Source organism: Kistimonas ophiarachnellae, from assembly GCF_057552235.1.
In genome coordinates, this window is the sequence record NZ_BAAJPA010000002.1 from 230,687 (window position 1) to 404,359 (window position 173,673).

General features: G+C 51.3%; 154 protein-coding genes and 8 tRNA genes (1 of these 162 running past the window's edge). 51 read left to right on the forward strand and 111 right to left on the reverse strand.

Annotated elements, in window-relative coordinates:
• Positions 1-501 carry the 5' portion of a bifunctional phosphoserine phosphatase/homoserine phosphotransferase ThrH gene (gene thrH, locus AC27K1_RS03245; protein ID WP_487148259.1) on the reverse strand. Its footprint begins 120 nt before the window's first position, so 501 of the gene's 621 nt are visible here — the first part of the coding sequence; it begins with the start codon at positions 499-501; its stop codon lies beyond the left edge, outside the window.
• A 236-nt stretch (positions 502-737) separates the two neighbouring features.
• Between thrH and AC27K1_RS03250 the strand changes: the two genes are divergently transcribed.
• Positions 738-1,031 carry a hypothetical protein gene (locus tag AC27K1_RS03250; RefSeq protein ID WP_487148260.1) on the forward strand — a complete coding sequence of 98 codons (294 nt, stop codon included), beginning with the start codon at positions 738-740 and terminating at the stop codon, positions 1,029-1,031.
• A 59-nt stretch (positions 1,032-1,090) separates the two neighbouring features.
• On the opposite strand, the gene cysB is transcribed toward AC27K1_RS03250, so the two are convergent.
• The gene (gene cysB / locus AC27K1_RS03255) at positions 1,091-2,065 is read right to left on the reverse strand and encodes an HTH-type transcriptional regulator CysB (RefSeq protein ID WP_395178542.1); all 975 of its coding nucleotides are present in this window, start codon (positions 2,063-2,065) and stop codon (positions 1,091-1,093) included.
• Positions 2,066-2,259: 194 nt separating this feature from the next.
• Here cysB and AC27K1_RS03260 point away from each other — a divergent pair, with 194 nt between their 5' ends.
• Positions 2,260-3,021, forward strand: coding sequence for a sulfite exporter TauE/SafE family protein (locus AC27K1_RS03260; protein ID WP_487148261.1), 762 nt, complete (start codon positions 2,260-2,262; stop codon positions 3,019-3,021).
• Here AC27K1_RS03260 and AC27K1_RS03265 read toward each other — a convergent pair.
• Entirely contained in the window at positions 2,977-3,921 is a 945-nt protein-coding gene (locus tag AC27K1_RS03265; protein WP_487148262.1) for a 5'-nucleotidase, read from the reverse strand. The genes AC27K1_RS03260 and AC27K1_RS03265 overlap by 45 nt on opposite strands.
• A gap of 136 nt (positions 3,922-4,057) precedes the next feature.
• A complete protein-coding gene (locus tag AC27K1_RS03270; protein ID WP_487148264.1) occupies positions 4,058-5,287 on the reverse strand; it encodes an L-lactate MFS transporter in 1,230 nt (409 codons plus the stop codon).
• 494 nt (positions 5,288-5,781) lie between these two features.
• Here AC27K1_RS03270 and AC27K1_RS03275 point away from each other — a divergent pair, with 494 nt between their 5' ends.
• Positions 5,782-6,867 carry a 3-deoxy-7-phosphoheptulonate synthase gene (locus AC27K1_RS03275; protein WP_487148265.1) on the forward strand — a complete coding sequence of 362 codons (1,086 nt, stop codon included), beginning with the start codon at positions 5,782-5,784 and terminating at the stop codon, positions 6,865-6,867.
• Between the two features lie 57 nt (positions 6,868-6,924).
• On the opposite strand, the gene AC27K1_RS03280 is transcribed toward AC27K1_RS03275, so the two are convergent.
• Positions 6,925-7,239, reverse strand: coding sequence for a hypothetical protein (locus AC27K1_RS03280; RefSeq protein WP_487148266.1), 315 nt, complete (start codon positions 7,237-7,239; stop codon positions 6,925-6,927).
• A 96-nt stretch (positions 7,240-7,335) separates the two neighbouring features.
• Between AC27K1_RS03280 and greB the strand changes: the two genes are divergently transcribed.
• Positions 7,336-7,839, forward strand: a complete 504-nt coding sequence (gene greB, locus AC27K1_RS03285) for a transcription elongation factor GreB (RefSeq protein WP_487148268.1) — start codon at positions 7,336-7,338, stop codon at positions 7,837-7,839.
• A gap of 111 nt (positions 7,840-7,950) precedes the next feature.
• Here greB and AC27K1_RS03290 read toward each other — a convergent pair whose 3' ends face one another.
• Entirely contained in the window at positions 7,951-8,790 is an 840-nt protein-coding gene (locus tag AC27K1_RS03290; RefSeq protein ID WP_487148270.1) for a redoxin domain-containing protein, read from the reverse strand.
• A 136-nt stretch (positions 8,791-8,926) separates the two neighbouring features.
• On the reverse strand, positions 8,927-9,523 hold the full coding sequence (gene nfuA / locus AC27K1_RS03295; RefSeq protein ID WP_487148271.1) for a Fe-S biogenesis protein NfuA: 597 nt from the start codon (positions 9,521-9,523) through the stop codon (positions 8,927-8,929).
• A 235-nt stretch (positions 9,524-9,758) separates the two neighbouring features.
• Here nfuA and AC27K1_RS03300 point away from each other — a divergent pair, with 235 nt between their 5' ends.
• The 3 genes from AC27K1_RS03300 (at position 9,759) to AC27K1_RS03310 (ending at position 16,121) form a co-directional block, all read left to right on the forward strand.
• Positions 9,759-10,934, forward strand: coding sequence for a multidrug effflux MFS transporter (locus AC27K1_RS03300; RefSeq protein WP_487148273.1), 1,176 nt, complete (start codon positions 9,759-9,761; stop codon positions 10,932-10,934).
• A 119-nt stretch (positions 10,935-11,053) separates the two neighbouring features.
• Positions 11,054-14,755, forward strand: coding sequence for a methionine synthase (gene metH, locus AC27K1_RS03305; RefSeq protein ID WP_487148275.1), 3,702 nt, complete (start codon positions 11,054-11,056; stop codon positions 14,753-14,755).
• Positions 14,756-14,801: 46 nt separating this feature from the next.
• Positions 14,802-16,121: an MATE family efflux transporter gene (locus tag AC27K1_RS03310; RefSeq protein WP_487148276.1), complete on the forward strand. Its 1,320-nt coding sequence runs from the start codon at positions 14,802-14,804 to the stop codon at positions 16,119-16,121.
• Here the strand turns inward: AC27K1_RS03310 and AC27K1_RS03315 are convergent.
• From AC27K1_RS03315 to AC27K1_RS03365, 11 genes are all read right to left on the reverse strand, one after another.
• Positions 16,118-17,461, reverse strand: coding sequence for a sodium-dependent transporter (locus AC27K1_RS03315; RefSeq protein WP_487148278.1), 1,344 nt, complete (start codon positions 17,459-17,461; stop codon positions 16,118-16,120). The two genes, AC27K1_RS03310 and AC27K1_RS03315, sit on opposite strands and share 4 nt — an antisense overlap.
• A 168-nt stretch (positions 17,462-17,629) precedes the next feature.
• The gene (gene sthA, locus AC27K1_RS03320; protein ID WP_487148279.1) at positions 17,630-19,024 is read right to left on the reverse strand and encodes a Si-specific NAD(P)(+) transhydrogenase; all 1,395 of its coding nucleotides are present in this window, start codon (positions 19,022-19,024) and stop codon (positions 17,630-17,632) included.
• 71 nt (positions 19,025-19,095) lie between these two features.
• A complete protein-coding gene (nqrM, locus tag AC27K1_RS03325; protein ID WP_487148280.1) occupies positions 19,096-19,320 on the reverse strand; it encodes a (Na+)-NQR maturation NqrM in 225 nt (74 codons plus the stop codon).
• 48 nt (positions 19,321-19,368) lie between these two features.
• Entirely contained in the window at positions 19,369-20,466 is a 1,098-nt protein-coding gene (locus AC27K1_RS03330) for an FAD:protein FMN transferase (RefSeq protein ID WP_487148281.1), read from the reverse strand.
• 149 nt (positions 20,467-20,615) lie between these two features.
• Positions 20,616-21,848, reverse strand: coding sequence for an NADH:ubiquinone reductase (Na(+)-transporting) subunit F (gene nqrF / locus AC27K1_RS03335; RefSeq protein ID WP_487148282.1), 1,233 nt, complete (start codon positions 21,846-21,848; stop codon positions 20,616-20,618).
• 15 nt (positions 21,849-21,863) lie between these two features.
• Positions 21,864-22,463, reverse strand: a complete 600-nt coding sequence (gene nqrE, locus AC27K1_RS03340) for an NADH:ubiquinone reductase (Na(+)-transporting) subunit E (RefSeq protein ID WP_345198071.1) — start codon at positions 22,461-22,463, stop codon at positions 21,864-21,866.
• 2 nt (positions 22,464-22,465) lie between these two features.
• Positions 22,466-23,128, reverse strand: a complete 663-nt coding sequence (locus AC27K1_RS03345; RefSeq protein ID WP_487148283.1) for an NADH:ubiquinone reductase (Na(+)-transporting) subunit D — start codon at positions 23,126-23,128, stop codon at positions 22,466-22,468.
• Between the two features lies 1 nt (position 23,129).
• Positions 23,130-23,918, reverse strand: coding sequence for a Na(+)-translocating NADH-quinone reductase subunit C (locus AC27K1_RS03350; RefSeq protein WP_487148285.1), 789 nt, complete (start codon positions 23,916-23,918; stop codon positions 23,130-23,132).
• Positions 23,911-25,116 (reverse strand): NADH:ubiquinone reductase (Na(+)-transporting) subunit B, encoded by a 1,206-nt coding sequence (locus tag AC27K1_RS03355; protein WP_487148286.1) that lies wholly within the window; start codon positions 25,114-25,116, stop codon positions 23,911-23,913. The genes AC27K1_RS03350 and AC27K1_RS03355 overlap by 8 nt, the downstream gene beginning before the upstream one ends.
• 2 nt (positions 25,117-25,118) lie before the next feature.
• The gene (locus tag AC27K1_RS03360) at positions 25,119-26,450 is read right to left on the reverse strand and encodes a Na(+)-translocating NADH-quinone reductase subunit A (protein WP_487148287.1); all 1,332 of its coding nucleotides are present in this window, start codon (positions 26,448-26,450) and stop codon (positions 25,119-25,121) included.
• Between the two features lie 489 nt (positions 26,451-26,939).
• Positions 26,940-28,376 carry a glyceraldehyde-3-phosphate dehydrogenase gene (locus tag AC27K1_RS03365; RefSeq protein WP_487148493.1) on the reverse strand — a complete coding sequence of 479 codons (1,437 nt, stop codon included), beginning with the start codon at positions 28,374-28,376 and terminating at the stop codon, positions 26,940-26,942.
• A gap of 306 nt (positions 28,377-28,682) precedes the next feature.
• On the opposite strand from AC27K1_RS03365, the gene mfd reads away from it, so the two are divergent.
• Together mfd and AC27K1_RS03375 are read left to right on the forward strand one after the other, a co-directional pair.
• Positions 28,683-32,132 carry a transcription-repair coupling factor gene (gene mfd / locus AC27K1_RS03370; protein WP_487148289.1) on the forward strand — a complete coding sequence of 1,150 codons (3,450 nt, stop codon included), beginning with the start codon at positions 28,683-28,685 and terminating at the stop codon, positions 32,130-32,132.
• Positions 32,133-32,188: 56 nt separating this feature from the next.
• Entirely contained in the window at positions 32,189-33,091 is a 903-nt protein-coding gene (locus tag AC27K1_RS03375) for a CsiV family protein (RefSeq protein WP_487148291.1), read from the forward strand.
• A gap of 58 nt (positions 33,092-33,149) precedes the next feature.
• Here the strand turns inward: AC27K1_RS03375 and AC27K1_RS03380 are convergent, their stop codons facing one another.
• From AC27K1_RS03380 to AC27K1_RS03430, 11 genes are all read right to left on the reverse strand, one after another.
• The gene (locus AC27K1_RS03380) at positions 33,150-33,590 is read right to left on the reverse strand and encodes an ATP-binding protein (protein ID WP_487148293.1); all 441 of its coding nucleotides are present in this window, start codon (positions 33,588-33,590) and stop codon (positions 33,150-33,152) included.
• A gap of 30 nt (positions 33,591-33,620) precedes the next feature.
• Complete coding sequence (locus AC27K1_RS03385) at positions 33,621-33,950, reverse strand: STAS domain-containing protein (RefSeq protein ID WP_487148295.1); 330 nt, start codon at positions 33,948-33,950, stop codon at positions 33,621-33,623.
• A 29-nt stretch (positions 33,951-33,979) separates the two neighbouring features.
• Entirely contained in the window at positions 33,980-35,173 is a 1,194-nt protein-coding gene (locus tag AC27K1_RS03390) for a PP2C family protein-serine/threonine phosphatase (RefSeq protein ID WP_487148297.1), read from the reverse strand.
• Positions 35,174-35,341: 168 nt separating this feature from the next.
• Positions 35,342-36,076: an S-methyl-5'-thioinosine phosphorylase gene (locus AC27K1_RS03395; protein WP_487148298.1), complete on the reverse strand. Its 735-nt coding sequence runs from the start codon at positions 36,074-36,076 to the stop codon at positions 35,342-35,344.
• Positions 36,073-37,206 (reverse strand): mechanosensitive ion channel family protein, encoded by a 1,134-nt coding sequence (locus AC27K1_RS03400; protein ID WP_487148300.1) that lies wholly within the window; start codon positions 37,204-37,206, stop codon positions 36,073-36,075. Before AC27K1_RS03400 ends, AC27K1_RS03395 begins: the two co-directional genes overlap by 4 nt.
• Positions 37,197-38,231 carry a beta-N-acetylhexosaminidase gene (gene nagZ / locus AC27K1_RS03405; protein WP_487148301.1) on the reverse strand — a complete coding sequence of 345 codons (1,035 nt, stop codon included), beginning with the start codon at positions 38,229-38,231 and terminating at the stop codon, positions 37,197-37,199. Before nagZ ends, AC27K1_RS03400 begins: the two co-directional genes overlap by 10 nt.
• A 15-nt stretch (positions 38,232-38,246) precedes the next feature.
• Positions 38,247-38,726 carry a L,D-transpeptidase family protein gene (locus tag AC27K1_RS03410; RefSeq protein ID WP_487148302.1) on the reverse strand — a complete coding sequence of 160 codons (480 nt, stop codon included), beginning with the start codon at positions 38,724-38,726 and terminating at the stop codon, positions 38,247-38,249.
• A 55-nt stretch (positions 38,727-38,781) separates the two neighbouring features.
• The gene (locus AC27K1_RS03415) at positions 38,782-39,414 is read right to left on the reverse strand and encodes a TetR family transcriptional regulator (protein ID WP_487148303.1); all 633 of its coding nucleotides are present in this window, start codon (positions 39,412-39,414) and stop codon (positions 38,782-38,784) included.
• A 525-nt stretch (positions 39,415-39,939) separates the two neighbouring features.
• The gene (locus AC27K1_RS03420; RefSeq protein WP_487148305.1) at positions 39,940-40,341 is read right to left on the reverse strand and encodes a helix-turn-helix domain-containing protein; all 402 of its coding nucleotides are present in this window, start codon (positions 40,339-40,341) and stop codon (positions 39,940-39,942) included.
• 405 nt (positions 40,342-40,746) lie between these two features.
• Complete coding sequence (locus AC27K1_RS03425) at positions 40,747-40,902, reverse strand: hypothetical protein (RefSeq protein WP_487148307.1); 156 nt, start codon at positions 40,900-40,902, stop codon at positions 40,747-40,749.
• A 2-nt stretch (positions 40,903-40,904) separates the two neighbouring features.
• On the reverse strand, positions 40,905-41,135 hold the full coding sequence (locus AC27K1_RS03430) for a hypothetical protein (RefSeq protein WP_487148309.1): 231 nt from the start codon (positions 41,133-41,135) through the stop codon (positions 40,905-40,907).
• A gap of 128 nt (positions 41,136-41,263) precedes the next feature.
• Between AC27K1_RS03430 and AC27K1_RS03435 the strand changes: the two genes are divergently transcribed.
• Together AC27K1_RS03435 and AC27K1_RS03440 are read left to right on the forward strand one after the other, a co-directional pair.
• Entirely contained in the window at positions 41,264-41,683 is a 420-nt protein-coding gene (locus tag AC27K1_RS03435; protein ID WP_487148310.1) for a helix-turn-helix domain-containing protein, read from the forward strand.
• Positions 41,684-42,081: 398 nt separating this feature from the next.
• Positions 42,082-42,474: a hypothetical protein gene (locus AC27K1_RS03440; RefSeq protein ID WP_487148312.1), complete on the forward strand. Its 393-nt coding sequence runs from the start codon at positions 42,082-42,084 to the stop codon at positions 42,472-42,474.
• Positions 42,475-42,559: 85 nt separating this feature from the next.
• Here the strand turns inward: AC27K1_RS03440 and AC27K1_RS03445 are convergent, their stop codons facing one another.
• The 5 genes from AC27K1_RS03445 to AC27K1_RS03465 all read right to left on the reverse strand — a co-directional run bounded on the left by AC27K1_RS03445 (position 42,560) and on the right by AC27K1_RS03465 (position 45,718).
• The gene (locus AC27K1_RS03445) at positions 42,560-43,147 is read right to left on the reverse strand and encodes a Mor transcription activator family protein (protein ID WP_487148313.1); all 588 of its coding nucleotides are present in this window, start codon (positions 43,145-43,147) and stop codon (positions 42,560-42,562) included.
• A 128-nt stretch (positions 43,148-43,275) separates the two neighbouring features.
• A complete protein-coding gene (locus AC27K1_RS03450; protein ID WP_487148315.1) occupies positions 43,276-44,199 on the reverse strand; it encodes a Mu-like prophage major head subunit gpT family protein in 924 nt (307 codons plus the stop codon).
• A gap of 3 nt (positions 44,200-44,202) precedes the next feature.
• Positions 44,203-45,075 (reverse strand): phage protease, encoded by an 873-nt coding sequence (locus AC27K1_RS03455; RefSeq protein WP_487148317.1) that lies wholly within the window; start codon positions 45,073-45,075, stop codon positions 44,203-44,205.
• 228 nt (positions 45,076-45,303) lie between these two features.
• Positions 45,304-45,498: a hypothetical protein gene (locus AC27K1_RS03460; RefSeq protein ID WP_487148318.1), complete on the reverse strand. Its 195-nt coding sequence runs from the start codon at positions 45,496-45,498 to the stop codon at positions 45,304-45,306.
• Positions 45,491-45,718, reverse strand: a complete 228-nt coding sequence (locus AC27K1_RS03465) for a hypothetical protein (protein WP_487148320.1) — start codon at positions 45,716-45,718, stop codon at positions 45,491-45,493. Before AC27K1_RS03465 ends, AC27K1_RS03460 begins: the two co-directional genes overlap by 8 nt.
• Before the next feature lie 1,173 nt (positions 45,719-46,891).
• On the opposite strand from AC27K1_RS03465, the gene lexA reads away from it, so the two are divergent.
• Complete coding sequence (lexA, locus tag AC27K1_RS03470; RefSeq protein ID WP_487148322.1) at positions 46,892-47,497, forward strand: transcriptional repressor LexA; 606 nt, start codon at positions 46,892-46,894, stop codon at positions 47,495-47,497.
• 74 nt (positions 47,498-47,571) lie between these two features.
• Positions 47,572-48,084 carry a SulA-like leucine-rich domain-containing protein gene (locus tag AC27K1_RS03475; RefSeq protein WP_487148323.1) on the forward strand — a complete coding sequence of 171 codons (513 nt, stop codon included), beginning with the start codon at positions 47,572-47,574 and terminating at the stop codon, positions 48,082-48,084.
• On the opposite strand, the gene AC27K1_RS03480 is transcribed toward AC27K1_RS03475, so the two are convergent.
• From AC27K1_RS03480 to AC27K1_RS03505, 6 genes are all read right to left on the reverse strand, one after another.
• Complete coding sequence (locus tag AC27K1_RS03480; protein WP_487148324.1) at positions 48,062-48,295, reverse strand: hypothetical protein; 234 nt, start codon at positions 48,293-48,295, stop codon at positions 48,062-48,064. The genes AC27K1_RS03475 and AC27K1_RS03480 overlap by 23 nt on opposite strands.
• Before the next feature lie 78 nt (positions 48,296-48,373).
• Positions 48,374-48,883: a DUF6586 family protein gene (locus AC27K1_RS03485; RefSeq protein ID WP_487148325.1), complete on the reverse strand. Its 510-nt coding sequence runs from the start codon at positions 48,881-48,883 to the stop codon at positions 48,374-48,376.
• Positions 48,880-51,525, reverse strand: coding sequence for a type I DNA topoisomerase (gene topA, locus AC27K1_RS03490; RefSeq protein ID WP_487148327.1), 2,646 nt, complete (start codon positions 51,523-51,525; stop codon positions 48,880-48,882). Before topA ends, AC27K1_RS03485 begins: the two co-directional genes overlap by 4 nt.
• A gap of 505 nt (positions 51,526-52,030) precedes the next feature.
• A complete protein-coding gene (gene fadA, locus AC27K1_RS03495; protein WP_487148328.1) occupies positions 52,031-53,206 on the reverse strand; it encodes an acetyl-CoA C-acyltransferase FadA in 1,176 nt (391 codons plus the stop codon).
• A gap of 79 nt (positions 53,207-53,285) precedes the next feature.
• Positions 53,286-55,430 carry a fatty acid oxidation complex subunit alpha FadB gene (gene fadB / locus AC27K1_RS03500; protein ID WP_487148330.1) on the reverse strand — a complete coding sequence of 715 codons (2,145 nt, stop codon included), beginning with the start codon at positions 55,428-55,430 and terminating at the stop codon, positions 53,286-53,288.
• Positions 55,431-55,741: 311 nt separating this feature from the next.
• Positions 55,742-56,191 (reverse strand): hypothetical protein, encoded by a 450-nt coding sequence (locus tag AC27K1_RS03505; protein WP_487148332.1) that lies wholly within the window; start codon positions 56,189-56,191, stop codon positions 55,742-55,744.
• Positions 56,192-56,327: 136 nt separating this feature from the next.
• Here AC27K1_RS03505 and AC27K1_RS03510 point away from each other — a divergent pair, with 136 nt between their 5' ends.
• Positions 56,328-56,762: a universal stress protein gene (locus tag AC27K1_RS03510; protein ID WP_487148333.1), complete on the forward strand. Its 435-nt coding sequence runs from the start codon at positions 56,328-56,330 to the stop codon at positions 56,760-56,762.
• Positions 56,763-56,865: 103 nt separating this feature from the next.
• The gene (locus AC27K1_RS03515; protein ID WP_487148334.1) at positions 56,866-57,945 is read left to right on the forward strand and encodes a malate dehydrogenase; all 1,080 of its coding nucleotides are present in this window, start codon (positions 56,866-56,868) and stop codon (positions 57,943-57,945) included.
• A gap of 33 nt (positions 57,946-57,978) precedes the next feature.
• Here AC27K1_RS03515 and AC27K1_RS03520 read toward each other — a convergent pair whose 3' ends face one another.
• The 3 genes from AC27K1_RS03520 to AC27K1_RS03530 all read right to left on the reverse strand — a co-directional run bounded on the left by AC27K1_RS03520 (position 57,979) and on the right by AC27K1_RS03530 (position 63,055).
• A complete protein-coding gene (locus AC27K1_RS03520) occupies positions 57,979-59,304 on the reverse strand; it encodes a TolC family outer membrane protein (protein ID WP_487148335.1) in 1,326 nt (441 codons plus the stop codon).
• A gap of 126 nt (positions 59,305-59,430) precedes the next feature.
• Positions 59,431-60,855, reverse strand: a complete 1,425-nt coding sequence (locus AC27K1_RS03525; protein WP_487148337.1) for an HlyD family type I secretion periplasmic adaptor subunit — start codon at positions 60,853-60,855, stop codon at positions 59,431-59,433.
• Positions 60,856-60,895: 40 nt separating this feature from the next.
• Positions 60,896-63,055 (reverse strand): type I secretion system permease/ATPase, encoded by a 2,160-nt coding sequence (locus AC27K1_RS03530; protein ID WP_487148339.1) that lies wholly within the window; start codon positions 63,053-63,055, stop codon positions 60,896-60,898.
• 455 nt (positions 63,056-63,510) lie between these two features.
• Here AC27K1_RS03530 and AC27K1_RS03535 point away from each other — a divergent pair, with 455 nt between their 5' ends.
• The 4 genes from AC27K1_RS03535 to AC27K1_RS03550 all read left to right on the forward strand — a co-directional run bounded on the left by AC27K1_RS03535 (position 63,511) and on the right by AC27K1_RS03550 (position 66,868).
• Positions 63,511-64,116, forward strand: coding sequence for a hypothetical protein (locus tag AC27K1_RS03535; RefSeq protein ID WP_487148341.1), 606 nt, complete (start codon positions 63,511-63,513; stop codon positions 64,114-64,116).
• A gap of 216 nt (positions 64,117-64,332) precedes the next feature.
• A complete protein-coding gene (locus AC27K1_RS03540; RefSeq protein WP_487148343.1) occupies positions 64,333-65,088 on the forward strand; it encodes an ABC transporter ATP-binding protein in 756 nt (251 codons plus the stop codon).
• Positions 65,078-65,839, forward strand: coding sequence for an ABC transporter permease (locus AC27K1_RS03545; RefSeq protein WP_487148344.1), 762 nt, complete (start codon positions 65,078-65,080; stop codon positions 65,837-65,839). The genes AC27K1_RS03540 and AC27K1_RS03545 overlap by 11 nt, the downstream gene beginning before the upstream one ends.
• Positions 65,840-65,887: 48 nt before the next feature.
• Positions 65,888-66,868 carry an ABC transporter substrate-binding protein gene (locus AC27K1_RS03550; RefSeq protein ID WP_487148346.1) on the forward strand — a complete coding sequence of 327 codons (981 nt, stop codon included), beginning with the start codon at positions 65,888-65,890 and terminating at the stop codon, positions 66,866-66,868.
• Positions 66,869-66,875: 7 nt separating this feature from the next.
• Here AC27K1_RS03550 and AC27K1_RS03555 read toward each other — a convergent pair whose 3' ends face one another.
• The 3 genes from AC27K1_RS03555 to minD all read right to left on the reverse strand — a co-directional run bounded on the left by AC27K1_RS03555 (position 66,876) and on the right by minD (position 70,099).
• Entirely contained in the window at positions 66,876-68,756 is a 1,881-nt protein-coding gene (locus tag AC27K1_RS03555; protein ID WP_487148348.1) for a transglycosylase SLT domain-containing protein, read from the reverse strand.
• 256 nt (positions 68,757-69,012) lie between these two features.
• Positions 69,013-69,279 carry a cell division topological specificity factor MinE gene (gene minE / locus AC27K1_RS03560; RefSeq protein WP_487148350.1) on the reverse strand — a complete coding sequence of 89 codons (267 nt, stop codon included), beginning with the start codon at positions 69,277-69,279 and terminating at the stop codon, positions 69,013-69,015.
• Positions 69,269-70,099 (reverse strand): septum site-determining protein MinD, encoded by an 831-nt coding sequence (gene minD, locus AC27K1_RS03565; RefSeq protein WP_487148352.1) that lies wholly within the window; start codon positions 70,097-70,099, stop codon positions 69,269-69,271. Before minD ends, minE begins: the two co-directional genes overlap by 11 nt.
• 209 nt (positions 70,100-70,308) lie before the next feature.
• Here minD and AC27K1_RS03570 point away from each other — a divergent pair, with 209 nt between their 5' ends.
• Entirely contained in the window at positions 70,309-71,484 is a 1,176-nt protein-coding gene (locus tag AC27K1_RS03570) for a cation:proton antiporter domain-containing protein (protein WP_487148354.1), read from the forward strand.
• A gap of 15 nt (positions 71,485-71,499) precedes the next feature.
• Here the strand turns inward: AC27K1_RS03570 and AC27K1_RS03575 are convergent, their stop codons facing one another.
• The 11 genes from AC27K1_RS03575 to AC27K1_RS03625 form a co-directional block, all read right to left on the reverse strand.
• Positions 71,500-71,712, reverse strand: a complete 213-nt coding sequence (locus tag AC27K1_RS03575; protein WP_487148356.1) for a hypothetical protein — start codon at positions 71,710-71,712, stop codon at positions 71,500-71,502.
• 128 nt (positions 71,713-71,840) lie between these two features.
• A complete protein-coding gene (locus AC27K1_RS03580; protein ID WP_487148358.1) occupies positions 71,841-74,216 on the reverse strand; it encodes an efflux RND transporter permease subunit in 2,376 nt (791 codons plus the stop codon).
• Positions 74,217-74,232: 16 nt separating this feature from the next.
• The gene (locus AC27K1_RS03585) at positions 74,233-75,282 is read right to left on the reverse strand and encodes a WD40/YVTN/BNR-like repeat-containing protein (RefSeq protein ID WP_487148359.1); all 1,050 of its coding nucleotides are present in this window, start codon (positions 75,280-75,282) and stop codon (positions 74,233-74,235) included.
• Between the two features lie 188 nt (positions 75,283-75,470).
• A complete protein-coding gene (locus AC27K1_RS03590) occupies positions 75,471-76,841 on the reverse strand; it encodes a DUF1329 domain-containing protein (protein ID WP_487148361.1) in 1,371 nt (456 codons plus the stop codon).
• 74 nt (positions 76,842-76,915) lie between these two features.
• Positions 76,916-78,961 carry a DUF1302 domain-containing protein gene (locus tag AC27K1_RS03595; protein ID WP_487148362.1) on the reverse strand — a complete coding sequence of 682 codons (2,046 nt, stop codon included), beginning with the start codon at positions 78,959-78,961 and terminating at the stop codon, positions 76,916-76,918.
• A gap of 673 nt (positions 78,962-79,634) precedes the next feature.
• The gene (gene pepN / locus AC27K1_RS03600; RefSeq protein WP_487148364.1) at positions 79,635-82,280 is read right to left on the reverse strand and encodes an aminopeptidase N; all 2,646 of its coding nucleotides are present in this window, start codon (positions 82,278-82,280) and stop codon (positions 79,635-79,637) included.
• A 100-nt stretch (positions 82,281-82,380) separates the two neighbouring features.
• Complete coding sequence (locus tag AC27K1_RS03605) at positions 82,381-83,238, reverse strand: DUF2797 domain-containing protein (protein ID WP_487148366.1); 858 nt, start codon at positions 83,236-83,238, stop codon at positions 82,381-82,383.
• A gap of 21 nt (positions 83,239-83,259) precedes the next feature.
• Positions 83,260-83,532, reverse strand: coding sequence for a YeaC family protein (locus AC27K1_RS03610; RefSeq protein ID WP_487148368.1), 273 nt, complete (start codon positions 83,530-83,532; stop codon positions 83,260-83,262).
• A 32-nt stretch (positions 83,533-83,564) separates the two neighbouring features.
• A complete protein-coding gene (locus AC27K1_RS03615) occupies positions 83,565-84,449 on the reverse strand; it encodes a rhomboid family intramembrane serine protease (RefSeq protein WP_487148369.1) in 885 nt (294 codons plus the stop codon).
• 15 nt (positions 84,450-84,464) lie between these two features.
• Complete coding sequence (locus tag AC27K1_RS03620) at positions 84,465-85,463, reverse strand: metallophosphoesterase (RefSeq protein WP_487148371.1); 999 nt, start codon at positions 85,461-85,463, stop codon at positions 84,465-84,467.
• 55 nt (positions 85,464-85,518) lie between these two features.
• Positions 85,519-86,400, reverse strand: a complete 882-nt coding sequence (locus AC27K1_RS03625; RefSeq protein ID WP_487148372.1) for an NAD(+) kinase — start codon at positions 86,398-86,400, stop codon at positions 85,519-85,521.
• 91 nt (positions 86,401-86,491) lie between these two features.
• On the opposite strand from AC27K1_RS03625, the gene AC27K1_RS03630 reads away from it, so the two are divergent.
• Positions 86,492-87,427, forward strand: coding sequence for a DUF1853 family protein (locus AC27K1_RS03630; protein ID WP_487148373.1), 936 nt, complete (start codon positions 86,492-86,494; stop codon positions 87,425-87,427).
• Here the strand turns inward: AC27K1_RS03630 and AC27K1_RS03635 are convergent.
• Together AC27K1_RS03635 and AC27K1_RS03640 are read right to left on the reverse strand one after the other, a co-directional pair.
• Entirely contained in the window at positions 87,410-88,348 is a 939-nt protein-coding gene (locus AC27K1_RS03635; RefSeq protein ID WP_487148375.1) for a 1-aminocyclopropane-1-carboxylate deaminase/D-cysteine desulfhydrase, read from the reverse strand. The genes AC27K1_RS03630 and AC27K1_RS03635 overlap by 18 nt on opposite strands.
• Before the next feature lie 404 nt (positions 88,349-88,752).
• Positions 88,753-90,798, reverse strand: a complete 2,046-nt coding sequence (locus AC27K1_RS03640) for an oxidoreductase (RefSeq protein WP_487148377.1) — start codon at positions 90,796-90,798, stop codon at positions 88,753-88,755.
• A gap of 217 nt (positions 90,799-91,015) precedes the next feature.
• Here AC27K1_RS03640 and AC27K1_RS03645 point away from each other — a divergent pair, with 217 nt between their 5' ends.
• Positions 91,016-92,047 (forward strand): AraC family transcriptional regulator, encoded by a 1,032-nt coding sequence (locus tag AC27K1_RS03645; RefSeq protein ID WP_487148379.1) that lies wholly within the window; start codon positions 91,016-91,018, stop codon positions 92,045-92,047.
• A 13-nt stretch (positions 92,048-92,060) separates the two neighbouring features.
• On the opposite strand, the gene bamJ is transcribed toward AC27K1_RS03645, so the two are convergent.
• The 12 genes from bamJ to gspE all read right to left on the reverse strand — a co-directional run bounded on the left by bamJ (position 92,061) and on the right by gspE (position 100,826).
• A complete protein-coding gene (gene bamJ / locus AC27K1_RS03650) occupies positions 92,061-92,678 on the reverse strand; it encodes a BamJ family beta-barrel-assembly machinery protein (protein ID WP_487148381.1) in 618 nt (205 codons plus the stop codon).
• A 126-nt stretch (positions 92,679-92,804) separates the two neighbouring features.
• Positions 92,805-92,881, reverse strand: a tRNA-Asp gene (locus tag AC27K1_RS03655).
• A gap of 21 nt (positions 92,882-92,902) precedes the next feature.
• Positions 92,903-92,978: transfer RNA gene (locus tag AC27K1_RS03660), tRNA-Val, on the reverse strand.
• Positions 92,979-93,119: 141 nt separating this feature from the next.
• On the reverse strand, positions 93,120-93,626 hold the full coding sequence (gene gspM / locus AC27K1_RS03665; protein WP_487148383.1) for a type II secretion system protein GspM: 507 nt from the start codon (positions 93,624-93,626) through the stop codon (positions 93,120-93,122).
• Positions 93,627-93,677: 51 nt separating this feature from the next.
• Positions 93,678-95,048, reverse strand: coding sequence for a type II secretion system protein GspL (gene gspL, locus AC27K1_RS03670; protein WP_487148384.1), 1,371 nt, complete (start codon positions 95,046-95,048; stop codon positions 93,678-93,680).
• A gap of 3 nt (positions 95,049-95,051) precedes the next feature.
• A complete protein-coding gene (gene gspK, locus AC27K1_RS03675; RefSeq protein ID WP_487148386.1) occupies positions 95,052-96,011 on the reverse strand; it encodes a type II secretion system minor pseudopilin GspK in 960 nt (319 codons plus the stop codon).
• Between the two features lie 47 nt (positions 96,012-96,058).
• A complete protein-coding gene (gene gspJ, locus AC27K1_RS03680) occupies positions 96,059-96,757 on the reverse strand; it encodes a type II secretion system minor pseudopilin GspJ (protein WP_487148388.1) in 699 nt (232 codons plus the stop codon).
• Complete coding sequence (gene gspI, locus AC27K1_RS03685; protein ID WP_487148390.1) at positions 96,718-97,104, reverse strand: type II secretion system minor pseudopilin GspI; 387 nt, start codon at positions 97,102-97,104, stop codon at positions 96,718-96,720. The genes gspJ and gspI overlap by 40 nt, the downstream gene beginning before the upstream one ends.
• 37 nt (positions 97,105-97,141) lie before the next feature.
• Positions 97,142-97,633 carry a type II secretion system minor pseudopilin GspH gene (gene gspH, locus AC27K1_RS03690; RefSeq protein ID WP_487148392.1) on the reverse strand — a complete coding sequence of 164 codons (492 nt, stop codon included), beginning with the start codon at positions 97,631-97,633 and terminating at the stop codon, positions 97,142-97,144.
• A 2-nt stretch (positions 97,634-97,635) separates the two neighbouring features.
• The gene (gene gspG / locus AC27K1_RS03695) at positions 97,636-98,073 is read right to left on the reverse strand and encodes a type II secretion system major pseudopilin GspG (protein WP_487148393.1); all 438 of its coding nucleotides are present in this window, start codon (positions 98,071-98,073) and stop codon (positions 97,636-97,638) included.
• 21 nt (positions 98,074-98,094) lie between these two features.
• Positions 98,095-99,315, reverse strand: coding sequence for a type II secretion system inner membrane protein GspF (gene gspF, locus AC27K1_RS03700; RefSeq protein WP_487148394.1), 1,221 nt, complete (start codon positions 99,313-99,315; stop codon positions 98,095-98,097).
• A 26-nt stretch (positions 99,316-99,341) separates the two neighbouring features.
• Complete coding sequence (gspE, locus tag AC27K1_RS03705) at positions 99,342-100,826, reverse strand: type II secretion system ATPase GspE (RefSeq protein ID WP_487148494.1); 1,485 nt, start codon at positions 100,824-100,826, stop codon at positions 99,342-99,344.
• A 371-nt stretch (positions 100,827-101,197) separates the two neighbouring features.
• Between gspE and AC27K1_RS03710 the strand changes: the two genes are divergently transcribed.
• A complete protein-coding gene (locus AC27K1_RS03710) occupies positions 101,198-101,830 on the forward strand; it encodes a type II secretion system protein N (protein ID WP_487148395.1) in 633 nt (210 codons plus the stop codon).
• A gap of 62 nt (positions 101,831-101,892) precedes the next feature.
• Positions 101,893-103,863: a type II secretion system secretin GspD gene (gene gspD / locus AC27K1_RS03715; protein WP_487148495.1), complete on the forward strand. Its 1,971-nt coding sequence runs from the start codon at positions 101,893-101,895 to the stop codon at positions 103,861-103,863.
• A 48-nt stretch (positions 103,864-103,911) separates the two neighbouring features.
• Here the strand turns inward: gspD and AC27K1_RS03720 are convergent, their stop codons facing one another.
• The 11 genes from AC27K1_RS03720 to sdhC all read right to left on the reverse strand — a co-directional run bounded on the left by AC27K1_RS03720 (position 103,912) and on the right by sdhC (position 117,702).
• Complete coding sequence (locus tag AC27K1_RS03720) at positions 103,912-104,778, reverse strand: UbiA family prenyltransferase (RefSeq protein WP_487148397.1); 867 nt, start codon at positions 104,776-104,778, stop codon at positions 103,912-103,914.
• 131 nt (positions 104,779-104,909) lie between these two features.
• Positions 104,910-106,031 carry an alanine dehydrogenase gene (gene ald, locus AC27K1_RS03725; protein WP_487148399.1) on the reverse strand — a complete coding sequence of 374 codons (1,122 nt, stop codon included), beginning with the start codon at positions 106,029-106,031 and terminating at the stop codon, positions 104,910-104,912.
• A gap of 172 nt (positions 106,032-106,203) precedes the next feature.
• Positions 106,204-107,076, reverse strand: a complete 873-nt coding sequence (gene sucD, locus AC27K1_RS03730) for a succinate--CoA ligase subunit alpha (protein ID WP_487148401.1) — start codon at positions 107,074-107,076, stop codon at positions 106,204-106,206.
• Positions 107,073-108,242 carry an ADP-forming succinate--CoA ligase subunit beta gene (sucC, locus tag AC27K1_RS03735; protein WP_487148403.1) on the reverse strand — a complete coding sequence of 390 codons (1,170 nt, stop codon included), beginning with the start codon at positions 108,240-108,242 and terminating at the stop codon, positions 107,073-107,075. The genes sucD and sucC overlap by 4 nt, the downstream gene beginning before the upstream one ends.
• Positions 108,243-108,422: 180 nt before the next feature.
• On the reverse strand, positions 108,423-109,862 hold the full coding sequence (gene lpdA, locus AC27K1_RS03740; protein ID WP_487148405.1) for a dihydrolipoyl dehydrogenase: 1,440 nt from the start codon (positions 109,860-109,862) through the stop codon (positions 108,423-108,425).
• 65 nt (positions 109,863-109,927) lie between these two features.
• On the reverse strand, positions 109,928-111,166 hold the full coding sequence (odhB, locus tag AC27K1_RS03745) for a 2-oxoglutarate dehydrogenase complex dihydrolipoyllysine-residue succinyltransferase (protein ID WP_487148407.1): 1,239 nt from the start codon (positions 111,164-111,166) through the stop codon (positions 109,928-109,930).
• Between the two features lie 40 nt (positions 111,167-111,206).
• Positions 111,207-114,047: a 2-oxoglutarate dehydrogenase E1 component gene (locus AC27K1_RS03750; RefSeq protein WP_487148409.1), complete on the reverse strand. Its 2,841-nt coding sequence runs from the start codon at positions 114,045-114,047 to the stop codon at positions 111,207-111,209.
• 415 nt (positions 114,048-114,462) lie between these two features.
• Positions 114,463-115,167 carry a succinate dehydrogenase iron-sulfur subunit gene (locus AC27K1_RS03755; protein WP_395180359.1) on the reverse strand — a complete coding sequence of 235 codons (705 nt, stop codon included), beginning with the start codon at positions 115,165-115,167 and terminating at the stop codon, positions 114,463-114,465.
• A 22-nt stretch (positions 115,168-115,189) separates the two neighbouring features.
• On the reverse strand, positions 115,190-116,962 hold the full coding sequence (gene sdhA, locus AC27K1_RS03760) for a succinate dehydrogenase flavoprotein subunit (protein WP_487148411.1): 1,773 nt from the start codon (positions 116,960-116,962) through the stop codon (positions 115,190-115,192).
• A gap of 3 nt (positions 116,963-116,965) precedes the next feature.
• Positions 116,966-117,334: a succinate dehydrogenase, hydrophobic membrane anchor protein gene (gene sdhD, locus AC27K1_RS03765; protein ID WP_395178627.1), complete on the reverse strand. Its 369-nt coding sequence runs from the start codon at positions 117,332-117,334 to the stop codon at positions 116,966-116,968.
• Positions 117,328-117,702 (reverse strand): succinate dehydrogenase, cytochrome b556 subunit, encoded by a 375-nt coding sequence (gene sdhC, locus AC27K1_RS03770; RefSeq protein WP_487148414.1) that lies wholly within the window; start codon positions 117,700-117,702, stop codon positions 117,328-117,330. The genes sdhD and sdhC overlap by 7 nt, the downstream gene beginning before the upstream one ends.
• Before the next feature lie 463 nt (positions 117,703-118,165).
• On the opposite strand from sdhC, the gene gltA reads away from it, so the two are divergent.
• The 4 genes from gltA (at position 118,166) to AC27K1_RS03790 (ending at position 121,342) form a co-directional block, all read left to right on the forward strand.
• Complete coding sequence (gltA, locus tag AC27K1_RS03775) at positions 118,166-119,455, forward strand: citrate synthase (RefSeq protein ID WP_487148415.1); 1,290 nt, start codon at positions 118,166-118,168, stop codon at positions 119,453-119,455.
• A 162-nt stretch (positions 119,456-119,617) separates the two neighbouring features.
• Positions 119,618-120,346, forward strand: coding sequence for a TerC family protein (locus AC27K1_RS03780; protein ID WP_487148417.1), 729 nt, complete (start codon positions 119,618-119,620; stop codon positions 120,344-120,346).
• A 29-nt stretch (positions 120,347-120,375) separates the two neighbouring features.
• A complete protein-coding gene (locus AC27K1_RS03785; RefSeq protein ID WP_487148418.1) occupies positions 120,376-120,981 on the forward strand; it encodes an SCO family protein in 606 nt (201 codons plus the stop codon).
• Positions 120,982-121,081: 100 nt separating this feature from the next.
• On the forward strand, positions 121,082-121,342 hold the full coding sequence (locus AC27K1_RS03790) for a hypothetical protein (RefSeq protein WP_487148420.1): 261 nt from the start codon (positions 121,082-121,084) through the stop codon (positions 121,340-121,342).
• Here AC27K1_RS03790 and AC27K1_RS03795 read toward each other — a convergent pair.
• From AC27K1_RS03795 to nirB, 4 genes are read right to left on the reverse strand one after another with little or no spacing between them, the layout of a single operon-like run.
• Positions 121,339-124,020, reverse strand: a complete 2,682-nt coding sequence (locus AC27K1_RS03795) for a molybdopterin-dependent oxidoreductase (protein WP_487148422.1) — start codon at positions 124,018-124,020, stop codon at positions 121,339-121,341. The two genes, AC27K1_RS03790 and AC27K1_RS03795, sit on opposite strands and share 4 nt — an antisense overlap.
• A gap of 32 nt (positions 124,021-124,052) precedes the next feature.
• On the reverse strand, positions 124,053-125,282 hold the full coding sequence (locus tag AC27K1_RS03800) for an NAD(P)/FAD-dependent oxidoreductase (RefSeq protein ID WP_487148423.1): 1,230 nt from the start codon (positions 125,280-125,282) through the stop codon (positions 124,053-124,055).
• 3 nt (positions 125,283-125,285) lie between these two features.
• Positions 125,286-125,633, reverse strand: a complete 348-nt coding sequence (nirD, locus tag AC27K1_RS03805; protein ID WP_345193057.1) for a nitrite reductase small subunit NirD — start codon at positions 125,631-125,633, stop codon at positions 125,286-125,288.
• A gap of 23 nt (positions 125,634-125,656) precedes the next feature.
• A complete protein-coding gene (gene nirB / locus AC27K1_RS03810; protein WP_487148424.1) occupies positions 125,657-128,194 on the reverse strand; it encodes a nitrite reductase large subunit NirB in 2,538 nt (845 codons plus the stop codon).
• A gap of 419 nt (positions 128,195-128,613) precedes the next feature.
• Here nirB and AC27K1_RS03815 point away from each other — a divergent pair, with 419 nt between their 5' ends.
• The 3 genes from AC27K1_RS03815 (at position 128,614) to ddpX (ending at position 132,582) form a co-directional block, all read left to right on the forward strand.
• Positions 128,614-130,083, forward strand: coding sequence for a NarK family nitrate/nitrite MFS transporter (locus AC27K1_RS03815; RefSeq protein WP_487148425.1), 1,470 nt, complete (start codon positions 128,614-128,616; stop codon positions 130,081-130,083).
• 111 nt (positions 130,084-130,194) lie between these two features.
• Positions 130,195-131,904: a bifunctional protein-serine/threonine kinase/phosphatase gene (locus AC27K1_RS03820; protein ID WP_487148427.1), complete on the forward strand. Its 1,710-nt coding sequence runs from the start codon at positions 130,195-130,197 to the stop codon at positions 131,902-131,904.
• A gap of 105 nt (positions 131,905-132,009) precedes the next feature.
• Positions 132,010-132,582 carry a D-alanyl-D-alanine dipeptidase gene (gene ddpX, locus AC27K1_RS03825; RefSeq protein ID WP_487148428.1) on the forward strand — a complete coding sequence of 191 codons (573 nt, stop codon included), beginning with the start codon at positions 132,010-132,012 and terminating at the stop codon, positions 132,580-132,582.
• Here ddpX and AC27K1_RS03830 read toward each other — a convergent pair.
• On the reverse strand, positions 132,576-132,821 hold the full coding sequence (locus AC27K1_RS03830) for a YecH family metal-binding protein (protein WP_487148429.1): 246 nt from the start codon (positions 132,819-132,821) through the stop codon (positions 132,576-132,578). The genes ddpX and AC27K1_RS03830 overlap by 7 nt on opposite strands.
• 153 nt (positions 132,822-132,974) lie before the next feature.
• Here AC27K1_RS03830 and rnd point away from each other — a divergent pair, with 153 nt between their 5' ends.
• From rnd to AC27K1_RS03845, 3 genes are read left to right on the forward strand one after another with little or no spacing between them, the layout of a single operon-like run.
• Positions 132,975-134,138: a ribonuclease D gene (gene rnd / locus AC27K1_RS03835; RefSeq protein WP_487148431.1), complete on the forward strand. Its 1,164-nt coding sequence runs from the start codon at positions 132,975-132,977 to the stop codon at positions 134,136-134,138.
• A gap of 1 nt (position 134,139) precedes the next feature.
• Positions 134,140-134,433, forward strand: coding sequence for a YcgL domain-containing protein (locus AC27K1_RS03840; protein ID WP_487148433.1), 294 nt, complete (start codon positions 134,140-134,142; stop codon positions 134,431-134,433).
• Between the two features lies 1 nt (position 134,434).
• On the forward strand, positions 134,435-134,896 hold the full coding sequence (locus tag AC27K1_RS03845) for a YcgN family cysteine cluster protein (RefSeq protein WP_487148435.1): 462 nt from the start codon (positions 134,435-134,437) through the stop codon (positions 134,894-134,896).
• A 31-nt stretch (positions 134,897-134,927) separates the two neighbouring features.
• Here AC27K1_RS03845 and AC27K1_RS03850 read toward each other — a convergent pair whose 3' ends face one another.
• Positions 134,928-135,491 carry a nitroreductase family protein gene (locus tag AC27K1_RS03850; protein WP_487148436.1) on the reverse strand — a complete coding sequence of 188 codons (564 nt, stop codon included), beginning with the start codon at positions 135,489-135,491 and terminating at the stop codon, positions 134,928-134,930.
• A gap of 172 nt (positions 135,492-135,663) precedes the next feature.
• On the opposite strand from AC27K1_RS03850, the gene AC27K1_RS03855 reads away from it, so the two are divergent.
• Positions 135,664-137,070, forward strand: coding sequence for an adenylate/guanylate cyclase domain-containing protein (locus AC27K1_RS03855; protein ID WP_487148438.1), 1,407 nt, complete (start codon positions 135,664-135,666; stop codon positions 137,068-137,070).
• Positions 137,071-137,096: 26 nt separating this feature from the next.
• On the opposite strand, the gene queF is transcribed toward AC27K1_RS03855, so the two are convergent.
• The 4 genes from queF to AC27K1_RS03875 form a co-directional block, all read right to left on the reverse strand.
• The gene (gene queF, locus AC27K1_RS03860; RefSeq protein WP_487148440.1) at positions 137,097-137,927 is read right to left on the reverse strand and encodes an NADPH-dependent 7-cyano-7-deazaguanine reductase QueF; all 831 of its coding nucleotides are present in this window, start codon (positions 137,925-137,927) and stop codon (positions 137,097-137,099) included.
• An 11-nt stretch (positions 137,928-137,938) separates the two neighbouring features.
• Positions 137,939-138,736, reverse strand: coding sequence for an ABC transporter permease (locus tag AC27K1_RS03865; RefSeq protein ID WP_487148442.1), 798 nt, complete (start codon positions 138,734-138,736; stop codon positions 137,939-137,941).
• 20 nt (positions 138,737-138,756) lie between these two features.
• Positions 138,757-139,671, reverse strand: coding sequence for an ABC transporter ATP-binding protein (locus AC27K1_RS03870; protein ID WP_487148443.1), 915 nt, complete (start codon positions 139,669-139,671; stop codon positions 138,757-138,759).
• 266 nt (positions 139,672-139,937) lie between these two features.
• Positions 139,938-142,283, reverse strand: a complete 2,346-nt coding sequence (locus tag AC27K1_RS03875) for a hypothetical protein (RefSeq protein WP_487148444.1) — start codon at positions 142,281-142,283, stop codon at positions 139,938-139,940.
• 187 nt (positions 142,284-142,470) lie between these two features.
• On the opposite strand from AC27K1_RS03875, the gene AC27K1_RS03880 reads away from it, so the two are divergent.
• Positions 142,471-142,866 carry a PA2817 family protein gene (locus AC27K1_RS03880; protein ID WP_487148445.1) on the forward strand — a complete coding sequence of 132 codons (396 nt, stop codon included), beginning with the start codon at positions 142,471-142,473 and terminating at the stop codon, positions 142,864-142,866.
• 7 nt (positions 142,867-142,873) lie between these two features.
• On the opposite strand, the gene AC27K1_RS03885 is transcribed toward AC27K1_RS03880, so the two are convergent.
• A complete protein-coding gene (locus AC27K1_RS03885) occupies positions 142,874-143,683 on the reverse strand; it encodes an SDR family oxidoreductase (RefSeq protein ID WP_487148446.1) in 810 nt (269 codons plus the stop codon).
• Between the two features lie 338 nt (positions 143,684-144,021).
• Positions 144,022-145,548, reverse strand: coding sequence for a DNA recombination protein RmuC (gene rmuC / locus AC27K1_RS03890; protein ID WP_487148447.1), 1,527 nt, complete (start codon positions 145,546-145,548; stop codon positions 144,022-144,024).
• Positions 145,549-145,662: 114 nt separating this feature from the next.
• On the opposite strand from rmuC, the gene AC27K1_RS03895 reads away from it, so the two are divergent.
• Positions 145,663-146,721, forward strand: a complete 1,059-nt coding sequence (locus AC27K1_RS03895; RefSeq protein ID WP_487148448.1) for an alpha/beta fold hydrolase — start codon at positions 145,663-145,665, stop codon at positions 146,719-146,721.
• A complete protein-coding gene (locus AC27K1_RS03900; RefSeq protein ID WP_487148449.1) occupies positions 146,709-147,242 on the forward strand; it encodes a lipocalin family protein in 534 nt (177 codons plus the stop codon). The genes AC27K1_RS03895 and AC27K1_RS03900 overlap by 13 nt, the downstream gene beginning before the upstream one ends.
• 38 nt (positions 147,243-147,280) lie before the next feature.
• Here AC27K1_RS03900 and AC27K1_RS03905 read toward each other — a convergent pair whose 3' ends face one another.
• Complete coding sequence (locus tag AC27K1_RS03905; protein WP_487148451.1) at positions 147,281-147,880, reverse strand: Yip1 family protein; 600 nt, start codon at positions 147,878-147,880, stop codon at positions 147,281-147,283.
• 215 nt (positions 147,881-148,095) lie between these two features.
• Here AC27K1_RS03905 and AC27K1_RS03910 point away from each other — a divergent pair, with 215 nt between their 5' ends.
• Positions 148,096-148,641: a hypothetical protein gene (locus AC27K1_RS03910; RefSeq protein ID WP_487148452.1), complete on the forward strand. Its 546-nt coding sequence runs from the start codon at positions 148,096-148,098 to the stop codon at positions 148,639-148,641.
• Between the two features lie 184 nt (positions 148,642-148,825).
• Positions 148,826-149,020, forward strand: a complete 195-nt coding sequence (locus AC27K1_RS03915) for a hypothetical protein (RefSeq protein ID WP_487148454.1) — start codon at positions 148,826-148,828, stop codon at positions 149,018-149,020.
• A 136-nt stretch (positions 149,021-149,156) separates the two neighbouring features.
• Here the strand turns inward: AC27K1_RS03915 and AC27K1_RS03920 are convergent, their stop codons facing one another.
• The 5 genes from AC27K1_RS03920 to AC27K1_RS03940 all read right to left on the reverse strand — a co-directional run bounded on the left by AC27K1_RS03920 (position 149,157) and on the right by AC27K1_RS03940 (position 155,093).
• Entirely contained in the window at positions 149,157-150,770 is a 1,614-nt protein-coding gene (locus tag AC27K1_RS03920) for a WD40 repeat domain-containing protein (RefSeq protein ID WP_487148455.1), read from the reverse strand.
• 640 nt (positions 150,771-151,410) lie between these two features.
• On the reverse strand, positions 151,411-151,593 hold the full coding sequence (locus AC27K1_RS03925) for a hypothetical protein (protein WP_487148457.1): 183 nt from the start codon (positions 151,591-151,593) through the stop codon (positions 151,411-151,413).
• A gap of 262 nt (positions 151,594-151,855) precedes the next feature.
• Positions 151,856-153,061 carry a class I SAM-dependent methyltransferase gene (locus tag AC27K1_RS03930; protein WP_487148459.1) on the reverse strand — a complete coding sequence of 402 codons (1,206 nt, stop codon included), beginning with the start codon at positions 153,059-153,061 and terminating at the stop codon, positions 151,856-151,858.
• Positions 153,058-153,813: a DUF1365 domain-containing protein gene (locus tag AC27K1_RS03935; RefSeq protein ID WP_487148461.1), complete on the reverse strand. Its 756-nt coding sequence runs from the start codon at positions 153,811-153,813 to the stop codon at positions 153,058-153,060. Before AC27K1_RS03935 ends, AC27K1_RS03930 begins: the two co-directional genes overlap by 4 nt.
• Complete coding sequence (locus AC27K1_RS03940) at positions 153,810-155,093, reverse strand: NAD(P)/FAD-dependent oxidoreductase (protein WP_487148463.1); 1,284 nt, start codon at positions 155,091-155,093, stop codon at positions 153,810-153,812. The genes AC27K1_RS03935 and AC27K1_RS03940 overlap by 4 nt, the downstream gene beginning before the upstream one ends.
• Before the next feature lie 67 nt (positions 155,094-155,160).
• Here AC27K1_RS03940 and AC27K1_RS03945 point away from each other — a divergent pair, with 67 nt between their 5' ends.
• The gene (locus AC27K1_RS03945) at positions 155,161-155,940 is read left to right on the forward strand and encodes an SDR family NAD(P)-dependent oxidoreductase (protein ID WP_487148464.1); all 780 of its coding nucleotides are present in this window, start codon (positions 155,161-155,163) and stop codon (positions 155,938-155,940) included.
• Here AC27K1_RS03945 and AC27K1_RS03950 read toward each other — a convergent pair.
• Both AC27K1_RS03950 and AC27K1_RS03955 read right to left on the reverse strand, forming a co-directional pair.
• Positions 155,900-156,862 carry a MerR family transcriptional regulator gene (locus AC27K1_RS03950; RefSeq protein ID WP_487148466.1) on the reverse strand — a complete coding sequence of 321 codons (963 nt, stop codon included), beginning with the start codon at positions 156,860-156,862 and terminating at the stop codon, positions 155,900-155,902. The genes AC27K1_RS03945 and AC27K1_RS03950 overlap by 41 nt on opposite strands.
• A 105-nt stretch (positions 156,863-156,967) precedes the next feature.
• Positions 156,968-157,942, reverse strand: coding sequence for a YbgA family protein (locus AC27K1_RS03955; protein WP_487148467.1), 975 nt, complete (start codon positions 157,940-157,942; stop codon positions 156,968-156,970).
• Positions 157,943-158,101: 159 nt separating this feature from the next.
• Between AC27K1_RS03955 and AC27K1_RS03960 the strand changes: the two genes are divergently transcribed.
• Positions 158,102-158,554 carry a PAS domain S-box protein gene (locus AC27K1_RS03960; protein WP_487148468.1) on the forward strand — a complete coding sequence of 151 codons (453 nt, stop codon included), beginning with the start codon at positions 158,102-158,104 and terminating at the stop codon, positions 158,552-158,554.
• Positions 158,555-158,589: 35 nt separating this feature from the next.
• Here AC27K1_RS03960 and AC27K1_RS03965 read toward each other — a convergent pair whose 3' ends face one another.
• Positions 158,590-159,027: a nuclear transport factor 2 family protein gene (locus AC27K1_RS03965; protein ID WP_487148469.1), complete on the reverse strand. Its 438-nt coding sequence runs from the start codon at positions 159,025-159,027 to the stop codon at positions 158,590-158,592.
• Positions 159,024-160,454, reverse strand: coding sequence for a deoxyribodipyrimidine photo-lyase (gene phrB, locus AC27K1_RS03970; protein WP_487148470.1), 1,431 nt, complete (start codon positions 160,452-160,454; stop codon positions 159,024-159,026). The genes AC27K1_RS03965 and phrB overlap by 4 nt, the downstream gene beginning before the upstream one ends.
• A gap of 281 nt (positions 160,455-160,735) precedes the next feature.
• On the opposite strand from phrB, the gene AC27K1_RS03975 reads away from it, so the two are divergent.
• Positions 160,736-160,948, forward strand: a complete 213-nt coding sequence (locus AC27K1_RS03975) for a high-potential iron-sulfur protein (RefSeq protein WP_487148471.1) — start codon at positions 160,736-160,738, stop codon at positions 160,946-160,948.
• 37 nt (positions 160,949-160,985) lie between these two features.
• On the opposite strand, the gene AC27K1_RS03980 is transcribed toward AC27K1_RS03975, so the two are convergent.
• The 3 genes from AC27K1_RS03980 to AC27K1_RS03990 all read right to left on the reverse strand — a co-directional run bounded on the left by AC27K1_RS03980 (position 160,986) and on the right by AC27K1_RS03990 (position 161,301).
• A tRNA-Gly gene (locus AC27K1_RS03980) sits at positions 160,986-161,061 on the reverse strand.
• A 69-nt stretch (positions 161,062-161,130) separates the two neighbouring features.
• Positions 161,131-161,206: transfer RNA gene (locus AC27K1_RS03985), tRNA-Glu, on the reverse strand.
• A gap of 19 nt (positions 161,207-161,225) precedes the next feature.
• Positions 161,226-161,301, reverse strand: a tRNA-Ala gene (locus AC27K1_RS03990).
• A gap of 165 nt (positions 161,302-161,466) precedes the next feature.
• Here AC27K1_RS03990 and AC27K1_RS03995 point away from each other — a divergent pair.
• Positions 161,467-161,542: transfer RNA gene (locus AC27K1_RS03995), tRNA-Trp, on the forward strand.
• 450 nt (positions 161,543-161,992) lie between these two features.
• Here AC27K1_RS03995 and AC27K1_RS04000 read toward each other — a convergent pair.
• A complete protein-coding gene (locus AC27K1_RS04000) occupies positions 161,993-163,264 on the reverse strand; it encodes a type II toxin-antitoxin system HipA family toxin (RefSeq protein ID WP_487148473.1) in 1,272 nt (423 codons plus the stop codon).
• 2 nt (positions 163,265-163,266) lie between these two features.
• Positions 163,267-163,560: a transcriptional regulator gene (locus tag AC27K1_RS04005; protein WP_487148474.1), complete on the reverse strand. Its 294-nt coding sequence runs from the start codon at positions 163,558-163,560 to the stop codon at positions 163,267-163,269.
• 116 nt (positions 163,561-163,676) lie between these two features.
• Here AC27K1_RS04005 and AC27K1_RS04010 point away from each other — a divergent pair, with 116 nt between their 5' ends.
• From AC27K1_RS04010 to AC27K1_RS04040, 7 genes are all read left to right on the forward strand, one after another.
• The gene (locus tag AC27K1_RS04010; protein WP_487148475.1) at positions 163,677-164,945 is read left to right on the forward strand and encodes a hypothetical protein; all 1,269 of its coding nucleotides are present in this window, start codon (positions 163,677-163,679) and stop codon (positions 164,943-164,945) included.
• Between the two features lie 393 nt (positions 164,946-165,338).
• On the forward strand, positions 165,339-167,978 hold the full coding sequence (gene ptsP / locus AC27K1_RS04015; protein ID WP_487148476.1) for a phosphoenolpyruvate--protein phosphotransferase: 2,640 nt from the start codon (positions 165,339-165,341) through the stop codon (positions 167,976-167,978).
• A 3-nt stretch (positions 167,979-167,981) separates the two neighbouring features.
• Complete coding sequence (gene ptsG, locus AC27K1_RS04020) at positions 167,982-169,763, forward strand: PTS glucose transporter subunit IIBC (RefSeq protein ID WP_487148477.1); 1,782 nt, start codon at positions 167,982-167,984, stop codon at positions 169,761-169,763.
• Positions 169,764-169,835: 72 nt separating this feature from the next.
• On the forward strand, positions 169,836-170,183 hold the full coding sequence (locus AC27K1_RS04025) for an HAD-IIB family hydrolase (RefSeq protein ID WP_487148479.1): 348 nt from the start codon (positions 169,836-169,838) through the stop codon (positions 170,181-170,183).
• On the forward strand, positions 170,180-170,365 hold the full coding sequence (locus tag AC27K1_RS04030) for an HAD hydrolase family protein (RefSeq protein ID WP_487148480.1): 186 nt from the start codon (positions 170,180-170,182) through the stop codon (positions 170,363-170,365). The genes AC27K1_RS04025 and AC27K1_RS04030 overlap by 4 nt, the downstream gene beginning before the upstream one ends.
• Before the next feature lie 36 nt (positions 170,366-170,401).
• Positions 170,402-172,093 (forward strand): glucose-6-phosphate isomerase, encoded by a 1,692-nt coding sequence (pgi, locus tag AC27K1_RS04035; RefSeq protein WP_487148482.1) that lies wholly within the window; start codon positions 170,402-170,404, stop codon positions 172,091-172,093.
• A 584-nt stretch (positions 172,094-172,677) separates the two neighbouring features.
• On the forward strand, positions 172,678-173,304 hold the full coding sequence (locus AC27K1_RS04040) for an ankyrin repeat domain-containing protein (protein ID WP_487148484.1): 627 nt from the start codon (positions 172,678-172,680) through the stop codon (positions 173,302-173,304).
• 95 nt (positions 173,305-173,399) lie between these two features.
• On the opposite strand, the gene AC27K1_RS04045 is transcribed toward AC27K1_RS04040, so the two are convergent.
• Positions 173,400-173,475 (reverse strand) — tRNA-Gly (locus tag AC27K1_RS04045).
• 32 nt (positions 173,476-173,507) lie between these two features.
• Positions 173,508-173,589, reverse strand: a tRNA-Gly gene (locus AC27K1_RS04050).
• Positions 173,590-173,673 lie beyond the last annotated feature (84 nt).

Below are 173,673 nucleotides of genomic sequence, written 5' to 3' on the forward strand. Positions count from 1 at the left end.
GATGCCTGCATCGGCTTCGGCCAGCATCGTAGTGTCGTTGTAGGAATCACCGGCAGCAATCACCCGATAGTTCAAACTATGGAATGCCTTTACCGACATCCGTTTGGGATCTTTCTGGCGTAGCCTATAGTCAGTCACCTTACCGCTTTCATCCACTTCGAGGCGATGACAGAGCAACGTCGGGAATCCCAGCTGACGCATCAGGGGCTGGGCAAATTCGTAAAAGGTATCGGAAAGAATAACGACCTGGAAACGTTCCCGCAGCCAATCGATAAAATCACGGGCTCCGGGCAATGGCGCCATTTCTGCAATGACGGCCTGAATTTCCCGTAACCCGAGGCCATGCTGTTCCAACAGTTTAAGGCGCTGTTTCATCAAAACATCATAATCGGGAATATCCCGGGTGGTGGCTTTGAGTTCATCAATACCGGTTTGTTCGGCGAATTTGATCCAGATTTCGGGAACCAGTACCCCTTCCAGATCCAGGCAGGCTATTTCCACAACGACTCCTGATTTTTCTGTTTTTGTACTATTTATACTGTTTTGCCAGTGTTGTTCTGGTCGTGCTTGGGTGCTGACAATATCAGCTGAACAGCGCACACTCTACCCCTGCCCCTCTCACCATGCAAACCCCAACCTGTCGCTATTAAGTTATGCGGAAATGTTATTAGTAGAATGTGATGGCATTGATAAAATCGCCAAGACTCCGTGCTGCCAAGGAAAAGAAGGAATTCCCGATGAAAATTACAATGGTCAAAAAGATTCTGGCCGATGGATCGCCCTGCAAGAAATGCGGTGAAGTGCTAGAGCGTCTGGAACAGTCAGGCCACATACATCGCATCGACCGTATTGTCGAAGCCTACGAGAACGACCCATTCAGCGAAGGCATGCAGATTGCCGACATGCTGAATGTCGATAAAGCGCCCTTCTTTGTCGTCGAAAAAACCGGGGAAGCACCCGTGGTTTATACGATCTACTTCAAGCTCGTGAAAGACGTACTGGAAAAAGAAACAGCGGAAGAAACAAACTGAAAAGAAAAAGGCTGATCCAAACAGTGCCAGATCAGCCCGTTCTGTGCGATTGCTAACCGTCAGTGTACGGGCAGATTGATGTGCTCAAACAGCTCGTCCACTTCCGCCTTGTTATGACGGGATACGGCTTCATCAATGATCTCTTTGGTCAGGTGTGGCGCAAAGAGTTCGATGAAATCGTACATGAATCCACGCAGGAATGTACCGCGGCGGAAGCCGATCTTGGTGACACTGGCCTCAAACAGATGAGAGGCATCCAGTGCAACGAGATCTGAATCCAGCTCTGCGTCATAGGACATACCCGCGACAATCCCGATACCCAGTCCCAGTCGTACATAGGTCTTGATAACATCGGTATCAGCAGCGGTGAATACGACTCGTGGCGCAATGCCTTCGTTCATGAAGGCTTCGTCCAGCTTGGAACGGCCGGTAAAGCCAAACACGTACGTCACGATTGGGAATTTGCCGATATCCTGCAAGGTCAGCTCAGAGACTTGGGCCAGAGGATGATTCTTTGGCACCAGAACGCTGCGGTTCCAGCTGTAGCAAGGCATCATGATCAGGTCATTGAACAGTTCCAGGGCTTCGGTCGCGATGGCGAAATCCACCGTACCGTCGGCAGCCATTTCCGAGATTTGCATCGGTGTGCCCTGATGCATATGCAGGGAAACGTCCGGATACTTGCCGATGAATTGCTTGATCACCGGTGGCAAGGCGTAACGAGCCTGGGTGTGGGTGGTGGCCAGTGCCAGAGTCCCCTTCTTCTCGTTACTGAATTCCTGGGCAACCTGCTTGATGGAATCCACTTTCCGGAGAATCTCACCCGCGGTTTCAATAATCTTTTCGCCGGCCGGGGTGATACGGGTCAGGTGCTTGCCGCTGCGGGCAAAGACCTCGACACCGAGTTCATCCTCAAGCAGACGAATCTGTTTACTGATACCAGGTTGAGAGGTATAGAGACTCTGCGCCGTTGCCGACACATTCAGCTCGTGATGAGCCACTTCCCAGATATAGCGCAGCTGTTGCAGCTTCATTATGGCCTCCGCAAAAACCCATTATTCGAATGAAGCATAAAAATATGAATAAATATTCTTTTATAGAATAGTAGCTTATCGCTACATTTACCACCGCACTCGCTTCATTGATACACATCAATCTTTCGATGGTGTGTTAAGTGCGAATACTATGATTACGAAGAATACTTATAACTTTAGACCATAATTTATTCATGGATGCACTGCTTTATATTGTGGCGGGCGCAGGTGTCGGATTCGCCGTAGGATTGACAGGCATCGGCGGCGGATCATTGATGACGCCACTGTTGCTACTGTTCGGCTTCCCCGCTCCCGTCGCTATCGGCACCGACCTGATGTACGCATCCATCACCAAGGCGGGCGGTGTGCTCGCCCATCACCGTCAGAAAAGCATCAACTGGACAGTGGTAAAGCGCATGGCCGCGGGCAGTTTGCCGGCAGCAGCCCTCACCATTGTAGTACTCGATCAGTTTTTTACCGGCAGCGACAGCTACACACACGTGCTCACTGTTTCGCTGGGTTTCATGCTGATTTTATCGTCGATCGTTTTACTACTGAGAAAACAGTTATTGAGACACACGCCCGTCTTGAGTGATCGCGGCGCGGCCTTCTTCACTGCCATAATGGGGATTTTGCTGGGTGTCTTCGTGACACTGTCATCCGTAGGTGCAGGCGCTCTGGGTACGGCGATTCTTATTCTTCTGTATCCTGTTATGTCCGCTACCCGGATTGTCGGAACAGACTTGGCCCATGCTGTTCCCTTGACACTGGCTGGCGGGCTGGGGCACCTCTATCTCGGGAATGTCGATTTCCAGCTGCTCGGCGCTTTGCTGATGGGTTCACTGCCAGCCATCTACCTGGGAACGCGGGTTGGCCACAAACTGCCGGACGTATTCCTCCAGCGCGTACTGTCACTCCTCCTGCTCGGACTCGGTATTAAGTACACGCTCTTTTAATTCATTGGTCACGCCATGGGGAACATGACCGGTGCTGACATGGGCCCGGGCCGAGTCACAATGGCGCACCTGGTCATCAAAAAACATATCCGCCTGGAACGCTTTGAGAAACGCACCCTTATCCAGTCCGCCGAGAAATATGGCTTCATCAAGACGGATATTCCATGAGCGCAGTGTGCGGATCACACGTTCGTGTGCCGTGGTGCTCCGTGCTGTCACCAGTGCGGTTCGGATCGGGCAATGACGTTCCCCGAATTCCAGCTGGATATCCTGAAGCATGGCCAGAAACGGTTTGAACGGACCGCCCGGTAACGGTTGATGCGCCGAAGAGCGTTCAGCCTCGGTAAACGCCTGCAAGCCAGACTGCTGATACACCCGCTCTGCTTCATCGGAAAATATGACCGCATCGCCATCAAAGGCGATCCGCAGCTCATCCGTTTCCTGTCGCTCTTTGGAAATCGATGACAAAACCGTCGCAGCCGCAAAACCATCCTTCAGTGCCCTGCGCACATCATCGACATCCGTGGACAGAAACAAATGGGAATGAAATGCCGGTACATAACGGTACGGACTTTCACCGCCACAAAACGCAGCCCGCCGGATATCCAACCCGTACTCTTCAATGGAATTGAAAACCCTTAATCCCGTGTCCGCACTGTTGCGCGACAGGAGAATCACCTCAACCCGCGGGACATCACCTAGCAGGTGATTAATATTGAGCAACTTCCTGACGAGCGGGAAAGCTTCACCGGGTTCAAGCACACAATCTTCGTGTTCAACCTGATAATGACGGTAGGCTTCCAGCCCTTCTTCCTCAAAGACCTTGTGGCCAGCTTCAAGGTTAAACAGGGCACGTGACGAGATAGCGACAACCAGTTTGTCGTTCAGGGTATCCGGCATTGATAGTGTTCTTGGTATGGAACAGGGATTACCAGTGTACTACTGGCGTACAGGATAAAAAGACAGGATTTGTACGATGGCAAAAGAACGCAAAAAAAAGCCCACAAGAAAGCGGGCTTTAAAATAATCGCAGGTATTAAGCAGCCACGAGAGGCGCTTGCTGCTCTTCAGGAAGCGCAGTAACGGGCTTGGTGAAGAGTGCCAGAATGCCAGCAATACCCAGCATGACGGCAGAAACGGTATAGGCAATCGCGAAAGAACCGGTTGCATCGACAACAACCGCCGCGACCACAGGACCAATGAAGCCACTCACACCCCAGGCGGAGTACAGCACACCGAAGTTGCTGCCGTAGTTCTTCAGACCATAGTAATCCGCAGTGATGGACGGGAATACGCTCAGCAGCGCACCGTAACCGATACCCGCCAGCATGGCGCCGAAGATGAAGCCCATGTCGGTAGAGAGCATCGGGAAGATCATCATGTTAACGCCCTGCAGGACAAAGACCAGCAACAGGGTCTGGATACGACCGATCTTGTCTGACAGCATACCCATGAGAACACGGCCACAGGTGTTGAACAGCGCCAGGATAGACACCAGGTACGCCGCATTGGCAATACCACCCTGAACACTGGCGATGGTGGTAATGTTACCGATCAGCATCAGACCTGCAGAAGAAGCAAACGCAAACATGATCCATAGGTAGTAGAACTGACGGGTCTTCAGCATCTGGCGCCAGTTGAAATCGGCAACCGCAGAAGCTGTTTTGCTGGTTTCCTTAAGACCACGTGGCTGAGCCGGCGTATAACCAGCCGGTGGGTTGACGATGGTGAAAGACAAAGGAACCGCAACCAGCAGTACAGCAATACCCAGATACAGGAATGCGCTGCTGATACCTACAGAAGCGATCAGGGCAGACGTGGTCGGTGCCAGGTAGAGGGGCGCCATACCAAAACCACCGGCAATCAAACCATTCACCATGCCTTTCTTGGACGGATGGAACCACTTCATCGCTGAAGGGCTCAGACAGGCATAGGCAAAACCGATACCGGTACCAACCAGAACACCGAAGGTCATTACCAGACCAACCGGGTTAGAGACAAAGCTGGAAGCGATCATACCCAGACCCACCAGAGAGGTGCCCAGGATAACCATCTTACGGGGACCCATACGGTCCTGCAGAACACCGGAACACAGAACGGCAGCTGCAAACGTTACGATACCCACGGTATACGGCATGGAGGCACTGGCGTTAGACCAACCCCATTCGCTGACCAGGGCCTTACTTAATACACTCCAGGCGTAGAGAACGCCCATACAGAGGTTAATACAGACACCTGCCAGCAGGATTTTAACCGCTCGATTCATTGAAATGCTCTAATATCAGCAGAGCCCTTCCTCCCCGGAGGAAAAGGAGCACTAATAGGTAAAAGATATGACTTACTAAATGCGTAATGACCTGTTGAAGCCAACAGGATTCATTCAGCAACTAGAAGACAGTTAATAAAGAAGTAATAAAGGCAACCGGGCTTCTGGTGAACCCGTAAATATTTCCGGCGGATTATATTGGGAGTGCTTACAGTGTCTACTGCGACTGACACCTAATTACGTCAGCATCACGTAAATACACCCTGCAAATCCAAAACAAACTTGAATTATCTTGTTTTTCATTATGTTACGAGTCGATCTTCAGCCATCAACATAACACCTGCTTCGTCACACCTGCACCAGAATAGAAATTGTTTATCAAACACATAGATTGTCGAAACATAACCAATACATTACTCTTGATGCGTGATTCTGCGCAAAGGGAATCCGGATTATAACTATTCCACTACGCATGACCGGAAGTGAAAGACGCTATGGCACAGTTACCGATCGATGATCTGAATATTGAATCCCAGGAAATCCTAGTCACCCCGGAACAGATTAAGTCTGAAATCCAGCTCAGTGATGCGGCCCGTGAAACCGTGACCCTCGGACGTCAGACTGTTCGCAATATTTTGAGTGGAACCGACAAGCGCCTGTTTCTTGTGGTAGGCCCCTGCTCTATCCATGATGTCGACGCCGCGCGCGAGTATGCAGAGAAACTGAAAAAACTGGCGGAAGAAGTGTCTGACACGCTGTATCTGGTCATGCGTGTCTATTTTGAAAAGCCCCGTACCACCACCGGATGGAAAGGCCTGATCAACGACCCTTACCTGAATGACTCCTTCAAGATTGAAGAAGGCCTCCATATTGCGCGCCGGTTATTGATGGATGTTGCCGAGATGGGACTGCCAACCGCAACTGAGGCGCTGGACCCGATTACACCACAGTATATGCAGGATCTGATCTCCTGGTCCGCCATTGGCGCACGTACCACGGAATCACAGACTCACCGTGAAATGGCGAGTGGTCTTTCCTCAGCGGTCGGATTCAAGAATGGTACCGATGGCGGACTCACTGTTGCTATTAATGCCCTGCAGTCTGTATCCAGCCCGCACAGATTTCTCGGTATCGATAAAAAAGGACAGGTCGCGATCACCCATACCAAAGGGAATCAATATGGCCATGTCGTACTGCGCGGCGGTAACGGCAAGCCCAACTATGATTCCGTCAGTGTTGCCCTGTGTGAGCAGGCACTGAGAAAGGCAGGTATTGTCCCCAACATCATGATCGACTGCAGCCATGCGAATTCTGATAAGGATCCAAGCCTGCAGCCTCTCGTGATGGACAACGTCACCAACCAGATTCTGGAAGGCAATAATTCCATCACCTCGCTGATGATTGAAAGCAACCTGGGCTGGGGCAACCAGTCTATTCCTGACGATCTCAGTGAACTGAAATACGGTGTATCAGTCACGGATGCCTGTATTGACTGGCATACCACGGAAGAAACTATCAAGAAGATGGCGGACAAACTGAGAGACGTCCTGCCGGGACGCGATCGCCCAGACTTGTTGTAGTCTCAGAAATTAAAGTCAAAAAAGGGCAAGTCAAACTTGCCCTTTTTTATGGCTCAGTTAAAAATCGAGGCCCAACTGGCAGACAGGCAGTTGCAACTGCACCGGTTTTACCGTTTCTACCAGTACATGACGCTTGAGCCGCGGCATATTGCTGATACGACGATCCAGGATGGCATTACAGATAGGACAAATGGACGGCAGATGCTTGTTTGTAAGCACCTCAAAGCCCCAGCTGGCCTGGATGACATCCGTGCAGAGGGTACGATCCTGACTGGACTCTATATCAAAATTGGCCTCGACAACATGCGCAGGGCCAGAGTGTCCTATCGTAACAAAGTAGTCTGACAGTATGCTCTGTTTGTAACGCTTCACAGGTCTCAGTGCCAACAGGGTTTAAAAAAGCCGCGTAAGATATCGCATTTTTTTCATGCTTCCTATCAGTAACTGACAAGGATACGTAAAAGTCCCATGTCCCGATACCGACCACCACGCAAGCCCGGTTCCTTTTACATTACGCCTGAAGGGTACGCCAGGCTCAAGGACGAACTTGATGACCTCTGGCGAACCCAGCGACCGCAAGTCACCCAGGCCGTGTCGGAAGCCGCAGCCCTGGGTGATCGGTCGGAAAATGCCGAGTACATCTACGGCAAGAAACTGCTTCGCCAGATTGACAGCCGTGTCCGCTTTCTGCGAAAGCGCCTTGATCAGCTAACAGTTGTTACTACTTTGCCCGAGGATACCAGCCGTGTCTACTTTGGCGCCCGGGTAACGGTTGAAGATGAAAATGGTACAGAAACCACCTGGCGTATCGTAGGCCCTGACGAGTTTGACCTGAAAAACGGCCTGCTCAGTATGGATTCCCCTCTGGCCCGCGCTTTGATGGGTAAAACCATTGATGATGAGATCGTCATTCGAGTGGATGACAAGGAAACCTATTACTGTGTAACACAGATTTCCTACAAGGAATCTTGATATTTAATGAAGGTACACTGCTGGTATGTACCTTCTTTCTTGAAACATTAGAGAGTCTTTCAGGTTATTTTCTAATCTAATTCAAGATATATGATTGTATAATATTGCTAATTAAGATGAACTATCGAGAATCCTGAGAAAAACATCAGGTTCCGGCCGGACACGGTAATTGTCTGTCAAATCCGCAAAAACAATACGGCCACCAGCATCTGCCATTATCACAGTAGGGAAAACGGTATCAGAGTCGTAACCCAGCACCTGCAAGCCTTCAGGCAGCCCGTCATCATGATTGATTTTCAAGGCTCGGGCAGCACTATTGCCGGAGTCGGTATAAAACTCCATGGGGACATCAAAACGTTGTGCAGGCACACGGGTATTCTCGTGAGACTGTGGGCTGACCAGTGCAACTCTCACGCCCCGTGCATCTAATTCCCTATATTGGGCTGCGACTTCCCGAATCTGCGCCATGCACAAGGGACACCAGTTACCCCGAAAGAAAAGCAGTAGTAGCGGCTGACCTTTAAATGTGTCTGACGCAACAGCCTTACCATCAGCATCCATCACCGTAAACCTTGGTAACGACTGCCCCACAACCAACTGATCATTCGCTGGCCGACCCAGCCGTGAATACCAGAATATATAAAGAGTTCCGCCACCGACTCCAACCAACAGGCTCAGAACAAAAGGCACTGAGCTGGATGATGGGACAATCAAAGTGAAAGAGGTGCCAATCGCGGCAGCGACTAATAATCCATAAAGATTGTGACTCGTACGAGCGACAGGGAGCACAAACAACCGGACAAAGAACAACAATGCGGGCAGCAAAGCAATAACTACACCCAACCAAGGCATAGATTGGGATACAGCCAGATGCCACATCGCAAAACCAACACCTACCGCCAGCCCGGCAATATAGATACTGATAAAAATTGATTTCAGCTTGTTTATCATTGGGATACGTCCTTCTCCTAATATTATGTTTTGCTTCATTCACAGAGAGTACGCACAACCAAACAAGCTGGATGCAGTCATCAGCAAAAATAAAAAAGGCCTGAGTGATCAGGCCTTTCCGGTATCAGTAACGGGCTTACTTATAAAAAGCATTGTCCCGATTTGAGTGGTCAGTGACATCACGGACGCCAACCAGCTCAGGAATACGTTCTTTCAGTGTTTTCTCGACACCATCTTTCAGTGTCACATCAACCATTCCGCAGCCCTGACAACCACCACCAAACTGAAGAATCGCAACGCCTTCATCAATCTCGACCAGCTGCACCATACCGCCGTGGGAGGCCAGACCGGGATTGATCTCGGTGGTGAGGAAATAATTGATCTTGGCATCCAGCGAGCTGTCTTCTCCGATCTTAGGCGTTTTTGCGTTTGGCGCCTTGATGGTCAGCTGTCCGCCCATCCGATCCGTCGCATAATCAATGGTCGCATCTTCCAGGTATTCTTCGCTTTCCGCCTCAATCCAGACATCGAACTTTTCCAGTTCAATTTTCAGGTCGGTTTCCTTGTGCTCACCCGGTTTGCAGTACGCCAGGCAGGTTTCTGCATGAGGCGTGCCCGGCTGGGTAACAAAGAGGCGCACACCAATACCTTCGACTGACTGCTTGTCCAGCAGCTCTCGCAGGTAGTCCTGTGCCGATTCGGTAATATCTATTTTGAGATCCGTGGTAGTCAACGCTATTACTGCCTGTAGTTTGATCGCTGTTGCCTGAATTCTACTCCTGTCCTCACCCGCTGAAAAGCCGACCAAACCACTCAGTTAAACCCCGGTTATTCGTATTCTATAGAACAAGAAGTAATTTCACGGATTGCCCGTTAGACCTGACATCGCTATTTTTCCGCCTTTTTCCTCTATCCCCCTCGGTGGCAACGTGCTGAAAATCGATCACAATCGACATTCAGGCCTGGTCATGCTCATCCTTGTGCTGAGCGCCATGGTCGGACCGCTTTCCATAGACCTGTTTACCCCTTCCCTGCCGGCCATTACTGAAGCCTTTGGCAGCTCCGCCGCCGTCACCCAGTGGACCGTCAGCATCTTCATGATCGGTTTTTCGGTATCCATGCTGATCTGTGGTCCTCTTTCTGACCGGTTTGGCCGTCGTAAAACCCTGCTGGTCGGCTACCTGGTCTATTTACTCGCTACAGGCGTCATTCTCTGGACCAGCAGCATTGAGGTATTTATCGCAGCCCGTTTCCTGCAGGCTGTCGCAGGCTGTTTCGGCACTGCGCTTTCCCGCGCCATTGCCCGGGATCTCTATAAAGACAAGAATGATGTCAAAATCCTTGGCATGATCAGCGCCACGCTCTGTATCGCTCCCATGGTGGCACCGATTATTGGTGGCGTGTTGCAGGAACTGTTTGGCTGGCACTCCAGCTTTATAGCCATGATTGTATTTGGCACATTTGTCGCCGGCGCTGTCAGCCTGTTACCAGAAAGCAATACACCGGATACCGAAATTTCCCTGGTTGGCATGCTGGCCGGTTACCGCGAGCTGTTCAGCGACCGTCGCTTCATGACCCTGACGCTGACGGCAGCCCTCGCCTTCTCCGGCGCATTTGTGTTTGTCGCAAGCGCGCCTTTCGTGCTGATTGGTCACTTTGAACTGGCGCCTAAAACCTATGGCATGCTGTTCGCGATCATCATGGGCGCTTATATCGGTAGCAGCCTGCTGGCAGGCCGTATTACGGATTGGCTGGGTAAAGCAAAAAGCCAGCGTCTGGCCTGGTGTATCCTGATCACCGGTACCCTGGTCGCCGTTGTCAGCGCCCTGGCCACCGATGGACAATCCATTATCGGTTATGTCGCCGGTATCGCGATTTATGAAGCAGGCCTGGGTCTGTTCATGCCGGCCTGCCAGGCCAATGCACTCAGCCATCTGAAAAAGCATGTGGGCACCGCTTCCGGCCTGATCTTCTTCCTGGAAATGCTGGTCGCCAGCCTGGTCAGCACCCTGGCCGGCAAGATTGATCACAGCAGCACCCTGCCGCTGGCGATGCTGACCGCGACAACACTGGGTGTCGCCATCCTCCTGACCATCGCTTTCAAGCTGTTTGCCACCCCACATCAGCCCACCGTCCAGGCCTGATTGATCAATATATGGAAATGCCGGTTCCCAACGGCATTTCCACTTCCCCATCCCATTGCTGACGCTAATTCTGGTACCATTGCGCTGCGCTAATCCATCCAAGGCCAGACGAAACAATAATGATGTCCAGAGAGAAACGTATCAGCCTGCTGCACGACGCCTTAGCCAACCGCATCCTGATTCTGGACGGCGCCATGGGCACCATGATCCAGGAACACAAACTCGAGGAAGCTGATTACCGGGGGGAACGCTTCCAGGACTGGCCTTCAGACCTGAAAGGCAATAACGACCTGCTGTCACTGACCCAGCCAGCCATCATTGAAAGAATTCATCGCGCCTACCTCGAAGCCGGCGCCGACATTCTCGAAACCAATACGTTCAACGCCACACCGGTAGCCATGGCGGATTACGGCATGGAAGGCCATGTCAGCGACATCAACCGGGAATCCGCCCGCCTTGCCCGTAAAGTCGCCGACGCCATGTCGCAGGAAACACCGGAAAAACCTCGCTTTGTCGCCGGCGTCCTCGGGCCGACCAGCCGGACCGCATCTATTTCACCGGACGTCAACGACCCCGGCTTTCGCAACACCTCCTTTGACGAATTAGCTGAAGGTTACCGTGAGGCAACCCGGGCACTGATTGAGGGCGGAGCCGATATCATCCTGATCGAAACCGTGTTTGATACCCTCAACGCAAAAGCCGCTATCTTTGCGATTCAGGATGTTTATGCGGAACTGGGGGTTGAACTCCCGATCATGATCTCCGGCACCATTACGGACGCTTCCGGCAGAACCCTGTCCGGCCAGACCACCGAGGCCTTCTGGAACTCCGTTGCCCATGCAAAACCTGTCAGCATTGGCCTGAACTGTGCGTTAGGCGCCGAAGAACTTCGCCCTTACGTGCTGGAAATCGCAACCAAAGCCAACACCTACGTTAGCGCGCACCCCAATGCCGGGTTACCAAACGAATTCGGGGAGTATGATGAAACCCCTGAACAGATGGCAGACATCGTTGAAGAGTTTGCCCGTTCCGGCCTGGTCAATATCATCGGCGGTTGCTGCGGCACCAGCCCTGCGCATATTGCCGAAATCGCGCGCCGCATGACGTCATTATCTCCCCGGCGCATTCCAGAGATACCTGTTGCCTGTCGTTTGAGTGGTCTGGAGCCATTCAACATTACAGCAGACTCCCTGTTCGTCAATGTCGGCGAGCGTTGCAACATTACCGGCTCGGCAGCATTCAAGCGATTGATCAAGGCCGAGGATTACGATACCGCATTAGATGTTGCGAGAACTCAGGTTGAGAATGGCGCGCAAGTCATTGATATCAATATGGATGAAGGCATGCTGGACAGCCTTCAGGCCATGGTTCGATTCCTGAATCTGATCGCTTCTGAACCCGACATTTCCCGTGTGCCGATCATGATTGACTCCTCCAAGTGGGAAATCATCGAAGCTGGCCTCAAATGTATCCAGGGTAAGGGCATCGTTAATTCCATCAGCCTGAAAGAAGGTGAAGACAACTTCCAGGAACAGGCACTGCTCTGCAAACGTTATGGCGCGGCGGTCGTCGTTATGGCCTTTGATGAGACAGGCCAAGCGGATACCGAAGCGCGCAAGAATGCCATCTGCCAGCGCTCCTATGACATCCTGGTGAATGAACTGGATTTCCCGCCCCAGGATATTATTTTTGATCCCAACATCTTCGCTGTCGCCACTGGTATTGATGACCATAACAACTATGCTGTCGACTTTATCAACAGCACCCGCTTTATTAAAGAGAACCTGCCCCACGCGATGATCTCAGGCGGGGTCAGTAATGTGTCCTTCTCCTTCCGTGGTAATAACCCCGTACGAGAAGCAATTCATGCTGTATTTCTGTATCACGCCATTCGCGCGGGCATGGATATGGGTATCGTCAATGCCGGTCAGCTGGCCATTTATGAAGATATTCCCGAAGAGCTCCGAAACTGTGTCGAAGACGTAGTACTCAATCGTAACAATGGGGCAACCGAAGCCCTGCTGGCCATTGCAGACAAGTACCGTGGCGATGGCAGCACTGAAAAGTCAGAAGAAGACCAGGCCTGGCGCGAATGGCCAGTGAACAAACGGCTGGAACACGCACTGGTCAAAGGCATAACGACTTACATCACCGAAGATACCGAAGCAGCCCGACTCGAAGCTTCACGCCCCATTGAGGTCATCGAAGGTCCTCTGATGGATGGTATGAACATCGTTGGCGACCTGTTTGGTGAAGGCAAGATGTTCCTGCCCCAGGTAGTCAAAAGCGCACGGGTAATGAAACAGGCCGTTGCGCACCTGGTGCCCTTCATTGAGGAAGAAAAAGACGGCAAGACTGAAAGCAAAGGCAAAGTGCTGATGGCTACCGTCAAGGGCGATGTCCACGATATCGGCAAGAATATCGTCGGCGTTGTCCTGCAGTGCAACAATTATGAAGTGATCGACCTCGGCGTCATGGTGCCTTGCGAAAAGATTCTGCAGACGGCCCGTGATGAGAACGTCGATATCATTGGTCTCTCTGGCCTGATCACACCGTCCCTTGATGAGATGGTCCATGTCGCCCGGGAGATGGAGCGGCAGTCTTTTGATATTCCCTTGTTGATTGGCGGTGCAACCACATCACGTGCCCACACGGCGGTCAAGATTGAACCCTGTTTTAAACAGGATGCCGTTGTCTATGTGCCAGATGCCTCCCGCAGTGTCAGCGTTGCAACCCAGTTATTGAGCAAAACGCTGAAACCCGATTTTGTCGCTTCTGTCAAAGCCGAGTATGAAAAGGTGCGGGAGCGGAACGCCAATCGCCGCCCCAAGGCGGAACGCCGGCCATACGACACGCTCCACACCTATAAGACACCTATCGACTGGCAAGGTTATCAGCCCCCGAAACCCGCATTCCTGGGACGTCGTACTCTTGCTGTTTCATTGGCAACGCTGGTTGATTATATCGACTGGACACCCTTCTTTATCACCTGGGATCTGCACGGCAAATACCCGAAAATCTTCGATGACCAAGTCGTTGGCACTGAAGCTCGCAAACTCTTCGATGATGCGCAGGCAATGCTACAAACACTGATCAGTGAAGATAAAATACAGGCCCGGGCAGTGATTGGTTTCTGGCCCGCCAGCCAGGTGGATCACGATGACATTGTCCTCTATACCGACGAGAGCCGCATAGAGGAACTCGCCAGACTCCATCATCTGCGTCAACAAACCCAGAAGGTTCCCGGCAAACCCAATGCCAGCCTGTCCGACTTCGTCGCGCCTCGCAACACTGGCATCGACGACTATGTGGGTGGTTTTGTCGTCACGGCAGGCATCGGTGCAGAAGAACTGGCGAAAAGCTTTGAAGACGCTCACGACGATTACAACAGCATCATGGTCAAGGCACTGGCTGACCGTCTGGCCGAGGCGCTGGCTGAATACATGCACGAACGTGTCCGTCTGGAATACTGGGGCTACTGCCCCGATGAGGAACTCAGCAATACCGAGTTGATCAAGGAAGCGTATCGCGGTATTCGTCCGGCGCCCGGCTATCCTGCCTGCCCTGATCATACGGAAAAGGCCACGCTGTTCCGTCTGCTGGATGCAGAACAGGAAACCAGTGTCAGCCTTACGGAACATTTCGCCATGTTCCCGACCGCCAGTGTCAGTGGCTGGTATTTCTCCCACCCGGATTCGAACTACTTTGCCATTGGCAAAATCGACCGGGACCAGGTGGAAAGTTACGCTGCCCGCAAGTCCATGCCCCTTGAAGAGGCCGAGCGCTGGCTGGCGCCGAACCTGAATTACGATCCGGCATAAGGAACGGGCCCAGGGCCCGTCTCCTCCGCCCCCGATAGAGGTAGTTGTGCAAGACCGTATCCGCACAATTCTGTCCCTTGGCCTGCCGATCATCGGCACCATGTTCTCACAAAGCCTGATTAACCTGGTTGATACACTTCTGGTGGGTCAACTGGGTGAATCGGCGTTGGCGGCTGTCGGGGCCGGTAATTATGCGATTTTTGTCAGTTTTGGGTTGATCAGTGGTTTGTCAGCAGCGATCCAGGCTCAGGTGGCGCGCCGCCGGGGTGAAGGCGCGGGTAATCCGCTGGAGCCAGTCTGCGGTGGATTTCTGATTGCGCTACTCTTTGCCCTCCCACTCTGCATCCTGCTCAGCTTGGAAGCGGGCAATATCATGCCGGTCTTTCAGGCAAATCAGACAGTGACAGAAGCGGCTGCGCTCTACTTTGCCATTCGGGTGCTGAGCCTGCCTGCTGCCGTGCTCAACCTGTCCTATCGAGGGTTCTGGAATGGCATTCGGGAATCCGGCGCGTTCTTCCGCCTGCTGCTGTTTACCCATTTATGCAATGCCATCATCAGCTATATCCTGATTTATGGCCTGCTTGGTTTTCCGCCAATGGGCGTTGCCGGGGCTGCAACAGGCACCCTGATCGCCATGTACCTTGGCGCAATGCTGAATCATTACTTTATTCGCCAGCGGGCACGCCAGGCGGGGCTTCGTTTCAGACTCCCGTCACGACAGGGTTTCTTTCGTCTGGTCCGTCTCGCCATTCCTGACTCAGCACAACAGACCTGTTTTGCACTTGGCATGTCATTGATGTTCTGGCTTATTGCTCGACTGGGCAGTGACGCCATGGCAATCGCCCATGTTTTGATTAATATCTCGCTGGTATTGATTCTCCCCGGAATCGGGCTTGGTATGGCTTCGACCACGCTCGTTAGCCACGCATTAGGTGCAGGCAAACAACAGGAGGCCTGGCGCTGGGGACTGGATGTTTCTCTGCTGGCCTGTGCGATCCTGGCACTGCTTAGTGTGCCGGTCCTGATCTTCCCCGAGTGGTTTCTCGGCCCCTTCCTCGGTAGCGATGAGACTCTCGTTAAATTGGCGGTATTACCCCTTCAGCTAGCAGGGATCGGCATTATTATTGAATCATTTGCGCTGGTCTTAACCCAGTCACTGCTCGGTGCTGGTGCTAATAAAACGGTGTTGGCCATACGATTCAGTACGCTATGGCTATTCATGTTACCCGGTGTCTGGCTGGTTACCCATGATGGTACCGCCAGTTTGACGGCCGTGTGGTGTGTTCTACTGCTTCAGAAACTGTTGATATCGACAGCACTTCTGATAGCTTGGCAGCGTCGACACTGGGGCCAGATTACCATTTAGTGCATCCAGGACCAGGCAAACACCAAAAAAACCAGTGCCGGACTGATATAGCGAACAATCACCTGCCACGGTTTGAATAGTAGTTTTCGAATTCCCAGCTGGCTTACGAGAATCTCCCTGTCCATTACAAAGCCTGCAAATAGCAAAATCAAAAAACCTGTCAGTGGCAGCAATATATCAGTAGGGAACGCCGTAAACAGGTCAAATAGTGTTTTGCCGGATTCGGTTCGAACCGAATTGAAAACATTGAATGACAATGCAGGGATCAACCCCAGAAGCCATACAAGACTGCCCGTCACGATCGCTGCTTTTTTCCTGCCGAGATTACCAGTTCGCGCAATGGCAACAACCAGCGGTTCAGCCAGGTTCACCGAGGACGTCCAGGTGGCAATGACCAGCAGCAGGAAAAACAGGGGCATCAGCCACAGTCCTCCCGGTAACTCGCTCAGCGCAACAGGTAGTGTCTCGAACATCAGTCCCGGACCCGATGACGGCGCCAATCCTTCCGAAAAAACGACGGAAAAGGTCGCCAGTCCCGTCAGTACTGCGACCAATAGATCCAGCAAAATCACAATACCCGCCGCTTTAAACACCGACTGCCGGTCAGGCATATAGGCACCATAAGCCATCAGGCAACAGGCACCAACTGCAAGTGTAAAGAACGCATGCCCCATGGCTTCCAGAGCAACTGACCACTCCAACTTATTCCAATCAGGTGTGAAGAGGTAATAAACCGCATCAGAAAAGCCGGGAAATTGCGACGTAACGATAACCAGTGCGATCAAAATTACGTACAGCAACGGCATCATCAGATTATTCAGCACCTCAATACCACTGGCGATATTCCGGGCACTGACACACAGGGTCATTGCAATAAATATCAGCTGATAACTGACAACAGAGAAAGGATCAGCCAGAAAGGTCTCAAAAACGTCCTGCGCTTGATGCGCTGTCATTTGGCCCAACTGACCGGTCACCGCTTGAGTGAAATAGAACAGCGCCCAACCAGAAACCACGCAGTAAAACGACAAGATCAACATCGCAGCCAGTGTACCCAGCCAAGCCAACTTTCCCCAGTGCCTGGAGCCGCCGGATGCAACAGCCAACTGACGCATCGAAGTGGCAGGTGTAGCACGCCCTGCCCGTCCGATAATAATTTCAGAAATCATTACCGGCATGCCTAAAAGGAGAACGAAGAATAGATACAGAACAAAAAAGAGACTGCCGCCATTCTCCCCTGCCATATAGGGAAAACGCCAGATATTGCCTAACCCAATGGCGGCACCAGCAATGGCCAGGATAAAGGCCCGGTTTGAAGTCATGCCCTGTGGCACTGTCATCGTGTGTTTCCCTCACAGCATCTCAGAACCAAACGTTTAAAAACGTTGTCATGCCAGATGCCCTTTTAGACACTTGGAATACTTATAGACAGCTTAGACAGGCGGAGGTTTCCAAAAGCGATGAACCCGACATCGCGTGATACGCAATGTCGGGATTTTCAGAGAGGATCAAAAAACGCGGTTCATGCCGTCCAGGGCTGCAACCCGGTAGGCTTCTGCCATGGTGGGATAATTGAAGGTGGTATTCAGGAAATACTTGAGGCTATTGACCTCATTGGGCTGCTCCATCACTGCCTGACCGATATGGACGATCTCGGCCGCCTGGTCTCCAAAACAGTGAATACCCAGGATTTCCAGCGTTTCCCGATGGAACAATATTTTCAGCATGCCGGCGGTTTCACCGGTGATCTGGGCGCGTGCCAGACGTGAGAAAAAGGCCTTTCCGACTTCATACGGTACAGCCGCTTTTGTCAGTTCTTCTTCTGTTTTGCCCAGTGAGCTGATTTCAGGAATCGTATAGATACCCGCAGGCACAGAGCTAACAAACAGCGGCGGCTCGTCACCCTTGATATTGTTGGCCGCAAAACGCCCCTGGTCATAAGAGGCACTGGCCAGGCTGGGCCAGCCAATAACATCACCGGCAGCATAGACATTCTCAACGTCTGTCTGGTAATACTCATTGACGCTCAACTGTCCACGACTGTTGGCTTCAAGACCAATATTCTCAAGCCCCAGATTCTTGGTATTACCGCTGCGACCATTCGCCCATAACAGCGCGTTTGCCTTGATCTTCTTCCCTGATTTAAGGTGCATGACCACACCATCATCCGTCCCTTCGATTTTCTGGTATTCCTCGTTGTGACGGATGATTACATTGTTTTTCCTGAGGTGATAACTCAGGGCGTCCGAAATCTCGTTATCCAGGAACGACAGGAGCCGATCACGGGTATCAACCAGATCGACAAGCACGCCAAGGCTGGAAAAAATTGACGCGTATTCACAGCCAATAACACCCGCACCATAGATAATAATCCGTCGAGGTGTATGGTTGAGCTGTAGAATCGTGTCACTGTCATAAATACGGGGGTGCGTGAAATCTACGTCCGCGGGACGATACGGTCGTGAACCTGTGGCAATAATGATATGACGCGCAGCGAGATGTTCGACATTTCCGCCATTTTCCACCACTTCAATGGTGTTCTCATCGACAAAACAGCCCATACCGAAATAGAGGTCAATGCGGTTCCGCGCATAATACTGGGTACGGGATTTGACCTGTTTCTGAATAACCTCATGGGCACTTTTCAGCACATTCGGGAAACTGAACCACCGAGGCTCACCGATCTCCCGGAACATGGGGTTATTGTTGAAGCTATAAATCTGCTTGACGGAGTGACGGAGTGTTTTGGAGGGAATGGTGCCGAGATGGGTACAGTTTCCGCCAACGGTCGGCATCTGCTCGACAACCGCGACACGCTTCCCCAGCTTGACTGCGTTAAAGGCCGCCCCTTCACCGGCCGGCCCGCTGCCAAGTACGACAACGTCATAATTGCTCACACCCATCAAGGCACTCCAATGGTCTGTTAATGGCGGTGATCAAACCGCCTGATTATTCGCAGGTCCAGCGCGGCCGCTTATGACGGCTTCTTACCGGCATCGTAAAACAGGGATTCGGCGTTTTCTGGGAGCTTTTCAGCGTCCTTGTCGCCACCACCACAAATCGGGCAGTCCTCCTTCAGGCCCAGACTCCCCAAACCACCACATGACCCCTTGATCGGCTTATTGGCAAAAATCACACCGATCGACATGGCGAGAATGATGAGCAGCAACAGGGCAAATGTCAGGAGCATAACGGTCATTGCATATCACCCAAATTAGACGTTAGTCGTACAGCTTATCGCAAACAATTATTGAACCAGGTATGGCCGAAAGGCCGTACTGGCGACCGATTCAAAGCCCTTACCCGTATGATAGATAAAGTAAGCCGCCAAGCCCTCTTTTTCGGCCAGCGCCAAGCCCTTTTCTTCCCCGAGGATCATAAACATCGTGGCGTAGGCATCGGCCGTGGCAGTATCGTCAGCAACAACAGCGACAGAAGCGAGACGGTGTTTCTCGGGATAGCCGGTGCGCGCATCAATCAAATGGGAGTAATGTACGCCATCCTGCTCGTAGTAATTCAGATAATCCCCGGAGGTGGCTATCCCCTTGTTATCAGCTTCTATGATGCCATCTGCCTGTTCCGTCAGCAATTCCGGCAGCCGAATGGCAATACGCCAGGCCTGTCCATCCGGCTTACGCCCCCGAATCCGGACTTCACCGCCGACTTCAACCATATAATCGGTAATACCTTCAGCCTCGAGCGCCCTGGCGGCCTGATCTACCCCATACCCTTTGGCTATCGAGGAAAGATCGACAAAGACAGGCTTTAGGCGGGTCAGGGTTTTCTGCGCATCATCAACAGCCACGCTGTCATACCCTACCGTTTTCATGGTTTCCCGGATTTTATCCGCAGGCGGTACATGGGACGCGCCGCTTTCTTCCAGCCACTGGATAAACGCGGGATCATCCAGTGCGGGATCCAGCGATGCTACTGTCGCCTGATTACCGGCTCCAAACCCCCAAAGATTCACCAGCGCCCCAGACGTCACATCATAAGCGCCGCCCGACATTTGTGAAATCTTCTGGCTTTCACGGATCAGGGCAACCAGATCAGCACTGGCGGTAAACGGCTGATCAACAGGATGCCGGTTAAAACGCATTAATTCTGAATCCGGCTTATAGGTGGACATGCGGTCATCAACATCCTGCAGGGCTCGATGCACCTGTTTACCAACAACATCCTCTGAAGGAACCGAGTTATCGGCGACATACTTGATGTTGTAGGTCGTGCCCATGGTTTTACCATGGAGGACATGGATGGAGGGTCGTGTCGACTGGTAATAGACCGCAGCAGCCAATACCAGAGCGGCAATCAGCACCAGGGTCAAGGGGAAACGCTTAGGCAAGGAACCATATCCTGAGTGTGAATCAAGGCACGAATTCTACCGTGATACCACTGCCGTTACCATGCGAGTTTCCGATGAACACCTTCTTCGGTGCGATGCTTCAGGCACAAAAAAGCCCGGTCTGACCGGGCTTTTTCATTCAGCAGCTATTAACCGCCGAAGTCGTCTAGCAGGATATTTTCACGCTCTACACCAAGATCTTCCAGCAATTTGATGACGGCGGCGTTCATCATGGGTGGTCCACACATGTAGAACTCGCAGTCTTCAGGGGCCGGGTGATCCTTCAGGTAATTTTCATACAGCACGTTATGAATAAACCCGGTGAGGCCATCCCAGTTGTCTTCTGGCTGCGGATCCGACAAGGCTAAATGCCAGTTGAAATTATCGTTGTCTGCAGCCAGCTGGTCATACTCTTCGTTATAGAAGGATTCACGCATAGAGCGCGCACCATACCAGAACGAAATCTTACGCTTGGAACTCAAACGCTTGAGCTGGTCAAAGATATGGGAGCGCATCGGCGCCATACCCGCACCACCACCAACAAAGACCATCTCGGCATCGGTTTCTTTGGCAAAGAACTCACCGAATGGACCGTAAACAGTGATCTTGTCACCCGGCTTCAGGTTGAAGACGTAGGAAGACATCTGTCCTGGCGGCACATCCATTCCCGGCGGCGGAGACGCGATCCGGATGTTGAACTTCAGAATGCCCTTCTCTTCCGGATAGTTCGCCATGGAGTAGGCACGGATAACGGTTTCGTTAACCTTGGACTTGTACTGCCAGAGGTTAAACTTATCCCAGTCACCCTTGTACTCTTCCGGAATATCGAAGTTCTTGTAGTCAACTTCGTGGGCCGGCGCTTCAAGCTGCACATAACCACCGGCGCGGAAGTCAACATTCTCACCTTCAGGCAGCTTCAGCGTGAGTTCCTTGATAAACGTTGCGACGTTATCGTTGGAAACAACCTCACACTCCCACTTCTGAACGCCGAAGAACTCTTCAGGCACTTCGATCTGCATGTTCTGCTTGACCGGCACCTGGCAGGACAGACGCCAGCCTTCATTCAGCTCGCGACGGGTAAAGTGCGGCTCTTCTGTAGGCAGTGCGGAACCACCGCCATCACTCACCTGACACTTACACTGGGCACAGGTACCACCGCCACCACAGGCAGAAGAAAGGAAGATGCCTTGCCCCGCCAGAGTTTGCAGCAGTTTGCCACCGGCCGGAGCCGTGATGGTCTTGCTGGGATCGCCGTTGATTTCAATGGTCACGTCACCGGTGCTAACCAGCCTGGAACGGGCGGCGAGGATAATCGCCACCAGGCTCAGCACGATGAGCGTGAACATCACGACACCCAGTACAATGATCTGCGTATCACTCATGCTCTTTCACCCCCCTTACAACTGGACACCGGAGAAGGACATGAAGCCAAGCGACATCAGTCCTACGGTAATGAATGTGATGCCCAGCCCCCGGAGACCCGGAGGAACGTCACTGTATTTCAGCTTCTCACGGATGCCAGCCAGCGCCACGATTGCCAGCGCCCAACCGGTACCTGCGCCCAAGCCGTAGACAACACTGTCGCCAAAGCTGTAGTCCCGCTCCACCATGAACAGAGAGGCGCCCAGAATGGCACAGTTCACTGTGATCAGCGGCAGAAATACGCCCAGTGCGTTGTACAATGCCGGCACGTAACGGTCGAGGAACATTTCCAGAATCTGAACGATGGCAGCAATAACACCAATGTAGGTGATATAGCCGAGGAACGTCAGGTCAACGCCTTCAACGATTGCGCCTTCTTTCAGGACGTGGGTAAAGATCAGGTTATTGACCGGTACGGTAATTGCCAGTACTACGATAACCGCAACACCGAGACCAAACGCGGTCTGGATTTTCTTGGACACGGCCAGGAAGGTACACATGCCCAGGAAGAACGCCAGGGCCATGTTCTCAACGAACACTGCCTTGACGAACAGGCTGAGATAATGCTCTACCATGATCAGTGCGCCTCCTTAGCCGTCGTGTGCGCCGCCATCTTGTATTCAGGTGCTTCAACCTGTTCCGTTTTCCAGGCGCGCAATGCCCAGATCAGCAGACCGATCAGGAAGAAGGCACTGGGTGCCAGCAGCATCAGACCATTGGGCAGATACCAGCCGCCGTTGTTCACGACAGGCAGGACTTCAAAGCCGAACAGCTTGCCGGAGCCCAGGAGTTCACGGAAGAAACCAACAATCAGCAGTACCGCACCGTAACCCAGGCCGTTACCAATACCATCCAGGAAAGACATGCCCGGAGGATTCTTCATCGCGTAGGCTTCCGCACGGCCCATAACGATACAGTTGGTAATGATCAGACCCACGAACACCGACAACTGCTTGCTGATTTCGTAGGCGTAGGCTTTCAATACCTGGTCGACCACGATAACCAGCGACGCAATGATCGTCATCTGGGCGATGATACGGATGCTGTTCGGAATCTGGTTCCGGATCAGCGAAACGAACAGGTTAGAGAAGGCCGTTACAAAGATTACGGCAATCGCCATAACCATACTGACCTTCATGCTGGTTGTTACCGCCAGCGCGGAACAGATACCCAGTATCTGCAACGCGATGGGGTTGTTGTTGAATATGGGCGTCAGAATGACGTCTTTCTTTTCACTCATCTTACGCCTCCCCCTTCTTCAGATTATTGAGGAACGGGCCAAAGCCATTCTTGCCAAGCCAGAACTTGACCAGGTTATCGACACCACGGCTGGTCAGAGTAGCACCAGAAAGACCATCAATCTTGTGGTTGGCATCAGGCGCTGACGGATCAACGGAACCCTTGACCACGGCAATATCGATATTACCCTTGTCATCAAAGACTTCTTTACCAATCCAGAGCCCCTTCCAGCGAGGATTATCAACCTCACCACCCAAACCTGGCGTTTCGGCATGCTGATAGAAACCAAAGCCTGCAACCGTATTGAGATCACTCTCCAGGGCCAGGAAGCCATACAGGGTTGACCACAGACCATAACCACGCACAGGCAGAATGACGGTTTCCAGCTTGCCATCCTTCTCAACAACGTAGATCTTGGCTGTCTTCTCCAGACGCTTGATCAGCGCCTTGTCCTGATCGGCAGGCAACGCATTGGACATCGCAGGATCCTTGGAGGCCGCCTGCTGATTAAATGCGTCGACATCCAGCTTGGTGTCGAACTTGCCTGTTTCAAGATCAACAAGCTTCGGTGTGATCTTGCTGAACTCTTCCTGGATCTCCTGGCGGCTCAGCGCCTTGGGATCAGCCACCAGACCGGAGATCGCGAGAATATTCTGCTGAACATCCAGCACCTTGTTCTCGTTCTGCCGGGACTTCAATGCCACCGCCGCACCGGACACCAGCACCGAACACACGAGCGACAGTGTGATGGTGACCAGCAGCGTCTTTTTAATTGTGTCGTTATTAGCCATTGACGCGTGCCTCCCGACGTTTGATGTTGGCCTGCACCACAAAATGATCAAGCAACGGTGCAAACAGGTTGGCAAACAGAATTGCCAGCATCATGCCTTCCGGGAAGGCCGGGTTGGCGACACGGATCAGAATGACCATCACACCAATCAGGGCACCAAACAGCCAGCGCCCGGTATGGGTCATTGCCGCGGAGACCGGGTCAGTGGTCATAAAGATCAGACCAAAAGCAAAACCACCCAGTACGAAGTGCCAGTACCAGGGCATGGCGAACATCGGGTTGGTATCAGAGCCGATCACATTGAACAGCGTGCTCATGGCAATCATGCCCAGAATGGTGCCGGCAACGATCCGCCAGGATGCGATACCCATGGCAATCATGACCGCACCACCCAGCAGGATTGCCAGTGTGGAGGTCTCACCGATAGAACCCTGAATGTTGCCGTAGAAAGCATCAAACCAGGTAATACCGTGGCTCATGATATTTTCAACACCACCATCAGCACCCAGACTCAGAGCAGTCGCACCACTGAAGCCGTCAACGGCTGTCCATACCGCGTCACCGGACATCTGTGCCGGATACGCAAAGAACAGGAACGCACGACCTGTCAGCGCCGGGTTCAGGAAGTTCTTACCGGTACCACCGAAGACTTCCTTACCAATGACCACACCAAAGCTGATACCCAGGGCAACCTGCCACAGCGGGATGGTCGGCGGTACAGTCAATGCAAAGAGAATAGAGGTAACGAAGAAACCTTCGTTGATCTCATGCTTACGTATAGTGGCAAACAGGACTTCCCAGAATCCACCCACCACAAACGTGACCAGGTAAACCGGCAGGAAGTAAGCCGCCCCGTAGATCATGTTGTCCCAGATACTGGACGGATCATGACCTGCAAACAGGCTGATCAGCCAGCCATGCCAGTCAGACGGTGCAGACAAACCGCCCTGAATGGCCATATTTGCCTGGTAACCCAGGTTCCACATGCCATAAAACATGGCTGGGAAGGCACAGGCCCAGACGGTGATCATAATACGCTTCAAGTCAATCCCGTCACGTACATGTGACGTGGTATGAGTGACTGACGGCGGACTGTAAAAGACGGTATCAATCGCTTCATAGAGCGGATACCACTTTTCGTACTTGCCCCCTTTCTCAAACAGAGGCGCGACGGAATCAAGAACTTTTCGCAACCCCATGGTCACCCCTCTTTCTCGATGGTGGTCAGGTTATCACGCAGGATCGGACCGTATTCATACTTACCCGGGCAGACATAAGTGCACAGGGCCAGATCTTCTTCATCCAGCTCCAGAACACCCAGTTTCTGGGCAGTTTCAGTATCGCCGACAATAATGGAGCGCAGCAGCTGAGTCGGCAGCACATCCAGTGGCATCACCTTTTCATACGCACCAACGGGCACCATGGCGCGTTCACTGCCATTCGTGGTTGTGCTGAATGGGAACAGCTTCTTCATGAACCGGGAAACGTAGATCGGCATGACCGAAAAGCGATCAGAGCCTGGCACGATGTAGTGCAGCAAAGGACGTTCACGGCCTTCGCGCAACACGGTGATCTGGTTACTGTAGCGACCCAGGTAGGCATAGGGGCCACTGGCCGTAAAGCCGCCGAAGACAGAACCGGAAATCACACGATTCTCGTCTGTCAGCAATTCACCTGCCGTCAGCTCTTCAGTGCTTGCACCAATACGGGTGCGGATAAGACGCGGCTTTTCCACCTGGGGACCGGCCAGCGCAACAACACGCTCAACAAAGAGGCGACCAGTCACAAACAGCTTGCCGACAGCAATCACATCCTGATAGCCGATATGCCAGACCATTTTGTTGGCGCCGACAGGCTCAAGGAAGTGAATATGGGTTCCCACAAGCCCGGCCGGATGGGGACCGGAAAACTCTTCAACCTGTGCAGGTCCAGTCGGCATGACAGCCCCTGGTGCCTTACACAGATAGAGCTTGCCATCGGTCAACTTGCTGAGCACCTTCAGTCCCTGTTCGAAGGCTTCTGCCTGCTCGGCAATGATGACTTCCGGATTGGCCGAAAGCGGATTGGTGTCCATGGCGGTCACAAACAGCGCAACCGGCGCAGTACCGGGTTCAGGTACCTTGCTGTAAGGACGGGTGCGCAATGCGGTCCACAAGCCGGATTGCACCAGATTCTCCTGCACCTGTTCCCTGGTCAGACCGTCAAGGTCTGCAGGTGCATACTGGGAGAAGGTTTCCTCCCCCTCACCGTCAACATCAATGACCAGTGACTGGAAGACGCGCTTTTCACCTCGGTGAATAGCTGCGACGACACCACTCGCCGGAGATGTATAGCGGACATCGGTATTTTTTTTATCAGTAAAAAGCAGTTGCCCCAGGTTTACCCGGTCTCCGACTGCGACCGCCATGGTGGGTTTCATTCCCACATAGTCAGAGCCGAGCACCGCCACGGAACGCACATGGCGCTCCTCGGCAATGGTCTGCTCTGGCGATCCCGTTATCGGTAGATCCAGGCCCCGTTTTATGTTGATCATACGTTTCGCCTAACCGGTTGCATGCAAGGTGAAGGAAAACCTTTCTCCAGGTGACTGGCAGGACGGAAGCTTGATTTTGATGTTATATCCGCCCCGTGCAGGCCTGTGCCCGTTCTAATTTCACTTTCAGGTATTAGGGAAGACTACGGATTGAAGGAACAACGACCCTATGGCTAACGGTCGGTTATTCCGGATAGTGCTCCCCTGAAATCCCAAGGGCGAATTATAATGACCGTTATGCCAATATGCCATACAGATTTGCTCCTCATATAGCTGGTAATGCCATCAAGCCGACATTCCCTGTACAGCATTTTTTTAATTAACGCGCATCCAGCACTGATCAATCAAGGCTGACGATACACGCCGTCACTAATCACGATGAATCATATTGAAGTAAAGCAGAAAAAAACAGGATGACGTGAAACCTGCTGGCAGTGACACTGTTTTCACCACCAGCAGGCTCGATTACACAAGAATCAAACGACGAAATCAGCTGTGCGGGAACACAGGATACATGACACCCGCCATATGCTGCAGAATACGATTTACCTGACAGCTGTAACCGAATTCATTGTCATACCAGACATACAGCACGCAGCGATCACCATCAACGATGGTCGCTTCAGCATCGACAATACCGGCATAGCGAGAACCAACGAAATCACTGGAAACGACTTCAGGAGATTTCACGTAATCAATCTGCTTTTGCAGATCCGAGTACAGGGAACACTCCCGCAGATAATCGTTGAGTTCATCAACAGTAGTACTGCTTTCAAGATTCAGATTCAGGATCGCCAGGGAGACATTCGGTGTCGGTACCCGAATCGCGTTACCGGTGAGCTTTCCTTTCAGTTCAGGAATAGCTTTAGAGACCGCTTTCGCGGCACCGGTCTCAGTAACAACCATATTCAGGGCTGCGGCACGGCCGCGACGGTTACCCTTGTGGTAGTTATCAATCAGGTTCTGGTCATTAGTGTAAGCATGCACGGTCTCAACATGACCATTGGCAATACCGAACTTATCCAGTAACGCCTTCAGGATCGGCGTGATAGCGTTAGTTGTGCAAGATGCCGCTGAAACAATCCGGTCATCGGTACTGATCAGGTTATGGTTCACACCATAGACGATGTTCTTCATCTCACCCTTGCCAGGCGCTGTCAGAACCACACGGGACACACCGGGGCATTTCAGGTGCAGACCCAGACCCTCTTCATCACGCCATTTACCGGTATTGTCGACCACAATGGCGTTATTAATGCCATACTGCGTGTAATCAATGGAATCCGGCGAACTGGAATAGATCACCTGAATACGCACACCGTTGGCGATGATGCACTGATTCTCTTCATCAATGCTCAGGGTACCGCGGAAAGAGCCGTGCACTGAATCACGACGAAGCAGACTGGTTCGCTTGGCCAGATCATTCTCAGCACCACCGTTACGCACAACGATAGCCCGAAGATTGAGACCTGCACCACCACCGGCACGCTCAATCAGAATACGCGCCATCAGGCGACCAATCCGGCCAAAGCCATACAACACCACATCCTGACCACTTTGGGCTTCAGGCTGTTCTACCCCCAGAACATCCTTCAACTCATCACGCAGGAAATCATTCAATTCTGCAAACTGGTCCTGAGACTTGAATTTCATAGCCAGTTTGCCAATATCAATGCGGGATGGCCCCAGCGTCAAGGTGGCCAGCTGCTCCAGCACCGGCAGGGTTTCACGGACAGAGAGGCCATTGTGCTCAACCTGGCGGACAAAGCGGTGAGCCTTGATGATATCGATGACAGAACGGTTAATAATCGGGCGGCCAAAAAGAGAGGTTACAACGTTATGATCCCTGTACAGTTTGCCAACCAGGGGAATCATGGACTCGGCCATGGCTTCACGTTCTTTCCAGTCGGCGAAACTATCAAGCATTTTCTCTTGAGTCACTCTGTTACCTGCATTCTCTAGCGAGACAACCAGGAAGCGCCCGGGAAACACCCTGTTCGCCCATGGCTGTTGTTTATCGGCCCCGACCCGGCCCATGATACAACGACCCCCTGGTACCGACTCGGGTTAGCGCGCCGCCATTATCGCGATTCAGGTTACACTTCGCAACACATCCGCCGTGCGAAACCGTCTTTTTCTGTTCTTTTTTGTTTGTTTTCGGCGCAGGAGGACGGGATTTTCCCTTCCTGCTAGAATCGGCACTTTACCGAATCCAGCCGTTACAGGATGTTCATGACACAGTTCACTTTCCCGCTTCCGGTCAAACCCGGCGACAAGCAGGTCTGGGGAGACGCTCAGGGGGCAGCGTTATCGCTCGCAGTCGCCGATGCGGCCCAGCGACATGCCGGTTTCAGTCTGATCATTACACCTGATCAGGAGCAGGCTGAGCGTCTGCGCAGGGAACTTGATTTCTTTATTGATCCCACCCAGCAGCTGGAACTGCTGACCTACCCGGACTGGGAAACCCTGCCCTATGACACCTTTTCTCCCCATCAGGATATCATTTCCCAACGCCTTCATACCCTTCACAGGCTGCCACGGGTTAAACGGGGCATCCTGATCGTAGCGGCCAGCACCCTGATGCACAAAACGCCCCCGGTTTCTTTTCTGGAAGGTCATAGCCTGGTATTGGCAGCAGGCGATACTTTTGATCGGGAAAAGCAACGCCAGCTACTGGAAAGTGCAGGCTATCACTGTGTCGACACGGTTTATGAACACGGTGATTACGCCATGCGTGGCTCCATCATCGATATCTTCCCCATGGGCAGCAACACGCCCTTCCGGATTGATCTATTTGATGACGAGATTGATACCTTAAGGACCTTTGATCCGGAAACCCAGCGCTCCGTTGAGCAAGTTGAGCGTATTAACCTGCTGCCTGCCCGGGAATACCCACTGACACCGGACGCCATCACCCACTTCAAACAGGCGTTCCGCAGTCGCTTCGATGTCGATTACCGTGATTGCCCTCTCTACCTGGATCTGAGCCGTGGTCTGGCATCGCCGGGAGCCGAATACTATTTGTCGCTATTCTTCAAGGAAACAGCCTCCCTGTTCGACTACCTGCCGGATAACACTCTGCTGATCACCACCAGCGACATTCAGCCCGCAATCACACATTTCAGGGATGACCTGAACAGTCGATACGAGAACCGGAAAGTGGATCCTTCACGCCCGATTCTTCCACCAGCCGATATTTTTCTTGCTGATGAAGAACTATTCCGGCAATGCAAGGCATTCCCGAGAATCCAGCTGGAACATGAGTCAGCGCCCAACAAGGCTGGCCATTATGACTTGCCTGTTCGCTCTGTACCTGCTGTCGAGATTGATCACAAGTCCAGTGAACCACTCGCAGCACTGCAAGCCCTGATGTGTGATGCGGACAGAGTACTTTTGTGTGCGGAATCTGCAGGTCGACGGGAAAACCTGACCGAACTTCTGAACCACCATGGTATCAACCCTGATGCAACAACCGGCTGGCATGAATTTCTTGCATCCTGTACCCCACTGGCCATCACCACCGCACCTATTGATTCGCCGCTATGGCTGGATAAAGACAACACCCTGCTATTAACGGAAACCCAGCTTCTGGGTGGCCAGGTCATGCAGCGTCGACGCCGAAAGCGTGCGACCGATGAAACCGATCTGGCCATTCGCAATCTTGGCGAACTCAGCCTTGGTGCGCCGGTTGTCCACCTGGATCACGGCATTGGCCGTTATCGGGGATTGCAAACTATTGATCTGAACAATCAGCCTCAGGAATTCCTCACGATTGAGTACGCGGACGAAGCCAAACTCTATGTCCCGGTATCCTCACTTCACCTGGTATCCCGCTACAGTGGTGCCGATGACGAATTAGCACCGATCAATCGACTCGGCACAGAACAATGGAGCAAGGCGCGACAAAAAGCCGCAGAAAAGGCCAGAGATGCAGCGGCTGAATTACTGGATATCTATGCCCGTCGGGAAGCCCAGTGCGGTTTTGCCTGCACCGACCCAGGCCCGGATTATCAGATATTCGCCTCTGCCTTTCCTTTTGAGGAAACGCCAGACCAGGAAGTCTCTATTCATGCAGTGGTTCGCGACATGATGGCCGATCGTCCGATGGATCGCCTGATCTGTGGTGATGTGGGCTTCGGCAAAACCGAAGTCGCCATGCGCGCCGCCTTTATGGCTGTTCACAACAGCCGTCAGGTCGCTGTACTCGTACCCACCACGCTGTTAGCTCAACAGCATTTTGAAAGCTTCAGAGATCGCTTTGCTGACTGGCCGGTCAAAGTGGAAGTCATGTCCCGTTTCAAGACAGCCAAGCAAATCAGCCAATTGAAAAATGGCCTCGCGGAAGGCGCCATCGACATCATCATTGGTACCCACAAACTGCTACAGGAAGATACCACCTTCAAAAATCTCGGGTTACTGATCATTGATGAAGAACACCGCTTTGGTGTCAGACAGAAAGAAAAACTCAAATCACTCCGATCTGAAGTGGACATTCTGACACTTACCGCCACCCCTATTCCGCGAACCCTCAACATGGCCATGGCGAATATGCGTGATCTGAGCATCATTGCAACGCCTCCAGCACGAAGACTTGCGGTCAAAACCTTTGTCAGGGAAGCGGACAGTATTCTGATCAAGGAAGCCATATTGAGGGAATTGCTGCGTGGCGGGCAAGTCTACTACCTGCACAATGAAGTCAAAACAATAGAAAAAGTTGCCAGCGATCTTCAGGAAATGCTGCCAGAAGCCCGAGTCGCCATTGGCCACGGCCAGATGCGTGAGCGGGAGCTGGAACAGGTCATGCAGGATTTCTATCACAAGCGCCACAACGTACTTGTCTGCACAACGATTATTGAGACCGGGATTGATATCCCCAGCGCTAATACGATCATCATTGATCGCGCCGACAAATTTGGCCTGGCCCAGCTGCACCAGCTTCGTGGCCGGGTCGGACGATCACACCATCAGGCTTACGCCTACCTCATGACGCCAAACCGTAGAAGCATGACAGCCGATGCCGTCAAACGACTGGAAGCCATTGAGCAGGCTGGCGACCTGGGCATGGGCTTTACACTGGCCACCCATGACATGGAGATTCGAGGCGCCGGTGAACTGTTGGGCGACGAACAGTCCGGTCAGATCCAGACCGTCGGCTTTACCCTTTACATGGAAATGTTGGAGCGTGCTGTCGATGATATCCGTCACGGTCGTACCCCAGATCCGGAAAAACCGCTAGCCACCCACACCGATATCAATCTTCGCCTGCCTGCACTCATTCCGGATGACTATATACCCGACGTTCATACCCGACTCGTGCTCTATAAACGGATTGCCTCCGCTTCAAACAGCGCAACATTAAGAGAACTGCAGGTAGAGATGATCGACCGTTTTGGGCTGCTGCCAAACCCGGTCAAATACCTGTTCCGGGTAACTGAACTCAAACTATTGGCCCAGAAGCTGGGGATTGACCGGATCGATACCGGCGAAAAAACCGGCACCATTGATTTTTCAACAACACCTAACGTTGATCCAATGAAGCTGGTCCGGATGGTTCAGCGTGAGCCTCAACGCTATCGCCTGCAGGGCGCATCAACCCTGAAATACACAACCCCCATGGAAACGGTTGAGCAACGCCTGCAAATCACACAAAATCTGTTGGAAGAACTTTCCCTGTCAGCCTGACAGGGAAAGTCACTGGCAATCAATCGTTTGACACTATTAAAAGTGACATCGCCATAATGATGATACTGCGTACACTCTTGCTGACCAGCCTGCTGCTATCCATCGCTACAGGCGGCAGCGCTAACACCGACAACCCAACCTCTTCCAACCCTGAAGAAGACTGGTACCAGGTTGATGTGATAGTGATCAGCCGCCTGGACAAAGCCATGGATTCTGCCGAACGCTGGCCATCAGTTGCGGAACACCGCTTCCCGCTGGATGCTGTGAAGCTTTATACCGTCGAACAACAGACAGTTGGCAAGGAATTCCTGCCAGCGTCAACACCGACAACTTATCAGCGTAATAGTGCATCCGCCATGGACGACGCAACCTATGCTTCTTCCGCCAAACGCATCCCGCTTGATAGAACGCCCAATATCGCCACACAGCCGCTGATCCTACTACCCACCAACCTGGGACAACTCAACAGTGAAGCCGACTCTATCAGGCGTAGCCGCGATTATCGCCTGCTCTACCAAGCCAGCTGGCGTATGCCGCTGCAACCGGATAGCGAACCGACTCACATTTATATAGAAGCTGGCCAAACAGTGGGGAATGACAGCGAACTGGAAGGGATTATCACGCTTTCCGCTCGTCGCTTTGTCCACGCCGCACCTCAGCTCTGGCTGAACCGTCTGAATCCAGTACTCCCAATGGATAAGTTGCTGCTGACCAATCAGCTGCTGGCATCGCCTACCAACGATAAATTATTGATGACATCTTCCAGTACTGGCGGCCTGGCGATGCCAATCGACACACACTACACCGGCAATCTACTGATGACAGAGACTCGCCGATTGAAGTTAAACACCATCAATTACTTTGATAGCCCGTCACTGGCCGTTCTGCTCTCTATTACACCTTACGAAATACCCAAAAAAGTCAAACCGAATAGTGCTGCTGATGAAACGCAGCTATGAAAGAGCGAGGGCGCTTGATAACGATAGAATTTGATATCTGAAGATGTGATTAACAGCACTAAGTGAGCTTTTTACTCATATAAAAGCTGTTCTTGCCATCTGAAGAAATGTAGCTGACATCGTCCATTAATTGCTCAACGATGTTAAGACCTCGACCGCTGCAACTCCAGCTCTCAGGATCTGCAGCGGTTATAGTCTGCATATCCGACATATCAGAACTTTGCACAGCAGCCATTGCCTGCCCCCAGTCACTGACCACAATTTCCATTTCATCAGCACTGAGATTAATCACTACTTCGACAGAGTGACCAGAAGCACTACTGTAAGCATGCTCAATGGCGTTATTGGTGATTTCAACAACGCAGAGTTCAATACGGTTAACTTCTTCTGCGGTTAAACCGGTCATCGCACAAAGGCCACGTACGGCCATGGCGACCAGTACGGCGTCTTCCAGTCGACTGTCAATGAGCAGTTGTATTGTCTGGGTTCGCTGATCCATGCAAACCTGCCTTTTCTCTTGTTTTAATACTTACGCATTCAGTGCTTCATCAACAGTAGCATAGATTTTAAAAATTCGATCCATGCAAGTCAGATCAAAGAGATCGCTGACGGCTTTCTGAGGCCCAGCCAGCTTGACACTACCATTGCCGCCGACCTGCTTGAGTGCCGCGACAATCGCACCAAGACCGCTACTGTCCATGAAACTGACACCTGAGATATCGATAACAAAATTCGTGTTGCCGCTATCAATCAAATCCACCATAAAATCTTTGAAGCCCCCTGCAAGGCTCGCATCCAGGCGACTTTCCTCTACCGTGACAACGGTTGCATCGCCCTCCTGCCTGGTTTTATACCCCATACTCCAGCTCCTCTGTTAATCCTTTTCTGTCAGGGCTTCCATTCCACCACCAGATAGGTGACATCGTCCTCAAACTGATCGTTACCCTGCCAGCCTTCGATCTGATTCTGAACCGCCGTAATCATGTCCTTCATCGGCAAGGTCTGCGATTCTTTCAGCAGGGTTTTCAGCTTGTCTTTACCAAACATTTCACCCTGACTGTTTTCACATTCGATAATGCCGTCAGAATAAAGAAATAAACGGTCACCGGGTGACAGCTGCATCTGCTGGGTGTCATAAGCCATGCCCGGGATCATGCCGATAGGCACACCGCCACCTTCAACAAAATGCGCATCGCAGGTTGCAGGGCGCATCCACATGGCCGGCGGATGCCCGGCATGACTGATGGTCAGTTTTCCGGTTGGTGTATGGATGACACCGTAGACCATGGTGAAATAGAGCATGCTTTCCACCGATGTCTGGAAACGGTCATTAAGACGACTCACCACTTCATGGGGTTCCAGAATGCGATAATAAGGCGCATCAATGGTTTCTTCCCTGAGCAGAGAGGTCTTGCCTGTGGTATCCCCCATCAGGTTATTCAGGGTAAACGAGAACAACGCGGATGGAATGCCGTGCCCTGCGACATCCAGCTGATAAAACGCAACATGTTCATCACTCAGGGCAAAGTAGCCAAACATATCACCGCCTATGATTTTGCTGGGCTTGAAAAACCAGTCAAAACTGACGGAATCAATGGTCGTTGGTTGCACCAGAAGTTCTGCCTGAGTATTGGCGGCGGATTCAAGATCTTTCTTGATCGTCTCAAAGGCCTTGGCCAGCTCTTCGTTACGCTCCTCAAGCTTACGCTCAAGCTCAATGATACGAAGCCCTGCCTTCAGACGCGCTTCCAGCTCACGGAAATTGACCGGCTTATGCAGGAAATCATCTGCCCCAATACTCATACCCTGAACAACCGCATCATGATCCTGGTTGCCAGTCAGCAGTATGAAGTACACATAATGGCCCAGGTCCTGACCGCGGATCGCCTTGCACAGTTCAATGCCATCCATTTCCGGCATCATCCAGTCACTGATCACAACACGAATCTGGGGGTTCTTTTCAAGGCAGGCTAGCGCTTCACGGCCATCCTCCGCCTCGTGAGCGGTATGGCCTAATTTGCGTATGAAGGTGGACAACAGGAGGCGTTGATCCCTGGCATCTTCGGCAATCAGAATATCCATATACTTCGCCGACTCCGAATGTTGGCTATTACCGGTATTAAACCTGCCACCACCTCCTGTAGCAGCAGATTCAAGAATGCATTAAAACACTGTCAGTATAGCATTCGATAATCCGCCAAATTTTCGTCAATTCGTTGTTTTTATGGCCAAAACAAGCATTTATCGGGTTTAAAGTAGTGACGCCGTAATTAACTGCCTGACTTTCTGCATACCTTCTACCAGCACCTGACGCATGGCATCGATAGTGATCTCACCGATCGCCTTACCGGCTGCACGATTCACCACAAGACAGATCGAGGCATATGGCAGCCCAAACTCTCGAGCTAAAGCGGCCTCAGGCATGCCTGTCATACCGGTAAGATCACACCCATCTCGCTCCATCCGCAGGATTTCAGCTGCAGTTTCAAGTCTTGGCCCATTGACACAGCCATATACCCCACCCTGCCTGACATCGAGCTTTGCCTTAATCGCTCCTTGAATCAATGACTGCCGCAGCATTTCATCATAGGGCATGGTGAAATCGATATGATTTGTCACCTCAAAGTTATCACTGAAAAAGGTGTGCTCACGATTTGATGTGTAGTCAATGATCTGGTCAGGGATACAGATAACTCCGCTGTCCATGCTTTCCGTTATTCCTCCAACCGCATTGACAGCAATAATCCGGTTAACGCCCAGAGTCTTCAACGCCTGAATATTGGCGCGGTAATTAATCTTATGTGGCGGCAGGGAGTGATCCGGTGCATGCCGGGCCAAAAACATCACTTCATGGCCATGGAAGTCCCCGACCAGCACCGGTGCAGACACTGCACCCCAGCACGTTTCGAGAACCTCCTCTCGCTGGATGCTTAATCCATCCAAGTCTGTTAATCCGGTACCACCAATAATCGCTGTTTTGCTCATGAAGCATCGCCCTCTACAGACTCTTCCGACGTTTCAGCCTGCACACTCATAGGCAAAGGATCAGGAATATCCAGCGTCGTGGTCGGAAAGGCGATATCGGCACCGTGTGAATGAATAATGGCCATAATTCTCAACAACACATTTTCCTTGATCTGTTCAAACATGACCCAGTCAGTCGTCTTGGTGAAACAGTAGATAAAGAAATCAAGAGACGACCCGCCGAAACGGGTAAAATTGACCATCAGCGTTCTGTCCTTGGCAATTTCAGGATTATTGGAAAGATAATCCCTGATATCGTCCAGTATCTGGGTAATACAGTGAGCATCCCGGTAGCGAATCCCGATGACTTCATTGATTCTCCGGTTACGCATACGTGATGGGTTTTCGACTGAAATACTGCTAAATGTCGCATTGGGCACGTAGAGTGGCCGTTGATCGAATGTTCGTATACGCGTTTGACGCCAGCCGATGTACTCAACAACACCTTCGATATTCTTATCCGGAGACCGTATCCAATCCCCTACCTTGAACGGTCTATCCAGATAAATCATGAAACCGCCGAAGAAGTTGGCAAGCATATCTTTTGCCGCAAAACCTACGGCCAGTCCGCCTACACCACCAAAGGCCAGCAATCCGGAAATACTGAAACCGCGGGTCTGCATGGCCACCAGAACAGCAGCAATGATCACTACGGCTTTCAGTAGCTTGCTCAACGCCTGAGCCGTCGTTTCATCAAGATGCCGGGTGCTGGATGCATTCGATAGAATCTTCCGCTCCACCTCACGAATAAAGCGAATGCAGAACCAGCTCACAACCACAATGACAATCAGATCCCTGATCGAGTCAATCGCCTTGAAGATGGCAGCACCGGTCTCATTTTGGGCAACATCCCCGGCAAAAGAGATACCTGCCACCCAGATAATGAGTAAAACCGGGGTTCTCAAAGCAAGGATGAACGCATCGTCCCACAGAGTAGTGGTTCGGGCAAAACCGGCCTCCAGCCGTTTCAAAACCACCTGCATTAACCCATGCGCAGCGAGGGTTGCCAGCAAAATCAAACCGATATGAAAAATCCAGCCATCGCGATCCTGTATGAACCGAAACAGCGCCTCATAATCAATCACCGCCATAATCCTTCATCGACCAGCGCCTCAAGGCGTTTCCGACAGGCCTGTCGGCGCCCGGAATTCATCAACACAGTTAAATCAACTGCCAGAGTTGCTCTCAACCGGGACAACCGAGAACTGGCCTCTCTTGGTTCACTTTCAAGCCAGTCTACCACCTCCTGTGCGCCATCCTGATTATTGCAGACCAGTATCATGTCACAACCCGCGTCGAGAGCGGCTTTGGCTCTGGCCGGAAAACCACCAGAAATACTGGCGGCAGCCATATTGAGGCAATCACTAAAGACAACACCCTCAAAACCAAGCTGGCCCCGTAACACTTGCTGCAGCCAGTAAGGAGAAAATCCGGCAGGTACATTATCAAAGGCAGTAAAGGCGACGTGGGCAGGCATCATTGCCTCAACACCTTGTCCAATCATCGCCTTGAATACACTGAGATCAGCCTCAAGCTCCTCGAGTGTACGCGTATCCCTGGGCAAAGCGATATGAGAATCTGCAGAAACACCGCCATGTCCGGGAAAATGCTTGCCCGTGGCAGCCATGCCCACCTCATGCATTCCTTCTACAAATGCACTCGCCAGCGGGATAACAAACTCAGGAACGGCACCGAACGATCGATCCCCTATGGCACGGGACAAACCCCGATCAAGATCCAGAACCGGCGCGAGAGAAAGATCAATATCGAAAGCCCGAACCTCACTGGCCATAAGCCAGCCGCACTCCCTGGCAAGATCAATCGCACTCTGCGGATCAGCGGACTGATATAAGTCGCCAAGCACCCCCATTGGCGGTAATCGCGTGAACGGTTCTCCGCGAAAACGCTGAACTCTCCCACCCTCCTGGTCAACTGTTATCAGCATATCCGGCCTGACCGACCGAATGGCGACAACCAGCTGCCGTAACTGATCAGCATCCTGATAATTTCGTGAAAAAAGAATCACGCCCCCCACTGATGCCTTGGATAACCGGTCAATTTCAACACTGTCAGGATGAAGGCCTTTCAGGTCCAGCATCAGGACGCCCTGTGTCATGGGAATACTCCAGTATCAGTTTTCAAGAATGGTGACGGACATACCCGGCGCAGTCCGGGGAAACAGATCAAGAATATCGCGATTATGCATGCGAATGCAGCCACGGGAACCAGGCTTACCCATTTCGGCGGTATCAGGCGAACCGTGAATATAAATATACCTACGCATGGTATCAACGCTACCATGCCGGTTAAAGCCTGGTTCAAGGCCACTTAGCCACAGGATTCGGGTCAGGATCCAATCCCTGCGCTCAGGATATTGAGCTCTTAATTCAGGGCTATAGATTTCACCCGTGAATCGTCGCCCCACCAGAACCGCATTCTCGGGGAGCCCTTCACCAATTCGTGCACGGATTATGTGTTTTCCCAACGGTGTCTGATAACTTCCATTCTCCTGGCCAACACCATTAGAGCCTGAAGAGATGGAATAGATACGATCACCGTCTGGCGAATGAAGAACAAGTTCCTGAGAAGCAATATGAATGGTGATATGCATAGGTAACCGATGAATACGAGTAATGGTCAACCATCACAGTATTACCGGTTACGACTTATGAATCTAGCTGGGCACGCATGGCTGCCGCGAGGAAAGGCTCCATCCGGTGCAGGGTTTTCTCGATCGTGGCTTTTTCTCCGTATTCATAGTCAGCAATCGCCTTGAGTGCTTCGAAACCTGACATGGAGAAAATTACGGTTCCCATCATGAAGTGAATACGCCAGAACAGTTCGTTACGCGGTAGAGCTGGCGAGGCAGCAACAACCAACTTCAGGTAGCCGGAGAGCACATCACCATAAATATCCTGCAAATAACGACGAAGATGCCCTTGCGTTTCAGTAAACGCTAATGCGAGCAGCCGCATAAAGACGGCCAGATCCTTCTCCCCACGAGGCTTTGTCGCAAGAATCTGGTCAACCAGCAAGCGAAGCAAAAGTTCCAGCGACGGCTCTTTATCTTTAGGGATTTTGGCAACCTCTTCTGCCAACCGGGCACAGAAGGGATCCAGAAAACGTGTAAATACAGCCTGTATCAAAGCCTTCTTGGAGCCAAAGTGGTAATTGACAGCCGCAAGATTCACGCCGGCCTTGCTGGTGATGGTCCGTAACGATGTCTCCGCAAACCCTTTCTCTGCGAACAGGGATTCAGCGGCATCCAGTATTCGGTCTACAGTATCTGACTGAGCCATAACATCTTATTTTTTATACCTGAAACAAACGATCGTTTGAAACGATCGTATGTCTAGAGCCTTTTGTCAAGGAATTCAGATGATTACAAGAAAATTACACACTTAATGTAACCGAACACAAGGAATGGGATAGAAGGGAGTGGGCGGGTATATCTGCATAACCGTGGGTATAAATGGGTGAAATGCCAGTAATAGCAAGGGTTTGCGGGCATTTGGGGGCAGCCTGGCGACCACGGCAGAATGAGACGAAAAACTCCCGCCAGGGGCTTCATGGGCATCATTTCCCCCTCTCTCCATTGCTCCACCTCAATTTGCTGTGAAGCCCTTTAAATCAAGGGTTACAGGCTGTTTAACAGTCATCGAAAGCTATTCAAGCAGTTAAAGGAACTTGAACACTAAAGCTTAAAATGAGATTAAGTGTTCAAGTTCTTTTAACTTACTGAATATAAAAGAAAATATGGCTCTCCTATCTTGAACAGTGTTCAAGTTGAAGATGAACACCTGACGGGCAAACTTGAACACCATTCAAGAAATCTTTTTGTAGATCTCATCAATTTGACGTTCAAGTTCCTCTATCCGTTTCGCTTGATGATCTGACGTGTACATGCTTTCAATGCGAGACAAAATCTCTCTTCTGTTTTCATCAGACAAGCTATTCAACATTTCGAGCAATTTGGCCTCCTTCTTATCCATGGGGCTCTGGTATGCAGAGGCATATTTAGGCTCTCTACCAGTCAGTAGCCAGTCCATTGTCACCCCTTCCTGCTTAGCAATAGTTTCACAATATGCGTAAGGCTTGGAGTTTCTGCTTTTCCAGGTGCTGATAGTGCTACTACGTGATAAGCCCAGGTATTGCGCGAGTTCTACGTCGTTTCTTGCGTCGCACGCTTCGCTCATCCGCTTGACGATGTCCTCAACTGAATCCATTGAATTTCTCAAACTGTGAAAATAGTTGTTGATAATTTCTCAAACTGCGTATATTGTGAAAAAAAGATGTCACAAAGTGAGAAAACACTACCACAAGTGAGAAGGGGTTTCTCTATGGGTGAGAGGTGCGATTTAAGCGTTAAGGCATCCCTGTATGACTCGGGGATTACGTTCTCTGATATTGCCTCGGAGGTTGGCGTAGCTCCGAGGACGGTGACTTACGCCATAAAGAAGTGGGAAGGAAGGTGTGGAAATCCAAAGGGAAAAACACGCCAGGTTCTCAGAGCAATAGAGCGTCATATCGGGCGTCCTGTATACGAAGAAGAATGAGGTGGCTTACGTGTCTGCTTCGGAATGGTTCACAGCGAAGGAATTGGTCGGGTTGCCGGGAATGAATGCTGCAGTTCAATCACTGAACCGTAGAGCTACCCGTGAATCGTGGCAATCACGCCCATTACGTGGGCGTGATTGCCATGATTCGCGGGTGGCTTGCTTGGTAACGCCTTGCACTGTTTTACCCATGATTTCGGCTACCACTTTGGTTGCTACCCACTCACTCATGGCTAGCCCTCCAACATCTCAAAGCCAGCAACCATGAATAGCCGCTCTCTAACTTCATCTGCTTTTGGCCCATTCCATAAGCCATAAAGCGCTCTTCTAGCGTTTTCTCTTTTGACGCCGGCTTGTTCACATCCCTCAGAAAAAGTCAGCCCTTGCAAGGTCATACCGGCTTTTACTTGTCGGAACAGTGTCAAACCTGGATCGTCGGTTAAGCGAATCGTTAATGACCGCATCCTTACCTCCTAAACAAAGTAGGATTCATGTAATATCCGCAATGCATAAAACTTTGCGCCCGCATTTATTGCCCGTCTCGGATATAGCCTATGTCGCTATACCGACACATGTCAAGAGATATTTCGCTATGACGAACATAAACAGTCGTATTTGTTTGGTACGCAAACACGTAGGAGCGACACAGAAAGACTTTGCAGCTGAGCTGGGCGTCTCCAGAAGCTATTTATCAGAAGTTGAAAACGACAAAGGAAAGGCCAGCATTGAAATGATCGTCGGTATAGCGACAAAGCGTCCTACCATAGACCTTTGTTGGTTGTTGACAGGAAAAGGGGAAATGGAAGCAGGTCAAGACGTCCTAGGCAAAGTTGATCTAGAACTTCTTGAAAGTGCCATCGATATCGTTGAATGGGGTCTTGATAGAGCGAAACGTAAGGTGTCTTCAACCAAAAAGGCAGAACTTATCTCTGCTGTTTACGATTTCTGCGGTGAACATGGGGTTCCAGAGGAAAAAGAAAAAATCCTCAAGATTGTGAGCTTAGTCGCATGAAGAATGATCAAACCCTCTCGAAACAGCGCAAAGTTATAGAGTTGTTTAAGTCTGCTATCGACGAAAAATCCAACACCCAGCATGATGAAACCAATGACCACCCAAAAGTTTCAACTTGTGGGGTATATTCATCTGGCAACGGGAACACGATAAACATCAATGTCCAGAAGATCGTGTTTCAAGTTCCAAGCGCATAGTTTCAACTTTCAAGTTGAAACAGTTTCAAGTTAAAAACCGCTAAAAAGCCCGTATCACGCGGGCTTCAGCCAAGTTGAAACTGTAATCTCATTTTATGCGTTCAGTTTCAACTTACTTTTTAGATAATTTCAACTTACAACAATGTTAAACAGCCTGTAACCCTTGATTTAAAGGGCTTCACAGCAAATTGAGGTGGAGCAATGGAGAGAGGGGGAAAGAATGCCCAGGAAGCCCCTGGCGGCCGTTTTTCGTCTCATTCTGCTGTGGTCGCCACGGCTGCCCCAAAATGCCCGCAAACCCTTGCCATTACTGGCATTTCACCCATTTATACCCACGCTTATGCAGATATACCCGCCCACTCCCTTCTATCTCATTCCTTATGTCTGGGTACATTAATTGTTGTAGCCGCTGTAACCGAACACAAGGAATGGGATTTTTGTCCGCAAGGTTTGGGACTTTCTGAAAATCCCATTTTATGCGGACGTTTTTATAATTTTGGCCTTTTTCGGTTCCATCCTGCCTACCAAAAAATCTCATTTCATGCGAAAAAATCTCATTTCATGCGGACAGTTTTTGCCGTTTTGAGCCCATGAAATGAGATTTTTTACCCCTCCATTCCTTTTATCTGTGTGGATAAGTGGCCGGTTTCACCATTAAAAACCGGCCTTAAAGACCGGTTTAAAAGGGCTTTTTAAGCCTCTGCCTTTCTCTCTTGATAGCCTGATAAACCAACGCTTCACTTACTCGAAACTTCCAAGCCAGCTCACGAACATTTGTGCCATCGTATTCTTTGGCAATACAAAATTTACGCATCGCTGCCTTTAACATAGCGGCACTAGGCAGGTAGAACCCCCTACCCCCGCCATAAAAACAAATGCCATACAAAACAGTATCCAGCACATCATCAGCCTGAGGGGCTGTCATACCAGTTAAAGCTAACTGATCTGTCAATTCTCTATATAGGGTATCAAGCAATCTCGCGGCTAACGTACGGCAACCAACATCAAGAATTTCAATCCCATCCCGTACCTGATTAATCAACTCTCGAGTTCTCGTTGAGTTCGGCAAATATAAGCCCATACCGCCATACTTCAGGCACAGCCAGACAATCAGTTTTTTTGCATCGCGAGGCGTAAGGATTTGTACTAGCTTGGCGCGTTCCAGCTCATACTGTACATGGCTATAAACGTCTTTCAACGAACCGGCCCAGTACTGAAAGTCATCCACCATCTCATCAGGAATCTCCGTAAAGTTCACATAATCCATGGCTTCAAATCTCCCCCTACATGTATAACAAGCCTCAAGAGGCCTACTAGGGCGTCCTGAGGCGTTTTTCTGATTAGTGGCACTATATGGCCACAACAAATCCGCGTTAATGGCTCTTAAAAGCCGGTTTAAGCCGCTGGCTCTGGATCATCCAGCCATGGGCAAACCAGAACATCTACAACGTTGTGATTGATGTTCTCCTCGCCGTTTTCCAGCGTCTCACGCTTGATGACCTTATGGGCCTTGGCACGTAGCGAGGTTGGCACCACAAGAAGGCTCGGGCGGATTCGTAACAGGCTCCCGGAATCAGACCGCTGCTTGATCATATTGCTGTAGACTTTGTCGAAGTTGTCCCCGTTCAACTCTTCTGTAGAGGCTGCGGCCAGTTGCCAGAAAGAGAAACCGGCATTACCACGACCACGGACACCAAACAAAAACTCATCCTTGAGGAACAAATGGCTATCCATACCCATTGTTGAGCGGCCCTGCTCATGAACACCTTGCAGTTCAGGCTTGAGACGCTGCTGCCAGATCATAGGCTTTACGGTACGGGTCGTATCCAGTAGAAACCATGCCGGTTGTGCCGGATCGCCTGTATAGAGGTTACTGCCCGCTGTGTCGCCGTTTGGGTGGTCGGCAGCAAAATACGGTTTGCCATCAAAGCATTTTTCAGTGAAGCCGTCCTTTAACAGCGAGAACACCAGCTCATCAGGGTATTCACTGGCAACCTGTCCCATTTCCTTGAACAGGGGCGCATACTTGCCATAATCGTTGTCTTCAAAGTCCGTACGCTTAACCTTGATAGAAGACTCATAAACCTTGTTCTCAATGGTGTACTGGTGCTTGGACAGTTCCTTAAGCATTCTTTCACCTACCCATTCCTTGAGCATTGGAAAGTGCTGGAGCCAGCCATAGCCGGAAGCATGAGCAGAAGATCCCGCCTCCATAGCCACTTGCAGATACATGGGTATGGCTGCTTCCGTACCTTCCTGAAACTTGATGGAAAAACCGCGACTGGCTTCTACCACAACGGCGCTTAAATCCTGTGTCATTACTTATTCTCCCTTGATATAGGCGGCAAACTGGTCTTCAGAAATATTCAATTCACGGCAGGCGCTAAGCTGCGTCTCAGTCAGTGTCTGGCGGGATTCCGGTACCTTCCGGCTAGCCATCGTGTGAGCTGTCAGGTAGTGGTAGGCCGGTCTGAACTGGCGCATGAAGGTAATACTTTTCTCTGCATGCTCTGGCCCCGAAGCGCGACAGGCAGCAAGATAGAAGTCCTTTTCACAGGGTGCGATATAGCCGTCATTAACCAGGCTGTTAACTTTATCGTCATACTGACGATTCATGGATTCCGCTTCCTGATAATTCAGGGCTTCCAGAATGTCGCGCGGTCCGGTGACACTTTCGATGTTCAGGGCTTTAGCGACAGAAGCCCATTCACGGCCACACAGCCCGGTATCAGGCTGTTTTGCTGCGCGGTTAAGGGCTTCCATAATCAGGTTGGGGTTATTGGTCAGTCCCGCTGACTTGATGGTATGGATTTGACCAGTTTGCTTGTTATGCAGAATGACCGGCGACAGGTAACGATACTCCCGCTTGCTGAGTGCTACACGGGCACTCTCTACCCACTCCACCTTTCCCCACACTGAACCACCCTCACGGGCTTCAAGGCTGACGATCCAGCCAGCCGCCGGAGCTTGATCCCCATTGCGGCCCTTGATCTGGGTTGCGTGCTCGTAGTCAATCACCATCGGGCGATTCTGATTGTTGAACTCATCTACTAGCTTTTGGGACTTGTCCAGAACAAACCGGCGACCATCAATCCCGATGATTTCCGGCCCTTGCGGTAACAGCTCTACCCACTCGGGAATATTGCTGTTCTCGTCCGGCCCAAGCTCCATACAAAGCGCAAACTCTGTATTCACTATGAACGCTCCTAAAAGGTTTTGCTGAAGTTGCAAGACAAAGGTATTTAATCTTGATCTGTTCAGGCGTTTTAAGGGTTTTAGTGATGCAATTACGATGCTGGCGCTAGAATGGTCGGTGCTGGGTTGTACAGCCCCAGAGTTGACGTCCTCCGGGGCTTTTTTACCCTGAAAGCAAAAAGGCCCAAACCGTAGTTTGAGCCTTTGCTGTATCACTGGCGATGGCGGTTAGCTGCCTTGCCTCATGTAAAGAATTTCTTTCCGCCAATCCTCCAGAAACTCATACAGACCTGTTAGCCGTTCGGCCTGCTCCAGATAGTAATTCGGGATATTCTCCGGCCAGTGTTCGCCGTCCTTCTTGTGCTGGGCGATCAGGTAGCTGATTGCAAGGCAGGCATCAGAGAGGGCTTGGGGCTTATTCATTGCTGCCACCCTCTGCCTGTGCTTCAAGCTCATTCGCAACTGTTTCAAGCCTATGAGCGATAACATTAAGCAGAACGCCGAAATCTTGAGCTTTGATCTGGGATTTATTATCAAGATCGGTACAGATGCTGACTAATGAACGAACTGCTTCAATAGCATAACCCAGCTTATCTAAAGAATTACCTACTTCCGCTGCATTTATGTAATTAGCGTCAAACATGGCAAGAGCCTCCTTGTAGCGATTTTACCGCCACCGGAGGTTGCAATCTCTGAGGGTGGCGGACTGAATAGGGTTGCAACAACCGGCCTACAAGGTACCGGCCCGACAAAGTCGGCCCTATCCAGCCCACCATAAAAAGGCTGGTCTTTGCACACAAAAAAAGACGCTTTGGCGTCTTGTGCGCCTTGTAGTATTCCGGGGTTGCAATCCCGACACTGGATTTTGCCAGTGTCCTACCAATCTATACCTTTACGGTTTCCGATGCAACAGGTTCCAACAAAGGCCAACACAATATGTATGCTCATGAGTCGTTTTATTTTGCTGCATTTTCTTACTTTAAAATGGTCGTTTTCTGGAATTACTACAGACCGCTCTTCAGAAAAGAACCAAACAAAACACATAAACACGCAGATATTTGGAATATTTGGTTCTTTTCTGAGCTTCTACGGTTCCTTTCCGAAAAGAACCGCGTTCTTTTTATTTCGAAGCTATCTCATTGTTTTTGTTGTATTTATAGAGAAAAGAACCGCTTATCTCATTTTATGGGTAGCGGTTCTTTTCTCTGCAAAGTGTGATTGCAATCTCCAGACTTGCATACGTTCCCTTTCTAAAGAGGCGCGTTCCCTTTTGAATAGGAACACGTTCCTATTTAAAAAACACATATCTATTTGTTTTTATTAGCTTTTTACAGAAAGGGAACGTTTATCTCATTTTATACAGAGCGTTCCTTTTCATTGGAATGACAACTGGTTACATCTTTATACATCGAATCGGCTGTAACTCGCGAGTTAAAGGGGCTTAAAAGGGGTTTTATGTTTTTTCAGGGTATGGCCAGACAACGGACAAATTTTATGAAAAATTGGGAATTTTCGTCTCATTTTGCAAGCGAATACACGACACTTTAAGTTTATATAAAAACACTCGCAACCCCTTGTAAATACTGAACTTTCACCCATTTATACCCACACTTATGCAGCTATACCCGCCTTTTTCGTTCTATCTCATTCCTTATGTTCGTATACACTTAAATAAACAAATCATCGCTACCCGACGTTGTTTTTTTCTCCGATCAACTCTGATTACTGCAACATACCAACGACATTTATTATTGCAGACACCAAACAACTGTATATAATCACAGTTACTGTATATAACGACAGAATAGGTAGCGGCATGATCAAGCTCACTCCCCGTCAGGCAGAAATTCTGGCTCTCATTAAATCCCATATTGAGAACACCGGCTTCCCCCCGACGCGCGCCGAAATCGCCAAAGAGTTGGGATTCCGTTCACCGAATGCTGCAGAAGAACACTTACGGGCCCTGGCCCGCAAAGGTGCGATTGAAATCATTTCCGGCGCATCTCGAGGCATTCGAATTCCCGATGACAACCCCCATGAAGCCGAAGGCTTACCGATCATCGGTCAAGTTGCTGCCGGTATGCCGATCCTTGCACAGGAACATATCGAAGATCACTGCAAGGTCAACCCGGAATTTTTCCATCCAAAGGCCGACTATCTCCTGCGCGTTAAGGGAATGAGCATGAAAGACATCGGCATCATGGATGGTGACCTGCTGGCAGTCCATCGCACATCCGATGTGCACAATGGCCAGATCGTTGTAGCCCGTATTGACGAGGAAGTCACAGTGAAACGGTTTGAGAAAAAAGGTGCCAAAGTCTTGCTTCACCCGGAAAACGAAGAATTTAACACGATAGAAATCGACTTGAAAACCGACCACCTCACCATAGAAGGACTCAGTGTCGGGGTTATTCGCCATTAAGGCTAATGGATGATCAATAAAACAGCTTAAGCAAAGTAAACCAGGGCTTTTTGGAGAAACTGATGATGTATTCGATGATTCAACCGCAAACGCTTCATCCGCACAAATTCGGACTCCACCAGCCATCCGGAATGAACGAGGCGATCTATCAAGATGATCGCCCTTATGGCCGAGTCAATGAAGTGATTGCCCCGGCCTTCAGCAGCCTCAGCATCTGCCTGATCACACCGATCCTGTCGCAGCTGACCCGCAACCATGACGACCGCTGGCTTACCTTGATCGCCTCATCGGCCTTTACCAGCGAAATCAGCCATTGGCTGAAAAACGCCGATCTGAATACCAACAAACTGCTCATGCTGACAGCCGACACGTCTGATCAAGCGCTAAACCTCGCCTGCCGCGCATTAAGCAGTGGCAATAGCCATACGGTTGTTGCCTGGATAAACGACCTGTCTGAACAAGGTCTTGATCAACTGGAGCGAGCCGCTACGTTCGGAAAATCGGATGCCCTGGCGATTCGGGGCCGAAAAACCACTAACAAGCAACCCGTATTGCCTGATTTTTTCAGTGCAGCCTGCGCCCGATGAACAGAGAAGCCTCTGCTTCATCGACGCCGGTGGCAGCCTGCATCCCGGCATTAAGCATCACTTTGGCGACATCTAGATAGCGGTTATCAAGATAATCCAGCGCATCTGATGAAAACTTCAGAGTTAGTAGCGTGTTGTGATCATGGCGGGTTCTTAAAACAATCTCACCCTCGGAAATCTCAACAATTTCTAACACATATTCATCTGACATCTACACTGCTTTCCTGATTGCATGGCGAAGAAATGACCGGCACGGCGCGGAATCAGCAAAGGATACTGCCGCTTGCCATCACCATTCAACCATTTGCGACCGAACCCAGGCAATCATTGCTTTCAATGATTCATAAATTATTCGGTAGCTTTCAGGTACATCAGAAAATTTAACCGTATGACTGCCGACTTCCTTGAGTGGAATACACTCAACAGGTGCAGCTTCAACAACACCTGCTGCGGAAGGCAGCCAGCAGTCATCCCATTTCTTCAGCAATGCTGACAACCAGCTTTCCGGCGTTTCTTCAAGCTGTAGCAGCGCAGACAACTCCGCGACCGTTTTGCCATATTTCTCAACAACCAGAGCCGCCTGTTCAGCCGTTTCAGTGCTGACATCAATATCAGCCGCTTCCAGCATTTCTGCTAAAAGCGAGCGATAAGCGCCAACAGCATGAAACAGAAAGCTTTCCCGGCAAGCCTCACCTTCAACAGGCAAGGCTTTACTGGCCAGAAGGGCCTCCCAGTGATCGAGATTGAGACGGGCCATATGCAATTTCTGATTGGTTCTGACCCGCACGGACTGCTTCATGCCTGTTTTTTCTTCTTGGTCTGTTTTTCCTGCCAGCGGCCATCTTCGTAAAACGCCTGCCAGCCTGTTGACTTGCCATCCACTTCAGTCATGACGTACTGCTGACCGGTTTTACGACTAAACCGGATAATACTGGGATTACCATCAGGATCAGTAGCAGGTGCATCCAGAAGAAAATGATACTTGCTATCGATTTCTTTCCGGTGAGGAATTAACTCACTCACAAGTGGCGCACGGGTTTCCCGATTTTTCGGAAACTGGCTCGCCGCCAAGAAGAGACCTGACGCGCCATCACGCAGAATGTAGGTATCATCAACCTTAATACACCGCAGCTCCGGCATGGGCACAGGATCCATTTTCGGCGGCGCTGGCTGGCCATTTTTCAGCAGTTTACGGGTATTGCTGCACTCACTGTTGGTACAACCAAAATATTTACCAAACCGGCCGCTCTTCAGCTGCATTTCAGAGCCGCACTTGTCACATTCCAGCGTTGGGCCTTCATAACCCTTGATCTTGAACTGTCCCTTTTCAATTTCATAACCGTCACAATCCGGATTATTACCACAGATATGCAACTTGCGCTGTTCATCAATCAGGTAGCTGTCCATCGCTGTACCACACTTGCCACATCGATGCTTGGCACGGAGCGCATTCACTTCTGCGTTCTCGTCATCCGCATTGATAGCTTCTTCACCTGGCACCAGGTTGATCGTAGTCTTGCAGCGTTCTTTCGGCGGCAGGGTGTAACCAGAACATCCGAGGAATACACCTGTACTTGCTGTACGGATCTGCATATGACGACCGCAGGCCGGACATTCAATCGCTGTCAGTACAGGCTCGTTAGCACGCATACCACCATCGGTTTGCTCAGCCTGCTCCAGCTTCTGCTTGAATTCTGCGTAGAAGGCATCAAGCAGCTGCTTCCATTCTTTCTGGGATTCCGCCACTTCATCCAGACTCTCTTCCATCTTCGCAGTAAAGCTGTAGTCCAGAAGATCATGGAAGTTTTCTACCAGGCGGTCTGTGACGATATCGCCAATTTTTTCTGCATAAAACCGTCGATTCTTCAGCGATACGTAACCACGATCCTGAATCGTGGAAATAATCGACGCATAGGTCGACGGACGGCCAATACCTCGCTTCTCTAACTCCCTGACCAGCGCTGCTTCAGAAAAACGTGCAGGAGGACGAGTAAACAGCTGACGAGGATCCAGCTTATTAAGGTTCAGACTCTGCTGAGGCTGGATATCCGGCAAAATTACGTCTTCACCTTTCTTGGACAGTGGCGGAAGAACCCGGGTGAAGCCATCAAATTTCAGCGTACGCCCCTTGGTTTTCAGTTCAAACTGTCCTGCCTCAACGGTGATACTGGTGCTCAAATACCGTGCAGGCACCATCTGACAGGCAACAAACTGCCGCCAGATTAAGTCATACAAACGTTCGGCATCTTTCTCCAGTCCGGACAAGGTACCCGGCGAGGCATCAACATCAGAAGGACGAATGGCTTCGTGAGCTTCCTGTGCGCCATCCTTACTGGAATAGATATTGGGCTGATCGGGCAGATAATCCTGTCCAAAACGGCCATTAATATAATCACGCGCAGATGCCACTGCCTCAGCACTCAAATTGGTAGAGTCGGTTCGCATATACGTAATATGTCCCGCCTCATAGAGACGCTGAGCCAAGGTCATGGTCTTCTTGACACTGAATCCCAGCCGCGTACTGGCGGCCTGCTGAAGAGTCGACGTGATAAAAGGCGCCGGCGCTTTAGTAGTCGTCGGCTTGTCGTCCCGCGAACGTACCGTATAACCCGCAGACTTCAATAACGCGAGCGCGGCATCAGTCTGCGCTTTGCTGACGGGTCGGAAATTTTCACCGTTTTCTTTGGTGATCTGGAATCGTGCCGCGTCACCACTGCCCGTAGCAAGATCCGCATACACTTCCCAGAACTCTTCAGGTACGAACTTTCTGATTTCGCGTTCGCGCTCGACAATCAAGCGGACGGCAACTGATTGAACACGCCCAGCAGAAAGGCCTCGAGCTATTTTGGCCCAAAGTAATGGTGAAACCATGTAACCCACGACACGATCAAGAAAACGCCGTGCCTGTTGCGCATTGACGCGATCAATGTTCAGACGACCGGGGCTCTGGAAAGCCTCGTTAATGGCACTCTTGGTGATTTCATTGAACGTGACACGGCGATAGTCGGCTACGTCAGGACCGATGGTTTCCTGCAAGTGCCAGGCAATGGCCTCTCCCTCGCGATCCAAATCCGTTGCGAGATAAACGGTTTCAGCGGCCTGGGCTAAACGACGCAGTTCATCGACCACTTTCTCTTTGCCCGGCAGCACTTCGTAGTGTGCATCCCAACCGTTTTCAGGATCAATGCCCATACGGCCGATCAGCTGCTCACGCGCTTTCTGCTTCTTATGCTTTTCTTTCTGCTCAGGTGTCATCTTGCGGGTTTCAGCCGCTGCCTTCGCCCGCGCTTTCGGATCAACAGGCGTGCGAGAACCACTGCCGCTGACCGGAAGATCCCTGATATGGCCGACACTGGATTTGACGATAAAGTCTTTTCCCAGGTACTTGTTGATGGTTTTCGCCTTGGCGGGCGACTCCACAATGACCAGTGATTTACCCATACTGTTTTTCACATCCTGTTGCGGGTTCCTGCCTCACGGTTCAGATCGGGACAGGGGAGCTATGCAGATCGCGTCAATATATAAGGTTTAACATACGCCGGGTCAAGAAAGCGAGCCAGGTGACTGATTCAAAAGCGTTTTATCTTTTTTACCAACAAACCAGCCCGGAAAGCTACCCCGCCAAATCAATTAAGGGATACCTTCTTCACCGCACGAATGCAAACACTGTTAAAACCGAATCTAGTGAATCAATGCGAGATACGCCAATAACAGTACGGATTGAAACACTGACAACACAACCATCCCCCGTCACTTGCTGTCATGCCAGATGGAATGTCAGACAGCTGAATGGATAGCGTTTTCCAGAACAATGAGACAATCGATCGTCCCCACGGACAGCGATCTTTTTCGGCGGAAAACTCTACTCTATTTGTCAGGGTAAAAACAACAGACCCCGGCAAAAGGTTACCGGGGTCTGATTTATTTCACACTTTTGGACAACGCCTTATACGCGCTCGATCACCGTGGCAATGCCTTGCCCCAGGCCGATACACATGGTCGCGAGTCCCAGGGTGCCGTCTTTCCACTCAAGCACGTTCAGGAGGGTGCCAGTGATCCGCGCACCGGAACAGCCCAGAGGATGGCCCAATGCAATCGCACCACCATTGAGGTTGACACGATCATCAATCTTATCGAGCAGTTTGAGATCTTTGGCAACGGGCAATGCCTGCGCCGCAAACGCCTCATTCAGTTCAAAATAATCAATATCCTCAATAGACAAACCAGCGCGCTTCAGTGCTTTCTTGGTAGCCGGCACAGGACCATAGCCCATAATTGCCGCTTCACAGCCCGCCACAGCCATGGAACGAATCTTGGCGCGGATATTCAATCCTGCCGCCTGTGCGCGCTCCGCAGACATTACCAGCAGCGCTGCAGCGCCGTCAGACAGCGCTGAAGAAGACCCTGCAGTCACAGTACCGCCTTTCGGGTCAAAGACCGGCTTAAGGCTACTCAATGCATCCAGAGTGGCGTCCTGACGGATAACCTCATCGATCTCGCACTTCACCTTAAAACCGTTGGCATCATGACCTTCGATGGCTACGACTTCATTCTTCCAGCGACCTTCTACGGTAGCTTCCCAGGCTTTCTTGTGGGAGCGCAGCGCGAATTCATCCTGCTGCTGACGGTTAATACCGTGCATACGACCCAGCATCTCAGCCGTCAGGCCCATCATGTTGGAGGCTTTCGCGTAATGCTTGGAACCTTCCGGGTTCAGGTCGATACCATGGTCCATTTTTACGTGGCCCATGTGCTCTACACCGCCGACCACAAACACATCGCCGTTACCGGTAGCGATGCCCATGGCCGCAGTATGCAGCGCCTGCATGGAAGAGCCACACAGACGGTTAACGGTCTGTGCTGCCACTTCACGGGGCAGATCGGCCAGCATCGCGATATTACGGGCGATATTCATGCCCTGCTCTTTGGTCTGGTTCACACAACCCCAGATCACATCTTCTGTTTCGCGGGTGTTCCAGTTCGGGTTACGTGCCTTGAGGGCCTCAACCAACTCGGCAGACAGCTTTTCTGCCCGAACATTACGAAACTGTCCATCTCTGGACTTACCCATCGGTGTGCGGACCGCATCGACGATCACCGCATCTCTCGGATTCAGACTCATGTCGTTTGCTCCTGAATTCTTATCAGGCCCGGTACAGGCCGGGCCAGGCGTTATCTGTTACGGAATATCCTGAACAACCTTAAAAGAAGGTTTTCCCTTCAGCGGCCATTTTCCGGAGTCCTTCTGTTGCCTGGTACAGCGGTCCGAGGTCCGCATACTTGTCAGCCAGGGCAACAAACTCAGCAACGCCCATTTCATCGATATAACGCAGCGCACCACCGCGGAATGGCGGGAAGCCAATGCCGAAGATGAGGCCCATATCAGCATCCGCCGCGGTCTGGACAATGCCGTCTTCCAGGCAGCGAACCACTTCCAGACACATCGGGATCATCATACGCGCGATAATTTCATCGGCTTCAAAGTCACGACGATCAGCACATACCGGCGCAATCAGCTCATAGGTGCTTTCATCAACGACTTTCTTCGGCTTCCCACGCTTATCGGTTTCGTACTTGTAGAAACCAAGATTATTCTTCTGACCCAGACGGTTGTTTTCGAACATCACATCAACCGCGCTCTTGAAGTCACGCTTCATGCGGTCAGGGAATCCGTCTGCCATGACGCCCTCAGCATGCACACCGGTATCAATACCGACGACATCCATCAGGTAGGCAGGGCCCATCGGCCAGCCAAAGCGCTCCATGACTTTATCGACTTGTTGGAAGTCGGCACCGTCACGCAGCAATCCGGCAAAACCGCCGAAATAAGGGAAGAGGACTCGGTTTACCAGGAAGCCCGGGCAGTCATTCACAACAACCGGCGTCTTACCCATGGCCTTGGCATAGCTGACCACAGTGGCAATGGTTTCTTCACTGGTCTTTTCACCACGAATAACTTCCACCAGCGGCATCATGTGCACGGGGTTGAAGAAGTGCATGCCACAGAAGTTTTCTGGACGATCCAGCGCTTCTGACAGCGTATTGATGGAGATAGTTGAAGTGTTAGACGTCAGGATTGCATCATCACGAATTTGCTTTTCAGCCTCAGCAAGAACGGCATGCTTGACCTTAACATTTTCAACAACGGCTTCGACAATAACGTCAACTTCCTTGAAGTCACCGTAAGACAGAGTAGGAACAATGCGATTGAGGGTATCACCCATCTTCGCCGCATCCATCTTCTTACGTTCAACCCGCTTAGTCAGCAGCTTCTTCGCCTCATTCAGGCCCAGATCAATACCGGCCTGATTGATATCTTTCATGATAATCGGCGTGCCCTTGTAGGCAGACTGGTAAGCAATACCACCGCCCATGATACCGGCACCAAGAACAGCTGCCTGCTTAACGGGCTTAGCTTTTTTCTCGTAAGCCTTGGCAGTTTTCTTCAACGCCTGATCATTAAGGAACAAACCGATCAGGTTACTGGCAACGGAAGTCTTGGCCATTTTAACGAAGCCTTTTGCTTCAATTTCAATGGCTTGATCACGTTTCTTGCCAGCATGCTTCTGCATGACCTTGATGGCTTCTACCGGCGCCGGATAGTTAGGGCCAGCCTTACCGGCGACAAAACCGATGGCAGAGTTAAACGCCATCATCTGCTCCATGGGGGGCAGTTTGACCGCATCCAGTTTTTCCTGACGCTTGGCCATATAATCCAGCTCACCGGCACCTGCGCGCTTAACCAGATCAGTCGCGGCTTCCAGCAGTTGCTCAGGCTCAACCACCGCGTCTACTGCACCGACTTTCAGCGCCGCATCCGCACGGTTTTCGTTGCCCATGCAAATCCACTCGATGGCATTGTCCGCACCGACAACACGGGACAGACGAACTGTTCCCCCGAAGCCCGGGAACAGACCCAGCTTAACTTCCGGCAAACCCACCTTGGCTTTGGTGGACATCACCCGGTAGTCAGACGACAGACACATTTCAAATCCACCACCCAGGGCCATGCCATTGATGGCAGTAACTGTCGGCACAGGCAGGTCTTCAAAGTTGCTGAATACGGCATTTGCTTTCAGCACCCAGCCCATCAGCTCTTCTTCAGGCAGGGCAAAAGTATTGGTAAATTCAGTGATATCGGCGCCGACGATAAAGACGTCCTTGGAACTGGTGACAACCACACCCTTGACATCACTGCTGGCCCTGATGGCATCAGTGGCTTCATGCAGTTCTTTCAGGGTGGTCTGGTTGAACTTGTTGACGGACTCCCCTTGCAGGTCAAAATTCAACTGAGCAATGCCATCATCCAGCAACGTGACGGTGATGGCCTGGCCTTCGTAAATCATGAACGTTTCTCCACGTTTGTGCGACACTCTAGGCCTGTACAACAACCCACTGCAGCCGAGGTCCGCACCGGGCATTGAAGGATTTTTTCACTGCCATTCCCTGGCTACCTGTTCGTGTTCTGACAACCGATCGCATGCGATTCATACGACCGTTTGAATCCGGTGTGAAACCTTCACGGAAAAGCTACGTAATGTCAAGGGTGTTTTAGGTATTTACCGACATTCCCAGAAATAACAACCGAACAGAATGCCCTGCAAAATAGCAGTTCTATTCACTGGCTACTGCATCATTGTTATTAACGTTCAAAGATTCAGAGACAGGCATCTCGAAGTGTGGTCAAAACAGCGTGAAGCTGATCAACGGTGTTTTTATCGCCCCGCTCATCCCACAAAGCCACCACGCTCATTTGCCGGATGGTAATCTGGACAACACCGGATGGGAGTTCTCTCAGCAATCCAGTAATAGACTGCTGATTAAGGGCATCCGGTAATACCCAGGCATGATTTGTCTGACGCTGAAGAACAATAGGCACATGAATATTCAAAGAGCGTTCGGTTGGCAGGACGTACTCCATCCAGTGGATCTCCGGATCACAGGCGCCCGGGAGTTTCTCCAAATCCTTGCACTCACTGACGTTCATTTTTTTTGTGAAGGCCGCCTGACGAAACGCCATCTGCTGACGCTCTCGTTTTGATGGCATCAGCCACATCAAATTCCCTGCAATCACCGCCAAAATCAGTAAAACTATGAGCCAGATCATACACTTCTCAGCATTTTGTTTTAGTATGTTGATGTAAGTCTGCCTGCATGTCTCGGTTTCGGGCAAGGCCTGCCGGCAAAATCGGGCGGATAGACATCAGGAACAGCCTCTTTACGAACCGGAAAAGGAACATACAATGAGCCTGTACAAGCACGTTCTGGTAGCTGTCGACCTGACCGAGGAAGCTGATGAAGTGCTGAACAAGGCCCAGGCCATCGCCGAAGCCAATGAGGCCCGGCTGACTCTGGTCCATGTCGTGGAACCCCTCAGTGTTGCCTACGGCAGCGATATCCCCCTTGACCTGACGACCCTGCAGGATGAGATCACCCAACAAGCCCGTGAGCGCATTAACAAACTGGCCGACAAAATTAACATTGAAAAAGGTGATCAGCATGTAGTGTACGGTCGCCCCGAACGGGAAGTGCACCGCATTGCCGAAGAGCATGATATTGATCTGATCGTGGTGGGTAGCCATGGAAGACACGGTCTGGCCCTAATCCTGGGATCCACTTCAACCAGCATTCTCCACGGCGCCACTTGTGACGTCCTGGCCGTTCGTGTCGGCAAGTAACTCCTGTTATCACGTTAAAACAGGGTAGCCATCCACTGACTACCCTGTTCTCTTGACTACACTTCCTCCTGCCCGTTTCACTTCAATGAAGGTTAATCCCCCTATGAAGAAACCTGTACGTGTTGCCGTTACCGGCGCAGCGGGAAGCATCAGCCGAGCCCTGCTCTTCAGGATCGCCGCCGGCGACATGTTTGGTAGCGACCAGCCAGTTTATCTCCAATTGATCGAAGTCCCCCAGGCCATTGATGCCCTGAGGGGTATCGCCATGGAGCTGGAAGACTGCGCCTATCCGTTGATGCATTCGATCAGTCTGCATGACAACCCTGACAGTGGCTTTTCCGGTGCCCATTACGCGATCCTGATCGGTGCCAAACCCCGTGCGCAGGGTATGGAACGTAGCGACCTGCTGACGGCAAACGCCGAGATATTTTCTGTACAGGGTAAAGCGATCAATCGTTACGCCAACCCGGATGTCAGGGTGGTGGTGGTCGGCAATCCGGCTAATACCAATGCACTAATCGCCTGCAGTAATGCACCTGACCTCAGCCCGACACAATTCAGTGCTCTTACACGTCTGGATCACAACCGCGCTGTTGGCATTCTGGCCAGCAAAAAATCCTGTAACCCGCAGGACATTCGTAAAGTCATCGTCTGGGGCAATCATTCGCCCACCATGTACCCCGACCTCCACCACGCCATGATGCATGGAAACCCAGTCATGCCTCAGATTGATACCGAATGGTATCGCAACACCTACATTCCCCGCATTCAGAAACGAGGGGCTGAAATCATTCAGGTGTGCGGGCATTCCAGTACTTCATCAGCGGCGCAGGCCATTATCGACCATATGCATGACTGGGTGCACGGCACACGACAAAACGACTATATCAGTATGAGTGTCATGAGTGATGGCAGCTATGATGTCGAACAAGGGATATTTTTTTCATTCCCCGTACGATGCAACTATGGCAGGTATCAGATTATCAACGGTTTGGCACTAAACGATCTTTCAAGGGATTATTTTAAAATCACAGAAGAAGAATTACTGGAAGAAAGAAATGCCATTAAGCATCTGATACCCGATAACTATTGGCAACGTTTGTCCAATCATACCGATAAGGCCCCAAATAAAAAAACACCAGAACACTATCTGGGCCCCCGAAAAATTAACGATCGCATATAAAAGCTTGGATATGGCTCGCATTTCTGCGAGCCATTATGAATCTTTCTTCGTTTTTTCTGCTTGCCTTGCTAAGGTTTTGAAAGTATCCATGAGTTTTCCTGCCGCATTCAGCAAACGGAATTTGGATAACATAATATCAAACTCATGCCGGACGAATGTTTTTCTGGCCTGATACAGTTCCGTCGCGGTATTCAAAACATCCACCAGGGTCCGCTGTCCTAAATCGAATTGCTTGGTATAGGCATTTAATGTCTTGATGCTGTTATCGACATGTTCCTGCAGAAAAGGCTTTTGCTGTACCAGTGACTCGTACACATACCATGCCTGCTTAAGTTCAAGCACTAACCGACGGTGTGTTTTCTGCCGCTCTGCACGTATCAGTTGCGCCTGCGAGGCCGCTTGCCCCACCAATGCCTTATCAGCACCTCCACGATACAAGTTATATGACATGCTCAGCTTTGCCACATTGCTTTCATCATGGCCTGTCACCCCATCCGCATCACGGGTTCGCTGATGGGTAAACTCAACATTCACGCTAGGATAATAGACACTTTGACTGGCCTGATAGGCCGCATCAGCGCTGTTAACCTGTTCTTGCGAGGCCTTCATCAAGGGATGCGCATCTAACTGGTTCATGGCTTGATCCAGGGCCTTGAAACCCAGCGAAACCTGTTTAGGCATCACTAAATGACTGGCTTTACGATTAACTACAGAGATATAACTACTGAGTGCTCGATCCAGTTCACTTTTTGCGCTGACAACAAATGCCCTGGCCTGAGAGGTTCGACCGCTTATCTGTGCCAGATCCGACTCACTCGCCAGGCCCTGATTAAATAAACTGGTTATCTGTTTTTTGGTTTTTTCATGCAGATCGCGGTTTGTTTCAGCCAGTTCAAGCTGCTTCTTTTTTTCCAGTACACCGATATAAACTTCAGCCACTTTCAGCGCAATGGAACCCTGTGTATTGAGCGATTCATACACTCGGGCTCTGGAGCCATGATCATACTGCTCCATACGACGTAGCGTTTCAAACCCCTTAAATACATTTTGCCGGATAACCAGAGAAGACTCATTTCTTTCAATATTTTCTTTATCATTGCCATTACTGCGGGTACTGGGACTGTCCTTTCTCTGAACACCTATAGCAGCATTTAAATCCATGGTCGGATAAAGACCTGCCTCACTTTGATCAGCTTTCAGACTTTCTGTTTTTGTACGGCTTTTTGCAGCAAGAATATCAGGGTGTTCTTTCAGGGTAATAACAACCGCTTCCTCCAGTGTTGTAGCACTGGAAGTTACTGTCCAAACTGGCAACAGCCAGAATAGAGCACATCCAATTATTAAGCGTCTGTTAATCATACAATTCCCTGAAGTGCAGAACGCTTACCCTTAACGACTCATACAACTCAAACACACCTTAAAAACCAAAACAGTACGACTAAAAATAAAAACGCATCAAACAAACCAGTCAAAAAGCATTGTTTTCTATCTTTCCGTCAACGCTACTTTTCTGGCTCTTAAAATAGGCTTCATTAAATATTCCAGAACGGTTTTCTTACCCGTCATAATATCAACTTCAGCCTGCATGCCAGGAATGATAGGCAACTGCTTTTCACGGGTTCCAAAATAGGACTTCTCCGTTCTGACCTGCGCCAGGTAGTAATAACTGCCGTCCTCTTCTTCCAGCGCATCCGGACTGACATGTACGACTTCTCCCGTTAAGCCGCCATACACCGTAAAGTCATACGCGGTAAACCTGACCATGGCTTTCAGTTCCTGCCGCATAAAGGCGATGTCTTTTGCAGGCACCTTCACTTCAACCAGCAGAGAGTCATCCACCGGAATGATATCAACCAGCTCCATGCCGGGATCAACAACACCACCAATCGTATTGATATGAATCTTTTTCACTACACCATCGACTGGAGAGCGCACAATGGTTCTGGCTACACGATCCTTCAGCGAATTTCGGTTCACCGTTAACTGAGCCAGCTTCAGCTCCGCTGTTTTCAGTTCATCAATGGCTTTTTCACGAAACTGAAGGCTCAACTCCTCCCGTTTTCCCTGCGCCTGGCTCCAGGCCGCCTCGAGCTTGGGAATTGAGTGCCTGGCATCAGCGAGCTGACTCTCAATTTCACTGACCTTCTGCTCCAGTCTCAATAATTGAACTTTGGAAACCACCCCCTCTTCTGCCATGGGTCTGGTGAGGTCATACTCCTTTTCCATTAATGCATAGCTTTTTTCCAGATGAGTATGCTTTGCGCGTACCGACTCAAGCTCCTGAAATATTTTCTCAACTTCCTGCTCGGCTATCATCAACCCCTGATCCAGGGTTCGTATGCGGCTATCGTAAAAATCACGTTCGCGGTGAATGTATTCCAGATAACCACTCAGTTCATCAGGGAAGCTAAGTGGTTCACCATTGACTTCTGCATCAAGTCGCACAACTTTCGCAAACTCACTGAAATATTCGAGCTCATTCTCTCTAAACTTGGCGGAAAAATGGACGTCATCCAACTGCAATAACGGCTGACCTGACCGAACCTGATCCCCATCTTTCACATAGATTTTTTTGATAATCCCCCCTTCCAGATTTTCAACAATCTGTAAGCGAGACGAAGGAATCACCGTACCTGCTCCCCGGGTGATTTCATCCAGTTCAGCATAAGAAGCCCAGACCAATGCCGTTACAATAAGCACTGTGCCGGTGATACTGACGAATACCGTGACATAAGACGAATCCTGCAAAGAAACCTCAATAGATTCCGATTTGAATTCGCTTTCTTCCGAACGGGTGAAGAAGTTTTTTATCACACGGGGATTACTCACCAGCAGCTTGATGAAATCAACAGCCAGACTCACCAGCCTGAGGCCCACTCCCTTCAGGCGGTACGCGACAGGCGCTATCATCTGAATCAACTTCTGCAATTGTTCTCTCATAATCATCAAGCTAACTGATAACAATTTTCCCGTGTTTTAACGCTTCCATGACCTGACTCTTTGAACCATCGGCAACAATACGCCCCCGATCAATAACGATCAGACGATCCACGAGATCAAGCAGTGACATCCGGTGTGTCACAAGCACTAATGTCTTATTACTGCAATATTGCTGCAGTTGATCCTTGATCAACTGCTCTGACTTGTGATCCATGGAACTTGTGGGTTCATCCAACACCATAATGGACGGATCATGCATAAATGCTCTGGCAACTGCGATAGCCTGGCGTTGTCCACCCGAAAGATTCGCACCCCGCTCCGTTACGGGCATGTCCATGCCTTCGGGATGAATATTGGTGAAATCCGTTACACCCGCCATTTTAGCTGCCCGAACGACGGCTTCATCATCAGCCGCTCCTGCGCCCAGCGTGATATTTTCGCGAACTGTGCCATAGAAAAGGTTGATATCCTGTGGGACACAACCTATCACCTTGCGCAAGGTCACCGGATCAATGAGCGTGGCATCCAGACCATCGAGACGAATCAAACCACTGGTGGGTGGGTAGAGTCCAAGCAGCATTTTTCCAAGGGTCGATTTTCCAGAGCCAATACGACCGATAATGCCAACCTTCTCGCCAGCCTTGATGGACAACGTAATGTCTTCCAGAGTATTGAGCTTCTGGTCAGGGTAGGCAAAGGTAACCTGTTCCAATTCCAGATCGCCGGAAACGTTATCAAGATTGACATAATGCCTGTCCGGGCTGCGCCGCCTGGGCATGTTCATGATATTGTCCAGCCCGGCCAACGCCGTTTTTGACTGATAAAAACGAGTCAAAAGACTGACCAGCTGGGACATTGGCGCCATGCTCCTGCCCGCCAGCATATTACAGGCAATCAATGCTCCCATTGAAAGAGAGTGATCAGCAATCATGTAAACGCCCGCTGCGATCAATACCACCGTACTGCATTGCTGGATAAACCCTGCGACCATGGACGTTGAATGGCTCAGCATCTTGCTCTTGACGCCCCACTTCGCAAGAAACCCTATGTGTTTTTCCCACTCATGCTGAATTTTGGATTCCGCACCATATAGCTGAATGGTTTCCAGCCCTATGAGACTTTCAATCAAGGTTGCATTCTTGGCCGATGATGAGCGGTAGGTTTTTTCAATGGAATTGCGTAATGCCGGTTGAATCAACAGGCAATAGGCAACAATCAGGATCATCGCAACAATGGGTATCACCACCAGCCATCCCCCGATAATGCCGATGACGGTCAAAATAATGATTGCACAGGGTATATCGATCAAACTGGCTATGGTTGACGATGCGATAAAGTCCCGAACGCTTTCAAAATCCTGCATACTTCTGGCAAATGAACCAACAGAGTTGGGCCGTGACGTCATTTCCAGCCCCAAAACCTGGCTCATGATTCGGGACGACAAAATAATGTCAGCCTTCTTGCCCGCCTTATCCAGCGCATAAAAGCGCAACCATTTGACCAGGAAATCAAAACCGAAGGCGATCAACACACCGGTAACCAGTACCCAGAGCGTCTCAAATGCGTTATTGGGTACAACCCGGTCATAGACATTCATGACAAAGATCGGGCTGACAATCGCCAGAAAATTAATCATGATCGAGGTCAGCAGAACACTCTTATAGAGCGGTAATGAAACCGTCAGAGCACTCCAGAACCAGTGCTTGCCGTTATCATCCAATACCGAAGGAGAGCGATCATCAAAATGATGCTGCTGCTTAAGCAGCAGCATGACTCCCAGGTATTCTTCGGAAAACTGCTCAAAATCAATATCCTGGATATCATCTGTCAGCGACGGGATAACGACACTGACTTTTTGTTCCTGATGGTCAATATCCATCAGCACACAAGCCTGACCATTACGCAGCACCAGCACCGCCGGGCATGCCAAACGGGGTATATCCACCAGCTTTTTACGAATCTGACTTGTTACAAAGCCCGCCTGTTCGGCTGCCCGGTTAAACAGGTCAACGGTAAAAGGCTCATCCGATAACGGCAACCCGGCAGTGATTGACTCAACACTATCGGCCCTGTCGGCCAAACGGCAAATCTTGACCAGGCAGAGCAGCAGCGGGTCTGTATACCGGTTTCCTTCGCGCTCTGATTGTTGTGGCGATGATGACGCATCCATGGAATAACCTGCAGCATCCTAACAACTGTTTCACTACGACTTCTTTCCTTATACCAATCAGAGTAAACAAGTTTATTATCGAGAAACGAACTTTCATTAAGTTTGTCTATGAAAACAGCAAATAGCCGTCAGCATGGCACAAGCAATGACATGCAGACTGAAAAAATGCCTGATATTTGGCATGAATGCCTGTACTTAGCATCAGTCAACCGCAACCCTAACCCACAACTGTATATGTATACATGCATAACCATGGATAAATTACACAATGACCCACAGGACACTACGAATTGCGAATATACGGGGAATATGTTGGGAAATCACCGACAGATCGTCTACAATAGCCATCTTATAGCTACGTTGAGATGCAACAGTCAAAGGATTACACTTCTTGCTGTTTCAAAGACCTGAACCCTTTCCGTTAAAGACCATTCTCTAAGGAAGCCATCATATCCATGAGTGAGCAGCTGTTTCGCGCTGAGCTAGCAAACCGACTCGAGTACTATCTGAGCGTCGATGAGAAAATCAGGAAAATTTACGAGTCCAACGAGAAGAGCATTCGGGATGAACTCAATCAGCTGAAAAGCCGCGTTCAGACCCTTGAAACTGAAAATGAAAAACTCAAGAGCAGAAATAGCGAGTTATTTGATGATAACCGCAGCATGAAAGATGGGCTTGAAACAGCCCAGACGTCAGCCAGCACCAACGAAAAAGATGCTGCCAGCCTGCGGCGCAAACTTGAAACCGCAGAGAAAAAACTGGCTACATTTGAGACGGAAACCAACAAGCTGAAGCGTGAGCAGAAAACACTTAAAGCATTGGAGCCGGAAAAACTCAAGAAGAAATTCAATGATGCCAGCCAGGAACTGAAAAAGCAGAAGAAACTGGTTGATCAAATCAGTAAAGAGAGCCGCGAACGCAAGCGTCGAATTGACGAGCTTACCGCGGAACTGGAATCAAGCAACAAAGAGCGTGACGAGCTGAAAGAACAGCTTGAGAACACACAGACATCAACATCCAGCAAAGCTCAGCAACCGGTTGCAGAAGCTGAACCTGCCTGACATCTGATCATCTCGAAGCCGGACAATAAGCCCCACTGACTGCTGCGCCAAGCAAATGGGGCTCATACTACGAACAATCGATTGCCAGCCCATCTAACACCGTGTATTGCACGGGTTGGTCTGGTCGTCATACTGCGTGACATCCTGTGCAAGATAACCTAACCCGTTGACCTACCCCCTGCGGTATGGCTACAGCCTGTTTGCATCCAAGATACTATGCCAGACCTCCATATTAAAAATGCGTCATTGCGCTATAACAGTAAACCTGTTTTTGAAAACTTGTGCTTAACGCTGTCTGCTAACCAATGGACGTGCCTTCTAGGCACCAGTGGTGTTGGCAAGTCGAGCCTGCTGCGCTTGATAGCCGGTCTTGAATTTAGCAGTGGAGCGGAAGTCCATGGAACTATCACCTGTTCCGACGGCCTGTCATCACAAAAACGCATCGCATGGATGGCTCAACAGGATTTTCTACTTCCCTGGCTGACAGTTATTGACAATGTCATGCTAGGTTGCCGGCTAAGAAACGAATCACTATCAAAAGAAAAGGTTGATCGTGCTAATCACCTGCTATTATCCGTTGGCTTGCATCAGCATACATCAGCCTATCCAAGGGAGCTGTCTGGTGGACAGCGTCAACGTGTCGCATTAGCAAGAACACTCATGGAGGATCGTCCATTTGTACTGATGGACGAACCGTTTGCCGCCGTGGATGCTGTCACACGCCTGAAGCTTCAGGATCTTGCCAGTGACTTACTCTTAAACCGCACGATCCTGATGATTACCCACGACCCACTGGAAGCCCTGCGCCTGGGACATGCTGTCTACCACCTTCAGGGAAGTCCGGCCAAATTAACAGATCCCATATACCCTAACGGATTACCGCCACGCTCTCTTGACAACGAGCAACTGATGGCATTGCACGGCCATATTCTTGAAAAACTACGGCATGAGGGGCACCGGGATGCGGACTAAGATAACGCGCAGCGTTGTTCTTGTACTGGGACTGATTCTGGGTTGGCACATACTCGTCAGTGTGTTTTCCCTACCCTCATGGATTTTACCCAGACCCAGTGATGTCGCACTGAGCTTATACCAGAATCGCAGTATTCTTCTTTATCACAGCGTCATCACCGCCAGCGAGATTTTGCTTGGTACACTGCTTGGTGTCACGGCAGGCATTTTATTTGCACTCGCACTGCTCTACTTCAGACGTTTTGGTCAGTGGCTGCTTCCCGTACTCATCATCAGCCAGGCGATACCCACTTTTGCCCTGGCGCCTGTACTGATGCTGTGGCTCGGATATGGTCTGGCGTCTAAAGTGGCTATGGCAGCGATTGCTTTATTTTTTCCCGTAACCATGTGCTGTTATGACGGACTACGACATACGCAACAGGAGTGGCTTGATCTTGCCAAAACCATGGGGGCAAGCCCATACAGCACACTCCGGCTTATCCGCTGGCCCGCCGCAATGCCAGTCCTGGCCGCCGGGCTCCGAATTGCCGTTGTGATCGCCCCGATCGGCGCCGTGGTAGGCGAATGGGTAGGCTCCAGTGCCGGGCTTGGGTATTACATGCTACAGGCTAATGCCCGTCTGATGATCAGTGAACTCTTTGCCGCACTGGTTGTACTGGCTATTTTCACGATTATCTTCTATTTCGTGATTGACGGACTCACCAAAAAACTCGTGCCCTGGCAACCTGAGACAGCCAGCATTTATCAATAATGGTCCTTCCTTTTTCTATCACCCACTTTAATTCACTGCATAGATCCCATGAAACAAATCAACTATCCAATCCTTGCCCTTTTGACATTACTATCCTTGCTTTTGGGTAATGCTCACGCGAGTTCGGCGACACAGGAACAAGGTAAGGCAGACAGAGTCACATTGATGCTGGAGTGGTTCGTTAACCCGGACCATGGACCAATCATCATAGCGCAACAAAAAGGATTTTTTGCCGAGGAAAACCTCGACGTGACCATTCAGGAACCAGCGGAACCCAGCCTGCCAATCAAGCTACTGGCAGCCGGCGAAGTTGATATGGCAGTCATTTACAGCGAACAACTGGTAAAATCTTCCCTCAATAAACTCCCGGTGCGATGGGCCGGAACACTGATAGAAACCCCGCTCAACTGCCTGATCGTTCTGGAAGATGGACCGATTAAAACCCTGAAAGACCTGAAAGGCAAAAACATCGGTGTTTCACTTTCCAGTGGTTATGAGAAACAGCTACTCGACGTGATGCTCGCCTCTTCCGGTTTAAGCTCGAAGGACGTCAATGTCATCAATGTAGGATGGGCCCTGACCGGATCACTGCTCAGTAAGCGTGTTGATGCCATACTGGATGGCTATCGAAACTTTGAGTTGAACCAGCTAAAACTTGAAGGCGCAAAGGGAAAGGCCTTTTATGTTGAGGAGTTCGGCGTCCCCCCCTATTCGGAACTCCTGTTCGCAGCGAACAACAAAAAAACAGATAACGAGATGATTCGCCGTTTTCTTCGCGCCATAGAAAAAAGCAGCCAATATATCATCAACCATCCCGATGAAGCGTGGAAGGATTTTGCCGCGTACGCTCCGGGAAACCTCGATACGCCACTGAACAAAATGGCCTGGAAGGATACTGTCAATCGCTTTGCATTACGGCCAGCCGCTATCGACCGACAGCGCTTTAAAAACTATGCCACCTATCTGCAACAGGTAGGGGCTATAAAAAACCTGCCGGATCTAAACACCATGCTGGCACCGCTCGACTAGCCACATGTCACTGGTGATAAGCCAGCAAATTCATTTCATGATCTGTAAACAGCCTGACGGGCATCCCCATCAGGCTGGCAAAAATAACCCGGAATGACAAAACATTCTGAACATAGTTCCGGGTTTCCTTGAAAGGTATCGTCTCAATCCAGATATCGAGTGGAAGATCACCCCGTTGTTCAATCCACCGCTTAACACGGCCAGGGCCAGCATTATAAGCTGCTGTCGCATACACCCGGTTACCGTCAAATGTCTTCTTCATATCCGCAAGGTAAGCTGTACCGAGCGCAATGTTCACCGAGGGGCGATACAAATCATAAGTTGCCTTATAAGCAATGCCGTAGTTACTGGCTGTCAGTTTCGCCGTTGCCGGCATCAGCTGCATCAACCCCCTGGCGCCCGCGCCCGATCGAGCCTTCGGATAAAATGCACTTTCCTGGCGGGCAACAGCCAGAGACCAGAGAGGGTCAACACTGAAGGTCGTAGCATTACGCTCGAATAACGGCATGGGATCCGGGACAGGAAAGCGTATTCCCAGCTCATCCCACATGGATTCACGTGCAGCGGTCATAATCGCCTGATTATGCCACTGCCAGCGATGCGCCAGACGTACCGCATGACGACGTTCCAGTTTTTCCAGCTGCTTCATCGCAGCAAACCATTCCTGCCGCGCCTGTAAGTCCCGTTGTAGCGCCAGGAGTTCTGCTATACGCCGGAAAGCCGGTCGAGTCTCCAGCGCCTGCAACCTTGCCTGATCAGGTGCTATTTCACTCTGCTCCAGGCCAAACACCGAATTATTTAACTCTGCCGCCAAAAAACCATAGAAACTACGACTGACGCCGAGCTGCGCAAGTGTCACAATATTTGCCTGCCCAGGTTGCGACATATGCCTTTGCGCCATCATGTTCCAATAGCGCCAGCGTGGTGTTGATTGCAGATTAACTGGCAACTTCACTATCAAGTTTGATACCTGTGACCAGTCCTGTTCCGCCAAAGCCAGCCTGACCCGCCACTCCGTAACCTCCGGATAGGCAAACATGGGATCAATCCAGTTGATCAGCGTTTCTGCATCAGGCTCAAAACGCTGGGCAATTCGCAGCGCAAGCCATTGATCCAGAGAGCGTTTTCGTTCTCCACGTAGATAGAAACGTTCACGATCCCTTAACCACACTCGCGTAGCCTGGGCTATATCAGTGCGGGCCAGTCGTTTAACACCGTAAACCAGAAGTGCCTCACGATTGACCAGATTGCGTCTTAAGAAAGTGTTTTTCGTTAATAATGCTGGATGCTGTCTTATTTTCCAAAAAACCTCGACACTCTGTTTGTGCTGCGCCCTGGTAATCTGTCGACTCACATAACGCGCTAATGTGATATTGCCCTCTTCTACAGCAAGCCAAAACCGTTTAAAGGCTAGCTCCGAGGTCAAGTGCCCTGCACGGCGCCAGAAAGTAAAAATCGGATCACACGCTTTCGGCTGGGAGTGTCCTGCCACCCACAGAGATTCAGCCAAAAGTAGTGCTTCCTTTCGCTTACCTGTAGCCAGCAATCCCTGCCCAAGATAGCACTGATAGCGATATCCACGAGGCTGTATGCTGTTATAACTGGCGATATAGTCAGACCAACGTTTCCTGGCGATCAATACATTGAGCCAGTCTGTTTCGAGCTGTCTTATGGCAGGCAAATCAGGGTATTTATGCCGCATGCCATCCACATCAGCCTGGGAAGCCCTGGGAAGCCGCTGACGCAATGCCTGTATTTCCAGATAGGGGAGCAGCGGATAATCGGCGAGGATAGACTGCCACTTACTTTGCCAGGGCAGCCCTTTTTTGATGTTTTTTTCTGCACTCAAGAAAGCTTTGCGCTGCTCCGCCAGATCAGTAGCATTCACTGACCCCACCGTCATGAGACTGACAAATAAAAAGATGAAATGCTGTATGCACCGTCTCATAGTCAGGAATCCGTTCCTTCTGAAACTGTCCATTACGGGTAAATACGGCTGCGTCATTACGACTCGACACTCCGTTCTACATTGAGCAACACGATAGTGGTTCATCATCCTTACCGAAACACTACCGTTCACCAGCTATCAGATAGCTCGCCACTCCTCACTTAATATAGCGGGTAACAGGTATTCAAGCCCTGTTCTAGCTACCAGGACGCGCCGGGATCTGAATATTCAATGCCAGAATATCCTGTTCTTCCTGCTTTTCCATCACAACCTCAATATCTTCATTGGATGGCATATCATAAAAACGGCGAACCAGCTCCATGATTTCGCTACGCAATCGCGCCAGCTCGGGCGACTCATCCCGCTGACGACGCTCATGGGCAATCACAATCTGCAAGCGTTCTTTACAGACACTGGCGCTTTTTTCCTGCTTTCCGAAGGTGAACCACTTATCAAACAGCATCTTTCACCCCCCGCGAAAAAACCTTCTCAAGGAAGGAAAGTTTCTTTCGACGGATATGGCGCAGCGGAACCTCTTTTCCCAGCAGCCGGTCAACCGCATCCATATAGGCCATGGCCGCGAGCGACTCATGCTCATGAACAACGGGCACCCCCTTGTTAGAGGCTTCCAGCACCTCCCTGCTCTCAAGGACCACCCCGAGAAGTGGGCAAGCCAAAATATCCACGACATCCTCAATGGAAAGCATCTGCCCTTCCGCTGCTCGCACAGGATCATAACGGGTAATCAACAAATGCTCCTTAACGGGATCCAATCCCTCCACTGCACGCCTGGAACGACTCTGGAGCAATCCTAAAATTCGATCAGAATCGCGTACTGATGAAACTTCCGGATTGACAACCACCACGGCCTCATCCGCATGATAGAGCGCATGAATCGCTCCCCGCTCGATCCCGGCAGGCGAATCACAGACAATGTAATCAAAGGTTTCTTTCAACGCATCAATAATCCGGGCAACGCCCTCATCCGTCAGGGCATCCTTATCCCGGGTCTGGGATGCAGCAAGGATATAAAGATTACTATTGTGTTTATCTTTTATCAGGGCCTGATTTAACGTAATACCGTCATTCATCACATTGACAATGTCGTATACGACCCGCCGCTCACACCCCATCACCAAATCAAGGTTTCTTAATCCGACATCAAAATCAATGACGCAGGTTTTAAAACCTCTGAGCGCCAGGCCCGAACTAATAGCGGCCGATGTGGTTGTTTTTCCGACGCCACCTTTCCCGGACGTCACTGTTATACACCGTCCTTTCACTGCCATCTCCTTGTACAGACAGTTGTCGTTATTACCGTTAACAATACATGGTTAATTAATAGAATTAAATTGGCTGGCAACAAAAGCTTTCCATTCTACCAAGAAAATGCCTTGTTTCTTTAACGTACATTCATTTCTCTGGCACTTCGTATTCCATTGACTACCTTGAAACCATCTTTTACGAAGTCAAACAGTCATCAGGAGATGTCGTGCACGGTATCTATGGCAATTTTGTCCTGGAAATGGCCATTATTTTCGGTGGCGCATCTTTATTAGGTACTTTGTTTGTCTGGCTACGACAACCCATTATTCTTGCCTATATTGCACTTGGCCTTATCACTGGCCCTGACTGCCTGAAACTGTTTGCAGATCCAGGTCATATCGAAGCCATATCCCATACGGGTATCATTCTGCTCATGTTTCTCCTGGGCCTGCACCTGCACCCAAGGAACTTATGGCAACTCCTTCAACAAACGGCTGCAGTGACACTGCTGGCTGTTGTGGTCACTACTACACTGGTCACTTTATGTTTAGTCGTAATCTTCCAGTGTGATATCACAGAAGCTATCATCTCAGGTGTTGCCCTTTCATTTTCCAGTACGGTGATCAGCCTGAAACTGATACCAACCACCACATTGCACCACAAGCGTACTGGTGAAGTGATGATTAGCATTCTTTTATTCGAAGATATTCTGGCAATTTTAGCGATACTCTTAATTTACAGCGATGAAACAGGCCTATCCTGGCAGACGGGGTTGTTACCCTTAAAAACAGGATTATTTGCGATTTGCGCCTGGTGGGTTGTCCGATTCATTGCACTGCCTTTATTCAAGAAATTCGACACCATTTCCGAGTATATTTTCCTGATTTCCCTGGGATGGTGTTTTACTGCTGCAGAAACGGCAAAAGTGATTGGACTGTCGTATGAGATAGGGGCTTTTTTTGCTGGCGTAGCGATCGCAACATCACCGGTATCCCTGTTCATTGCTGAAGGATTAAAACCGCTCAGAGAGTTTTTTCTAATACTTTTCTTTTTTTCGATTGGTGCACAATTTGATATTCTGGAAGCCGGTCACCTGCTTGTGCCAATATTCATTATTGCGGCCATCATTCTGATCGGCAAACCCTGGATATTCAAATTCCTGCTCAGGCTGATTAGCAAAGCAACGAAGGCCAATGCCATGGAAATGGGATTAAGACTGGGCCAAAGCAGCGAATTTTCATTACTACTGGCATACGGAGCCGTATCCGCAGGAAAACTCTCACATGACGCCGCCATGATTATCGAAACAGCAGCGATTATCACATTTATACTCTCTACCTACCTGGTCGTGTTTCGACTACCAACACCGATTTCACCGGCCAAAACACTCAGGCAGGATTAAAACCGACAACCCTCATCAATCGCTTTCAGTCGGCTCACGTTTTAGCAGAACCTCTGTTTCTTCCTGACCATTACTGATTATCAAAGCATTGGCATCCCCTGCAAACTCCATCATCGCCTCCAGAAACCCTATGGCAACTTTTACAACCTCTTCACCGGAATCCAAAGCCATCGCCTGCCTAAGGTTTTCTACAACACTTTCCCGATCATCAATGTGGTAAGTTGTCATCCCTGCTCCCTCCACGTCATTGGCATAATGTTAAGCATATGCCACTTTACAGGTTTTACCTTTTATACCCGACAATAAAAAAGGATCAGCCATTCAGCTGACCCTTTCCCTTATCAAACCTGAACCAATTAACCCGCTGCAGTCTGGGATTTAAGCTCCATTTCTTCACGCGCTTTATTGACCAACAGTTCAGGCCGCAATACAAAGCGGGCCAGAGCAGGCATCAGCCAGATCGCACCAATCATGTTCCATACAAACATGAAGGTCAGTAGCATTCCCATATCCGCCTGGAACTTGATGGGAGAGAAAATCCAGGTTCCCACACCAATAGCCAGTGTAATACCAGTGAATATGACTGCCTTACCCGTTGTCCGCAGGGTCATGTAATAGGCCTGCTGGAGTGGCATGCCCTGACGCAGGAACCCTTCAAGCCGTGTGTAGATATAGATACCGTAGTCCACACCAATGCCGACACCGAGCGCGATGACCGGCAGTGTAGCCACCTTGATACCAATACCCAGCTGCGCCATCAGCGCCTGGCAAAGCAGCGACGTCAAGGCCAAGGGCACAACAATACAGATCAGCGCCCGGAAAGAACGGAAGGTTACCAGGCACAGAATACTGACCACACCATACACAAACACCAGCATCTGGTTCTGGGCATAGGCGATCACCTCGTTGGTCGCCGCTTCAACACCGGCATTACCGGTTGCCATCAGGAAGGTCAGACCATCCCGGTTATTTTCTGCAGCAAAGGCTTCCGTGGCCTGTACCACACGCTCAAGGGTTTCCGCCTTATGGTCTTCAAGGAAGATCAGCACCGGCGCGAGACTGCAGTCCTTGTTATAGAGCTGCTGGGCAGTCTGGTTGCTGATCGCGTTATTCAGTACGTACTGATTACGAGACAGGGCCTGCCACTTGGGATTCCCCTCATTCAGCCCTTTTATCACTTGCTTGGCCACCGTCACCATGGACACGGCATCCTGCACGCCATCGACATTTTTCATATGCCACATGTAGCGATCCAGGGCATCCATGAATTCATAGGATGAACACTGCTCAGCATCGGTTTCCACCATGGTGATGAAAGTATCCGCACTGGTGGAGTAATTTTCAGTAATAAACTTGTTATCGAGGTTATAACGAGAATCTGCCCGAAGCTCAGGTGCACCCGGATCAAGATCACCGATTTTCAGATCCTGGCTGAAATAATAGCTGGCGCCAAAACCTGCCATTGCCAGCACTACAGACAGGGGCGCCACCACCGGATGCGCAAAATAGGACATGACACGCCAGGTGACAGCCTCTTTTTTCTCCGTCACCTTCAGTCGATTACTTGCCCGCTTACTGACACCAATGTAAGACATCAGCACTGGCAACAACACCAGGTTTGTCAGGATGATCACCGCAACACCGATACTGGCGGCGATCGCCAGGTCACGAATGACACTGATTTCAATCACCAGCAACGTCAGGAAACCGATAGCATCGGAAACCAGCGCCAGCATACCGGGAATATACAGGGCACGGAATGTACGACGCGAAGCATCCAGCGGACTCGCATCATGCGCAGCTTCAATACCGATATTATTGATAATCTGCACACCATGGCTCACACCAATGGCAAACACCAGGAACGGCACCAGTATGGAATACAGGTCAATGCCAAAGCCCATGGCGGTTAACAGCCCCAGTTGCCAGACCACCGCCACCAGGGAACAGAACACCGCCACCAGCGTACTCTTCAGGCAACGTGAATAAGCCAGGAGCAGGACAAGCGTGATCGCAATCGCCAGCAGGAAGAATATCTTGATGGCGTCAACGCCTTCGAACAGGTCACCCAGAATCTTCGCAAATCCAATGATATGGAGATCAACACCCCTGACAGAATACTTGGTGCGCAACTCCTCAAGCTTCAGGGACAGCACTTTGTAATCTAACTTCTCCCCCGTTTCAGGGTTGAATTCCAGTAGTGGAAATTCAATGATGCTGGACTGGAAATTATTGGCAACCAGGCTGCCAACCTGGCCCGAGCGCAGAATGTTGACCCGCAACGCATTGAGACTTTCACGGGAACCGTCATAGGTCTGCGGAATCACCGGACCGCCTTCAAAGCCGTCCTCGGTCACTTCCAGCCAGCGCACATTGGCCGTCCAAAGTGATTTCAACGCCGCACGGTCGACTCCGGGCAGATAGAACACATCATCGGTCAGACGTTTCAGGCTCTCCATATAGCCTGCATCAAAGATGTCCCCGTCCCTGGCCTCGACAGAGATTCTCAGCGAGTTACCGCCACTGCCGAGCTCATCCCGTCGCTCCATCCAGTTTTGAATGAAGGGGTGCTTGAGCGGAATCATTTTCTCGAAGCTGGCGTCAATACGGTATTGCGTCGCCTGCCAGCCGAAAACAACGGTTGTCAGCAGGAAGAAAGCCAGGAAAAAGAGCCTGTTGTTAAAAAACAGGCGCTCCAGAACAGGTTCAGTATTCAGGTGATGACTGGACATTCAGGAAACCCCGTTTTTATTGCTCTGAAAGTGTCGCGACAGGTTGCTTGCCTACCGGCATGCGATGAACGCCGGTTTCCCCCACAACCACCAGGCTGTTATCCGGCGCCTCGGAGGCAGACAGCAATGTTGCACGGTCACTGCGGGTATGCACCTGGGACTCAGGATCGCTCATCTCAAACAGGGTTCCGGAATTGCCGACAATCACCTGGCCATTACCATCGATATGCACCGCGCCAAACAGGGTCTGGTCCGTACCGGTATCGACCTCAACCCAGGTGTTACCGGCATCGGTTGTTTTAAACGCATTACCCCGAAGACCAAAAACAACCGCCGACTCAGGATCGCTACTGGGAATAATGCCAAAGAAAGAGCCTTCATAAGGGCTGTCGAGCAGTTCCCAGGTATCACCCTCATCGACAGAACGATAAAGCAGGCCTGCTTCACCGGCGAGCAGCAGGGTGCCATTATGCGTACGGCTGATGGCGTTGTAGTGGAACTCTTCCTCGTTCTCAATCATGTCAAACCAGTCTTCCCAGCTTTCACCACCATCTTCCGTACGGACGATGTAGCCATAGGCGCCTACGGCGAAACCGGTTTGGTCATCGATCATCATGATGTCCAGCAGGGGGACTTCCGCACCGAGGTCATCATAGACCTTCGTCCAGCTGTCACCTCCATCAATGCTTTTGAGGATTACAGCGTCATGGCCCACAGCGAAACCGGTGCTGGCCGTCGGAAAGTCCACCGCTGTCAGCATTTGCCGACTCGGCACACTGACCTGGTTCCAGTCAAAACCGTTATTGTCGGAAACCAGGATATGGCCCCGGTCACCAACGGCGACCAGCCGCTGACTGTCACCGGCGCGGGTGATATCCAGTAACAGGGAGGAAGCCGCCTTGTCAGATAACACGGCATGATCACTGCCCTGCGGCTCAGCCTCAGCCGCCAAGGCCGGAAACAGGTGAAGAGAAGACGCCAGAGCAACTGCTGCGGATATCCCCTTCAGGGCTTTGCCAGTTAAAGCCCGGGACCCCGAAGGCCCTTTGGTGAAGAGTCCATGCATACTCATCCCCCGGAAACAGATGATTGAATTATTCTTAGACTGTGTTTTTTATCGCTGTATTCAGTCACGACGCGCCCGATTATACGCACAAATCAGAAAATGATAAGCGCATACCGAAATCACACATCCCGTTCACTGCAGCAAAAAAGCCACTGTTTCCAGTGGCTTTTTTGTATTTCGCCACCGTATCAGCGACGACCTCTCCGCCTCAGCGACGAGGGTTTAAAGTAGCGATCGTTGGGTATCGCCTGGGCGAAGTCCAGGAACAGGCTTTCCTCGTTGCCCAGCCCCTGCACATGATAGCGGCGCGCCTGAAGGTCATGGAACACGTCCAGCGCCGTCCAGGTCGTCGGCAGGTCATAGAAGTTCATCAGGTAACCGATGCTGACCCGCCACAACTCACCACGACCATCATACTGGTCAACAAGGGCCGCACCCCAGCTGTCTTCATCAAGATAAAGTACACGCTTGGAGTAGATATGACGCTTACCCTTCTTCAACGTGCCTTCGACTTCCCAGACACGGTGGAGTTCATAGCGCGTATGTTCAGGATTTACGTGACCCGCCATCAATACATCGTCGTACTTCAGCTCAGGACTGATCAGGTTGAAGTTGTTGTATGGGATATAGATCTCTTTTTTGCCCTTCAGCTCCCACTCGTAGCGATCCGGCGCACCATTGTAGAGATCCGTATCATCCGCAGTACGGAGACCGTCGGCCGCGGCAATCGGCGTATCGTAAGCCAGGTTGGGCGCCCGGCGAACACGACGCTGACCGGCATTGTAACCCCAGGCCTTTCGCGGCTCTTCAACCTGGTCCAGTGTTTCGTGAACCAGCACTGCGCCACCCGCCAGACGGGCCGGCGCCTTGGCGAACGACAGGTAGTAGAACAGGATATTATCCAGTTCAGCTTCAGATTTCGCCGGATTGTTATAGTTGAAATACACTTCCTGCTGCGAAGTCACCAGGGAGTAATCACCGTTACGCTGTACGGCGACTTCAGACGCACGGCGAACCAGGTATTCCCCCCGGTAACGCACAATATGGTTCCAGAGTGCTTCCAGGCCATTCTGGGGAATCGGGAACGGATAGGCGTCAAAGGCGCCCTTGAAACCGTTGCCGCCTTTCAGTAGCTCAGCGTTAGTCGCCGCTTTCCGGGTGTTTTCATAAATCCGCTCAGGAAACCGGGCGTTACGACGCGTCTGGTAGATCGGCATACTGAACGTTTTCGGGTAGGTTTCAAACAGCTTGATCTGTCCCGGTGTCAGGTTGTCCCGGTACTGATCCAGGTTTTCCGCGGTAATGGTAAACAGCGGCTTATCATCCGGATACGGGTTGGGCTGATGCTGCCCGGGATTCTTGTAACTTGCAGGTATTTCAGCATCGGCAATGGGTTTCCAGGCAGGAATCGTACCCGCCTTGTTGCCTGCCATTTCAGCACCCAGCGGCGTCAGACTTTTACCCAGTTCCGCCGCCTGTTCCGGTGTGACCTTGGCGACTGCCTGGCCTGCCACCAGCAGCGCGGTGGCCAGGCCGGTCAGGAGGAGTTTTGACTTCATACTTTAATCCGTCGTTTATTATCGTGTGCTCCGGCCGGATCACCCGATCCGACCGGCACCTTTTTTAGCAAGGATTAGAAGGAGTACTTCACGTTGATGCCGATATTGTCACGATCACGTACAGAGCTGGTGCTTGGACCAGTGAACTCAGTGTACTGAACACCCACTTCCAGGTTATTCAGGTAAACCGCATCCATACCGATTGTCATGGCGTTGCTACCTTCCAGGAAGTTACCGGTACGGTGAGAGTTACCCTTTACATCCTGACTCCAGCGAACATAAGGATTCAGGTTGACGCCTGCATAGACATCATTCCAGGTACCGGCCAGAACCGCGCTATAACCCCAGGCATTGCGGCTGATCTGGTCGTCTTCATCACAGGTGCCTTCTTCAAAAGATGCGTAATCGCAATCACCACGACCAGCAAACTTTCTGACATTACCTTCGAAATCTGTATAGCTAAGGCTGGAGCCCCTCAGATGCTCAGAGGCAACTTCAACAACACCAAACAAAGAGTCAAAGGTCAGCATTGGGCCAAAATTATGAATGGCCAGGAGTGACAGATTCCATGATTCAACCCGCTCATAGTTATCCAGGGTACCACCCAGGGCAACCTGCTGACCGGCTATTGTTGCCTCCCCACCCGCAGCAATCGTACCGGCCTGACTTAACAGATCACTGATCAGGTCATCCGTTGCAGAGATATTGACCGGCATATTAGGACGGTAGGCAAGTTCACCTGACAAAGAGGTATTACCAAACGTTGTACTGAAGCTGAAGCCGTACATCTGAATATCTTCAACATACTTCCGGTTAGCTTCTACCTTGTCAGCCATATCAAATACGAGAGCTGCGCTTGTCGCACCGGTAACAGCTGTCGTCAGAGCATCAGAATACGATTGAGCAAGTGTCGGATTCAATGCGGGGTTATCAATAACGGCTTGTAACTGGGCAAGAGTGACACCCGCGACATCAGCAACCTGTTGTTGGACACCAGGTGTAACGACTATCTGAGCATCAGCCTGGATTGTCGCCAGATCAGGTGCATAATCCGGATCAATACTTGCGTGAATGAGAGGTTCCTTGTTGTGATAATTCACAAAATAGAAACCAAACTCGGTATCATTGAGCTCCTCGGCAACGTAACGGAACGAGACACCCCACTGGCCATCGTCATCGGCATTGATATCACTGCCAATACTTGCAACCTTGAAAGCGTCATTCTGCACATAGTCAGATGAAACATTGCCCAGCTGTGTCATACCCTGGAAGACGGGAACCCCTCCAAGCAATTCATTGGGAACTTCGTTATAAGCGGTATTCCCACCTTCTGCGAACAAGTCTGTTTCCGAGAAATAGGAACCAACAGGATCAATTTGCGTCCTACGGAAATTAAACTGGTAGAACGCGTCCATAGACAGGTTTTCAGTCAAACCAAGGCTAACAGCCAGGGCTTCCACTGGCACCAGCGCTTCTTTTAACTCAGAACCTGGAAGCCGGAATTTTGCCGCATCCAGCGGGTTGGTCGTATTGATACCATTCCGATAAAACAGCCCTTCCCCCCAGCTGAACACCTGCTTGCCAAAACGGACATCCAGGGGCATATCACCGATATCCCAGCTGCCGTACACATAAGCATCCAGTATTTCCGCGTTTCTGCCTGAAATATCTTTGGATTCGTTGATAAAACGGTTATCAGGTCTGGAACCTTGCATACCCGCCTGGCTTGGCTGCGATGGATGCCAACTTTCCTGACCGTAGTTATTACTTCCCCAGAACTCCGTATCATAAAAAGCCGTGCCACGTACAAAAGCACCGTAATTTTCATAATTCAGGGAGAGGTCAGTCGTAATTTTATAAACCTGGGACACCAGACCGGTATCAAAGTTACGATTACCATCGTTACCGTTAATACCATCGTTATTGCGATCCTGCCCCTGCACACGCCACATTGCGCCATAAGACAACGTGGTATCAACAGACCCGGTCACTTCACCATCCATCAGCTCAAACTCGATAGCGTGAACAGGTGCTACCGCAAGGATACTGGCCAGGGTGAAACCGGCGGCGGCCGGTGCGAGTCGTATCGGTGTCGGCAGTGTGTTCTGCTTCTTCTTCATTATCGTGATAACTCCGTGGATTGTGACGGGGCGCCCCAGAGCCCCTTTATTTTTGTCAGGCTTCGCCTTTGCCCACTTTTCTTGACCAGCCCCTTACCGGATGCTGACATTTCCCCCGCAGGCGGGCATGAGAATGACAGGCGGCGCACGGAAAATCAACCACCGAACGCTCTGGCATCTGCCTGAAGCCACTTTCAGGGCGGTTTAAGCAAATTTAATACCAGCGTGCCTTTTTGCACCGTAAGCAAGATGTCAATAGGGCAAGAAAATAAAAGATGATTAAATATCGCGGCAAGCAATCCCAACTGATTTTTCTAACCGCGGTTTAAGGCTCGGTCGCCTGTTCTGTATTGCTTGCTGAAATTTGCAGGTTTCATGGGTAGGTCGGTTTCCGAAGGAAGCCGACGTCGTCTGCCGGTAGAGCGTAGCTCGCAAGCGAACCGACCTACGTCAACAAAGCAAACCTGGTCGTCTTTATAGCCAGTCTTCCAGACCGCTGGCAGTTATAACGTCATTAGAGCAAGCGATTGGTATTACCCATTGAGACAGGAACAAAAAAACGGAATTGACGACAGGCACCCGTCAATTCCGTTTTTTTTGAGAGGAAATCAGTTACCCGGTAACACTTCTCAATGGCCGGGTAACAGTTTTAATGATCCAGTAACAAAAAATGTTACGCCAGGGATTTACTGACCACCTCAAAGACATCCCTGGACAACTCATTGGCCTGGATACGCTCAAGCGCCGCTTTCATCAGTGCACCGCGCTGTTCGTCGTAACGACGCCAGCGCGTCAGCGGCGTCAGCATACGGGCGGCAATCTGGGGGTTTTGCTTATCGAGGCGAATAATATTGTCCGCCAGGAATGCGTACCCTTCACCTGACAGGTCATGGAAACATTTCAGGTTACGCATACAGAAGGCGCCGATCAGCGACCGCAGCTTGTTCGGGTTGCGATAATCAAAGACCGGATGCTCCATCAACTGTTTCACACGCTCCAGCGAACCCATCCGCGCCCCGGAAACCTGCACAGACAACCACATATCCATCACATTGGCATCATTCTTCCACTGCTCATGGAAAGACGACAGCAATGCGTCTGCCTTTTCCGGTGCAGATCGATGCGCGCCATTCACGACACAGGACAACGCCGCCATCTGGTCAGTCATATTGGTGGCATTATTGAACTGGGTTTCCGCCAATGCCAACATTGCCGGAGAGTCCAGCTCCGTGAGATAACCCAGGCAGATATTCTTCAACTGTCGTTCGGCAATATCTTCCGCTTCCGGCTTGTACGGCTTTTCAACGGCCAGCCCACGATAGACCGACTGAAGCGGTTCACTCAGGCTCTTCGCCAGCTCTGCCCGGACAAACTCCCGCGCCTCATGGATCGCATAGACATCAATAACCGCCATTTGTTCAGACAGCCACTGCTCAGACGGCAACGACAGCATTTCCGCCACCATGGCCTTATCGGCCGTTTCGTCTTCCAGCAGTTCGCGCCATGCCTCTATCAACCGTGAGTCCAGCGACAGGGGTTTTGCCGCCTGAATATCGCGCACGAGATCAAGAATGGTCTCGGTCGCCAGTCGCTGACAGCTGTCCCAGCGGTTGAACCCGTCCTCATCATGACGCATCAGGAACAGCAGATCTTCACGACTGTAGTCGTAGTTCAGCCTGACCGGCGCAGAGAATCCCCGCAGCAGCGACGGCAGGGGCTTTTCTGCCATATTCTCGAAAACAAACTGCTGGCTGGCTTCGCGCACTTCCAGCACCATTGTCGTTTCACCCTTATCACCCACTGGCAGGTTGACACCCGCTGGTGATAGCAGACCGATCGCCAGCGGAATATGGAACGGCTCTTTCTCGTCCTGCCCCGGCGTTGCCGGACAGCTCTGGGTGACCTCCAGCACGTAACGCTTGTTGTCAGCGTCATAACTGTCGGTGACATCCAGCACCGGTGTACCGGCCTGGGTATACCAGCGCATGAACTGGCCCAGGTCGATACCATTGGCATCTTCCATGGCACGGACAAAATCCTCACAGGTCACCGCCTGGCCATCATGCCGTTCGAAGTAGAGATCGCTCCCTTTCCGGAATCCCTCCTTACCCACCAGGTTATGAATCATCCGGACAATTTCCGCCCCTTTCTCATATACCGTCAGCGTGTAGAAGTTGGAAATCTCAATAAACGACGATGGTCGAACCGGGTGCGCCATGGGGCCGGCATCTTCGGCAAACTGGGCGCTGCGCAGGTGATTGACATCCTCAATCCGCTTCACGGTACGGGAATTCATGTCTGCGGAGAATTCAGAATCCCGGAAGACCGTAAACCCTTCCTTCAGGCTGAGCTGGAACCAGTCCCGACAGGTGACCCGGTTGCCAGACCAGTTATGGAAATATTCATGGGCAACAATCGCCTCAATCCGCTGGAAGGCGTTGTCGGTTGCGGTATCCGGACGTGCGAGTACGCAGGAGGAATTGAAGATATTCAATCCCTTGTTCTCCATCGCGCCCATATTGAAATAATCGACGGCGACGATCATGAAGATATCGAGGTCATATTCACGACCATAGACTTCTTCATCCCAGCGCATGGATTTTTTCAGGGAACGCATCGCATGGTCGCACTTGGTAATATTGTGCGACTCGGTAAAGATTTGCAGGGTAACATCGCGGCCACTCCGGGTCGTGAAGGTATCCTCCACGGACACGAGATTGCCCGCCACCAGTGCAAAAAGATAAGCTGGCTTTTTGAACGGATCTTCCCACACTTTCCAGTGGCGGCCATCCTCCGTTTCACCCTGCTCAATGCAGTTACCATTGGACAAGAGCACCGGGTAGTTCGCTTTATCGGCGGTGATCCGGGTCGTGAACAGCGACATCACATCAGGCCGGTCCAGGTACCAGGTAATACGACGAAATCCTTCTGCCTCACACTGGGTGCAGTACATGCCGCCGGACTTGTATAACCCTTCCATCGACGTGTTGTCCTGCGGCGCCAGCACCGAGACAATCTCGGTCTCAAAGTGATCACTGCTTACGGGCAGGGTCAGGGTTTCCGACGTCAACGTGTACTGCTCTGACGTCAGCTCGACACCATCCATTTTCACCTGATCCAGCTTCATATCCGCATTGCCATGCAGTACCAGCGCTGGCAGCTGACTACTGTGCCGGTCTTTATTCAACCGGAACTGCAGGCGGGCCGTGACCCGGGTTTCGTGTTCGCCCAGGTCAAACGACAGATCGGTTTTGTCGATCCAGTAATCGGGTGCCTGGTAATCCTTGAGATAGATCGCGCCGGGTTGTGCGTCTTTCATCGTATGCTCCTTGTTGTCATGGCCTCTCTCTTTCAGACAGACCAATGGACGGCTTGTTCCTTAGATCAATCATTCCCTGTGAAACGTGAGACTTCTGGTCTCAATTGGCCACGGAAACGTCCACCTGGTAGGCGGTAAATTTCCGGATATTGATCACTCCGGTATCCAGTAAGAGGTATTGTCCCTTGATACCCTGCAGCACCCCTTCGACCAGTGGTGTCTTGTCCAGGTTAAAGGAGGTCACCTTGACCGGGTATTGCTGAACAGGGTAACTGAAGCGGTAGCTCTGTGCATCCAGCACCGGCTGGATGGCTTGGACGCCGTGCTCCTGCTGCATTGCCGCGATATCATCACCAAAACGGTCAAACAGGGCGTCACGCTCAGTGGCCAAGTCCATTTCGGGAACCTGCCCCTTCACCATCGCGCGCCAGTTGGTACGGTCCTTCACGGCCGAGCGAAACAAATCTTCCACCAGGCCGGACAATCGACGGGTTGCGACCCGGAAAATCGGCAGCGCCTCGACAGCGCCCTGGTCAATCCAGCGCACCGGCACCTGGCTCAGGCGGGTAATGCCGACCTTGATGCCGGATGAATTCGCCAGATAAACCACATGATCGGTCATGCAGTGGCGCTCACCCCATTCAGGCTCACGACAGGTGCCCGCATCATAGTGGCATTTTTCGGGACTCATGATACAGCTGTCACAGGCGGCCAGCTTGCGGAAACAGGGATAGCAGAATCCCTGGTTAAAGCTTTTCTTGGTCTTCCGGCCACAATGGACGCAATGAATAGCGCCCGCATAATGGATCGAGAGCTTTTCACCGATCAATGCATTGAGTGGCAATAAATCCTCACCCACCGGCAGCTGGTAGTGCACCACACCATCCACCAGCTCACCGCGCATTTTCCTGAGCGCCCCCGAAAGGACTTTGGCGCCGGTTATTACCTGTTCTGTCAACTTACACTCCCTCTTCCGGGCTCAGGCGTCCCTGAACCGCAGAATGGTTTCATTGCCCGAGCTTTCTTCGGACGACGTTTCATTTTTATGCGAACTACAGGCCTGGGCCATGTAACCGGTACGCTCACTCTCGGGCAGATGGTGACTTTCCCAGGCAATCACGGCCTGCAGGCTGGATTCACGCTGCTCCGGTGTCAGTTTGCGTCCGTCGGGCCACTTCCCCAGCTCCACTGCACGACGCAGGTTCGCCACGGTTTCAGGCGTCATTGTTTTGATTAACTGCTCAAAATCCATTATTCCCCCTTGTCACAGCATCGCTGTGGCGTTCAGGCATCTTTTACAATGTTTTGTTTTTCGCCCCGAAAACGGTTGTACAACCAGCCGCAGGCCGCACCGCTTAACAAGCCGCCGGCATGCGCGGTATTGGCCATCTGTCCAAACCCGATCGCCCCCAGTACGCCGGTAAAACCAATCACCAGCCAGATCAACATAAACATGTAAATCCCGGAGGGTACGCCGTAGAGACCCGGCTGTTCTTTTTCCCGAATCCACAGGAAGCCCATCAGGCCATAAATGACGCCGGAGAATCCACCGAACAGGGCCACACTGCCACCAAACTGATACTGGGCGATATTGGAAACCAGCCCCGTCACAATAATGAGCAGCGCAATAAACAGACTGCCATGATGCAACTCCAGCCGACGCCCGAACTCCAGCAACCAGAGCATGTTGAACGCCAGGTGCAGAATGCCGAAATGCAGAAAAATGGGCGTCAGCAAACGCCAATACTCCCCGTGGGACAGACTGTAGGACAAGGGCACGAAGCGAATGTATTCCCCGGCAATGTCAAAATTCAGAAATGAGAACCAGGCAATCGTCTGGTAATCATTGCCCAGGCGGGTTATGAAGGCCACCACCAAACACGCAACCAGAAACAGCAGTGTCGCCGGGATGCGCTTCCAGTCCGCCAGCGGGCCGCTCATCAGGCCATGACGCTTCCACCATTGAATTTTCACTTCGCCAAGCTGCAGCAGACCCGCCTGCCAGTCAGCATAAAACTGCTCCACCTGTGCCGTACTGGCCGGATTCTCCAGCCACAACACCTGGCGCCCCCCTTCCTCGGTGATCCGGTGGGCAATCCCCTCCCGCCAGAGAAAGGCGGAAAAAGGTAACAGGTCTATCTCCATAGACAGTTCAAGTACACGTTGCATGATTGTCTCGCATCATTAAAAAGCAGCCGAAGCCTTGAATGGCTCGTCCGGGTCCACATCCACCCAGACAAAATGACTGTGTTTGAGCCATCGCTCATGACTCATCCGGTAAGCGACCAGCTTGCCATATTTGACGGCGCTGTAGTCCAGACAGGCAATATTGGGCCGGATCAGCGCCGGTGTGCCGGAGCGCCAGTAGTGGCCAAAGAACAGCGGGGGCTGGTCCGGATCATAATAGGGTATACGTTCCAGATCATCCGGTGTCAGCTTGCAGCCCGCCAGCTCCGGCGGTAGCGGATCGGGTTGGAAAACCACATCGTTCAGGGTGTCCGGGTATTGCTGCCAGAAAGCGGCCCGGAAAAACCGGCGCACAAGGCCATCCTTGCTGGTCATGGTCATCCCGTCCGGCAAGGGCAGGTCAATGCCCCGCAGCAGATGATCCACCGTCCGGTTGGCAAAACTGCCGTAGACCGCAGATTCCTGCAGGAAATCACTGTCGATCGTATTGCGCTGATAACGACGGCGGAATTCACCAATCAGGCGGGGATCCCAGCAGGCGTGCACCACACGGAATCGACGAAATTCCAGAAATAATGGCAGGGACATCAACCACTGGACATGATCCGCCAGCTCATCGGCATGACCGGCAAATTGCTCCAGGGTTTCCCTGACCAGCCGACAATTACGCTCCGTATGGGAACGCAGGTATTCCAGCCCGGAACCCTCGGTGCCGGGCGTCAAAAACGCCAGCAGATTGTATTCATGGTTACCCATGACCAACTGTGCAGCGCCGGCTTCCACCATATCCCGCACAGTCCGCAGGGCTTCCCGGATCCGGGGGCCCCGGTCGACAATATCGCCGACAAACACCGCCTGCCGGTCCGGATGACGCCAGACGCCATCCACCTGTCTGTAACCCAGCTCGGCCAGCAGCCGACACAGGGTGTTGTTGCAGCCGTGGACATCGCCAATCAGGTCATAGCCCTGATGGCACACACTGTCTGCATATTCCATGACGTACTCCAATCCAGGAAATCAGTGCCTGAACAACTTGGACAGCGCAGCGCGCTCAGTTATCCAGACGGTTACCCCACCCAAGCTTGGTGCGGCATACTTCGTAGTAGTTATGATTGAGGGGATGGATAAGACGCAGTTTGTAGGGCTTTTTATGGACAGTCACGGTATCACCCGGCGCTGACGTGATATGCACCTGGCCATCGCAACTGAGCTGCGGGTAGGTCGGGTTATTGCGGCCGATGACAATTTTCAGTTCGCTGTTGCCGTCAATGACGATCGGACGGCTGCTCAGGGTATGGGGGAACATCGGCACCAGCACCAGGGCGTCCAGACGGGGATGCATGATCGGGCCACCGCCTGACAGCGCATAGGCCGTCGAACCGGTCGGCGTGGCGACGATCAACCCGTCAGACCGCTGGCTGTAGACGAACTGCCCTTCAATGAAGAGTTCAAACTCGATCATCCGTGTCGCCTTACCCGGATGGAGCACCACTTCGTTCAGGGCGCCAGCGCGGCCAATGACCTCGCCTTCGCGTTTGATGGTCATTTCCAGCAGGAAGCGGCTCTCAACGATATATTTACCTTCCAGCACTTCGCCAACCTGTTCTTCCAGGTTGTCAGGCTGGATATCTGTGAGAAATCCCAGGCTGCCACGGTTTACACCCAGCACCGGCACGTTGTGCCGCGCCAGCGCCCGGGCTGCGCCCAGCATACTGCCGTCGCCACCCACCACGATCACCAGGTCACAGATTTCCCCCATCATTTTCCGGTTGCAGACCTGCAGCCCGTGACCGGGTAACAGTTGCGCCAATGGCTCTTCCAGAATAACGTGCAGGTGACGGGACAACAGAAACTGTTTCAGTCGCTTGAGTGTCTCTACAACCTGGACACTGCCCAGACGACCGATAATCCCAATGTTCTTGAACTGTTCCATGAAAACCATTGGTTATGAGAAATAGATGTTACTGTCCATTATAAACGTCCACGGCACTGACCGTCACAGGGTTTCTCGGGAAGACTGAGGTATGAGCGTCAATTTTTCTACAGATACGCTACAGGCAACGATCCGGTGGCTGCTGGAATGTCCGGTTCTGCTTGATCGCCAACAGCACCCTGCATTACTGGCGTCTACCTTGCCGCCGTCTGTTCGACCCGCGATGGACGACCTGACGAACAGCCTTGATGCGCTGCTGGGTGAGTTACAGGATAAAAGGCATCATCTTCTCGGCGTCTATTATGAAACGCTCTGGCAGGCCATCTTCCGGCATTTACCGGAGACCCGGGTGATCAGCTGCAATCGCCAGGTTCAGTCAGGGAAACGCACCGTAGGCGAATTTGACCTGATCTATTACTGCAGCACCCGAAATGCCTATGTGCATCGGGAAATGGCGGTCAAATTCTACCTGGGGCTGTCCGGCACGAACTCACTTGCCGGCTGGTTTGGCCCAGGCCTTGAGGATCGGTTCGATCTCAAGGTTGACCGATTGCTTCATCACCAGTCTGTGTTAAGCCAGACAATAGAAGGCCGTCACTCCCTGGAAGCCCTTGGCATCACGGAAGTTGTCAGCGAAATCCTTTTACAGGGCTGCCTGTTTTACCCCTTTGAAGCCCCAATAACGGTGCCTGATCTGCTATCTGACAGTCATCTGCATGGCGACTGGTTAACGGCCAGAGCACTGGATCACTATGCCAAAAGCAAGCAGATCGACGGTGTTAGCTACTTAAACAAGCGTCAGTGGATTACACCTCCGCTGGATGACCAAACGTCAAAGGTCGACAATGCAAATAGGCATACTGTCGACTGGTTACGCACAAATGCCGAGTCATTATTCAAGCAATACCGAGGCCCTGTTATGCTGGCCGGATTCACTGCAAAGAATGATCAGTACTGCGAAACTTCCCGCTTCTTCCTTGTACCCGATGACTGGGAAGATCAGGCTCGCTTACGGCTCGGTCAGTGAACGGTTTCCCTGCAAACCACCGGTATGAATCGCCAGGATGCGACTGCCGGGCAGAATATCGCCGTTTTCAACTAACTGTTCCAGCGCAAAAAAGAGCTTGCCGGTATAAACCCGATCCAGAGGCACGCCGGTTTCCTCAGAAAATCGACATATAAACTGCTGCAGTTCATCCGTCTGGCGCGCATAGCCACCACAATGAAATTCCGTCCTGAGCGTCCAGTTTTGATGATCACAACCAAAATCCATCAACCGCTTACGAATATCCTGAATAAGAAAATCGCCTCCTTTCAAGACCGGCACGCCAATAAAGCGCCCTTTTCCTTCCGCCCCTGAAATCAAACCGGCAAGTGTTGCCCCTGTTCCACAGGCCGCTGCAATGCAATCGTAATCGTCGGGCTGAATACCATGCAGAGACAGGATTTCCGCACATCCCTGCATCGCAGAAGCATTACTGCCACCTTCCGGAATAATACGGGTTACGGTGGGATCACAACCCAGGGCGTCGACCAGCTCACTATGGAACTCAGTATCATAGCGCCGACGATATGCCTCACGCGTCACAAAATGCAGACGCATCCCCATTGCCTGCATATCTTTCAAGGACGGCGAGAGCGCATCAGGTTTTTGACCACGAATAACGCCAACAGCTTCAAGCCCAACGACCTGACAAGCAGCCGCTAACGCATGCAGGTGGTTTGACCAGGCGCCACCAAAGCTGACCACTGTTTGAATCCCATGTTTGAGACATTTATCCAGATTATATTTGAGCTTGTACCACTTGTTGCCACTGACCAATGGATGCATCTGGTCCAGGCGCAGCACATCCAGATGGATAGATGCCAGCGGCCCTTTTTGAATCACTAAATGTTGTAGCGGAACAGGTTCTGTTAACCCGGGAATCAGATCAGAAGGCGAAACCATGGAAACGATCCGGAAAGCAGTCGTGCGGTGTATTATTCACCATTGTCAGCCCCAGGTCAGCCCCAGGTCAGCCCCGGCCCGGGTTGCAGCCCTGACGGGCATATTCAGACCTTACTATCCAATTTGCCCTGTCTGTAAACCCTGTCATCACTGCGTGATCCGACATGCGGCGGGTTTATCTCTACCGCAACGACCACCTGCCCGGCAAGGATCATACCCATGGCAGCGGGCCGTGAATCAGTGACAGCCACGGGATTGTTCGTCGCGCCTGCACGGTGATATGTAATCTGACAGGGCGCTTCCACCCCATTCGTCGCGTATGCTGTCACACGACATCCACGATAAAAAATGCCGCGACAGGAAAACTGCCGCGGCATTTTCTCAATGCTTATAGCGTGGTGTGATCAGATCACGGCAGCCAAACGTGAACCCTGGTCGATTGCCCGCTTGGCATCCAGCTCACCCGCCTCATCAGCGCCGCCGATCAGGTGGACGTTGACACCGGCGGCCTCAATCCCGGCCTGCAGTTCACGCAGGGGTTCCTGTCCGGCACAGACAATCACCGTATCTACAGGCAGCACCTTGGCTGCGCCATCCTGCAGGATATGCAGCCCTTCGTCGTCGACCTTCAGGTATTCCACTTTATTGAGCATCACGACATTCTTGTGCTTCAGGGTTGCCCGGTGGATCCAGCCAGTGGTCTTACCCAGGTTCTGCCCCACCTTGCTCTTCTTGCGCTGCAGCAGGAAGACCTCCCGGGGAGACTGTGGTAATTCCTGCGACATCCCTTCAACACCGCCGCGAACATTGAAATCCTTGTCAATTCCCCACTCTTTGAAGAAGGCTTCCTTACTTAAACTGCTGGACTCGCCGTCGTGGGTAATGAATTCCGCCACATCAAAACCGATACCGCCGGCACCGATAACCGCGACTTTCTTACCCACGGGCTTGCCATGCTTCAGAACATCCAGATAGCCCAGCACTTTTTCATGCTCAATGCCCTCAATGGCCGGTGTTCTGGGCACAATGCCGGTTGCCAGCACCACTTCATCAAAACCGATACCCAGCAGATCCCCCGCCGTAACCTTCTGGCCCAGCTGCAGATCGACACCGGTCAATTCAATGCGGCGACGGAAGTAACGCAGGGTTTCATAAAATTCTTCCTTACCCGGAATCAGCTTGGCCACGTTAAACTGACCACCGATATCATCGGCCTGGTCAAACAAGGTCACCGCATGTCCCCGTTCAGCCGCCACTGTCGCAAAGGCAAGACCCGCAGGACCCGCACCCACAACGGCAATCTTTTTACGGGTTTCTTCCTGTTTCAGCGGAATATAATTCAGCTCGGTCTCATGACAGGCGCGGGGATTGACCAGGCAGCTGGTCAGTTTGGCCTGGAAAGTGTGATCCAGGCAGGCCTGGTTACAACCGATACAGGTGTTGATTTCATCTGCACGATCCTGCTCAGCCTTGATGACAAATTCACCATCCGCCAGGAAGGGGCGCGCCATGGAGACCATGTCCGCCTGACCGTTCGCCAGCACATCTTCCGCCACCTCGGGGGTATTGATACGGTTGGTTGTGACCAGCGGAATACCTACTTCACCTTTCAGTTTCGCGGTCACATCCGTAAACGCCGCGCGAGGCACCATGGTGGCAATGGTGGGAATACGGGCTTCATGCCAGCCAATCCCGGTATTGATCAGGGTGGCGCCGGCTGCTTCCACCTTTTTCGCCAGGGTGACGATTTCATCCCAGACACTGCCGCCTTCCACCAAGTCAAGCATGGACAGGCGATAAATAATGATGAAATCCGTCCCTACCCGCTCACGCACACGACGAATAATTTCGAGCGGCAAGCGAATACGGTTCTCATAACTGCCACCCCAGCGATCCGTTCGCTTGTTAACCCGCTCGGCAATGAACTGGTTAATGAAATACCCTTCAGAACCCATGATCTCAACACCGTCGTACCCGGCTTTCTGTGCCAGTGCAGCGCAATTGATGAAATCCTGAATCTGCCCTTCGATTTCCTCTTCCGTTAACTCATGGGGTTTGAAGGGGTTGATGGGCGCCTGAACTGCAGAAGGGGCAACACTTTTTGGGCTATAGGCGTAACGGCCGGCATGGAGAATCTGCATGCAGATCTTGCCACCTTCCTTATGGACAGCTTCTGTCACAACACGGTGCTCTTCAGCTTCTTCTTCCGTATTCAGCTTGGCAGCGCCCATGGCCACGGCACCTTCGGCATTCGGCCCGATACCGCCTGTCACAATCAGGCCAACACCACCGCGGGCACGTTCGGCATAGAAAGCAGCAAGACGCTCAAAGCCTTTCGGACGCTCTTCAAGCCCGGTATGCATGGAACCCATCAGGGTCCGGTTACGCAGTGTGGTGAAACCGAGATCCAGCGGTTCCAGCAGGTGCGGGTATTTGTCGTGTCCTGACATGCGATTCTCCTCATTCATCAGCAGGCGGTATGACTGTTGTTATACGTGAAGCAGCGACATTGAGGACATTCAATGACGTGATGATGCTCACGAGGGTTTGTCCGCCGTTATTCACGGTTTAGAATCCGGTTTATTGTCCAGACGACAGTAATCGTAAGGACATACCGAAACAATGACCGAAAACAACAAATCACTGACCGTGGATGCACATTGAACGATGAAGCTGGGTGAGTTGTCGCTGAATTTTGCCCTGCCACTGCTGAACGCTACCCGCAGCAGCGGTTATGATCCGATCCCCGTCCTTGAGCGGTTCAGTATTACACCCGAGATGCTGGACAGCCAGCATCAATGGATCTCTATCGGCCGTTTCATGCGGCTGGGGCACGCACTGATTGAATTGACCGGCAATCCGGCGCTGGGACTGAAAGCCGGCGAACACAGCCGCCTGTTTGGATTGGGCCTCTGCGGGTATACCGCCATGACCGCTTCTACGTTGGGTGAAGCGCTGTTACTGCTGGCGCGGTTTGAGCCCTTATACGGGCGCAATATTCGCGGACAATCCCGCTATATGGAAACAGCCGATGCCTGCATCTTCCGGTTTTATTCCATTGCCCCGTACAACGAATACAACCGCTTTGTTGTCGACAGTGTTTTAAGCAGCTGGCGCCAGTTATGTGAATTACTGACCGGAAAAAACAATCTGGTCAGGGAAGTACACTTTGAATTCCCGGCCCCCCATTACGTGGCGGAGTACGTTGATGCTTTTAGCTTGCCTGTACTTTTTGGACAGGCGCATAACCAGCTGGTTCTCGAAAACGATATAAGATCCATTCCATGCCTGTTTTCCAATCGAGCAGATCATGCGCTCTTTCTCAGCCAGTGCGAACAAAGACTACACAGTCTGGCAGAATGGAACAGCTATCGCAGTAAAACGGCTCAGCTCATCGCCACCGTTCTACCCGAAACCACCCCCACCCTGGATGATATCGCTGAAAACCTGCATCTGTCCGCATGGACTTTGCGGCGCAAACTGCAGGAAGAAGCAACCAGCTTCAAACAAGTACTGGATGAAACGCGGCAATCGCTGGCCTGCGCCTGGCTGAAGGAGTCAGACTATGCCCTGTCAGAAATTGCCTTCATGACCGGTTTTTCGTCAACAGAAGCGTTCCAGCGAGCCTTTAAGCGTTGGTGCGGCATCACACCGGGAGAGTTCCGGCGACAGCATCAGGCCGGCCGCCGGAATCGATAGGAGAGATTAGCGATCAGGCAACGATATCGAGCAGTTCGACATCAAAAACCAGGGCGGCATACGGAGGAATCGCGGCACCTGCACCACGCTCACCATAGGCCAGGTTATGGGGAATATGCAGCTTGTACTTGTCGCCCACACGCATCATCTGCAGTGCTTCAACCCAACCGGCAATAACACCTGTCACCGGGAATTCAGCCGGTTCACCACGTGCTACAGAACTGTCAAAGACAGTGCCATCGACCAGCATACCGTGGTAGTGAACACGTACGGTATTATCGCGTGAAGCCAGCGCGCCTTCACCCTCAACAATAATTTCATACTGCAGACCAGACTCGGTTACCTTGACGGTATCCCGCTTGGCATTTTCTGCCAGGTAAGCTTCGCCTTCTGCCATCAGCGCCTTGGCTTTCTCTTCATGGGCAGCCTGCATTTTTTGGCTGATCACGGAAAACGCTTCCTTGACCAGGGCAGGCTCAACAGCCCAACCTTCCCCACGCAGCGCATCCGCCAGGCCCTGCTGGACGCCTTCAATGGACAGCCCTTCAAAGCTCTGCCCGGCCAGCTGGTCACCCATCTGACGACCGATACCGTAACTGGCCTGCTGTTCGTGGGTTTCGTAATGAGACATTCAACTGCTCCGCTGTAGGGTAAAGGGGGCAAGAATATCAGAATGGACAGGAGAAAGGGATACACGACAAACGTGTATTAAAGACATTAAAAAAGCCTGTAATCAATGATTGCAGGCTTTCTGATATGGCGGACCGGACGGGGCTCGAACCCGCGACCTCCGGCGTGACAGGCCGGCATTCTAACCAACTGAACTACCGGTCCGCTTTTTCGCAGCACTTGTCTTGGTGGGTGATGACGGGATCGAACCGCCGACCCTCTGCTTGTAAGGCAGATGCTCTCCCAGCTGAGCTAATCACCCAACACGCTTTCAAACGCCACCTTCGCGGAGAAGGTTGTCACTGACGTCTGCAAGTGGCTACGGGAAGCGCATTCTACAGATTTACCGGTGCAGGTCAATGCCCATTCAGCGAAAATACGACAAATTTAAGATATCCGCCCTTTAATACGACAATCGCATGAACACTTTAACGACGCCGTCCTTTTCTGTCCGATCAATGCGAATCTGACGAACCTGGAGTTGCTCTTTTTCGTTGAGGTAAATCAGCCATCCCAGCAGCTTCTGGTAAGGCACGTCATCAATCCATACCGAAACCCCCTGACGGGCGGGCTGCACACGGGTCAATGCCAGGCCGGATCGCTTACCGGAAGACGCAATCACTGAAGCAGCGTCTTTGGTGGGAGTCATATGAGTAGAAGCCGAAACCACAGACTTTGCCCGATCCAGGTTTGCCATCATCAACGCATGGGTTTCCTTTTCATAGACATAATCCGCGCGCTGCTTGGCTGACCAGCTGGCCACAGGGTGCCAGATTGCAAAATAGACAAACAGCACCGCGAAAAAAATCGACAACACGAGCAGGGCCCGCTGATCACGGCTGGACAATTGCGCATAATAGTCCCGCAAACGTTCCAGGTATGGTGCTAGCGCCTCTGACAATTTACCCATGATAACGTTCAATCCTTACCAGTAAATCAACGGAATCCAACCCAGTCCCGGTTAAGACTGGGACGACTTGATACTGAGCCGTGCAATCACGGTGCTGCCTTCCTGGTTCGCGGTTTCCATGGTCGCTTTCAGACCGGCTTCACGAAGTGCTTCAAGGTATCGGTTAACCGCCTCAAAGCTCACAGCAGCGACGTTCAGTGTCACACCGTCACCGCTCTCATTGAAATCCAGACTCTTGGGTTCTACACCCTTGGCTGCAGCCTCACTACTTACACGGGACATCGTGTTAAGCACCTGCAGGAATCCATTGCTTACGCTGGATGTACCAGCACGCTTGAGAAGACTATTGAACCGGTTCCTGACATCCACAACGGAACGGTCCCCCGGATTGATCTCCTTATAGAGTGCGTAGTTCTGGGCATAATAATTCTCCGCCTGGTGCTGAAACCAGAATCCCTGCCCCACATAAAACACGAACTCAATCGCGATCCATATCCCCGCCACCCAGGCGACCGGACGCCACTGTCGCCAGCGCTTACCCGCCTTTTTAGGACATTTGAAAGCTCCACTGCGAAATTCCACCAGCGCTCTCGCCCTGCGTTTTTCTGACAACAACGACACCAGCGCAGACAGGACACTTCCGCCATGCACTGCCTGTTTCTCTATGGAAACACCTTCGCCTTCCAGGGCTTCGCAGGACGCGATATCAACGTCGTCCTCCGATCGCTCGTAGAGTATTTTTATCCGGGTAATGGAGTCGCCTGGCGCATCAGAGGCAGCATCACCGGCCTGTTCTTCAACAACCGGACTGTCTTGAGACTGCCTGAAAAACGGGTTCAGCAATAAAGGCAGAACCTCGCGGTCAACGGTCTGTGTCGGCTTGCCATGGGTTCCAATCGTCACCATGCCCTGCTCAAACAGCAGCAGAACCGTATCCTCATCGGTATGCCAAAGGCTGTTCTCAGGGACAACACTGACAGGCTCAATCCCGATCTCAGCGAATGTCGCCAGCAGCTGCTGCATCGCGTCAACCGGGATGTGTCCCGCAAGCACACTGTCCCGGCCAGCTTCAGGTAAACCCACAATGTGCTGGTTTTCGACAGTGCCGACCAGGCTTTCCTCGATCAGGTAAGGCAGCGCCTGCTGGAGGTGCTTTTTCTGGGCAGTCGTTACATTCAACCGCTGGAGTCCGGCCATAGTTCCCGGCAATAACACAGTTATCTGCTCTGGCCACTGCTCCGGTACTTCCTCCTGCACCTGTTCCGCCCAGGCCTTCAGATCAGCAAAGGTACCCTGCCGGATGGTCAATGCTTCGTTTACGGCTTCTTCCGTCGCTTGCCCTCTCACCACCCACTGCACAGGGGAAGTTGCGCCTTCTCCATGCACAGATGGCATGATACGAATGACAAGTTCCTGATTCATCAATCACCTCACCGACTCACGCAGGGCTGCAACCCACTTCGGGGACACATCCAGTTCTCGACCAACTACCGTTACTTTGCCTTCATCATCCCTGGCAAGCCGGGAATGGAGATAAAACGTGACATCACGGTACACCGCCTTGACATAAACACTGAAAAAACGGCTTTTTACATCCATGTGCAATGCCTCAATGACTTTTGCATCCAGTTTTCCATTGACCAGAGGGTGTTTCTTGAACATATCCATATCCGACAACCCTTCCCGCCCCCGTCCCTCAACAAAGGCTTTGGCATCAGACTCGCTGAACCGGTCAGACAAACTCTGAAACACAGTAGCCGTCATGGTATTCACGTTCAGCCCGGTCTTACTGTCAGGCAAGACGGTGACATGAGGCAACAACCTTTGGTATTCCTCGGGCGTCAAAATCTGCAACAGCTTTAGTTCAGAGACTGATGCCATCAGGGTATCACCGGTTCGATAAGGCGGAGAGGCTGTCAAATAGAGGCTATCTTCTCCCCCACTGCCAGCAACCTCCTGACCCGAATCAATCCAGTCCCTGATACGGTACGCAAGTCTCGGATCAATTTTTTCATAGGACAGGATTCGAACCAGCGTTTCCAGAATTTCCTTACTCTGACCATCAGCCAGGAGATTCAGGTTAAAACGTCCCTGGTCATCAAGCACCTGAATGGTAATTTCCCCTTCGTCAACCTCGAAACTGTCATTCGCATCCGCCCAGGGCTCAAACCAGTGATCAACAGCCTTCCCGTCCTGCCTGTCCTTTTTTTTATCTTCCTGCAACAGTAACGCCACATATTGCTCTGCACCAAGCGCATAATGTTTCGCCTGCACATACTGCAAATACCGAGACTGCTTTTCCGTATTATGGTAGAGCTTCGTGGCAATATTGGTCGCCACTACCGCAATAATGGCAAAAATCAGCAATACAAAAATCAGCGCCACGCCAGATTCCCGCGACCGTCTCACAAAACGCCCCCTGCCCGGTCGCATCAGCCGCTTCCCCCGTTATTCTGCGAAGGCGATGACGTCCGGGTCTGCACCTGTGGCTGGTAACTCACACCCGGTAGTTGCATTCTGATGTAACCATAATCAGGATGCTCAATCACAACCTCAACCAGTGCCGGTAGCATGTAAGGTCGCAGGCTTTGCTGCTCTGATTGCGGCGGCCACGTTTTGTGCCAGCGTTTCCGATTGTCACGAAAACGGAAACGGATTGCATCGACATCATCCATTAACACCTGGCGCTGGGGTTCCAGTGATATACCCCGATCCAGCACCGGCCAATACCGCCGGACCAACTGTCGATCAGAGAACTCATAGGAAACCCGTTGCAGATCACTGCGTAACTGGCCCGTGATATTGCGCCAACCGGAACGTGTGAACTCGAGCAATTTGCCGTCCTGCCCCGCTATCAAGGCCGGCAGGCGTTGTCCGAACTCATCCCTGACAGGTCGCATCGCCAGCTGCAGCAGGTCTTTTTCCATCATCAACCGGGCACGCTGCATGGTGCCGGCATTATCCCAGACGACCGTCGAAGCCTCCTGCATTTGGGTAACGGATTTCAACAGCCGGTAACAGGCCGTGGCGATCAGGGCGAAAATGGCGATCGCGATTAACAGCTCCAGCAGGGTAAAGCCGCCTGCCCGCTTCAGCGAAGGGGCTTGTGCAGGAATCCGGTCAGACCCCATATCGCCTCCCTCCTGTTTTCCGGCAACTGATTCCCCTGGAAGACACTCACATCAACACGATAAAAACCGGCTTTACTGGTTTCACTGACATCACTCTGTACATACCAGTCACGTCCAGACATCACCTGCGGCCCACCAAAGCTACCTGCCTGCAGGTTGTCTGCATCCTGATAGAAATGATTGATCGCCTGGTCCGCCAGCCAATTGGCCGCGATTCTATCCTGTATCTGGGCAGTGCGTTTGACAGCATTACCGTCAGACAGAAGCAGGGCTGAAGCCGCCACGGCAAAAATCACCAGGGCTATCATCACCTCCAACAGCGTGAATCCTGACATATCCTGCTTCAACCGTTAGCTCCTTTACTGGCCAATACCCTATTCCCACTCAATGAACGGTCACCGCTGCAAAGCCATCAGATGACAGCACCACGATTTGTTCGTGATCCGTAACCATACTCAGCTTAAATGGCGTCATTAACCCATCACTGAACATTACGATCATCGGCTTATTATCATTGTCAGCAAGCGTGGATGTCAGCAGCGGCTCGATCATTTCCAGCTGTATCCGATCCGGCAACGGGTGAGGTTTGTATTGTGCATCCTCCAGTTTGCGCCATGCCTCATCTTCCCTGGACCAGCGCCACCAGTAATAACGGTCTGCTGCCGCGGACAGCCCATATTCCTGCCCATCAAGCAACGCCCGGTCACGAGCCTGCTCCATTAAAATCTGTAAGCGCTGTGACTCATCCAGCAATGCCTGCGCAGATCCAGACGACCGGGGCGCAAGGATAGTGACCCCCAAAATAATGCTGATGATCAATATGACCACCAATATTTCAATGAGCGTAAAGCCCTGCTGACGGAACGTCTGTTGCACGTTCAGTCTTCCCAGTTACCAATTTCCGCATTGATGCCATCACCACCGACCCGGCCATCCGCTCCCAGCGAATAGATATCAAAACTGCGGGTATTGTGTGTACCCGGCACTTCATACTGGTAGGGATGCCCCCAGGGATCGACAGGCACCTTCGGCAGGTAACCATCAGGATTCCAGCGCCGGGGCTCTGGACTGCCCGTGGGTTCCGTTACCAATGCATCAAGCCCCTGCTCGGTACTCGGGTAAAAACCATTATCCAGCCGGTACATTTCCAACGCACTGGCAATCGCATTGACGTCAGTTCTGGCCACTGTCGCTTTCGCCTGATCGGGCCGACTCATGATCGTTGGAACCACCAGCGCCGCCAATATGCCCAGAATGACCACAACCACCATAATCTCTATGAGTGTAAAACCACCCTGCCGCCTGTCCTGTATCATGCCTTAACCTCCTGACACCGATTACCCAATCAATGTATTCATATTCAAAATTGGCAGCAAAATCGCCAACACGATCACCAGCACCACGCCCCCCATCACGACCAGCATAAGGGGTTCAAACAATCCGACCAGCATCGCCATCCGGTTTTCCAGTTCCATCTGCTGGTTCGCAGCCGTCCGGTCGAGCATGGATTCCAGCTCACCGGTTGCTTCACCACTGGCGATCATATGCAGCATCAGTGGTGGAAAATAACCGGATTCCTCCAGCGCCCGATGCAAACTGCACCCTTCGCTAACCTTTCTTGCCACGGTTTTCACCGAAGCCTTCATGGCCTCATTACCCACGACCTGGGCCGCAATGATTAATGCATCTACCAGTGAGACACCGCTGCGGGTCAAAATACTCAATGTCCCGGCAAACTGGGCCGTATTCAGCGACCGACTGAAGCGCCCGATGACCGGGAAGCCTAAAAGCTGCCGGTCCCATCGTAACCGTATATCGGACTGTGCCAGCGCATAACGTGCAGCAAAAAACAGCAAAACACCGATACCGAGCATCCACGGCCAGAACTGCTGAAAGGCCTCACTGACAGCAATAAGCCCACGGGTCACTAACGGCAGCGCCTGCCCACTGTCAATAAAGACCTTGATGACATCCGGCACGACATAACCCAGCAGAAAACTGACAATACCCACACAGGCCAGCATCAATATCACCGGATACAGCAACGCCAGCTGTACCTTCTGCCGTGACTGCATGCGCTGCTCAGTATAATCAGCCAGCTGATTCAACACCTTGTCCAGGTAACCGGCATGTTCACCGGCCGCAATGGTGGCGCGATACATTTGCGGAAAATGACCGGGAAAGGCATCCATACCCTGCGCGAGGGTAAACCCTTCCAGAACCCTGGAGCGGATGGCAAGCAACATATTTTTGAGGCGTCTTTTTTCCTGCTGTGCAGCAACGGCCTGCAGGGCTTCCTCGATGGGCATGGCGGCCTGGATCAGGGTGGCGAACTGGCGCGTGATCAATGCCAGCTGCGAAGCAGAAATACCACGCCCTATTCCCTGAAAGCGTGACTCTCCCTGTTGCGTTTTATGCTCTGCCACTGCATCAACCTGCAGAGGCGTCCACTCCCTGTCACGAAGCACTTGACGGACCTGGCGCTGACTGTCCGCCTCAAGGGTTCCCCGCTGCTGAGCGCCATTTTCATCCAGCGCCAGGTATTCATACGCAGCCATGATATTCTTCCACGCCCTCCAGCCTGTTAATCCCGACGGGTAACCCTGAGTACTTCTTCAAGCGTGGTGACACCGGCCAGCACTTTTTCCCGGCCATCCGCCCGGATACTGGGCATTGTGCGACGCACATAGTCATTGATCGTCTGCTCACCGGCTTCCCGATGAATCATCCGCCGGACCTCATCATCAATGGAGACCACTTCATAAATCCCCGTGCGCCCGCGATAGCCATTGTGCTTACACTCACTGCATCCCGTCGCATGGTATAAGGTGGGCGGATTCGCAGGATCAACTTCAAGCTGGCGACATTCCACTTCATCCGCCAGATAGGGCTGACGGCAGTGCGTACACAAAATCCTGACCAGGCGCTGAGCAATGACACCAATCAGGCTGGATGACAACAGGAATGGCTCAATGCCCATATCATGCAAGCGGGTAATCGCACCGATCGCGGTATTGGTGTGCAGCGTAGAAAGTACCAGATGGCCGGTCAGACTAGCCTGCACAGCAATTTCTGCCGTTTCGGTATCGCGAATCTCACCGACCATCACAACATCGGGATCCTGTCGCAAAATAGCGCGCAGACCACGGGCAAACGTCATATCGACCTTGGTATTAACCTGAGTCTGACCAATACCCTCAAGATTGTATTCAATGGGATCTTCTACCGTGAGGATATTGCGACAGCTGTCATTCAATGATGAAAGGCCTGCATAGAGCGATGTGGTTTTTCCTGATCCGGTCGGGCCGGTAACAAGAATAATGCCATGGGGCTGGGCCAACATATGCTGCAGCGTTGACATAACTTCCTGCCGCATTCCCAGATGTTCCAGGCGTAGGCGTCCGGCCGCTTTATCCAATAGCCGGAGTACAACCCGCTCACCATTACTGGACGGCAGGGTTGATACCCGCACATCCACTTCCTTGCCCGCAACACGCAGTGAGATCCGGCCATCCTGGGGTATACGCTTTTCCGCAATATCCAATCGCGCCATAACCTTGATCCTGGACACCAGCAGAGCGGCCAGATTGCGCTTGAGCGAGAGAATTTCATGCAGAACGCCATCAACACGGAATCGTGCTACCAAACGGGACTCAAAGGTTTCAATATGGATATCAGAAGCGCCTTCCTTGATCGCCTCTGTCAACAGCGCGTTAATGAGTTTGATAACCGGCGCATCGTCCGACTGTTCCAAGAGGTCTTCTGTCTCAGGAACTGCATCTGCAAGACTCACCAGATCCGGGTCATCACCAATACCTGCCACATGCTGCAGGGCGTCCGAGCTGTTTTCGTGGTAGCAGCGGGACATGACGGCAGCAAAAGACTCCTCATCCAGCTGGCGGTATTGCAACGAACTGCCACAAAAGCGGCGCACTTCCGCAATCAACTCAACGGATGGGACATTCAACATGAGCAAAACCGGTTTTCCGTTTTCCTCATCCAGCACCAGGTTGTGACGTCGCGCAAATGCAAAAGGCAGCATTCGCACTGACGCCATTGCATCGGACATTACTGTTTCATGCCCCGGTGCTTCAGTGACCTTCTGCCCCCTAACGGATTCCGGCTGACTTTGATTATTCAAGCATGCAGCTCCTGATTACCCCATTAATAATTATTTGACTGGCCAATCAGTATAACGTTCCTGACAGAGAGGGAACGATTTATTAGTCATAACGTCCAAGTAACAGACTATGAGCTATTATGCTTTGATTTCACCCGTTTTGCAGGTTTTTTGGTAATGACTTACCCCTCTTCAGTCAGAAAGCGGTTTACAGAAAGTCATTTGACGATTTTAAAAAAAATTGCTGTTATCATGTTTGATAATAACTACATTAATAAATCTCTTTCTCTGCACTGCTTGTCCAGGATAATCATGAGAACATGAACAACGAAGTGCTTGATAAATCTCTGAATTTGCTCGTGAAGTACCAGTCAATCATTATACTGGTCATCCTGTCGATTGGGATGCTCGCAACACTGTCTGTGCAATCATTTAATCTGTATCAGACACTGCAGGACAATCCGAACAGCACCCCGCTATCTGACGACGAAACCACACAACCGTCATTATCCATCTCCGACTTCCGCTTCCTGTTTGGTGAAGCCAGTGAACCAGAGTCAGAGCCGGTCACCCGGGAACTCCCCAAAACCAGCCTGAACCTGACATTGCGGGGAGCACTGGCAGGCGATACAACCCATGACTCCAGCGCCATCATCCAGGACAGCAGCGGCCAGGACCGTTTTTACCGGATAGGCGATACGCTCCCGGGCGGTGCAGTGCTGGACCAGGTTCATCCCCATCATGTGGTTATTCGCTATCAAGGTTCCCTGCAAAAACTGATTTTCCCGGAAATATCCACTGACATGGGGCTGGAATCGGTGGCATACCCGCAAACACCGGCCACGCCGAAAGAGATACCCGGCCTGAGCGATCAATACCAGGAGAACGCCAAGGCCCTTGAAGATCGAATGGAACAGCTGCGCCAGCGCTTACAGCAGGCTCAGGGGAATTAGCCTTAGCTAACAATAAATTGTACAGGTTGCCAATGACTATGCTTTCAACAGAGCGAGCAGGCATGAAAAGCCTCGGTGTATTGACACTCACTCTGCTGTTCACGTGCCTTCCTGCGCTTGCTGAACAGCCGGCACAGATTAATCAGGCTGTATCCGATGGTGCATCAACCGCCAATAAACGCTGGACGCTAAATCAACAGAATGCTGATATCAGGGAATTCATTGCCCAAATTGCCAATATTACCGGTGACACCTTTGTTATCGATCCCCGGATAAAGGGCGGTAATACCGTCACGGTCATCTCATCGACCCCTATGAACCAGGAACAGATTTACGACATCTTCCTGGAAGTCCTAAGCGCTAACGGCTACGCGGTCATCCCCAAGGGCAACGCCAAAAGCATTATTCCAACAACCACCGCAAAAACCGCCGGTACAGCACCAGACACAAGCAAAAAACCTGGTAACGCCACTATGGTGACCCGAGTACTTGACCTGCACAGCGTCTCAGCGGTTGAAGTGATTCCAATAATCCGCCCCTTGATTGCACAATATGGTCATGCCGCTGCTTCGTCATCTGGTAATGCCGTGGTAATCAGCGACCTGGCTGACAATGTCGAGCGCATTACACGCCTGGTAAAAGATCTTGATGACGCCAGCGACAATGATTACGAAGTCATTAAGCTAGAACATGCCTGGGTAGGAGACGTCAGTAAAATCATTCAGGACACGCTATCCAGCAATAAAGGACCGCTACCCAGCAGCCTTCAGGTGATTGCCGACGAGCGCAGCAACAGGTTGGTTATCAAGGGAAATGCCAATAAACGCGCCCGGGTCAGAAAACTGGTTCATACGCTGGATGAACAAGGCATCCGTACATCATCCACAAGTGTTATGTTCCTGCGCTATGCCGATGCTAAAAATCTGGCTGAAATTCTCAGCGAAGCCTCCCAGTCCATTAAAGATGGCAATGGCAGCTCCCAAACCAGCTCAAGCAGCTCAAGACAAGCCGGCATTCCAAGCTCGGCACCTGCAAGACAGAGCAGCTCGTCTCGCAGCAGTAATAAATTGGGTGGCAATATCTTTATCAAAGCAGACGAAACAACCAATGCCCTGGTCATGATCGCTGACCCAAACACGCTAAAAGAACTTGAAACACTCGTTAGACAGCTGGATGTACGCAGAGCCCAAGTGTTAATTGAAGCAGCCATTGTCGAAGTTTCTGGCGATGTTAACGATGCGCTCGGCATCCAATGGGGTATTGGCGGTAAAAACACCTATTCGAGTAATACGGCTAACCCTGTATCCGTGGTCGGCGCCCCATTACCTGATATCAATATCGGCACAGTCGCATTAAGAAACAGTAATTTCGGGGTTCTCATCAATGCACTGAGTAACCGCACAAAAACCAATCTGCTCTCTACCCCGAGCATGATCACACTCGATAACGAAGAAGCAGAATTTGTAGTCGGCCAGGAAGTCCCTTTTCAAACAGGCTCTTATACCAGCGGGGGAGACTCAAGCACCAACCCGTTCACAACAACAGAAAGAAAACCGGTGGGTTTAACGCTTAAAGTCACACCTCATATCGGTGATGGTGAATCGCTGCGATTAGAAATAGAACAGGAAATTTCCAATCTACTGGATAACTCTTCTACCCTGACACAGAGTGGCGACCCCATCACCAGCCAACGAAAAATCAAGGCGACCATTATCGTTGATGATGGCAATACCGTTATTCTCGGCGGCTTACTGCAAGACGACATCCAAAAAGGCACATCAAAAGTACCTTTTCTGGGTGATATCCCCTTACTCGGCGGCTTGTTCACCAATACAACAGATAAACGCACCAAGAAAAACCTGATGCTTTTTATCAAGCCGAGCATCATGCGTACGCCTGAGTCTCTGACTAATGCGACCAACCAAAAATATTCAACGCTCAAACTGATTCACGATGGCAAGGCCACATCACCCGTGAGCGGTAGCATGCCGGATACCGCAGCCAAGCTCTTTGAGCTGCGCCTGAAGAATTAGTATTCATACCGGTGCAGAGGCCATGACTTCTGCACCTAATCTCTCCCACTACACCGCACACATCAAACCAAGACCAAACACCATAAAGACACGCCCCGTCATAGGCGGCAAACGTGATAAATCCTTGCAACCACTCAGCAGCAAATGAACAGGCCAATACAGGAAGGCAACCGATGGCAGCAGCCACATCGGCTCATGGATAGAGTCAGATACTGCAAGCCATAGGACTACAGCAAAAAGCACCAAGAAAAGAATCATGTAGAGTGATCGTCCAACGGCAAACCCAAAACGCACGGTAAATGTTTGTATATGGCGTCGGCTGTCATCTTCTACATCCCGCAGTTCATTTGCCAAAAGCACCAGGCTCGACAAAATGGATAAAGGCAAGGCCAGCAGCAAAGCACGAAAAGACCAGTCACCACTGACCGCCATATAGGCACCTTCAACCATCAGCAGCCCCGTAAAAACGAAAACTGCGACCAGCCCAAGCCCCCGTTCTTTAAGATTGACAGGCTCTGCCGTATAAAAATACCCACCAGCCACACCGAGCAGACCAATCAATAGAAGCTGCCATCCCGTATGACTCACCAAATAAAGGCCGAGCAAACAAGCCACAATCGCCATTGCCATGGCGCACTGAGCATTCAAGCGGATCTGATGCATCACACTTTTGGCCAACGGAGAGGTTTGTCGCTGCCAAAAGTTAAGATCAGCGTAATCATTAAACAGATTTGTTGCGGCCTGTAACAGAACACCTGCAATCATCACTAAAACAGATCGTAACAAGTGACCTTCACCCGATTGATAGGCGAGCGTCACACCGAGACCACAGGTCATCAGCGCCACACTAAAAGAGAAGGGTCTTAATGCGCGAAAAAAACGGTATTTCTGCGGAAACTCAATGGCCTGCTGCATGCCTGTCAACCTGTTATCAACCCGGTGGCGAAGCATAGAGGATTCACAGGTAATGGGCTATTCGTTAAGAAACCTATAAAAAAACCGCAGCCTGTTTGCAGGCTGCGGTTTTTCCTACCAGCAGACTTTTTTTACAGTTCCTTCAAGATGTCGTCAGGGCTTTGGTAATCGAGATTTTGCGCCTCTGCCACACTCTTGCAGGTAACAACACCCTTACAGACGTTCAAACCATTAAGCAGATGTCGATTCTCTTCCATCGCCTTTCCAGGCCCCTTGTCTGCGAGCTGAAGTACGAAAGGAATGGTTGCATTATTCAGCGCAATGGTAGATGTACGAGCAACAGCACCAGGCATGTTAGCGACACAGTAATGAACCACATCGTCAACAATGTAAGTCGGTTCTGCGTGCGTTGTTGCATGAGAGGTTTCACAGCAACCACCCTGGTCGATTGCCACATCAACGATGGCTGCACCCGGCTTCATGGAGCGAATCATCTCGCGCGTGATCAGCTTGGGTGCAGCAGCGCCTGGAATCAGCACACCACCGACCACCAGGTCTGCCTCGACCACATATTCTTCAATCGCCTGAAACGTTGAGAAAACTGTCTTGATGCGATTGCCAAATTGCTGATCCAACCGTCTGAGTACATCCAGTGAACGATCAAGCACGGTGACATCAGCGCCCATTCCCACTGCCATCAGGGTTGCGTTATAGCCAACAACACCGCCACCAATCACCACAACATTTGCAGGTTCAACCCCTGGCACGCCCCCCATCAAAACACCACGACCACCCATGGCCTTTTCGAGGCAATGTGCGCCAGCCTGAATAGACATACGCCCTGCCACTTCCGACATCGGTGCCAGCAGCGGTAAACGACCCGCATTATCTGTCACGGTTTCATAGGCAATACAGGTAGCGCCAGAAGCGATCAAATCACTGGTTTGAGGGACGTCTGGCGCCAAATGCAGATAGGTAAACAGTGTCTGTCCAGGGCGCAACATCTTGCGCTCAATCGCCTGAGGCTCCTTGACCTTGACGATCATGTCAGCACGGGCGAAGACTTCTTCTGCCGTAGGAACAATCTCCGCACCTGCAGCCAGGTAGGCAGCATTGTCGAACCCAATAGCGGCACCCGCATTATTCTCAACAATGACAGAATGCCCTCTGCCTACCAGTTCTTTTACAGCAGCAGGAATCAAACCAACGCGATATTCATGATTCTTGATTTCAGCGGGTACACCTAACAGCATGTTCCACTCCTTTCTTGCTTCATTCCAGATCTTACAACTAAGTATAAACACCTAACTTAAATTATTGTCACTGTATTTTTATCCTATGGCAGCGTTTTACACTGTTTTAATATCTATTTTAGAAATAAAAAAGGGCGCTATTTAGGCGCCCTTTTTTTATAACTCTCTGTTTTTACCAGCCGGTGATTTCTTTTAAGGCTTTACCGATATCAGCAAGACTGCGGACTGTCTTGACCCCGGCATCATTTAACGCTGCAAATTTATCATCGGCAGTCCCCTTACCTCCCGAGATAATTGCACCAGCATGCCCCATGCGTTTCCCTGGTGGCGCTGTGACACCGGCAATATAGGATACAACAGGCTTGGTCACATGATCCTTGATATAAGCTGCAGCCTCTTCTTCCGCCGTACCGCCAATCTCGCCAATCATGACAATAGCTTCAGTACTGTCATCAGCCTCGAAGAGCGCAAGAATATCGATAAAGTTTGAGCCCGGAATGGGGTCACCACCAATACCAACACAGGTTGACTGACCAAAGCCATAGTCTGTCGTCTGCTTGACCGCCTCATAGGTCAGGGTACCGGAGCGGGATACAATACCTACTTTACCCGGCTTGTGAATATGCCCGGGCATAATACCGATCTTGCACTCACCCGGTGTAATGACACCCGGGCAATTGGGGCCAATCAACCGGACACCCAACTCATCACACTTGATCTTGCATTCCAGCATATCCAGTGTCGGGATACCTTCTGTAATACATACAATCAGCTGAATACCGGCATCAGCCGCTTCCAGTATAGAGTCTTTACAGAATGGAGCCGGCACGTAAATGACAGACGCTTCAGCACCGGTTTGTTCGACAGCTTCACGCACCGTATCAAAGACCGGCAAGCCCAGGTGTGTCTGGCCACCTTTACCCGGCGTGACACCACCCACCATGCGCGTACCGTAATCGATGGCCTGCTCTGAGTGGAATGTCCCCTGGGAACCTGTGAAGCCCTGACAGATGACGCGGGTCTCTTTATTGATGAGAATGCTCATTTGCCCCCCTCCGCAGCTTTCACCACCTGCTCTGCAGCTTCCGTGAGACTGTTGGCTGCAATGATATCCAGACCACTGTCTGCCAGTGTCTTGGCACCCAGTTCTGCGTTATTACCTTCCAGTCGAACAACAACAGGCACATTCACGCCCACTTCTTTAACAGCGCCGATGATACCTTCAGCAATCAGGTCGCAACGCACAATACCGCCAAATATATTCACCAGAACAGCCTTCACGCTGTCATCTGACAAAATAATCTTGAAGGCTTCAGAGACCCGCTCTTTGGTTGCGCCGCCTCCTACATCCAGGAAGTTTGCCGGCTGACCACCATGTAGCTTGATGATATCCATGGTTCCCATGGCAAGACCTGCGCCATTTACCATGCAACCAATATTGCCATCCAGCGCAACATAATTGAGTTCCCACTGGGCAGCATGTGCTTCGCGCGGATCATCCTGGGAAGGATCATGCATCGCTTTCAGCTTGGGCTGGCGGTAGAGAGCATTACTGTCGATATTGATTTTGCCATCCAGGCAAAGAAGGTCGCCGGACTCGGTGATAACCAGCGGGTTGATTTCCAGCAGCGCCAGATCGTAGTCCGTGAACAGTTTGGCCAGCCCCAGGAACACCTTGGTAAACTGCTTGACCTGTACTGCATTCAAGCCCAGCTTGAATGCCAGCTCCCTAGCCTGGTAGGGTTGTGCGCCTGTCAGGGGATCAATGGTCGCCTTGAGAATTTTTTCAGGGGTTTCTTCCGCCACTTTCTCGATTTCAACACCGCCTTCCGTGGAAGCCATGAAGACCACACGACGGGTTGAACGATCGACAACAGCGCCAAGATAAAGCTCGCTGGCAATATCCGTACAGGATTCCACCAGAATACAGCTGACCGGCTGCCCCCGCTCATCCGTTTGATAGGTCACCAGTCGGTTACCCAACCACTGCTCAGCAAAAGCACGAATCTCTTCCTTGCTTTTAACCAGCTTGACGCCACCGGCCTTACCACGCCCCCCAGCGTGGACCTGCGCCTTCACCACCCAGTGATCACCACCTACCTTATCCGCTGCTGCAACCGCTTCCTCAGGAGTTTTGCAGGCAAAACCCACGGATACGGGCAGACCATACTCTTTGAAGAGCTGTTTGGCCTGGTATTCGTGCAAGTTCATGCTATTGACCCTTCCCTCATCTCAGATGATTCGGTTTTTTATTACTCGTTATGGCAGGCCCTGGAAGCCCTACCCTTTGACTTCTGGAACAAATATAAACGCTGGTTATATTCTTATTTTTGAGCTGGCGGGCGACAAGGCCCGCCAGAGTTCGATCAGGTGAGAGTCTCACCCTGCAGATTATTTACGCTTGCGGTTAGCGATGTGAATGGCATGCCCATCAACTGCCAGTGCCGCCTCATGCAACGCTTCACTGACGGTTGGGTGTGAGAACATGGTCAATGCCAGATCCTCGGAGCTGGCAGCGAACTCCATCGCAATAGCGCCCTGCTGAACCAGTTCGGCTGCTGCAGGACCAATCACGTGGACACCGAGGATACGATCGGTTTTCTTGTCAGCAATCACTTTGACAAAACCATCGGTATCGTTAGATGCCATAGCACGTCCACTGGCAGCAAATGGGAATGTGCCCACTTTATACTCTTCAGCGCCAGCCTTGACCTCTTCTTCCGTTTTACCAACCCATGCGATTTCAGGATGGGTATAGATTACGGACGGAACCAGATCATAGTTAACCTGTGCAGGTTGACCAGCAATGAGCTCAGCAACCATGACACCTTCTTCAGAGCCTTTATGGGCAAGCATCGGGCCGCGAACCACATCACCAATGGCATAGACACCAGGAACATCGGTTCTGCACTGCTCATCAACAAAGATGAAACCGCGCTCATCCAGATTGACACCAGAATCTGGTGCAATCAGGTTTTCAGTCAATGGGCGACGACCAACGGCAACAATCAACTTGTCAAATACTTGTGACTGCTCTTCGCCATTCTGGTCGGTATATTTGACGGTGACTTCATTACCATTCACGTCAGAGCCCGTTACGCGAGCTCCCAGACGAATATCCAACCCCTGCTTCTTGAAGATCTTGGCGGCTTCCTTGGCAATCTGCTGATCAGCCGTGGCCAGGAAACGATCCTGCGCTTCCAGCACAGTCACTTCCGACCCCAGACGTGCCCAGACACTACCCAGCTCAAGACCAATAACACCTGCACCAATAACCCCTAGACGGCCAGGTACCTGCTGGAATTCCAGCGCACCGGTAGAATCCACAATAATGTCGCCATTAAGCGGTGTAGGCGGGATCTCAACAGGTACCGAACCCGTTGCAATAACCACGTTCTCGGCATCCAGAACCTGGCTGGATCCATCCGCTGCTGAGACATTGACCTGCTTACCTGGCAGCACAGTGCCGGTTCCTTGGATCAGGGTCACGCCGTTAGCCTTGAACAGACCGCCGACACCCTGAGTCAGGTTGCCAACAATCTTGTCCTTACGCTGAATCATGGCAGGGACATCAATACCCACTTCACCCGTGGTAATGCCATGCACATCAAAATGCTTTTTGGCTTCGTAATATTTGTAGGAGCTATCAAGCAGCGCCTTGGAGGGGATACAGCCCACATTCAGGCAGGTTCCGCCCAGTTTGGCTTTGCCCTTTTCATCCACCCACTTCTCGATACAGGCCGTTTTAAGGCCCAGCTGGGCTGCACGGATGGCACAGACATAACCTGCAGGTCCTGAGCCTATTACCACCACGTCGTATTTTTCAGCCATATCGCTTTCCCGGATTCAAAACAATTATCTGGGGGCAGTCGAAGCCACCCCCTGTCGAAAACAAATCAGACATCCAGCAGCATACGTGCAGGATCTTCCAACAACTCTTTCACAGTGACCAGGAAGCCTACCGCTTCCTTGCCGTCCAGCAAACGGTGATCATAGGAAAGCGCAAGATACATCATGGGAAGTACAACCACTTCACCATTGACCGCCATGGGACGCTCCTGAATCTTGTGCATACCGAGAATCGCCGACTGTGGCGGATTCAGAATCGGTGTTGAAAGCAGTGACCCGAACACACCGCCGTTGGATATCGTGAAGGTTCCCCCCGTCATCTCCTCAATGGAGAGTTTTCCTTCCTTGGCCTTTTCACCGTATTCCCTGATTTTTAATTCAACATCGGCGAGACTCATATCCTCAGCATTACGAAGCACTGGCACAACCAGACCACGATCACTGGACACAGCCACACCCACATCCTGATAGCCATGATAAACAATATCATTCGCATCTATAGACGCATTTGCCACAGGGTAACGCTTTAACGCTTCTACGCAGGCTTTTACGAAAAAGGACATAAAGCCCATTTTGACATTATGCCGCTTCTCAAACAGATCCTTGTATTGGCGACGAAGATCCATGATGGGTTTCATGTTCACTTCATTGAACGTGGTCAGCATGGCCGCAGATTGCTGCGCCTCAACCAGTCGCTCGGCAATACGTGCTCTCAAGCGGGTCATTGGAACACGCTTTTCTACCCGGTCACCATCAAACACCGGCGCGATGGCCTCAGGCGCAGGAGCTTTGGGAGTGCTCGGCGCTGGTGCGCTAGCAGGTTTCGAGGCAGCAGCGGCTGCGCCAGACTCGACGTAATTAATAACGTCTTCTTTGGTGACCCGGCCACCTTTACCAGTACCAGCCACTGCACCATGATCAATACCATGTTCGTCAGCCATGCGGCGTGCGGCAGGGCTCAAGTGCGCACCACCCTCAGGTTGTGCTGTCGGGGCTGGAACAGAAGCAGTTTCCGCCTCTGCAGATGCAGGCTGAACCACTCCGCCCTCACCTTCTTCGAAGATACCAATTAATTCTTCGCTAAGGACTGTCTCTCCTTCAGCTTTAATCACTTCTTTAAGGACGCCATCCGCAGGAGCGACAATTTCAAGGACAACTTTGTCAGTCTCAATATCCGCTAACAGTTCATCACGGGCACAAGCCTCACCCGGCTGTTTATGCCAACTGGCAACAGTACCGTCAGCCACAGATTCAGGGAAGGTTGGTGCTTTGATTTCAATGGCCATGTCGATTTAGTTCCTTGAACGATTCTGTTTCAGTGCTGCTTCAGTTGAGACCCAACGCATCCGCTACCAGTTTCTGCTGCTGCTCCACATGAATAGACATGTAGCCGCAAGCCGGTGCCGCAGACGCTTCGCGGCCAGCATACTGCAGTTGCAACTGCTGATTACTGTGTTGGCCAATAGCGCGATGCATATGATGCTGACTGCAATACCAAGCCCCCTGATTCATGGGTTCCTCCTGACACCAGACGACAGACGTCAGGTTTGGATAACCTGCGATCAGTTCATCAAGATCTTCCTGCGGGAATGGATACAGTTGCTCAATACGAATGATCGCGACATGATCCAACCCTTCAGCACGGCGCTTTTCAAGCAAGTCGTAATACACTTTCCCACTGCACATGACGAGCCGTGTTATCTGGGACTGTTCATGTTCATCAGTCTCTGGAATCAGCGTCTGGAATGAACCATCAGCCAATTCTTCCAGCGAAGAAATCGCTAACTTGTGGCGAAGCAGACTTTTAGGCGTGAATGCAACGAGCGGCTTACGCAAAGGTCTCAGCACCTGTCTACGCAGCATATGGAATACCTGAGCAGGCGTGGTCGGCACACAGACCTGGATATTATGTTCTGCACACAACTGCAGGAAACGCTCAAGGCGCGCAGAAGAATGCTCAGGTCCCTGACCTTCGTAACCATGCGGTAATAACATGGTCAAGCCACACAGGCGTCCCCACTTGTGCTCACCACTGGCAATAAACTGGTCAATGACTACCTGAGCACCATTAGCAAAGTCACCAAACTGCGCTTCCCAAATCACCAGTGATTTAGGTGTTGTCGTTGCGTAACCGTATTCAAATGCAAGAACGGCTTCTTCTGACAAGACGGAATCGTAAATCTGCAACTGGGGTTGCCCTTCAGCCAAGTGAGCTAATGGAACCCAGGTTGAACCATCTTTCTGGTTATGTAAGACAGCATGGCGGTGAGAAAAAGTTCCTCGACCAACATCCTGCCCTGTCATTCGGATAGGATGCCCTTCTTTTAGCAGGCTGCCATAAGCCAGGGTTTCAGCCATACCCCAGTTGATTGGCAATGCACCAGCAGCCATTTTTCTGCGGTCGTCAAGAATCTTGCCCACCTGCCGCTGTGCGACAAAGCCTTCCGGGGTGTCGCAGACTTTCTGGCCCAGCTCCTGGAGTATGCTGAGTGCAACACGAGTATCATGTCGCGCTGTCCATTCATGTCCGAGGTAAGGGGCCCAGTCGACATAAAGCTCTTTATTGGGTTCTTTTACCAAGCTCTTGGCAACATGCAAACCGCTTTCCAGTGCATTGCGATAATCGTCGACCAGTTTCTTGTCCTGCTGTTCTGTCAGGACATCCTGTGCAAGTAAATGCTCGGCATAGAGCGTACGCGACGTTTTTTGAACCTTAATTTTCTGGTACATCATCGGCTGCGTACCTGACGGTTCATCCGCCTCGTTATGACCACGGCGACGGTAACACACCAGATCAATAACGATATCTTTCTTGAACTCCATCCGATAATCCATGGCCAGTTTTGTAGCAAATACAACGGCCTCTGGATCATCACCATTCACATGCAGGATGGGCGCACCGACCATTTTTGCAACATCCGTACAGTATTCCGTAGAGCGGGCATCATCACGTCGGCTGGTTGTGAAACCCACCTGATTATTAATAACAATATGAACCGTACCACCCGTACCATAGGCTCGGGTCTGGGACAGCTGGAACGTTTCCATGACAACACCCTGCCCGGCAAAGGCCGCATCGCCATGCAATGAGATCGGAACAACCGAATGACGCTCAGCGTCACTTCTACGATCCTGTCTTGCCCGGACAGACCCTTCGACTACGGGGCTGACAATTTCGAGATGAGATGGATTGAAAGCGAGAGCAAGATGAACCTCCCCTCCCGGCGTCATCACATTAGAAGAAAAGCCCTGATGATATTTGACATCACCCGATCCATTCTCAGCAATTTTCTTTCCTTCAAACTCTTCAAACAGCTCTGAAGGGTTCTTACCGAGAATGTTGACCAATACATTTAAACGCCCACGGTGTGCCATGCCAATGACGATCTCCCGAGCGCCATAAGTGCCTGCACGCTGAATCAACTCATCCAGCATCGGAATCAGCGACTCACCACCTTCAAGGCCAAAGCGTTTTGTTCCGGGATACTTGGTGCCGAGGTATTTTTCCAAGCCTTCAGCGGCAGTCAGTCGTTCCAGCAAATGATGCTTTGCATCAACACCGATAGCGGGGCTGGACTGCACACTTTCCAGACGCTGCTGAAACCAGCGACGCTGCTGTGTGTCAACGATATGCATGAACTCAGCACCGATACTGCCACAGTATGTCCGCTGCAACAGTTGAACAATGTCTCCGAGCGACGCTTCTTCTTTGCCGATAAACAGTGAACCGGTCTGAAAGTCAGTATTCAGGTCCGCTTCACTTAAACCATGATGTTCAAGCGCCAGGTCTGGCACGACCTCTCGCCCCATAATCCCCAGGGGATCTATTTTGGCATTCTGATGGCCACGCACCCGGTAGGCACTGATCAATCGCAGAACAAGAACCTGCTTTTTCTCATGCTCACTGCTGACAGTACCGGCACCCACCGGCTGCTGGCGGGTTTTATTGCGGGCTAGAAGAAGGAAATTATCACGTATAGCAGAATGAGGGACATCAGCACTCTGGGAATCGGCCACCTGAGGCAACCGTGAAAAATAATCGCGCCATTCCTCCGGTACAGTATTAGGGTCTCGGAGATAACTTTCGTACAGTTCTTCAACGTATGCAGCGTTTCCCCCGGATATATGAGCTGAGCCCCACATCCGCTGCATCACACCATCTTGCATTATCCTGTAACCCCACTCAATTGGGTCACTATCTGATGTCGAAACCGGAGAGTGCTTGTGCAGTGGAAGCGTCGGGTAAAAATCGCTTCAGCCGCTATTCCCCACAGATAGTCCGGGTGTTGCCCGGTCGCCCCTGCTGGTTAAAACCGTTACTGGCTGACAAAACAATCCTTCCGCCACAATAACGGACAGAAATATCGGATAGCAAGGCAGCCCCTTGGATAGACACTTTTTGAGCACTTATCCAGACAAAATCAGCCGGATAAATATAACAATCCGAACTGTACGAATCCACGCACTAATTATAGATGTTATTAAAGTCGGTGATAACTGATCATTTACAAAATACAACAATCAAAAAGCCAATTTCTCAACGTCTATTATTTGACAGGGCTCCCGACGGAGCCCTGACTATTTATGTGCCACTTCTCAGCAGCATATCCCTGATGTGACCGATTGCCCTTGTAGGATTCAGGCCTTTTGGACAGACGCTGACACAGTTCATGATTCCCCTGCAGCGAAAGACGCTGAACGGATCATCCAATGCAGACAAGCGCTCCTGAGTTGCTGTGTCACGACTATCCGCAAGGAAACGATAAGCCTGAAGCAACCCTGCCGGCCCAACAAACTTGTCAGGATTCCACCAGAAAGAAGGACAGGATGTTGAGCAACAGGCACACAGTATGCACTCATACAACCCATCCAACTTGCTACGCTCTTCTGGCGATTGCAGCCGTTCAATAGCAGGAGGAGAGGTATCATTGATCAGATACGGCTTCATCTTTTCATACTGCTTATAGAAAAGACTCATATCCACGACCAAATCACGAATCACCGGCAGGCCAGGCAGCGGCCTTAATACCAGCTTGCCTTTGCGCACTGCTTCAGAGAGCGGTGTAATGCACGCCAGGCCATTGGTACCACTGATATTCATGCCGTCAGAGCCGCAAACCCCTTCCCGGCACGAACGTCGATATGACAATCCAGAATCCTGCTCTTTCAACAGATTCAGGACATCAAGCACCATCAAATCCTTACCTTCAGGCACTTCAAGCTTGAAATCCTGCATATAAGGCGCGTTATCCGTTTCCGGATTGTAACGATAAACACTCACATTCAGCGTCATAATCTCCCCCATCACCTTAATATGTACGGATTTTCGGCGGGAACGGCTCCATGGATTTTGGAGCAAAGTTCACATCCCGCTTACCAATTCGCTTGTCGGCAGGGAAATAGATGGAGTGCTTGAGCCAACTTTCATCATCGCGCTCCTGGAAGTCATTCCGGGCATGCGCTCCGCGGGACTCCTTCCGTTCTTCCGCAGCAACCGCCGTTGCATAAGCGACTTCATAGAGGTTTTCCAGCTCAAGCGCTTCAATACGTGCGGTATTAAATGCCTGACTTTTATCTTCGAGGTGCAGATTTTGGAGTCGCTGACCGATCTCATTCAGCATGCCCAACCCTGTTTGCATGCTTTCGCCTTCGCGGAATACACCAAAATAAAGCTGCATGGTATTTTGCAGATCTTTCCGCACCGCAGCGACACTTTCACCGGTCGCGCTGGCATTCAAGCGATTCAAACGAGCCATGGCCTGATCCAGATCGGTATCACTGGCATCCATGCTATCAAAACCTTCTTTCAGGCTTTTCTCTATCTGCAGACCTGCAGCTCGACCGAAGACCACGAGATCCAGCAGTGAGTTGCCACCCAGGCGGTTAGCACCATGCACAGACACACAGGCAGCCTCACCGCAGGCATACAACCCATCAATAATGGCATCTTCCCCGTTTTCGATCTGCGTAAGCGCCTGCCCACCAATATTTGTTGGAATACCGCCCATCATATAATGACAAGTTGGCACAACAGGGATGGGCGCCTTGACGGGATCGACATGCGCAAATGTCCGTGAAAGTTCACAAATACCCGGCAACCTGAGATTCAAGGTTTCCTCACCCAAGTGATCCAGCTTAAGGAGCACGTGATCCTTATTTGGACCACAACCACGCCCTTCAAGAATCTCAATAACCATGGAGCGAGCAACAACGTCACGACCTGCAAGATCCTTGGCGTTAGGTGCGTAGCGCTCCATAAAACGCTCACCTTCACTGTTAATCAGGTAGCCACCTTCACCGCGACACCCCTCCGTGACCAAGGTTCCCGCACCATGAATACCGGTTGGATGGAACTGCCACATTTCCATATCCTGAACCGGGAATCCTGCACGTAACGCCATCCCTACACCATCACCGGTGTTAATCAGGGCATTCGTGGTGGACTTATAAATCCGACCGGCACCACCAGTAGCAAGAACCGTTGCCTTGGCTTTGATATAGACGGTTTCACCGGTCTCGATACAAATGGCAACAACACCAACAACCTGGCCGCGCTGATTTTTCACAAGATCAACGGCATACCATTCATTAAAGAAGGTTGTACCGCCCTTGAGGTTTGCCTGGTACAAGGTATGCAGCAGCGCATGACCTGTACGGTCAGCCGCAGCACACGTTCTGGCTGCCTGACCACCTTTACCAAAATCTTTAGACTGACCACCAAAGGGACGCTGATAGATACGACCAGTTTCGGTACGGGAAAATGGCAACCCCATGTGCTCCAACTCAAACACAGCCTGAGGGCCTACAGAGCACATATACTCAATGGCATCCTGATCGCCAATGTAGTCTGACCCTTTAACGGTGTCATACATGTGCCAGCGCCAATCGTCATTGGGGTCAGCACTGGCAATCGCACAGGTAATTCCACCCTGCGCAGAAACCGTATGCGAACGCGTGGGGAAAACCTTGGTAACACAAGCCGTCCTCAGCCCTGACTCAGTCAGCTGCAGGGCAGCACGCATACCGGCACCACCGCCACCGACCACAATGGCATCAAAAGACAGAGTTCGAATTCCGGTCATAAATCATAGCCCCCACAAGATCTGGATCCCCCAGACCACATAGCTGAACATCGCAACACCACAAAGCGCCTGAAAAGAAAACCGAATAAACAGTGCCTTGCTACCCAGCGCCTTTTCGGTCAGATAGTCAGTGGAAATGGTCCACATTCCCACCCAGGCATGGGCACCCAGAGCAAGCAGCGCCATCATGGTAAAGACACGCATCCAGGTCTGCTGAAAAAGTGCACTCCACTGTTCAAAACCCAGACCGGGATTGACCACCAGATAAATCGTCAGGAAAACACAGTAAGCGGCAAGGACAATGGCGGTAACACGCTGCACCATCCAGTCGTACAGCCCACTCCGAGAAAGGTTTGTAATATTGGTTACCATACCCACACCCCCGCAAGAACAATCAGGACCGCAGAAGCTGCGATCGTAAGCTTGGCGCCCACCACGCCAGAGGCTTTACCTTCACCAATACCGATATCCATGAAGAGATGCTTCACACCGGCCACAAAATGATAGGCCAGCGCAGACAACAAACCCCATGCGATAAACTTGGCAATTGGACTCTGCAGGCATTCCTTCAACTGCTCAAACCCCTCTTTCGAGCCAAGCGAAAGATCAAGTCCATAAAGAAGAAACGCGATGCCAACAAACAAAATGACGCCGGAGATACGGTGAAGAATTGAGGTATAGGCTGGTAACGGCAACCTTATAGTAGTTATGTCGAGGTTGACTGGTCTTTTGCTATTCACGAGTGATCTACCTTAACTGGTCCGCCAAGGACATTTTTTTGCTGGATTTTTGTGCGTGATCTGAAGAGGGCAGTCACTTGCCAGCATCCCACACCTAAGTACCGACTACCCAAGGCTTACGGCCTCGCAGTATAGACATCTCGGTTTTTAATTACAACGACTTAGCCCACTACACACCAATCATAACCCTAGGTTATCAAAGACAAAAATGCCTGCACCACGACGCATCACACCCAACCCAAAACGCCCCAGTAAAGTGCGCAATCCATGCGTAAAAATCGGTAACTCTTCAAGCCTTATTTAAGTACATTCTCTATTGACGTCAGCGTTTGACAAAAACTTTTATGTCTCTATAGTTGAGCCGACTTCACAATAATGAACCCTGATCGGTTGATCATAATTGATACAAAACGGCAAGGGTTCTCTATAAACAATAGCCAAGAACAGCATGATAGGAGGCCAGATGGCTGAGAAGCTTGCGCGGCTGACCATTGAAGGTTCTGATCTCTCTCTGGAGTTACCCGTTCTTAGCGGAACCACAGGACCAGATGTTATTGATGTCCGGGGACTGACCAGCAATGGTTACTTCACCTACGACCCGGGCTTTGTATCCACCGCATCCTGCGAATCCAAAATCACCTATATCGATGGTGAAAAAGGCGTCTTGCTCCATCGCGGCTATCCGATAGAACAACTCGCAGAACATTCCGACTTCCTTGAAGTGTGCTACCTGCTCCTGTACGGGGAGCTGCCAGACGCAAAAAGTAAAGAGACTTTCAGCACAACCATCCTGCGTCACACCATGGTTCACGAACAAATGGTTGAACTGCTGAAAGGTTTCCGCCGTGACGCCCACCCGATGGCGATCATGTGCGGCCTAGTCGGTGCCTTGGCATCCTTCTACCATGACTACCTTGACATCACGAACGAACGCCATCGTGAAATCACAGCGTATCGCCTGGTTTCCAAGATGCCGACCTTGGCAGCCATGGCCTATAAATTCTCCATTGGTCAACCCTTCATGTATCCGAGGAATGATCTCGGTTATGGCGGCAACTTCCTGCACATGATGTTCGCAACTCCGTGCGAGGAATACCATGTCAGCCCCGTGCTCGCTAGGGCCATGGACCGTATCTTCCTGTTGCATGCTGATCATGAGCAGAATGCGTCCACCTCTACGGTTCGACTGGCTGGCTCCAGTGGCGCCAATCCATTTGCATGTATTGCTGCGGGCATTGCCGCTCTGTGGGGTCCTGCCCACGGTGGCGCAAACGAAGCCGTACTGAAAATGCTTGATGAGATCGGTGACGAGAAGAATATCGATCAATTCATCGCAAAAGCCAAAGATAAGGACGATCCTTTCCGCCTGATGGGCTTCGGCCACAGGGTTTACAAGAACTTCGACCCTCGCGCCAAGGTGATGAAAGAGACCTGCGATGAAGTGCTGAACGAGCTGGGACTGGGCGATGACCCGATGTTCAAGATCGCCAAGCGTCTGGAGAAGATTGCACTTGAAGATGAATACTTCATCAGCAAGAAGCTATACCCCAACGTTGACTTCTACTCAGGCATTATCCTCAAGGCTCTGGGGATCCCGACGGAGATGTTCACTGTTATCTTCGCCATCGGTCGTACCCCAGGCTGGATCGCTCACTGGCATGAGATGATCAGCGGATCCTACCGGATCGGTCGTCCTCGCCAGCTGTATACAGGGCCAGCAGCTCGCGATTATACACCTGTCGATAAGCGTTAATCTTATCTCGCTTAAGATTGATAAGTAGCGCCACATTGTTATGTGGCGCTTTGCTTTACCTGCTACCAAACTAACCACTCCCGTACGCTTTATACGTTAAGCACACTTTCCTGCTACATTAAGCCGATATAACACAGACAATTCGAACAACAGGAAGACTCCATGGAATGGCTGGCAGACCCGCAAGCGTGGATATCACTGATCACGCTGGTTGCCCTTGAAATTGTTCTTGGTATCGACAACATCATCTTCATCAGCATACTCGCTGGCCGACTCCCCGAACATCAACGACAAAAAGCACGAACCATTGGCCTTATACTCGCCATGTGCACCCGGGTACTTTTGCTGTTGTCTATCGCCTGGGTAATGCAACTGACAAACCCTCTCTTCAGCATTCTTGACCAGGAGATATCCGGCAGAGACCTGATTCTTATTGGTGGCGGGCTATTCCTATTGGCCAAAAGCACCCATGAAATTCACAGCGCCATGGAGCATGACAGCAGTAATGTCGTAAAAACCGCACTATCAGGTTTCATGATAGTACTGGTTCAAATCGCGATTTTGGACATCGTCTTCTCCCTCGACTCCGTCATCACTGCGGTAGGCATGGCGGATCATGTGCCGGTCATGGTCATTGCGATTGTCATTGCCGTTCTGGTGATGCTATTTGCCGCCAAACCCATTGGTGATTTTGTCGATAAGCATCCCACTTTGAAAATGCTGGCACTCAGTTTTCTGATTCTGGTGGGTGTATCTCTGATAGGTGAAGGACTGTCACTCCACATCCCCAAAGGCTACATCTATTTCGCCATGGCCTTTTCACTCTGCGTCGAAATAATTAACATAAAAGTTCATCGACGCAGGTCTGCGACCCGTTCTGCAGGAGGATAGCGTCGTATACCAATAAAACAGGATTTACCATGCCAACTACTGCCCTTACACGGCTGCTACTGATTATCGTTGCTTTAGCGGGAATCGCTGCGGGTGCCTATACGTTTCAGCAGATGAATCAACCGACACAACAACCCACAACCTATAACCGCGTTCCCGTTTTCACTCTAAACAATCATCTCGGCAAACAAATCACCGAGCAATCTCTGGAAGGTCAATGGACACTGTTATTCCTTGGCTACACGTTTTGCCCCGACGTCTGTCCGACCACCCTTTCTCTGCTGAACCAGCTACATCAACAATTGCCTGCAGAACAACCAGTCAATGTTTTGTTTGTCTCCGTCGATCCTGACAGAGATTCCCCGGAACGTCTGAATGAGTACATCCGCTTTTTTAATGACGATTTTGCTGCCGCTACAGGGACACGAAGCCAAATAGACCAGCTGACCGGCAGCCTCTACCTGCCCTACCGTATTGGAGAACCTGACAGTAATGGCGTGTACCTGGTTGATCATGCCGGGGCGCTAACGCTGATAGGTCCGGACCTCCAAGTTTATAAATACTTTAATCCGCCCCACAGCGTCACAGATCTGACAGAGCAAATCAGCGCCATCAGGGATGCAGCCAACGGCTGAAAACCGTGACCACAGCTCGCTATACTCAAATCATGGACAGCTTGCCAATGACCCGTTGCGGTTAAATTGGCAAGCTTTTTTTCAGATACATGCAGTTTTCATGAATGAAGTACGTCGCTATACAGGCTTCTATTTTGACGGCACCTGTTTTGATATTGCTATAAATAACGCAATATTAAGCTGGTCTTGTCCGTGCCAGTGCGATGAGGCTGTTGTTATTCCGGAAGTGCGAATCATCAGGCAAAAGGCAGGCACCTTGACCTGCCGCTGTCCTGGCTGTCATTGCCAATACTTAATCGAAATTACTTCTGCAAACCAGCCGATTCAGGCTGAGATTGTTCAGACCGACACTTACCATTAGCCATTCACTGACGCTAACAACTGACGAATTTCCGGAATACAGGAACCGCAATTCGTACCCGCCTTGAGCACTCCACCCACAGACTCAACAGATTCAAGCTTTTCTTGCTGAATAGTCGAAATAATCGCTTTCTCACCCACCCCAAAGCAGGCGCAAACCTGACGTCCCTGACACTCTGCCCCTTTACCAGGCTGCCCCGATAACAGCTGCCATTGAGGAACAGACAGCCCCTGGCTTTCGATAAAAACAGACTCAAGCCCGGCACGATCAATCAGGGATTCGTAGGATTGCGATTCAAACAACATGGCTATCACCTTGCCATCCTGCAGATACAGATAACGCTTTACCCCGATAGCATTATCACCATACTCAATCACTGATGCGGTTGAAAGATCAGGCAAAAAGGCAGTCAAACCCGCCTCATGATCATCGGTAGTAGCCAGTTCATACCGGTAACAAGCCGATGATTTTACTGATACTGCATAGTCAGTTTCAGGTAATGCGATAGGTAACCGGCTCAACAAAACACCGTAACGTCGAGATAAAAAGGCGCTAAGTTCGACAGGCGTATATTTACTATCGGGCTGGCGGGAGAATGGATCCACAACCGGATTAACGACACTGCCAACACGCCCTGAACGGCTAAATTGCCCAGACCAGTGCATGGGTACAAAAACATGACCCGGCTGCTGACCTGTCGTCACCCTTGCACGAACAACCACCTGCCCATACGGCGATGAAACCAATACCAGTGACTGATCAGTAATATCTCGAAAGGCGGCATCATCCGGATGAAGTTCCACAAAGGGTTCATCCCGGTGCTGGTTCAACCTTGGGGCAAGAGCGGTTCGCGTCATGGTATGCCAATGATCGCGAACCCGTCCGGTATTAAGCACCAACGGGTAGTGCTCATTGGGCACATTAGCAGGCGTTGGTTCACTGACAGGAATAAAATTGGCCTTTCCTGTCTCTGTAAAGAAATGGCCATCTTTGAACAGCCTTGCCATCCCAACCGAAACAGTATCTGGAACAGGCCATTGAATCGGGACTAGATCTTCATAACCTTCATCGGTGATATACATCAAACCACCAATATTAAAATCTCGAGACCGAATCGCCGGAGAGTTTTCAAACGCCGATAATGCCGCATGCTCCCTGAAAACCTCTACTGGCGATTGAAATGAAAACGCCTCCCCATACCCTAGACGCCGCCCCACTTCCGCCATTATCGACCAGTCATATCGCGATTCTCCAACAGGTGCTCGCAAGCGTCGCTGCCGTGAAATACGCCGTTCAGAATTGGTCACTGTGCCATCCTTCTCGCTCCAGCCGGCGGCGGGTAAAAGAATATCCGCGACATCTGCCGTATCCGTATTTCTGATGCAGTCCGATACAACAACCGTGGGACACAGCATGAGCGCCTCTTTTACCCAGTCAGCATCCGGCATACTGACAACCGGGTTTGTTCCCATAATCCAGATAAAGCGAATATCACCGTTGGCAACAGCATCGAACATCTCCACGGCCGTTAAACCCGGCTTTTCAACCATATTGGGTGCCTGCCAGAATCGTGCGACCCGCTCAATATCGTCCGTCCGATTAAACTCAAGATGTGCCGCCAGCTGATTCGCGAGCCCGCCGACTTCCCGTCCTCCCATAGCATTGGGCTGCCCTGTCAGTGAAAACGGCGTGCTACCTGGTTTTCCGATACGTCCGGTAGCCAGATGACAATTAATAATGGCATTGACCTTGTCGGTTCCTGCACTGGATTGATTGACACCCTGAGACCAGGCCGTGACCGAGCGATCATTCTCAGCAAACCAACGGTAAAAGTTTTCTACGGCCTCTGGTTCAAGGCCACATTTTTCGGAGACAGCATGCACCGTAGGTGACGTAACACGAGCTAGTTCCAAAGTGCGATCAAATCCGCTCGTATGCTGGTTTATATAGGAGTGATCAACTTTTTCCTGTTCAAGCAGCCATATCAGCAAACCATTAAACAGTACGCTGTCTGTACCCGGCTGTATTGGCAAGAAGAGGTCTGCAATATCACAGGTATCGGTACGACGCGGGTCAATGACAATAATCTTCATCCGGTCGCCCCGCGCCTGCTTAACGGAGCGTATCCGCTGAAACAGAACGGGATGACACCAGGCCATATTTGAACCAACCAGCACCAGGCAGTCAGCCAGCTCAAGATCTTCATAACAACCCGGCACCGTGTCAGTGCCAAAGGCCCGCTTGTGGCCAGCGACCGTTGATGCCATGCAAAGCCGGGAGTTGGTATCAATATTCGCACTGCCAACAAAGCCTTTCATCAGCTTGTTGGCCACATAATAATCTTCCGTCAATAACTGCCCTGAGCCGTACAGCGCTACAGATTGTGGGCCATATTGTTCAATGGTCGACTGCAGACGACTGACGACATCGGTTATGGCTGCATCCCAGGTCACACGGTTGCCGTTCACCATGGGATATAAAAGACGATTTTCATGATGGACGGTCTCGCCCAGGGCACTGCCCTTGGAACATAGTCGTCCCTGGTTGGCGGGATGCAACGGGTCACCACTGACCGCAATCACTTCTGCATCAAGGGCAGGTGTTTCTGCGACGATACCGCAACCCACGCCACAATAGGCACAGGTTGTTCTGATCTCAGCCGCTTCCGTTACAGACATGACAACACCTCCAATGACTGTCTGCTTCGCCGTCACGCTACAGCAGCAAACTGAGATCCAAACAGCAATGTATTCCGGTATGCACTGATATCCTGGCCAGACTCCAGCAATTCCTGATACCAGGCACCATCGGAAGTATCACCATAAAGCAACACACCCACCACCCGGTTATCACGAATGACCAGTCGTCGATAAATGCCAGCATCGGGATGCTTCAGAGTGATGACTTCATCACCCCCCTCCCCCTGAAACCGACCACTGGAGAACAGCTGTACGCCACTGACTTTCAGCTTTGTTGCCGAGGGTCGTGAAACGAATGGTTGTATTTCACCTGGCAAACGACGCGCAAGGGTTACCGCCTGCGAATAGACGGGCTCCACCAGCCCGAAAGTTTCATCGCCATGCTGAACACACTCACCGATAGCGCTGATTGCCGGATCGCTAGTAAACATCAAATCATCCACCAGAACGCCATGCTTACAGGCAAGTCCGGATTCAACAGCCAACTGCACATTGGGTCGAATGCCAATGGCAAACACTACGAGATCTGCATCAATGCATGAGCCATCACTGAAACCCACGCCTGTGACTCGACCATCAACACCTTTAATCAAGGTTGTGCGTTTAGGTTTCAGAAAAGCAATGCCTCGGGATTCCAGCTCACCCTGCAATAACTGACCGGCATAGGCATCCAACTGACGATTCAGAAGTACAGACTGACTATGCACCAAGGTGACCTGCATGCCTCGACAGTTCAATGCATTGGCGGCCTCAAGCCCCAGCAGACCACCACCAATCACGACAGCCCGTTTTCCGTGTTTTCCAGATTCTGCTGCGCTCAGCATGGCTTCCACATCACCATAACCTCGAAACGGCACAACACCCTGAAAACGGCCCCCCGGAATATCGGGAATATAGGAATGAGAACCGGTAGCCAGCACCAGGTGATCATAAGAAAACGGCTGACCTGCTGCGGTGACAATCAGACGTTGCAGCCGGTCAATTGAAACAACCCGAAAGTCTGCACCAGTATGCAATGTAATCCCGTTTTCTTCGTACCATTGACGCGACCTTAACACCGTGTCAGAAAAAGGAATTTCCCCGGCCAGCAAAGGGGATAACATGATCCGGTTATAGCCCGGATCCGGCTCATCACCCAGTACTGTAATGTCATAACCATACTCCCCTCCGGCCACCAGCGTTTCCAGGAAACGTACGCTTCCCATACCATTGCCGATGACTACAAGCTGCTGCCGTCGCATAACTCAGGCTGCCTGCGCCCGGGTGTCCGGGTTTGGCGAGACCTGAACCATGCCATCCAGTACTCGTACCGGGTACACTGACAGTTTGATCTCAGGCTCTTCCTGACACTGCCCCGTCAGCAACGAGTAATGCTGCTTGTAGACCGGTGATGCCACAACCAGCTCGCCCTTGAGATCCCCCACAATCCCCCGCGAAAGCACATTCGCACGACTGACCGGGTCGTAATTATCAATGGCATACAAACTGTCGCCTACCTGAAAGAGCGCAACCTGCTTTTCTGCCACCAGGGCACAGACGCCCAGGTAGGGTATCAGGTCATTTTGGCTGCAAACCGTTGTCCACTGTTCCATCATTGTCTCCTTGGCGTTTCTGATCAGGCACTCGTCGCAATCAGTGACTTTTCACTTTCTAAAGCAGGACGAATCTGCTGGCGTTCACTGACAAACACCACGTTATCGTCGGTTGCATCACTGTTAATGAAATGCCGGAATCGCTTCAACTGCTCAGGGTCTTCGATGGTTTTCTTCCATTCGCATTCATAGGTTCCAACCAACCGGACCATATCTGCATCCAGCTGTTCGCCGATACCCAGGCTGTCTTCGAGAATGACTTCTTTCAGATAGTCCAACCCGCCATCAAGGTTTTCGAGCCAGACAGACGTTCGCTGCAACCGGTCAGCCGTCCGGATATAAAACATCATGGTGCGATCAATGGTGCGAATCAGCGCCTCATCGTCCAATTCTGTGGCAAACAGGTCCGCATGCCGGGGCTTCATACCTCCATTGCCGCAGACGTAGAGATTCCAGCCTTTTTCGGTGGCTATCACACCAAAATCCTTACTCTGAGCCTCAGCACACTCCCGGGTACAGCCAGATACCGCCAGCTTGATCTTGTGCGGTGAGCGGATACCGCGATAGCGGGTTTCGATCTGAATCGCCATCCCGACACTGTCGAGGACCCCATAACGGCACCAGGTACTGCCGACACAGGATTTCACCGTCCGCATTGCCTTGCCGTAGGCGTGTCCGGTTTCAAACCCAGCATCCACAAGCCGTTTCCAGATAGACGGCAGTTCATGGACACGGGCACCGAACAGATCAATCCGCTGACCACCGGTCACTTTGGTGTAAAGGTTAAAATCCCGGGCCACTTCACCGATCACAATCAGTTTTTCTGGTGTGATCTCGCCACCCGGCACACGGGGAACCACGGAATACGTACCGTCTTTCTGGAGATTGCCCAGGTAGTAGTCATTGGTATCCTGAAGGTGGGCATGGTCTTTTTTCAGGACATAGTCGTTCCAGCAGGATGCCAGGATAGATCCAATCGTTGGCTTACAGATATCACAACCATGGCCGGTGCCATGTTTTTCCAACATTGCCTGGAAGCTCTTGATCTCACCCACCCTGACCAGGTGATAGAGTTCCTGCCGTGAATAAGGGAAGTGCTCACAGATATCCTTCTTGACTTCAATGCCCATTGTTTCGAGTTCGCTGTCCAGCACCTGTTTGACCAGCGCGGAGCACCCACCGCAGCCAGTACCGGCATTAGTAGCATTTTTCAGCGAAGCAATATCCTGACAACCCTCCGCGACAGCGCTGCATAAAGCGCCCTTACTGACATTAAAACAAGAGCAGATCTGCGCTGTTTCCGGCAATGCCGTGACCCCCAGCCCTGCAGGCGCCGCACCATCACTGGCAGGCAAAATCAACTGTGCAGGCTTGGTTGGCAGACGAATGTCGTTGAGCATCATCTGCAGTAGTGAACCGTAGTCATCAGCATCACCAATGAGAACGGCGCCCAGCAGTTTCTTCCGGCTTTTGGAGACCACCAGCCGTTTATAAACTTCCCTTTCCTCATCAACATACTGATAACTTAACGCACCCGGCGTACGGCCATGGGCATCACCAATGCTGGCAACATCAACCCCCATCAGCTTCAGTTTCGTACTCATATCGGCGCCGACAAACTCACTGCCTTCCTTGCCCAGCAGATCATCTACGACAACCTGCGCCATCTGGTAACCAGGCGCTACAAGACCAAAAATCCGGTTATCCCACAATGCACACTCACCTATCGCGTAGATAGCCTGATCCGATGTGCGACATTGGTTATCAATGACAATTCCACCACGCTCACCGAGCGCTAACTCACACGATCGAGCCAACTCATCGCGCGGACGGATACCTGCTGAAAACAACACAATATCGGTATCGAGCACTTCGCCATCGGCAAATTGCATCTGATGGAAACAGTCCTCACCATCCACAATCTGCTGCGTGTTTTTGCTGGTATGGATGGACACACCCAGCTGTTCAATTTTCCTGCGCAACATGGCACCACCGCCTTCATCCACCTGTACGGCCATGAGACGGGGAGCAAATTCAACAACATGGGTTTCCAACCCCAGGTCTTTCAACGCCTTGGCGGCTTCAAGACCAAGCAACCCACCACCGACAACAGCCCCCACCTTGCCGGTTCGGGCAGATTCGCGAATGGCTTCCAGGTCTTCAATCGTGCGATAGACAAAGCAGTTGTCCCGGTCATGGCCCGGCACAGGGGGAACAAAAGGATAGGAACCTGTCGCCAGCACCAGTTTATCGTAGGCGACCCGACGACCACTGTCTGACACGACGGTCTGTGTTGATCGCTCAATGCTGGCAACACGATCATCAAGCACCAGCTCAATACCTGACTGATCGTAAAAACCACTGCTAACCATGCTCAAATCATCAGCAGTCTTACCACTGAAAAACTCACTTAAATGTACCCTGTCGTATGCAGGCCTCGGTTCTTCACCAAAAACAATGACGTCATATTGCTCAAGGCCACCGGCATCCACCAGCTTTTCGATAAACCGATGGCCCACCATGCCATTGCCTACTACGACCAGTGTTTCCTTATGCTGCATACCTGGCTCCAGTCATTTTATTGTTCTCGCGTTGGATGAAACCAACCTGACTACACCGATAAAGCAAATATCACGCCTAAGTCAGATACTTCTTAAATAACAATGCATTAGAGGAAATATTTACAACTAGAACACGTCATTCTGGACGCGCTGCACCAAGACGGAGCACGACAGGGGTTTATTTCAGTGCTTCAGGACACACACAATTTGGTGCAGTAAATTTCCCCGGGCACAACGAATGTGCCCGTCAGGCAGTGGCGACATTCATCCATTTCCCTAAAGAAAAACCCATAGGAGGGAATAAAACCGCTTTAGTCCGATGATCAATCCGCCTCAACAACACAACATCACCACTCTGGCCTGATCTTTGCTCAAGGAGATCTTGACAACAATAACGCACGTCTCGACAAGGAGCAGACATGTCAGAACCCGATAAAATCAATCTATTTTCATTTACAGGAAAGATGCGCGTCCTGCACCTTTCATGGATCGCCTTCTTTATTACCTTTGTCGTTTGGTTTAACCATGCGCCGCTGGTCACAGCGATTGCTGACTCGCTGTCACTCACTCGGGAACAGCTCAAGACCCTCTTAATCCTGAACGTGGCCTTGACCATCCCTGCCCGCGTGATCATCGGTATGTTGACCGACCGGTTTGGCCCCCGCCGTGTATATTCGGCATTACTCGCGCTTTGCAGTATTCCCTGCTTTATGTACGCGCTGGCCGACAATTTCACCCAGGCCGCCATCGCCCGTTTCCTGCTGGGCTGTATCGGCGCCGGTTTTGTGATTGGTATCCGGATGGTGTCTGAGTGGTTCCCTGCCAAGCAGCTGGGTACTGCTGAAGGCATCTATGGCGGCTGGGGCAACTTTGGTTCCGCTGCTGCGGCCATGACTCTGCCTACAGTCGCCCTGTTGTTCGGCGGCGAGGATGGCTGGCGCTATGCGGTCGGCATAACAGGCTTGATGTCACTGGCATACAGCGTCGTTTACTACATGAGTGTCAGTGATACCCCAAAAGGTTCAACCTATTTCCGGCCAAAGAACCTGGGCGGTATGGAAGTCACATCCAAAGGTGATTTCGCGCTGTTGCTGATTATGAAAATCCCAATGTATGCCGCGTTGGCACTGCTGACCTGGAAACTGTCACCTCAAGGGGTCAGTATGCTGTCAGCGGAAATCTCCACGGCAATATACGTCGGTCTGACTCTGCTTTACCTCGTGGATGCCTGGAAAGCCTGGCAAATCAACAAAAGCCTCTTCAGCAAGCCCGTTCCCACTATCCATCAGTACAAGTTCAAGCAGGTTGCCGTGCTGAACGTCCTGTACTTTGCCACGTTTGGCTCTGAGCTGGCCGTTGTTTCCATGCTGCCATTGTTCTTCATGGACACCTTCGAACTGGATCCGGTCATGGCCGGCCTGGTCGCTTCGGCCTATGCCTTCATGAACCTGATGTCACGTCCCGGTGGCGGATTGATCAGTGACCGCTTCGGCCGCAAGACAACCCTGCTGGTATTAACGGCAGGACTGTCTGTTGGTTACGCCACCATGTCCATTATCGATTCCAGCTGGCCGCTGGTGCTTGCCGTTGTCGCCGCCATGACCTGTTCCTTCTTCGTACAAGCCGGTGAAGGCGCCGTATTTGCGGTAGTACCGCTGATCAAGCGCCGCCTGACGGGCCAGATCGCAGGCATGACCGGCGCTTACGGTAATGTGGGCGCCGTCTTCTACCTGACCGTACTTTCCCTGGTGGACTACCAGACTTTCTTCCTCGTGATTGCAGGCACCGCGGTACTGGGCTTCATGACCCTTCTGTTCCTGGAAGAGCCCAAGGGACAGATGACAGAAGTCATGCCAGATGGCACGGTCACCATGATCGATGTGACCTGAGCATCACCGGCAAATACCATGACAGACTCCCCCGGTTGAGTCTGTCAGTGGTACATTCGGGTGACTGGCAGCAGTCACCCTCTTTTTTTTAAGGACAGGTAAACGGGCAGTATGAGCAACAGGCTAGACGTTGACTACGCTTTCAGCACCAGCGCCGGCATCAAGCCGGAAAACCAGGATGCCTGTGCGATCCGCATTCCCGACAACAGCAACACGCTCACCCACAAAGGCGCCGTGGCACTAGTCGCCGACGGTGTCAGTGCCTGCACCCGGGCACGGGAAGCCAGCCATACCAGCATTTCGTCGTTCATGGCGGACTATTACAGCACGCCGGATTCCTGGCAGGTGCGCCATGCCGCCGGTAAAGTCATCACCGCCATTAACAGCTGGCTGCATTACCAGGGTCAGCATCACATTCACAATGATACCGATCTCTGCACGACCTTTTCCGGCATCGTTCTGAAATCCAATACCGCCCACCTGCTGCATATTGGTGACAGTCGTATCTACCGCAGCAGGAACCAGCAGCTGGAATGCCTGACCGAAGATCACACTTCACGTCTTGGTCAGCGACAATACCTGGCACGCGCACTGGGCATGCATCGCCATACGGAAGTGGATTACCGCACAGAAACTCTGCAAGCAGAGGATGTGTTCATTCTCACTACGGATGGTATTCATGATGTTTTGAGTCACAGGGAGATCATCGCCTGTTGTCAGGGAAACTCAGGACTCCAGCAAATAGCCGACAGTCTCGTTCAAGCCGCCCTCTCTGCCGGTAGCAGCGATAACCTGACAGCCGTCATTTGCCGTATTGAAGGCCTACCGACAGAAGACAACCATGAAACACTGGAACGTCTGGCACAATTGCGTTTTCCACCCGATCTTGAACCAGGACATATTCTGGATGGTTATCGTATCCTGGAAACCCTTCATGCCAGTACCCGCAGCCAGCTCTACCTGGCTGAAGACACCGCTTCGGGTCAACAGGTCGTGATCAAGACGCCATCAGTCAACTTTGAAGACGATCCACTCTACCTGGATGGTTTTCTTCGGGAAGAATGGATTGGTCGACGCGTCAATCACCCCGCGATCATGGCCCTCTACCCGCCGAAGCCGGGTAAACAGTTTCTCTACCATGCCTGCGAGTACATCCAGGGACAGACATTGCGCGGCTGGATGCAGGACAACCCCAAGCCTGACCTCAATACCGTCAGGGATCTGACTCGCCAGATCGTCAGCGCCCTTCGCGGCCTGCACCGGATGCAGATCCTGCATCAGGATCTGAAACCTGAAAACCTGATGATTGACCGGGATGGCCGGGTCCGGCTGATCGACTTTGGTGCCGCACGGGTCGCCGGCGACACTGAAATCCTTTCAGGTCTCCATGACAATACCCCTCAGGGCACCAAGAATTATGTCGCTCCCGAGTATTTTCTGGGTGGCGCCATTGATTACCGTGCCGATCAGTTCGCCGTCGGGGTCATTGTCTATGAGATGCTGACTGGGAACCTTCCCTACCGCGAAGTCGCCGGGAACAGTATTCGCATCAAGCACTACAAGCATCTCCGGTACCGTCCGGTGACGGATGACCGTCCCGACCTGCCCGAATGGATCAATCAGGCGCTGGCCAAAGCCGTCGCCCCCAACCCGACGGAACGTTATGAGGCGTTATCGGAATTCTGTCAGGACCTTTCCACCCCCAATCCGGCATTCCAAAGTGCCGACTTTCAGCCACTGATGTCGAGAAATCCAACCCTGTTCTGGCAATTACTGTGTATTCTGCTGGGTGGCATCAATCTCTGGCAGTTTTTCCAGTAAGAACAAAACCTGCTGGCTGAAGATCCTGCCATCTGCCAAATATAAGTCTCGCTATGACTTACACTGAAAGGAGTATCAAAACCCAACAAGCTGCAAGGTAGTGCCGTGATCGCCACACTGACCGAAATCACCCGTGAACAGTTTGATGTCGATATTGAACTCTACTACGCCACAACGCATAACGTGACGGGCAAAAGCATCTACCACAATAGCCGCTGCTATCTGCGCCAGGAAGCGGCTGACTGCTTAAATAGCGCGATTTCCCATGCTGCTGGTCTTGGCTTGAAATTAAAGCTGTGGGACGCCTTTCGCCCTGTCGAGGCACAAAGGGTACTCTGGAATGCCTTTCCCGGCAGCGATTATGTATCAGATCCGGACACTGGCCGTTGCCCCCACTGTCGCGGAGTCGCAATAGACCTGACCCTTGTCGACCGCGCCAGTGGCACAGAACTGGATATGGGAACCGGTTTTGATGATTTTGAGGAAGCCGCCTGGCACCTGAATGAATCGGTGTCCGTGGAAGCCAGGAAAAACCGGCTGTTACTGGCGGGCCTGATGCATACGGCAGGCTTTGAGAAATTTGATTACGAATGGTGGCACTACCAGCTGCCGGACTGCGAGCGCTTCCCGACCCTCACCGACCAGGAAGCAGGCACGCAGCTCATGCCAACTCAGTGATGACCACACTGCTTGCTGGCGTCGCCAATGATGCCGGCATCGGTTTGGACCAGTTTTCCCTTACCCAGAAACAAGTCTATAAGGCCATCAGCGGACAGTTCCTGCACAGAACAGGTGTGATACTGCACATCCTGACCAAACTGGGTAGCCATTGCGTCCTTTAGGGCATCGCGACTGTAGGGCTGCCCAGACTCCAGCACCATGCTCAGCACCTTGCGCCCGTGAACCGTTTTTGTCATGGATAACACTCCTGATGGTTTAGGCGTACAAAGGTACAAAAGTCAGCCTGTTACAGACATGCGTATTAATCCCATCTGCCATAACATTTTTTATTTAAAGCAACGTGGCTCCATTCCTCATATAATCGACCTTTTGCGCAAGGCCACCTCCAGATGGACGATGCACCACAGATTCAATGGATCGCTGACAACGAAAGCCTCGCACAGGCCTGCCTGCAGTGGCAGGATGTCCCCTACCTGGGGCTTGATACCGAGTTTATTCGCACAAGCACTTTTTACCCGATTCCCGGCCTGATTCAGGCGGGGCATGACGATCAGGTCATGCTGATTGACCCCCTGACCATCACTGACTGGACGCCGTTCCGCGCGATTCTTGAAAATACCGATATTATCAAAGTGATGCACGCCGCTGGCGAAGACCTGGAAGTGTTTCAGCGTCTGCTGGGCACCCTGCCCGACCCGGTATTTGATACGCAACTGGCCGTCTCTTTCCTGGGTACTGACCACTGTATGGGTTATCAGCGGCTGGTTGAACGCTTCCTGGGGGTCGAGCTGGCCAAGGATGAAACCCGGTCTGACTGGCTCGCCCGCCCGCTCAGTGACAACCAGATTCGTTATGCTGCATTAGATGTTTATTACCTGAATCAACTGTATCCGATTCTGACTTCACAACTCGCAGACAAACAACGACTGGACTGGCATCGCGAAGACTGTGACAGCATGATTCGTAACGCCCGTCATGAGCCAGATCCCGGCGAAGCCTGGCGGGATGCCAAACTCGCCTGGAAACTGTTTCCCCGCCAGCTGGCCGTATTACGCGCCATTTGCCAGTTCAGGGAAAAGACCGCCAGACAACTGGATGTTCCCCGTAACAAGGTGATCCATGCAGCCAGCCTCTGGCCCTTGGCCCGTTATCAGCCCGACAGCCTCGACAAGCTCAAGCGTATAGAGCGAATGACACCAGCGATTCTGCGAGTGCACGGCCCAGCCATTCTGACGCGTATTCGCGAAGCACTGAAAGTGCCTGAGTCCGAATGGCCTGACCGCCTCCCTGCACCGCTCCCCAAGCGTGCAAAGCCCTGGATTGAAGCCATTCGCAACTACTGCCATACAACGTCGGAAACCCTGCATATCGCCCGGGAGCTGATCCCCGTGAAACTCCTGGCCAACACACTGGTCAGGCAGTATCTCAACACGGGAGGATTTAACGCTACCCCCACATTACTGAATGCCCTGGGAAGCTGGCGTCGGGAAACGATTCTGGATAACCTCATCGTCCATTTGAATAACATGCAGCAACAGTCAGAGGAGTCATGACGTGAAACTGCTGGTATCCATCTACAAAAGCCCGGTCAAAGAAGAAATGTACCTTTACGTGGAAAAACGGAAAGGGCTGGAAGCGACTCCGGAGGGACTGCTGAAAGTCTTCGGAAAACCGGTACCCGTTATGGACATGTTACTGACACCTGAACGGAAACTGGCACGGGAAGACACCGCCAAGGTTATGGATAATATCCAGACACAAGGCTATCACCTGCAGATGCCCCCTGTCCGGGAGGACTACCTGCAAACCCTGCCGGAAGAATTTCTGAGTTTCAATGACCCCGTTTGATATGAGCAATACAACTGCATCGCAGACCGACGCCTTCTGGCGCACGGTTCGTTTGGAAGACATGAGCAAAACCCAGTGGGAGTCACTCTGTGATGGCTGTGGCCGGTGTTGTCTCCAGAAGCTGGAAGACGAAGACACCGGCGAAGTCTGCTACACCGCGTTATCTTGTCGGCACCTTGATACCGACTCCTGTCGCTGCAAGGTTTACCCGCAACGGGCGACGGTTGCCCCCGAATGCATTCACCTGACCGTCAATGACATTCCGGAATTCCACTGGCTGCCCAGCACCTGCGCCTACCGACTGGTGTCGGAAGGCAAGGATCTCCCGGAATGGCACCCGCTGGTCTCAGGCACCCCTGAGACTGTGCATCTCGCAGGCATTTCCGTCCAGCAGCGGGTTATGAGCGAAGACCGGGTGCCCGAAGAAGACTGGGAAGAGCACATCATCCACTGGATTGACTGACGGCACAGGAAAACGCTCCGTCACTTTGCGTTTATCCTTCAGGCCATGCCGAAACGAAATCCGAAACAGCCTGCTGTGGCCGCTTTTTCCGGACGCCGTACGGTGTGCCGAGGTACATGAAACCGTACAGTTTTTCATCACCTGTCAGACCAAGCCCCTCTTCAACCAGTGGGTGATAGCTGATAGCGCCTGTTCGCCACATCGCCCCAATCCCCATGGCATGAGCTGCCACCATCATGCCGTGGCAGGCCGCCCCCAGCGATAGTACCTGCTCAATTTCAGGCACCTTGGGGTGTTGCTGTGGCGTCAGCACCAGCGCCACCAACATTGGCGCCCGTAATGGCAGCCCCCGGTAGCGATCCAGCATCTCGTCTTCAAGATCCGGTTGATCCGCCTGTGCCGCCCTTGCATAAAGCTCACCTAACCGTTCACGGGCCTCACCAGAAATGGTGATATAACGCCACGGACGCAACATGGCATGATCCGGCGCTCTCAGTGCCGCCTGAAACAGGATATCCAGTTGTTCAGATGATGGTGCAGGCTCGACTAATCGTGGGACAGAGACTCGCCCCGTTAGCGCTTCAATGGCATCCACTCAAAACCTCCTGACAACACAACAGATGACTATTTATACAACCGCCGAAGGTGTAACGCCGACGGACAAAATGTTTGCTTTCCCATAACCACTGGCGATAATGGGACGCATGTACGCAGAGACTACCATTAAATCCGCGAATAATGGCCTGGCACGATAATAATTCTTAACTATGACCAGCGTTACCGTCACTGACGTCAAACAGTTCCTGATTCATAACGCATTCCTGCTGGCCAGAAGCCTCCTGTGGTTGACCGCCACGACGACCGTATTGTCAGCCTGCTGGCTAAACGGGCTTGAGCCTTACTGGTACTGGGTTGCAGCCGCGATTCTGTCCTGGCCATACTTGAGTTATTTCCTGACCGGATGGATCTGGCGCACGACGCAGAACAGCAAACCGGAATCTCGCTCGATTTCCAGGCTCTTGATTACGCTGGACACCATGCTTCTCAGCGTGATGCTGGCAGCCGCCGGACTACCGCTGTTTGTCTCACTGGTCACACTGTCATTGCTCTCTGTCAGCAGCATCAGCGCACATGGTTTCCGGTTCATGTGTTTACAGACCCTGTTATTTTCAGGGTTGTTACTGCTGACACATACCTTGCTGCCTGATGCCAAAATCAATACTACGCTACCCTTGGTCACCAATAGCATCCTTGCCTGCGGCATGTTGATCTACCTGTTATTCAACAGCTGGCTTTCTTCCGTAAAAGTCATTGCGATCAACCGGTTACAACAGCAGGCTCAACAACAGAAACAACAATACGCCCGACTGGTCAACAACATGACCAGCTACCTGCCGCCACGGGTTCATGAGTCCCTGAGTGCAGGACGGTCTCACGCCAGCCTGGCGCCCCGCCGAAAACGCCTGACCGTATTTTTCTCTGATATAGAAGGTTTTACTGACATTACGGATGAAATGGATCCAGAGGCGCTGACAGGGCTGCTGAACCATTATCTGGACGAAATGTCCCGTATCGCCCTGCACTTTGGCGGCACCATTGATAAATTCATTGGTGACAGCCTGATGGTTTACTTCGGTGATCATCGTCCCCAGGGGGACCGCCGCGATGCACTGGCGGCCGTTTCCATGGCAATCGCCATGCGCAAGCATATGAAAGTATTGCGGCAGCACTGGCGCAGTAAAGGCATTCGCAAACCGCTGAACATCCGGATGGGCATCAGTACCGGCTTCTGTACCGTTGGCAATTTCGGCACAGCCTCCCGGATGGATTACACCATCATTGGCGGCAACGTTAACCTCGCCAGTCGTCTGGAAAGCCGTGCGGGTACCAACCAGATTTTGATTGCAGAAGAAACCTGGTCACTGGTCAAGGATGTGATTCTCTGCCGTGCAGAGGGTGAGGTTCAGGTAAAAGGGATTCCACGCCCTGTCCCTGTTTACGAGGTCATGGATTTCCGTCGCGATCTTGGCGCCACAAAAAGCTATGTGGAGCATGAAATGAAGGGCTTTTCGCTCTATCTGGATACCACAAACATACAGTCATACGACAAAGAGCGAATATTAAAGGCTTTGAAGGATGCCTCGGAAAAACTGAAAGACCGGATCATTGTCTGACCCGGCCCGTCCATTCATCAGGATACTTATTGACGCGCCAGACGGCCGTTATCTGCTTCCTTGCCACAATTGGTCCGCCACGGATTGATATCCAACCCGCCACGACGCACGTAACGTGCACTGACAGTGAGCGCTTCCGGCCGGCACTGAGCCATGATGTCGAGGAAAACCCGCTCTACACACTGCTCATGAAAATCCTGATGCTGACGCATGGAGCAGATGTATTTCAGCAACGACTCACGATCAATGCGCGGCCCACGGTAATCAATCACCAGCGTTCCCCAGTCGGGCTGTCCCGTTACCGGGCAATTGGACTTCAGCAAATGGCTGTACAACGTTTCTGACACACGTTCATCATCAGCCGAAGGTTGTACCAGACTGCTGTCCAGCTGATAGGTATCAATGGCAACATCCAGCTCATCAATACACTCGCCCTGCAGTAAAGTTAGCCCGCGCTGTTCCAGCGCATTCATTGAGAGGATCTCCACGCGCACCTGTGCACCGGCTGCCCGGCTGAGATCCCGGGCCATGGTCGCCTGCACCTCTGCGGCCGACTCAAACCGGGTCTGGTTGAAGGAATTCAGATACAGCTTGAACGACTTGGATTCAATGATGCATTCCGAATCGCAGGGAATCGTGAACACCCCGGCGGACACAACCGGCTTGCCGCGGTGATTCAGCCAGGACAACTCATAAGCATTCCAGATATCAACCCCGGTAAACGGCAAACTGGCGGCCACCAGTCCGTTCGCTTCCCACTTGGGCGCGCGGGGAATCGGAAAAAGCAGGCTTGCATCGTACTCAGCCACATAGTCACTGTGCTTGCCCAGCGGGGACGCTTCCACGGATGTGTTCATTACAACGGAACTCAGTTTCTCAGGCCCTTGCCTGTATTCAAAAGGTAAAGACTGTAGCCAAACAAGATGATGACGGCCACTCCCATCATCAAAAATGCATGCCCAAGGTTTACCACGCCACTGTAGCCCAGCAGGCCGTAGCGGAAAGCATTGACCTGGTACAGGATCGGGTTGACCTGGGAAAGTCCCTGCCAGAATTCCGGCAATATCCGAACCGAATAAAACACACCACCCAGATAGGTCAGCGGCGTCAGGACAAACGTTGGAATGATGGAAATGTCATCAAAAGACCTGGCATAAAGTGCATTAATAAATCCACCCAGCGCAAACAGGGTCGCGGTGAGGAATATCGCCAGCACGGTGACGCCAATATCGTACACCTGGAAATCCACGAAAAACAGCGACAACAGCGTCACAATAAACGCCACGCCAAGCCCACGACATACGCCGCCCATCACGAATCCCATCAGGATGATCCAGTTAGGCACCGGCGACACCAGCAGTTCTTCCACGCTGCGCTGGAACTTGTTACCGAAGAAACTGGACGCCACATTGCTGTAGCTGTTGGTGATCACCGACATCATGATCAATCCGGGCACGACAAACGTCATGTAATCAAAGCCGCCCATTTCGCCAATGCGCGAACCGATCACATTCCCGAAAATTACAAAATAGAGCGCCATGGTGATCGCCGGCGGCAACAGTGTCTGCGGCCAGATCCGGAGAAACCGGCGGATTTCCTTGACAAATATGGTATAGAAAGCGATCCAGTTTTCCCGGACCGGATAGGAACCCCTGTTCGTGTTCACACCTGTATTCCTGTTCTCTGTTATCCCTGGGCCGTCATGCCGACGAAGAGTTCTTCCAGCCGGTTGGCTTTGTTTCTCATGCTGATGACATCAATACTGGATGCATTCAACTGCTGGAACAGCCCATTCAGCCCCTGGTTCTTGTTCACTTCCACTTCAAGGCAACTGTCATCGACCTTGCGCACGACATAACCCGCAAAATCAGGCATGTCGTTGATGGGGTCGCGGGTATCGAGCAGGAAGCTCTCTTTCTGCAATTTGCCCAGCAGCGCTTTCATGCTGGTATTTTCGACGATCATACCCTTGTCAATGATCGCGATATTGCGGCACAGCTGTTCCGCTTCTTCCAGGTAATGGGTGGTGAGAATAACCGTCGTACCCTTGCCATTGATTTCCCGCAGAAACTCCCATAATGAACGACGCAGTTCGATATCAACACCTGCCGTTGGCTCATCCAGAATGAGAAGACGGGGTTCATGGACCAATGCACGGGCAATCATCAGCCGGCGTTTCATCCCGCCAGACAGCATTCGGGACTGAACATTGCGCTTGTCCCAGAGCCCGAGTTTCTTGAGATATAACTCGGTCCGTGCACCGGCCTCATTGGCGGAAATGCCATAATAGCCCGCCTGGGTAATGACTATATCCCGCGTTTTTTCGAACTGGTTAAAGTTAATTTCCTGGGGAACCACGCCCAGTTGGCGTTTGGCACGGCTCATGTCTTTATCGAGGTCGTGGCCAAAGATATTAACGTCGCCAGACGTTTTATTAACCAGTGAGGAGACGATGCCAATGGTGGTTGACTTGCCCGCGCCATTCGGGCCCAGCAATGCGAAGAAATCACCTTCCTGGACATCCAGGTCAATACCTTTCAGCGCTTGATGACCATTGTCGTAAGTCTTGTGAAGCTGGCGGATTTGCAATGCCCGGGTCATGTAATCGTCCAGATCCTTATGCTTATATCAGTCTTTAAACGGGCATCTTATAGTATTTTATTGCAAAAAACAGATGTGCATTTTCCACATCAAAATGGCTGAAGACGCCGTGTTGACAGGAACCCTGCGTGCTTAGTGATAAGCATGGACATCCGCCAGCCCAGGTGTGCAAAAATTCGTACAGATTGCGCCACAGCCTGGTCTTGTTGAACAATATTGGCCATCCTGACTCACGTCCGGCGACAGAGAACAATGAATACACTGTATCAGGGCTTGGAATAGTACCTGTCAAGATTGACAAGCATGTGCAAACTGTAAAACGCACGATTGAATAAAAAAACCGAGATGGACTGATAGTCACCTTCAGCCAGACTCCTGAGTTCATCAGGGGTTAGCCTTATGTAGCTCTCACTGTTAACAGGATCCAAATGGTAGTAATGGGTAAACAGTAGCGGAGGCTGGAGTGATGTCAACAGGGCTACAGCGGACAGACTTAATGTATCATCCGTTTGACATGCCTGGTCTTTTTGCAATCCGGTAATACCCAACTCACGGAGCCGGGAGGTCATAGGATCAATAGGGTTTGCAGTCGCTCTTTTTTTGGAATAATTCATCGCAAGCCTATATAAATGTGGCGCCATTTGCAGAAATGCAACTTGCTTTGCCCTAAAAGACCCTGGCAAATAATTCCTGGAAGGATGATAGACTCTACTCTTACTCAGGTGTTCAGACATTTCAGAGGGGTGAACATCATAAGGGTGATTTAAGAAAACATCCTTCAATTGCAGATATGACCTGTAACGACTTTCTGTGCTGACTTTGAACTGCGAAACAACAGGAACAACAACATTCTTTTTTTCTTGCGACACACAAAAATAGTTAACTAATACTTCAGAAGCAACGGCTGAAACTTTTGCTGTAATATCAACATTAAAATCGGAGCCAGAGCCAGAGCCAGAGCCAGAGCCAGAGCCAGAGCCAGAATAGTAATCACAAACAAACCAATTCAACACTTCACTCTCAATTTCATTATAATTATACAGCGACAGATTCAGCATCTTCGACCTAAACACAACAAACTTATCGATTCGACTTTTGATCTCACCTATCGGCATCGTATTAAAAAAACTCTCCTTATCATTTATTTCCTTCATCGCTTCATCGCACTTCCTGTTGAAATAACGTGCTATACCGAAACAGGAATATTTATCAGCTCCAATATCCGTAAGCGAGACCCCCAATGAAGCTGCATACATCAAACGCTTTGCAAGCGCTGCATCAAAGTTTTCCCCAATAACATCAAGCTCCGTCAACATCAAGATATTAGTTATCAGTATGTTCTGTTCATATCCAATCACAGTATAGAGATAAAGGGTCATAGCATAAGCGTCATTAAATGCACCTGGAAAACTCAACATTGACCAACAAGTATCCTTACCGGAGTAGGTAGAGATGAAGCCGACCCGCTGATTTTCATCAATCAGCTTGCTCATTGTCTCAATTCTCGTCAACGGCAACTTACCAAAATCCAGATAGGCTGAAACAGGCACAACGTCTGCACTATCCACGGGCTTCATGAGCCTCCATGGACTCGTGGCAGACTTACCGATCCCTGTGAATGCCGTATCCTCTACTCGCCTTATCGAATAATTAACCAGCATCGTTCTCATCACATCTGCAGCGGAACTGAAACTTTTCAGGTCTCCTTGCCTTATGATCGCATGGACAATATATACAAGACATTTTTCAATCTTGCTTTCAAACATATTCTCAGCGAAATCCTCATTGATGTCATGGAATATAATATTTTTATACTTTTCTCTGAGAATTCTTGTTTCATGCTGCCCCAAATCCGATGCCCTGGAAGACTGGTACAAAAAATCAGCATACTGACGATGCCCCCAAAAATGAATCCTGACATTTTGATAATTTTTATCCCTTGACATTCCAGCCATGATATTACGCCCTTCAAGGGGAGGAACCTGGTTACCCACCCATACTTGATGAAGGGGCATAGCCTCTTGCTGACCATCAAGCATAAAAAGATCATCCATTAAAATATTCACCATGGATCCAAACACCTGGATAAAACGCTTGATATCAAGACAGGGTTCCGAGATGCATTGATCAAACTTATCAATCAGTTCAATACAGGATTGCCTGGTTCCTTCTGTCGACTGATGATTAATAGACAGCCAATACAAATAGTTCCTGGCGTAGGCAATATTTCTTAACAGCAGACTATGATCATCGTGGATTGTTCTATTTTCAAGCGATTGCGCATGCCTGATGGTAACGCCAGGAAATTCAGGTTCAATATTAAACCTCATTTTATTCAATAGTGATTTTTTAACAGTGTACGGAAAACGCTCCGCTGAATTGTTATACAACCAGAGATACGGCACACGAGTAGATATTGAATCTTTCACGAGAGCCACGTACCTTTCCATGACACCTTTATTAGCCATATTTTCCGAATCATCAAATTGGTACTGACTAACCAGCAGGAAATGCTCTGAATCTGTCTGTTTAATCTTCAAGGGAAAAATATGATTCTCAATATCGCTTGTTGGTGACGGGGTGGCAAGACAGGTTTTGAAATTTATTTCCATAAAATACACTTCCGAATTCTTCGATTCATAATGGGGCTTTCCCGCTAGAGACAACCAAACAATCGAAAAGTTCATCACAGACCTGCAGCTCTGACTAACAGCCTTGACCTTCCAGCCAAGGCTCGTTAGGTTGTGCGGGTTCAAAAACCTTTCATCACAGGTCACCTGGCCTGACTGGAAATCCCTGATGCCTGAAAATCACCGTCTCTACATCGAACATCACCAACAGCTGCTCGATAACCTGATGATGCAGCTGCCTACTGCGTTGGACACCGTCTGCACAGAAGAGCAGAAAGAACAACTGCTGGAACAGTTACAACACGTCAAGCAGGCACTGGTGGATCACCTGGAAGAATCCCGTTACCTGGGCCAGCAGTGGCTGTTTTCCTTTATCGGCAACCACCCCCAGCTTGCGCCGATGGTGCCTCGTGACCTGCTCTGGTTCTTTGGCGGGGAATGCCTGCACTTCATGTCAGATGATGAAATCGGCAAATATCAGCGGCTGGAGGATATTCTGGCAGAAGCCGAACACAACGGGCGGGACATGTCGTGGATTGAAGCCCGCCGGTTCGTTTTCAACTAAATCCCACTTACTCGTACACCATCTTCCGGGTCATGCCGCCATCGAGAATGATATTCTGGCCGGTCATGAACCCGGCCTCATCGGACAGCAGGAAGTGCACCAGGCTGGCAACATCCTGTGCCTCCCCTACCCGGCCCACCGGATGTTGCTGATGGCAGGTTTCCGTCAGGTGCACCGGTCGCCGTGACCGGGATTTCTGCAGTTCCCCAACCTCAATCCAGCCCGGGCTGATACAGTTGATCCGAATCTGCCCCGACAGTGATACCGCCAGCGCATGGGTCAGCGACACTACACCGCCTTTACTGGCAGCGTAAGCTTCAGTCTGAGGTTCTGACTGCAGATAGCGCGTGGAAGCAATATTCACGATGGCGCCATGTCGCACCCGCAGTAATCCCAGCGTTTGCCTGACCATCAGGAAGACACCGGTCAGGTTGACATCAATAATCCGCTGCCAGTCTTCAAGATCCAGGTATTCCAGGGGGCCGGTATACGGGTCAGCAATCCCTGCATTATTGACCAGTCCATCCAGACCACCAAACCAGTGCTGAACCCGGGCAGTGCAACGTTGCACAGACTCTTCACTGCTGACATCGGTACGAATAAAGCGTACGTCCCCTTGCCGTGCCAATAACCCCACCAACTCTTCACCGGCTTCACGGTCATTGTCCGCCACCACCACGCTATAGCCTTTCGCCAGGAAATACCCGGTGATGCCTCGACCTATGCCCTGCGCTCCCCCGGTGACCAGCACAACCGGTTTTTCAGCCCCATGTTGTCGGCGGCCCTCGACCTTCTGGCCTTCCCTTGTGTGTGGCATAACGAACTCCAGCCCGGTAGTAAAGGAGACAAAAGCTAAGCACAAGGGCAGCATCACTGCCTTAGTGGTTTTCAGCTATGACGAGAAAAACGGAGAATGACATGAACAAAGAAAAGGCCGGCTTCCCCCTCAGAAAACCGGCCTAATAATCCATTGGCAAACCTGTCCCGACTGTCTCTAACGCAGTCTGCTATAACGAGGCGCCATGACACTTGCTTGCAGTGGCAGGATCATCGCTGAGCGGTTTTCAGCGACCAACCCCTCCCCTCTTCACTGCGGGGTTCACTCTACCTGACTCGACAAACCAGATATTGATACGCATCAAAAGACCATAGGTATTAGCCGAGATTTTTATCGCTTTCCCCAGGCACTTCGATACTTTCGGTTGGCAGGCCAATCTCCGTCACCGAACGATCGAGCAATTCCTGCGGCAACTGTTTTTTCACCTTGACCCCGAGCTCAACAAACTGCTGCGCCTGACGCACCAGGTTGCCCCGTCCTGCGCTGAACTTGTTCATGGCGCCGTCATAGGTTTTTTTCACCGTATCCAGCTGGGTGCCCAGTTTCTGCATATCGTCCGTAAATCCGCGAAGTTTGTCGTACAACGCACTGGCTTTTTCCGCGATTTTTTCCGCATTCCGGTTCTGATGCTCATAGCGCCAGATATTTTCGATGGTGCGTAATGCCACCAGCAGATTGGTCGGGCTGACCAGCATAATGTTGTGTTCCAGCGCTTCCTGAAACAGTGAAGGCTGATGTTCAACCGCTGCATAGAAAGCAGGTTCCACCGGAATAAACATCAGGACATAATCCAGGGTTCTGACGCCATCCAGGTCCTGATAACTTTTGGCGCTCAGGCTACGAATATGATTACGCAGGCACTGAACATGGGCAGCCAGCGCCCGGTTGCGTTCCGCATCATCTTCCGCCTCGTGATAACGACTGTAATCCACCAGCGAGACTTTAGAGTCGATGACGACATCCTTGCCATCTGGCAAATGAACCACCACATCAGGCTGCAGTCGCTCACCGTCAGTGTTCTTCAGTGAGACCTGTCGTTCGTATTCATGCCCTTCCCGCAGGCCTGACTCTTCCAAGACCCGGTCCAGCACCAGTTCGCCCCAGTTACCCTGGGTTTTCTTGTCGCCTTTCAGGGCACGGGTCAGGTTCAGGGCTTCCTGGCTCATCTGCTGATTCAGCTCGCGCAGCCCCAGCACTTCATCACGCAGGGAGCGACGCTCCTTGGCTTCGGTGACATAGGCCTCACTGACCTGCTGCTTGAAATCAGTAATCTGCTGCCTGAAAGGCCCCAGTAAACCATCCAGCGCCATTTTGTTCTGTTCAGTAAAACGAGAGGCTTTCGCCTCAAAGATACGGTTCGCCAGATTTTCAAACTGTTGATTGAGCCTTATTTCAGCCTGCTCCAACAATCGGATTTTATCGTCTGCGGCTTCCCGCTCTTTATCCCGTGCCGCCAGTGCCGTTTTAAGTTCACTTTCGGATGCCTGCAGCTGTTGCTGTCGCAGTTCAGCATCCCGCAACGTAACCCGCAACTCATCCATACCGGTAAGTCGCTCTGTCGAGCGCGCCAACTCGAGTTCCAGGGCCTGAATGCGCTGTCGCGCCGTTTCCTGCTCCTGCTGCAACTGCGAAACGGTTTCCTGCTGACGGCGATTTTCCGTTTCAAGCCAGGTCTGGCGTTCTACTGACTGCAGGCGTTCTGTCTCAAGGGCTTGTTGCTCACGCAGTGACTCCGCTTCGCAACGCTGACGGGTTGAATCTGCACTGATCTTCCAGGCTGCAACAGCGACAATGGCCGCCACTGCAACAAGCAGGAGGGTATAAACAAGGAAGGACATCGTCATCGTTCAGACAATCCATTCTGAGGGTTAACAGGGTTTCAGGGAATAGTACTACCGATCGGACACACATCCCATTCGCATGGGCCACAGCACCGGTTTTTCTGACATCACTACCGCATGAAAATGTCAGTCAAGGTCATGGTTATTGCCGAGGGAACAGCCTATGATCACCGGCAACAGACCAAACAAGTAAAGGAATCCTGCCGCATGTTTTCCGAGGGGTTTTTAACCGTTTTCCTGATGGTCGTTCTGACTATTGGAATACTGATTACCATCTTCCTGATCAAAGGCCGTGCACGACAGCAGACAGCGGAATCACTGTCACACTGGTCGCAGTCGCCGTCCCGGTTTGTCGAGGTCAATGGTCTCAAGGTTCACTACCGGGATGAAGGAGAAGGCCCGGTGCTGATCCTCCTCCACGGACTGTTCTCCTCCCTGCATACCTGGGAGAAGTGGGTTAACCTGCTACAGGACCGGTACCGGATCATCCGGATCGATGTACCCAATTTTGGACTGACAGGTCCCTTCCCCAACAAGAGGGTCGATGACCAGACCTACATGCAGTTTCTTGAGGGTTTCGTGACTGCACTAAACCTTGAGCGCTTCCATTTAGCGGGCAACTCCCTGGGCGGCTATTTTGCCTACCAGTACGCCTCACGCTATCCGCACCGCATTAGCAAGCTGGTGATGCTCAATGCCGCCGGTTACTTTTTCATCCCGCCAGCCGCATTGATTGCCTGGGGCATGCCGCTTATGGGCCGCATTGCCGATTATACGCAGGCTCCTTACGGCCTGTTCGCTTCACTGGTACGCCGGGCTTATGCTGATCCAGGCCAAGCCACGTCCGATGAAATTCGACGCTACAACGAACTGCTGCAGCGGGACGGCAACCGGGCTGCCGGTGGCCGATTGATCCGGCATATCCGTAACCGTGTTGGCTTTGACACCTCACGTACCCACCTTCTCACCATGCCAACGCTCATTATGTGGGGCGATCAGGACCACTGGATCCCTGTACGTCATGCACCAAAATACCATCAGGCGATTCCGGGCAGTGAGCTAATCGTCTATCCAAACGTTGGGCACATGCCAATGGAAGAGATTCCTGAACAAAGCGCGAGGGATCTTATTCAATTCCTTGAAGCCCCACAGGAGTCATCTGTATGCAGCGCCTGATACTGACGCTTTGCCTGTGTCTCTCCGTGGGATACGCCATGGCCCGGCCCCTGACTACCGTTCCCCAGGTTTATCTCACCCGTTATGCGGGTCAGTGGTACGAAATCGCCCGGCTACCCAACGTCTTTCAGCGCAAGTGTGTCGCCAATGTCATGGCCACCTACACCCTTCGGGAAGACGGCGATATTGATGTATTGAACCAGTGTGAAAACAAGGAGGGGAAAATCCAGACCGCACAGGGATTGGCACGCAGCACCAACCCGCCGGAGAACTCGCGCCTGGAGGTCAGCTTTTTCAATGTTCTGGGCATCCGGCCGTTCTGGGGGGATTACTGGATCATCGCACTGGATGAGGATTACCGGTATGTCGTGGTAGGAGAACCTGACCGCGACTATGCCTGGCTGCTGAGCAGAACGCCCACATTACCGGATGAGACCGTTGCAAAGGCAATCGCCATACTGGAACGTGAAGGATTTCCTGTCGATCAACTCATCTATACCGTACAAAAACCCGGAGATTGAATGAATGAGCCGACATCTATTGCCGGCTCACGCTGGTGTTATCCAAGACTGAAAATCGTACCCAGTCCCATATCCCACAGCACGATGGTCATCACTTTCATGGAAACCAGTACCACAAGTCCGACCGCCACGATCGAGGTTGCCATCATGAATCCCTGCTCAAACGGGATGTGCATGATGTGAGGTAAGCCTGCATACAGCAGGTAAACCGCATAGGCAATGGCTACGAGGACGCCAAACAAGGCCAGGGGAATTGATGGGAACAAGCCCAGAAAGCCCGTCAGATAGAGTGGCGTGGCGGTATAAGCTGCGAATATTACACAGCGACTCCAGGAAGGGTCGCATCCGTAAGTCCTGGCCAGCCAGTGAATGAACAACCCCATGATCGTGACCGCGCAGATAATGCCCAACCAGGCGGCAACCCCCAGAAGAAACGCGCTTGTCGGCTCCAGCCGAATGGTATCAAGCCCGGTAGACCAGCCGGTAACACTGGTGCCATACCACATACAGAGACCCGGCAAAGCCGCCAGAACCACCATATGGGACAGGTACCCATGGCCATGACGCTCGATTTCACGGTCTATGTCTTCCCATTCTTCATGGGGGTGGGTGAATAACCCTGCAAGATGATCCAACATGTTCAGAACTCCTTCCTGACCCGCAGGCATTGATCCATTTGCACTAATTGCACTAAAAAAAACGCTTTTTAGCCCTTTTTACGCTTACTGTGCCCTGCCTCTTAAATGCCACTTACCTCTATCAGAACAGCATTAAAGATTCATTTTTATCTAACAACAACCCCTATATTGTACATAATTAGATATATGTACAAGTATAGACAAGGAGTCAGGTAATGAAACAGCTGCATTTTCTGATGAAAGATATTGATGAGGCCGAGGCAATGACCCATTACATGGAGACCCTTGGCATAGCCCATGAACACACGCATGTGACCTACAAGCATCCCCAGGCGCTGGAGGAAAGGCGCCTGCATGGCACCAGCTTCTGGGAAGAGGTGGATATCATTCACTCCGGCGAACGGGGACTGATGGTCGGTTTCATCGCCAGTGCACTGGTGAGTTTCAGCTTGTACAACCTGCTTTACGGGCAGGAGATTGCCTTGATCGTGACGATGTTTGCCGGACTGGTCACGCTGGGATTTTGCACCTGGGTCGGCGGGATGATTGGCGCCTCCTGCGACAATTACCGTCTGGACCCCTACCATGATCAGCTCGCAGCGGGCCAATGCCTGGTGATGGTGGATGTCCCGCCCCATCAGGAACAAAGCTTCCTGGAGAAGCTCAATCAACAATTTCCAGACCGGCACGTTTGTGGTGAGAGTTCCTCCATTGATAATCCCTTTGAAGGTTCCATGCACCTGCACAAGCACACCCTGTAATGGTTATACGGGGCGGCTAGCCCTATAACACCAAAAAACGTGCAAAGAACTAACAAGATAAAAACCGTTAGGCACTGCCCGATCAAATGATCGGGCTTTTTTGGGTATTAATACCAATCACATTTACTAAGCCCTCTGCCTGACACCAGCTATTCTCAGGCATCATCAACGCATTTTCTTTAAAATGATGTCTCGCCGACCACTGCTACCTGAAGGTTTTGAAGACATTGATTTTCAGCTTGCTGCCCGCCATGCCGACGATAACCGTGAATGCGTTCAGATGGACAATGATGTCACCTTCTCTACTATCTACGACCATAACTGGCAATCTGATTTCAAGGCGGACAGGGTACAGGCCAAGTTCCGTTATGACTTTTAACCAATGGAATAGGGCATAAACTCTGAAAACCAGCCGCTGGCCGTTTTTTTAATCCGCAAAAAGACCCTACCCACACATGTGCTTGCTGTCGATGATTCCCATTCGTTAAGGATCCATTGACTCTTCTATTGAACAGTTATGTGGACACCCTGAAATCGTAACGGTGACGGGCACCATTCAGATCAAGAACCAACACATCTCCATCTTCGAGTAAACTGACCACCAAACCATTGGATAATACTTCGACGGCTTCCGGAAAATCACACTCAAGGTTAAGAATGCGGGCTTTTTCCCCTGATAGTGTTGGTTCCCAAACTTCCAGCCACCGGTTGTGGACAAAAACCACCCGACCATCGGGGTATATGACAAAATCCTTTATTACATCGAACTCGCCTTCCAGTTGCATCTTTGCGACAACGACAGGATTTGACCGGTCGTTAAGATTCCAAATCGTCAGTGTCGGACCATGACACGCAACCATATGACCATTTGGCAAAAATCGGATTTTACAGACTTTTTCCTGCCCTCTCTCGGGATCGGCCTTAAATGCTATAGCAGTAGCCGGATGAGATTCAGGATTCCAGATAGATATATGGCCGTCGAAAGCATCACCCGTAACGACACAACCATCTGGCGCCCTCTGCAAACTCCAAATCCGTTGTTCCAGTGATCGCTCATTGATACGTGCCGACTCTATGGGTTGGTTAAAATCCCAGACACAGATTTTGTCATGACTTGATGAAGCTATCCGATTATTTCCTAATTTTACCATGCGGAGGACCGGATCATCGCCATGACCTTCACATAAATTAAGATGCACAGGGTTTTCAGGCCGGGAAAGATCCAGAATGGCCAGCTTACCGTTATAGGTACCCGTGATGCACCACCCCCGTTCTATTTGCACACCACATGTTATGTGATCCAAACTGAGGAACAGGTCTGATTGGGTGACTCTTGCTTTTTCTTCGCCGCTGTCATAGTCGAAAAGAACAAATAGGAAAGACCCCTCTCTCTTCCAAAAAGACATAGCCAGCAAATTGCCCGATAAGGGAATACAGCACCGTACACCCTGCACTGACCAATCACCCATTTCACAATTTTCAAGTCGTGTGGGTCTGTTCAAATTCCAGACTTTGATGCGTCCTGGCTCATTCCACGATGCCAGCCGATTGCTTGATAGTCGTTGAATACCAGGAAACGAAAATACGTCCGGCGAATCCATATTCAGAGTCGTTATATGGTGTATCTGCTTCGCATGATTACTCCAGTGACGAAACACCGCTGCAGTCCTCAACGAGTTCTTCATGAACCAACGCTTGTCATTTACTCCTTTTATAAAAGAAAACGTTTCTTTTGGCAGTGGAAAATGAGATATAAGATCTGTCAGTTTCAACCATTGATCTTGTGTCGTTTTTTTGTTGCTAAAGAATTCATCAACCAGACATTTCACAACGGTCTTGCAATCGAATATTTCTCTAGAAACATGTTTACTCACTGCTCTAAAATTGAAAATATCGCGCACCCCCAAGTAATTACCGAGCAAATACCACTCATTCACTGACAAGATTTTTGTATCAAACGTTTTTTTTTCCGATATCGAATATTCACCCTCTGCCTTTGGGAGAAGAGAATCTTCGGCTGGTTGAACTTGCACTATTGATTGTTTCTGAGCGTTTTCATCCGAAACCAGGAAGGAAGACGATGTCGCCGTATCTTGTAAAACGTTTTGCCGTCCATGGACTGAATTCATATCATTTGCCCTCTTCTCAACATGTCAACATGTATTATTTGAAATCCAAAAAGCTTCCCCATAAATAAATGATGAGGCTTTTTATTTTGACATATTGGACTTAGTCACGTTCATAAAGCATTAGTTCAAATTTTGAAAGAACGTCTTACTACCATGTTAATAGCCATCCTGTTTCAATTGCGGCAACAGAGTTCCCATCAGGCCACTCGCCAAACCTTTCTGTTGCACGTCTTTCTATAAAGAATGCGGCAACTCAGGCCGCTTTTGCTACATCCGTCTCATTTATACTGCCCCGTTTTTTCTGATTGACCTCAAAGTCCTGGTGGTATGGGTTTCAGCAGGCACATACAGCGAAATAATGTCAGATATCACCTTACGCAACATTCCTGCTGTGACAGTATCCGGATTTTAATCTTCAGGGGAAAAATATGACTATCAAGTTCGCTTGTAGGTGACGGGGGGGGGGACGAGACCGGTTTTAAAATTTATTTCCATAAAATACACTGCCGAATTTTCCAATTCATGAGTAAGCTTCCCGCTAGAGGCAACCAAACAATAGAAAGTTCATCTCAGACCTGCAGCTCTGACTAACAGCCAGTATTTTCCAATTCCGCAATAAGCCTGACTTAGCTGATAGTTCCTATGCCTCAGATCGTCGCTTATGTACAGATTTAAACAAGGTTTCTCTGGCCTGTTGTAGCCGTTTGGCGGCTTCATTACCGGTCATTGCATCTGCTTTTTCCTTCAGTTGCCCCAGTGTTATGCCTTCCTTCAGATACTGCTCAGGTTGCTCCAGAGACAGGAATTTCTCGTCAGGTGTCATTATGTTTTCATAGCGATAGACCTTTTTCTCCTTGCCCCTGTCGTCGATCCTGATTTCCGGGTAGAAACATAGGCGGTGATAGTTCAGGCAGCCTGTGAAAGCAGGTTTTCCACATCCCTCAGGGGTTTGATGAAATTCGTGTTCATGATGATTTTCATGTCCTCATCATGAACAAAGTACTGAAATCTACAGGCTCATTGCATATTGGCGAAGACTCGGGCTTTTTTAGTATTGAGGCGATAATAAAATTGAGAGAAAAACACTACCCATCGAGCCGGAGTTGTACCAGGTCAACCGTTCCCTTGAGAAAACCCGCTTCACAATACGCAAGATAGTAGCGCCAGAGACGCATGAAATAAGGATCAAAGCCCTGTGCAACAACGTCATCCTGCACAGTGTTAAAGCGCTGATGCCAAAGTGAAAGCGTCCTGGCATAGTCATGACCGTACTGATCAGAACGCGCCACCTCCAGCCCCTGACCGGCCGCCAACGCATGCAGATGCGATACGGTGGGCAACATCCCGCCGGGGAACACAAAGAGCTGGATGAAATCCGGATTGCGGCGATACTGCTCAAACCGTGCTTCATCTATGGTAATGATCTGCAACGCTGCCCGCCCACCGGAGCGCAGGCAGCGCTTAACGACGTTGAAATAGGTCGGCCACCAGGCTTGTCCGACCGCTTCGAACATCTCAATCGACACAATATGATCCCAGGCTCCGTCCAGCTTTCGGTAGTCCCTGAGTTCAAAGCTGACAAAATCAGAAAGCCCAGCCCGTTCAATGCGCGCTTGTGCAAACGCCAACTGCTCGCGGGATAATGTGATCCCCGTGACACGATACCCTTGGCGGGCAGCATATTCGGCAAATCCCCCCCAACCACAGCCGATTTCGAGAATATGATCCCCCGGACTGGCATCCAGTGATGCCAGCAAACGGGCATATTTGCGTGTCTGTGCACGTTCCAGGTCATGGTCATCGGACGTAAAAATGCCTGATGAATAGGTCATGGAAGGATCCAGCCATAACCGGTAAAAATCATTACCCAGATCATAATGGGCGGCGATATTTCGACGGCTGCCCCGCAGGGAATTTCGGGCTCCCCAATGCTGAAAACGCTGCATTACACGTCCAGGCAAGCCCAACCCTGCAGATGGCTTCAATGCAGTTTCATTATCCGCAAACCAGCAAAACAGGCGTGTCAGGTCAGTGGTGTCCCAATGCCCCTGCAGATAACTCCTGGCAAAGCCAATCTCACCGGCCATCAGCAGGGCTTTGGCGATGGCAGCGCTATCATTGAGACGCAAATCAACCACTTCACCGGTTTTCTCGCCTGTCACCTGATAGCTATGCTCTTCACCGGCTTCAATCAGCAACTTACCCTGGTCAGCCTTGTCGAGATGTCCGACAAGGCGTCGCATAATGAATGGCAGACTGACGCTGCTGCCCACATCCTGATCAGGCATCATGACTTGGTTTCTCCCGGATGAGTGTAAAACGTGGCGCCCCGCAACCAGATCTTTAAAGCCTGCCAGTGGATCATGACTATCACTTTAAGGGTCATAAACGGCATCCGGGCCATAAGCTTCAGGAGCCGCCCGGTGGTCAGGGGGATTGCTTTGGTATTCTGGGTTGCGACAAGCATCAGCTTGCCGTCGGAATACTCGTTGATTGCAGTGAACTGTCGTTTTCCGACTTTTCTCAGGGTGAAGTGATAACAGGCATCCATGCCGATAAATGGCGATACGTGAAAAACCTTTTCTCGTTGGAATCGCACAGACTGAGGCAATGGACGTCCTTTGTCATGCACCACATAGGGGTGTCGTTCACCAAAGGTATTACGTACTTCAAGAATAACGGCTATTAACTGCCCATTGTCGTTTTCACAATACCAGTGCGACATCGGATTAAAGGTATAACCGAATACGCGGGGAAAACAGAACAACGTAATTTTTGCCGGTGCTTCCTGCAGCCCTGCCTGGTGGAGTGTTTCGTTTGCCCAGGCTATCAACCCCTTGCCATCCTCCGCGCCATGATCTCTGGCATAGAAAGACAACAGATTAAATCGGTTCAACGACAACAGAGGATTTTGCCGACCCAGTTGATCCAGCTGCATCAAATCAATGGCAAAGCTGAATACCCGGTAAGAAAAACGGTATTCCACCGGAAATAAACGCCGGTGCATGACCTCGCCAACGAACACGCTTACAGGCTGGCTCATATAACCACCTGCCAGGGCGCTTTGATACCCATGCCATTGCAGAGCTCAACCGCAGACCGGATACCGTCTTCATGGAATCCATAACCAAAGTAACTGCCACAGAACCAGCGGTTATTTTTTCCCTGGAGATCATTCAGCGATGCTTGTGCCCGCATGGCCTGTCGGTCAAAGACAGGATGGTGCCAGGTGATTCGTTTGATGACTTTATCCCGAGCCGGCTCTGACAACGGATTGAGGCTCACCAGGTAATTCTTTGCACCTTCAGGGAGTTTCTGCAGGATATTCATCCAGTAGGTTACGGAAACCGGGCGTCCTGCCAGCCGGTAATCGGCCAGGTAGTTCCAGGATGACCACACCTTGCGGCGTTCAGGCATCAGACGTTCATCGGTGTGCAACCAGGCGGTATTCTCCTGGTAGCGAAAACACGACAACAGCTCCCGCTCATCCTCGGTCGCCCTTTCGCCCAACAAGGCCAGCGCCTCGTCAGCATGGCAGCCGAAGACAACATTCTCTGCAAGGATCTGGTTTCCACTTGCAGTATGAATACGGTAAACCTGACCATCATGCTCTACCCGCTCCACGGGAGAATCACTGAAACAGGGACCCGTCAGCTGCGCCAGAAGTGCCTGAACATAAGCCTGACTTCCGCCCTTGACGGAATACCATTGCGGGCGGTCAGACACGGAGAGCAGCCCATGATTGGCAAAGAAACGCAGGAAACTGGCGGCAGGAAATTCCAGCATGGTAGCCAGCGGACAAGACCAGATCGCCGCAGCCATCGGCAGCAGATAGTGATCGCGGATCCCATCCCCTAACCGCAATTGTTTCAGGTAATCCCTCAGCGACAAATCAGGATCAATACCGGAAGACAGATCCTCCCGGGCACTGGCATTGAACCTGAGAATATCGGCAATCATCCGCCAATGGGAAGGACTGAACAGCTTACTGCGCTGGGCAAACAGGGTATCCAGGTTATCACCGGCATACTCGATATCGCCCTCTCCGATTGAGGCCGAAAAGGTCATTGGCACGGCCTGGCAGTCAACCTTCAGAAAATCAAAAAAACTGGAAAGGTGGGGGTAGTTTTTACGGTTAAAGACGATAAAACCGGTATCAATACCCATGGGACCTAAGGGATCATCGACCGGCACGGTATGGGTATGCCCACCAAACCACGCATTTTGTTCAATCAGAGCAACATCATGGTGTCGAGACAGCAGCCAGGCTGTGATCAGTCCCGACACACCAGCGCCAATTACTGCAAACTCACAGGTATGCATGACTTCTCTCTTTCTTGTACATTATATTTTTATTGTATAATAAAAATAGTCGGTGCGAGAGTAAACCATGTATAAGAAAAAGGCATTACCCCAACATATCTGGATTATTGGCGGCAGCACGGGTATTGGCCGGTCACTGGCACTGGACCTTGCACAGCAGGGATGCACGGTCGCAGTGAGCGCCAGAAACCCTGAAAATCTTGTACAACTCGAAAAAGCCAGCAAAAGCGCTACAGGGAAATTAACGGGGTATCCTTGCGATGCGACCCAACTGCAAGCACTTCAGGGCAGTGCTGACCAGATTTTCAGCCAACAAGGCACCCCAGAGGCCGTCATCCTGAATGCCGCCATTTATGACCCACTGGATGCGGGTACCTTTTCCTGTGAACGGGAATGGGAAGTCATGCGGGTTAACATACACAGCGTTCTGAATGGGCTGGACATTTGCCTCAACCACTTCCCTGTGCCTCCGAAGCAGGTTCTGATCACCGTCAGTCCTTCTGGCTACAGGGGCTTACCGGGTGGAGGGGCTTATGGTGCCAGCAAGGCCGCACTGATCAATCTGGCGGAGTCCATGCGGCCGGCACTGGCCAGACGAGGCATTCAACTACGACTTATCAGCCCGGGCTTCGTCGATACTCGGCTTACCCGTAAAAACCGCTTTACCATGCCAGCACTTCTAACACCTGAGCAGGCCAGTCAACGCATTATCGAAGGCCTGAGGGGAAACCGATTCGAAATTGCGTTCCCGAAACGATTAATCTGGCCACTGAAACTCCTGTCACTGCTTCCGGCTTCCCTGTGGTTCAGACTGACTGGGGGGCTGCAGAAAGGAGATCCGGAATAACGGATACCAGTGTCTGGTCAGAACCGGGCAATAAGAGATGGAACCCAGCCGGTGCCAGTGTTGATTGATGGATCCTGGCGCTTTGACCGGCAATAATCACGGGTACTGTCAACGTCTGCCCAACGCGCAGCAGATCCCTCGACAACGTTGTTCTATCCAGTGCTGAGTTACCCTGCAAAACGACTGCTGACGCTTGCAGCTTCTCTGCCGCCAGCGGAATTTCGACCAGCGGGATACTTGCTCCCAGATAATGCGCCTTACAGCCGTGCGAGGCGGCTGAGAGCGATAACAGAAGAAGCTCCATTTCTGAGACTTCTCCTGGTAGATTAAGGAACATGATGCTGCAGGCATCATCTGCCTGCGACTGACGGTTCGCGTTGTACAGTTTCAAGCCGATACGCGTCCGCAGGAAATTCTCCAAAAAGCGTTCTTCCAGACGATCGCCGTACAAGCCCTGCCAGGCACTTTGCAATTTGTCGAGCATTGGCTCAAACAACCGCCGAATCACGGTATCTGCGGGGTACTCCGTCATCGCCTGATGAAACACACTGTCGAGCCGTTGTTCATTCAGCGCCTTAAGTGCAGCAATGAAGCGATGCTGATAGATGTCCCAGACACCGTCATCGGAAACACCAGTCTCAGGCTCCGCCGCGGCTACGGATTCTTCCAACAACTTGCGCACCTTACTGACGGAGACGCCCCGGTTTATCCAGTCCGTAATGGCGCGAATCTGGCGAACATGGTCCTCAGAATAAAGACGGTGGCCCTTGGGGGTTCGGTGAGGCTTAATCAATCCATAGCGACGCTCCCATGCCCTCAAGGTGACAGCATTCACACCGGTCAGCCGTGACACTTCCCGTATGGGCAACATTGCTGCATTCGCGCCTTCAACTTCAGGGAGAACTTCTTCTTTATCAGTCATCACTTGCGGTTTCCTTTGAACCCGGGTGATTCTACAGAATCACGTGCCGCCTGTCCCAAGCAGGTCTTGATTGTTTGACGGCCTCAGCAAATGGACAGACTTTGCCTATATTGTGTTCCTTAATCCCAACACTTCAGGATGCGGCTGAAGATAAACCTGCTGTTGAATATAGTCACCGCCACTGCGTTGCAGATAGTTTCTCAGCAGGGTCATCGGCACCACGAGGGGCAGTACGCCCTGCCGATACTGCTCAATGAGTTTTAGAATTTCTTCACGTTCACTGCCTGCGACCGTTTTTTTAAGGTAACCCATCAGGTGCAACATCACGTTAGTATGGGACTTGCGGGTCGCCCGCTTGGCCAGGGTTGCCATAAAGATATGACTGAACGCCTCCACCAGTTCGTCAATTGGCATTGCTTTACCTTTTGCAATCAACTGACCCAGTTCGGTGTAATTTTGTGGACTGTGAGCCATCACCTGGTATTTATATGCCGTATAAAAATCAGCCACAGCCTTGTGCGACGGGTTCGGCATCACTTCGGTTTGCCAGCGGTGCCAGGCAAATACCCGGGTGAAGAAATTCTCGCGCAGGATCGGGTCGTGCAGTCGCCCCTCTTCTTCCACCGGTAACAGTGGATTCTCTGCCATCAGGCTGCGGGCAAACACACCCGGCCCGTTATCGCCCGATGGAATACCATTTTCCCCGTAGATCTTCACCCGCTCCATCCCACAACTGGGGGATTTCTGCATGAGAATATAACCGCTGATATCCTTGAGCTCGCGCGCCTTCTCGCGCCCATAGGCTTCAAGCTGCTCTGTCACGTCACGATCGGGTGAATCCGTACCCACAACACGGTAGTTATCAGACGTACCTACCAAACGGATAGGTTCTCTCGGTGTCCCCAGACCAATGCCAACTTCCGGACACACTGGAAGGAAATTGAAATACTCCGCCAAGGTATTCATACAGAAAGATGAGCGCTTGTGTTGGCCGTTATAACGAACCTTGTGTCCCATCAGGCAAGCACTAATACCCAAGGTTATATGACGCTGTGGTTTTTCTAGTGGTACAATAGCCATGAGCACCTCTTTTTTGTACAACCATATAAATAATGTACAACTTTATATCAGTTTAGCAAAGCAATCCCTGACAAATTCGTCAGTATCAATACCGCAAAACTTGCTAACCGGCCTGGATATTCACATAGTTGTACAAGGGGCTTTTTGGGAGAGAAGGCAATGATTGACCCGACCTTGCTGGAAAAACTGGTGGATGAATCGAATGACGGGATTGTCGTCGCCGAACGCGAAGGTGATGAGAATATTCTCATTTACACCAATGCTGCCTTCGAACGCCTGACCGGCTATACCCGTGAGGAAATTCTGTACCAGGATTGCCGCTTCCTGCAGAAAGAGGATCGCGCACAGGATGCGATTGAACGGATTCGCGGGGCACTCAAGCAGGATCAACCCACGTGCGAAGTCGTCCGCAACTACCGCAAGGATGGCTCCATGTTCTGGAACGAGCTGCGTATCACCCCGGTATTCAATGACGATGACCAGCTGATGTATTACATCGGCATCCAGAAAGATGTCACGGAAGAGATGGAAGCCCGGGAGAAAATTGAAGCCCTTGAGCAGGAGATCGAGGCGCTAAAATCGAAAATTGCATCACTTGAAGGCGACAAATAACAGCAATCAACGACTGACCGTTCATCATGAATATATCAGTCGTCTGACAGCCTCCGCTTCAACGCCCTGATAATTGAACCTACTATCGGCAGATGCTCGTAAAGGAAAGCGCCGGCATCAAAGTAATCCCGATGCCGGATCACCTTCCCCGCCGCGGTGAATTCCAGCCGGCTGCATCCAGGAATATCAATGGGCTCACCGCCCCGCAGCCGCGGATGCGCATAACGCAACACCCACTCGACACAAGCCTGATCATCATCCACCAGCGTTTTACCAAAAGAGAAACGGACTTCAGTCACATTCTCATACATGTTGGCGATATATTGCCTCAAGGACGATAAGCCCTGCACGTGATGCAACGGATCAGAGAAGGCAATATTTTCATCGTAAATCTGATCCAGAGTATCAATCGTGTCAGCGCTTATCTTTGACCACACTTCAAGAAACCGGCTGAGATGTTCAGAATCATTCATGAACGCAATCCTTTGAAAGCCTCCATCACTCGCTGACGTGATGCGGAATGATCAACAATCGGCGCCGGATAATCCAATGCGCCGAACAAATCACCCGTCTTTCCCGTCAACGGTTGATGAATCGTTTTATTATCCAGCGCTGCCAGCTCAGGCACCCAGGTGCGAATGAACGTGCCGTCCGGGTCAAACTTCCCGGATTGACTGACAGGATTAAACATCCTGAAATACGGCGCCGCATCGGTACCGGTACTGGCTGACCACTGCCATCCCCCGTTATTGGCAGCCAAATCGCCATCCACCAGGTGGCGCATGAAAAAGCGCTCGCCTATTCGCCAATCCAGCATCAGGTTCTTGGACAGGAACATCGCGGTCACCATGCGCAAACGGTTATGCATCCAGCCTGTAGCCACCAACTGTCGCATGGCCGCATCGACGAGGGGAAAACCGGTTTTTCCGGATTCCCAGGCTTCCTGCAATACGGGGTCATGTCGCCAGTTCAGCTTGTCCGTATCAACCTGAAAAGGACGATGCATCGAAACACGGGGAAACGCGACCAGAATATGCTTATAAAACTCTCGCCATATCAACTCCCCTAACCAGCAGGTAATACCGGCATTCCCACTATCCAGCTCACCATCATTGGCGCGAACAGCAGCATCAAAACACTGACGAATAGACAACACACCAGCCACCAGCCAAGGTGACAGACTGCTTGTGCCATCCAGCGCTGGAAAGTCCCGTTGCTCAACATAGCGCTGAACACGCGATTCAATAAAATCATTTAACGATTTATGGGCAGACGTCTCGTCAGGCCCCCATCGATCAAGGATGTTGGATGCAGTCGGAGCATATCGATCAACAGGAACAGGATCCGAAGCGATATCAAGAGAAGCTTGTTTTGATGGAGGTGGACATGGCTGCCAGTCTTCTGGCCGTAAATACCGATAGACGGCTTTCTTGAATGGTGTGAAAACCTTAAAAGCCTCTCCCTTTCCCGTCGTTACCCGGCCCGGTTCCACCAGGACCGCATCCGTGAATCGATGCGCAGAGAACCCGGCTGCATCAAATGCTTCTATTACTTTCCTGTCCCTGCTTTGCTCATTCACACCGTATTCATCATTAAACCAGACGCCCTGACAATCCAGGGAACGCGCAAGATTGAGCAATATCTCTGCAGAATCAGAATAATAACCAGCCTCTTTGACCAGCAAGGGAATATTGAGCTTAGCCAAACGCCGCTGAAGCGAAGCCACACAGGAAAGACTGAAAAACAATTTATTCGGGCTGTCGTCATGATCAGCCCACTGACCCGGCTGGATCAGGTAAACACCTACCACATCACCAGCCTGCGATGCCTGATAAAGCGCCTTGTTATCTTCAGCCCTGATATCTGTCCGGAACCATACCAGTTGTCGGGTTTTAGCCACACCTTACCCTCCTCTCCGTCAGCGCTCTCAACATATCCCGAATTATTCTTATACAATTATCTATACACGTACAAATATAAATTCAATAAGTACAAAAGAACATCAATAAGTTAGTCATTTTACGAAGCTTTTTATACGTGATTAGTCGTAATTAATCTAAGGGGAGAGCCCGCACGCAAAGCCGTCGTGATTTTCTGAAAAAAAACACTATCGGACTTTCCCTGATTCCACTCGCAACACTCCCCCTTACGGATGAAAAGGTCGTCTGTGTTGATGAGCCGATGGCAAAACACTTTGGTTATATTCCCAATGCCGTGGACGCGAAGGGTGATGAAAAGTACCGGGCTGGACAGAAATGTAAAAACTGCGTGCTTTATGTCGAAGGGAACAAAGGCTGCAACCTGTTCCAGGGCCGGCAGGTCAGTTCTGAAGACTTGTGCAGAGCATGGGTGCTGAAGTCAGGCGCCACACTGCAAAAACGACTGCCTGGATAACAAAAAAGCCGTCATCATCGATGACGGCTTTTTAATCTGGAGCGGGAAACGAGACTCGAACTCGCGACCCCAACCTTGGCAAGGTTGTGCTCTACCAACTGAGCTATTCCCGCGTTAAATCTGATGCGTTATTTAATGACCGGCATCCGGTCTCGAGCAGATGACACCACTCAATATAAAAGTGGCGTCCCCTAGGGGACTCGAACCCCTGTTACCGCCGTGAAAGGGCGGTGTCCTAGGCCACTAGACGAAGGGGACGCAAATTCTTACAGGAATTTGGTGGAGCCAGGCGGGATCGAACCGCCGACCTCTACAATGCCATTGTAGCGCTCTCCCAGCTGAGCTATGGCCCCACAAACATCCTCTCAACAAGGACAAATAACAAGCTGCCCCAGCGAAGATTGAGCGCATTCTATGGACCTTAAGAAGTCTTGTCAACCGACTGAAACAAAAAGACTTTTTTGAAAAAAAGACTGGAAAAGCAGCATTATTCTCGTGTTATACTCCAGCCACTTCACAGGCCAATAGCTCAATTGGTAGAGCACCGGTCTCCAAAACCGGGGGTTGGGGGTTCGATTCCCTCTTGGCCTGCCATCTTCCTTTATAGAACTTACCTCTCTTTTTCAGCTCCTACTCAAAGCAACCGACCTGGCTTGCGCTTCGTGAGAGGGTGAGGGAAACGGTCATTGCCTCCATTTCTGTTATCTTCACCATTTTGAGCCACATGCCTGACTCTGTGCTCTAAAAACGGGGATATATCTTCAAAACCCTCCGCCCCTCTCTTTTCTACATATATTCCAAAAGGTTACGATCACATTAAACGACAGCGACTGTTAATTACTGTTTTTACCGACGGCAGTTACGTTCGTCGATATTTGCAGGGAATAACTTGGAGTGCAATTTTTCTCTGATTCATACCTGCTTTTTTTACAGCAACCAGCGCAGACCGCTGTTTAATACATGCTTCTGCCACGCCCTTATCCTAATCGTATTAAGAATTGAGATAAGTACCGGTAATTGATCTTACCGACACTGAAATACGAACTACAACAGCCCTTTATTTTCCTCATATACCCTATTGATCTGGGCGCTGATCTCTTTAACCCTCATAGTTTTCACTCCCAGTTCTTTGCCACGATCTGACCACCCTGCCAGTACATCGCAAATCATCTGCAAATCCTTCCGGGCCTCCTTCCACGATGCATAGTTGGCATAGGAAGCCAGCTTCTGAACCGTTTTCAACGGAGGTTTGGAACCATACCCACCAAATGCCACGGAGTGTTCATTGTAAGGGGTCGGGCTGAAGGTAACATCGTACATTGGCGACGGCTGCCATTGCCCGGAGTCTGACATCAGGAACGACCAGTTTTTTGTATGATCATCCTGATTAACGGCAAACAGGTTAAACATAGCCCTCAGGAACTGCACCCGACCGACTGCCGGGCTTTGGCACAGTATCTGGCTGGCCTTAATGAGGTCTTCATAATCCATGGACGGCTGACGAAAATCAGCATCAAGCAAACCACACAAGGTCTGCATATGCTTGCGACCAGAAGGAACCCCCTCCACACAATCAAATCGCTTTACGGCCAACCAGGCATGTCCATTTTTCTGAGGGAAGAGCCTGTGCTCCGGCACATCAATACCACACTGCCTGGCCATATCCAGCCAAGCCGCCTCACACAGCCCTTCATCATGTCCCAAGGCCAGCTTTGAAGACGTGAATTTAACCAACCAGGCCTGACTTTTTGCCCCATGCTCAGCAGTGAATACCTGCTCCGGATTTTCAGGGTCAAAATAGATCAATGCCTTCGGTCTGGCGCCACCGGATCCACCGGCATTGGCCAGCGCCTGGAGTACCTCATCCGTCTGTCCATCAAAAACCAAAGCAGCCTGCTCACCTAGCGTGGCCATCTCAGTCAGGCCTTCTTCACTTTCGCTATCCATAGCGGGGATGTAGTGCAATGCCCCCGTTCCGCGCCTGCCGATATAGGCCAGACGATCCATTGGGGTAATGCTGTGAGGCGATATTCCCCGCTGCCGGAAGACCCGATCCATCAGTAGCATACCCCAGCCATCTGGAAGGGAATCAGAAAACAGCCCGTGCAAACCGGCATGGGGAGTCTTAGGCGCTTTTGTCAGACTGTTATCAAATGGCAAGCTAAAGGGAGAAAGACTCTGCCAGCGCTCAAGATAAGATGAATCATATTGAAAGAACGTCCCCTGTTGATTCTGCGCCAACTCACCGACCAGAGTATCGCCCCCATCAGACAAACGACGCCAAACCTGCAGGTGTCGAACATTTGCTGTATTCATGCTCAGCTCCTGAGGACATCATTGATTGAACGAGGCTGGGATTGTACTAATTTATCCTCTGCCTGCTTCGCAAGATCAACAAAAGAGCCAAGATCCGCAACCGACTGCCACAACAAAAGAAATTGCCGCAGGGAGATCTGCCCTGTCGTCTCAAACTTTTTGATTGTCGGCTCAGGAACCGTACTCATTTCTGCGAGCGCCTTGCGAGAAAGCTTTTTCGTTTTTCTCAACAATCTGACCGAATCAGCCAAACGCTGTTGAATATCAGGCGCAGTTACCAAAGAGAGAAGAGCCATCACACATCCAAACCCAATAAAACATAGACATAATAGTAGCTTAAAAAGGATATATACCCATATTATAGACACTATTATATCCATATAGTTCAATAGATGTACTACTTGAGGATCCTATGTCGCAAAGCATGACACGCTCAGAGCTATACCGCGCCCTTTGGTCAAAAACGAGAAAGGCCCTGACAGAAGAATGGGAGTTTCCTGCATCCGTCATTACAGAAGCTGCTAAATCTGCAAATATCCCCCTGCCTCCGCCAGGTTATTGGACCCTCGTAGAATTAGGGAAGGATTTCACCCTTCCCCCTCTGGCGGGGGATATTCAGGAGGTGATCACACTCACAGTACCTGTGAAACCACCCAAATTACCCACGCGAAAAAAAGACATCACCGAAGTCACAGTAAACACGCCCAAAAAGACAGCCGTAGCAGTAAAAACACCCATCCCTACACCTGAAGCCTGCAACCAGACGATCAGCTTGACGCAATCAATCGAGGAAGCCCTGCCGTTAATCAAAAAGTCCTTCAGAAGCTACAACAGCCCCAAAGCGTCAATTGATTATCGATACAAATATCTTTGGCCCGAGGCTAAGGGAATCATAAAAATGGCTGTCATGCCGGAAACTGTGGCACGTGCTCTTCTAATCTATGACAGCCTCCTGCGCTATTTCAAAGATCGAAAGTGGCCTATACAAATACCAGCGAAAAGCAATCAGCGCATGAATGCTGTAACCATTGATGGCGTCACTATCACATTCACAATTTCAGAGCAGCGAAAGCAGGTAAAAACCAAAAGTGACTCCTATTGGAGGGAGTGGGAATACAGCTATGCATCAACTGGCATCCTTCGCTTTCAGTTTGGCGCAACCGGGTCGAGGGAGATTAAGGATAAAAATAACAAACGACTTGAAGATCAATTAGATGACATTATCGCCAGGTTGGAAGATGAGGTGCAGCGCGAACATCGGAGGGAAGAGGGAGCCAAAAAGAAAGCATATATTGAGGGTTTACGCCAAACCCTTCGCAGCCTTGTTAACGACGTTAAAAAGTATAATCGCCAGTGTCAGGAAAACCTCGAACTCATGCTGGAAAAGTATGATAAAGCGAAACGGCTTTATGATTTTCTGGACTATATGAAACAAGCACCAGACGAAGCGCTAACCTCACCCAACACTGAAGAATGGCTTTCATGGGTTGAACGAAAGGCCCGAGAGGCTGACCCTGTATTTGATCATTCCGATGAACACTTCAACACACCTCTTCATATTGAGACAACCGTGTTTAAGGTTATCGCCGAAAACCCTGACAAGTACAAAGAGCTTGAAGCCTTGGATCTATCAGAAGAAATTCAGGACATACTGCACCGGGGCACACGGCTTAGATGGTAATTTCTCAGCCCAAACTTGCAATCTCAGCAGAGCGAACTATTTTGCTCTACATCCCTCTAAAAAGGGATATTCTTCACTGATTATATTGCGCTTGTTATAAAAAAGTGGAACTTTGTCGTCCATACACTGCCATCTTGTAAGTCACTCGTTTTACCTTCTCTTATTCTTGCATACCTTCTAACACTTATCCGCCTCGGCATAATACACAGCCAATTCCTTGAACGTTTCCCCTACCGATACCAGACTACAGTCTGAAGATAAATCGGTAACAGGCACCTCAAACTTACACGTTGAGCGGCGTCCTGTTTTGCACCCGAATACCCTGCGTATTTGAGCTGCATCAATATGAGCGCCCCCAAAATCCTTACAGTGGGCAGCGGGGAGCACCGGCGCATGACGTACATCAACGCGCACTCAGCGCCTGCCTCTCCCTTGAAATTCCTTACGCCTTGTTATCGCGGAGCAATACGATTGAATCCTTCCCCCCCTCCCGTACAGCATGACATCACCTTGTTGGCCCCCCTATCCGGTCCAATCATCCCTATCGACCAGGTACCCGACCCGGTATTTTCGGAACGTATGCTCGGTGACGGCATCGCGATTGATCCGGTCGACAACATGCTCCTCGCTCCGGTTGATGCCGAGGTGGTACAGCTTCATGCAGCCCACCATGCACTGACCTTAAGAACCGGTAGTGGTATTGAAATCCTGATGCATGTCGGTCTGGATACCGTGACGCTACGCGGAGAAGGTTTCAACCCACAGGTGAGCGAAGGCGACAAGGTAAAAGCCGGACAACCACTGCTGGCGTTTGATGCAGACTATCTCGCTTGCCACGCGCGCAGCCTGATCACTGTTATTGTACAAACCGGCCCGGAAAACCTGGCTATCAGCCATCCGGCATCTGGACATGTCAATGCTGGCCATGATCGCCTGCTGGTACTCAGCACATCCTCATCAACCAGCGCCACCGATGCGCCATCACAGGCACAGGGCGAACCAGATGCCGAAGCCTCTGTTCGCATCCCCAACCCTGAAGGCCTTCACGCACGCCCATCTGCTGTTCTGGCGAAACTGTGCCATCAGTGTAATGCAACCGTGAAGCTGGCCTGCCATGGCATCGAAGCACGCGGCGACAGCGTCACTGAACTGATGAAGCTCAATACCCGGCTGGGCGACGATGTCACTATAAAAGCCTGGGGAGATGATGCACAGAATGCAATCGCCTCAATCGTTGCGGCCATTGAAGCCGGCCTGGGTGAAGATGTCGCTTCAACAAGCACCCAGACATCTGCCATCGAGGAAACCGAAACACCCCTTCTAGCCAGTGAACAAAGCGACCCACGCCGTCTATCCGGTGTTCGCGCCGCACCAGGACTCGGCATTGGCAAACTCATCCATATTCGCCGACAGCATCCGGAATTGCAGGAGTGGGCATCGGATATAGCAACCGAACAACATCAGCTTAACAACGCCATTGCATCAACCTGTGATGACTTGCGCCAGCTGGTGACCAAACTCGCAGCCGCCAGCGAACGGGAACAATCCGAAATATTCAATGCCCACGTTCAATTGCTGGAAGACCCGGCACTGGCCGAAACCGCCAACCACCTGATTACAGAAGGGCGTTCAGCAGCCTGGGCCTGGAATGATGCCGTCAACCAGCAGGTTCGCGCACTACAATCACTGGACAACGCGTTACTGGCCGCCCGGGCAGCTGACATTGATGATGTTGGCCAACGTGTACTGGCTGTATTGACGGGTATTTCATTCGGCACCGAAAACTGGCCGGACAATGCCATTCCCGTGTACCTGGACATTACCCCATCAGATTTGCTCAGCCTGGATCGTGATCGCGTGGCTGGCGTCTGCAGTCTCGAAGGCGGCGCCAGCTCTCATGCAGCCATCATTGCCCGCTCCCTGGGCATTCCTTACCTTGCCGGCATGGATAGCCGCATCAATGAGCAAGCGGACGGCGCCACCGTCATCATGGATGCTGATGCAGGCTACCTGCTGCTATCACCATCCGCTGATGAGATCAGCCTGTGCCAGACGCAAAAAGACGATGCTGAGCGCACTTTCCAGGCTGCACTGCAAACGACAAACGAACCTGCCGTTACACTCGATGGTACACATATAGAAGTAGCAGCCAATGTGGGCGGCCTGGATGAAGCACGCAAAGCGGTAGAGCTGGGCGCAGAAGGTATTGGATTGTTGCGTACCGAATTCCTTTATCTCAATCGCACAACCGAACCGGACGAAGACGAACAGACACAAATCTATAGCGATATTATCAGCGCCATGGGCACGGAGCGTCCGGTCATCATCCGCACACTGGATGTCGGCGGCGACAAACCCCTGCCCTATCTGCCACTGCCTGAAGAAGAAAATCCATTCCTGGGGGAACGGGGCATTCGTGTCGGCATTAATCGCCCCACCATGCTCCGCCGACAGATTCGTGCACTTCTACGCAGTGCGAAAGCCGGCAATTTGCGCATCATGTTACCCATGATTGCCAGCCTGGAAGAATTCCGCGCGGTCAAAAAGCTGGTTGAGGAAGAACGCCAGTCACTGGATAGCGCCGTTGAGCTCGGCATCATGATTGAAGTTCCTTCTGCAGCCCTGATGGCCCGGGAATTGGCGAGAGAAGCCGACTTTTTCTCCATCGGCACCAACGACCTGACCCAGTACACCCTCGCCATGGACCGCGGCCATCCCAAACTGGCCAGCCGGATCGACAGCCTGCACCCTGCCGTATTGCGCCTGATCGCCATGACCGTGGAAGGCGCCAGGGCCGGGAATCGCTGGACCGGCGTCTGTGGCGGCATCGCCAGCGATATTACTGCTATCCCGCTGCTGCTCGGGCTCGGGGTGAACGAATTGTCCGTCAGCGTTCCCTCTCTGCCACTGGTGAAAGCCCGTATCCGCGAACTCAGTCTTGCCGATTGCCGCACACTGGCACAACAAGCCCTCGCCATGGAAGACGCCACACAGGTGCGCGCGCTGCTGGCGCAATGGAAAGATAAGGAGTAACCCATGACAACAATTGCACATCGCGCCTTTGCCAGCCTACAGAAAATCGGCAAATCATTGATGCTGCCGGTGGCGGTACTGCCCGCCGCCGGTATCCTGCTGGGTGTAGGTTCCGCGGGATTCGCGTTATTTCCGGATATTGTTAATACGATCATGGCCCAGGCCGGCGGCGCCGTATTCGGCAACCTGCCGCTGATTTTCGCCATTGGCGTTGCGCTGGGATTTACCGAGAATGATGGCGTTGCTGCGCTGGCAGCCATGGTCGGTTACGCGGTAATGATTGCCACCATGGGTGTTTTCGCCACTGCACTGGATCTCGAAACCACGCGTATCATGGGTATTGATTCCATTGATACCGGCGTCATGGGTGGGATTATTATCGGTGCCGTCGCGAGCTTTCTATTCAACCGTTATTACCGGATTGAGCTGCCAGCCTATCTGGGCTTTTTTGCCGGCAAGCGGTTCGTGCCAATCGTCACCGCCTTTGCAGCGATTGGCGTGGCGGCTATTCTGGCACTGGTCTGGCCACCCATTGGTGCAGCAATTCAGTCCTTCTCCACCTGGGCCGCCAGCGAAAATCCGGCTGCCGCCTTTACCATTTACGGTATTGTGGAACGGGCACTGATCCCCTTCGGCCTACACCATATCTGGAACGTACCTTTCTTCTTTGAAGTCGGCCAATACGTCGACCCTCAAACCGGCAAGGAATTCACTGGCGAGATTGCCCGCTATGTCGCCGGCGACCCGACGGCTGGCAACATGGCCGGCGGTTACCTTTTCAAAATGTTCGGCCTGCCCGCCGCGGCGATTGCTATCTGGCACACCGCGAAACCGGAAAACCGTGCGCGGATTGCCAGCATCATGATCTCTGCGGCGCTGACCTCTTTTCTGACCGGCATTACCGAACCCATTGAATTCTCATTCCTGTTTGTTGCGCCTGTCCTGTATGGCATTCATGCCCTGCTGGCGGGCCTGGCCTATTTCACCTGTATCGCCCTGGGCATCAAGCACGGCATGACCTTTTCCCACGGGTTCATTGACTTTTCGCTGCTCTACGGCAATTCCACCAACGGCTGGGGCATCCTGGTGCTGGGCCTGGCGTTTGCCGCCCTGTATTACGTCATCTTCCGTGTCACCATCCAGTGGCTCAACCTGAAAACCCCGGGACGTGAAGATGAATCCGAAGCCACAGTCGATAGTGACACCAGCTCAATGGCCGGTGAATTAATCGCAGCTTTCGGCGGCGCAGCCAACATCACCAGCCTGGATGCCTGCATTACACGACTGCGTATTGCTGTCAGACAGCCTGACCAGGTCAATGACGCTCGCCTGAAACAGCTCGGTGCAACCGGTGTTGTTCGTGTCGGTAACGGCGTTCAAGCCATATTCGGTACCCGCTCGGACAATCTCAAGACCGATATGGAGCACTATCTCAAGCAACACCCACAACCCCAGCCAAGTGTTGCAGAGACAGAATCAGCACCTGAAGAAGCCGTCGCCACAACTACAGCGACACATGCCAGCATCAAAACCAGTGACGCCCTGGCTGCGATTCAGGCTTTGGGGGGTGCAGAAAACATCCGATCAGCCAAAGCCTGCGCACTCACGCGGATACGGGTTGAGCTTGGACAGGGCATCGCCCCCGATACGCAAGCATTGAAACAGGCGGGCATTACCGAAGCCATGCGTTGCGGCGATACTGTCATTCACCTCCTGGTGGGTGAACAAAACACCTCAGCCTGGGAACAGGCATTCAATGAACACCTTAAGGTAGCCATTGCCTGATAACGGGTGGGCGTCTTCCACGGAGGACGCCCATACTGGTTGCCATCCATTACAAAGCACGGGAGAAGCAACTTGTTCCCACTGATCGCTGCCGATCTGGATGGCACCCTCCTGACACCAGACCACCGCCTGGGATCTTATACAGTCTCGACGCTTAAGCAATTGAACCAAAAAGGTTATCAGCTGATTCTGGCCAGTGGACGCCATGCCAGCGAAGTATCAGCGCTGATAAACACCCTTGAAATACCCGCCTTTATGATCACAGCCAATGGCGCCCGCATTGACACACCCACTAACGATCGACTGTTTCAAAAGGATCTGCCCGCAGACATTGTTCAGACCATGGTCTCAACACTGATTGATAAGCCCGGCATCTCAATCTCTCACCTGCACAGTACATCGCCTTTGGCGACGGTTTGAATGATGCCGATATGCTGACGGCAGCCGGAAAAGGACTCATCATGCAAAACGCCGATAAACGACTGAAACAGCTGCTGCCAGAAATGGAAATTATTGGTTCTGATGCCGACGAAGCCGTGGCAACCTACCTGGCAAACACCTTTTTATCCAATGATCCCGGTATCAACGCCGTAATGCGGTAAGATACCCACACACTTTGCGAACACATCAGCCCAGAAATGAAAACACCCTCAATCGAACAACAGTCCGGCCTCCCCTCCCCCCTGCGCCAATATGCTGTCTCCCCCTCTCTCGAGTCGCACTGCAAACACCTCGCAGAAACCTCTCTTGCACTATTGATGGAACAGCCGGAACGCTGCCAGCAACTCACCATTGAAGCCGCAGGACTCTGCCTGGATTACTCCCGCCACAGGATTACAACAGAATCCCTGCCAGATCTCATTGAACTGGCCAGGGAAGCCCGACTGGAAGAGTCCCGGGAAGCCATGTTTAATGGCAGCATCATCAACACGTCAGAGCAGCGCGCTGTCCTCCACACGGCACTACGCAATCGAAGCCAGCGGACGGTACTGGTCGATGGCTCAGATGTCATGCCCGCCATCCGTGACACCCTGGAAAGAATGCGCGCACTATGTCAGCGCGTTCACAGTGGCGAATGGACCGGCTATACAGGAAAACCGATCAAACACATCGTCAACATTGGCATTGGCGGTTCGTTTCTTGGCGTCAAGACAGCGCTGGACGGGTTGCGCCCGTTTCACCGTGAAGGACTGACTGCACACTATGTCGTGAATGTTGACCCTGCGGATCTTGCCGCAACACTGAAAGTGATTGATCCGGAAACTACGCTATTTATCGTCGCATCAAAATCGTTCAGCACCCTGGAGACACGCGTCAATGCAGAGGCTGCCAAAGCCTGGATGCTGGAACAGGGCATGCCAGGGCAGGATAGCCACCGTCACTTTGTCGCAGTGTCAAACAATATCGACAAAGCCACACAGTTCGGCATCGCACCGGACAACATTCTGCCACTGTGGGACTGGGTCGGTGGACGCTACTCGCTCTGGTCTGCCATCGGTCTGATGATACCCCTGATGACCAGCTTTACCGTCTTCGAGCGCCTGCTTCACGGCGCCTACAGCATGGATGAACACTTCCGGATCGCCCCCTTAGAGCAAAACATGCCGGTGATCATGGCCCTGCTGGGTATTTGGTACAGCAACTATTTTGGCGCGCAAAACCATGCCGTGCTGACCTACGCCTCAGACCTGGAAGCATTCCCTGCTCACCTACAGCAAATGGATATGGAGAGTAATGGCAAGCGTGTCACCACTGACGGGCAGCCTGTCAGCTGGCAGACCGGCCCCGTGATCTGGGGAGGTGTCGGCACCAATGGCCAGCATGCGTACCATCAGCTTCTGCACCAGGGCACACGACTGGTTCCTGTCGACATTATTGTCCCGATGGTCAGCCAGTCACCTATTGGAGAACAACAGGATTGGCTGTTTGCCCATGCACTGGCCCAGTCTCAGGCACTGGCACTTGGATGTTCGGAAGAAACAATCAGGGATGAACTGGCCAAAGAAGGCGCCAGTCAGGAAATGATCGATACTCTGGCGCCACAGAAAACCATTCCAGGCAACAAACCCGTTTCCCTGCTGGTCATGGAAAGTCTGACACCAGAAGCGTTAGGCGCACTGATTGCCCTGTATGAGCATAAAGTTTTCGTTCAAGGCGTGATTTGGGGCATCAACAGTTTCGATCAATTCGGGGTCGAATTAGGCAAAGTGCTGGGCGATCAGATCTTTGAGCAACTCGCTGGTCGCGCCGAGTGCCATCCGAATAATCATATCCTGAACCAATGGATTCAACGCTACCGCCGAACACACAACAGACAGAATAAACGCTGATTAGGCATGAATGGGCTACCACTAATATCAGGCATAAGCCTGACGGTAGCCTTCCCCTGCTGCCTCTCAACGCAAGCAATACGCCTTCACGAACTCCCCCATACCTCACAAACCAATAGCATAACTATCAGACCACAATGTTTGCGATTCATGTGTCGTCAACAAAGGCAAAAAAAACACGTCCCCAGTTACTGAGGGCGTCCTTGAGGATAGAACTGCCACATAAAAAACCATGGTGTCAAATATTCTGACAGGCAGTGAACTAATCTGCGCCTAAACAATCTCTAGTAGCGGCGCATAGACCTTTTCCATGGTCGGTTGCGCAGTCGCACAATCCCTCGACTGCTTACATTTACTGGCAGCGGACAATGACACCGATTAGTAGCTGGCTTCTAGCCTTTGTTGTTTTTTACTTCCAGCAAAAATCCTGCATACGACCACTTACGATCAGGAGAGGGTCAGGTTTTATCTATTATCACCTTAGGAGAGAACTTTCTATGGACAAAACAATTAACACTGCTTTCCCCCCAGCTTCCCGGCAAGCCGCTCACCAAGCACATCCATCCCCACACACTGCGATGCCTATGGCTGCGCGCGATTCCCATCTGCAAGCTTTGGCCAACAACCTTACCTCAGAGCGAACTCACTCACTCCCCTTCTACGCTGTATCGGTATCTCGTGTTAATCGTGAGAATCAGCTCAAGGGCGCTAGAGCTGTCGAAATGGTCAGACCCCCCATACGATTGCTCATGCTTGATCGTATACCTGCTAATTTCGAGAGTTCATACGACTTGAGAAATGCAGCCCGCGATGGAGACCTTGAGAGAGTTAAACGTGAGCTGGCTAATGGCGGGGATACCCATCACATGGGAGCAGGTCATTATCATGCAATCACAAAAGCAACCTCTAAAGGCCACTATGACATAACCGAACTACTTCTCGAACACGGAGCAAATGCCGACGCCTGGAGTATGAACAATGAGACACCCTCTGGAAAGAAGACTCCAATTCACCGGATCATCGTTTCAACAACTCTTGATTCTTCAACAAAGCTTGATCTCGCCAGGCTTCTGCTAAGCTACCGGGCAGATGTCAACGCGTTCAGCACCGGAAAAGATACCCCACTCTATCAGGCCAAGCTTACAGGACAAGCGGATATGATCAATCTTCTAAAGCTATACGGGGCGAACGGTGCTGCCAACAACAACTAACTCAAAGAAACAAGTGCTTAGCTTGAAGTCAATGCGACAGAAAAGATAAGTCTAACAACAAAAAAGCCGTCATCAGTGATGACGGCTTTTTAATCTGGAGCGGGAAACGAGACTCGAACTCGCGACCCCAACCTTGGCAAGGTTGTGCTCTACCAACTGAGCTATTCCCGCATGAAATTTATTTTGCGACGTTTCAACGTCGGAGCGGGAAACGAGACTCACTCTCCAGCTCTGGGCGACCCCAACCTTGGCAAGGTTGTGCTCTACCAACTGAGCTATTCCCGCGTTAAATCTGATGCGTTATTTACCGACCGACATCCGGTCTCGAGCAGATGACACCACTCAATAGAAAAGTGGCGTCCCCTAGGG

Coding starts and splice junctions, on each gene's coding strand:
- AC27K1_RS03345 (WP_487148283.1), bottom strand. CDS start 23,128: ATGAGTGAAAAGAAAGACGTCATTCTGACGCCCATATTCAACAACAAC.
- greB (WP_487148268.1), top strand. CDS start 7,336: ATGTCCCGATACCGACCACCACGCAAGCCCGGTTCCTTTTACATTACG.
- odhB (WP_487148407.1), bottom strand. CDS start 111,166: ATGGCCATTGAAATCAAAGCACCAACCTTCCCTGAATCTGTGGCTGAC.
- AC27K1_RS03645 (WP_487148379.1), top strand. CDS start 91,016: ATGAAGCTGGGTGAGTTGTCGCTGAATTTTGCCCTGCCACTGCTGAAC.
- sdhD (WP_395178627.1), bottom strand. CDS start 117,334: ATGGTAACCAATATTACAAACCTTTCTCGGAGTGGGCTGTACGACTGG.
- AC27K1_RS03515 (WP_487148334.1), top strand. CDS start 56,866: ATGAAGAAACCTGTACGTGTTGCCGTTACCGGCGCAGCGGGAAGCATC.
- gspJ (WP_487148388.1), bottom strand. CDS start 96,757: ATGGGGTCTGACCGGATTCCTGCACAAGCCCCTTCGCTGAAGCGGGCA.
- nirB (WP_487148424.1), bottom strand. CDS start 128,194: ATGCAGCATAAGGAAACACTGGTCGTAGTAGGCAATGGCATGGTGGGC.
- AC27K1_RS03400 (WP_487148300.1), bottom strand. CDS start 37,206: ATGGCGGTGATTGATTATGAGGCGCTGTTTCGGTTCATACAGGATCGC.
- bamJ (WP_487148381.1), bottom strand. CDS start 92,678: ATGTCTCATTACGAAACCCACGAACAGCAGGCCAGTTACGGTATCGGT.
- AC27K1_RS03620 (WP_487148371.1), bottom strand. CDS start 85,463: ATGGAATATGCAGACAGTGTGTGCCATCAGGGCTATGACCTGATTGGC.
- AC27K1_RS03275 (WP_487148265.1), top strand. CDS start 5,782: ATGGCACAGTTACCGATCGATGATCTGAATATTGAATCCCAGGAAATC.
- AC27K1_RS03450 (WP_487148315.1), bottom strand. CDS start 44,199: ATGACACAGGATTTAAGCGCCGTTGTGGTAGAAGCCAGTCGCGGTTTT.
- AC27K1_RS03885 (WP_487148446.1), bottom strand. CDS start 143,683: ATGCCACACACAAGGGAAGGCCAGAAGGTCGAGGGCCGCCGACAACAT.
- AC27K1_RS03420 (WP_487148305.1), bottom strand. CDS start 40,341: ATGGATTCAGTTGAGGACATCGTCAAGCGGATGAGCGAAGCGTGCGAC.
- AC27K1_RS03615 (WP_487148369.1), bottom strand. CDS start 84,449: ATGCAACGTGTACTTGAACTGTCTATGGAGATAGACCTGTTACCTTTT.
- AC27K1_RS03930 (WP_487148459.1), bottom strand. CDS start 153,061: ATGATGCCTGATCAGGATGTGGGCAGCAGCGTCAGTCTGCCATTCATT.
- gltA (WP_487148415.1), top strand. CDS start 118,166: ATGGCTGAGAAGCTTGCGCGGCTGACCATTGAAGGTTCTGATCTCTCT.
- AC27K1_RS03720 (WP_487148397.1), bottom strand. CDS start 104,778: ATGCAGCAGGCCATTGAGTTTCCGCAGAAATACCGTTTTTTTCGCGCA.
- AC27K1_RS03940 (WP_487148463.1), bottom strand. CDS start 155,093: ATGCATACCTGTGAGTTTGCAGTAATTGGCGCTGGTGTGTCGGGACTG.
- AC27K1_RS03350 (WP_487148285.1), bottom strand. CDS start 23,918: ATGGCTAATAACGACACAATTAAAAAGACGCTGCTGGTCACCATCACA.
- AC27K1_RS03410 (WP_487148302.1), bottom strand. CDS start 38,726: ATGCATATCACCATTCATATTGCTTCTCAGGAACTTGTTCTTCATTCG.
- AC27K1_RS03920 (WP_487148455.1), bottom strand. CDS start 150,770: ATGAATTCAGTCCATGGACGGCAAAACGTTTTACAAGATACGGCGACA.
- AC27K1_RS03480 (WP_487148324.1), bottom strand. CDS start 48,295: ATGTCAGATGAATATGTGTTAGAAATTGTTGAGATTTCCGAGGGTGAG.
- AC27K1_RS03875 (WP_487148444.1), bottom strand. CDS start 142,283: ATGGAAATAAATTTCAAAACCTGTCTTGCCACCCCGTCACCAACAAGC.
- AC27K1_RS03815 (WP_487148425.1), top strand. CDS start 128,614: ATGTCAGAACCCGATAAAATCAATCTATTTTCATTTACAGGAAAGATG.
- AC27K1_RS03925 (WP_487148457.1), bottom strand. CDS start 151,593: ATGACACCTGACGAGAAATTCCTGTCTCTGGAGCAACCTGAGCAGTAT.
- AC27K1_RS03260 (WP_487148261.1), top strand. CDS start 2,260: ATGGATGCACTGCTTTATATTGTGGCGGGCGCAGGTGTCGGATTCGCC.
- AC27K1_RS03535 (WP_487148341.1), top strand. CDS start 63,511: ATGAGTGAGCAGCTGTTTCGCGCTGAGCTAGCAAACCGACTCGAGTAC.
- AC27K1_RS03640 (WP_487148377.1), bottom strand. CDS start 90,798: ATGTCAGGACACGACAAATACCCGCACCTGCTGGAACCGCTGGATCTC.
- AC27K1_RS03575 (WP_487148356.1), bottom strand. CDS start 71,712: ATGACAACTTACCACATTGATGATCGGGAAAGTGTTGTAGAAAACCTT.
- pgi (WP_487148482.1), top strand. CDS start 170,402: ATGAAAACACCCTCAATCGAACAACAGTCCGGCCTCCCCTCCCCCCTG.
- AC27K1_RS03585 (WP_487148359.1), bottom strand. CDS start 75,282: ATGCATGGACTCTTCACCAAAGGGCCTTCGGGGTCCCGGGCTTTAACT.
- AC27K1_RS03270 (WP_487148264.1), bottom strand. CDS start 5,287: ATGAATCGAGCGGTTAAAATCCTGCTGGCAGGTGTCTGTATTAACCTC.
- AC27K1_RS03895 (WP_487148448.1), top strand. CDS start 145,663: ATGAAAATGTCAGTCAAGGTCATGGTTATTGCCGAGGGAACAGCCTAT.
- AC27K1_RS03855 (WP_487148438.1), top strand. CDS start 135,664: ATGACCAGCGTTACCGTCACTGACGTCAAACAGTTCCTGATTCATAAC.
- metH (WP_487148275.1), top strand. CDS start 11,054: ATGATGTCCAGAGAGAAACGTATCAGCCTGCTGCACGACGCCTTAGCC.
- AC27K1_RS03905 (WP_487148451.1), bottom strand. CDS start 147,880: ATGTTGGATCATCTTGCAGGGTTATTCACCCACCCCCATGAAGAATGG.
- AC27K1_RS03780 (WP_487148417.1), top strand. CDS start 119,618: ATGGAATGGCTGGCAGACCCGCAAGCGTGGATATCACTGATCACGCTG.
- AC27K1_RS03975 (WP_487148471.1), top strand. CDS start 160,736: ATGGCAAAACACTTTGGTTATATTCCCAATGCCGTGGACGCGAAGGGT.
- AC27K1_RS03830 (WP_487148429.1), bottom strand. CDS start 132,821: ATGACAAAAACGGTTCACGGGCGCAAGGTGCTGAGCATGGTGCTGGAG.
- AC27K1_RS03935 (WP_487148461.1), bottom strand. CDS start 153,813: ATGAGCCAGCCTGTAAGCGTGTTCGTTGGCGAGGTCATGCACCGGCGT.
- AC27K1_RS03950 (WP_487148466.1), bottom strand. CDS start 156,862: ATGACTGATAAAGAAGAAGTTCTCCCTGAAGTTGAAGGCGCGAATGCA.
- AC27K1_RS03845 (WP_487148435.1), top strand. CDS start 134,435: ATGAGCAATACAACTGCATCGCAGACCGACGCCTTCTGGCGCACGGTT.
- AC27K1_RS03580 (WP_487148358.1), bottom strand. CDS start 74,216: ATGTCCAGTCATCACCTGAATACTGAACCTGTTCTGGAGCGCCTGTTT.
- AC27K1_RS03485 (WP_487148325.1), bottom strand. CDS start 48,883: ATGAAGCAGTCCGTGCGGGTCAGAACCAATCAGAAATTGCATATGGCC.
- nqrF (WP_487148282.1), bottom strand. CDS start 21,848: ATGAGTGATACGCAGATCATTGTACTGGGTGTCGTGATGTTCACGCTC.
- rmuC (WP_487148447.1), bottom strand. CDS start 145,548: ATGACGATGTCCTTCCTTGTTTATACCCTCCTGCTTGTTGCAGTGGCG.
- gspF (WP_487148394.1), bottom strand. CDS start 99,315: ATGGCTGCGTATGAATACCTGGCGCTGGATGAAAATGGCGCTCAGCAG.
- AC27K1_RS03395 (WP_487148298.1), bottom strand. CDS start 36,076: ATGAGCAAAACAGCGATTATTGGTGGTACCGGATTAACAGACTTGGAT.
- AC27K1_RS03965 (WP_487148469.1), bottom strand. CDS start 159,027: ATGAATGATTCTGAACATCTCAGCCGGTTTCTTGAAGTGTGGTCAAAG.
- AC27K1_RS03795 (WP_487148422.1), bottom strand. CDS start 124,020: ATGTCTGTAACGGAAGCGGCTGAGATCAGAACAACCTGTGCCTATTGT.
- AC27K1_RS03390 (WP_487148297.1), bottom strand. CDS start 35,173: ATGGATATTCTGATTGCCGAAGATGCCAGGGATCAACGCCTCCTGTTG.
- gspE (WP_487148494.1), bottom strand. CDS start 100,826: ATGTCCGATGCAATGGCGTCAGTGCGAATGCTGCCTTTTGCATTTGCG.
- AC27K1_RS03900 (WP_487148449.1), top strand. CDS start 146,709: ATGCAGCGCCTGATACTGACGCTTTGCCTGTGTCTCTCCGTGGGATAC.
- AC27K1_RS04000 (WP_487148473.1), bottom strand. CDS start 163,264: ATGAATACAGCAAATGTTCGACACCTGCAGGTTTGGCGTCGTTTGTCT.
- AC27K1_RS03915 (WP_487148454.1), top strand. CDS start 148,826: ATGATGTCTCGCCGACCACTGCTACCTGAAGGTTTTGAAGACATTGAT.
- AC27K1_RS04010 (WP_487148475.1), top strand. CDS start 163,677: ATGTCGCAAAGCATGACACGCTCAGAGCTATACCGCGCCCTTTGGTCA.
- AC27K1_RS03710 (WP_487148395.1), top strand. CDS start 101,198: ATGAACAACGAAGTGCTTGATAAATCTCTGAATTTGCTCGTGAAGTAC.
- AC27K1_RS03960 (WP_487148468.1), top strand. CDS start 158,102: ATGATTGACCCGACCTTGCTGGAAAAACTGGTGGATGAATCGAATGAC.
- AC27K1_RS03880 (WP_487148445.1), top strand. CDS start 142,471: ATGCCTGAAAATCACCGTCTCTACATCGAACATCACCAACAGCTGCTC.
- AC27K1_RS03785 (WP_487148418.1), top strand. CDS start 120,376: ATGCCAACTACTGCCCTTACACGGCTGCTACTGATTATCGTTGCTTTA.
- AC27K1_RS03360 (WP_487148287.1), bottom strand. CDS start 26,450: ATGATCAACATAAAACGGGGCCTGGATCTACCGATAACGGGATCGCCA.
- AC27K1_RS03525 (WP_487148337.1), bottom strand. CDS start 60,855: ATGATAGCGCCTGTCGCGTACCGCCTGAAGGGAGTGGGCCTCAGGCTG.
- ptsG (WP_487148477.1), top strand. CDS start 167,982: ATGACAACAATTGCACATCGCGCCTTTGCCAGCCTACAGAAAATCGGC.
- AC27K1_RS03520 (WP_487148335.1), bottom strand. CDS start 59,304: ATGATTAACAGACGCTTAATAATTGGATGTGCTCTATTCTGGCTGTTG.
- AC27K1_RS03550 (WP_487148346.1), top strand. CDS start 65,888: ATGAAACAAATCAACTATCCAATCCTTGCCCTTTTGACATTACTATCC.
- AC27K1_RS03355 (WP_487148286.1), bottom strand. CDS start 25,116: ATGGGGTTGCGAAAAGTTCTTGATTCCGTCGCGCCTCTGTTTGAGAAA.
- AC27K1_RS03790 (WP_487148420.1), top strand. CDS start 121,082: ATGAATGAAGTACGTCGCTATACAGGCTTCTATTTTGACGGCACCTGT.
- nagZ (WP_487148301.1), bottom strand. CDS start 38,231: ATGACACAGGGCGTCCTGATGCTGGACCTGAAAGGCCTTCATCCTGAC.
- nirD (WP_345193057.1), bottom strand. CDS start 125,633: ATGGAACAGTGGACAACGGTTTGCAGCCAAAATGACCTGATACCCTAC.
- sdhA (WP_487148411.1), bottom strand. CDS start 116,962: ATGACCGGAATTCGAACTCTGTCTTTTGATGCCATTGTGGTCGGTGGC.
- AC27K1_RS03300 (WP_487148273.1), top strand. CDS start 9,759: ATGCTCATCCTTGTGCTGAGCGCCATGGTCGGACCGCTTTCCATAGAC.
- topA (WP_487148327.1), bottom strand. CDS start 51,525: ATGGGTAAATCACTGGTCATTGTGGAGTCGCCCGCCAAGGCGAAAACC.
- AC27K1_RS03435 (WP_487148310.1), top strand. CDS start 41,264: ATGACGAACATAAACAGTCGTATTTGTTTGGTACGCAAACACGTAGGA.
- AC27K1_RS03610 (WP_487148368.1), bottom strand. CDS start 83,532: ATGGATTTTGAGCAGTTAATCAAAACAATGACGCCTGAAACCGTGGCG.
- AC27K1_RS04040 (WP_487148484.1), top strand. CDS start 172,678: ATGGCTGCGCGCGATTCCCATCTGCAAGCTTTGGCCAACAACCTTACC.
- AC27K1_RS03380 (WP_487148293.1), bottom strand. CDS start 33,590: ATGGATCAGCGAACCCAGACAATACAACTGCTCATTGACAGTCGACTG.
- gspL (WP_487148384.1), bottom strand. CDS start 95,048: ATGAATCAGGAACTTGTCATTCGTATCATGCCATCTGTGCATGGAGAA.
- rnd (WP_487148431.1), top strand. CDS start 132,975: ATGGACGATGCACCACAGATTCAATGGATCGCTGACAACGAAAGCCTC.
- AC27K1_RS03630 (WP_487148373.1), top strand. CDS start 86,492: ATGAGCGTCAATTTTTCTACAGATACGCTACAGGCAACGATCCGGTGG.
- gspG (WP_487148393.1), bottom strand. CDS start 98,073: ATGATACAGGACAGGCGGCAGGGTGGTTTTACACTCATAGAGATTATG.
- AC27K1_RS03545 (WP_487148344.1), top strand. CDS start 65,078: ATGCGGACTAAGATAACGCGCAGCGTTGTTCTTGTACTGGGACTGATT.
- queF (WP_487148440.1), bottom strand. CDS start 137,927: ATGAACACATCCGTGGAAGCGTCCCCGCTGGGCAAGCACAGTGACTAT.
- lexA (WP_487148322.1), top strand. CDS start 46,892: ATGATCAAGCTCACTCCCCGTCAGGCAGAAATTCTGGCTCTCATTAAA.
- AC27K1_RS03365 (WP_487148493.1), bottom strand. CDS start 28,376: ATGCTTGATAGTTTCGCCGACTGGAAAGAACGTGAAGCCATGGCCGAG.
- cysB (WP_395178542.1), bottom strand. CDS start 2,065: ATGAAGCTGCAACAGCTGCGCTATATCTGGGAAGTGGCTCATCACGAG.
- sucC (WP_487148403.1), bottom strand. CDS start 108,242: ATGAACTTGCACGAATACCAGGCCAAACAGCTCTTCAAAGAGTATGGT.
- AC27K1_RS03445 (WP_487148313.1), bottom strand. CDS start 43,147: ATGGATTATGTGAACTTTACGGAGATTCCTGATGAGATGGTGGATGAC.
- AC27K1_RS03870 (WP_487148443.1), bottom strand. CDS start 139,671: ATGACCCGGGCATTGCAAATCCGCCAGCTTCACAAGACTTACGACAAT.
- AC27K1_RS03385 (WP_487148295.1), bottom strand. CDS start 33,950: ATGGGGTATAAAACCAGGCAGGAGGGCGATGCAACCGTTGTCACGGTA.
- gspM (WP_487148383.1), bottom strand. CDS start 93,626: ATGGGTAAATTGTCAGAGGCGCTAGCACCATACCTGGAACGTTTGCGG.
- AC27K1_RS03955 (WP_487148467.1), bottom strand. CDS start 157,942: ATGGCTATTGTACCACTAGAAAAACCACAGCGTCATATAACCTTGGGT.
- AC27K1_RS03510 (WP_487148333.1), top strand. CDS start 56,328: ATGAGCCTGTACAAGCACGTTCTGGTAGCTGTCGACCTGACCGAGGAA.
- AC27K1_RS03315 (WP_487148278.1), bottom strand. CDS start 17,461: ATGACAGTGCCACAGGGCATGACTTCAAACCGGGCCTTTATCCTGGCC.
- AC27K1_RS03440 (WP_487148312.1), top strand. CDS start 42,082: ATGGAGAGAGGGGGAAAGAATGCCCAGGAAGCCCCTGGCGGCCGTTTT.
- AC27K1_RS03415 (WP_487148303.1), bottom strand. CDS start 39,414: ATGGCTCAGTCAGATACTGTAGACCGAATACTGGATGCCGCTGAATCC.
- AC27K1_RS03475 (WP_487148323.1), top strand. CDS start 47,572: ATGATTCAACCGCAAACGCTTCATCCGCACAAATTCGGACTCCACCAG.
- AC27K1_RS03375 (WP_487148291.1), top strand. CDS start 32,189: ATGATGATACTGCGTACACTCTTGCTGACCAGCCTGCTGCTATCCATC.
- ptsP (WP_487148476.1), top strand. CDS start 165,339: ATGACGTACATCAACGCGCACTCAGCGCCTGCCTCTCCCTTGAAATTC.
- ald (WP_487148399.1), bottom strand. CDS start 106,031: ATGCTGTTAGGTGTACCCGCTGAAATCAAGAATCATGAATATCGCGTT.
- mfd (WP_487148289.1), top strand. CDS start 28,683: ATGACACAGTTCACTTTCCCGCTTCCGGTCAAACCCGGCGACAAGCAG.
- lpdA (WP_487148405.1), bottom strand. CDS start 109,862: ATGGCTGAAAAATACGACGTGGTGGTAATAGGCTCAGGACCTGCAGGT.
- AC27K1_RS03250 (WP_487148260.1), top strand. CDS start 738: ATGAAAATTACAATGGTCAAAAAGATTCTGGCCGATGGATCGCCCTGC.
- AC27K1_RS03750 (WP_487148409.1), bottom strand. CDS start 114,047: ATGCAAGATGGTGTGATGCAGCGGATGTGGGGCTCAGCTCATATATCC.
- AC27K1_RS03465 (WP_487148320.1), bottom strand. CDS start 45,718: ATGTTTGACGCTAATTACATAAATGCAGCGGAAGTAGGTAATTCTTTA.
- AC27K1_RS03530 (WP_487148339.1), bottom strand. CDS start 63,055: ATGGATGCGTCATCATCGCCACAACAATCAGAGCGCGAAGGAAACCGG.
- nqrE (WP_345198071.1), bottom strand. CDS start 22,463: ATGGTAGAGCATTATCTCAGCCTGTTCGTCAAGGCAGTGTTCGTTGAG.
- pepN (WP_487148364.1), bottom strand. CDS start 82,280: ATGAAAGACGCACAACCCGGCGCGATCTATCTCAAGGATTACCAGGCA.
- AC27K1_RS03460 (WP_487148318.1), bottom strand. CDS start 45,498: ATGAATAAGCCCCAAGCCCTCTCTGATGCCTGCCTTGCAATCAGCTAC.
- fadB (WP_487148330.1), bottom strand. CDS start 55,430: ATGATTTACGAAGGCCAGGCCATCACCGTCACGTTGCTGGATGATGGC.
- AC27K1_RS03945 (WP_487148464.1), top strand. CDS start 155,161: ATGTATAAGAAAAAGGCATTACCCCAACATATCTGGATTATTGGCGGC.
- AC27K1_RS03430 (WP_487148309.1), bottom strand. CDS start 41,135: ATGCGGTCATTAACGATTCGCTTAACCGACGATCCAGGTTTGACACTG.
- AC27K1_RS03635 (WP_487148375.1), bottom strand. CDS start 88,348: ATGGTTTCGCCTTCTGATCTGATTCCCGGGTTAACAGAACCTGTTCCG.
- nqrM (WP_487148280.1), bottom strand. CDS start 19,320: ATGACCGTTATGCTCCTGACATTTGCCCTGTTGCTGCTCATCATTCTC.
- fadA (WP_487148328.1), bottom strand. CDS start 53,206: ATGAGTCTGAATCCGAGAGATGCGGTGATCGTCGATGCGGTCCGCACA.
- gspD (WP_487148495.1), top strand. CDS start 101,893: ATGAAAAGCCTCGGTGTATTGACACTCACTCTGCTGTTCACGTGCCTT.
- AC27K1_RS03265 (WP_487148262.1), bottom strand. CDS start 3,921: ATGCCGGATACCCTGAACGACAAACTGGTTGTCGCTATCTCGTCACGT.
- AC27K1_RS03625 (WP_487148372.1), bottom strand. CDS start 86,400: ATGGAACAGTTCAAGAACATTGGGATTATCGGTCGTCTGGGCAGTGTC.
- AC27K1_RS03820 (WP_487148427.1), top strand. CDS start 130,195: ATGAGCAACAGGCTAGACGTTGACTACGCTTTCAGCACCAGCGCCGGC.
- AC27K1_RS03595 (WP_487148362.1), bottom strand. CDS start 78,961: ATGAAGAAGAAGCAGAACACACTGCCGACACCGATACGACTCGCACCG.
- AC27K1_RS03540 (WP_487148343.1), top strand. CDS start 64,333: ATGCCAGACCTCCATATTAAAAATGCGTCATTGCGCTATAACAGTAAA.
- AC27K1_RS03505 (WP_487148332.1), bottom strand. CDS start 56,191: ATGATCTGGCTCATAGTTTTACTGATTTTGGCGGTGATTGCAGGGAAT.
- AC27K1_RS03800 (WP_487148423.1), bottom strand. CDS start 125,282: ATGCGACGGCAGCAGCTTGTAGTCATCGGCAATGGTATGGGAAGCGTA.
- AC27K1_RS04005 (WP_487148474.1), bottom strand. CDS start 163,560: ATGGCTCTTCTCTCTTTGGTAACTGCGCCTGATATTCAACAGCGTTTG.
- sucD (WP_487148401.1), bottom strand. CDS start 107,076: ATGAGCATTCTCATCAATAAAGAGACCCGCGTCATCTGTCAGGGCTTC.
- AC27K1_RS03290 (WP_487148270.1), bottom strand. CDS start 8,790: ATGATAAACAAGCTGAAATCAATTTTTATCAGTATCTATATTGCCGGG.
- sthA (WP_487148279.1), bottom strand. CDS start 19,024: ATGGGTGTGAGCAATTATGACGTTGTCGTACTTGGCAGCGGGCCGGCC.
- AC27K1_RS03590 (WP_487148361.1), bottom strand. CDS start 76,841: ATGAAGTCAAAACTCCTCCTGACCGGCCTGGCCACCGCGCTGCTGGTG.
- AC27K1_RS03425 (WP_487148307.1), bottom strand. CDS start 40,902: ATGAGTGAGTGGGTAGCAACCAAAGTGGTAGCCGAAATCATGGGTAAA.
- minE (WP_487148350.1), bottom strand. CDS start 69,279: ATGCTGTTTGATAAGTGGTTCACCTTCGGAAAGCAGGAAAAAAGCGCC.
- AC27K1_RS03910 (WP_487148452.1), top strand. CDS start 148,096: ATGAAACAGCTGCATTTTCTGATGAAAGATATTGATGAGGCCGAGGCA.